Origin of the sequence: Pseudomonas kairouanensis, from assembly GCF_004682055.1 — a bacterium.
GTDB lineage: Bacteria > Pseudomonadota > Gammaproteobacteria > Pseudomonadales > Pseudomonadaceae > Aquipseudomonas > Aquipseudomonas kairouanensis.
The window spans coordinates 1-230,686 of sequence record NZ_QUZU01000001.1 but is presented as its reverse complement, the minus strand read 5'-3'; the positions used below and the strand labels follow the sequence as shown (position 1 = coordinate 230,686).

Annotated in this window: 203 protein-coding genes, 5 tRNA genes, 1 other RNA gene, 3 pseudogenes and 1 riboswitch (1 of these 213 cut by a window edge); of the genes and pseudogenes, 82 read left to right on the top strand and 130 right to left on the bottom strand. The window is 59.8% G+C overall.

From position 1 onward, the window contains the following. The 3 genes from DYL59_RS01055 to DYL59_RS01045 all read left to right on the top strand — a co-directional run. Positions 1 to 580 carry the 3' end of a heavy metal sensor histidine kinase gene (locus tag DYL59_RS01055; protein WP_135287480.1) on the top strand. Its footprint begins 785 nt before the window's first position, so 580 of the gene's 1,365 nt are visible here — the last part of the coding sequence; the start codon falls outside the window, past its left edge; its stop codon occupies positions 578 to 580. A 385-nt stretch (positions 581 to 965) separates the two neighbouring features. Continuing rightward, complete coding sequence (locus DYL59_RS01050; RefSeq protein ID WP_135287479.1) at positions 966 to 2,288, top strand: OprD family porin; 1,323 nt, start codon at positions 966 to 968, stop codon at positions 2,286 to 2,288. A gap of 85 nt (positions 2,289 to 2,373) precedes the next feature. Next, entirely contained in the window at positions 2,374 to 3,873 is a 1,500-nt protein-coding gene (locus DYL59_RS01045) for a sensor domain-containing diguanylate cyclase (protein ID WP_135287478.1), read from the top strand. A 183-nt stretch (positions 3,874 to 4,056) separates the two neighbouring features. Here DYL59_RS01045 and lpxC read toward each other — a convergent pair whose 3' ends face one another. From lpxC to rsmI, 18 genes are all read right to left on the bottom strand, one after another. Beyond that, entirely contained in the window at positions 4,057 to 4,968 is a 912-nt protein-coding gene (gene lpxC / locus DYL59_RS01040; RefSeq protein ID WP_003171886.1) for a UDP-3-O-acyl-N-acetylglucosamine deacetylase, read from the bottom strand. A gap of 112 nt (positions 4,969 to 5,080) precedes the next feature. Beyond that, positions 5,081 to 6,277 carry a cell division protein FtsZ gene (gene ftsZ, locus DYL59_RS01035; protein ID WP_122487590.1) on the bottom strand — a complete coding sequence of 399 codons (1,197 nt, stop codon included), beginning with the start codon at positions 6,275 to 6,277 and terminating at the stop codon, positions 5,081 to 5,083. 65 nt (positions 6,278 to 6,342) lie between these two features. Then, the gene (ftsA, locus tag DYL59_RS01030; RefSeq protein ID WP_010213031.1) at positions 6,343 to 7,605 is read right to left on the bottom strand and encodes a cell division protein FtsA; all 1,263 of its coding nucleotides are present in this window, start codon (positions 7,603 to 7,605) and stop codon (positions 6,343 to 6,345) included. A 15-nt stretch (positions 7,606 to 7,620) separates the two neighbouring features. Next, a complete protein-coding gene (locus DYL59_RS01025; protein WP_135287477.1) occupies positions 7,621 to 8,490 on the bottom strand; it encodes a cell division protein FtsQ/DivIB in 870 nt (289 codons plus the stop codon). Positions 8,491 to 8,494: 4 nt separating this feature from the next. After that, entirely contained in the window at positions 8,495 to 9,451 is a 957-nt protein-coding gene (locus DYL59_RS01020) for a D-alanine--D-alanine ligase (protein WP_135287476.1), read from the bottom strand. After that, positions 9,448 to 10,893 (bottom strand): UDP-N-acetylmuramate--L-alanine ligase, encoded by a 1,446-nt coding sequence (gene murC, locus DYL59_RS01015; protein WP_135287475.1) that lies wholly within the window; start codon positions 10,891 to 10,893, stop codon positions 9,448 to 9,450. The genes DYL59_RS01020 and murC overlap by 4 nt, the downstream gene beginning before the upstream one ends. Beyond that, positions 10,886 to 11,956 (bottom strand): undecaprenyldiphospho-muramoylpentapeptide beta-N-acetylglucosaminyltransferase, encoded by a 1,071-nt coding sequence (gene murG / locus DYL59_RS01010; protein ID WP_135287474.1) that lies wholly within the window; start codon positions 11,954 to 11,956, stop codon positions 10,886 to 10,888. The genes murC and murG overlap by 8 nt, the downstream gene beginning before the upstream one ends. Then, positions 11,946 to 13,169, bottom strand: coding sequence for a putative lipid II flippase FtsW (ftsW, locus tag DYL59_RS01005; protein ID WP_135287473.1), 1,224 nt, complete (start codon positions 13,167 to 13,169; stop codon positions 11,946 to 11,948). Before ftsW ends, murG begins: the two co-directional genes overlap by 11 nt. Then, positions 13,166 to 14,512, bottom strand: a complete 1,347-nt coding sequence (gene murD, locus DYL59_RS01000) for a UDP-N-acetylmuramoyl-L-alanine--D-glutamate ligase (protein WP_135287472.1) — start codon at positions 14,510 to 14,512, stop codon at positions 13,166 to 13,168. Before murD ends, ftsW begins: the two co-directional genes overlap by 4 nt. 6 nt (positions 14,513 to 14,518) lie before the next feature. Beyond that, a complete protein-coding gene (mraY, locus tag DYL59_RS00995; protein WP_135287471.1) occupies positions 14,519 to 15,601 on the bottom strand; it encodes a phospho-N-acetylmuramoyl-pentapeptide-transferase in 1,083 nt (360 codons plus the stop codon). Next, positions 15,601 to 16,971, bottom strand: coding sequence for a UDP-N-acetylmuramoyl-tripeptide--D-alanyl-D-alanine ligase (locus tag DYL59_RS00990; protein ID WP_135287470.1), 1,371 nt, complete (start codon positions 16,969 to 16,971; stop codon positions 15,601 to 15,603). Before DYL59_RS00990 ends, mraY begins: the two co-directional genes overlap by 1 nt. Then, entirely contained in the window at positions 16,964 to 18,427 is a 1,464-nt protein-coding gene (gene murE, locus DYL59_RS00985; protein WP_135287469.1) for a UDP-N-acetylmuramoyl-L-alanyl-D-glutamate--2,6-diaminopimelate ligase, read from the bottom strand. Before murE ends, DYL59_RS00990 begins: the two co-directional genes overlap by 8 nt. Beyond that, a complete protein-coding gene (locus DYL59_RS00980; protein WP_165447909.1) occupies positions 18,427 to 20,169 on the bottom strand; it encodes a peptidoglycan D,D-transpeptidase FtsI family protein in 1,743 nt (580 codons plus the stop codon). The genes murE and DYL59_RS00980 overlap by 1 nt, the downstream gene beginning before the upstream one ends. Further along, the gene (gene ftsL, locus DYL59_RS00975) at positions 20,169 to 20,462 is read right to left on the bottom strand and encodes a cell division protein FtsL (protein WP_076951227.1); all 294 of its coding nucleotides are present in this window, start codon (positions 20,460 to 20,462) and stop codon (positions 20,169 to 20,171) included. Before ftsL ends, DYL59_RS00980 begins: the two co-directional genes overlap by 1 nt. Then, positions 20,459 to 21,406 carry a 16S rRNA (cytosine(1402)-N(4))-methyltransferase RsmH gene (gene rsmH, locus DYL59_RS00970; RefSeq protein ID WP_167496641.1) on the bottom strand — a complete coding sequence of 316 codons (948 nt, stop codon included), beginning with the start codon at positions 21,404 to 21,406 and terminating at the stop codon, positions 20,459 to 20,461. Before rsmH ends, ftsL begins: the two co-directional genes overlap by 4 nt. Then, on the bottom strand, positions 21,403 to 21,858 hold the full coding sequence (gene mraZ, locus DYL59_RS00965; protein ID WP_003171868.1) for a division/cell wall cluster transcriptional repressor MraZ: 456 nt from the start codon (positions 21,856 to 21,858) through the stop codon (positions 21,403 to 21,405). The genes rsmH and mraZ overlap by 4 nt, the downstream gene beginning before the upstream one ends. Positions 21,859 to 22,212: 354 nt before the next feature. Then, an RNA gene (gene rnpB, locus DYL59_RS00960) (RNase P RNA component class A) lies at positions 22,213 to 22,566 on the bottom strand. 96 nt (positions 22,567 to 22,662) lie between these two features. Continuing rightward, positions 22,663 to 23,568, bottom strand: a complete 906-nt coding sequence (rsmI, locus tag DYL59_RS00955) for a 16S rRNA (cytidine(1402)-2'-O)-methyltransferase (RefSeq protein WP_167496640.1) — start codon at positions 23,566 to 23,568, stop codon at positions 22,663 to 22,665. Positions 23,569 to 23,744: 176 nt separating this feature from the next. Here rsmI and DYL59_RS00950 point away from each other — a divergent pair, with 176 nt between their 5' ends. The 4 genes from DYL59_RS00950 to DYL59_RS00935 all read left to right on the top strand — a co-directional run bounded on the left by DYL59_RS00950 (position 23,745) and on the right by DYL59_RS00935 (position 27,191). Next, a complete protein-coding gene (locus DYL59_RS00950) occupies positions 23,745 to 25,556 on the top strand; it encodes a penicillin-binding protein activator (RefSeq protein ID WP_135287467.1) in 1,812 nt (603 codons plus the stop codon). Continuing rightward, positions 25,556 to 25,927 carry a YraN family protein gene (locus DYL59_RS00945; protein ID WP_135287722.1) on the top strand — a complete coding sequence of 124 codons (372 nt, stop codon included), beginning with the start codon at positions 25,556 to 25,558 and terminating at the stop codon, positions 25,925 to 25,927. The genes DYL59_RS00950 and DYL59_RS00945 overlap by 1 nt, the downstream gene beginning before the upstream one ends. A 92-nt stretch (positions 25,928 to 26,019) precedes the next feature. Further along, on the top strand, positions 26,020 to 26,613 hold the full coding sequence (locus DYL59_RS00940) for a phosphoheptose isomerase (RefSeq protein ID WP_007904374.1): 594 nt from the start codon (positions 26,020 to 26,022) through the stop codon (positions 26,611 to 26,613). After that, a complete protein-coding gene (locus DYL59_RS00935; RefSeq protein WP_016974948.1) occupies positions 26,610 to 27,191 on the top strand; it encodes a BON domain-containing protein in 582 nt (193 codons plus the stop codon). Before DYL59_RS00940 ends, DYL59_RS00935 begins: the two co-directional genes overlap by 4 nt. 84 nt (positions 27,192 to 27,275) lie before the next feature. Here the strand turns inward: DYL59_RS00935 and DYL59_RS00930 are convergent, their stop codons facing one another. From DYL59_RS00930 to DYL59_RS00920, 3 genes are read right to left on the bottom strand one after another with little or no spacing between them, the layout of a single operon-like run. Continuing rightward, the gene (locus tag DYL59_RS00930) at positions 27,276 to 28,910 is read right to left on the bottom strand and encodes a GMC family oxidoreductase (RefSeq protein WP_135287466.1); all 1,635 of its coding nucleotides are present in this window, start codon (positions 28,908 to 28,910) and stop codon (positions 27,276 to 27,278) included. Continuing rightward, on the bottom strand, positions 28,907 to 29,425 hold the full coding sequence (locus DYL59_RS00925) for a sugar dehydrogenase complex small subunit (RefSeq protein ID WP_135287465.1): 519 nt from the start codon (positions 29,423 to 29,425) through the stop codon (positions 28,907 to 28,909). The genes DYL59_RS00930 and DYL59_RS00925 overlap by 4 nt, the downstream gene beginning before the upstream one ends. A 3-nt stretch (positions 29,426 to 29,428) precedes the next feature. Then, positions 29,429 to 30,829 (bottom strand): cytochrome c, encoded by a 1,401-nt coding sequence (locus tag DYL59_RS00920; RefSeq protein ID WP_135287464.1) that lies wholly within the window; start codon positions 30,827 to 30,829, stop codon positions 29,429 to 29,431. Between the two features lie 579 nt (positions 30,830 to 31,408). Between DYL59_RS00920 and DYL59_RS31965 the strand changes: the two are divergent. Continuing rightward, positions 31,409 to 32,227, top strand: a pseudogene (locus DYL59_RS31965) (MCP four helix bundle domain-containing protein); the annotation flags it as partial. Continuing rightward, on the top strand, positions 32,219 to 33,082 hold the full coding sequence (locus DYL59_RS31960) for a methyl-accepting chemotaxis protein (RefSeq protein WP_420359258.1): 864 nt from the start codon (positions 32,219 to 32,221) through the stop codon (positions 33,080 to 33,082). The pseudogene DYL59_RS31965 and the gene DYL59_RS31960, both read left to right, overlap by 9 nt. Before the next feature lie 54 nt (positions 33,083 to 33,136). Here DYL59_RS31960 and DYL59_RS00910 read toward each other — a convergent pair whose 3' ends face one another. Further along, positions 33,137 to 33,904 carry a YiaD family glycine zipper/OmpA-like lipoprotein gene (locus DYL59_RS00910; RefSeq protein WP_135287462.1) on the bottom strand — a complete coding sequence of 256 codons (768 nt, stop codon included), beginning with the start codon at positions 33,902 to 33,904 and terminating at the stop codon, positions 33,137 to 33,139. 212 nt (positions 33,905 to 34,116) lie between these two features. Beyond that, on the bottom strand, positions 34,117 to 34,761 hold the full coding sequence (locus tag DYL59_RS00905; RefSeq protein WP_135287461.1) for an MBL fold metallo-hydrolase: 645 nt from the start codon (positions 34,759 to 34,761) through the stop codon (positions 34,117 to 34,119). A gap of 437 nt (positions 34,762 to 35,198) precedes the next feature. On the opposite strand from DYL59_RS00905, the gene DYL59_RS00900 reads away from it, so the two are divergent. Together DYL59_RS00900 and DYL59_RS00895 are read left to right on the top strand one after the other, a co-directional pair. After that, positions 35,199 to 35,645, top strand: a complete 447-nt coding sequence (locus DYL59_RS00900) for a trafficking protein particle complex subunit (RefSeq protein WP_135287460.1) — start codon at positions 35,199 to 35,201, stop codon at positions 35,643 to 35,645. Between the two features lie 90 nt (positions 35,646 to 35,735). Further along, on the top strand, positions 35,736 to 36,575 hold the full coding sequence (locus DYL59_RS00895; RefSeq protein ID WP_135287459.1) for a hypothetical protein: 840 nt from the start codon (positions 35,736 to 35,738) through the stop codon (positions 36,573 to 36,575). Here DYL59_RS00895 and DYL59_RS00890 read toward each other — a convergent pair. The 5 genes from DYL59_RS00890 to DYL59_RS00870 all read right to left on the bottom strand — a co-directional run bounded on the left by DYL59_RS00890 (position 36,572) and on the right by DYL59_RS00870 (position 45,705). Beyond that, the gene (locus DYL59_RS00890; RefSeq protein ID WP_135287458.1) at positions 36,572 to 39,301 is read right to left on the bottom strand and encodes a winged helix-turn-helix domain-containing protein; all 2,730 of its coding nucleotides are present in this window, start codon (positions 39,299 to 39,301) and stop codon (positions 36,572 to 36,574) included. The genes DYL59_RS00895 and DYL59_RS00890 overlap by 4 nt on opposite strands. Before the next feature lie 224 nt (positions 39,302 to 39,525). Next, a complete protein-coding gene (locus DYL59_RS00885; RefSeq protein ID WP_135287457.1) occupies positions 39,526 to 40,893 on the bottom strand; it encodes a DUF1329 domain-containing protein in 1,368 nt (455 codons plus the stop codon). 29 nt (positions 40,894 to 40,922) lie between these two features. After that, a complete protein-coding gene (locus DYL59_RS00880; RefSeq protein WP_135287456.1) occupies positions 40,923 to 42,797 on the bottom strand; it encodes a DUF1302 domain-containing protein in 1,875 nt (624 codons plus the stop codon). A 331-nt stretch (positions 42,798 to 43,128) separates the two neighbouring features. Further along, the gene (locus tag DYL59_RS00875; RefSeq protein WP_135287455.1) at positions 43,129 to 44,811 is read right to left on the bottom strand and encodes a fatty acid--CoA ligase; all 1,683 of its coding nucleotides are present in this window, start codon (positions 44,809 to 44,811) and stop codon (positions 43,129 to 43,131) included. Between the two features lie 261 nt (positions 44,812 to 45,072). Beyond that, entirely contained in the window at positions 45,073 to 45,705 is a 633-nt protein-coding gene (locus tag DYL59_RS00870) for a LysE family translocator (RefSeq protein WP_135287454.1), read from the bottom strand. A gap of 85 nt (positions 45,706 to 45,790) precedes the next feature. Between DYL59_RS00870 and DYL59_RS00865 the strand changes: the two genes are divergently transcribed. The 3 genes from DYL59_RS00865 (at position 45,791) to DYL59_RS00855 (ending at position 48,630) form a co-directional block, all read left to right on the top strand. Beyond that, the gene (locus tag DYL59_RS00865) at positions 45,791 to 46,756 is read left to right on the top strand and encodes a 2-hydroxyacid dehydrogenase (protein WP_135287453.1); all 966 of its coding nucleotides are present in this window, start codon (positions 45,791 to 45,793) and stop codon (positions 46,754 to 46,756) included. Positions 46,757 to 46,786: 30 nt separating this feature from the next. Beyond that, positions 46,787 to 47,785 carry a class I SAM-dependent methyltransferase gene (locus DYL59_RS00860; protein ID WP_135287452.1) on the top strand — a complete coding sequence of 333 codons (999 nt, stop codon included), beginning with the start codon at positions 46,787 to 46,789 and terminating at the stop codon, positions 47,783 to 47,785. A 50-nt stretch (positions 47,786 to 47,835) separates the two neighbouring features. Then, positions 47,836 to 47,957, top strand: a riboswitch (yybP-ykoY riboswitch). A gap of 88 nt (positions 47,958 to 48,045) precedes the next feature. Further along, complete coding sequence (locus DYL59_RS00855) at positions 48,046 to 48,630, top strand: TMEM165/GDT1 family protein (RefSeq protein ID WP_025855563.1); 585 nt, start codon at positions 48,046 to 48,048, stop codon at positions 48,628 to 48,630. A gap of 134 nt (positions 48,631 to 48,764) precedes the next feature. Here the strand turns inward: DYL59_RS00855 and DYL59_RS00850 are convergent, their stop codons facing one another. Continuing rightward, positions 48,765 to 49,583, bottom strand: a complete 819-nt coding sequence (locus tag DYL59_RS00850) for a M48 family metallopeptidase (RefSeq protein ID WP_135287451.1) — start codon at positions 49,581 to 49,583, stop codon at positions 48,765 to 48,767. A 168-nt stretch (positions 49,584 to 49,751) separates the two neighbouring features. On the opposite strand from DYL59_RS00850, the pseudogene DYL59_RS31955 reads away from it, so the two are divergent. Further along, positions 49,752 to 51,086, top strand: a pseudogene (locus DYL59_RS31955) (methyl-accepting chemotaxis protein); the annotation flags it as partial. Between the two features lie 15 nt (positions 51,087 to 51,101). Further along, entirely contained in the window at positions 51,102 to 51,944 is an 843-nt protein-coding gene (locus tag DYL59_RS31950) for a methyl-accepting chemotaxis protein (RefSeq protein ID WP_420359257.1), read from the top strand. A 133-nt stretch (positions 51,945 to 52,077) separates the two neighbouring features. Here DYL59_RS31950 and DYL59_RS00840 read toward each other — a convergent pair whose 3' ends face one another. Genes DYL59_RS00840 through DYL59_RS00830 form a run of 3 tightly spaced genes read right to left on the bottom strand, consistent with a single transcriptional unit; the run spans position 52,078 to position 53,190 of the window. Continuing rightward, the gene (locus tag DYL59_RS00840; RefSeq protein ID WP_135287449.1) at positions 52,078 to 52,698 is read right to left on the bottom strand and encodes an SOS response-associated peptidase; all 621 of its coding nucleotides are present in this window, start codon (positions 52,696 to 52,698) and stop codon (positions 52,078 to 52,080) included. 37 nt (positions 52,699 to 52,735) lie between these two features. Beyond that, positions 52,736 to 52,996 (bottom strand): putative signal transducing protein, encoded by a 261-nt coding sequence (locus tag DYL59_RS00835; RefSeq protein ID WP_034095939.1) that lies wholly within the window; start codon positions 52,994 to 52,996, stop codon positions 52,736 to 52,738. An 11-nt stretch (positions 52,997 to 53,007) separates the two neighbouring features. Beyond that, complete coding sequence (locus DYL59_RS00830; RefSeq protein ID WP_135287448.1) at positions 53,008 to 53,190, bottom strand: CPXCG motif-containing cysteine-rich protein; 183 nt, start codon at positions 53,188 to 53,190, stop codon at positions 53,008 to 53,010. Positions 53,191 to 53,322: 132 nt separating this feature from the next. Here DYL59_RS00830 and DYL59_RS00825 point away from each other — a divergent pair, with 132 nt between their 5' ends. Continuing rightward, positions 53,323 to 54,486, top strand: coding sequence for a 1-acyl-sn-glycerol-3-phosphate acyltransferase (locus DYL59_RS00825; RefSeq protein ID WP_193557523.1), 1,164 nt, complete (start codon positions 53,323 to 53,325; stop codon positions 54,484 to 54,486). Between the two features lie 138 nt (positions 54,487 to 54,624). Here DYL59_RS00825 and DYL59_RS00820 read toward each other — a convergent pair whose 3' ends face one another. Further along, positions 54,625 to 54,882 carry a hypothetical protein gene (locus DYL59_RS00820; RefSeq protein WP_135287446.1) on the bottom strand — a complete coding sequence of 86 codons (258 nt, stop codon included), beginning with the start codon at positions 54,880 to 54,882 and terminating at the stop codon, positions 54,625 to 54,627. Positions 54,883 to 55,065: 183 nt separating this feature from the next. Here DYL59_RS00820 and DYL59_RS00815 point away from each other — a divergent pair, with 183 nt between their 5' ends. Next, a complete protein-coding gene (locus tag DYL59_RS00815; RefSeq protein ID WP_135287445.1) occupies positions 55,066 to 55,275 on the top strand; it encodes a hypothetical protein in 210 nt (69 codons plus the stop codon). A 56-nt stretch (positions 55,276 to 55,331) separates the two neighbouring features. Here the strand turns inward: DYL59_RS00815 and DYL59_RS00810 are convergent, their stop codons facing one another. After that, entirely contained in the window at positions 55,332 to 55,916 is a 585-nt protein-coding gene (locus tag DYL59_RS00810) for a YajG family lipoprotein (RefSeq protein ID WP_122487557.1), read from the bottom strand. Positions 55,917 to 56,111: 195 nt separating this feature from the next. On the opposite strand from DYL59_RS00810, the gene DYL59_RS00805 reads away from it, so the two are divergent. Both DYL59_RS00805 and mqo read left to right on the top strand, forming a co-directional pair. Then, entirely contained in the window at positions 56,112 to 56,345 is a 234-nt protein-coding gene (locus tag DYL59_RS00805; protein ID WP_135287444.1) for a hypothetical protein, read from the top strand. A 725-nt stretch (positions 56,346 to 57,070) separates the two neighbouring features. Next, the gene (gene mqo / locus DYL59_RS00800) at positions 57,071 to 58,609 is read left to right on the top strand and encodes a malate dehydrogenase (quinone) (RefSeq protein ID WP_135287443.1); all 1,539 of its coding nucleotides are present in this window, start codon (positions 57,071 to 57,073) and stop codon (positions 58,607 to 58,609) included. 101 nt (positions 58,610 to 58,710) lie between these two features. Here the strand turns inward: mqo and DYL59_RS00795 are convergent, their stop codons facing one another. From DYL59_RS00795 to DYL59_RS00785, 3 genes are all read right to left on the bottom strand, one after another. Next, on the bottom strand, positions 58,711 to 58,998 hold the full coding sequence (locus tag DYL59_RS00795; RefSeq protein WP_135287442.1) for a PA4642 family protein: 288 nt from the start codon (positions 58,996 to 58,998) through the stop codon (positions 58,711 to 58,713). Positions 58,999 to 59,204: 206 nt separating this feature from the next. Then, the gene (locus DYL59_RS00790) at positions 59,205 to 59,684 is read right to left on the bottom strand and encodes a hypothetical protein (RefSeq protein WP_135287441.1); all 480 of its coding nucleotides are present in this window, start codon (positions 59,682 to 59,684) and stop codon (positions 59,205 to 59,207) included. Between the two features lie 64 nt (positions 59,685 to 59,748). Then, positions 59,749 to 60,306 (bottom strand): hypoxanthine-guanine phosphoribosyltransferase, encoded by a 558-nt coding sequence (locus DYL59_RS00785; protein WP_135287440.1) that lies wholly within the window; start codon positions 60,304 to 60,306, stop codon positions 59,749 to 59,751. Positions 60,307 to 60,470: 164 nt separating this feature from the next. Here DYL59_RS00785 and upp point away from each other — a divergent pair, with 164 nt between their 5' ends. Continuing rightward, positions 60,471 to 61,109, top strand: coding sequence for a uracil phosphoribosyltransferase (gene upp / locus DYL59_RS00780; protein WP_135287439.1), 639 nt, complete (start codon positions 60,471 to 60,473; stop codon positions 61,107 to 61,109). A gap of 2 nt (positions 61,110 to 61,111) precedes the next feature. Then, positions 61,112 to 62,386, top strand: coding sequence for a uracil-xanthine permease family protein (locus DYL59_RS00775; RefSeq protein ID WP_135287438.1), 1,275 nt, complete (start codon positions 61,112 to 61,114; stop codon positions 62,384 to 62,386). Positions 62,387 to 62,510: 124 nt separating this feature from the next. Here DYL59_RS00775 and hisC read toward each other — a convergent pair whose 3' ends face one another. The 10 genes from hisC to DYL59_RS00725 form a co-directional block, all read right to left on the bottom strand. Then, entirely contained in the window at positions 62,511 to 63,563 is a 1,053-nt protein-coding gene (gene hisC / locus DYL59_RS00770) for a histidinol-phosphate transaminase (RefSeq protein WP_135287437.1), read from the bottom strand. A 3-nt stretch (positions 63,564 to 63,566) separates the two neighbouring features. Beyond that, on the bottom strand, positions 63,567 to 64,883 hold the full coding sequence (hisD, locus tag DYL59_RS00765) for a histidinol dehydrogenase (protein WP_135287436.1): 1,317 nt from the start codon (positions 64,881 to 64,883) through the stop codon (positions 63,567 to 63,569). A gap of 128 nt (positions 64,884 to 65,011) precedes the next feature. After that, positions 65,012 to 65,647, bottom strand: coding sequence for an ATP phosphoribosyltransferase (hisG, locus tag DYL59_RS00760; protein ID WP_071494135.1), 636 nt, complete (start codon positions 65,645 to 65,647; stop codon positions 65,012 to 65,014). 212 nt (positions 65,648 to 65,859) lie between these two features. Continuing rightward, on the bottom strand, positions 65,860 to 67,125 hold the full coding sequence (murA, locus tag DYL59_RS00755) for a UDP-N-acetylglucosamine 1-carboxyvinyltransferase (protein WP_010213103.1): 1,266 nt from the start codon (positions 67,123 to 67,125) through the stop codon (positions 65,860 to 65,862). A 23-nt stretch (positions 67,126 to 67,148) separates the two neighbouring features. Then, positions 67,149 to 67,388: a BolA family protein gene (locus DYL59_RS00750; protein WP_105520873.1), complete on the bottom strand. Its 240-nt coding sequence runs from the start codon at positions 67,386 to 67,388 to the stop codon at positions 67,149 to 67,151. Between the two features lie 114 nt (positions 67,389 to 67,502). Beyond that, entirely contained in the window at positions 67,503 to 67,808 is a 306-nt protein-coding gene (locus DYL59_RS00745; RefSeq protein ID WP_135287435.1) for an STAS domain-containing protein, read from the bottom strand. Then, complete coding sequence (locus DYL59_RS00740; protein ID WP_135287434.1) at positions 67,805 to 68,452, bottom strand: MlaC/ttg2D family ABC transporter substrate-binding protein; 648 nt, start codon at positions 68,450 to 68,452, stop codon at positions 67,805 to 67,807. The genes DYL59_RS00745 and DYL59_RS00740 overlap by 4 nt, the downstream gene beginning before the upstream one ends. Before the next feature lie 11 nt (positions 68,453 to 68,463). After that, a complete protein-coding gene (gene mlaD / locus DYL59_RS00735; RefSeq protein WP_003171814.1) occupies positions 68,464 to 68,931 on the bottom strand; it encodes an outer membrane lipid asymmetry maintenance protein MlaD in 468 nt (155 codons plus the stop codon). After that, complete coding sequence (gene mlaE / locus DYL59_RS00730; protein ID WP_135287433.1) at positions 68,931 to 69,728, bottom strand: lipid asymmetry maintenance ABC transporter permease subunit MlaE; 798 nt, start codon at positions 69,726 to 69,728, stop codon at positions 68,931 to 68,933. Before mlaE ends, mlaD begins: the two co-directional genes overlap by 1 nt. Continuing rightward, positions 69,728 to 70,537, bottom strand: a complete 810-nt coding sequence (locus DYL59_RS00725) for an ATP-binding cassette domain-containing protein (RefSeq protein ID WP_135287432.1) — start codon at positions 70,535 to 70,537, stop codon at positions 69,728 to 69,730. The genes mlaE and DYL59_RS00725 overlap by 1 nt, the downstream gene beginning before the upstream one ends. A gap of 335 nt (positions 70,538 to 70,872) precedes the next feature. On the opposite strand from DYL59_RS00725, the gene DYL59_RS00720 reads away from it, so the two are divergent. From DYL59_RS00720 to DYL59_RS00675, 10 genes are all read left to right on the top strand, one after another. Then, positions 70,873 to 71,847: a KpsF/GutQ family sugar-phosphate isomerase gene (locus DYL59_RS00720; RefSeq protein WP_135287431.1), complete on the top strand. Its 975-nt coding sequence runs from the start codon at positions 70,873 to 70,875 to the stop codon at positions 71,845 to 71,847. Beyond that, positions 71,848 to 72,372 carry a KdsC family phosphatase gene (locus DYL59_RS00715; protein ID WP_017738753.1) on the top strand — a complete coding sequence of 175 codons (525 nt, stop codon included), beginning with the start codon at positions 71,848 to 71,850 and terminating at the stop codon, positions 72,370 to 72,372. It begins immediately after the preceding gene. Between the two features lie 8 nt (positions 72,373 to 72,380). After that, positions 72,381 to 72,953 carry an LPS export ABC transporter periplasmic protein LptC gene (lptC, locus tag DYL59_RS00710; RefSeq protein WP_135287430.1) on the top strand — a complete coding sequence of 191 codons (573 nt, stop codon included), beginning with the start codon at positions 72,381 to 72,383 and terminating at the stop codon, positions 72,951 to 72,953. Beyond that, a complete protein-coding gene (lptA, locus tag DYL59_RS00705) occupies positions 72,940 to 73,473 on the top strand; it encodes a lipopolysaccharide transport periplasmic protein LptA (RefSeq protein ID WP_135287429.1) in 534 nt (177 codons plus the stop codon). Before lptC ends, lptA begins: the two co-directional genes overlap by 14 nt. Beyond that, positions 73,473 to 74,198: an LPS export ABC transporter ATP-binding protein gene (gene lptB, locus DYL59_RS00700; RefSeq protein WP_003171806.1), complete on the top strand. Its 726-nt coding sequence runs from the start codon at positions 73,473 to 73,475 to the stop codon at positions 74,196 to 74,198. The genes lptA and lptB overlap by 1 nt, the downstream gene beginning before the upstream one ends. 185 nt (positions 74,199 to 74,383) lie before the next feature. After that, entirely contained in the window at positions 74,384 to 75,877 is a 1,494-nt protein-coding gene (locus DYL59_RS00695; RefSeq protein ID WP_135287428.1) for an RNA polymerase factor sigma-54, read from the top strand. A 75-nt stretch (positions 75,878 to 75,952) separates the two neighbouring features. Further along, complete coding sequence (hpf, locus tag DYL59_RS00690) at positions 75,953 to 76,258, top strand: ribosome hibernation-promoting factor, HPF/YfiA family (protein ID WP_017138237.1); 306 nt, start codon at positions 75,953 to 75,955, stop codon at positions 76,256 to 76,258. A 12-nt stretch (positions 76,259 to 76,270) separates the two neighbouring features. Then, positions 76,271 to 76,735 (top strand): PTS IIA-like nitrogen regulatory protein PtsN, encoded by a 465-nt coding sequence (gene ptsN, locus DYL59_RS00685; RefSeq protein ID WP_135287427.1) that lies wholly within the window; start codon positions 76,271 to 76,273, stop codon positions 76,733 to 76,735. A 2-nt stretch (positions 76,736 to 76,737) separates the two neighbouring features. Continuing rightward, a complete protein-coding gene (gene rapZ / locus DYL59_RS00680) occupies positions 76,738 to 77,595 on the top strand; it encodes an RNase adapter RapZ (protein ID WP_017738758.1) in 858 nt (285 codons plus the stop codon). A gap of 16 nt (positions 77,596 to 77,611) precedes the next feature. Beyond that, positions 77,612 to 77,884 carry an HPr family phosphocarrier protein gene (locus DYL59_RS00675; RefSeq protein WP_135287426.1) on the top strand — a complete coding sequence of 91 codons (273 nt, stop codon included), beginning with the start codon at positions 77,612 to 77,614 and terminating at the stop codon, positions 77,882 to 77,884. Positions 77,885 to 78,014: 130 nt separating this feature from the next. Here the strand turns inward: DYL59_RS00675 and DYL59_RS00670 are convergent, their stop codons facing one another. The 6 genes from DYL59_RS00670 to pmbA form a co-directional block, all read right to left on the bottom strand. Beyond that, complete coding sequence (locus DYL59_RS00670; RefSeq protein WP_135287425.1) at positions 78,015 to 78,908, bottom strand: ZIP family metal transporter; 894 nt, start codon at positions 78,906 to 78,908, stop codon at positions 78,015 to 78,017. A 32-nt stretch (positions 78,909 to 78,940) separates the two neighbouring features. Continuing rightward, positions 78,941 to 79,552: a superoxide dismutase gene (locus DYL59_RS00665; RefSeq protein WP_135287424.1), complete on the bottom strand. Its 612-nt coding sequence runs from the start codon at positions 79,550 to 79,552 to the stop codon at positions 78,941 to 78,943. Between the two features lies 1 nt (position 79,553). After that, entirely contained in the window at positions 79,554 to 79,982 is a 429-nt protein-coding gene (locus DYL59_RS00660) for a hypothetical protein (protein ID WP_135287423.1), read from the bottom strand. A gap of 27 nt (positions 79,983 to 80,009) precedes the next feature. Continuing rightward, entirely contained in the window at positions 80,010 to 81,386 is a 1,377-nt protein-coding gene (locus DYL59_RS00655) for a class II fumarate hydratase (RefSeq protein WP_135287422.1), read from the bottom strand. Continuing rightward, on the bottom strand, positions 81,379 to 81,774 hold the full coding sequence (locus DYL59_RS00650) for a FagA protein (RefSeq protein ID WP_135287421.1): 396 nt from the start codon (positions 81,772 to 81,774) through the stop codon (positions 81,379 to 81,381). Before DYL59_RS00650 ends, DYL59_RS00655 begins: the two co-directional genes overlap by 8 nt. Positions 81,775 to 81,924: 150 nt before the next feature. Next, positions 81,925 to 83,271, bottom strand: a complete 1,347-nt coding sequence (pmbA, locus tag DYL59_RS00645) for a metalloprotease PmbA (RefSeq protein WP_135287420.1) — start codon at positions 83,269 to 83,271, stop codon at positions 81,925 to 81,927. A 108-nt stretch (positions 83,272 to 83,379) separates the two neighbouring features. Here pmbA and yjgA point away from each other — a divergent pair, with 108 nt between their 5' ends. Beyond that, positions 83,380 to 83,901 carry a ribosome biogenesis factor YjgA gene (gene yjgA, locus DYL59_RS00640; protein ID WP_135287419.1) on the top strand — a complete coding sequence of 174 codons (522 nt, stop codon included), beginning with the start codon at positions 83,380 to 83,382 and terminating at the stop codon, positions 83,899 to 83,901. A 45-nt stretch (positions 83,902 to 83,946) separates the two neighbouring features. Here the strand turns inward: yjgA and tldD are convergent, their stop codons facing one another. From tldD to mreB, 8 genes are all read right to left on the bottom strand, one after another. Beyond that, entirely contained in the window at positions 83,947 to 85,389 is a 1,443-nt protein-coding gene (tldD, locus tag DYL59_RS00635; protein WP_135287418.1) for a metalloprotease TldD, read from the bottom strand. Positions 85,390 to 85,405: 16 nt separating this feature from the next. Further along, positions 85,406 to 86,254 (bottom strand): carbon-nitrogen hydrolase family protein, encoded by an 849-nt coding sequence (locus tag DYL59_RS00630; protein ID WP_135287417.1) that lies wholly within the window; start codon positions 86,252 to 86,254, stop codon positions 85,406 to 85,408. A 48-nt stretch (positions 86,255 to 86,302) separates the two neighbouring features. Further along, positions 86,303 to 90,118, bottom strand: coding sequence for a YhdP family protein (locus tag DYL59_RS00625; RefSeq protein WP_135287416.1), 3,816 nt, complete (start codon positions 90,116 to 90,118; stop codon positions 86,303 to 86,305). Between the two features lie 42 nt (positions 90,119 to 90,160). Then, positions 90,161 to 91,618, bottom strand: coding sequence for a ribonuclease G (gene rng, locus DYL59_RS00620; RefSeq protein ID WP_003171790.1), 1,458 nt, complete (start codon positions 91,616 to 91,618; stop codon positions 90,161 to 90,163). A 70-nt stretch (positions 91,619 to 91,688) separates the two neighbouring features. Next, entirely contained in the window at positions 91,689 to 92,285 is a 597-nt protein-coding gene (locus tag DYL59_RS00615; RefSeq protein ID WP_135287415.1) for a Maf family protein, read from the bottom strand. Positions 92,286 to 92,336: 51 nt separating this feature from the next. Further along, a complete protein-coding gene (mreD, locus tag DYL59_RS00610; RefSeq protein WP_003171788.1) occupies positions 92,337 to 92,825 on the bottom strand; it encodes a rod shape-determining protein MreD in 489 nt (162 codons plus the stop codon). After that, a complete protein-coding gene (gene mreC, locus DYL59_RS00605) occupies positions 92,825 to 93,946 on the bottom strand; it encodes a rod shape-determining protein MreC (RefSeq protein WP_135287414.1) in 1,122 nt (373 codons plus the stop codon). The genes mreD and mreC overlap by 1 nt, the downstream gene beginning before the upstream one ends. A 140-nt stretch (positions 93,947 to 94,086) precedes the next feature. Next, a complete protein-coding gene (mreB, locus tag DYL59_RS00600; protein WP_002555108.1) occupies positions 94,087 to 95,124 on the bottom strand; it encodes a rod shape-determining protein MreB in 1,038 nt (345 codons plus the stop codon). Between the two features lie 210 nt (positions 95,125 to 95,334). Between mreB and gatC the strand changes: the two genes are divergently transcribed. From gatC to DYL59_RS00570, 6 genes are all read left to right on the top strand, one after another. Further along, the gene (gene gatC, locus DYL59_RS00595) at positions 95,335 to 95,622 is read left to right on the top strand and encodes an Asp-tRNA(Asn)/Glu-tRNA(Gln) amidotransferase subunit GatC (protein ID WP_135287413.1); all 288 of its coding nucleotides are present in this window, start codon (positions 95,335 to 95,337) and stop codon (positions 95,620 to 95,622) included. A 16-nt stretch (positions 95,623 to 95,638) separates the two neighbouring features. Beyond that, entirely contained in the window at positions 95,639 to 97,090 is a 1,452-nt protein-coding gene (gene gatA / locus DYL59_RS00590) for an Asp-tRNA(Asn)/Glu-tRNA(Gln) amidotransferase subunit GatA (RefSeq protein ID WP_135287412.1), read from the top strand. Positions 97,091 to 97,100: 10 nt separating this feature from the next. Beyond that, positions 97,101 to 98,546, top strand: coding sequence for an Asp-tRNA(Asn)/Glu-tRNA(Gln) amidotransferase subunit GatB (gene gatB, locus DYL59_RS00585; protein ID WP_135287411.1), 1,446 nt, complete (start codon positions 97,101 to 97,103; stop codon positions 98,544 to 98,546). Between the two features lie 189 nt (positions 98,547 to 98,735). After that, entirely contained in the window at positions 98,736 to 99,107 is a 372-nt protein-coding gene (locus DYL59_RS00580; protein WP_135287410.1) for a septal ring lytic transglycosylase RlpA family protein, read from the top strand. A 58-nt stretch (positions 99,108 to 99,165) separates the two neighbouring features. Then, entirely contained in the window at positions 99,166 to 100,212 is a 1,047-nt protein-coding gene (locus DYL59_RS00575; protein ID WP_135287721.1) for a calcium/sodium antiporter, read from the top strand. Further along, positions 100,209 to 100,583 (top strand): carboxymuconolactone decarboxylase family protein, encoded by a 375-nt coding sequence (locus DYL59_RS00570; protein ID WP_135287409.1) that lies wholly within the window; start codon positions 100,209 to 100,211, stop codon positions 100,581 to 100,583. The genes DYL59_RS00575 and DYL59_RS00570 overlap by 4 nt, the downstream gene beginning before the upstream one ends. A gap of 109 nt (positions 100,584 to 100,692) precedes the next feature. Here the strand turns inward: DYL59_RS00570 and DYL59_RS00565 are convergent, their stop codons facing one another. From DYL59_RS00565 to rplM, 13 genes are all read right to left on the bottom strand, one after another. Beyond that, positions 100,693 to 101,634 (bottom strand): AEC family transporter, encoded by a 942-nt coding sequence (locus tag DYL59_RS00565; RefSeq protein ID WP_135287408.1) that lies wholly within the window; start codon positions 101,632 to 101,634, stop codon positions 100,693 to 100,695. Positions 101,635 to 101,823: 189 nt separating this feature from the next. After that, positions 101,824 to 103,377 carry a galactarate dehydratase gene (gene garD, locus DYL59_RS00560; RefSeq protein WP_135287407.1) on the bottom strand — a complete coding sequence of 518 codons (1,554 nt, stop codon included), beginning with the start codon at positions 103,375 to 103,377 and terminating at the stop codon, positions 101,824 to 101,826. 11 nt (positions 103,378 to 103,388) lie between these two features. Then, positions 103,389 to 104,753, bottom strand: a complete 1,365-nt coding sequence (locus DYL59_RS00555; protein ID WP_135287406.1) for an MFS transporter — start codon at positions 104,751 to 104,753, stop codon at positions 103,389 to 103,391. A 99-nt stretch (positions 104,754 to 104,852) separates the two neighbouring features. Then, a complete protein-coding gene (locus DYL59_RS00550) occupies positions 104,853 to 106,298 on the bottom strand; it encodes an aldehyde dehydrogenase family protein (RefSeq protein WP_135287405.1) in 1,446 nt (481 codons plus the stop codon). Between the two features lie 54 nt (positions 106,299 to 106,352). Then, positions 106,353 to 107,264, bottom strand: coding sequence for a 5-dehydro-4-deoxyglucarate dehydratase (gene kdgD / locus DYL59_RS00545; protein WP_135287404.1), 912 nt, complete (start codon positions 107,262 to 107,264; stop codon positions 106,353 to 106,355). 511 nt (positions 107,265 to 107,775) lie between these two features. After that, positions 107,776 to 108,525, bottom strand: coding sequence for a FadR/GntR family transcriptional regulator (locus tag DYL59_RS00540; RefSeq protein ID WP_135287403.1), 750 nt, complete (start codon positions 108,523 to 108,525; stop codon positions 107,776 to 107,778). A gap of 158 nt (positions 108,526 to 108,683) precedes the next feature. Continuing rightward, complete coding sequence (locus DYL59_RS00535) at positions 108,684 to 109,103, bottom strand: ClpXP protease specificity-enhancing factor (protein WP_135287402.1); 420 nt, start codon at positions 109,101 to 109,103, stop codon at positions 108,684 to 108,686. A gap of 17 nt (positions 109,104 to 109,120) precedes the next feature. Beyond that, entirely contained in the window at positions 109,121 to 109,738 is a 618-nt protein-coding gene (locus DYL59_RS00530; RefSeq protein ID WP_016971566.1) for a glutathione S-transferase N-terminal domain-containing protein, read from the bottom strand. Between the two features lie 146 nt (positions 109,739 to 109,884). Beyond that, entirely contained in the window at positions 109,885 to 110,664 is a 780-nt protein-coding gene (locus DYL59_RS00525) for a cytochrome c1 (protein ID WP_135287401.1), read from the bottom strand. Beyond that, complete coding sequence (locus DYL59_RS00520; RefSeq protein WP_135287400.1) at positions 110,664 to 111,875, bottom strand: cytochrome b; 1,212 nt, start codon at positions 111,873 to 111,875, stop codon at positions 110,664 to 110,666. Before DYL59_RS00520 ends, DYL59_RS00525 begins: the two co-directional genes overlap by 1 nt. Further along, entirely contained in the window at positions 111,875 to 112,471 is a 597-nt protein-coding gene (gene petA / locus DYL59_RS00515; protein WP_101266502.1) for a ubiquinol-cytochrome c reductase iron-sulfur subunit, read from the bottom strand. Before petA ends, DYL59_RS00520 begins: the two co-directional genes overlap by 1 nt. A 265-nt stretch (positions 112,472 to 112,736) precedes the next feature. After that, positions 112,737 to 113,129 (bottom strand): 30S ribosomal protein S9, encoded by a 393-nt coding sequence (rpsI, locus tag DYL59_RS00510; protein WP_016971570.1) that lies wholly within the window; start codon positions 113,127 to 113,129, stop codon positions 112,737 to 112,739. 14 nt (positions 113,130 to 113,143) lie between these two features. Then, positions 113,144 to 113,572, bottom strand: coding sequence for a 50S ribosomal protein L13 (rplM, locus tag DYL59_RS00505; protein ID WP_003188508.1), 429 nt, complete (start codon positions 113,570 to 113,572; stop codon positions 113,144 to 113,146). Positions 113,573 to 113,820: 248 nt separating this feature from the next. Between rplM and DYL59_RS00500 the strand changes: the two genes are divergently transcribed. Then, positions 113,821 to 114,861, top strand: a complete 1,041-nt coding sequence (locus DYL59_RS00500; protein WP_135287399.1) for an NADP(H)-dependent aldo-keto reductase — start codon at positions 113,821 to 113,823, stop codon at positions 114,859 to 114,861. Between the two features lie 126 nt (positions 114,862 to 114,987). Here DYL59_RS00500 and DYL59_RS00495 read toward each other — a convergent pair whose 3' ends face one another. Further along, the gene (locus DYL59_RS00495) at positions 114,988 to 116,124 is read right to left on the bottom strand and encodes an acyl-CoA dehydrogenase family protein (RefSeq protein WP_135287398.1); all 1,137 of its coding nucleotides are present in this window, start codon (positions 116,122 to 116,124) and stop codon (positions 114,988 to 114,990) included. Positions 116,125 to 116,344: 220 nt separating this feature from the next. Between DYL59_RS00495 and DYL59_RS00490 the strand changes: the two genes are divergently transcribed. Next, positions 116,345 to 117,265, top strand: a complete 921-nt coding sequence (locus tag DYL59_RS00490) for a GlxA family transcriptional regulator (RefSeq protein WP_193557527.1) — start codon at positions 116,345 to 116,347, stop codon at positions 117,263 to 117,265. A 140-nt stretch (positions 117,266 to 117,405) separates the two neighbouring features. On the opposite strand, the gene zapE is transcribed toward DYL59_RS00490, so the two are convergent. From zapE to DYL59_RS00475, 3 genes are all read right to left on the bottom strand, one after another. Next, positions 117,406 to 118,500, bottom strand: coding sequence for a cell division protein ZapE (zapE, locus tag DYL59_RS00485; protein WP_135287396.1), 1,095 nt, complete (start codon positions 118,498 to 118,500; stop codon positions 117,406 to 117,408). 79 nt (positions 118,501 to 118,579) lie between these two features. Beyond that, a complete protein-coding gene (locus DYL59_RS00480; protein WP_135287395.1) occupies positions 118,580 to 119,935 on the bottom strand; it encodes a tryptophan--tRNA ligase in 1,356 nt (451 codons plus the stop codon). A 24-nt stretch (positions 119,936 to 119,959) separates the two neighbouring features. Continuing rightward, on the bottom strand, positions 119,960 to 120,589 hold the full coding sequence (locus tag DYL59_RS00475) for an alpha/beta hydrolase (RefSeq protein WP_135287394.1): 630 nt from the start codon (positions 120,587 to 120,589) through the stop codon (positions 119,960 to 119,962). A gap of 147 nt (positions 120,590 to 120,736) precedes the next feature. Here DYL59_RS00475 and DYL59_RS00470 point away from each other — a divergent pair, with 147 nt between their 5' ends. Further along, positions 120,737 to 121,174 carry a Z-ring associated ZapG family protein gene (locus tag DYL59_RS00470; protein ID WP_032886236.1) on the top strand — a complete coding sequence of 146 codons (438 nt, stop codon included), beginning with the start codon at positions 120,737 to 120,739 and terminating at the stop codon, positions 121,172 to 121,174. 196 nt (positions 121,175 to 121,370) lie between these two features. Here the strand turns inward: DYL59_RS00470 and DYL59_RS00465 are convergent, their stop codons facing one another. After that, a complete protein-coding gene (locus tag DYL59_RS00465) occupies positions 121,371 to 123,095 on the bottom strand; it encodes an ABC transporter ATP-binding protein/permease (RefSeq protein WP_135287393.1) in 1,725 nt (574 codons plus the stop codon). A 280-nt stretch (positions 123,096 to 123,375) separates the two neighbouring features. Here DYL59_RS00465 and DYL59_RS00460 point away from each other — a divergent pair, with 280 nt between their 5' ends. Next, positions 123,376 to 125,964, top strand: coding sequence for a dermonecrotic toxin domain-containing protein (locus DYL59_RS00460; protein WP_238340583.1), 2,589 nt, complete (start codon positions 123,376 to 123,378; stop codon positions 125,962 to 125,964). Positions 125,965 to 126,092: 128 nt separating this feature from the next. Here DYL59_RS00460 and DYL59_RS00455 read toward each other — a convergent pair whose 3' ends face one another. Next, on the bottom strand, positions 126,093 to 126,653 hold the full coding sequence (locus tag DYL59_RS00455) for a response regulator transcription factor (protein ID WP_003171731.1): 561 nt from the start codon (positions 126,651 to 126,653) through the stop codon (positions 126,093 to 126,095). Beyond that, positions 126,646 to 127,908: an ATP-binding protein gene (locus DYL59_RS00450; protein ID WP_135287392.1), complete on the bottom strand. Its 1,263-nt coding sequence runs from the start codon at positions 127,906 to 127,908 to the stop codon at positions 126,646 to 126,648. Before DYL59_RS00450 ends, DYL59_RS00455 begins: the two co-directional genes overlap by 8 nt. Positions 127,909 to 128,128: 220 nt before the next feature. Here DYL59_RS00450 and DYL59_RS00445 point away from each other — a divergent pair, with 220 nt between their 5' ends. From DYL59_RS00445 to DYL59_RS00395, 11 genes are all read left to right on the top strand, one after another. Then, positions 128,129 to 128,839, top strand: coding sequence for an SIMPL domain-containing protein (locus tag DYL59_RS00445; protein ID WP_135287391.1), 711 nt, complete (start codon positions 128,129 to 128,131; stop codon positions 128,837 to 128,839). A 180-nt stretch (positions 128,840 to 129,019) separates the two neighbouring features. After that, positions 129,020 to 132,364: a dermonecrotic toxin domain-containing protein gene (locus DYL59_RS00440; RefSeq protein ID WP_135287390.1), complete on the top strand. Its 3,345-nt coding sequence runs from the start codon at positions 129,020 to 129,022 to the stop codon at positions 132,362 to 132,364. A 95-nt stretch (positions 132,365 to 132,459) separates the two neighbouring features. Then, the gene (locus tag DYL59_RS00435; RefSeq protein ID WP_135287389.1) at positions 132,460 to 134,061 is read left to right on the top strand and encodes an ABC transporter substrate-binding protein; all 1,602 of its coding nucleotides are present in this window, start codon (positions 132,460 to 132,462) and stop codon (positions 134,059 to 134,061) included. Positions 134,062 to 134,319: 258 nt separating this feature from the next. Beyond that, entirely contained in the window at positions 134,320 to 135,948 is a 1,629-nt protein-coding gene (locus tag DYL59_RS00430; protein ID WP_135287388.1) for an ABC transporter substrate-binding protein, read from the top strand. A gap of 303 nt (positions 135,949 to 136,251) precedes the next feature. Then, on the top strand, positions 136,252 to 137,856 hold the full coding sequence (locus DYL59_RS00425) for an ABC transporter substrate-binding protein (RefSeq protein WP_135287387.1): 1,605 nt from the start codon (positions 136,252 to 136,254) through the stop codon (positions 137,854 to 137,856). A gap of 171 nt (positions 137,857 to 138,027) precedes the next feature. Next, positions 138,028 to 139,431, top strand: a complete 1,404-nt coding sequence (locus DYL59_RS00420; RefSeq protein WP_135287386.1) for an OprD family porin — start codon at positions 138,028 to 138,030, stop codon at positions 139,429 to 139,431. Between the two features lie 80 nt (positions 139,432 to 139,511). Further along, complete coding sequence (locus tag DYL59_RS00415; RefSeq protein WP_135287385.1) at positions 139,512 to 141,110, top strand: ABC transporter substrate-binding protein; 1,599 nt, start codon at positions 139,512 to 139,514, stop codon at positions 141,108 to 141,110. Positions 141,111 to 141,186: 76 nt separating this feature from the next. Continuing rightward, the gene (locus DYL59_RS00410; RefSeq protein WP_003171721.1) at positions 141,187 to 142,197 is read left to right on the top strand and encodes an ABC transporter permease subunit; all 1,011 of its coding nucleotides are present in this window, start codon (positions 141,187 to 141,189) and stop codon (positions 142,195 to 142,197) included. A gap of 10 nt (positions 142,198 to 142,207) precedes the next feature. Next, complete coding sequence (locus DYL59_RS00405; protein WP_122577486.1) at positions 142,208 to 143,119, top strand: ABC transporter permease subunit; 912 nt, start codon at positions 142,208 to 142,210, stop codon at positions 143,117 to 143,119. Positions 143,120 to 143,129: 10 nt separating this feature from the next. Next, a complete protein-coding gene (locus DYL59_RS00400) occupies positions 143,130 to 144,098 on the top strand; it encodes an ABC transporter ATP-binding protein (protein ID WP_135287384.1) in 969 nt (322 codons plus the stop codon). Continuing rightward, the gene (locus DYL59_RS00395) at positions 144,098 to 145,069 is read left to right on the top strand and encodes a peptide ABC transporter ATP-binding protein (protein ID WP_016971590.1); all 972 of its coding nucleotides are present in this window, start codon (positions 144,098 to 144,100) and stop codon (positions 145,067 to 145,069) included. The genes DYL59_RS00400 and DYL59_RS00395 overlap by 1 nt, the downstream gene beginning before the upstream one ends. A 101-nt stretch (positions 145,070 to 145,170) precedes the next feature. On the opposite strand, the gene DYL59_RS00390 is transcribed toward DYL59_RS00395, so the two are convergent. Together DYL59_RS00390 and prfC are read right to left on the bottom strand one after the other, a co-directional pair. Then, entirely contained in the window at positions 145,171 to 145,410 is a 240-nt protein-coding gene (locus DYL59_RS00390; protein WP_135287383.1) for a hypothetical protein, read from the bottom strand. 177 nt (positions 145,411 to 145,587) lie between these two features. Further along, positions 145,588 to 145,794, bottom strand: a pseudogene (gene prfC, locus DYL59_RS00385) (peptide chain release factor 3); the annotation flags it as partial. Positions 145,795 to 145,935: 141 nt separating this feature from the next. On the opposite strand from prfC, the gene proS reads away from it, so the two are divergent. Next, complete coding sequence (gene proS, locus DYL59_RS00380; RefSeq protein WP_135287382.1) at positions 145,936 to 147,426, top strand: proline--tRNA ligase; 1,491 nt, start codon at positions 145,936 to 145,938, stop codon at positions 147,424 to 147,426. On the opposite strand, the gene DYL59_RS00375 is transcribed toward proS, so the two are convergent. The 8 genes from DYL59_RS00375 to DYL59_RS00340 form a co-directional block, all read right to left on the bottom strand. Continuing rightward, positions 147,418 to 148,668 carry an MFS transporter gene (locus tag DYL59_RS00375; protein ID WP_135287381.1) on the bottom strand — a complete coding sequence of 417 codons (1,251 nt, stop codon included), beginning with the start codon at positions 148,666 to 148,668 and terminating at the stop codon, positions 147,418 to 147,420. The genes proS and DYL59_RS00375 overlap by 9 nt on opposite strands. Then, positions 148,655 to 149,413, bottom strand: coding sequence for a class I SAM-dependent methyltransferase (locus DYL59_RS00370; RefSeq protein WP_167496639.1), 759 nt, complete (start codon positions 149,411 to 149,413; stop codon positions 148,655 to 148,657). Before DYL59_RS00370 ends, DYL59_RS00375 begins: the two co-directional genes overlap by 14 nt. 1 nt (position 149,414) lies before the next feature. Continuing rightward, a complete protein-coding gene (locus DYL59_RS00365; RefSeq protein ID WP_135287379.1) occupies positions 149,415 to 150,332 on the bottom strand; it encodes a serine hydrolase in 918 nt (305 codons plus the stop codon). Next, a complete protein-coding gene (locus DYL59_RS00360) occupies positions 150,322 to 151,050 on the bottom strand; it encodes a thioesterase II family protein (protein ID WP_135287378.1) in 729 nt (242 codons plus the stop codon). Before DYL59_RS00360 ends, DYL59_RS00365 begins: the two co-directional genes overlap by 11 nt. Further along, positions 151,040 to 156,793, bottom strand: a complete 5,754-nt coding sequence (locus DYL59_RS00355) for a type I polyketide synthase (protein WP_167496638.1) — start codon at positions 156,791 to 156,793, stop codon at positions 151,040 to 151,042. Before DYL59_RS00355 ends, DYL59_RS00360 begins: the two co-directional genes overlap by 11 nt. Position 156,794: 1 nt before the next feature. Beyond that, a complete protein-coding gene (locus DYL59_RS00350) occupies positions 156,795 to 158,651 on the bottom strand; it encodes a non-ribosomal peptide synthetase (RefSeq protein ID WP_135287376.1) in 1,857 nt (618 codons plus the stop codon). Between the two features lie 11 nt (positions 158,652 to 158,662). Then, on the bottom strand, positions 158,663 to 159,865 hold the full coding sequence (ccrA, locus tag DYL59_RS00345; protein ID WP_202877190.1) for a crotonyl-CoA carboxylase/reductase: 1,203 nt from the start codon (positions 159,863 to 159,865) through the stop codon (positions 158,663 to 158,665). A gap of 461 nt (positions 159,866 to 160,326) precedes the next feature. Continuing rightward, positions 160,327 to 161,910 carry a peptide chain release factor 3 gene (locus DYL59_RS00340; RefSeq protein WP_135287375.1) on the bottom strand — a complete coding sequence of 528 codons (1,584 nt, stop codon included), beginning with the start codon at positions 161,908 to 161,910 and terminating at the stop codon, positions 160,327 to 160,329. A 329-nt stretch (positions 161,911 to 162,239) separates the two neighbouring features. Here DYL59_RS00340 and DYL59_RS00335 point away from each other — a divergent pair, with 329 nt between their 5' ends. The 6 genes from DYL59_RS00335 to DYL59_RS00310 all read left to right on the top strand — a co-directional run bounded on the left by DYL59_RS00335 (position 162,240) and on the right by DYL59_RS00310 (position 167,809). Further along, positions 162,240 to 162,956 carry an ABC transporter permease gene (locus DYL59_RS00335; protein WP_122489589.1) on the top strand — a complete coding sequence of 239 codons (717 nt, stop codon included), beginning with the start codon at positions 162,240 to 162,242 and terminating at the stop codon, positions 162,954 to 162,956. Positions 162,957 to 162,976: 20 nt separating this feature from the next. Further along, positions 162,977 to 163,870 carry a glycine betaine ABC transporter substrate-binding protein gene (locus DYL59_RS00330; protein ID WP_135287374.1) on the top strand — a complete coding sequence of 298 codons (894 nt, stop codon included), beginning with the start codon at positions 162,977 to 162,979 and terminating at the stop codon, positions 163,868 to 163,870. Between the two features lie 12 nt (positions 163,871 to 163,882). Next, on the top strand, positions 163,883 to 164,536 hold the full coding sequence (locus DYL59_RS00325; protein ID WP_135287373.1) for an ABC transporter permease: 654 nt from the start codon (positions 163,883 to 163,885) through the stop codon (positions 164,534 to 164,536). Beyond that, positions 164,533 to 165,690: an osmoprotectant ABC transporter ATP-binding protein OsmV gene (locus DYL59_RS00320; protein ID WP_003171711.1), complete on the top strand. Its 1,158-nt coding sequence runs from the start codon at positions 164,533 to 164,535 to the stop codon at positions 165,688 to 165,690. Before DYL59_RS00325 ends, DYL59_RS00320 begins: the two co-directional genes overlap by 4 nt. Positions 165,691 to 165,862: 172 nt before the next feature. Then, positions 165,863 to 166,240, top strand: a complete 378-nt coding sequence (locus tag DYL59_RS00315; protein ID WP_135287372.1) for a hypothetical protein — start codon at positions 165,863 to 165,865, stop codon at positions 166,238 to 166,240. Positions 166,241 to 166,645: 405 nt separating this feature from the next. Continuing rightward, positions 166,646 to 167,809, top strand: coding sequence for a type III PLP-dependent enzyme (locus tag DYL59_RS00310; protein WP_105697409.1), 1,164 nt, complete (start codon positions 166,646 to 166,648; stop codon positions 167,807 to 167,809). A 50-nt stretch (positions 167,810 to 167,859) separates the two neighbouring features. Here the strand turns inward: DYL59_RS00310 and DYL59_RS00305 are convergent, their stop codons facing one another. Both DYL59_RS00305 and DYL59_RS00300 read right to left on the bottom strand, forming a co-directional pair. Continuing rightward, complete coding sequence (locus DYL59_RS00305; RefSeq protein WP_135287371.1) at positions 167,860 to 168,609, bottom strand: tetratricopeptide repeat protein; 750 nt, start codon at positions 168,607 to 168,609, stop codon at positions 167,860 to 167,862. 1 nt (position 168,610) lies between these two features. Continuing rightward, positions 168,611 to 169,291 carry a Fe2+-dependent dioxygenase gene (locus DYL59_RS00300; protein WP_135287370.1) on the bottom strand — a complete coding sequence of 227 codons (681 nt, stop codon included), beginning with the start codon at positions 169,289 to 169,291 and terminating at the stop codon, positions 168,611 to 168,613. A 208-nt stretch (positions 169,292 to 169,499) separates the two neighbouring features. On the opposite strand from DYL59_RS00300, the gene DYL59_RS00295 reads away from it, so the two are divergent. Both DYL59_RS00295 and DYL59_RS00290 read left to right on the top strand, forming a co-directional pair. Beyond that, entirely contained in the window at positions 169,500 to 171,803 is a 2,304-nt protein-coding gene (locus tag DYL59_RS00295; protein WP_135287369.1) for a TonB-dependent receptor, read from the top strand. Between the two features lie 135 nt (positions 171,804 to 171,938). Further along, positions 171,939 to 174,464 (top strand): PepSY domain-containing protein, encoded by a 2,526-nt coding sequence (locus tag DYL59_RS00290; RefSeq protein WP_135287368.1) that lies wholly within the window; start codon positions 171,939 to 171,941, stop codon positions 174,462 to 174,464. Positions 174,465 to 174,599: 135 nt separating this feature from the next. Here DYL59_RS00290 and DYL59_RS00285 read toward each other — a convergent pair whose 3' ends face one another. The 4 genes from DYL59_RS00285 to ptsP form a co-directional block, all read right to left on the bottom strand. Further along, positions 174,600 to 176,141: an alkaline phosphatase D family protein gene (locus DYL59_RS00285; protein ID WP_135287367.1), complete on the bottom strand. Its 1,542-nt coding sequence runs from the start codon at positions 176,139 to 176,141 to the stop codon at positions 174,600 to 174,602. Positions 176,142 to 176,320: 179 nt separating this feature from the next. Beyond that, positions 176,321 to 178,033 (bottom strand): PTS fructose-like transporter subunit IIB, encoded by a 1,713-nt coding sequence (locus tag DYL59_RS00280; RefSeq protein WP_135287366.1) that lies wholly within the window; start codon positions 178,031 to 178,033, stop codon positions 176,321 to 176,323. A gap of 11 nt (positions 178,034 to 178,044) precedes the next feature. Beyond that, on the bottom strand, positions 178,045 to 178,965 hold the full coding sequence (pfkB, locus tag DYL59_RS00275) for a 1-phosphofructokinase (protein ID WP_135287365.1): 921 nt from the start codon (positions 178,963 to 178,965) through the stop codon (positions 178,045 to 178,047). Further along, on the bottom strand, positions 178,966 to 181,824 hold the full coding sequence (gene ptsP, locus DYL59_RS00270; RefSeq protein WP_135287364.1) for a phosphoenolpyruvate--protein phosphotransferase: 2,859 nt from the start codon (positions 181,822 to 181,824) through the stop codon (positions 178,966 to 178,968). Between the two features lie 292 nt (positions 181,825 to 182,116). On the opposite strand from ptsP, the gene cra reads away from it, so the two are divergent. Continuing rightward, a complete protein-coding gene (gene cra, locus DYL59_RS00265) occupies positions 182,117 to 183,112 on the top strand; it encodes a catabolite repressor/activator (protein WP_135287363.1) in 996 nt (331 codons plus the stop codon). Positions 183,113 to 183,114: 2 nt separating this feature from the next. Next, positions 183,115 to 183,891, top strand: coding sequence for a TatD family hydrolase (locus DYL59_RS00260; protein WP_135287362.1), 777 nt, complete (start codon positions 183,115 to 183,117; stop codon positions 183,889 to 183,891). Here DYL59_RS00260 and DYL59_RS00255 read toward each other — a convergent pair. The 5 genes from DYL59_RS00255 to DYL59_RS00235 all read right to left on the bottom strand — a co-directional run bounded on the left by DYL59_RS00255 (position 183,838) and on the right by DYL59_RS00235 (position 190,195). Then, positions 183,838 to 184,269 carry a hypothetical protein gene (locus DYL59_RS00255; RefSeq protein ID WP_135287361.1) on the bottom strand — a complete coding sequence of 144 codons (432 nt, stop codon included), beginning with the start codon at positions 184,267 to 184,269 and terminating at the stop codon, positions 183,838 to 183,840. The genes DYL59_RS00260 and DYL59_RS00255 overlap by 54 nt on opposite strands. Positions 184,270 to 184,394: 125 nt before the next feature. After that, positions 184,395 to 185,099 (bottom strand): methyl-accepting chemotaxis protein, encoded by a 705-nt coding sequence (locus tag DYL59_RS31945; RefSeq protein ID WP_420359256.1) that lies wholly within the window; start codon positions 185,097 to 185,099, stop codon positions 184,395 to 184,397. Between the two features lie 1,487 nt (positions 185,100 to 186,586). Further along, complete coding sequence (ampE, locus tag DYL59_RS00245; RefSeq protein ID WP_135287359.1) at positions 186,587 to 187,423, bottom strand: regulatory signaling modulator protein AmpE; 837 nt, start codon at positions 187,421 to 187,423, stop codon at positions 186,587 to 186,589. Continuing rightward, positions 187,420 to 187,983, bottom strand: coding sequence for a 1,6-anhydro-N-acetylmuramyl-L-alanine amidase AmpD (gene ampD, locus DYL59_RS00240; protein WP_135287358.1), 564 nt, complete (start codon positions 187,981 to 187,983; stop codon positions 187,420 to 187,422). Before ampD ends, ampE begins: the two co-directional genes overlap by 4 nt. Positions 187,984 to 188,044: 61 nt before the next feature. Beyond that, positions 188,045 to 190,195: a DUF1631 domain-containing protein gene (locus tag DYL59_RS00235; protein ID WP_135287357.1), complete on the bottom strand. Its 2,151-nt coding sequence runs from the start codon at positions 190,193 to 190,195 to the stop codon at positions 188,045 to 188,047. 189 nt (positions 190,196 to 190,384) lie between these two features. On the opposite strand from DYL59_RS00235, the gene nadC reads away from it, so the two are divergent. Beyond that, a complete protein-coding gene (gene nadC, locus DYL59_RS00230; protein ID WP_135287356.1) occupies positions 190,385 to 191,233 on the top strand; it encodes a carboxylating nicotinate-nucleotide diphosphorylase in 849 nt (282 codons plus the stop codon). Positions 191,234 to 191,297: 64 nt separating this feature from the next. Here the strand turns inward: nadC and DYL59_RS00225 are convergent, their stop codons facing one another. The 4 genes from DYL59_RS00225 to DYL59_RS00210 all read right to left on the bottom strand — a co-directional run bounded on the left by DYL59_RS00225 (position 191,298) and on the right by DYL59_RS00210 (position 193,729). Next, complete coding sequence (locus DYL59_RS00225) at positions 191,298 to 191,603, bottom strand: DUF6388 family protein (RefSeq protein ID WP_135287355.1); 306 nt, start codon at positions 191,601 to 191,603, stop codon at positions 191,298 to 191,300. A gap of 152 nt (positions 191,604 to 191,755) precedes the next feature. Beyond that, positions 191,756 to 191,828, bottom strand: a tRNA-Thr gene (locus DYL59_RS00220). 48 nt (positions 191,829 to 191,876) lie between these two features. Beyond that, positions 191,877 to 193,277: an O-antigen ligase family protein gene (locus DYL59_RS00215; RefSeq protein ID WP_135287354.1), complete on the bottom strand. Its 1,401-nt coding sequence runs from the start codon at positions 193,275 to 193,277 to the stop codon at positions 191,877 to 191,879. Between the two features lie 35 nt (positions 193,278 to 193,312). Then, entirely contained in the window at positions 193,313 to 193,729 is a 417-nt protein-coding gene (locus tag DYL59_RS00210) for a pilin (RefSeq protein WP_135287718.1), read from the bottom strand. 202 nt (positions 193,730 to 193,931) lie between these two features. Here DYL59_RS00210 and DYL59_RS00205 point away from each other — a divergent pair, with 202 nt between their 5' ends. From DYL59_RS00205 to yacG, 4 genes are read left to right on the top strand one after another with little or no spacing between them, the layout of a single operon-like run. After that, a complete protein-coding gene (locus DYL59_RS00205) occupies positions 193,932 to 195,140 on the top strand; it encodes a type II secretion system F family protein (protein WP_135287353.1) in 1,209 nt (402 codons plus the stop codon). Next, entirely contained in the window at positions 195,137 to 196,003 is an 867-nt protein-coding gene (locus DYL59_RS00200) for a prepilin peptidase (protein WP_135287352.1), read from the top strand. Before DYL59_RS00205 ends, DYL59_RS00200 begins: the two co-directional genes overlap by 4 nt. Next, positions 196,000 to 196,623, top strand: coding sequence for a dephospho-CoA kinase (gene coaE / locus DYL59_RS00195; RefSeq protein WP_135287351.1), 624 nt, complete (start codon positions 196,000 to 196,002; stop codon positions 196,621 to 196,623). Before DYL59_RS00200 ends, coaE begins: the two co-directional genes overlap by 4 nt. Then, positions 196,620 to 196,820, top strand: coding sequence for a DNA gyrase inhibitor YacG (gene yacG, locus DYL59_RS00190; protein ID WP_017845472.1), 201 nt, complete (start codon positions 196,620 to 196,622; stop codon positions 196,818 to 196,820). Before coaE ends, yacG begins: the two co-directional genes overlap by 4 nt. On the opposite strand, the gene DYL59_RS00185 is transcribed toward yacG, so the two are convergent. Together DYL59_RS00185 and DYL59_RS00180 are read right to left on the bottom strand one after the other, a co-directional pair. Then, the gene (locus DYL59_RS00185) at positions 196,817 to 197,032 is read right to left on the bottom strand and encodes a hypothetical protein (RefSeq protein WP_003171680.1); all 216 of its coding nucleotides are present in this window, start codon (positions 197,030 to 197,032) and stop codon (positions 196,817 to 196,819) included. The genes yacG and DYL59_RS00185 overlap by 4 nt on opposite strands. Before the next feature lie 66 nt (positions 197,033 to 197,098). After that, positions 197,099 to 197,788, bottom strand: a complete 690-nt coding sequence (locus DYL59_RS00180; protein WP_135287350.1) for an energy-coupling factor ABC transporter permease — start codon at positions 197,786 to 197,788, stop codon at positions 197,099 to 197,101. 101 nt (positions 197,789 to 197,889) lie between these two features. Here DYL59_RS00180 and DYL59_RS00175 point away from each other — a divergent pair, with 101 nt between their 5' ends. From DYL59_RS00175 to DYL59_RS00165, 3 genes are read left to right on the top strand one after another with little or no spacing between them, the layout of a single operon-like run. Next, complete coding sequence (locus DYL59_RS00175; protein WP_083360208.1) at positions 197,890 to 198,519, top strand: DUF1780 domain-containing protein; 630 nt, start codon at positions 197,890 to 197,892, stop codon at positions 198,517 to 198,519. Between the two features lie 53 nt (positions 198,520 to 198,572). Continuing rightward, a complete protein-coding gene (locus tag DYL59_RS00170) occupies positions 198,573 to 198,746 on the top strand; it encodes a DUF3094 family protein (RefSeq protein ID WP_122489560.1) in 174 nt (57 codons plus the stop codon). Positions 198,747 to 198,806: 60 nt separating this feature from the next. Then, complete coding sequence (locus DYL59_RS00165) at positions 198,807 to 200,105, top strand: NAD(P)/FAD-dependent oxidoreductase (RefSeq protein WP_135287349.1); 1,299 nt, start codon at positions 198,807 to 198,809, stop codon at positions 200,103 to 200,105. Positions 200,106 to 200,298: 193 nt separating this feature from the next. Here the strand turns inward: DYL59_RS00165 and DYL59_RS00160 are convergent. From DYL59_RS00160 to rluD, 7 genes are all read right to left on the bottom strand, one after another. Then, positions 200,299 to 200,375 (bottom strand) — tRNA-Pro (locus DYL59_RS00160). Positions 200,376 to 200,469: 94 nt separating this feature from the next. Further along, positions 200,470 to 200,545: transfer RNA gene (locus DYL59_RS00155), tRNA-Lys, on the bottom strand. A gap of 5 nt (positions 200,546 to 200,550) precedes the next feature. After that, a tRNA-Pro gene (locus DYL59_RS00150) sits at positions 200,551 to 200,627 on the bottom strand. Positions 200,628 to 200,636: 9 nt separating this feature from the next. Next, positions 200,637 to 200,712: transfer RNA gene (locus DYL59_RS00145), tRNA-Asn, on the bottom strand. 303 nt (positions 200,713 to 201,015) lie between these two features. Beyond that, positions 201,016 to 203,580 (bottom strand): ATP-dependent chaperone ClpB, encoded by a 2,565-nt coding sequence (gene clpB, locus DYL59_RS00140; RefSeq protein WP_135287348.1) that lies wholly within the window; start codon positions 203,578 to 203,580, stop codon positions 201,016 to 201,018. Positions 203,581 to 203,710: 130 nt separating this feature from the next. After that, positions 203,711 to 204,436, bottom strand: coding sequence for a peptidoglycan editing factor PgeF (gene pgeF / locus DYL59_RS00135; RefSeq protein WP_135287347.1), 726 nt, complete (start codon positions 204,434 to 204,436; stop codon positions 203,711 to 203,713). Then, on the bottom strand, positions 204,433 to 205,395 hold the full coding sequence (rluD, locus tag DYL59_RS00130; protein ID WP_135287346.1) for a 23S rRNA pseudouridine(1911/1915/1917) synthase RluD: 963 nt from the start codon (positions 205,393 to 205,395) through the stop codon (positions 204,433 to 204,435). The genes pgeF and rluD overlap by 4 nt, the downstream gene beginning before the upstream one ends. Positions 205,396 to 205,544: 149 nt before the next feature. Here rluD and DYL59_RS00125 point away from each other — a divergent pair, with 149 nt between their 5' ends. Beyond that, the gene (locus tag DYL59_RS00125) at positions 205,545 to 206,573 is read left to right on the top strand and encodes an outer membrane protein assembly factor BamD (protein WP_135287345.1); all 1,029 of its coding nucleotides are present in this window, start codon (positions 205,545 to 205,547) and stop codon (positions 206,571 to 206,573) included. Between the two features lie 128 nt (positions 206,574 to 206,701). Next, positions 206,702 to 206,935 carry a PP0621 family protein gene (locus DYL59_RS00120; RefSeq protein ID WP_135287344.1) on the top strand — a complete coding sequence of 78 codons (234 nt, stop codon included), beginning with the start codon at positions 206,702 to 206,704 and terminating at the stop codon, positions 206,933 to 206,935. Here DYL59_RS00120 and thiO read toward each other — a convergent pair. Genes thiO through pilV form a run of 5 tightly spaced genes read right to left on the bottom strand, consistent with a single transcriptional unit; the run spans position 206,922 to position 210,216 of the window. Continuing rightward, positions 206,922 to 208,031, bottom strand: coding sequence for a glycine oxidase ThiO (gene thiO / locus DYL59_RS00115; RefSeq protein WP_135287343.1), 1,110 nt, complete (start codon positions 208,029 to 208,031; stop codon positions 206,922 to 206,924). The two genes, DYL59_RS00120 and thiO, sit on opposite strands and share 14 nt — an antisense overlap. Before the next feature lie 59 nt (positions 208,032 to 208,090). Beyond that, a complete protein-coding gene (locus DYL59_RS00110; RefSeq protein ID WP_135287342.1) occupies positions 208,091 to 208,492 on the bottom strand; it encodes a type IV pilin protein in 402 nt (133 codons plus the stop codon). A gap of 11 nt (positions 208,493 to 208,503) precedes the next feature. Further along, positions 208,504 to 209,034, bottom strand: coding sequence for a pilus assembly PilX family protein (locus DYL59_RS00105; RefSeq protein ID WP_238340580.1), 531 nt, complete (start codon positions 209,032 to 209,034; stop codon positions 208,504 to 208,506). Positions 209,035 to 209,041: 7 nt separating this feature from the next. Further along, the gene (locus tag DYL59_RS00100; RefSeq protein WP_135287340.1) at positions 209,042 to 209,746 is read right to left on the bottom strand and encodes a prepilin-type N-terminal cleavage/methylation domain-containing protein; all 705 of its coding nucleotides are present in this window, start codon (positions 209,744 to 209,746) and stop codon (positions 209,042 to 209,044) included. Beyond that, complete coding sequence (gene pilV / locus DYL59_RS00095; RefSeq protein WP_135287339.1) at positions 209,743 to 210,216, bottom strand: type IV pilus modification protein PilV; 474 nt, start codon at positions 210,214 to 210,216, stop codon at positions 209,743 to 209,745. Before pilV ends, DYL59_RS00100 begins: the two co-directional genes overlap by 4 nt. Positions 210,217 to 210,409: 193 nt before the next feature. On the opposite strand from pilV, the gene DYL59_RS00090 reads away from it, so the two are divergent. Further along, the gene (locus DYL59_RS00090) at positions 210,410 to 210,991 is read left to right on the top strand and encodes a GspH/FimT family pseudopilin (protein ID WP_135287717.1); all 582 of its coding nucleotides are present in this window, start codon (positions 210,410 to 210,412) and stop codon (positions 210,989 to 210,991) included. Here DYL59_RS00090 and ispH read toward each other — a convergent pair. The 6 genes from ispH to murJ all read right to left on the bottom strand — a co-directional run bounded on the left by ispH (position 210,945) and on the right by murJ (position 218,506). After that, entirely contained in the window at positions 210,945 to 211,892 is a 948-nt protein-coding gene (gene ispH / locus DYL59_RS00085) for a 4-hydroxy-3-methylbut-2-enyl diphosphate reductase (protein ID WP_135287338.1), read from the bottom strand. The two genes, DYL59_RS00090 and ispH, sit on opposite strands and share 47 nt — an antisense overlap. A 224-nt stretch (positions 211,893 to 212,116) precedes the next feature. Continuing rightward, on the bottom strand, positions 212,117 to 212,554 hold the full coding sequence (locus tag DYL59_RS00080) for an FKBP-type peptidyl-prolyl cis-trans isomerase (RefSeq protein WP_193557525.1): 438 nt from the start codon (positions 212,552 to 212,554) through the stop codon (positions 212,117 to 212,119). Between the two features lie 7 nt (positions 212,555 to 212,561). Beyond that, positions 212,562 to 213,071 carry a signal peptidase II gene (gene lspA, locus DYL59_RS00075; RefSeq protein ID WP_135287336.1) on the bottom strand — a complete coding sequence of 170 codons (510 nt, stop codon included), beginning with the start codon at positions 213,069 to 213,071 and terminating at the stop codon, positions 212,562 to 212,564. After that, positions 213,064 to 215,895 carry an isoleucine--tRNA ligase gene (gene ileS, locus DYL59_RS00070; RefSeq protein WP_135287335.1) on the bottom strand — a complete coding sequence of 944 codons (2,832 nt, stop codon included), beginning with the start codon at positions 215,893 to 215,895 and terminating at the stop codon, positions 213,064 to 213,066. Before ileS ends, lspA begins: the two co-directional genes overlap by 8 nt. A 14-nt stretch (positions 215,896 to 215,909) precedes the next feature. Continuing rightward, a complete protein-coding gene (ribF, locus tag DYL59_RS00065; protein ID WP_167496637.1) occupies positions 215,910 to 216,848 on the bottom strand; it encodes a bifunctional riboflavin kinase/FAD synthetase in 939 nt (312 codons plus the stop codon). A 119-nt stretch (positions 216,849 to 216,967) separates the two neighbouring features. Beyond that, positions 216,968 to 218,506 (bottom strand): murein biosynthesis integral membrane protein MurJ, encoded by a 1,539-nt coding sequence (gene murJ / locus DYL59_RS00060; RefSeq protein ID WP_135287334.1) that lies wholly within the window; start codon positions 218,504 to 218,506, stop codon positions 216,968 to 216,970. 254 nt (positions 218,507 to 218,760) lie between these two features. Here murJ and rpsT point away from each other — a divergent pair, with 254 nt between their 5' ends. Continuing rightward, positions 218,761 to 219,039, top strand: coding sequence for a 30S ribosomal protein S20 (gene rpsT, locus DYL59_RS00055; protein ID WP_016976313.1), 279 nt, complete (start codon positions 218,761 to 218,763; stop codon positions 219,037 to 219,039). A gap of 302 nt (positions 219,040 to 219,341) precedes the next feature. Here the strand turns inward: rpsT and DYL59_RS00050 are convergent, their stop codons facing one another. Continuing rightward, a complete protein-coding gene (locus DYL59_RS00050; RefSeq protein WP_032886172.1) occupies positions 219,342 to 219,827 on the bottom strand; it encodes an FKBP-type peptidyl-prolyl cis-trans isomerase in 486 nt (161 codons plus the stop codon). On the opposite strand from DYL59_RS00050, the gene DYL59_RS00045 reads away from it, so the two are divergent. The 3 genes from DYL59_RS00045 (at position 219,826) to DYL59_RS00035 (ending at position 223,195) form a co-directional block, all read left to right on the top strand. After that, on the top strand, positions 219,826 to 220,116 hold the full coding sequence (locus DYL59_RS00045) for a DUF3565 domain-containing protein (RefSeq protein ID WP_135287716.1): 291 nt from the start codon (positions 219,826 to 219,828) through the stop codon (positions 220,114 to 220,116). The two genes, DYL59_RS00050 and DYL59_RS00045, sit on opposite strands and share 2 nt — an antisense overlap. Positions 220,117 to 220,195: 79 nt before the next feature. Continuing rightward, positions 220,196 to 222,295, top strand: coding sequence for a phosphate acetyltransferase (gene pta / locus DYL59_RS00040; RefSeq protein ID WP_135287333.1), 2,100 nt, complete (start codon positions 220,196 to 220,198; stop codon positions 222,293 to 222,295). After that, positions 222,296 to 223,195, top strand: a complete 900-nt coding sequence (locus tag DYL59_RS00035) for an acyltransferase (RefSeq protein ID WP_135287332.1) — start codon at positions 222,296 to 222,298, stop codon at positions 223,193 to 223,195. Between the two features lie 112 nt (positions 223,196 to 223,307). On the opposite strand, the gene cysN is transcribed toward DYL59_RS00035, so the two are convergent. The 3 genes from cysN to DYL59_RS00015 all read right to left on the bottom strand — a co-directional run bounded on the left by cysN (position 223,308) and on the right by DYL59_RS00015 (position 227,161). Next, a complete protein-coding gene (gene cysN / locus DYL59_RS00030; RefSeq protein WP_135287331.1) occupies positions 223,308 to 225,206 on the bottom strand; it encodes a sulfate adenylyltransferase subunit CysN in 1,899 nt (632 codons plus the stop codon). Between the two features lie 9 nt (positions 225,207 to 225,215). Then, positions 225,216 to 226,133, bottom strand: a complete 918-nt coding sequence (gene cysD / locus DYL59_RS00025) for a sulfate adenylyltransferase subunit CysD (RefSeq protein WP_017137614.1) — start codon at positions 226,131 to 226,133, stop codon at positions 225,216 to 225,218. A 269-nt stretch (positions 226,134 to 226,402) separates the two neighbouring features. Further along, positions 226,403 to 227,161, bottom strand: coding sequence for a Nif3-like dinuclear metal center hexameric protein (locus DYL59_RS00015; protein WP_135287329.1), 759 nt, complete (start codon positions 227,159 to 227,161; stop codon positions 226,403 to 226,405). Between the two features lie 102 nt (positions 227,162 to 227,263). Between DYL59_RS00015 and algW the strand changes: the two genes are divergently transcribed. Further along, entirely contained in the window at positions 227,264 to 228,418 is a 1,155-nt protein-coding gene (gene algW / locus DYL59_RS00010) for a Do family serine endopeptidase AlgW (protein ID WP_135287328.1), read from the top strand. 112 nt (positions 228,419 to 228,530) lie between these two features. Next, entirely contained in the window at positions 228,531 to 230,624 is a 2,094-nt protein-coding gene (locus tag DYL59_RS00005; protein ID WP_135287327.1) for a TonB-dependent siderophore receptor, read from the top strand. Positions 230,625 to 230,686 lie beyond the last annotated feature (62 nt).

Below are 230,686 nucleotides of genomic sequence, written 5' to 3'. Positions count from 1 at the left end.
GCTGACGCGCGGGCGCTCGGCCGAGCATTATTTCGAGGTGCTGCAATCGAACCTCGAAGAACTGGAGCGCCTGCGCTCGATCATCAACGACATGCTGTTCCTGGCCAGCGCCGACCAGGGCAGCAAGGCCACCAAGCTGATCGAAAGCTCACTGGCCGATGAGGTGGCCACCACCCTCGACTACCTGGACTTCATCCTCGAAGACGCCCAGGTGCGGGTACAGGTCAACGGCGATGCCACGGTGCAGATCGAAAAAGCCCACCTGCGCCGCGCGCTGATCAACCTGCTGAGCAATGCGGTGCAGCACACCGAGCCGGGGCGAGTCATCCATGTGAACATTGACGCGCAGGCCCATCAGGTTGCCATTGGCGTCACCAATCCCGGCGAGGCCATTGCCAGCGAGCACCTGCCCCGGTTGTTCGAACGCTTCTACCGGGTGGATGCATCGCGCAGCAACAGCGGGGCCAATCACGGCCTGGGGCTGGCCATCGTCAAGGCGATTGCGCTGATGCATGGGGGTGACGTTTTTGTACGCAGTGAAGCGGGTGGCAATACCTTTGGCATTACTTTGCCCATCTAAACACCACAGATAAAAAATGTGGGAGCGGGCTTGCTCGCGAATGCGGTGGGTCAGTCGAAATATCTGTAACTGACAGACCGTATTCGCGAGCAAGCCCGCTCCCACATGGGGTCTGCGCTTCACTACTATTGCGATTTGGGCAACAGTCATTATCTTGTTACACTCTGTATCGTACCGCTCGCCTGCGTTAATTTGACGCATCGATGAGCGCGACGGCAAAGGCAGTCTCCCGCTTACCCGAATTTCCCTCGACTTATTTCCAGGGCTCTACACTGGGAATCTGTCTTAAAGCCGCTGACTTCAGCGGCTTTTTTTTTGCCGTAAAAAAGGCCAGGCACACCCCCACGACACTGGCCGTTCATGATTGACCCAAGGAGCTCTACCGGTGAAGAACTCGCTGACGTTCACCCCGTTATTCCTCGCGATTGCAGCAACGATTGCCCCCCTTGCCCACGCGGCAGACACCACCCCCGCCGATGGTTTCATCGAAGGCGCGCACCTCTATATCAACACCCGCAACTACTACATGAACCGCGACCGTCGTGATGTTCACACTGATGACAGCAAAGAGTGGGGCCAGGGTTTCCTGGGCACCTTCGAGTCCGGCTATACCCAGGGCACCGTAGGCTTCGGCCTGGACGCCCACGCCATGCTCGGCTTGAAACTCGACGGTGGTGGCGGCACCGACGGGTCCAGCATCCTTCCCTACGGCAGCGGCAACGGCAAGGCGCCAGGCTCATTCTCCACGGCGGGCGCTACCTTGAAAATGCGCGCGTTCGATACCGAGCTCAAAGCGGGCGATCTGTTCCTCAGCAACCCAATGATCGCGGGCGGCGCAACACGCATGCTGCCGCAGACGTTTCGCGGCGTCAGCCTGACCAACCACAGCTTCGACGGCTGGATGTTCGAAGGCGGCCAGGCCAGCTTCACCAAGCTCTACAACCAGAGCGGCCACCAGCGTATCGGTACCAGCTACGGCGCCCTGCCCAGCCACACCGACGCCCAGCACATGAACTGGGCCGGCATCTCGTTCAGCGGCATGCCCGGACTCACCAGCAACCTCTACGCCTCCGAACTCAAGGACGTGTGGAACCAGTATTACTACGACCTGGACTACACCTACGCACTCAATGACCTGGTCAGCCTCAACCCGGGCCTGCACTACTACCACACCCAGGACACCGGCCAATCGCTGCTGGGGGATATCGACAACAACACCTACAGCCTGCATTTCACCGTGGGCGTGGGCAATCACAGCGTCACGGCGGCCTATCAGCGGGTCAACGGCAACACACCGTTCGACTACATCGCCCAGGGCGACAGCGTGTACCTGGACAACTCCCAGCAATACTCGGACTTCAACGGCCCCAACGAGCGCTCGTGGAAACTCAAGTACGCCTATGACTTCGCCGGCCTTGGGCTGCCGGGCCTGACCTCGGCCGTGTCCTATATCAGCGGCAAGACCGACCTGACCAAGGCCGACCCGCAAAGCCGTGGCTACAGCAGGTGGTACAGCGCCGAAGGCAAGGACGCCAAGCACTGGGAACGGGACATTGACCTGAAATACGTGGTGCAAGGCGGCAAGGCCAAGGATTTGGCCGTGCGCCTGCAATGGGCGACCAACCGTGGCAGCAACGGCTATTCAGCTGTGGATAACGACGTGGATGAATACCGGGTAATCGTCGACTATCCGATCAACGTGTTCTAACACGCGCACTTTCTTTGCCGCCCTTCGTTTAATTTTCATCGGGTAGAACTAAACTGCCAGCATTCTCACCGCTGAAGTCTGCCCGATGAGTCAACCCCACGTCCGAACCCTGCCGGCGCGCCCAGAGCTTTTCCTGATTCTGGGCAGTGGCCTAACCGTTGTGCTGATCATGGTGATCGTCGCGGCGCTGTTGGTTCGCGAGCACGCCAGCACCCTGCAGGCGGCCACGCGCGCGACCACCAACATTACCCAGTTGATCAACGCCGATGTGCTGCGCAACGTCGAACTCTATGACCTGGCGCTGCAAGGGCTGATTGGCGCAACCACGCGCAGGGACTTGTCCCAGGTATCCCCGGACATTCGCCACCTGGTGCAGTTCGACCAATCCACCGCCGCGCCCTTCAAAGGCGAAGTGCTGTTGCTGGACGCCAACGGCGCGGTCATCGCTGACTCTTCGACCCTGTGGCCAACGCCCCGCAACTTCGCCAACCGCGACTACTTTCTCGCCCATAAGAACAGCGCCCAGGCCGGGCTGTTTATCAGCCGGCCGTTCAAGATCCACTGCGCGTGCGATCAGGTGTGGCGCATTGCATTCAGTCGGCGGGTGTCAGGGCCCGATGGCGAATTTGCCGGCGTGGCTGTGGCTACCATGCGCCTGGCGTACTTCGATCAATTGTTCAACCGCCTGACCATCGGCAACGGCAGCAGCGTCAACCTGCTCAACACCAAAGGGATTCTCCTGGCTCAGCAGCCGTTGCTGGAGCGCGACATGATCGACAAGGACCTGAGCGATCGCCCCAACTTCAAGCGCATGCTGCGTGAAGGTGCTGGCAGCTTCCGCGCGGTTTCCGCCATCAGTGGCCAGGAACGCTTGTATACCTTCAGCAACGTCGGTGAACTACCGCTGATTGTGGTGGTGGCGCTTTCCGCCGAGGACGTATTCGCCCCCTGGAAACGCGCCGCCCTGCTCACCAGCGGCGCCACCGGCGTGCTGTGCATTGGTTTGTTGTGGCTGACCTGGATGCTGCGCCGAGAGCTGCGGCGTCGTTATCGTACGGAGCGCGTGCTGTCAGAACTGGCAGCCACCGACGCCCTCACCGGCCTGGCCAACCGCCGCATCCTCGATGAACGCCTGCGCCTGGAGTGGGACCGGGCCCAACGCTCAGCCGAACCGTTGACGCTGCTGATGATTGATGTGGACCACTTCAAGGCCTTCAATGACCGCCACGGCCATCACGGCGGCGATGAGGCCCTGCGTACCGTGGCCCAGGTGATCGGCACCAACATCCGCCGCCCCGCCGACCTGGCGGCGCGTTACGGCGGCGAGGAGTTTGCCGTGGTGCTGCCCCACACCGACGCCAAGGGCGCCTTGGTGATTGCCGAACATATCCGCAGCAGCATCGAACATCTGCCACGGGTAGAGGGGGATGAGCGGCCGATTACGGTGAGCATTGGCATGAGTACCTGGGACAAGCGCAGCCGCATGTCGCTGGAAGCGTTGCTGTTGAGTGCCGACCAGGCGTTGTATGAGGCCAAGCATACGGGGCGTAATCGCATCGTGGACGCTGCTATTGAGGGCCGATGAAGATCCAAATGTGGGAGCGGGCTTGCTCGCGAAGGCGGTGTGTCAGTCACACATATGCAAACTGACCCACCGCCTTCGCGAGCAAGCCCGCTCCCACATTAGATCTCAATGCCGCTAAATAGCAGGCATAAAAAAAGGCCACCCGAAGGCAGCCTTTCAAAACTAAAGAAAGAGAGTTGTTACTTACACCGCCGCAACGGGACGCATGTAAGAGATCGGTGCGGTGCTGGCATCTTCGAAGGTCACGACTTCCCAAGCGTCTGTCTGCTCAATCAACTTGCGCAGCAGCTGGTTGTTAAGGGCGTGGCCCGACTTGAAGCCTTTGAACTCGCCTATCAGGCTATTGCCCAGCAGGTAGAGGTCACCGATTGCATCGAGGATCTTGTGCTTCACGAATTCGTCTTCATAGCGAAGGCCGTCTTCGTTCAGTACACCATCCGCGTCGACCACAATGGCGTTTTCAACGCTGCCGCCGAGTGCGAGGTTGTGCTTGCGCAGGTACTCGATGTCACTCATGAAACCGAAGGTACGGGCGCGGCTGACTTCTTTTACGAACGAAGTGCTGGAAAAATCCACGCTTGCACTTTGGGTGCGGTCACGGAATACCGGGTGATCGAAATCGATCTCAAAGCTCACTTTAAAGCCTTCGAACGGGACGAAGGTGGCGCGCTTGTCGCCGTCTTCTACTGTCACTTCCCGCAGAATGCGAATGAACTTCTTGGCTGCGTCCTGTTCTTCCAGGCCGGCAGATTGAATCAGGAATACGAAGGGTCCAGCGCTGCCATCCATGATGGGGACTTCGGACGCGGAGAGCTCGACGTAGGCGTTATCGATGCCCAGGCCAGCCATGGCCGAGAGCAAGTGCTCCACCGTGTCCACTTTGACGTCACCGTTGACCAATGTGGTCGACATCGTGGTTTCGCCAACGTTTTCCGCGCGAGCAGGAATCTGCACCACAGGGTCCAGGTCGGCACGAACAAACACGATGCCGGTGTCGACAGGTGCAGGTTTGAGGGTCAGGTATACCTTCTCCCCGGAGTGCAGACCTACACCTGTGGCACGGATAATATTCTTCAGGGTGCGTTGTTTAATCATGGCTTGGACCGCTTGAGCGCAAATTGCGAACTGGTATCAACAAAGGCTGGCGATGATAGCAGACCAGACCTTTGCTGAACACCAATCACCTTCATAGCCCTGATACATTCCATCAATCGGCCTGACGACGCAGGAATGCCGGGATGTCCAGGTAGTCCAGGTCATCTTGCGGATTCGGGCTACGGGACGCTGCAGCACCGGCCTGGGCCTGGTTGCGCATCACGGTCGGACGGTCCAGGTCACGGTAGTTCACCGACGGCAGTTCCTGACGCGAAGGCGCTGGAGCAGCAGCCGCTTGGCTCGCCTGGCTGGTGTGCAGGGTGTTGTCGATGACCTTCACAGGCTTCTCGATTTTTGCACCCAGGCCGGTGGCAACCACGGTTACGTGCAGCTCGTCGCGCATGTCCGGGTCGATAACGGTACCGACTTTGACCATGGCGTGCTCGGAAGCGAAGGCTTCGATGATGCTACCCACGTCGGAGTACTCACCCAGGGACAGGTCAGGACCGGCAGTGATGTTCACCAGGATGCCGCGTGCGCCTTGCAGGTTCACGTCTTCGAGCAACGGGTTGCGGATGGCCGCTTCAGTGGCTTCACGCGCACGGTTCGGACCGCTGGCGCAGCCAGTGCCCATCATCGCCATGCCCATTTCGCTCATCACGGTACGTACGTCGGCGAAGTCGACGTTGATCATGCCTGGACGCTTGATGATGTCGGAGATACCGCGAACGGCACCGGCCAGTACATCGTCAGCCTTGGCGAATGCGGACAGCAGGCTTGCGTCCTTGCCCAGGATGGTCAGCAGCTTCTCGTTGGGAATGGTGATCAACGAGTCGACGCTTTCAGACAGCAGACGGATGCCTTCGTCGGCGATCTGCATGCGCTTGCGACCTTCGAACGGGAACGGACGGGTCACGACTGCAACCGTCAGAATGCCCATTTCCTTGGCCACTTCGGCAATGATCGGCGCCGCACCGGTACCGGTACCGCCACCCATGCCGGTGGTGATGAACACCATGTTGGTGCCTTGCAGCACTTCGGCGATACGCTCGCGGTCTTCCAGAGCGGCTTGACGGCCGACTTCAGGGTTGGCGCCAGCGCCAAGCCCCTTGGTCACGGCGGTGCCCAATTGCAGGATGGTCCGCGCGCCGATGCTTTTGAGCGCCTGGGCATCAGTGTTGGCGCAGATGAATTCAACGCCTTCAATGTTGCTCTTGACCATATGGTTGACAGCGTTGCCGCCGCCACCGCCGACACCGATCACTTTGATGACCGGGCTTGCGGGGATGTTGTCTACGAGTTCGAACATGTTCCCTCTCCTTTCATTTCTCTAGTTTTTTCGCCTACTGCTTACAACGGTGTCGCGGTAAATCTTTAAAAATTGCCTTTTACCCATGCTTGCAACCGCTCGAACAACGGCGCTTTGGCTTCGTCGTCGCTGCGGTAGCTGTCACGGTTGCTCGGGCCCGACAGGGAAATACCGTCGGTCTGCTTTTGCAGGCCGTACAACAGCAAGCCCACGCCAGTGGAATAAATCGGGTTGCGGACCACGTCGCCCAAACCTTTCACGCCATGGGGCACGCCCAGGCGCACCGGCATGTGGAAGATCTCTTCGGCCAGTTCGACCGCGCCTTCCATCTTCGAGGTACCACCGGTCAGCACGATGCCGGCCGGGATCAGATCTTCGTAGCCGCTGCGGCGCAGTTCAGCCTGGATCAGGGTGAACAGTTCGTCGTAGCGCGGCTCGACCACTTCGGCCAAGGCCTGACGCGACAGTTCGCGCGGTGGACGGTCGCCCACGCTTGGCACCTTGATGGTCTCGCCGGCACCGGCCAGCTTGGCCAGGGCGCAGGCATAGCGAATCTTGATTTCTTCGGCGTACTGGGTCGGTGTGCGCAACGCCATGGCGATGTCGTTGGTCACCTGGTCGCCGGCAATCGGGATCACGGCGGTGTGACGGATCGCACCCTCGGTGAAGATCGCGATGTCGGTGGTGCCGCCGCCGATGTCCACCAGGCACACGCCCAGTTCTTTTTCGTCGTCGGTCAGTACCGAGTAAGCCGAGGCCAACTGCTCAAGGATGATGTCGTCGATTTCCAGGCCGCAGCGGCGCACGCATTTTTCGATGTTCTGTGCCGCGTTGACCGCGCAGGTCACTACGTGGACCTTGGCTTCCAGTCGCACGCCCGACATACCCAGGGGCTCGCGTACGCCCTCCTGGTTGTCGATCACGTAGTCCTGCGGCAGGGTGTGCAGCACGCGCTGGTCAGCCGGGATGGCCACGGCCTGGGCGGCGTCGAGTACGCGCTCAAGGTCGGCCGAGCTGACTTCGCGGTCGCGAATCGCCACGATGCCGTGGGAGTTCAGGCTGCGGATATGGTTGCCCGCGACGCCAACGAATGCCGAGTGGATCCGGCAACCGGCCATCAGCTGCGCTTCTTCAATGGCGCGCTGGATCGATTGCACGGTGGACTCGATGTTCACCACCACGCCCTTCTTCAGGCCCCGGGACGGATGCGTGCCAATACCGACGATCTCGATCACGCCGTCTTCGCCAACCTCGCCCACCAGCGCCACCACCTTGGAGGTGCCGATATCGAGACCGACGATCATTTTGCCGCTTTGCACGTTTGCCATGGGTCCTGCCTCTTCTTAATTCTTCGCGACAGCGGGTTGCGCTGCCGTGGGCGCTGCCGGTTCACGCCAGCCGACGGCAAGGCCGTTGGCGTAACGCAGGTCGACGCTCGCAATGTTCGTAATCTGTTCTTTCAAGGTCTTGTCATAGATGGCAATGAAGCGGCGCATCTTTTCCACCAAGCGGTCGCGTCCCAGCAACAACTGGATGCCCGGGCCGGAACTGCCGGCCCCGGTCGTCAAAAACCAACTACCCCGTTCACGCAGTTCCAGGCGTGCAATGGAGAAGCCCATGGGCCGCAGCATCTGGCTCAAGGCCTGGTACTGCTGCATCACTTGTTGCTGTGCCCGCTGCGGCCCGAACAACTGCGGCAGGTGCTCGTAGTTGGCCAGCTCACGCGGGGTGAACGCTTGCCCCTGGTTGTTCAACAGCGCTTCGTCACCCCAACGGGCCACGGGCAGTTGTTCTTCCAGGCGGATCGTCACCTGGTCCGGCCATACGCGACGGACTTCGGCGTGGGCGATCCACGGCATCTGTTCCAGCTCCGAGCGCATGCCGGCCAGGTCGATGGTAAAGAAGCTCGCCGCCAAGTACGGGCCGATGCGCTGCTGTACCGCTTGCTGGCTGATGTAGCTCAGGTCGCCCTGCACGCTGATCTTGGTGATCGGCCGATCGGCATACGGCAACAGACGCTGCGCGCCTTCGTAGGTTCCGAAGCCCAACACCACCAACAGCACCGGCCAGAACAGCGCCTTGAGGAAACCAAAGTTGGCTTTGGGCAGGCGCGCCGACATCGGCTCTTTAGCCACCATTCGACTGGCACCCCGTGGCACCGGCTTGCGGCCGGGTGCTTGTGGGGGCTGATGACGAAGCGATGCGCCGTTCATGTACTTAGCCTCGAACCTCAATGCTTGCCGCCAGGATCGCCAGCACCAACTGCTGGAAGTCCAGACCGGCGGCGCGCGCGGCCATAGGTACCAGGCTGTGGTCGGTCATGCCCGGTGCGGTGTTGACTTCCAGGAACCAGAAATTCCCTTGGTCGTCCTGCATCACGTCTGCCCGCGCCCAACCGGCGATACCCAGCGCCTCACAGGCTTTCGCCGTGAGGTCCATCAATTCCTGTTCCTTGGTTGCATCGAGGCCACACGGGATCCGGTACTGGGTATCGGAAGCCACGTACTTGGCGTCGTAGTCGTAAAAGGTGTGGGGCGTGCCCAATGCGATAGGCGGCAATACCTGGCCACGCAGGGTGGCGATGGTGTACTCGGGACCCTGGATCCACTGTTCCACCAACACTTGCGAATCGTAGGTACTTGCCGCTTTCCATGCGTCGATCAATTCAGCGGCCGAGTTCACTTTGGCCATGCCGATACTGGAGCCTTCATGGGCAGGTTTGACGATCAAAGGCAGGCCCAGTTCCTTGGCCGCAGAAATACAATCGTCTTCGCTGCACAGAACACTGTGACGCGGGGTTGGAATACCCAGGCTGTGCCACACCTGCTTGGTGCGCAACTTGTCCATGGCCAGCGCGGAAGCCAGGATGCCGCTGCCGGTGTAAGGGATGCCAGCGCACTCCAACAGGCCTTGCATGCTGCCGTCTTCGCCGCCACGGCCGTGAAGAATGATAAAGGCGCGGTCGATCTTCTCGGCCTGCAAGCGGGCGAGGAAGTCATCACCCACATCGATACCGAACGCGTTCACACCCGCGCTTTGCAGGGCTTCAAGCACGGCATTGCCAGACTTGAGCGACACTTCACGCTCAGCGCTCTTGCCGCCGAACAGCACGGCCACGCGGCCGAAGTCAGCCGGTGTGATTGTGGAAAACAGGGAGGCGTAGTCAGTGGTCATTTCGACTTCCCCTTGGCAGCGGCAAACAGCGGGCTCGCCAGCAATTTAGGGGCAAGGCCACCGATGTCACCGGCACCTTGGCACAGCAGGATGTCGCCGGCACGCAGCAGCGGCTTGACGATCGGCGCCAGGTCTACACCGCGCTCGATGTAGATCGGGTCCAACTGGCCACGCTGACGGATGCTGTTGCACAGCTTACGGCTGTCGGCGCCCGGGATCGGTTCTTCACCGGCCGGGTACACCTCCATCAGCAGCAGCACGTTGGCATCGGCCAATACATTGACGAAGTCGTCGTACAGGTCGCGGGTACGGCTGTAGCGGTGCGGCTGGTACACCATCACCAGACGGCGCTCCGGCCAGCCACCGCGTACGGCCTTGATCACAGCCGCCACTTCGGTGGGGTGGTGACCGTAGTCGTCCACCAGCATCACGTCGCCGCCTTCTACCGGCAACTGACCGTAGACCTGGAAGCGACGGCCCACGCCGGCAAAGCGCGACAGGCCTTCGACGATGGCTTCATCGCTGACGCCCTCGTCGGTGGCGATGCAGATGGTCGCCAGGGAGTTGAGCACGTTGTGGTTGCCCGGCATGTTCACCGACACATCCAACGGCTCGCGGTCTGGGCGCAGTACGGTAAAGAAGGTTTGCATGCCCTCCTGACGTACATTGATCGCACGCACGTCGGCGTCTTCGCTGAAGCCGTAGGTCACGGTCGGGCGCTTGACCTGGGGCAGGATTTCACGCACCACCGGATCGTCCAGGCACACCACCGCCAAACCGTAGAACGGCAGGTTGTGCAGGAACTCGACGAAGGTTTTCTTCAACTTGTTGAAGTCACCGTCGTAGGTGGCCATGTGGTCTTCGTCGATATTGGTGACCACGGCGACCAGCGGTTGCAGGTGCAGGAAGCTCGCGTCACTTTCATCGGCTTCGGCGATCAGGTAACGGCTGGTGCCCAGTTGTGCATTGGTACCGGCTGCATTCAGGCGGCCACCGATCACAAAGGTCGGGTCCAGGCCACCGGCGGCGAAGACCGAGGCGATCAGGCTGGTGGTGGTGGTCTTGCCGTGAGTACCAGCAACGGCGATGCCGTGGCGATAGCGCATCAGCTCGGCCAGCATCTCGGCGCGTGGCACCACCGGAATACGACGCTCAAGGGCAGTGGCCACTTCCGGGTTGGACGTGTTCACGGCGCTGGACACCACCAGCACATCAGCCTCGGCGGCGTTCTCGGCGCGGTGGCCGATAAAGATCTGTGCGCCGAAGCTTTTCAGGCGGTCGGTGACCGGCGACTCTTTCAAGTCCGAGCCAGACACCTGGTAGCCCAGGTTCAGCAACACTTCGGCAATGCCGCACATGCCCACGCCGCCAATACCGACGAAGTGGATACGACGGATACGGCGCATTTCGGGTTGTGGCATGGCTTTCTGATTCTCAACCATGGGCCACCTCCAGGCAGATATCGACCACGGTGCGGGTTGCGTCAGGTTTGGCCAGGCGGCTTGCGGTGCTCGCCATGTTGTTGAGTCGTTCCGGTTGCATCAAAACCTCAGTCAGGCGTGCGGCCAAATCGGCGGCGCCAGTCGTTCTTTGCGGCAGCAGGAAGGCAGCGCCCTCCCCGGCCAAATATTCGGCGTTGCGGGTCTGGTGATCGTCGATGGCGTGGGGCAAAGGCACCAGCATGGACGGCAGACCGGCGGCGGCCAGTTCACTGACGGTCAGCGCGCCGGAGCGGCAGACCACCAGGTCGGCCCAGCCATAGGCTTGGGCCATGTCTTTGATGAAGGGCTGTACATTCGCCTCGACACCGGCTTCGCGATAACGCGTGGCGGTGACTTCACCGTGGTTTTTGCCCGCCTGGTGGAAGACTTCCGGCCGCAGTTCCACAGGGAGTTGCGCCAGCGCCTCAGGCAGCAATTTATTCAAGGGCTCGGAGCCCAGGCTGCCGCCCATGACCAGCAGGTGCGGCTTGCGCCCGGCCAACGCTTCACGGGCGATGTCCATGAACAATTCGGTACGCACCGGGTTGCCGGTGGTGCGCAGCTTGTCCGAGGCTCCGAAGGTCTTCGGAAACGCTTCGCAGACTCGCGCAGCCAACGGCACCAGCAGACGGTTGGCGGTACCGGCCACGGCGTTCTGCTCGTGCACGATCACCGGTACGCCCGCGAGCTTGGCAGCGACGCCACCCGGGCCGGTCACGTAACCACCAAAACCGAGCACACACACCGGCTTCACTTCGCGAATCACCTTGCGCGCTTGCCATACCGCCTTGAGCAACACGAATGGCGCCTTGAGCAACGACAACTTGCTCTTGCCCCGCAGACCACTGACGTTGATCAGGTGCAGCGGCAAACCGGCACCCGGTACCAATTCATTTTCGATGCCACGCGGCGTCCCCAACCAGTGCACGCTGTAGCCACGGTTCTGGAATTCCCGCGCACACGCCAGGGCAGGGAACACGTGGCCCCCGGTGCCGCCCGCCATGATCAGCACGTTAGCGCCCATGGGTCGGCTCCTCGGCAAAATCGCTTTCGCTGAATTCCATCTCTTCGCTGCCCAAGTGGGTGCGACTCTCCCACTCGATGCGCAACAACAACCCGAGACAGGCACAGCAAATCACCAACGAACTGCCGCCGTAACTGAGGAACGGCAAGGTCAGGCCCTTGGTCGGCAGCAGGCCGACGTTCACGCCGATGTTGATCAGGAACTGACCGATCCACAGGAACGACAAGCCGTACGCCACATAGGCGGCGAAATACTGTTTGGCCTTCTCGGCCCACAATCCGATGTACATGCCGCGCACACACACGAACACGAACAGCGCGACGGTGCACAGCGAACCCACCACGCCGAGCTCTTCGGCGAGTACCGAGAACACGAAGTCGGTGTGGGCTTCCGGCAGGTAGAACTGCTTCTGCACACTGTTGCCCAGGCCCACGCCCAGCCACTCGCCACGACCGAAGGCGATGAGTGCCTGGGTCAACTGGTAGCCGGAGCCGAACTGGTCGGACCAGGGGTCGGTGAAGGTAATCAGACGGGCCATCCGGTAGGGTTGCGCCTGTACCAGGATGGTCACGGCGGCCACGGCCAGCACCACCATCAAGGTGAAGCGGAACAGCCCTACGCCGCCAAGGAACAGCATCGCCGCCGCAGCGCCCATCATCACCACGGTGGCACCGAAGTCGGGCTCCATCAGCAACAGGCCAGCCATGGGCAGCAGCACAATGAATGGCTTGAAGAAGCCCATCCAACTTTCGCGTACTTCCTTCTGGCGACGTACCAGGTAGCCCGCCAGGTAGATCACCACAAACACCTTGGCGATTTCCGACGGCTGCACGTTGAACGCACCGAAGCCGATCCAACGCATCGAGCCGTTAACCTCACGGCCGATGCCGGGCAATATCACCATGATCAGCAAGCCAAAGGCCCCGATCAGCATCAGCCAACCCAGGCGCTGCCAGGTGGCGATAGGAATCATCATGGTGACAACGCACGCACCAAGGCCGATCACCAGGTACACCAGGTGACGGATCATCATGTACAGGGTGTTGCCCGACTGCACGGCGGCCACTTCGGAGGATGCCGACGTGATCATCACCAGGCCCAGGCCCAGCAGCGCCAAGCAACCGGCGAGCATCGGGAAGTCCAGGTCGATGCCGCGCCCGGTAATGATCGGCGATGGGTACGGCTTGATGATGTTTCTCAGACCGAGGCTCATACCAACGCCTCCACGGCACGGGCGAACAACTGGCCGCGCTCTTCGTAGTTCTTGAACATGTCGAAACTGGCGCACGCCGGCGACAGCAGCACCGCGTCACCCGGCTGGGCCAGGGCCTTGCACTGGGCAATGGCGTCGTCCAGGGAGGTGGCGCGCACTTGCGGCACGGCGTCACCCAGGGCGGCGGCGATCAAGTCGGAGTCGCGGCCCATCAGCACCACGGCGCGGCAATGCTCGGCCGCCGGGCCTTTGAGGTCCTTGAAGTCGGCGCCTTTGCCATCGCCACCGGCGATGAGTACCAGCTTGCCGTCGATATCGGCACCCAGGCCTTCGATGGCAGCCAGGGCCGCACCGACGTTCGTGGCCTTGGAATCGTTGTAATAGCTGACGCCGTCGAGGTCGCGTACCCACTGGCAGCGATGCTCAAGGCCACCGAACGAACGCAGGGCCGACAGCATGGCGTCGAACGGCAGGCCAACCGCGTGCCCCAGTGCCAGGGCCGCCAGGGCATTGGACTGGTTATGGGCGCCACGGATTTTCAGCTCGCGCACCGGCATCAGGTTCTGGAATTCGAAGGCCAGGTATTTCTCGCCGTTCTCTTCACGAATGCCGAAGGCTTTGAAGTCGGGTTTGCCCAGGCCAAAGGTCCAGCAGGGCATGCCCTCGCCCATCAGCGGACGGCTCAGGGCATCCTGGCGGTTGACCACAAATTGCTTGGCGCCGCGGAAAATCCGGTGCTTGGCCAGGTGGTAGGCCGGCAGGCCGCTGTAGCGGTCCATGTGGTCTTCACTCACGTTCAGCACGGTGGCCACTTCAGCGCCGAGGTCGTGGGTGGTTTCCAGTTGAAAGCTCGACAGCTCCATCACGTACAGCTCGACGTCGTCGCTGAGCAGGTCCAGCGCAGGCACACCCAGGTTGCCACCCACGGCCACACGCTTGCCGGCTGCAGCCGCCATTTCGCCCACCAGGGTGGTCACGGTGCTTTTTGCGTTGGAGCCACTGATGGCCACGATTGGCGCCTTCGCGTTACGCGCGAACAGGTCGATATCGCCAGACAGTTTCACGCCACGGGCCGCCGCCGCTTGCAGGGCCGGTGTTGCCAACGCCAGGCCGGGGCTCACGTAGAGCTCATCGGCGCGGCACAGAAACTCGACATCCAGCTCGCCACAACGCACTTCCACGTGCGGGTAGTCACGGCGCAGCGTGACCAGCTCCGGTGGATTTTCCCGCGTGTCGGCCACGGCAAACGGCTTGCCCCGGCTCGCCAGGAAGCGAACCAGGGACATGCCGCTCTTGCCGAGGCCGACAACGATGCGGAAGTGGTCTGAAGCGATCAGGGACACTCGTTTCTACCTCAGTTTCAGGGTGGCAAGGCCGACCAGTACCAGAATCACGGTGATGATCCAGAAACGGACGATCACACGCGGCTCGGGCCAGCCCTTGAGTTCAAAGTGGTGGTGAATCGGCGCCATGCGGAACACACGACGCCCGGTCAATTTGAAGGAGGCCACCTGGATGACCACCGACAGGGTTTCCATCACGAACACACCGCCCATGATGAACAGCACGATTTCCTGGCGAACGATCACGGCGATGGTGCCCAGGGCCGCGCCCAGCGCCAGTGCGCCGACGTCACCCATGAACACTTGTGCCGGATAGGTGTTGAACCACAGGAAGCCCAGGCCGGCACCGATCAGTGCGCCACAGAACACAATCAGTTCACCTGCACCCGGTACATAAGGGATCAGCAGGTATTCAGCGAACTTCACGTTACCCGACAGGTAGCAGAAGATGCCCAGTGCACCGCCCACCATCACCGTCGGCATGATCGCCAGGCCGTCGAGGCCGTCGGTGAGGTTCACCGCGTTGCTGGAGCCGACGATCACGAAATAGGTCAGCACCACGAAGCCGACGCCCAGGGGAATGCTGGCGTCCTTGAGCATCGGGATGATCAGGGTGGTTTCCACCGCACTTGGGGCGGTCATGAACAGGAACACCGCTGCGCCCAGGCCAAACACCGATTGCCAGAAATACTTCCAGCGGCTTGGCAGGCCTTTCGAATTCTTTTCGATCACCTTGCGGTAGTCATCCACCCAGCCAATGGCGCCGAACAACAGGGTCACCAGCAGCACCGTCCACACGTAGCGGTTGTGCAGGTCGGCCCAGAGCAAGGTGCTGATGCCGATGGACGACAGGATCAGCGCGCCGCCCATGGTCGGGGTGCCGGATTTGGACAGGTGCGACTGCGGGCCGTCATTACGAACCGATTGACCAATTTGCAGGTTCTGCAGGGTGCGGATCATCCACGGCCCCAGAAACAGCGACAGAGACAGCGCGGTCAGCACACCCAAAATCCCGCGCAGGGTCAGGTACTGAAAGACCGCGAAGCCTTTGTGGAACTGTTGCAGATACTCAGCCAGCAGCAGCAGCATTAATGTTTCTCCGTACTTGAACCGCACAAGGCCGCGACGACGTTTTCCATCACCGCGCTGCGCGATCCCTTGATCAAAATGGTTGTGTTTTTGTCTTGTTCAGCCGCAGTCAGCGCCTGGATCAGCTCGGCCTGGGTCGAAAAATGGCGCGCCCCCAGGCCGAAGGCATCAACGGCGTGGGCCATGTTCGTACCCACGGCGTAAAGTGCATCGACTTTGCCAGCGGCATAGGCACCGACTTCGCGGTGGCCCTGTTCTGCCCAGTCGCCCAACTCGCCGATATCACCCAGCACCAGCACCTTGCGCCCGGCAAAGGTTTTGAGCAGGTCGACAGCGGCATTGATGGAGGACGGGTTGGCGTTGTAGGTGTCATCGATCACACGCATGCCGTTAGTAGCCAACTGCGCCACGGTACGGCCCTTGACCGGCTGCACCGCGCCCAGGCCAGTGGCGATACCGAACAGCGACACGCCCAGGGCGTACGCCGCAGCCGCAGCGGCCAGGGCATTGGCCACGTTATGGTTGCCCAGCAGGTTCAACTGCACATGCTCGCTGCCTTGCGGGGTATGCAAGGTAAACGACGGGCAGCCACGGGCATCGACGGTGATATTGGAGGCATGGAAATCAGCCGCCGCGTTGAGCACGGCAAACGTCAGCACCTTGCGCCCGGCGGCACGTACACGCCAGGTCTCGAAGGCCTTGTCGTCCAGATTCAATACAGCAGTGCCCGAGGCATCCAGGCCTTCGAGGATTTCGCCCTTGGCTTCGACGATTTTTTCCGGGCCGCCGAACTCGCCGACATGGGCGGTACCGGCGTTATTGATAATGACGACGTGGGGCTTGGTCAACGCCACGGTGTAGGCGATTTCGCCGACGCGCGAGGCCCCCAGCTCGATCACCGCCGCCGTGTGTTCCGGGGCCAGTTCTAGCAGGGTCAGCGGTGCGCCGAAATCATTGTTCAGGTTGCCACGGGTGGCCAGGACCGGCCCGCGCGTGCGCAAGATGCCGGCCAGCAGTTCCTTGACCGTGGTTTTGCCGCTGGAGCCGGTGATGGCTGCAACTGGCTTGTCGAAAGCAGCACGGTTCAACGCACCCAACTGGCCCAGGGCCAAGCGGGTATCGGCCACCAGCAACTGCGGCAAGGTGGAATCTGCGACTTCACGTTGCACCAGCGCGCCGACGGCACCTTTGGCGGCGACGTCATTGAGGTAGTCGTGACCATCGAAGCGCGGGCCGGCCAAGGCAACGAACAACTGCCCTGGCTTGATGTTGCGGCTATCGATACTGACACCGTCGAAGCTGCAATCGCTCGACAGCACACGGGCCGACAGGGCCTGGGTCAGCTCGCTGAATTTCATCGCTTTAAGCATGGGCGACCTCCCAGGCGGTCAAGGCGTGATCGGCCTCGACCAAGTCGGAGAAGGCATGGCGCTCGCCGTTGATTTCCTGGTAGTCCTCGTGGCCTTTACCGGCCAGCACTACCACGTCGTCAGCACTGGCGCTGGCGATCAATTGGGCGATGGCTGCACCACGACCCGCAACGAAGGTGGCCTTGGACGCATCTTTGAAGCCTACGCGGATGTCATCGAAAATCTGGCTCGGGTCTTCGCTGCGCGGGTTGTCGTCGGTGACGAGCACGCCGTCGGCCAAGCGCTCGACGATCTCGGCCATCAACGGACGCTTGCCGCGATCACGGTCGCCGCCGCAGCCGAACAGGCAGAGCAACTTGCCCTTGGCATGTGGGCGCAGGGCTTCGAGGACTTTTTCCAGGGCATCCGGGGTGTGGGCGTAATCGACCACCACCAGCGGCTGCTTGCCGCCGCCCAGGCGCTGCATGCGACCGGCCGGGCCTTCGAGTTTGGGCAGCACTTTAAGAATTTCGTCGAGCGCGTAATCCAGGCCAAGCAACGCGCCGATGGCGGCGAGGACGTTGCTCAGGTTGAAACGCCCGAGCAAGGTGCTACGCAGGTGATGTTCGCCTTGTGGCGTCACCAGTGTGGCGCGCACGCCTTCGTCGTTGAACTGGGCTTCGCGGCAATACAGGTACGCGCTGGAATCCTGAAGGCTGTAGCTGATCAGGCGTGACTCGCGCTCTTCGGCGGCCAGTTGGCGGCCGAATTCGTCGTCCAGGTTCACCACCCGGCACTTCAAGTCACTCCAGGCAAACAGCTTGGCCTTGGCAGCCGCGTAAGCCTCCATGGTGCCGTGGTAGTCCAGGTGGTCGCGGGACAGGTTGGTCATCACCGCCACATCAAACGCCAGGGCGGTCACACGCCCCTGGTCCAGGCCGTGGGACGACACTTCCATGGCAACCGCCTTGGCTCCGGCCTTTTTCAGGTCGGCCAGGGTCGCTTGCACGGCAATTGGGTTCGGCGTGGTGTGCAGGCCGCTTTGCAGCGCGCCATAGAAGCCGGTGCCTAGGGTGCCGACGATGCCGCAGTGCTGGCCCAGCAGGTCAAGGGCCTGGGCGACCAATTGGGTCACGCTGGTCTTGCCGTTGGTGCCGGTGACGCCTACCAGGTTGAGGTGACGGCTCGGGTCGCCATAGAAGCGCCCGGCAATATCCGACAACTGCTTGGCCAAGCCCTTGACCGGAATCAGCGGCACATCGGTGATCGGCAGCACGGTGGCGCCTTCCACTTCATACGCCACGGCCGCAGCGCCGCGCTGCAAGGCGTCGGCAATGTGCTCGCGACCATCGTATTTGCCGCCAGGCACCGCCAGGAACAGGTCACCGGCGCGCACATTGCGGCTGTCCAGGCTCAACTCACGAATCAGCAGATCGCGGCCAGCGTGGGCGAAAATCTTGTTCAGGCTAAGAGACATCAGCCGCGCCCTCCATTGGCTTTTACCGCAGCGGCCGGTGGTCCGGCGTTCGCTTGTTGGGTCGGCGGCAGGTTGTCCGGCGTGATGTTCATCAGGCGCAGGGTGCCGGACATCACTTTGCTGAACACCGGCGCCGATACCAGGCCACCGAAGTAGCCCGCTTTACTCGGTTCATCGATCACTACGACGATGGCGTAGCGCGGGTCGCTCATTGGGCCGAAACCGGCGAACAGCGAGCGATAGGAGTTTTCTGCGTAGCCCTTGGTGCCCACCGATGTTTTACGGGCGGTACCGGACTTGCCTGCCACGTGATACGCCGGCACCTGGGCACGGAATACACCGCGCGGCGCTTCGATCACTTGTTGCAGCATGCCTTGCATGGTCTTGGCGACGTTTTCCGGAATCACCTGGGTGGCTTTCGGGGCTTCGTCGACGTGGATCAGGCTCAGCGGCACCATGCGGCCGTTGTTGGCCAGCACGGAGAAGGCGTGGGCCAGTTGGATGGCGGTTACCGACAGGCCGTAGCCGTAGGAAAGCGTGGCGGTCTCGGCCTTTTTCCAGTCGCGGTAGTTCGGCAGGTTGCCCACGCGCTCGCCTGGGAAATCGAGGCCGGTGGGTTGGCCCAGGCCGATTTTTTGCGCGAGGTGGTAGATGGTTTCACCACCGATATCGAACGCGACCTTACTCATGCCCACGTTACTGGAGTTGATCAGGATACCTGTCAAATCCAACACTGGACCTTCGGTGCGGGATACGTCACGAATGGTGTATTTACCCAACTGCAAGGTGCCTGGGTACACCTCGACCTTGTCGCTGGGCTTCCAGCGCCCGGTTTCCAGAGCCGCACTCATGGAGATGGCTTTCATGGTCGAACCCGGCTCGAACACGTCGATCATGGCGCGGTTGCGCATCATCGCCGGTTGCAGGTTGCGACGGTTGTTGGGGTTGTAGGTCGGCTGGTTGACCATGGCGAGAATCTCGCCGGTCTTGACGTCCATGATCACCAGGCTGCCGGCCTTGGCGCCGTTCTCGATGATCGCGTTACGCAGTTCGCGGTTGGCCAGGTATTGCAGGCGCAGGTCAATCGACAACGCCAAGGGCTTACCGGCCTTGGCGTTTTTGGTGACCTGGACATCCTTGATCAGCCTGCCGCGCCGATCCTTGATGACTTGTCGTTTGCCGGGAACCCCGGCCAGCCATTCATCGTAGGCCAGTTCCACGCCTTCACGACCGTGATCATCGATGTCGGTAAAGCCGACCATATGGGCAGTGGTTTCACCGGCCGGGTAGAAACGACGGAATTCCTCGATGCCGTAGACACCGGGGACTTTAAGGTCGAGCACTTGCTGGCCTTGCTCAGGGGTAAGCCCACGCACCAGGTAGATGAATTCTTTGTTGGCCTGGGCTTCGAGGCGTTCGGCCAGGGCTTTGGGGTCTTGGCCAAGTGCAGCAGCGAGGGCCGGCCAGCGGTCCTTGGCAACCTGCAGTTCCTTGGCATTGGCCCACAGGGTGGTCACCGGGGTGCTGACGGCCAGAGGCTCGCCGTTACGGTCGGTGATCAGGCCGCGGTGTGCAGGAATGGGGATATGACGCAGGCTGCGGGCATCGCCCTGGCCGATCAGGAAGTCGCGATCGACCACTTGCAGGTCGATGATCCGCCAGGCGATCGCCCCCACCATCAATGCCAGCAAGCCGAGCATCAGGCGGAAACGCCATGGGTAGAGTGCGCCTTCGAGTTTCATCATGGCGCCACCATGCGAACGTCAGCCGCGCCAGGGATGTGCATTTTCAGTTGTTCGGTGGCCAGCACTTCAATGCGGCTGTGGGCCGTCCAGGTGCTTTGCTCCAGGATCAACCGGCCCCATTCCGCCTGTGCCTTGTCGCGCACGCTCAACTCCCCGTACAGGGTGTTGAGCAGTTGGCGGTTGTAGTGCGCGCTGTAAGACACCGCAATCGCGGACACCAGCACGCCGACGTACAGCAGCATCATGAAGAAGCTGCCGCCCGGGAGGGGCTTGGCGAAAAGCTTGCTCACCGCAACTTCTCCGCGACACGCATGACGGCGCTGCGGGAACGTGGGTTGGCCTTGAGTTCGGCTTCGGAAGCGAACTGCGCTTTGCCATGGATTTTGATTTTCGGCACAAAGGCTTCGAAACGTACCGGCAGGTTGCGCGGCAGGTTGTCGGACTCGCCCTTGACCAGACGGCGCATGAACAGTTTGACGATGCGGTCTTCCAGGGAGTGGAAGCTGATCACCACCAGGCGACCACCCACTTCCAGTGCGTCCAGGGCGGCTTCGAGGCCCGCCTCCAGGTCGCCCAATTCGTTATTGACGTGAATGCGCAAGCCCTGGAACGCACGGGTGGCCGGGTTCTTGCCCTTTTCCCAGGCAGGGTTGGCGACTTTCAGCACTTCGGCCAGGTCGGCGGTGCGCTCGAACGGCTGGATTTCACGGCGTTCGACCACAGCGCGGGCCATGCGGCCGGCAAAGCGCTCTTCACCGTATTCCTTGAATACGCGGGTGATTTCTTCGTGGGGAGCGGTGGCGATGAACTCGGCAGCGCTGATGCCGCGCGTCGGGTCCATGCGCATGTCGAGGGGGCCGTCGTTCATGAAGCTGAAGCCGCGCTCCGGGTCGTCGAGCTGTGGCGAAGACACGCCCAGGTCGAGCAAAACCCCGGCCACCTTGCCCGCCATGCCGCGCTCGGCCACTTCGGCACCCAGCTCGGCAAAGCTGCGCTGTACAACGACAAAGCGGCCGTCTTCGGCCGCTAGCGCTTGCCCGGTGGCAATCGCTTGGGGGTCTTTGTCGAACCCGAGGAGCTTACCGTCGGACCCGAGCTGGCTAAGTATCAACCGACTGTGCCCGCCCCTGCCGAAAGTGCCATCCAAATAGCAGCCATCCGCGCGTACGGCGAGAGCCTCAACGGCTTCGTCAAGCAGTACGGTGATGTGGTTAAAGCCGCTATCAATAGTCACAGGATCAAATCACGCAGTTCATCAGGCATGGCGCCCGGTTGTTGAATAGCAGCCAGGTCTGCTGCAGAAACAGCATCCCAGGCATCTTCGTCCCACAATTGGAACTTGTTCAGTTGGCCCACCAGCATTGCGCGCTTGTCGAGCTTGGCGTACTCGCGCAGACGCGGTGGCACCAGGAAACGACCACTGCCATCGAGTTCAAGGTCGACGGCATTACCGATCAGCAAACGCTGCAAACGGCGGTTTTCTTCACGCAATGAAGGCAGCGCGCGCAACTTGGTTTCAATCAACTCCCACTCATCGAGGGGGTAAACACACAAACAAGGATCAACGGCATCAATGGTGATGATTAACTGCCCGGAGCTTCGCGAAATCAGCTCGTCACGATACCGGCTCGGCATGGCGAGACGGCCTTTTGCATCGAGACTGATAGCGTTAGCTCCGCGAAACACAGATGCGTTTCTCCAAATTTTAGCGTTTTACGTTCAAAAAACCCACTTTGTGCCACTTTCCGCCACTTGCGCACACTATAGGAATGCGCCCACCACACCGTCAAGGCGCGGATTCAAGGAAAAGCCTTACAGAACGGAGATTTAGGAGCGTAAACGGAGGAGAAACCAGAGTTCAGCGATGTTTTGGGCCCAACAAGCACAAGTAGCTCAAAGCGCTATGGCTTAAAGTTAAAGTGATTTATTAAGAGTAAGATTTTTTTGGTATTACGAAGATGCATCTGCCAATGATTCGGCAGGGAGGGATTCTTGCGTTACTACCGGTTTTCTGTTCGAGATTCGAACAGAAGGAAAAAGGTGGAGAGTCGATCTGTAAGCCGGGTTCTGTCTTGAACAGTCATTCGTCTACGATGGCCATCACTGGACACCTTTAGCAACCTACCCGGTCCCAGCGCGGGCCACGCCTTGGGACCCTATTTGGTCTTGCTCCAAGTGGGGTTTACCTAGCCACGAACTGTTGCCAGTCGTGCGGTGCGCTCTTACCGCACCTTTTCACCCTTACCGGCACCGAAATGCTTAGGCGGTTATTTTCTGTGGCACTTTCCGTAGGCTCACGCCTCCCAGGCATTACCTGGCACTTCGCCCTATGGAGCCCGGACTTTCCTCCCCCCCCTAATTTTCATAGAGGGCAGCGACTGTCCAATCGACTCTCCGCCGCGCAGGTTAACGGCACGGCGGACTTAGGACAAGTATTAAAAGTGCAGTATTGCCATCACGTTCAGACGAAATACCGGTTTAACCCCGGAACTATTCATCTTTCTGTTTATCAAGCGCCGCTTGATATAGCAGGTTCTTGCGCACACCGGTAATTTCCGCCGCCAGGGCCGCAGCGCGCTTGAGGGGCATTTCCTTGAGCAGCAGGTCAAGGATGCGCATGGCCTCGCTGCCTACGGCATCTTCATCTTCAGGCGCGGTCCAGCCCGCCACCAGCACCACGCACTCGCCGCGCTGCTGGTTGCTGTCGCCTTCGACAAAGGCGCGCAGTTCTTCCAGGGGCAGACCCTTGAGGGTTTCGAAGGTTTTGGTCAACTCGCGGGCCAGCAAGGCCAAGCGCTCACCACCGAACACCAACTCCATGTCCTGCAGGCATTCGAGGATACGGTGAGGGGCCTCATAGAAGATCAGCGTGCGCGGCTCCTCCTTCAAAGCCTGAAGACGCGCCCGACGCCCCACGGCCTTGGCCGGCAGGAAACCCTCGAAGATGAACCGGTCGGAGGGCAGGCCTGCCGCCGATAGTGCGGCGATCAGTGCGCACGCACCCGGAACTGGCACTACATTGATACCAGCGGCCCGCGCTTGGCGTACCAGGTGATAACCCGGATCGGAAATCAACGGCGTGCCCGCATCGGAGATCAGTGCCACATCATCGCCGGCCAGCAGGCGCACGATAAAGCGACTGCCTTCCTCGCGCTCGTTGTGCTCGTGGCAGGCGGCTAATGGCGTACTGATACCAAAATGCTGCATCAAGCGTTGGGAATGACGCGTATCTTCGGCCGCGATCAATTTAACGTCGCGCAACACTTTCAGCGCCCGGGCACTGATGTCGTCCAGGTTGCCAATGGGCGTCGCCACGACAAAAAGCGAGCCTGCAGTGGAATTCAAAGGACCTGGAGCAGTCAAAACGCACACCTCGATGGTTGGCAAAAGCCGCATTGTAACGCGTAGAAGCCTGGAAAATATGCCATCACGGCCGATGCCTTTTCAGCCGCCGATCGCCAATAGCAACATTTGCACGACCTAAATCGACGGTTTCACGCCAGTAACATCGCGCCTGGGCCAGTGCTTGGGTACAATTCCACGCTAATTTGATCGGTATCAGGAACACTTACATGATCGCTTGCCTGCGGCTGCTCTCCGCCCTCTGCCTTGCTGCCCTGTTGGCCGCTTGCGCCAGCTCGCCTTCGTCCAGCCTTGGCGAACTTCCACGGACCCCGGATGCCAGTATCGAGCAACTGCTCGAACAGGCCACAACCGCCAAGACGCCAGAAAAGGCCGCCCTGTTGCGCCTGAGTGCGGCAGACATGGCCTACAAGCAGAACAATCCGGGCCGCTCGTCGCAGATCCTTGCGCAAGTACCGTTGGATGCCCTCAAGCCTGCCGCGCAAGTGTTTGCCAGCACCCTGGCCGCGGAATTGGCCATGGCGCGCAACCAGCCCAAGGCTGCCCTGGCCGCCTTGAACCACCCAAGCCTGCAAAGCCTCAAGGACCTGCCGGCTGACCAGCAGATCCGTACTGGCAGCGTGCATGCCCGCGCCTATGAAGCCGATGGCCAGACCCTGGCCGCCGCTCGCGAGCGTGTCGCCATGGCCCCACTGCTTACCGGCGATGCGGCCGCCAGCAACCACGAAGCCATCTGGGCGCTGATCGCAGCGTTGCCTGCCGAGCAGCTGCAAGCCAGCGGCAACCCGACGCTCGACGGCTGGATCACCCTGGCCCAGGCGGTCAAGGGCGCCGGTACGCTTGAGCAACAACAGGCCGCCATCGACACCTGGCGCGCCCAAAACCCAGGCCACCCCGCCGCCGTGCAGCTGCCATTGCCGCTGACCAAGCTCAAGGAGTTGGCCAGCCAGCCCCTGAACAAGATCGCCGTGCTGTTGCCACAGGACGGCCCGCTGGCCTCCGTGGGCAAGGCGTTGCGCGAAGGCTTCATGGCTGCGCACTACCAGGCCGAACAAGCCGGGCAGAAGCCGCCGGTCATCGAGTTCTATGACAGCTCGCGCCTGAACTCCCTGGATGACTTCTACGCCAAGGCCCAGGCCGCCGGCGTGCAACTGGTCGTCGGCCCGCTGGAAAAACCCCTGGTCAAACAACTGGCCGCGCGCCCACAACTGCCGATCACGACACTGGCGCTGAACTACAGCGAAACCGACCGTAGCCCGGCGCAACTGTTCCAGTTCGGCCTGGCCGCTGAAGACGAAGCCCGTGAAGTGTCGCGCCGCGCCCGTGCCGACGGCCTGCACCGCGCCGCTGCGATGGTACCCCGTGGCGAATGGGGCGAGCGCGTCTACAAAGCCTTCCGCCAGGATTGGGAAGCCAATGGTGGCACCGTTGTCGGCGTCGAATACGTCGACCAGCCAGTTGCCCTGGCCCAGCAGATCGCCGACCTGTTCCAACTGCGTAAAAGCGAAGGCCGCGCCAAGAGCCTGCAAAGTACCGTGGGCACCGACGTCGCCGCACAGCCGTCGCGTCGCCAGGACATCGAGTTCATCTTCCTGGCCGTGACCCCGCAACTGGCCCAGCAGATCAAGCCCACCCTGAACTTCCAGTACGCCGGCGATGTACCTGTTTATGCAACGTCCCATGTGTTCAGTGCCAGCGGTGACAAGAACCAGTACCTGGACATGACCAACGTGATGTTCTGCGAAACCCCTTGGCTGCTTAACACCACCGACCCGCTGCGCAACCAGGTTGCCGCGCAATGGCCGCAAGCCAATGGCAGCCTTGGCCGCCTGTACGCGATGGGTGTCGACGCTTACCGCCTGGCGCCACGCCTGGGTCAACTCAAGGCACTGCCGGATACCCGCGTTGACGGCCTGTCGGGCAGCCTCGGTATCAACACCAACCAGCGCGTTGATCGCCAGCTGCCATGGGCCAAGTTCGTTGGCGGCGATATCCAGCGCCTGCCAGACACACCGCGCTGATGCCCGAGCGGTCCCGCGCACAAAGCGGCAAGGATGCCGAACTTCAAGCGCTGAAGCACTTGCAACAACAGGGTCTGCGCCTGCTGGCGCAGAACTGGTTGTGTAAACGCGGCGAGCTTGATCTGGTCATGCTTGACGGCGATACAGTAGTATTCGTCGAAGTCCGCTACAGAAAACACGCACAATGGGGTGGCGCGCTCGCCAGTATCGACGGGCGCAAGCGTCAGAAGCTGATACTCGCCGCGCAGTTCTTTTTGCAAAAAGAGCATCGCTGGGCCGACGCCCCCTGCCGTTTCGATGTGGTTGCCATAGAAAGCACACCGTCTGGTCAGGCTGATCTGAACTGGCTGAAAAATGCCTTCGACAGCTGATTCGCCGGACATCTTCACCACACACTTTTGCTCTTTGCTTTGCGGGCTGCACATTCCTGTGCCAAACAGCCGCGCTACTTAAGGTCACACAGATGGACATGCAATCCCGAATTCGCCAGCTTTTCCAGGCCAGCATCGACACCAAGCAACAGGCGATGGACGTACTTGCACCGCACATCGAGCAAGCCAGTCAGGTCATGGTCAATGCCTTGCTCAACGAGGGCAAAATGCTTTCGTGCGGCAACGGCGGTTCGGCCGGTGATGCCCAGCATTTCTCGTCCGAGTTGCTCAACCGCTTCGAGCGCGAGCGCCCTAGCCTGCCGGCCATCGCCTTGACCACCGACTCGTCGACAATCACCTCGATCGCCAACGACTACAGCTATAACGAAATCTTCTCCAAGCAGATCCGCGCCCTGGGCCAACCGGGCGATGTGTTGCTGGCGATTTCCACCAGCGGCAACTCGGCGAATATTATTCAAGCGATCCAGGCCGCACATGATCGCGAAATGATTGTCGTAGCATTGACCGGCCGCGATGGCGGCGGCATGGCTTCGTTGCTATTGCCCGAAGACGTGGAGATTCGCGTCCCGGCCAATGTCACCGCACGTATCCAGGAAGTCCACCTGCTGGCGATCCACTGCCTGTGCGATCTGATCGACAGCCAACTGTTTGGGAGTGAAGAATGACCGTTAACCGCCTCAGCCTTTTGGCCATCACCCTGTGCCTCGCGATCAGCGGTTGCAGCACCGCGATCACCGCGACGCGTGACACGCCGATCCAGGACGATAAAGGCACCCGCACTTTCGGCAGCAAGATCGATGATTCGCTGATCGAAACCAAGGTTGAAGTGAACGTCGCCAAGGCCGCCACCGACCTGGGTAATGGCGCGTCGCGCATCGTCGTCACCAGCTTCAACGGCGTGGTCCTGCTGGCCGGCCAAACCCCGCGTGCCGATCTCAAAGCCCAGGCTGAACAGGCAGCGGCAGCCGTACAGCGGGTGAAAAAGGTCCACAACGAGCTGCAAGTAATGGACCCTATCACCCTGCTGGCCATCAGCAACGATGCGCTGCTGACCACCAAGATCAAGGCGCAGATGCTCACTGACAACGCCATCCCCGGCTCGCGCATCAAGGTGGTGACCGACAACGGTATCGTCTACCTGATGGGCCTGCTGACCCAGGCAGAAGCCACCCGTGCCGCCAACCTGGTGCAGGGCGTGTCCGGCGTGCAGAAGATCGTGAAAGTGTTCGAGTACATCGACTGATCCCACTGCCACCAACCAACAGCTAAAAAAAAGCCCCCTGTGCCAATGGCATCAGGGGGCTTTTTTATGGCGCGCTGATCAGAATCAGACTTCGCTCACCAGCACATCCGCAATCCGAATACTCAACGCCGCGCCCGTCAGCGTCGGGTTCACGCAAGACGACGATGGCATCACGCTGGTACCGGCGATAAACAGGTTGGCGTGGTCGTGGCTGCGGCAATCGCGGTCCACCACCGAGTCCTTGGGGTCATCGCCCATGATGGTGGTGCCCATGATGTGCTGACGGTTCTGGAAGCCCACGTCGGTGCTAAGGATGTCGGCATCCAGCAGCTTGGCGAACTGCTTGAAGTCCTCCAGGGCCTTCTCTTTGCCCGCGTGCCAGTAGTCCGGGACGCTGTAGTAGATCTCTGGCACCGGCAGGCCGATGGCATCGAACTTGGTCTTGCTGGGCGTGACGCGGTTTTCTGGCAGCGGCAGGGTTTCGAAGTCCACCGCCCAGTTGAGCGAACGCGCCGATTGCAGGCGAATCTGCTCATCGAGCTTGGAGCCCAGCACGCCCTTGGCGATCAGGTTGGAGGTGATCTGCGACGTCGGCACCGTGTTGCGCACCTTGATCTTGTAGCCCGGATAGTCCTTGCGGAAGGCGCCGTCACGGCTGTTCAGGTACACCAGCAACTGGGTCGGCCCCTCACCTGGCCACATGTCTTCCTTGGTCATCACGTTCATGCTGATGCCGGTGTGGTCCATCAGGTTGCGGCCCACCTGGTCGGAGGAGTTGGCGATGCCGTTGGGGTATTTGTCGGAGGTCGACATCAACAACAACTTCGGCGACTCGATGCCATAGGCTGCCAGCACAAAGTAACGCGCGGTCAGCTTGTGAGTGGACTTGTCGGGGCGCATGTACCAGACAGCCGTGATCTTGCCGTCATCCCCCGCCTCGATTTTGTACACCACCGAGTTTTCCAGGACCTTGGCGCCATGGCGCTCTGCTTCATCGATATGCATCGAGCCGTCGTACTTGGCGGCAATCGGGCAGACCGGGTTGCAGTTGTTGTTGCCGGCACAGGGCGGGCGCTTGCCATAGGGGCGAGTGGCGCGGCCGTTGGGTTCAAGGATCGGGTTGTAGCCACCCTTGCCGAGCATTTCCGAAAGGCGGGTGAACATGTAGCTGGGCTTGAGCCCTTCCATCGGGTATGGGATTGAACGTGGCGGAAACGCCTCGCCGCCCTGCCCGCTTTCGTCCTGACCATCCACGCCGGAAACACCCAGTTCGGTTTCGGCCCGCGCGTAGAAGGGTTCGAGTTCGTCGTAGCTGATCGGCCAATCGCGGCCCTGGCCATACAGGGACTTCAAGCGAAAGTCGTTGGGCAACATGCGCCACAGCGATGAACCGAAGTGCCAGGTGGTACCGCCCACGACCCGCAGGTACGACGTGTTGTATTTAACCGGGCCGACTTGCTGCAAATAGTCGCCATAGGTGGACGGCGCGTGGGGCAGGCTTGGATACGGCGAACCCGCGCCCTGCAACTTGGCGTTGGCCAGGGACAGCTTGACCGGCGCATTGCGGAAGGTTTCCACCACGTCGCGGCGGTTGACCCGAGGGCCAGCCTCAAGAACGATCACCGACTTGCCAGCCTTGGCCAGGCCGGTCGCAATCAACCCGCCCATCACGCCGGAGCCGATAATGACGACGTCGGCATCGAATTGTGCCTTGCTCATAGTTTGATGTCCTGTGGCGCTTTGGGTTTGGGGCCCCATGAGTCAGGGCCGCCACCGTAAGTGGGGATGATGAGGGTGCCGTGGGTGGGCCGATACATCAGCGCTTCGCTGTAGGCGACCAGTTCGGCGTCAGCCGGTTCGCCGACGATCCCCAGGTACCAGGCCGAGATGATGCTGGTGGCCGTTGCCTTCAATGAGGGGTCGGCGTCAGTCAGGGCCAGGTAGTCATCCACATGCTTGAGGCCGCGCTCGGCGATCAGTTGCTTGAGGGCAATGACGTTGGTGGAGAAGTTCGGCGCGCGCTTGTCCAGGGCCGCGTAGTAACGCGCAGCCAGCACGGTATTGACCGGGCGGCTGACCAGGAACTGCGACAAGGCGGCAAAATCGGCGTCCGACTGGGCAGCTGCCATGGCCGACTGCCAAGGCATCAGGCCGCTGACCAGCGCCGTGAGCCCCAGGGTGACCGAGCCGCGCAACAGGCTGCGGCGCGACAGTGCATTGATTGATGAGTCCATGGGTCAAACCTCCCGACGTCGGCGACGGACAAGAACGATCACCGCCAGGGCAATCAGGATGCAAGCCACGACAATGGCCGGGACGGTGAACTTGGCCATCTGCGCCAACGGCGCCTTGGGTCCGCCTTCACGTACCTGGGCGACATCGGCAGCGGTCACTTTCAACGCGTCATTGCCGTAACGGGACAGCACGTAGTTGCTGACGTCGGCAATCTGCTGGTCGTTGAGACGGTCGGTGAACAGCGCGTCCGGGCCGAAGGCCGGCATGTCGATGGCCACGCCGTCCACTTCGCGGTGCACGCCGTAGACGATGGCTGCGATCAGGTTGTCGCTGCGGGCAGTGGCGGTGTTGTGGAACAGCGACGGGTACTCGCGGGTGCCCTGGCCGTTGGCCTGGTGGCAGTTGGCGCAGGTGCCGCTGAAGATGTGCCAGCCGGGATTGTCGGCGGGCTTGCCGCCGCGCCGGGTCAACTCGTCGGTGGATGGCTGGCCGAACTCATGGCGCGCCTTGGTCTCGCCGGTGTTGATGGGCTGGGTTTGCAGCAGGTAGGCGGCAATCGCCTTGAGATCGACCGCATCCAGGTGTTGCAGGCTGTGCTCCACCGCTTCGGCCATCGGCCCGGCAGCTTGGGCCTTGCCCTCCACATGGCCGGTGCGCAGGTAGGCGACCAGTTCATCGCTGGACCAGGCGCCGATGCCGCTGGTTTTGTCGGAGGTGATGTTGGGTGCATACCAACTGCCCAATGCGCCACCGGCAAGGGGCTTGCTGCTGTCGGCCGCCATCAGCACGTTACGTGGCGTGTGGCAGGTGTCGCAGTGCGCCAGGGCATTGACCAGGTAGTCGCCACGGTTCACTTCGGCGGACTTGGCGGGGTCCGGGGTGAAACGCTTCTGGCTATGGAACAACGCGTTCCAGCCGAGCATGGAAGCGCGGATGTTGAACGGGAAATCCAGGTCGGTCTTGGTGGTCGTGGTGTCGACGGGCTGCACTTCTTGCATGAAGTAGTGGTAGAGGTCCGCGACGTCGGCGTCGGTCATTTTCGCGTAGGAGGTGTAAGGCATGGCCGGATACAGGTGCGTGCCATCCGGGGTGACGCCATCGCGCACCGCTCGGGCGAATTGCTCAGCGGTATAGCCACCGATACCGGCGGATTTGGACGGGGTGATATTGGTCGAGTAGATCACCCCCATCGGTGAACTCAGCGGGTAGCCGCCCGCAAAAGGCTTGCCCCCCGGTGCGGTGTGGCACGCCACGCAATCCGCCGCCACAGCCAGGCGTTTGCCTGGTGATGCAGAGGCCTCCAATGCCTGGCCATGCGCACTGCCGGCCCCCCAAACGACAAGCGACAGAACGCCCGCCAAGGCATGCCTGATGCCTTTTTCCCTAACCGATTTACGCGGCATGTCTTTTTACCCTACGCAGCTGCACTCATGGCTTCACGGATTCTTGAGCTCTGCGGCCCTTCGAATAATTCATATTGTTATCAGTCGTCATACGACAACAACGCGTGAATATTTCACGCGGAGCAACATTTGGCAACAAGTTAAGAGGCTAATTGCCATCAATGTGCATTTCAGATCGAGGCCTCTAGATCGAGCCTTTCAGCGACAGTGTCGCCAATGCGATGGCAACGTTAATGAGGTTTTTAAGAAAAATGGACGGTTTTATGTGAATTTTCGTCATGCTTGAACGTATGTGCTGTTTTCTGCTGTTTTCTAAAAACCTGAAATCCCATCAAAATTTATCGTATCTATTTGATATATATAGGTTTTTTATAATCTATAAGGCATTTTCGCATAGACTTATGCTTTATGAATATCGCGCCTCACCTGTAAAAATCACGATAAAACCTCTTAAAAAAGCCCGTTTTGCAGCGAATTGATCTGCCGAAACATTCAGCAACCCTTAAGTCCTGGACGCATCTGTCGATAGAAGTACGACCACCGCCGCCACCCCTAACGGTGCCGGTACTCACTTCGTTGATGAATCAATCAGCATCTTTCCAGGACGAACCGATGAGCTGGCTTAACGACGCAAAACTCTCCACCAAACTGATCACCTCCTTCTCACTGTGCGCGCTTATCACACTGGGGGTGGGCGTATTGGGTAGCCGAGGGGTGTCGGCGCTGTCGGAAAGCCTCAAGTCGGTGTTCGACAACAACCTGGTGTCCATTGCCAACACTGCGCAAAACAAGGTCAAGGCCGTGGGGCAAAGCCGCGACTTGTATCGCCTGTATGCCGCCTACAGCAGCGATGCGCCCCAGAGCGTCAAAGACGAGTTCATCGCTTCGATGAATGCCAACCGACTGGCCAGCGAGAAAGCATTCGCCACGTACCGCCAGCGCCCGATGGCCGATGACGAGCGCGCAGCCGGCGACAAGATGGAGCGCGATTGGCCGGTGTACCAGGCCATGGTGCAGCAGTACATCGGCCTGCTGAACGCGGGCGAGTTGGATAAGGCCCGCTCGCTGTTGTTCGGCGAGCTGCAGAAAGCCTATCGCGTGGTGATGGATGAACAGACCATCATCGTTGACTCCAACGACCGCCAGGTTGCAGAAAGCGCGGCGGACGCGGTGGTGCAGGAGTCTTCAGCGCGCAACACCCTGTATTCAGGCATCGTCCTCGCCTTTATCGCGGCGATCCTGCTGGGCCTGTTTATCAGCCGTCTGATCAGTCGCCCCATCGCCACCGCCGTGACCAGCGCACGGCGCATTGCCGATGGCGATCTGACCCAGGCCATCGTCAGCACCGGCCGCGATGAAACCGGTCAACTGCTGAGTGCCCTGGGCGATATGCAATCGAGCTTGAAGCAGACCATCCATCAAATCGCCAGCGCGTCGGATCAATTGGCATCAGCGGCCGAAGAACTGACCGCCGTCACCGACAATGGCAGCCGCGGTCTGGTGCGCCAGAACGACGAGATTCAGCAAGCCGCAACGGCGGTGACCGAGATGACCTCGGCGGTCGAGGAAGTGGCACGCAATGCGGTGTCTACCTCCGAGGCATCCCACACCACCAGCGTGCAAGCCACCAATGGCCGCGACCAGGCGCGCAAGGCCGTCACGGCGATCAACCACGCCACCACCGAAATCGACACCTCGACCACCATGGTCAAGGACCTGGCCGGCCAGGTGCGGGATATCGGCAAGGTGCTGGATGTGATTCGCGGGATCGCCGAGCAGACCAACCTGCTGGCACTCAACGCGGCCATCGAGGCCGCCAGGGCCGGTGAGCAGGGTCGTGGGTTTGCCGTAGTAGCCGACGAAGTTCGCGCCCTTGCCGCGCGTACCCAGGCCTCGACCGGGGAGATCGAAGGCATGATCAACGCCGTGCAATCCAGTGCCGACCAGGCCGTGGGCGCCATGGGTAAAAGCCAGGCCCTGGTCAACGACACCCAGGGCCTCGCCCAGGCCACCGGCGAGGCGTTGGAGTTGATCGCCGAGGGCATTTCCCAGATCAACGAACGCAACCTGGTGATCGCCACCGCGTCCGAAGAGCAAGCCCACGTGGCCCGCGAGGTAGACCGCAACCTGGTGAACATCCAGGACCTGTCCACGCAAACCGCCGCCGGCGCGCACCAGACCAACGCATCGACCCAGGAGCTGTCGAACCTGGCAACGTCGTTCAACACCCTGGTCAGCCGTTTCCGCTTGTAAAACCTTCGGGCACAAAAAAGGGCGCCTTGCAGGGCGCCCTTTTTTTGAGTGTTGTTACTGGTACTGCGAGTACGGGTTGCCCTGGAACTGGTTGTTCTGCTGTGGCGCCTGTGCACCCGGCTGGCCGTACTGTTGGCCAGGGATTGGACCCAGGTTCACTTCGACACGACGGTTCTGGGCACGGCCATTGACGTCGGCGTTGCTGGCAATCGGGTTATCCGGACCGGCACCACGTGCGCTCAGGTTGGCCGGGCTCACACCTTGGGAGGTGAGGTAGTTGGCCACGCTCTGGGCGCGACGCTGGGACAGGTCCATGTTCAGCTGGCGGCTGCCGGTGCTGTCGGTGTAGCCGACGATCTGAATGGTGTTCTGGTTAAATTGCTTGAGGGAGTTGGCCAGGTTGTTCAGCGGCGTGTAGAAGCTGCTGGAGATCGCGTCCGAGTTGGTCGCGAAGGTGATGTTGCCCGGCATGATCAGCTTGATCTGATCGCCTTGGCGCTGTACTTCAACACCGGTGTTGGCCATGCTTTCGCGCAGTTTCTTTTCCTGCTGGTCGGCGTAGTAGCCGTAGCCTGCTGCGCCGGCACCGGCCACAACGGCACCGATCAGCGCGCCCTTGCCACGGTTGTTGTGGTCGATAGCCGCACCGGCCAGTGCGCCGGCCAGGGCACCAAGGCCACCGTACTTGGCGGTCTTGCTCATGCCGCCGGATTCATTACTGGCCTGCCCCTGGCTGCTGGCGTCATAAGGATTCTGGTTAGCACAGCCGCTCAACAAAGCGACAACGGTGGCGACAACAAGCAGACGACGCGAAGTGAACATGAGGGAAGCTCCTACTTTTGCATTCTATGGTGCAAAGGACATTGGCAATGGACCCGTGCCGAGTTTGGAACGCGACCGACGGTAAAAATTCCGTGACTGCGCCCCAAGCTGTAACAAAAGGTTTGGCATTTGCCCTGCTACAGAAACCGTAGCAGACACACACTGAACGCGACCTGAGTTTTTACTGCAAACCTTGCAGGTTTTATCCGCCATCACGCCCGCACAAACGGGTTCTCGCGCATCTCATCCCCCAATCGCGTATCCGGCCCGTGGCCGGCCACCACCGTCGCGCCCTCGTCCAACGTATACAGCCGCTGCTTGATCGAACGCACGATGGTCGCCTGGTCCCCGCCCCACAGGTCCGTGCGCCCTACCCCGCGTCGAAACAGCGTGTCGCCGGCGATCAGCAGCTTGGCATCGGCAAACCAGAAGCTCATCGAGCCCGGCGTGTGCCCAGGCGTATGCAACGCAATGCCGCAGCCGCAGGCCAGTTCCTCTTCATCTTCGAGCCAACGATCCGGAGACGGCACAGGGGTATAGGGCACGCGAAACATCTGGCACTGCATCTCCAGGTTGTCCCACAGGAATTGGTCGTCCTTGTGCAGGTGTAGGGTGGCGCCAGTCTTTTCCTTCAACTGCCCGGATGCCAGGAAGTGATCGAGATGGGCATGGGTGTGAATGATGCTCACCACCTTGAGGCCCAGGGCATCGAGCCGCGCCAGGATCAGTTCATGGTTGCCACCGGGGTCGACCACGATGGCTTTTTTGGTGATGGGGTCGCCGATGATGGTGCAGTTGCACTGCAGCGGGCCGACGGGGAAGGTTTCGCGAATAAGTGTCGGCGATGGGGTTTGCATGGGCGGCCTCAGGTGTCAGTAACACGGCTTTTTTCGGCGGGTTTCGCCAGAATAATTGCACTATTAGATCAGACAGGGGGCCCGATTACAGTAAGGCTGTTGCATAAAATCGGAGTGGATGACAGAAAACGGAGTAGGCAATAACTGTAAGTAACTTCGTAAAATTCAAAACAACCAAAAGTGACTCAACACACCCTCCGTGAACCGAGACCTAATCAAACCCTCTATCTCGACATTAAGCGCCAACAAAAGACAGCCACATCAAGATTCCTACAAATTCAAAAAATAATTTCTAACACAAACGACTTTGACCGGCATGAATTACGTACTGAATCTAGAAGCTGTAGGGATACCCCTACAACAAAATTCCAGTCAGCTGCAAACAAAGGAAAGACACTTGCAAGAAAAATCAAACCATTCCAAAAGGAGCAACACTCATGAACCTATTCACTTCCACTTGCTCGGCTTGTATAGCACTCACCCTTGTTACTGGCTCAGCACTCGCCGGCCCCCAGGTTAAAGTCACCTTCAAAAACTTGGGCGACACTACCGCAATTTACTCACCACAGGACAGCAATCAATTCGCAACCAGAAACAACGCTTCACCTCTTCCTGACGATACCGTCCAGGCAAACGCCGCCAATACATACACGGTAAAAAGCGAAGTTTCTCCTCTCGTCAACTACGCACATGTGCGATATACCATGGGCAACAAGTCCTGCGTATTCCTCACAACATTTGTGGCGACCCTAGGGTTTGCAGGCGCCAAGATACCTAAATGGAACCACTCTGCCACGCCTACCGGAGGTGCTAGCTGCACCATTCGGTCAACTGGCGTCAGCCTCTCGGATTATTCTTGGTCAGTCGAAATGACCATGCGCTAGCACGCTATCGGAGTCTTTCATATTTAGCTTGAGAGACTCCGTCCACGCTCGACAATTCAGCGGCATAAGATCACGCAGGAGCACACACTGATGAATCCCACAGTGAGTTCAACCTTAAGCAATAAAGCCCTACCCTCTGATTACACGCCCGCGGCCTCTACATCCATCACTCAACCTATAGAAACGGCGCTGAAAACCAACATGCATGACCGCGCAACTGTCACAACATTGGCAAGCCAGTTGAGCGATGCCGCCCTACGCGCACAAACGACGTACGGAAACTATACAAAGCAACAGCTTAAAGATATGGACATCAACACATCTGACTTGCTGGCAGGCAACGATTACAACAGTAAAAAAATCAAACACGATGCTGAAATACCCAACACCCAAGACCCTGCCTTATTAGAACGCGCCAAACAGGCAACGCTTTACGCAAATGGCCTGGGTAAAAACCCCTTTTCCGGCATGCCTCGCGACCAACTTGAGTTAATCATCTACGACGACAGCGGAAGTTTCACTATCAATGAACGCAGGGCTGCCCTTTACGAAGAATCGGATCAGGATTACGCCTGGCGCAGGAGGGTTGTCGACGACTACTTCGAAAACAGAAATAGCCCAGGTAAAGCTGCCGAATTTTACCAGACCGTTCTAGATTATCACCGAGCGCTTCCGCTGGTCGCTCGATCCGCTGCGCCGGAAGGCTATGAGGCCAAACTCGAGGAGTGGATTGAACTGGAACTTAACGTCACCAATCCCACTTCGGATAACAGCAAAAAAAACCACAAAAACTTAACGCCGGAAATAGCGCAAAGAATCCTGGAACAAGACAGCAGTCTGTTCAAAACGGCCCAATCCCTCGGACAAATAGGTGACGCCCACACTCTGAATCACCCCGCGCAGAGACCCGACAGCCCGCGCGCGCCCTAACCAATCAACCTCAACTCCTGCGCCCGCGCCACCGCCTGTGTGCGCCGCTCTACCCCCAGCTTGCTGTTGATATGGCTGGCATGGGTTTTCACTGTGTGCAGGGAGATAAACAGCCGGTTGCTGATTTCCTGATTGGAGCACCCTTGGGCGATCAGTTGCAGTACCGCCAGTTCGCGGGCGCTCAGGGTCTCGTGGGTCGATGCGGCCTCGGCCACCACGACTGTCGGCAATAGTGCCAGCAGGCTCTGGTTGAGCAGGCCATGGGGGTCTTTGCCGAGTTGTTCACGCATCCAGTCCGGATGATTTTCCAGCAGCCGCTGGAACGGTTGCAGCGCACCGCCCGTGCCGGCCTCAAGCGCGCGAGCCAGGACCGGGCGGGCCTTGGCTTCCTGACCATTGCCCAGAAGCAGTTGCGCCTGTTGGGTCAAGGCCATCAGGGCGATCATCTGGCGCCCGCTGTCCTGGGCCTGTTGCGCCAGCGTTTCAAGGCGTTGCAGCGCCGCATCGGGTTGATGCCGCGTGGCATCCAGAGCGGCCTGCTGCAAGCCGATATGTTGCGGCAGGTGTGGATGAAACTCCGGCGCCGCTGCGGCATGTTCGCCGTTATAGGTCTGGCCTAGCCGGGTCAGCCAGGCGTCGGCCAGGTCCGTGCGGCCTTGGGCCAGCCACAACTCGCATTTGATCAGGGTGATCATCGCCAGGTAGTAGATGGGCGGCACATCCCAGATATGCATCAGGCGCTCGGCCTCGGCCAGTTCGGCGAATGCCTTGGCGAAGTCACTACGGCGACCTTCGAAGTTGGCGATCACACAATGCCCGATCAGCACGCTGATATCCCGGCAGGCGCGAGCTTCATTCAGGCCAGCACGCAAACGGGCCAGCCCGGCTTCGGGCTGGCAGCGCACCAGCAGCAGGAACCCCTCGTACAGCGACAATCGCGCACGCACCGCGTACAACCGCTGCGGCGCCAAGCCATGCAGGCGTTGCAGGCCCTGGCGCACTTCATCCAGGGAGCGCAGGATTTCACCTCGCGCTTGCAGTACCCGCGCCCGGTCGTAATGGGCCAGGGCCTCGAACAGTGGGTTGCCAACGCGCTGCGCCAGCTCCAGGGATTCGCGGTTCAAGCCACGGGCGCGCCACAGATCGGCGTCGACAATGGCCAGGTTGGAAAGCGTCGACAAGCACATCAAGCGCTGGCCATAACGCCGTTGCGGCAGGCTCTCCAACGCTTCGCTGCAATAACGCTGGGTCAATTCGCGATCACCTCGCCCCCGCGCGATGATCCCGCTCAGCGCCAGCCATTGGGCAAGCATCGATTTTTGCGCAGTGGCCGACGGCGCGGGTAGGAAGCGGCTGAGGTAGCTGGACAGCTCTTCGGCCGCATCCAACTGGCAGGCCAGGCCCAAGGCCCAGCTGTAGAGCACGATCAAGCGCGGCGTGCTGATCAACAGGCTGTCGGGCAAGTCCATTTTCCAGCGCAGCAACATGCCCACATTCTGCTCGGCCAGCAGTTGCTCCTCGGACAGGTTCTGCACCAGGTTGGCCGCCACATCCAGGTGGCCGGCACGCAGCGCCTGCTCCACCGCCTCATCGATCAAGCCCTGGGCATTGAACCAGCGGCACGCGCGCAGGTGCAGGCTGGCGGCCGGCAACACATTGCTGCTGGCGCGCCGGGTGCGCAGTAAATCGGAAAACAGATGGTGATAACGGTACCAGTGCCCCTGTTCGTCCAGGGGCACGAGGAACACCTGGTGCGCTTGCAGGTAACGCAGGATTTCGGCGCTGTCGTGGGCCTCGCGCACGCCATCGCACAGTTCGCTGCAAAAGCGTTCCAGTGGCGCTGTATCAAACAGGAACGCCTGCACTTCAACCGGCAGGCAGTCGATCACCTCTTCGAGCAGGTAATCGCGGATGAGCCCTTCGCCCCCGTGCAGGCTTTGGGGCAAGGCTTCTTCGTCACCCGCTTCGGACGCGGCCAGTAGCCAGAAGCGCAGGCCGGCCACCCAGCCTTCGCTGCGGCGGATCAGGTTGTCGAGGGCCTCACCCTGCAATGAGCTGCTATGCCGGTCGAGCACCGCCAGGGATTCATCATGGGTCAGGCGCAGGTCTTGCTCATGCAGTTCCAACAAGTGCCGCGACAGCCGCAGCCGCGCCAGGTGCCAGTCCGGGCGCTGACGGCTGGTCACCAGAAGCACCAGGCCTTCGGGAAGATGATTGAGGAAAAACTGCAGGCAACGGTCCAACACCGGGCCCTGGGCCAAATGGTAGTCGTCCAGTACCAACAACAGCGGCGCGCGGGTAGACAGGTGCACCGTCAGCTCATCGAGCAGGCCGTCGAGCCATTCTTCAAAGGCGAAGGGTTGATGACGCTGGCGCATTTTCAGCAGGCCCAAGGATTGGGCGCCGAGTTGCGGGAAGTATTGCTGCAGGCCGTCGAGCAGGCGTTCCAGGAAGCGGCCGGGGTCGTTGTCTCGCGCGCTCAGGCCCAGCCACAGGCTTTGCCAATGGGTCGGCAGGCTCTGGCAGAACTCCACCGCCAACGAGCTTTTGCCAAACCCCGCTGGAGCACTGACCAGCAGCAACCGCCCCTCCAGCCCGGCACTCAGCCGTTCGCACAGCCGTGGGCGCTGCACGTAGCCGTCGGGCAGGGGTGGCCTGTAGAAGCGACCTTCCAGGGTCGGGATTACCGCACTGGCAGGCCCTTGGATTCGGGACAGATCAGTCATCGCCGGGCTCTTGTAGAAGGCTTATGTCGGCATTGCAGATGTCCGCAGACTAGCGGTAAAAGCGGCAGGTTTGTAGATCTTTGCAACAAATGACTGAAAAAGAACTGAGACAAAAAATGTGGGAGGGGACTTGCTCCCGATGGCGGTGGGCCAGTGACAGATGCGCTGACTGGTCTACCGACATCGGGGGCAAGCCTCCTCCCACATAGGTATTTCACTATGGCTTAGCGAACACCGTCCTGGCGCAAGGCGGCTGGGGTGAAGTCGCTGGTGGTGGCGGTAAAGCCGAAGTCATAGGCCTGCTTCTCTTCGTTCTTCATGCCCAGCGCCAGGTAGCGGCCGGACTGCAGGTCGTAGAGGGTTTCGAGGGCGTACCACGGCACTTGCTTGTCGTAGTAGTTCTCGGCATGGGCTTCGGCGACGCGCCACAGTTGGCCACGGCCGTCATAGTGGTCGATCACCGCCGCTTGCCAGGTGTCTTCGTCGATGAAGAAGTCACGCTTGGCGTAGATGTGGCGCTGGCCTTCCTTCAAGGTGGCAACCACATGCCAGACGCGGCGCAGCTCGTAGCGCGTCAGGTCCTGGTTGATGTGGCCGGCCTTGATGATGTCGGCGTACTTGAGCTTCGGATCGTCGATCTTGTAGCTGTTGGAGGCGATGTAGATTTCCTTCTTGCCTTCCAGCTTCCAGTCGTAGCGATCCGGTGCACCGTTGTACATGTCGAGGTTGTCGGAAGTGCGCAGGCCGTCGGCAGCGGTACCCGGACCGTCATAGGACACTTGCGGCGCCCGGCGCACACGGCGCTGACCAGCGTTGTAGACCCACGCAGAACGCGGCTCCTTCACTTGGTCCAGGGTTTCGTGCACCAGCAGCACACCACCGGCCAGACGGGCAGGCGCGGTCACTTGCTGCTTGAAGTAGAACAGCACGTTGCCCGGGTTTTTCGGGTCGAAGTCCTTCATCTTGTCGCGGAACACGAACTGGTCTTTGAAATACACCAGGCTGTACGAGCCATTGGTTTGTGGCGTGGCCTGGGTGACCAGGCGCGTCACGCTGCCCCCGCGGTAGCGGGTGATGTGGTTCCAGATAACTTCCACGCCGCTTTTTGGAATCGGGAACGGCACCGCAGTTTCAAAGTTCTCCAGGCCGTTGCCGCCGGACACCAGGTTGGTGGTGGTGGCGTTCTTCTTGATGGCCGCGAACACATCCGCAGGCACCGTGGCGCCGCGATGGGTCGGGTAGACCGGCATCTTGAAGGAGTCCGGGTAGCGCTTGAACATCGCGTACTGCCCTGGCGCCAGCTTGTCCTTGTACTGTTCGACGTTGGCCGCCGTGATGGTGAACTGCGGTTGTTCGCTGGCGTAAGGGTTGGCCAGGAAGCCACGGGCATCGACGGCGCCGGCGTTGGTGGGCAGTGGCGACCATTTTGGAATGGTGCCAGCCGCGTTACCGGCCATTTCGGCGCCCATCGGGGTCAGGGTCGTGCCCAACTGGGCCGCCTCACTGGCCGACACCGCCGCCATGACGTTGCTGGCCAGGATCGACAGTCCGAGCACACCTACCTGCAACAGACTTTTTTTGCTTATTTTCATGTTCTGGTTCTTCCTGAATTGCAGTGTGCTTAGAAGTTCGCGCCGAAGCTCAGGGCTACAAAGTCGCGGTCAGCCGATGTGTTGAAGTCGCCACCAAAGAAGTTGGTGTAGGCGAGGCTGGCCGTATAGGTGTTCTGGTACTCAGCGTCCAGACCCAGGCTTACCGCCTTGCGCCCCTCTTCAAAGTTGCCGCCAGGACCTGGCGAGTAACCGCTGACGTCATGGGACCACGCCACGTTCGGCTTGAGGTTCACACCGGCGAACACGTCTGGGTATTCCCAGATAGCCCGGCCACGGTAGCCCCAGGAAGTGGAGGTAGTGAAGCCATCATTGTTGCAGTTGGTGGTGCGATTGCTGGCATCGGCTCCAGGGCCGGCACCCGTGATCGTCCCGGAGTTAAGGGTTGCACACAGGGCACCTTGCCCAGGTCCATATACCGGGTCACGCCCATAACGCGCTTTGTCACGGCTTTCCAAACCACCCACATGGGTCACGCCAACTTCACCGACCAGCGTAAGGCGACTGGCGCCCATCACTTGATCGAAAAAGTGCGTGAACGTGGTCTGGAACTGAGTGATTTCTTTACGACGATAGCCATTGAGATCGGTGTCCGCTGCCCCCTTGAGTGGAGATGCACCGCCCAGGCCGGTCAAAGGTGTGACACCTGCGTAGAGAATGTCAGTGGTGTTGAGTTGTACCGGAGCGTTCGGCCGGTAGCTGAGTTCACCGCTCCATGCCGTGCCTGTAGGTAACGTGGTGGAAAAGCTCAGGCCATAAAGCCGAATATCCTCTGGGTATTCAACGAAATAGCTGGAGTTGCCCGCAACGATAAGTGGACGCAGGCCTGCAGCCGGGGTGGGCGTCAAGGCGTTGGCTGCGGCATAAGTCGCAGCGGAAGCTCCGCGCGCACTGAAAATCGGGGCACGGCTGTGATAGTTCATGAAGTAGGCGCCGAACTCGGTGTCGAGCGGCTCGTAGTTATAGTGAAACGCCACGCCAAATTGGCCGCTGTCACGCGCATCGCGATCAGGCCCGCGCTTTACCAGCACACCCTCTTCGTTGACATTGACCCCAAAGTTATTCAGCAACCCCAGCGCGCCAGGTTGAGTCGCCAGGAAAGAACGCTTGCTCAACAGTCGCAGATTGTCCGAGCAGCCATCGGAAATCACATCCGGCTGCGAGAAGAACGTACCGCAGTTATCCGTAACGGTCTGGTCCCATTCCAACTGGTAAAACGCTTCGGCCGACAAGTTATCCGTCAGGGTTTGCGACACGTAGAACATGTTGACCGGAATCAAGCCTTCCTTGATTTCCGCACCCGGACGACGGAACGCCGACACGTCGATCGGGTTGATGGAGTTGATGCCGCCGCCAATGAAGGTACTTTCGCCCCAACTCACTACCTGCTTGCCGAAGCGCACGTTGCCTGGCTGATCGGCAATGGAATAGTTGTGGTAGATGAACGCGTCGAGAATCTGCCCGCCCGAGGACTTCGCGCCCTCTTTGCGGTTGCTGTCGCTGATGTCCTTGAACTCACGGCTTTCATCCTTGAGCTCAAAGTCGTACCAGTACTTGCCTCGCACAAACACACCGGTATCGCCGTATTTCAGTTCCAGGTCATGAATGCCCTTGAAAATCTTCGAGAAGGTTTCCCCACGCTTGAAGTTCAAATGGCCGTCATCGGAGGTCTGGGACAAGCCCTTGCCCCCGTTGTTGACGCCGATCAGGTCACGGTCGGGCTTGGACGTACTCCAACTGGCCCCCACGGAAAGAGACGAGTCAAAACTCCCTTCGATTTCACCGATATTGAAACTGACGCCGAATGCGGGACCGGCGAGCGTAGAGGCGAGGCTGACGGCCAGGGGCAATTTAGCCCGGCGCCAGAACTGGTTTACTGAGGTCATCGACGCTACTCCATGTGCATTATTGTTATGGCAGTGAGTTCTTTCTGTGATGCGTGTAACGGCCGGAATACAACGATTCCAATGCCGCTCGGCAACCGAGCCCCCATGGCCCGAAGCGGAACATCCTTGAAAAACTCTGGAAGGGACTATAGCCAGCAGGGGGTAGTGCTTGATCCCTCTAAAGTGTGATTTGCATCACCGACCCGTCTGCCTCAACCCTTTCGCCACGCCGACGAAGGCCGGCGGGGCAAGGATGGCTGAAAATCGGCAAATCACAAGTAGAGGCGCAAGATAGAGCATTGCCGCGCCCGGACGGACGCGGCGAAGGGGGTCAGAGGGTAGACAGGAATGTGCTGTTGTTGGCCTGCCATTCGATGATGTCGATGCGGATACGTTTTTTGTCCAGCTTGCCGACGCTGGTCTTGGGAATTTCGGTAACAACGGCAATCTGGCTTGGAATCGCCCACTTGCTCAGGTGGCCCAGTTCCACGAACGGCTTGAGGTGTTCCTTGAGCTCGCGGGCCCCTATCACATGGCCATCACGCACCACCAACAGCGCAAACGGGCGCTCGCCCCACTGCGGATCGGCGATGCCCACTACCGCTACTTCGCGTACCGCCGGGTGACGGCTGACCAGGTCTTCCAGCGCCAGGGAGGAGATCCATTCGCCGCCAGTCTTGATCACGTCCTTGATGCGATCTCGAATGTCGATCACGCCAAAAGCATCCAGGGTGGCCACATCGCCCGTGTGCATCCAGCCGCCTTCCCAGAGTTCGGCGCCCTTTTGCGGTTCGTTGTAATAGCCCTCGGTCAGCCACGGCGCGCGCAGCACCAACTCGCCCTGGGATTCGCCATCGGCGGGCAGGAAATGACCTTCACTGTCGACAATCGCCGCTTCCACCAACGGCCCCGGCACGCCGGCCTTGATGCGGTAAGTGGTGCGCTCGTCCTCGGTGCCGGCCATCAACTCTTCGTTGAGATGGGCGCAGGACACCAGCGGCCCGGTCTCGGACATGCCGTACGCCGCTGTCAGTTGAATCCCACGGGCCTTGGCCGCTTCGTACAGCGTGCGGTTAAGTGCGCTGCCACCGATGACGATTTTCCAGCCGCCAAAATCCACACCCTGGGCCGCCTTGGCGTTGAGCACCATTTGCAGGATGGTCGGCACACAATGGGAGAAGGTGACCTTTTCCTTGCGCCACAGCTCCACCAGGTATTCCGGGTCGTAACGACCGGGGTAGACCTGTTTCAGGCCGAGCATGGTGGCCACATAGGGCAAGCCCCAGGCGTGCACATGGAACATCGGCGTGATCGGCATGTACACGTCGTTGGTGCCCAGCAGGCGCACGCTGTCGACGCTGCCCATGATGGTCGCCACGCCGATGGTGTGCAGCACCAGTTGGCGATGGGTGAAGTACACGCCCTTGGGGTTGCCGGTGGTGCCGGTGGTGTAGAAGGTGGTGGCGACGGAGTGCTCGTCGAAATCCTGGAAGTCATACTGAGGGCTGGCGGCGGCCAGCAGGGTTTCGTACTCGCCCACCAGGTTGGGCAATTCAGCGGTTTTTGACTCGCCGTCGGTGAGCAGCAGAGTCTTGTCGACCGTGGTGAGCTGCCCGGCAATCGCCTGGTAAAGCCCCACGAACTCGCTGTTGACCAGCACAAAGCGGTCTTCGGCGTGGTTCATGGTGTAGAGAATCTGTTCCGGCGACAGGCGCACGTTGATGGTGTGGATCACCGCGCCGATCATCGGGATGGCGAACATGCACTCCAGGTAGCGATGGCTGTCCCAGTCCATCACCGCCACGGTGTCACCGGCCTTCACGCCCGCTTCGGTCAGCACATTGGCCAAACGGGCGACCCGCTCGATCAGGGTCGGGTAGGTGTAGCGCAGTTTGTCGCGGTAGACGATCTCCCGGGTTTTCTCGTAGCGAGTGCCGGACATCAACAAGCGTTTGATCAACAGCGGGTATTGGTACGCGCCTTCGGCGGGCGGGATAACACGGGTCTGCAACATACGAATCCCTTTTTATGACTGCACGGTCTTGGCTGAAAGATTTGCACTGTAGAGCGCTTATGTTTCAGCCAAATCAGCCAAAGGAATGATTTGCAGGGGGCAATGAATGCTAGCTTTGCGCCAGCACTCAGGCGTCAATGAGGTCCAATGTGGGAGGGGGCTTGCCCCCGATGGCGGTGGGTCAGCCAACTTATCTGTCACTGACCCACTGCAATCGGGGGCAAGCCCCCTCCCACATTTGGAACTGTGCCCACTCAAGTCTTATTTCATGCTGGTGAAGGCCAACTTCACACCAATCGCAATCAACACCGCCCCCATGGTCCGATCAAACCAATGCCCCATGCGCGCAAACCCGGCGCGCACGCGCTGTTGGCTGAACAACATCGCCACCAGGCAGAACCACAGCGCTGTCGCCACTGCCAGGTACAGGCCATAACCGGCCTGGATCGCCAATGGCGTGTGCGGGTTGATCACCACCGTGAACAACGAGAGAAAGAACAACGTAGCCTTGGGGTTCAAGCCATTGGTCACGAACCCTGCGGTGAACGCGCCACGCGGTGTGCGCTCGCCGGCTTCTCGGTGCAATTCGCCCTCGGCGGCCGGCTTGGCCGGTTGCGCGCGCAGGGCCTTGAAACCGATGTACAGCAGGTACGCCGCCGCCGCCCATTTCAGTGCGTTGAACAGCACGATGGACTGGGACACGATCAAGCCGATACCCAGCAACGAATACCCTACGTGCAGGAAAATCGCCGAGCCCACGCCCAGTGCGGTCCAGGTGCCGGCGCGGCGGCCATGGGTAACACTTTCGCGCACCACCACGGCGAAATCCGGGCCAGGGCTGGCCACGGCCAACAAGTGGATCAAGGCTACGGTTAAAAACTCGGCGAGGTACATGCTCACTCCAATTGAGTAACTGATTATTTCATCTGATAGGCTCAGGAGATTACGCCTACGAACCCTGTCGCAAAAGGTACAGTTGATGACGAACAATCGCCGCGCCGTCTTCCTCGATCACCCCTCCCTGGACCTGGGGGACCTGGACCTCAGCGAACTGCGCAGCAGCTTCAGCGAGCTGCAGTTGTTTTCCGACACCACGCCACACAATGTGATCGAACGCCTGCAAGGCGCCCAGGTAGCCATCAGCAACAAGATCCCGCTCAACACCGAAACCCTGGCGGCCTGCCCGCAGCTCAAGCTGATCCTGGTCTCGGCCACCGGCACCAACAACGTCGACCTCGACGCCGCCCGCGCCCACGGCATCACGGTGAGCAACTGCCAGGGCTACGGCACGCCGTCGGTGGCGCAGCACACGATCATGCTGCTGCTCAACCTGGCCACGCGCCTGAAGGACTATCAACAGGATGTAAGCGCCGGCAAATGGCAGCAAGCCAAACAGTTCTGCCTGCTGGACCACCCGATCGTCGAGTTGGAAGGCAAGACCCTCGGCCTGCTTGGTCACGGTGAACTGGGCGGTGCCGTGGCGCGCCTGGCCGAAGCCTTTGGCATGCGTGTGGTGCTCGGCGCCATTCCCGGCCGCCCTGCCCGCCCAGACCGCGTGCCCTTGGATGAATTACTCCCGCAAGTCGATGCACTGACCCTGCATTGCCCGCTCAACGAACACACACGTAACTTTATCGGCGCCCGCGAACTGGCGCTGCTCAAGCCTGGCGCGTTTGTGGTCAACACCGCGCGCGGGGGCCTGATCAACGAACAAGCCTTGGCGGACGCATTGCGCAACGGCCACCTGGGCGGCGCGGCCACCGATGTGCTGAGCGTGGAACCTCCGGTCCATGGCAATCCGTTGCTGGCGGGCGATATCCCCCGGCTGATCGTTACCCCCCACAACGCCTGGGGCAGTCGTGAAGCGCGCCAGCGTATCGTCGGCCAACTGGCGCAAAACGCCCGGAGCTTTTTCAGCGGTGCCCCGCTGCGCGTCGTCAGTTGATAAACTGCGCCCCTTTTCAAGGAGCAGACTATGGATCCGCGCAGTGAAGTACTGCTTCGTCAGGCCGAACTTTTTCAAGGCAACCTGCTGTTGGTAGGTTTGCCTGCCGACGACCTGCTGGGTCGCCTGCCCAATGCCCACGGCTGGTGCTGGCACGCCGGCGACCAGGCTGCGCTGGACGCGCGCTTTCCCGAGCGCAGCCAGTTCGGTGTGAATGTGCCGCAGCGCGGCTTTGATGCGGCGGTGATCTTCCTGCCCAAGTCCAAGGACCTCACCGACTACCTGCTCAACGCCGTGGCCGCCCGCTTGCCCGGCGCCGAGGTGTTTTTGGTCGGCGAGAAAAAAGGCGGTATCGAAAGCGCGTCCAAGCAGATGACCCCGTTCGGCAAGCCCCGCAAGCTAGACAGCGCGCGGCATTGCCAACTGTGGCAAGTCACCGTGGCCAACGCCCCGCAAGCGGTGGAGCTTGAGAGCCTGGCTCAGGTCTTTGACGTGCCGCTAGCTGAAGGTCCGCTGAAGGTGGTGAGCCTGCCGGGTGTGTTCAGCCATGGCCGCCTGGATCGCGGGACCGAGTTGCTGCTGGAACATCTGGACAAACTGCCCAGTGGTCATTTGTTGGACTTCGGCTGCGGCGCGGGCGTGCTCGGGGCTGCGGTTAAACGTCGCTACCCGCACAACAGCGTGACCCTGCTGGATGTTGACGCCTTTGCTGCCGCCAGCAGCCGTCTGACCCTGGCTGCCAACGGTCTGGAAGCCGACGTACTGACCGGTGATGGCATTGATGCAGCACCGATGGGTTTGAATGCAATCTTGAGCAACCCGCCCTTCCATGTGGGCGTGCACACCGACTATTTCGCCACCGAAAACCTGCTACGAAAAGCGGCCAAACATCTGGCAAAAGGTGGCGAACTTCGCCTAGTTGCCAATAGCTTCCTGAAGTACCAGCCGCTGATCGAAGAGCACCTTGGCGTGTGTGCGGTCAAGGCCGAAGGCAATGGTTTTCGCATCTACCGTGCCAAGCACGGCTGACGGGCGTTTGAAAAAGAAGGCTTGCCGAATGGATTTTGCCTAGGCAGAATCCGCTCCGTCCTAGGGGAGTAGTCTCCCACGAGCGCCATGCTCGTCCGGCATACGTCAACATACTTGGTCAACAGGCCATGGCGTATGCGACCCAGGAGTCCGCACAGACGGACCGGGGTTTGACAAGACCTATGACACGCACACCTTACCCGGGGCGGGAAGGCTGTACGTGTCATAGCCGTGTCGACCCGCCCCTGGAAACTTACCTGATGCTGGATTCACTACTCGTACCCACCGCAATCGTTGCCTTGGCCGAAATCGGCGACAAGACGCAACTGCTCGCGCTCATCCTTGCTGCACGCTTTCGCAAGCCCTGGCCGATCATCGCCGGTATCGTGGCCGCGACCCTGGCCAACCATGCGGCGGCCGGCGCCGTAGGGGCTTGGTTTGGCAGTTTCTTCTCGGATGCGGTATTGCACTGGATCCTCGCCGCAAGCTTCTGCGCCACTGCGTTGTGGACCCTGGTGCCCGACAAGCTCGACGACGACGAAGCCAGCACCACACGCAAGTTCGGGCCGTTCCTGACCACGCTGATCGCGTTCTTCCTGGCGGAAATCGGAGACAAGACCCAGATCGCCACGGTGATGCTGGCGGCGCAGTACCCGGAACTGTGGCTGGTGATTATCGGCACGACCGTGGGCATGCTGATTGCCAACGTGCCGGTGGTCTTGGCGGGGAATTTTGCGGCGGAGAAACTGCCACTGACGTTGATTCGACGGTTGGCGGCGACGGCGTTTTTCGTGTTGGCGATTGTCGCGGTGTACAAGGCCATGCAGAGCAGCGGCTGGATCTAAATCTGTAAACCCAAACCAATGTGGGAGCGGGCTTGCTCGCGAATACGGAGTGTCAGTCACTGATTATTTGACTGACCCGCCGCCTTCGCGAGCAAGCCCGCTCCCACACTTAGATCTTCACCAGACCTACAGAATCAGGACTTCTTGGCCTGCTGGTACAACGGCATCACCTTTGGAATTGCCGCCTGCAACGACGCGATCCGGCTATCGGAGGCCGGGTGAGTGCTCATGAACTCCGGCGGTGCACCTTCCGATGCCTTGGCCATCTTGTTCCACAGCGTGATCGCCGCGTTCGGGTTGTAGCCCGCACGGGCCGACAGTTCCAGGCCGATCAGGTCCGCTTCGTTTTCATTGCTGCGGCTGTTGGGCAAGGTCATGCCGTAGTTGGCCACGGTATCGGCCAATGCCAGGCTGTCCTGGCCCAGGCCGAACAACGCACCAGCGCCCTGCTTCGCCATCTCAATGCCATAGGCCTTGGACATGGCTTCGCGGCCATGCTCACGCAAGGCATGCGCAATTTCATGGCCCATCACCGCTGCCAGTTCGTCATCGGTGAGCTTGAGGTTGTCGATCAACGCGCTGTACACGAAGATCTTGCCGCCAGGCCCGCAGTTGGCGTTCATCTCGTCGCTCTTGATCAGGTTCACTTCCCACTTCCATTGCGCCGCGTCGGGGCGGAAGGTGGGTGCCTGGGCGATCAAGCGATTGGCAATGGCCTGCACACGCTTGGCGTTGGCGCTGGTCTTGTCCAACTGGCCCTTGCTGCTGGCCTCACCCAGGGTCTGCTGATAGGACTGGGCGTACATCTGGTCGACTTCCTGGCTCGACAGCATGCTGAACATGTACTGCTTGCGCTCAACCCCAACGGCACCGCCGCTGGTGGTGTTGACCGACTGACATCCGACCAGAAGCAACGCTGCTGCCAATCCACTTACCGCCAATGATTTCTTCATAAACACTCTCCCTGAAAACATGGCGCGTATCGTAGGCGCTCATTTGTATCGACGCCAGATACACCGGACGTGTAACCGTTGAATTTCAGATACATCTCACAAAGGCCCCATTGCGCCTGGGATTACTCCCGATGCGACAAAACCCGCTATTACAGGGAACAGGCGCTCATGCCTGTCACAAAGATGGCCGATACGCACCAGCAGCCAAACTCCCTAGCGCCTGGAGCGTTCATGAAATTCAAGTCGATTCAGTTTTCTGTCGCGGCACTCGCCGGGGCCATCGTCCTCAGTGTCGTTGCGGCGCTGGTGCTCTATGCCCTGTTTGCCGGTGACCGCACCCAGCGCATGGTGCAAGAGCGCACCCAGGTGCAAGTCGAGCAGGTGATCGAGCAACGCCTCACCGCCCTGGCGCAAACCCAAGCCACCCGAATCCAGCGTGAACTGGAAGCACCATTGCTGGCCGCCAAAGCCGTGGCCACCACTAACGCCCTGCTGGCGATGAAAGACGCCAAGGGCCAGCCAGCGTTGCAGGTCAGCCGCGATCAGATGATCAACCTGCTGCGCGAAACCATGGTGCGCAACCCCAAGTTTCTCGGCGCCTATATCGGCTGGGAACCCAATGCCATTGATCACGACGACGCGTCCTACACCAACAACCCGCCAACAGGCACGCGCGCTGACGGCCGCTACCTGCCCTGGTGGTACCGCAATGCCGATGGCAGCCTGGGCCTGGACAAGCTCGGTTTCGTCGACAACCAGACCATCCTGCCCACCGGCGTACGCGCCAGTGAGTACTACCTGTGCCCCAAGGAGAGTAAAAAGTCCTGCGCCATCGACCCGGCCCCTTACAAAATCGGCGGCAGCATGGTGCTACTGGCCCAGTTCGTCGAACCGATCATGGTCGACGGCAGTTTCCAGGGCATCGTCGGGGTCGACCTGGCGGTGAACTTCATCCAGGACATGCTCACCACCGCCAACCAGCAGCTCTACGGCGGCGCCGGTGAGCTGGCGCTGGTTTCAACCAACGGAGGCCTGGTGGCCTACACCAGAGACCCCGCCAAGCTCGGCGAAAAAGCCAATACCGTGTTCGACGCCATCGACCTGGGCCAACTCAAGGCAGGCGAAGTGCGTTATGCCATCGACCCCCAGCAAGGGCGCATCAGGCTGTTGCTGCCGTTCAACATCGGTGAGGCCGACGCGCGCTGGACCCTTATACTGCAACTGCCCCTGAGCGTGGTGATGGCCGACCTGCACAGCCTGCAAAACGACCTGCAAGCTCAGCGCAACGCGGACATTGTCGGCATGTCCCTGGTCGGCCTGCTGATAGCCGGCATCGGCCTGTTGGTGATCTGGCTGGTAGGCCACGGCATCGCCCGCCCGCTTAAGCAAATGGTGGCCATGCTCAATGACATCGCCCAGGGTGAAGGTGACCTGACACGGCGCCTGACCAGTGATCGCGCCGACGAACTGGGCGCTATCGCCAGCGGCTTCAACACCTTCCTGATCAAGTTGCAGGGCATGATCACCCAGGTGGTGAGCTCGGTGCAGAAGGTCAGCGACTCGTCGGAGCACACCGCTGATATCGCCACGCGCACCAACCGGGGCGTGCACAAACAGATGGTGGAGATCGACCAGGTCGCCACCGCTGTGCATGAGATGACGGCCACTGCGCAAGACGTGGCCCGTAACGCCACGCAGGCCGCCCAAGCCGCCAGCCATGCCGACCAGGCGGCGAGCCAGGGCATGCGCATTGTGCGCGACACCTCCAGCTCAATCGGCGCGCTGGCCGTAGAAATCGGCAAGGCCGTGGGGGTGGTGCAAACCCTGGCCAAGGACAGCGAGAACATCAACGCCATCCTGATCGCCATTCGCGGCATCGCCGAGCAAACCAATCTACTTGCCCTCAATGCGGCCATCGAAGCGGCCCGGGCAGGCGAGCAAGGCCGTGGTTTTGCCGTGGTGGCGGACGAGGTGCGCAACCTGGCGCAAAAGACCCAGAAGGCCACCGAAGAAATCCAGACCATGATCCAGCAACTGCAACAAGGCACGCGGGATGTGGTGCGGGTGATGGAAGACAGCCAGAACCGCACCGACGAAAGTGTGCACCACGCGGCTAAGGCAGCAGAAGCACTGGAGACCATCACCCAGGCGGTGTCGGTGATCAACGACATGAACACCCAGATCGCCAGCGCAGCCGAGGAGCAAAGCGCGGTGGCCGAGGACATCAACCGCAATGTGATCAATATCGGCCAGGTGGCCAATGAAGTGGCGGGCGGTGCGGATGAATCCAGTGCGGCCAGTGCGGATTTGACCCAACTGGCGGAGCAGCAGCGGCGGTTGGTCAATCAGTTCAAGGTTTAGGATTGGGGGTGGCTTTAAGGCCGCCTTCGCGAGCAAGCCCGCTCCCACAGTTGATCGAGTTCCAACAGAAGAACGCGGTCAAAAGGTGGGAGCGGGCTTGCTCGCGAAGAGGCTGGAACAGGCAATAAACAACTCAAGCCGGTGTCAGACACTCCGGCCCATTGAGCTTCGGATCATTGACCATATTGGCCAACACCCGCTCGCGCAACGCGACGGGCTCACTGGCCAGCAGGCCCTGCAACACGTGTATCGGCGTGTCAGGATCCAACCAGGCCGCCTGCCCCGCCGCATCCAGAATCAACGGCCTGCGCTGGCTCTGCGCAGCCTGGGTGACCACCGCCGTGCTCAGCCACACCTGTTCCTGCACCGGGTACGCCTCCCAGATCGCCGCAAAAAACAACGTGGAACCCTCCCCCGGCGTCAGCCAGTACGGGCGTTTGCGTTGGGTGCCGCGCCACTCATAGAACCCATTGGCCGGCAGCAGGCAGCGCCGCTGGCGGAAGGCTTCGCGGAACATCGGCTGTTCGGCCAGGGTTTCGGCACGGGCATGGGCGGGGGTGCGGGACAGATCGGTCAGCCACGGCGGCGTCAGGCCCCAGCGGGCGCGGGCCAGGGTGCGCTGGCCGTCGGTGGCGCGCTGGATCAGCACCGAATCATTCGGGGAGATGTTCCACTGGGCCTGCTGGTCGGCCGGAAAGCCCGGCAAGGCAGCAAACGTGGGGTTCCAGCGAAACAGGGCATAACGTCCACACATGGGGCAACACGACTCTTGGGGTAAACCGACCGACAGCCTAACAGACCAGCACGTCGGGGAAGCTGTCGGGTTCATCGCCGGGCAAGGGCTGCGCGCCGATATAGGCGGTGATCAGCTCGCGGGCATCCAAGGCGCGGTCATTGTCGACCTCAAGGCCCAACAGGCCAAAGATAGGCAGCTCGCCGGTGCCACCGAGCAAATGGCGCCCCACCAGGTGCGCCTCGATACCCTCGCTGGCGAGCATTTGCTGCAGCAGCTCGCCTTCCATCAGGTTTTCAGGTTCGTAGATTCGCTGCATGGGTGTACCTGTCAGTCGTTTTCACTGCGGGTTTCAAGCATCCACTCTTCACCATGGACCTGTAGATCGAAAACGATCGGGCGGCAACAGACCTGGCAGTCTTCTATATAGGTTTGGTCACCACCGGACAAATCCACCGTTGTCTCAACCTCTTCACCACAATAAGGACAATCGTACGTCGCGGTTTCCAGCATCGCAGCCTCCAAGGTGACTTGTGCGTATAATCGCCGGTCTATTTACAGGGCTATTTCCGGCCGAGCCCATTACTCGGGCCGCACCCTGATGTTTCCTTTACTTACCCTAGCCGTTTCTAACAAGAGAGCATGATGGGCCAATTCGATACCATCCGACCTTACAACGACAGCGAAGTCCCGGCAGTGCTGGACCGGCTGTTCAGTGACAAGGCCTTTCTGGACATCCTGACCCACTTCCGCTTCCCGCGCTTCGCTGGCGCCCTGGGCTGGCTGCTCAAGCCGATGATCGCCCGCAAGCTACGCCGTGAATTTGCCGGCGTCACCACCGTGGCCACGCTGCAGGACAAAGTCGAGTATTACGTCGACCACACCATCGACCGCGCGACCGACGGCGTGACCTACACCGGCGTCGAGCAACTCAAGTCCGGCACCGCCTACCTGTTTCTGGCCAACCACCGCGACATCGTGATGGACCCGGCCTTCGTCAACTACGCCGTGTACCACGCCGGCCTGCCGACGCCGCGCATCGCCATCGGCGACAACCTGCTGCAAAAGCCGTTTGTCAGCGACCTGATGCGCCTGAACAAGAGCTTTATCGTGCACCGCTCGATCACCGGGCGAAAGGAGAAGATGGCAGCGTTCAACCTGCTGTCGGCCTACATCAACCATTCGATCCGCAACGACTGCGAATCGATCTGGATCGCCCAGGCCGAAGGCCGCGCCAAGGATGGGGATGACCGCACCGAATCGGCGATCCTCAAGATGTTCCACGTCAGCCGCAAGGACGAGCCGTTCGCCGAAGTGATCCAGTCGCTGAACCTGACGCCGGTGTCCATCAGCTACGAGTACGACCCGTGCGACACCGCCAAGGCCCGCGAGCTGTACATCCGCGCCACCACCGGCACCTACAGCAAAGCGCCGGGCGAGGATGACGTAAGCATCGCCCTGGGCATTACCGGCTACAAGGGTCGGGTGCACATCAACTTCGCGCCACCGATCACCGAGCGTTTCGAAGACACCAAGCTGCTGGCCGTGGAAATGGACCGCCAGATTCTGGGCGGTTATCGGTTGTTCCCGGTGCACTACCTGGCGTATGCCCAGTGGAGCGATGCCGACCCGCAGTTGCAGGTGCCCAAGGCGGCCGAGGTGTTCCCGGCCGATGAACTGGCCAAGGCGAAGGCGGAGTGGGAGCGGCGCTTGAATGAGTGCCCGGCCGAGCACCGACCGTTTTTGGTGGTGCAGTATGCGACGCCGGTGCGTAACCAGTATCGCGTCAAGGCTGGCATCCCGCTGTAAACACTGAAGCAAAAAATGTGGGAGCGGGCTTGTGTGGGAGCGGTCTTGCTCGCGAAGGCGGTATGTCAGACACAGAGATGTTGGCTGGCCCACCGCATTCGCGAGCAAGCCCGCTCCCACATTTGTTTTGTGGTGTGCTTAGAAGTGAGTGCTGATCCAGGAGGTCAGCAGTGCCAGACCCAGGCAGGCAAACCCAATCCGGTAAGCCAAACGATGCGCCCGCTCGGTGCGCACATCCAGAAACAGCATCGGCTGGTCAATGGGGCGGTTTTCGCTTTGCGCGGTCAGTTCGGCCATCGCCCGCTGTTCGCGCAGGCGTGTGATGAACAGCAACGCCGCGCCCGGAAAAGCCACGGCCAACGCAACAACATTGATCAATAGTGCATGCAGCGCCATCAAAAACCTCGGTAAAACAGTGCCTGGGTATCAGTTCAGATACAAACCTGAACGAGAGTGGCCTCCAGCGCCGCAAACGCTCCCTCCCCCATGAACGATCAATGTATCCAGTAATTTACGGCGTCACCTGAACGTCACCTTAACAAGCCACTCTGTTGCCCTTCGAACGCTCAGGAGCTTGTCATGCTGCACGCGCACAACCAGGATCGGCTGTATCTGATAGCCCAAAGCGATGAGCAGGAGGCGCTGGTCGGTGGCCTGGCATTCAACGTCCAGGACCGCCACTGGCTGGTGTATTGCGCCCTGGGTGGGCACCAGCATGCAGACCTGCCGGAGGCCGATCTGATGACCGGGGTGAGCATGCTGGACTTCTGTATCGACAGCGCCGCGTAAAACTGGAGGCGAAAAAAAACCGGGCCCATAGCTGGGCCCGGTTTTTTAAGGATCGGTTATTGCGAGCTGAGCAACGAGCCGATGCTTGGGTCTTTGAACAGGCGGGTCAAGGCGTCGCTCAACACGTCGCTGACCAGCTTGGTGTTGGTTTCCTGGTTTGGCGACATGCCGAAGCGCTGATTGAGCGATGCCCCGTAGCGGCCGCTGTAGCGACGAGTACCGGCGGTCACGTCGGACTTGAAGGTCGCGCCGATGGACGCTTCGGTCACATACAGGCCGTCTTTAGGCGACTGGTACTTCAATTCAGCCAGGGTGATGGTCAACTGCGGCGCACCAGGGGAGTTGGCCGGGGTGAAGCCCAGCAAGCGCACGGCAGCTTCGGCCTGGGCTTGCAGCTTGGGCAGTACGTCTTGCGCGTTCACCGACACCAGCGCGGTCTCCGGGTACAGGCCACCACGGGAACCCAGGGTCGGCGACGGACGACCGTCAACCACACGCACCGATACCGGCTGGCCATGACCTACCGGCGCCAACTGGGTGGTGAGTTTTGGTTCCGGGCTCAGTTGTTGCGGGCTGTTGGCGCAGCCAACCAGGGTCAAGCTGGTCACAGTGATCAAACCGAACAACAGGCGTTGCAACATGCGCTTCTCTCCAGGATTCAGGTACCGACAGGCCGGCAGTATAGCGGGGCGCCATTGCCGGGAACCAGCGTCACTTACAAGCTAGGACCTGCGGGGGCCACAGGGGTTCGATGTCACCCAGATGTCACAACGAGTACATCGGCACGTCATCCCGCCAAGGCATGCTTGGCCTCAATCTGAAGGAGGTTGATTGCCATGCATTTTCTCTGGTCACTGTTTACCCGCAAGCCCGCACTGCGCCACTACGCCCTGCTGGACGCTCAAGGCCGCTGCCAGGCGTTCAAGGAGTGCAGCGAGCCTCCCATGGGTGCTGGCTGGGTGGAAATCGTAGAAGCCCGCCTGAGCTGGATGCACCGTCCCCTGCCGGCCCATGCCCGTGTCAGCCCACGCCCCGTGCGGTCGCCCCGCCACCAGCCGTTGGCCGCCTGACCGAACACCTAATAAAAGTCATAAAACACGCCCATTTCCTTGGCGTTCTTCGCTACAATCTCCCCCCGATTATAAGGACGTCTCCTGATCGGGCCCCGCAGCATCGTTAATGCCTCGGTATTAACCCCCCAAACGCCCACAGAGAGCCGCCCACACAGATCGAGTGAAGCTGGCGCGCTTGCTGTTTCCTTTGCAAACCACCCGCCTTTGCCGAATCTGCCAGAGCTGCCATTGCGCTCGGCCACTTGAGTTGTTTGCCCGTTTTGCCGCGTGTCGGCAAGGTATCCGGGCCAGGTGCCAGGCTGGGGCAGCCCTTTTTTGAGGTTCACGTCTTCAAAAGAGCGTGAAAAAAACGGGTTTTCACAACTTCACAAGAGTGTGGCGAGCAAATGAATAGTTTGGCGTTTGTACAAGCACCACCAGCGTCTTTAACAGCCCCACCACACAGGACCGAGCACGCCTTAAAAACCGGAGCTTGAGCCTGTCCGCTACGGATTGGTTGCACGAATCGCACGCTTTGACCATAAGTCGAATTGCCACAGGCGCCTATGAATGCGTTCATAGGCAGATTAGCCCGGCAGGAAGCGTGTGCTGAAGTTGCAAAGAATTGCGAAACGGACATGGCGATCCTGGCCATGGGTAACCTGGGGCAATACGTGAACCGCCCCGTCACTCCTGGCAGCCATGCCGTCAATTTGGTGCTGCAGATTTTGGAGACGCGTTAAATGGCGCATAACGAAGCAGTCGACGTAGTACTGGTAGGGGCCGGCATCATGAGTGCCACCCTGGCCGTGCTGCTTAAAGAGCTCGACCCCGGCCTCAAGCTGGAAGTCGTTGAGCTGATGGATTCGGGTGCCGCGGAAAGTTCCAACCCGTGGAACAACGCCGGTACCGGCCACGCCGGGCTGTGTGAGCTGAACTACACGCCCCAGGCCGCCGATGGCTCCATCGACATCAAGAAAGCCGTGCACATCAACACCCAGTTCGAGGTGTCGAAGCAGTTTTGGGCATACCTGACCAAAAAAGGCACCTTTGGCTCGTCCAAGTCCTTTATCAGCCCGGTACCGCACCTGAGCTTCGTGCAGGGCGAAAAAGGCGTGTCCTACCTCAAGAAGCGCTTTGAAACCCTGAGCCAGCACCACGCGTTTTCGGATATGCACTACACCGAAGACCGCAACCAGATGGCCGAGTGGATGCCGCTGATGATGCCGGGCCGCCCGCTCGACGAAAAAATCGCCGCCACTCGCGTGCTCAACGGTACCGACGTCAACTTCGGCGCCCTGACCAACCAGCTGCTGGGTCACCTGACCAGCTCGCCGGATGCCCTGGTCAAGTACAGCAAGCGCGTCACCGGCCTCAAGCGCAACGGCGACGGCTGGACCGTGAGCATCAAGGACGTCAACAGCGGCAACAGCCGTGAAGTGGATGCCAAGTTCGTCTTCCTCGGCGCTGGTGGCGCGGCCTTGCCGCTGCTGCAAGCCTCGGGCATCGAAGAAAGCAAAGGCTTCGGCGGCTTCCCGGTCAGCGGCCAGTGGCTGCGTTGCGACAACCCGGAAGTGGTCAAACACCACCAGGCCAAGGTCTACAGCCAGGCCGCCGTGGGCTCGCCACCGATGTCCGTGCCACACCTGGACACCCGCGTCGTGGATGGCAAGAAATCCCTGCTGTTCGGGCCGTACGCCGGTTTTACCACCAAGTTCCTCAAGCACGGTTCGTTCCTCGACCTGCCCATGTCGATCCGCGCCGGCAACATCGGCCCGATGCTGGCCGTGGCCCGTGACAACATGGACCTCACCAAGTACCTGGTCAGCGAAGTTCGCCAGTCCATGGAGCAGCGTCTTGAGTCCCTGCGTCGCTTCTACCCGGAGGCCAAAGCCGAAGACTGGCGCCTGGAAGTGGCCGGCCAACGGGTGCAGATCATCAAGAAAGACCCGAAGAAAGGCGGCGTGCTGCAATTTGGCACCGAGCTGGTCGCGGCCAAGGACGGCTCGCTGGCGGCGCTGCTGGGCGCGTCCCCGGGTGCCTCGGTGACGGTTTCGATCATGCTGGAACTGATCGAGAAGTGCTTCCCGCAGAAAGCCGCCGGTGAGTGGGCTGCCAAGCTGCACGAGATTTTCCCGGCACGGGAAAAGGTTCTGGAAACCGATGCCGAGCTATATCGCAAGATCAATACGCAAAACAACATCAGCCTGGAGCTGGTTGAGCCTGTAGGAGCGAGCTCGCTCGCGAAAAACGTCAACGATAACGCCGCGCATATGGAATAACGCGGCGCTCTCAGGTTCTTCGCGAGCAAGCTCGTTCCTACAGAAAAGCAAAAACGCCCCGCCCTCTGCATGAGGACGGGGCGTTTTTTTGTGCTGGATAATCAGCCGCGAGCGTTTTCGATCAGTTGGACGTACTCGTCCGCGTTGCGCTGGTCCTTGATCAGGTCGACGAAGGTCTGGCCATGCTCGTCCTTGCCGTCAAGGTCCAGGCCCGCTTCCTTGAAAAAGCCCAGGAAACGCTCGAAGTCATCGATACGCAGGCCACGGTAGGCCTTGATCAGTTTGTGCAGGGACGGGGAAGTCGCGTCAACCGGCTCGAAGTCCAGGAACAACTTGATCTGGTCGTCGCCGATCTCGTCACCAATCACCTGTTTCTTATCTTTACGCATTACCGACTCCAGCCTGCAGACATTTACACGGGGGTTGAAGTCTACCTGCGAGACGCCGCCTTCGAAAGCGCTGGAGGACCAATGTGGCAGCGGGCTTGCTCGCGAAAGCGGTGGGTCAGTCAACGATACTGGGGCTGACACACTGCTATCGGGAGCAAGTCGAATCGTCGCACCGCCCCTCCCACATTGGATCTTCGGTGGTCTGGCTATTTGGTACGCACGGCACCGGTATGCAGATCCGCCCAGATATGGCCGTTGGCATAGCTGAGGAACTGCACATACAGCGTGTCATTGCGCAACAGATCGACGATCACGCGATATTGGGCTACCGGGTAAGACAAGGTCAGGGTTTTGCTCTTGTCGTCATACACCGGCTTTTTCAGGCTTTTGCTCTCGGCGTCGAAGTTGAGCACCACCTGATTGATCGTCGCGCCTTTATTCAGGGACTTGCCCTTGAGGCGGATCATCAACGGCGATGTCATCGGAATAGGCTGCTGATTGGATTGACGCTGGTTACCCACCACCACCGCGTACTCGGTGACTTGTAGCAGTTGTTGCTGCTCCGGGGTTTCGGCGCGCAGGGTCAGGTCATCTGGGGGCAGAAATTGGCTGTGCAGGGGGGCTGCAGCCAGGGGCAAACTGAGGGTCAGCGCCAGGACGGCGCAAGTGCGGATCAACAAGCTCATGACAGGCTCCAGACGCAAGGCCAAGCACTCTAGCATGCCGACCCTGCGCCTGGATCCTGGGCGTTTACATGCCTTTGACGGCGTAAATCCCATTGGCATTGCGCCAGTAGCCTTTGTAGTCCATGCCGTAGCCGAAGATATAGCGGTCCACACATGGCAGGCCGACGAAATCGGCTTTCAGCTCAGGACGGGCCTTGCGGTCGTGGTCTTTGTCGATCAACACGGCGGTGTGCACTTTGCGCGCGCCGGCGTGTTTGCAGAAATCGATGATGGCGCCCAGGGTGTGACCTTCATCGAGGATGTCGTCGATGATCAGCACGTCGCGGTCGATGAACGAGACTTCCGGCTTGGCTTTCCAGAACAGGTCGCCGCCGCTGGTTTCGTTGCGATAACGGGTGGCGTGCAGGTAGGACGCTTCCAGCGGGAATTGCAGGTGCGTCAGCAATTTGCCGGCGAAGATCAGGCCGCCGTTCATCACACAGAAAACCACCGGGTTGGTGTCGGCCATTTCGCGGGTGATGTGTGCGCCGACCTTGGCGATCGCTTCTTCGACTTGCGCTTCGGTGTACAGGCAGTCAGCCTCGCGCATGATTTGACGGATATGCTCGAGATCAGCGGACATGGCGCTCTCCAAGGGGGTGCTGTGGCAAGAAAAGCGGGCGAAGGTACGCTTCTCGTGCGCTCCGAGCAAGCCTTTATGGACTAACGTGCTAGATGTCTATAGGACAACACCCTCGGATAGATTAATCTAGGCCGGTTTTTTTGCCCGCCGCCGGAGCCTTTCCCATGCCCACTCGCGAGATCCGCCACCCGCTGATCCGACACAAACTCGGCCTTATGCGCCGTGCCGACATCAGCACCAAGAATTTCCGTGAGCTTGCTCAGGAAGTCGGAGCGCTGCTCACTTACGAAGCCACCAAGGATTTGCCCCTGGAGAACTACGAGATCCCCGGTTGGGCCGGTCCCGTACAAGTGGAAAAAATCGCCGGTAAGAAAATCACTGTCGTGCCGATTCTGCGCGCCGGTATCGGCATGCTTGAAGGCGTACTCAGCCTGATCCCAGGCGCCAAGGTCAGCGCCGTGGGCGTTGCCCGCAACGAAGAAACCTTGCAGGCCCACACCTACCTGGAAAAACTCGTCCCGGAAATCGACGAACGCCTGGCGATGATCATCGACCCGATGCTGGCCACCGGCAGCTCGATGGTTGCCACTATCGACCTGCTGAAAAAAGCCGGCTGCAAAGACATCCGCGCCATGGTGCTGGTGGCTGCGCCAGAAGGCATCGCCGCTGTCGAGAAAGCCCACCCGGACGTGCAGATCTACACGGCGTCCATCGATGAGCGCCTGAACGAACACGGCTACATCATCCCAGGCCTGGGCGATGCCGGTGACAAGATCTTCGGCACCAAGCAGAAGGACGCTTGAGCATGCAGGATGAATTCAACGACCCGCTTTGGCGCCAGATCCTGTCTGGCGCACAAATGCTCTTCGTAGCATTTGGCGCGCTGGTGTTGATGCCACTGATCACAGGTCTTGATCCAAACGTCGCCCTGTTCACCGCTGGCCTGGGCACGTTGTTGTTCCAGGTAGTGACAGGGCGGCAGGTGCCGGTTTTCCTGGCATCGAGCTTTGCCTTCATCACCCCGATCATTCTCGCCAAGCAGCAATTCGGCCTGGCGGCGACCATGGGTGGGGTGATGGCAGCCGGTTTCGTCTACACCTTCCTGGGCGCTGCCGTGAAGATCAAGGGCACCGGTTTTATCGACCGGCTGCTGCCGCCGGTGGTGATCGGCCCGGTGATTATCTCCATTGGCCTGGCCATGGCGCCGATTGCGGCCAATATGGCCATGGGTAAATCCGGCGATGGCGCCGAGCTGATCCATTACCAAACGGCAATGATGATCTCGATGCCGGCGCTGCTCACTACCTTGATCGTGGCGGTGTTCGGCAAGGGCATTTTCCGCCTGGTGCCGATTATCTCCGGCGTGCTGGTGGGCTTTGCCATGTCGTTCTACTTTGGCGTGGTCGACACCGCCAAAATCGCCGCCGCACCGTGGTTCGCCCTGCCCCACTTCACCGCGCCGGAGTTCAACTGGCAGGCGATCCTGTTTATCGTCCCGGTAGCCCTGGCCCCGGCGATTGAACACATCGGTGGTGTGATTGCGGTGGGCAGCGTGACCGGTCGCGACTACCTGAAGAAGCCCGGCCTGCACCGCACCCTATTGGGTGACGGCATTGCCACCACGGCCGCCGGCCTGTTTGGTGGCCCGCCAAATACCACCTACGCCGAAGTGACGGGCGCGGTGATGCTGACCAAGAACTACAACCCGAAGATCATGACCTGGGCGGCGGTGTTTGCCATCAGCCTGGCGTTTATCGGCAAGTTCGGCGCGTTGCTGCAAAGCATCCCGGTGCCGGTAATGGGCGGGATTCTGTGCCTGCTGTTCGGCTCGATCGCTGCAGTGGGGATGAACACGCTGATCCGCCACAAGATCGACCTGGGCGAAGCCCGCAACCTGGTGATCGTGTCGGTGACGTTGGTGTTTGGGATTGGCGGTGTGCTGGTCGGCACGGGCACCGGCCCGGATGACTTCGGCCTCAAGGGCATCGCCCTGTGTGCGGTGGTAGCGATTGGTTTGAACCTGCTGCTACCGGGCAATGATGGCTGGAAGAACAAGAAGCCGGATGAGCCACTGATCTAACCAGCACTGTAGTACCCATGTGGGAGGGGGCTTGCTCCCGATGGCGGAGTGTCAGTCAAAACATGTTTGACTGATACACCGTCATCGGGAGCAAGCCCCCTCCCACATTTGATTTCAGCGCCTGTTAAAGCTCGCCAAGCCCATCAATCAGCGCCTGGTTCTGCTCCGGCGTACCGATGCTGATCCGCAGGAACTGGGCAATCCGCTCCTGCTTGAAGTGCCGCACGATCACACCCTGCTCACGCAACTTGGCCGCCAGGCCGGCAGCGTCGTGCTTGGGGTGACGAGCAAAGATGAAGTTGGCCGCCGATGGCAACACTTCAAAGCCTTTACCTTCCAACTGCGCGACTACCTTGTTGCGGCTGTCGATCACCAGCTGGCAGGTCTTCTCGAAATACTCACGGTCCTCGAACGCCGCCGCCGCGCCGACAATCGCCAGGCGATCCAGCGGGTAGGAGTTGAAGCTGTTCTTGACCCGCTCCAGCGCCTCGATCAGGTCCGGGTGGCCCACGGCCAGGCCTACACGCAAACCGGCCAGTGAGCGCGATTTGGACAGGGTCTGGGTGACCAGCAGGTTCGGGTAGCGATCCACCAGGCTGATGGCGGTTTCGCCACCGAAGTCGATATAGGCCTCATCGACCACCACCACCGAATCCGGGCTGGCCTTGAGGATCTGCTCCACCGCGTCCAGTGCTAGCACGCAACCGGTCGGCGCGTTCGGGTTGGGGAAGATGATGCCGCCATTGGGCCTGGCGTAGTCCGCGACGCGGATCTGGAATTGCTCGTCCAGCGGCACCGGGTCGGACTTGATGCCGTACAGGCCGCAGTACACCGGGTAGAAGCTGTAGCTGATGTCCGGGAACAGCAGCGGCAAGTCGTGCTGGAACAGGCCGTGGAAGATGTGCGCAAGCACTTCGTCGGAACCGTTGCCGAGGAACACTTTGCCAGCGTCGATCCCGTAGTACTTGGCCACGGCCTGCTTGAGCAGGTCGCTGTTGGGGTCTGGGTACAGGCGCAGGTTGTCGTTCAACTCGGCTTGCATCGCGGCCAAGGCCTTGGGCGATGGGCCGTAGGGGTTTTCGTTGGTGTTGAGCTTGACCAGCTTGGTCAGCTTCGGTTGTTCACCCGGCACGTAAGGCACGAGGTCCTTGACGAAGGGGCTCCAGAATTTGCTCATGCCTCACTCTCCCTTGACGATGCGATATTCGGCGCTGCGCGCGTGGGCACTCAGCGACTCACCACGGGCCAGTACCGAGGCGGTCTTGCCCAGCTCGGAGGCGCCCTGCGGGGAGCAAAAGATGATCGACGAACGCTTCTGGAAGTCATACACCCCCAGCGGCGACGAGAAACGTGCCGTGCCGGAGGTCGGCAGCACGTGGTTGGGGCCGGCGCAGTAGTCGCCCAGGGCTTCGCTGGTGTGGCGGCCCATGAAGATCGCACCGGCGTGGCGAATCGATGGCAGCCAAGCCTGAGGGTCGGCAACGGACAGCTCCAAGTGCTCCGGCGCAATACGGTTGGCCACTTCAATGGCCTGCTCCATGTCGCTCACCAGGATCAGTGCGCCACGGCCATTGATCGACTTCTCGATGATCTCGGCGCGGTCCATGGTCGGCAGCAGCTTGTCGATGCTGGCGGCGACCTTGTCGAGGAACTCGGCGTCGGGGCTGACCAGGATCGCTTGGGCATCCTCATCGTGTTCGGCCTGGGAGAACAGGTCCATGGCGATCCAGTCCGGGTCGGTCTGGCCGTCGCACACCACGAGGATTTCCGAAGGGCCGGCGATCATGTCGATACCGACCTGGCCAAACACGTGGCGCTTGGCAGTGGCGACGTAGATGTTGCCGGGGCCGACCACTTTGTCCACTTTCGGCACGCTTTCGGTGCCGTAGGCGAGCGCGGCAACCGCCTGGGCGCCGCCGATGGTGAACACGCGGTCCACACCCGCGATGCAGGCAGCGGCCAGCACCAGTTCGTTGATTTCACCGCGTGGCGTTGGCACCACCATGACCACTTCGGTCACGCCGGCCACTTTGGCGGGAATGGCGTTCATCAACACCGAGGATGGGTAAGAGGCTTTACCGCCCGGCACGTACAGGCCGGCGCGGTCCAGCGGCGTGACCTTCTGGCCCAGCACCGTGCCGTCGGCCTCGGTGTAGCTCCAAGAGTCCTGTTTCTGTTTTTCGTGGTAGCTGCGCACCCGCGCCGCCGCCACTTCCAGAGCTTCGCGCTGGGGCGCGGTGATGCGCGTCAGGGCCAGTTCCAGGCGTTCGCGAGGCAGGATCAGGTCGGCCATGGACGCCACGTCCAGGCCATCGAACTGACGGGTGAAATCCACCAGCGCCGCATCACCGCGTTCGCGCACAGCCTTGATGATGTCGAGTACTCGCCCGTTGACCGACTCGTCGGACACGCTTTCCCAGCTCAGCAGATGATCCAGATGATGGGCGAAATCCGGGTCGGCAGCGTTGAGTCGGGCAATTGCAGTGGACGTGGTCATAGCGAGGGCCTCAATAGAAATGGCAAAAACTCAGGCGCCCTAAACTAGCAGTCGTTTCCGCTTGGGCACCTGAGAATTCTGGCTATGAGGCGGATAGACGGGCGCAGCTTTTCAGCTACGCAGGTAGGTCAACCGCGGTGTCGCGACTCCACTGCCGTGCGCAGGGTGTCGATCAACGCCTGGATACGGGCGTGCTGCATCTTCATCGAGGCCTTGTTGACGATCAGGCGGGAGCTGATGTCGGCAATGAATTCTTGCGGCTCAAGGCCGTTGGCACGCAGGGTGTTGCCGGTGTCGACCACGTCGATGATCTTGTCGGCCAGGCCGATCAGCGGCGCCAGCTCCATCGAGCCGTAGAGCTTGATGATATCGACCTGACGGCCTTGCTCGGCGTAGTAACGCTTGGCAACGTTGACGAACTTGGTGGCAACCCGCAGGCGGCCTTTAGGCTCGACATCACCGACACGGCCGGCGGTCATCAGTTTGCACAGGGCGATACGCAGGTCCAAAGGCTCGTACAGGCCCTGGCCGCCGTATTCCATCAGCACGTCTTTACCGGCGACACCCAGGTCGGCCGCGCCATGCTCAACGTAGGTTGGCACGTCGGTAGCCCGCACGATCAACAGGCGAACGTCGTCCTGGGTCGTGGGGATGATCAGCTTGCGGCTCTTGTCCGGATTCTCGGTCGGCACGATGCCTGCTTCAGCCAGAAGCGGCAAAGTGTCGTCAAGGATGCGGCCCTTGGACAGTGCGATGGTCAACATGGGAAACGTCAGTCCTTCATCAGGCTATTGCTGTCCGGTCGCAAACGGCGCCAGACACAGATCGAGGCCATGACAGCCTCGATTTTAAACAACTCAGTGTTTGCAGGAGCGAGCTTGCTCGCGAAGAACTCATGGATACCGCGTTAATTCTGGATGAACACGTTATCGTTGACGTTTTTCGCGAGCAAGCTCGCTCCTACAGCGCGACCGGACTAGCCCGGTACGCGGCGGATTTTGGCGCCGAGCATCTGCAGTTTTTCTTCGATGCACTCGTAGCCACGGTCAATGTGGTAGATGCGGTCGATCAGGGTGTCGCCTTCGGCGATCAGCGCCGAGATCACCAGGCTGGCCGAAGCCCGCAGGTCGGTAGCCATCACTGGCGCGCCCTTGAGTTTCTCGGTGCCGGTAACAATGGCGGTATTGCCTTCAACCTGGATCTTCGCGCCCATGCGGTGCAGTTCGTACACATGCATGAAGCGGTTTTCGAAGATGGTTTCGATCACGGCACCGGTGCCTTCGGCAATGGCGTTCAGGGAGATGAACTGCGCTTGCATGTCGGTCGGGAACGCCGGGTACGGCGCGGTACGCACGTTCACGGCTTTAGGACGCTTGCCGTGCATGTTCAGCTCGATCCAGTCTTCGCCGGTGGTGATTTCGGCACCCGCCTCGCGCAGTTTTTCGAGGACGGCTTCCAGGATGGTCGGATCGGTGTCCTTGACCTTGACGCGACCGCCGGTCACGGCAGCGGCAACCAGGTAGGTGCCGGTCTCGATACGGTCGGGCATCACCTTGTAGGTTGCCGTGTGCAGGCGCTCAACACCGTCAATGGTGATGGTGTCGGTGCCGGCGCCGGAAACCTTGGCGCCCATGGCGTTCAGGAAGTTGGCCAGGTCGACCACTTCCGGCTCGCGCGCGGCGTTCTGCAGCACGCTGCGGCCTTTGGCCAGGGCAGCGGCCATCATGATGTTCTCGGTACCGGTCACGCTGACGGTATCGAAGAAGAAGTTCGCGCCACGCAGGCCGCCTTCCGGCGCCTTGGCCTTGATGTAGCCGCCTTCGACGTCGATGACTGCGCCCATGGCTTCGAGGCCACGGATGTGCAGGTCTACCGGACGCGAACCAATGGCGCAACCGCCAGGCAGTGCCACTTCGGCTTCGCCGAAACGGGCAACCATCGGGCCCAGCACCAGGATCGACGCACGCATGGTTTTCACCAGCTCGTACGGGGCAATCAGGGTCTTGATGGTGCGCGGGTCGATTTCGACGGCCAGTTTCTCGTCGATCACCGGCTCAATGCCCATGCGACCGAACAGCTCGATCATGGTGGTGATGTCGTGCAGGTGCGGCAGGTTGGCCACGGTAACCGGGCCATCGCACAGCAGGGTCGCTGCCAGGATCGGCAAGGCGGAGTTTTTTGCACCGGAGATGCGAATCTCGCCATCAAGGCGGGCACCGCCGGTAATAATCAATTTATCCATAAGAATCTCGACGCCTTGGGGGCTCAGGTGCGCTCGGCCCAGGCCGCGCGGCTGAAAAATTTCATAGTGACCGCGTGGATGCTGCCATCGGTGATCCACGGGTTCAAATGGGCATAGATCTGCTGTTGACGCTTGACCGGGCTCAATGCCGCCAGTTCATCGCTAATCACATTCAGCTGGAAATTGCAGCCTTCGCCTTCAACTGCAACTTCAGTATCCGGCAGCTTTCCTTCAAGGAAGCTCTTAACTTCTAGGGCCTGCATGCTCAACCTCTATCGGCGCCCAGTGCGCACGGGTCGCACATCATACAAAAAAGCCCCGCGCCTGCGAACCCCGCATAGCAGGACTCTGACGGGGGGCTTCTTCAATAATGTGTATTAAGGATGCGCCAACAGCTCGGTCAGACCGGAAACTTCGGCAATTTCACGCATGTCTTCGGGCAACGCGCGAATGCTGACCGTTTTTTTGGCCGCCTCGGCATCGCGTATGAAGCACAACAGCAACGACAAACCGACGCTGCTGGACTTGGTCACCGCCGAGCAGTCGAGCACCAGCTCCGGCGCGGCGCTGGACTTGATCAGGGCCTGGCCATGCTTGCGCAAGCCGGGCCCGCTGCGGTAATCGAGTACGCCGCTGATATACAACTGGCCAGCATCGCCCAGACGAACAGCCGACTCGGTCATTGCGCCGGCTTCCCGGCAGCTTTGTCGGTTTCTTCCTTGGCCTTGGCGACTTCACCGGCCCAACCATTGATGGTCTTGTCCAGGTCGTTGCCATTGCGCTGCATGGCGTCGGCGAACTGGTCACGGAACAGTTTGCCGATATTGATGCCGTTGATGATCACGTTGCGCAGCTTCCACTCGCCGTTGATCTTCTCCAGTGTGTACTGCACAGGGTACACAGCGCCGTTATTGCCCTTGACGCTCATGTTGACGCTGGTGCGGTCGCCCGACTCATCGCCAGCTGGCGCTACGGTAATGCCCTGATTGTTGTACTCAAGCAGCGCGTTGCCGTAGAACTGGAACAGGCCTTTCTTGAAGTTTTCCTGGAAGGTCTGCATTTGCGCAGGCGTCGCCTTGCGCGAATATTTGACCGTCATGATGCTGCGCGAAATGCCTTCGGCATCGACCACCGGGCCGACAATGCTGTTCAGGGCATCGTAGAATTTGCTGGGGTCTTGCTTGTACTGTTCTTTGTTCGCCGTCAGGTCAGCCAACATCTTGTTGGTCGTATCCTGCACCAGATCGTGCGCAGAACCTGCCGCGTTGGCCATCAGCGGCAACGCTGCAAGCAGCACCAGCAGGCCACGTCGCAAGGTAGAGATCATGAACAGATTCCTCATTTGGCGTCTTTATTGACCGTATTGAGCAAAAATTTTCCGATCAGGTCCTCAAGCACCAGCGACGACTGCGTGTCGTGGATGGTCGAGCCATCCTTGAGCAGGGCTGTTTCCCCACCCACGCTGACACCGATGTACTTCTCGCCCAGCAGACCCGCAGTGAGGATAGATGCCGTGGAGTCGGTCGGCAGATTATCTACCTTCTTGTCCAGTTGCATCGTCACTCGACCGGTGAAGCTGTCGCGATCCAGATCGATTGCCGTGACCTTGCCGATGGTCACACCGGCCATGGTCACTTTAGCTCTGACAGTCAAACCGGCGATATTGTCGAAGTACGCGTAAAGTTTATAAGTATCGGCGGTGGGGCTGGCCGAAAGGCCGCTGACTCGCAGGGCCAGCAACAGTAAAGCCAGGATGCCAGCCAGCAAGAAAAGGCCGACACCGATTTCCACAGTGCGGTTTTGCATCAGAAATCTCCAAACATCAAGGCGGTCAAAATGAAGTCAAGGCCCAGTACCGCCAGCGAGGCGTACACAACGGTCTTGGTGGTGGCGCGACTGATCCCTTCTGAGGTGGGCTCACAGTCGTAGCCTTGGAATACGGCGATCCAGGTCACTACAAAGGCGAAGACGATGCTCTTAATGATGCCGTTGAGCACGTCACCATTGAAGGTCACGCTGTTTTGCATGTTGGCCCAGTAGGAGCCGTCGTAGACGCCCAGCCAGTCCACCGCCACCCAGGAACCGCCCCAGATACCCACCACGCTGAAGATCATCGCCAGCAGTGGCAGGGAAATAAAGCCGGCCCACAGACGCGGGGCAACAATGTACTTGAGCGGGTCCACGCCGATCATTTCCAGGCTGGACAGCTGTTCGGTGGACTTCATGTTGCCGATTTCGGCGGTCAACGCAGAGCCCGCACGCCCCGCAAACAGCAAGGCGGTCACCACCGGCCCCAACTCACGCAGCAGCGTCAGGGCGACCATCTGCCCCACCGCCTGCTCCGAACCGTAGCTGGAGAGGATATTAAAGCCCTGCAACGCCAGCACCATGCCGATGAACACCCCGGAGACCACGATGATCACCAGGGACATCACGCCCACGGCATGCAACTGCTTGACCAGCAAGCCAAAGCCACCGCCGATGCCGCCACGACCGAGCAAGGCGTGGAACAGGAAAATCGTCGAACGGCCCAGCACCTCGACAATGTCGATGCCCGAGCGACCGAAAAGGCGAACCTTCTCGATGATAGATGTCTTGCGCATCAACGCTTCCCCAGCAGATCTGAGCGGTAATCCGTTGCCGGAAAGTGAAACGGCACAGGGCCATCCGGATCGCCCGTCATGAATTGGCGAATGCGCGGGTTATCGGCGTTCATCAGCTCTTCAGGCGTGCCCTGCCCCAGTACCTGGCCGTCGCCAACCACATAAAGGTAATCGGCAATGCTCGCGGTTTCTGCAAGATCATGGGAAACCACGATGCTGGTGATGCCCAACGCATCGTTGAGCAGGCGGATCAACCGCACGAGGACGCCCATGGCGATAGGGTCCTGGCCAACGAAGGGCTCGTCGTACATGAGGATCTGCGGGTCGAGGGCAATGGCGCGGGCCAGGGCGACGCGGCGCTTCATGCCACCGGAAAGCTCGTCGGGCATCAGGTCGATGGCGCCGCGAAGGCCTACGGCCTGCAGTTTCAGCAACACAATGTCACGAATCATTTCGTCAGGCAGCTGCGTATGCACCCGCAACGGGAAGGCGACATTCTCGAAAACATCGAGATCGGTAAACAAGGCACCGCTCTGGAACAGCACCCCCATGTGCTTGCGCGCGTCGAACAGGTCACTGCGCGACAGCGTCGGCAGGTTCTGGCCGTTGACCCACACTTCGCCGGCGCTGGGGCGCAATTGCATGCCCATCAGGCGCAACAACGTGGTCTTGCCGCAACCGGAAGGCCCCATGATGCCCGTGACCTTGCCGCGGGGAATGCGAATATCGACGTTATTGAAGATGCTGCGCGTCCCGCGCTTGAAGGTCAGTCCCTTCAGCTCGACCGCGTAGGCGTTATCGGCACTCATCTAAACTCCTTGGGATGCAGCCTCTCACTCAGACACCACGCTTGCGACAAACGTTTGCAATGCTTGTGCAATTACCGCGCGATACATCGCCACATGGGCTGGGCGGACCGAACTGGCGGCGAACTATATCACTGCTGGTACAACGCGCCCAAGGCCGGAACTGCGCTTGTTCAGATCGGAGACAGCGAAATAACGTTGCTGGCTATGTTACTGGCTTTGTTTCCCGACTAAGGAATCTCACAGGCCTGCCGAATAACTCCTGACGAACTTACGTGAGGGTTTTGATCATTACCGCTATAATCGCCGCCTTTTCGTCAGGCTATACGATTTCAGACATGAGCCAATCCAGCGACCTTATCCAATCCGCACAACGCACGATCCGCCTTGAGCTTGAAGCCGTCGAAGGCTTGCTGGCGCATATCGATGCAGATTTCGTACGCGCCTGCGAGATGATTCTGGCCAGCAAGGGCCGCGTTGTCGTGGTAGGCATGGGCAAGTCAGGCCACGTCGGCAACAAGATCGCCGCGACCCTGGCCAGCACCGGTACCACCGCGTTTTTCGTGCATCCAGCCGAAGCCAGCCATGGCGACATGGGCATGATCACCAAGGATGACATCATCCTGGCGCTGTCCAACTCGGGCACCACCAACGAGATCGTCACCCTGCTGCCGCTGATCAAGCGCCTTGGCATCAAGATGATCAGCGTGACCGGCAATCCGGAGTCGACCCTGGCCAAGGCCGCCGAAGTGAATCTCAATGTTCATGTGGCCCATGAAGCCTGCCCGCTGAACTTGGCGCCAACCTCTTCCACCACCGCCGCACTGGTCATGGGCGACGCCTTGGCCGTCGCGCTGCTGGAAGCCCGCGGTTTTACCGCTGAAGATTTCGCGTTCTCCCACCCAGGTGGCGCCCTGGGCCGTCGCCTGTTGCTGAAAGTGGAAAACGTCATGCATTCGGGCGATGAGTTGCCCCACGTTCCGCGCGGCACGCTGCTCAAGGACGCGCTGATGGAAATGACCCGCAAGGGCCTGGGCATGACCGTGATCCTGGAAGCCGACGGCACCCTGGCCGGGGTTTTCACCGACGGCGACCTGCGTCGCACGCTGGACCGCACCATTGATATCCACACCGCCACCATCGACGCGGTGATGACGCCCCATGGCAAGACAGCACGCCCTGAAATGCTGGCAGCCGAAGCATTGAAGATCATGGAAGACCACAAGATCGGCGCGCTGGTGGTGGTCGACAACAACGACCACCCGATTGGCGCGCTGAACATGCACGACTTGCTGCGTGCGGGAGTGATGTAAATGACCAGCGACCTGTTGCAACGCGGCAAGCACATCAAGTTGGCGATTTTCGATGTAGACGGCGTGCTGACCGATGGCCGCCTGTACTTCCTTGAAGACGGCAGTGAATTCAAGACGTTCAACACCCTCGACGGCCAGGGCATCAAGATGCTGATGGCGGCGGGCGTGCAAACGGCCATTATCAGCGGTAGAAAAACCCCCGTTGTGGAACGCCGCGCACAAAACCTTGGGATTCCTCACCTGTATCAGGGCCGCGAGGATAAACTGGTGGTTCTGGACGAGCTTCTTGGCCAACTCAACCTAAGCTATGAGCAGGTCGCCTATTTGGGCGATGACCTGCCCGACTTGCCGGTAATCCGTCGAGTGGGCCTGGGCATGGCCGTTGCCAATGCGGCGGCGTTTGTTCGCGAGCACGCCCACGGCATTACCACCGCCCGTGGCGGCGAAGGTGCCGCCCGCGAGTTCTGCGAACTGATCCTGCGCGCCCAAGGCAGCCTTGAAGCGGCCCACGCCGCCTACTTATAGAGCGTTTTATGCTGAGCAAAAAGATTCGCAACTTCCTGCTATTGGGGGTCATCGCCGCGCTGTTCCTGGCGGTGGGCTACTGGAATATCAGCCCGGAGCGCTTTCTCGACCAGCCTGCTGCGCAGGTTGATGAGGGCGCTATCGACTATTACGCCACCAACGCCAAGAGCGTGCAGTTCCTGCCCGATGGCAAGTTGCAGTACGAGATGACGTCGGACAAGGTCGAGCATGTAAAGGCCACCGAAGTGACCCTGCTGACCAACCCGGACATGAACATCTATCGCGGCACGGAATTTCCGTGGCACGTCACCAGCAAGCGTGGCGAGGTCAACCCGGACGGCACCGAAGTGGAACTGATCGACTCCGTACGCGTTGCGCGCACTGACGACAAGAACCGCAACACCGTGATTACCACCACTCGCATGACCGTATTCCCGCAGAAGCAATATGCGCAGACCGAGCAAGACGTTAGAATCGACGGCGCTGGCGGTGTATCGACTGGCAAGGGAATGAAAGCGTATTTGAAAGAAAGCAGGATACACCTGCTATCGAACGTAAGAGGACAGTATGAGGCTCGTTAAAACTCTCCCTATTTTGCTCGGTCTGGGCGCAGCACTGGGAAGCGTGAGCGCCTGGGCTCTGCCGAACGATAGCCAGCAGCCGATCCACATCTCCGCTGACGATGCGCAACTGGATGACAAGCAAGGCGTTGCCACTTATACCGGCGGCGTGATCATTACCCAGGGCTCGATGAAGATCACCGGCAACACGGTCACCCTGACTCGCACACAGTCGGGCGATATCGACGTGGTGACCTCGGTGGGCAACCTGGCTTACTTCGAACAGAAGCAGTCACCTACCGATACCGGCCCAATGAAGGGCTACGGCAAGACCATCCAGTATCACGCCCAGCAGAACCGCATTGTCCTGATCGACCAGGCCAAGGTACTCAGCCCGGACGGCAACTCCACGGAAGGTGAAAAGATCACCTACGACACCGTGAAACAGATCGCTAACGCCGGTCGTGCCAATGGCAGCAAGGTCACCGCACCGCGCCCACGCATCGACATGGTTATCCAGCCGAAGAAGAAGGCCGAGTAATGGCAACCCTGAAAGCCCAGCATCTGGCCAAGGCCTATAAAAGCCGTCAGGTCGTGCGCGACGTCAGCCTGTCGATCGACAGCGGCCAGATCGTCGGCTTGCTCGGCCCCAACGGCGCCGGCAAGACCACTTGCTTCTACATGATCGTCGGCCTGGTCCAGGCCGATCAGGGTCGTGTACTGATCGACGACCTGGACGTGAGCCACCAGCCGATGCACGGTCGTGCTCGCGCCGGTATCGGCTATCTCCCGCAAGAAGCGTCGATCTTCCGCAAACTGTCGGTTGCCGACAACATCATGGCAATTCTCGAGACCCGCAAGGAACTCGACCGTGATGGCCGTCGCAAAGAGCTGGAAAGCCTGCTGCAGGAATTCCACATCAACCACATTCGTGACAACCTCGGCATGAGCCTGTCCGGTGGTGAGCGTCGCCGCGTGGAAATCGCCCGCGCCCTGGCCACCGCGCCCAAGTTCATCCTGCTGGACGAACCGTTTGCCGGCGTCGACCCTATTTCGGTTGGCGACATCAAGCAGATTATCCATCACCTCAAGGCCAAGGGTATCGGTGTACTGATCACCGACCACAACGTGCGTGAGACCCTCGATATCTGCGAAACCGCCTATATCGTCAACGATGGTCAGCTGATCGCCGAAGGTGATTCGGCCACTATCCTGGCCAACGAACTGGTCAAGGAAGTGTACCTGGGTCACGAGTTCCGCCTGTAAACACCGTGGTGTCACGGCCGCTGGCCAAGGCGCGCGGGAGTCAATGAAAACCTCCGGATTTTTATTGTTACCGCGCTCTAGGCAAAGCCCCCGACATCAGGCATATAATTTGCTTATGTTTGGCGCTCACGCGCCCTGTCGTGGATGGCGCATTGCGCCGGCGAATAAGGTGTTAAGCCCCTGCCATGAAACCATCGCTAGTCCTGAGAATGGGCCAGCAGCTGACGATGACACCGCAGCTGCAACAGGCCATCCGCCTGCTCCAATTGTCGACCCTGGACCTGCAACAGGAAATCCAGGAGGCCCTGGAGTCCAATCCGATGCTCGAACGCCAGGAAGAAGGCGACGACTTCGATAATGCAGACCCGCTGGCCGACAACATCGAGCAAAAACCCAATTCCGACGTACAGGAACCCTCCTATCAGGAATCTGCCCCAACGGTAGACAACCTTGAGGAAGGCGAATGGAACGAACGCATTCCCAACGAGCTTCCTGTCGATACCGCCTGGGAAGACGTTTACCAGACCAGCGCCAGCAGCCTGCCCAGCAATGACGATGACGAGTGGGACTTCACCACCCGTACCTCCGCCGGCGAAAGCCTGCAGAGCCACCTGCTGTGGCAATTGAACCTGGCACCGATGTCGGACACCGATCGCTTGATCGCCGTGACCCTGATCGACTGCATCAACAACCAGGGCTACCTGGACGAGACGCTCGAAGAAATCCTCGAAGCCTTCGACCCGGAACTGGACATCGAGCTGGACGAAATCGAAGCCGTCCTGCACCGCATCCAGCAGTTCGAGCCCGCCGGCATTGGCGCCCGCAACCTCAGCGAGTGCCTGCTGCTGCAATTGCGCCAACTGCCCGCCAAAACACCATGGCTCGCCGAAGCCCAACGCTTGGTCACCGACTACATCGACCTGCTGGGCAGCCGCGACTACAGCCAGTTGATGCGCCGCATGAAGCTCAAGGAAGACGACCTGCGCCAGGTCATCGAGCTGGTTCAAAGCCTCAACCCACGCCCTGGCTCGCAAATCGAGTCCAGCGAAGCCGAATACGTCGTCCCCGATGTGATCGTGCGCAAGGACAACGAGCGCTGGCTGGTGGAGCTGAACCAGGAGTCGGTGCCACGCCTGCGGGTCAACCCGCAGTACGCGGGCTTTGTACGCCGTGCCGACACCAGCGCCGACAATACCTTCATGCGCAACCAGCTGCAGGAAGCCCGCTGGTTCATCAAGAGCCTGCAGAGCCGCAACGAAACCCTGATGAAAGTCGCCACCCAGATCGTCGAGCATCAGCGCGGCTTTCTGGAATATGGCGATGAAGCAATGAAACCGCTGGTTCTGCATGACATCGCCGAGGCGGTTGGCATGCATGAGTCGACGATTTCTCGGGTGACCACGCAAAAGTTCATGCACACCCCTCGGGGCATATATGAGCTGAAATACTTTTTCTCCAGCCATGTCAGTACCTCCGAAGGCGGCGAATGCTCGTCCACGGCGATCCGCGCGATCATCAAAAAACTGGTTGCCGCGGAAAATCAGAAAAAGCCGTTGAGTGACAGCAAGATCGCTGGTTTACTGGAGGCACAAGGCATTCAGGTCGCCCGTCGAACCGTCGCCAAGTACCGCGAATCCCTTGGGATCGCGCCTTCCAGCGAGCGCAAGCGTTTGATGTGACGGGCGGGCCATAGCGTTCCAGTGGCAGGCACCCCGGCCTGCCGCTTTATGCACTGGCAACGAAGGAGAAGCTGTATGCAAGTCAACATCAGTGGACACCATGTAGAAGTCACCCCTCCCCTGCGCGAATACGTCGAGCAGAAGCTGAAACGGCTTGAGGGTCATTTTGACAAGATCACCAATGTGCAAGTGATCATGAAAGTCGACAAGCTTCAGCAGAAAATCGAAGCGACCCTACAGATTCCCGGTGGCGAAGTAGTCGCCAACGCCGAGCATGAAGACATGTATGCATCCATCGATGCCTTGACTGACAAGCTTGACCGCCAACTTAAAAAGCATAAGGAAAAGCAGCAGAGCCTTCTCCAGGGCACAGGCCGCTAACACTCCCCACCCATGATTCGACTTGAAACCATCCTGACCCCCGGCCGTTCCCTTGTGAACGTGCCGGGCGGCAGTAAAAAGAAAGCCCTCGAACAAATTGCCAGACTGATCAGCCACGAAGTGCCTGAACTGGATGAGCAAGTTGTCTACGAGTCGCTGATCGCCCGTGAAAAACTTGGCTCGACCGGTTTTGGTAACGGCATTGCTATCCCTCACTGCCGCCTGCAAGGGTGCGAATCCCCTGTCAGCGCCCTGCTGCACATGGAAAAACCCATCGATTTCGACGCCATCGACGGCGCGCCAGTAGACCTGCTGTTTGTATTGCTGGTCCCACAGGCTGCCACCGATGCGCACCTGGAACTGCTCCGGCAGATCGCCAGCATGCTCGACCGCAAGGAAGTACGCGACAAACTGCGCAGTGCCAGCAGCAACGAGGCGCTGTACCAGGTAGTCGTGGACGAACAGAGCGGACAGTAATCATGCGCTTGATCATCGTCAGCGGCCGCTCCGGCTCGGGCAAAAGCACCGCCCTCAATGTTCTTGAGGACAACGGTTTCTATTGCATCGACAACCTGCCCGCCGGCCTGCTGCCGGAGTTGGCGGAGCGCGCGTTGATCCACACCGAACTGGCCCAACCCCTGGTAGCCGTTTCGATTGATGCCCGTAATTTGCCCAGCCACCTGGAGCGCTTCCCGCAATTACTTGAGGAAGTGCGGGCCAAGCACATTCATTGTGATGTGCTGTACCTGGACGCAGACGAAGAGACCTTGCTCAAGCGCTTTTCCGAGACCCGTCGACGCCACCCCCTCAGCAGCCCTCATCGCTCACTGGCCGAAGCCATTGAGGACGAGACCAAGTTGCTGGGACCGATCATTGACCTCGCCGACCTGAAGATCAACACCACCAGCCTCAACCTGTACCAGTTGCGCGATGCCATCAAGTTGCGCCTGCTGAACCAGCCTGAGCCTGGCACGGCGTTTCTCGTCGAGTCCTTTGGCTTCAAGCGCGGCATGCCGGTGGATGCCGACCTGGTGTTCGACGTGCGCTGCCTGCCCAACCCCTACTGGAAACCGGAACTGCGCGAACAGTCCGGGCTGGACCAGCCTGTAGCCGAATACCTGGCGGCGCAACCGGATGTGGAAGAGATGTTCCAGGACATTTCCAGCTACCTGCTCAAATGGCTGCCACGCTTTGCCGCGAGCAACCGGGCCTATGTCACCATTGCCATTGGCTGCACCGGTGGTCATCACCGCTCCGTCTACCTGACCGAGCGCCTGGGCCAGGTATTGCAACAAACCCTCAAGAACGTCCAGGTCCGCCACCGCGACCTTAGCTGAAAGGAACACCTGCGCGATGCCCGCTCTGGAAATTGAAATCATCAACAAGCTGGGCCTGCATGCCCGCGCCTCGGCCAAATTCGTCGGTGTTGCCGGGCAGTTCCCCTGCCAAATCCGCGCCGGGCGCACGCCGGAGTCAATGGTCGATGGTAAAAGCATCATGGCCATGATGATGTTGGCGGCCGGCAAGGGCACCAAGATTCATTTGAAGACCGAAGGCGAGCAGGAAGACGAGGCAATGGAAGCCCTCAAAAAGCTGATCAACAATTTCTTCGACGAAGGCGAATAACACCGCGAACCTGTAGGAGCGAGCTTGCTCGCGAAAACCTCAAGGACGCCGCGTGTATTCAGAGTTCACGCGTTATCGTTGACGATCTTCGCGAGCAAGCTCGCTCCTACAAAAGATCTGCAAGCGGGCCTCAGCCCAGCGCGGTGTCCATCACCATCATCAAACAAAACCCGATACATAGGCCCAGGCTTGCAAGCTTTTCGTGGCCATTGCGCCGGGATTCGGGGATCACTTCATGCGTCACCACCAGCAGCATCGCCCCCGCAGCCAGGGCTAACCCCAGCGGCAGCAGCACTTCGGCCAGGCTAACCAGCCATGCGCAAAGTACGGCAAACACGGGCTCCACCAGGCCTGAGGCAGCACCGATCAGAAAGGCCTTGACCCGCGACATCCCTGCCCCGGCCAACACCAACGCAATCACAAGACCCTCGGGCACATCCTGCAAGGCAATGCCCATGGCCAGGCTGTCTGCATCGGGCATACCGCCACCCGCCGAAACGCCCACCGCCATGCCTTCAGGGATGTTGTGGGCGATGATGGCGAACACAAACAGCCAGATACGTGGTGGGATCACCGGTTTGTCCGGCGTACCCACCAGCATTTCCGGGCTGGCACCGGAAACCTTGCGATCGACCAGGTACAACCCGAATGCCCCCAGCATGATGCCGAAGCTGATCAATCCGCTGGCTCCCCAGGGCGAAAGCCCCAGGCTTTCGGCAGCGGCAATGCCCGGTACGATCAAGGAAAACGCCGTCGCCGCCAACATCACCCCAGCACCAAAGCCCAGCAAGGTATCGCTCAGCGCCACCGGCATCCGCCGAATCACCAATACCGGCACGGCGCCAAGCGCGGTACCGAGTGCACAGATCGCGCCACCCTGCAGCGCGCGCAAAATGCGCGGCTCCAGGTTCAGCCAGTCCAGCCCATGGGCCACCAGCAATGCAGTACCTGCCAATAACAGCAACGAGCCAAATGCGTAACGAAACATTCGCCCGCTGCTGATCGCCAGCGTTTCAGTGCCCATAGTCGGCCTTAGATCTTGTTATAGAGTGAATATCAGGCCAACGCGGCCTGGTAGCGCGCAGCAACTTCTGGCCAGTTGATAACACTGTAGAAGGCGTTGATGTATTCCGGGCGACGGTTCTGGTACAGCAGGTAGTAGGCGTGCTCCCAAACGTCCAGGCCGAGGATCGGCGTGTTGCCGTTCATCAGCGGGCTGTCCTGGTTACCGCTGCTTTCCACAACCAGGGTCTTTTGCGGCGTCACACTCAGCCAGGCCCAGCCACTGCCGAAGCGGGTCAAGGCAGCCTTGGTGAACGCTTCCTTGAAGCTGTCGAAACCGCCCAGTTGCTCGTCGACGGCTTTACCCAAGGCGCCCTCGGGCTTACCGCCGCCTTGGGGCGACATCACGGCCCAGAACAGCGAGTGGTTGGCATGACCACCGCCTTGGTTGATGACCGCCGCGCGCAGTTTCTCTGGCAATTGCTGGACGCTGGACACGAGTTTCTCTACCGGCCAACCGGCAAACTCGGTGCCCTCGACGGCGGCATTGAGGTTGTTGATGTAGGTCTGGTGATGCTTGGTGTAGTGGATCTCCATGGTTTGCGCATCGATGTGCGGTTCCAGGGCATCGTAGGCGTAAGGCAAGGCAGGCAAGGTGTAGGACATATCAATGTGCTCCGTAATGAGGAGTGGTCGGTTGCGACGCGGCATCGCCCAGCAGGCGATGGGTACGCGGGTACTCGCCGTGATCGCTGATGAAATTCAATAGCTCGACGTAGGTCTTGCTGCTCTGACGCAGTGCAGCCTCGCGCAATTGCGGGCTTAGGCGCGGGTCCTGCATGGTCTGCAACAGCCGCTGGTGGATAGCGCAGAGGTATTCCGCGCTTTCCTCCGGCTGGTTCAACCGCAAGTGCAGGTCCGCCAGGTTGTGATGGGAAATGACGCAGGCCGCCACCGCTTCGTCGGCATCCGCCCAGCGTTCGAACAACACTTGAGCCAGGGCCAGGGCTTGCAAATAGGCCTCACGAGCGTCAACCAGCTCGCCCGCCATAAAGCAGCGATTGGCCCGTTCGATCGTGCGTTTCCAGTGCTCCATGGTGAGCCTCCAAAGCAGGGTCGGTGATTACACGCCGCCAGCGGTGAGCTTTTCCGGGTCCAGCAGGACTTCCAGTTGGCTGCGAGGCAGGTCGGTGTGTTCAAGGGCCACATCGATCACAGGGCGCCCTTGCTGATAGGCTTTCTTGGCGATTTCAGCGGCTTTCTGGTAACCGATGATCGGGTTGAGCGCGGTGACCAGGATCGGGTTGCGCGACAGCGCTTCCTTGAGCTTGGCTTCGTTGACCTTGAAGCTGGCAATGGCCTTGTCCGCCAACAGGCGGCTGGAATTGGCCAACAGTTCGAGGCTGCTCAGCAGGTTCTGGGCGATGATCGGCAGCATTACGTTCAGCTCGAAGTTGCCCGATTGGCCGGCAACGGTAATTACCGTGTCATTGCCGATGACTTGCGCAGCCACCATGGCGGTCGCTTCCGGGATTACCGGGTTGACCTTGCCGGGCATGATCGAAGAGCCAGGCTGCAGGCCTTCCAGTTCGATTTCGCCAAGGCCGGCCAAAGGACCGGAGTTCATCCAACGTAGGTCGTTGGCGATTTTCATCAGGGAAACCGCTACCGCTTTGAGCTGGCCGGAAACCGCGACGGCGGTGTCCTGGGAGCCGATCAGCGCGAACAGGTTCTTGCCCGGCGTGAATTTCACATCCGTCAGGCTGCTCAGTTGCTGGCTGAAACGCGCGGCAAACTCCGGATGCGCATTAATCCCGGTACCGACGGCGGTGCCACCCTGGGCCAAGGCCTGCAAACTGGGCAACAGGTCCTGCAAGTGGCCGATATTGGCCTTGAGCTGTTGAGCCCAGCCATTGAGCACCTGGCTCATGCGTACCGGCATGGCATCCATCAGATGGGTGCGGCCGGTCTTGATGAACGGGTGGACTTCTGCGGCTTTCTGCTCGATCACCGCGACCAGGTGCAGCAGGGCAGGCAGCGTTTGCTCGTGCAGGACCAGCGCGGCGCTGACGTGGATGGTGGTGGGGATGATGTCGTTGCTGCTCTGGCCACAGTTGACATGGTCGTTGGGGTTGACCGCTTCACCCAGCAAACGGCTGGCAAGCGTGGCAATCACCTCGTTGGCGTTCATGTTGGAACTGGTGCCGGAGCCGGTCTGGAAGATATCCACCGGGAAGTGCTGCATGAAGTCGCCGTCCAACAACCCCTGGGCAGCTTCGACAATGGCCTTGCCCTGCCCTTCGCTGATTTGCTTGAGATCGACGTTGACCTTGGCCGCAGCGGCCTTGGCCAGGATCAGGGCGCGAATGAATTGCGCGGGCATGCGTTGGTTACTGATCGGGAAATTGTTCACCGCACGCTGGGTTTGTGCACCGTACAGGGCCTCGGCCGGTACTTGCAGTTCGCCCATGCTGTCGCGTTCGATACGGGTGTTACTCATCGTTAGATCCTTGCACCAGGTCAGAAACAGAGATTGAAGGGAGCAATTCGCAGGTCGCCAATCGCCACGCGAAGCTCTGCCAACGCTTGAGGCGGCAGGCACAGTGGGAGAGTTTTTCCAGGTCACGCAGGGGGCGCCAGGCTTGGTCCAAGCACATGGAGCGCCAATGCCAGGGCAGCGCGATATCGCTGGCAGTGTCGAGCAGCAAGCGGAATGAAGTTTCAGCGATCGTCCACGGATGGGTCGCGGTGCAGCACGCCAGGTATCGGCCTTCGCTCAGGTAATGCTCGATCAGGCGCGGCTCGTCGGGGTTGAGGCCGCAGCGAATCTGGCGGCTCATCCAGCGCCAGCTCTCCAGGTAAGGATCCTCATGCAGGACAGAACTCATGATCCACGCTCATTCGGTAATGATATTTATTATTAAATGATATTGAGAATCAACGCAACGCAAAAAACAGTAATCCACCTGCACCGCAGGCACAAAAAAAGGCGCGCCCTCCGTAAGAGGGCGCGCCTTTTGGGTGAAGCGTGGGAAGGGTCAGCTACCGGCGACAGTCATCCGCTCGATCAGTACGGAACCTGTGCGAATGTTGCTGCGCAGTTCAAGATCGTTACCTACCGCAACGATCTGCTTGAACATGTCGCGCATGTTGCCGGCAATGGTCACTTCCTGGACGGCAAATTGAATCTCCCCATTCTCGACCCAGAAACCCGCCGCACCACGGGAGTAGTCACCGGTGACCATGTTCAGGCCATGGCCCATCAATTCCGTCACCAGCAAGCCACGCCCCATGCGACGCAGCAATGCCGCCTGGTCTTCGTCGCCGTGGGTCACGAACAGGTTATGCACGCCACCGGAGTTGGCGGTGCTCGGCAGGCCCAGCTTGCGGCCGGAGTAAGTGCCCAGGACGTAGGACACCAACTCACCGTTTTCGACAAACGGCTTGGCGTAGGTGGCCAAACCATCACCGTCGAACGCCGAACTGCCCATGGCCCGCATCAGGTGCGGGCGCTCGTCGATGGTCAACCACTCGGGAAACAGCTTCTGGCCAATCGCGCCTTCCAGGAACGATGATTTGCGGTACAAATTCCCACCGGAAATCGCCCCGAGGAAACTGCCGAACAAACCGCCCGCCAGTTCCGCCGAAAACAGCACCGGCACCTCGCAGGTCGGTACCGGACGCGCGCCCAAACGGCTGGCAGCGCGCTGGGCAGCACGTTGACCGATGCTGACCGGATCTGCCAACAACTCACCCTTGCGATTAACGTCGTACCAGTAATCGCGCTGCATCTGGCCATTGGCCTCGGCGATCATCACGCAGCTCAAGCTATGGCGCGTGGACGCATAACCGCCGATAAAACCATGACTGTTGCCATACACACGGCAACCCTGGTGTGTACTCAACGTGGTGCCATCGGCGTTCTTGATGCGGGGATCGGCGTCGAACGCGGCCGCTTCGCAGGCCAATGCCTGTTCGATGGCCTGCTCAGGCGTGATATCCCACGCGTGGAACAGGTCAAAATCCTTCAGGTCTTTGGCCATCAGGGCCTTGTCGGCCAAGCCCGAGCTTTCGTCTTCGGAGGTGTGCTTGGCAATGGCCAGCGCGGCGGCGACGGTTTCACGAATCGCCTCCGGGCCACTGGCCGACGTGCTGGCCGAACCTTTGCGCTGGCCCACGTACAAGGTGATGCCAAAGCCCTGGTCGCGGTTGAACTCGACGGTTTCCACTTCCCGCTGACGCACCGAAGTCGACAGCCCTTGCTCCAGCGACACCGCCACTTCACAGGCACTGGCCCCCTGGCGCTTGGCCTCGGCGAGGATCTGCTCGACTTGTTCCTGCAGTGCCGGTAACGCTTGCGGACCGACGCTTTGGGCTGCACTCATGGTTTTCTCCACTCAAATTCTGCTTTCGGTTAAGGCCATCGAGCGACCGGGCCGGACAAGCGGCCCCCGACTGGTTATCATGGCGGCGTTTCTTTGCGGACTGCCACCATGGTTGATTCTTACGACGACTCCCTCGATGGGGAGAAAAGCAAAACCCAGGTCAAACGTGAGCTGCATGCTCTGGTCGACCTCGGCGAGCGCCTTACAACGCTCAAGAAAGACTTGATTGCCAAACTGCCACTGACCGACGAAATGCGCCGGGCCTTGGCCGATGCGCCCAAGCACACCGCGAATATCGCGCGTAAACGGCACATCTCGTTTATCGGCAAACTGATGCGCGACCAAGACATTGACGCCATTCTGACCTTGCTCGATCAAACCGATGCCTCCACTCGCCAGTACAACGAACGCTTCCATAACCTGGAACGTTGGCGTGACCGCCTGATCGCGGGCGATGACGCCGTGCTGGAGAAATTCGTGGCGGACTACCCGGACGCGGACCGCCAGCAACTGCGCTCCCTGATCCGTCAGGCCCAGCACGAACTGGCACACAACAAGGCGCCAGCCACCAGCCGTAAAATCTTCAAGTACATCCGTGAGCTGGACGAGACTCAACGCGGCCTGCGTTGATCCCCGTCCCCGGGTGGCGGCCTTCGCCACCCGAAGCTCCACGCCTTACGAGCCCGTGCCACCCACGGTGATCGCATCAATTTTCAGCGTTGGCTGGCCGACACCCACTGGCACCGACTGCCCGTCTTTCCCGCATGTGCCCACGCCGCTGTCCAGCGACAGGTCATTACCTACCATCGACACCTTGCTCATGGCCTCCGGCCCGTTGCCAATCAACGTCGCCCCCTTGACCGGCGCGGTAATCTTGCCGTCTTCGATCAGGTACGCCTCGCTGGTGGAGAACACAAACTTGCCACTGGTGATATCCACCTGGCCGCCGCCGAGGTTGGCGCAGTAGATACCGCGTTTCACCGAGGCGATGATTTCCGCCGGATCGCTTTCGCCACCGAGCATGTAGGTATTGGTCATTCGTGGCATCGGCAGGTGCGCATAGGATTCGCGGCGGCCGTTACCCGTACGTGCCACGCCCATCAGGCGCGCATTGAGCTTGTCCTGCATGTAGCCCTTGAGCACGCCGTTTTCGATCAGGGTGGTGCACTCGGTCGGCGTACCTTCGTCGTCCACGCTCAGCGAGCCACGGCGACCGGCCAGGGTGCCGTCATCGACAATGGTGCATAGCTTGGACGCAACCATCTCGCCCATGCGCCCGCTGTAGGCCGAACTGCCCTTGCGGTTGAAGTCGCCTTCCAGGCCGTGGCCTACGGCCTCATGCAGCAGCACGCCGGACCAGCCCGAGCCCAACACCACCGGCAACGTACCCGCCGGTGCCGGAATGGCCTCCAGGTTCACCAACGCCTGACGCAGCGCCTCACGGGCATAGCCCATGGCACGGTCCTCGGTGAGGAAATAACGGTAGTCGGTACGCCCACCGCCGCCATGGCCACCACGCTCACGGCGGCCGTTCTGCTCAACGATCACGCTGACGTTGAAGCGCACCAGCGGTCGCACATCCGCCGCCAGGCTGCCATCGGTGGAGGCCACCAGGATGCGCTCCCACACACCGGCCATGCTCACGGTGACCTGCTGGATACGCGGGTCGAGGGCACGGGTGGCCGCATCGACACGCTTGAGCAGTTCGACCTTCTCGGCGCGGCTGATCACTTCCAGGGGGTTATCCGGCGCGTACAACTGGGCCACGTCCTGGGTGCTGAACGCCTGCACCGTACCATTCTGGCCAGCACGGGAGATCGAACGCGCAGCACGCGCTGCCAACCCCAAGGCCTCCAGGGTGATGGCGTTGCTGTAGGCAAAACCGGTTTTTTCACCGGATTGCGCCCGCACACCAACGCCCTGGTCCAGGTTGAAACTGCCTTCCTTGACGATGCCGTCTTCCAACGCCCACGACTCGGAAATCTGCCCCTGGAAATACAGGTCGGCGGCATCGATGCCCGGCCCGGCGAGATCGCCCAATACAGTTTGCAAACTTTCGATGGTCACGCCACCGGGTGCCAGGAGGTGTTCACTGACTGAGGACAACAACTCGCTCATAGGTTTGGCCTTAAATTCATCGTTCTGAAGCAGGCCGCTGTGCGCCCTGCGAGAAAAAGCGCCGATGGTTGACCACCGGCATGCGCGCCCTTATCGACGCTTGTTCAGTACTATCGCGCTCGGCCAACAACACCGCTTCGCCTTGATCCTGCTGTGTCAGCACACGCCCCCACGGGTCGACAATCGCCGCATGGCCGAAGGTTTCCCGTGGCCCCGGATGCACGCCACCCTGGGCGGCCGCCAGCAGGTAGCACTGGGTTTCGATGGCTCGGGCGCGAATCAGTACGTCCCAGTGCGCGGCACCGGTCACCGCTGTAAAAGCCGAAGGTGCGGTAATCAACTCGGCCCCCGCTGCGCGCAACTCGCTGTACAACTCGGGAAAGCGCAGGTCGTAGCACACCGTGAGGCCCAGTCGCCCCACCGGCGTATCCGCCACCACCACCTTGCCCCCGAAAGCATAGTCGTCGGATTCGCGATAACGACCGCGCGTGTCGGCTACATCGACATCGAACAGGTGCAGCTTGTCGTAACGGGCAACGATCTCACCGTGATCATCAATCAGCAGCGAGCAGGCGTTGGACTTGGCGTTCGGCTGGCCTTCTGGCGGCAACGGCAATGTGCCGGCCACTATCCATAAGGTGAGGTCACGGGCGGTCTGTTTCAACCATGGCAGGATCGGACCTTCGCCTAGCGCTTCGGCACGGCCGATATCGGCCACGTCGCGACGGCCCATGGCGGCGAAGTTTTCCGGCAGCACTGCAAGCCGAGCGCCACCCGCCGCCGCTTGTTCCAGCAGGCGCCGGGCCTGGGCCAGGTTGGCCAGCACATCGCTCTGGCTGACCATTTGAATTACCGCAAAGGACATGGGCCGACACTCCGTAATGGGCATGCGGCCATGCTACTCCACAGGCTCTCAGTTTGGCTTTTCAAATGGCTTGTCGAAGCTGATTTTCGGATCCTTCCACGGGCCTTCCACCTTGTACTGCACACTGGCGAAACGCGCGATACGATCTCCGATCAGCTTGTCGATCAGGAACAACGCACCGCCAATGGCCGGCGCCCCGACGATCAGCGCGGCAATCGGCAGGTTGTTGGTGACTGGCAGCGTCACCAGCAGCTTGGCGTCGACTCGGTCAGCCACCATATCCAGGGTGCCGTTAAGCTCCAGGTTGGTCGAAGGCCCGGTCATGGTGATCGGCTCACGGGTGACGAACACACCATTACTGGCCGCCAACACCCCCTTGACCCGGTCATAGCTCAAGCCTTTGCCGAGCAAGTCCGAAAAGTCCAGACGCAACCGGCGCCCGATGGAGTTGAAGTTCAGCAAGCCAAATACCCGCAGCGCCTGGGCACCGCCTTCCACTTCGACGAACTGGCCGTTGCGGAACGCCGCATCCAGGCTGCCGGAGAAACGCTTGGGCCCCACATAGGCCGGCGAACCGGGCCAGCGGCCGTCCACATCCAGGTGGAAATCCTCGCTGGTCACGGTAGGCGCATAACCCCAGCCCTTGAGCACATCCCCGATATTCTTGCCGTCCAGGCGCCCCTTGTACCAACTGCTGCTGTCACCCACCGAACCTTCCCAGCCACCGGTGCCCTTGAGCTGCATGCCCTTGAGGCCCAGGTCCAGGCTGTTGAAAGCCATGCCTTTGGCGGTCGGCCGGATCTTCAGCGACCAGGCGCCCACCAGGTCCGGGCCCTGGAACAGTTGATCGATGGCGATATCCAGTGCCGGAATATCCTTGGGATCAACGTTGGCCAATGGGTCCGGTGCGTTTTCATCAGCCTGAACCGTGGGGTCCACCGCCGGCAACTTCACGTATTGCAGGTTGACCACAATCGGTGCGCCCTTGGCATCTGGCACGTTGACGGCGCCCTTGGCTTGTTGGCTGTCGAGTTGCAAGCCCCAGGCCGACGGTTTGCGGTCCAGTTGCAACTTGACCTGATCGAACTGGGTGCCAAAACCCGTCAACTTGCCGATCTTGAAGTCGGCACCGCTGAGCAGTTGCTTGGCGCTGCCCCCTGGATCGTTGCCGGCGTATCGGTCCACCAGTTTCTTCCAGGGGTCGATATCAAGTTCCGACAATACGCCGCGAATGCGCAAGCCCTTGCCGGTCGGCAGCAGCGCATCGCCCTCTCCGAGGAACAATTCGCCCCGACCATCATTGAATTTGTCCGGCGCAGCAGCAAAGGTGAAGTTGGCCAGTTCGCCATAATCGAACCAGTAACGGCGCTCGGCCCCCTGCAAGGTCATGCGGAACACGCTGTCACGCCCCTGGCTGGCCGGCATGCCGAACGGTGCCGGCAGGTCCACCGCCACGCCCTTGAGGTTGGAACTGACCATCAGCTGGCTGTCGGCGCCGTCCAGATTCAACTGCAACTGGTAAGGGATATCACCGGACACCGGCAACGGCTGAGTGATTTTCAGCCAATCCGTGAGCCGCTTGACCGTCACCTGGCCCTTGGCAGTGACCCGTGTACTGATATTGCCCGGCTTGCCGTCGGCAGCAATCTGCGCGGTGATCGGCCGATCAAACGCCTGGGCCGTGATGTTCTGGCCACTGAGGCCCTTGGCACTGTCAAAACGGAAGTCGCCTTTGAGCTGGGTCAGGTCCAGGGACGGCTCAGCCAATTGCAGGCGGGATTTGTCGGTCTTGAAGTCCACCACGATTTTCGGCTCGGCGCCTTTGGCCAGCGGGATATCCAGGTCCAGGTTGCCTTGCAGGTCACCCTCGCCCTTCCAGCCGGAAAAGGTAGATGCAGTACCAATCGGCGCTTCCTGCAGGATTTTCAGTCCATCGCCCAGCCCACCGGCAAAACCGCCGGTCAGCAGCAAATGGCTGTCCTTGCCTGCAGGCGCATGGGGAATATTGACGTAGATGTCCTTGACCTTGGTATCGAGCAACTGGCCCTTGCTGGCCAGGATGCGCACGCCGCTCTCTTCGACGAACACCTCGCCCTTGACCTTGCTGACATGGGGCCAGCCCGGCTGGAACGCCAGCTCTGCGTCATGCACCTTGAAAAACAGGCTGATGTTGCGCGAAGCGGGCAACGCATCGTGGTTCAGCGAGCCTTGATACTGGAAGAAGCCCTCGTCCACTGCGCCCTTGAGGATCGCCGTACGCAGCCACTCGTCCAACGCAGGGCTTAACACTGCCGGCAGGTATTTGGGGGTGAAACGCCCATCGCCATCGACCATGCCGACCCGCAGGTCCATGTAGTCTTCCTGGCTGTGATCGAAATGCAGGCGGATCAGGAAGTCGGCGGCCACCTTGCCCTCTTCACCCAGCACCTTGATGTACGGGGCGATCAGGGTGAAGCCTTGCTTATCGAGCTTCCACGTCAGGCGCGCATTGGCCTGGATGTACTGCCAGGGCTTGGCGAAGATCGGGTCCAGGTGCAGGGAAAAATCCTTGCTGTCCATGCGTAGCTCGCCATGGCCCAGGTCGCCGCTGATGCTGCCGGAGACGTTGCGCGCAGCAGGCGCGCCGAAGTAGGCATCAAAGCCGACGCGTTCAAGGTTCGCGGCAAAACTGACTTTCTGATCGGAAGTGTCCTGAGGTCGGAATTCCACCAGCACATTGCGCAACAGGCCAGTGGCTTTAAGGTGCTCGACGGTTTTGGCAAACCCCTCAGGCAGGGGGGCCAGGGCGTTGAGCAACGGCGTAATGGGGGTCAGGTCCAGGCGGTCAGCCTGGAGCTTCCAGACTTCCAGATCCTTGTCGGTGGCCAGGGTTTGCTGCAGTTGCAGGCGTGACTCCCAGCGCGTCTCCCCGAGGTTCATGGCCAATGAATCAAACAACACCTTGAGCCCCGTCTCGCTGCGTTGCAGGTAGGCGGTGAGGGCGAGGTTTTCAATGTGCACCGGCTTGCGCTCGGCGTAGCTGCCCTGCACTTGCGGCGAATTAAGCCGCACCACTGCGCTTTGCACGGCCCCCTTGGCCCAGGTCAGCCAGAACTCGCCGCCCGCCTTGAATTGAGTGAGCTTCCATTGCTGGGTGAGCTTGGCCGGAATCCACTTGGCCCAATCGCTCTGCGGCAGGCTCAGGTAGGCCTGCACTTCAGCGTCTTTCCACTGGCTTGCCCGTATACGGGTGCGCAGGCTAAGGGCCAGGGGCTGGCCGTCGGGCAAGGTCAGGCGCGCGTCCAGGCGCTGGCGGGTCAGGCCGGTATGCAGGCTCAGGCCCACATAGGTCAGGGTTTTCGGCGCCTGGTCAAAGGGTTGCAAGGTCACCTGGCTGTCGAGCAACGACACACGCTTGACCTTCTGCATGCGCTGGAGCAATTGCTCCGGGTCCAGTGGCTGGTCATCCTGCACCGGCAAGCCTTGCAGTGCCCAGTGGCCGTCCTTGTCTTCCTTGACGCTCAGTTGCAGGCCGCTGACTTGCAGATGGGCAATACGCACTTCGCGCGCCATCAGGCTGGCCCATATATCCGGCACCACTTGAACCTGGTCCAGGCGCAGGGCGCTGCTGCCCTCGCCCACCATCACGTCATGAGCCATCAGTACGGGGGCAAAGCCACTCCAGCGGCCTTCAAGGCTGCCGATCTGCAGAGGCATCTGCACCGCAGCCTGTGCCTTGGCTTCAATTTCCGCGCGATACTCGGCCACCAGGGGCGTCAGTTCACGACCCAGGCTCACGTACACCGCAGCCAATACCAACGACAACGCACAGAGGCCCAGGCCCCAACGGGTCAAAGCGGCAAAAAAGCGTATCAGACGCTCCATGTCAGGCGACCCTCAAGGCAGTAAAAAACAAGCGAATGGGGATCAGAGCAGCACCACGTCGTATTGTTCCTGGGAATACATGGTTTCGACCTGGAAACGAATCGTGCGCCCGATAAAACCTTCCAGTTCAGCCACGTTGCCGGACTCTTCGTCCAGCAGCCGATCGACCACTTTCTGGTTGGCAAGCACTCTATAACCTTCGGCCTGGTAGGCTCGTGCCTCCCGTAGAATTTCCCGGAAAATCTCGTAGCAAACCGTTTCTGGCGTCTTCAACTTGCCGCGCCCCTGGCAGCTGCTGCACGGCTCGCACAGCACTTGCTCAAGACTTTCGCGGGTGCGCTTGCGGGTCATCTGCACCAGGCCCAGTTCGGTGATGCCAATGATATTGGTCTTGGCGTGATCACGCTCCAGCTGTTTCTCCAAGGTGCGCAGCACCTGGCGCTGATGCTCCTCATCTTCCATGTCGATGAAGTCGATGATGATGATGCCGCCCAGGTTACGCAGGCGCAGCTGACGAGCAATCGCGGTGGCCGCTTCCAGGTTGGTCTTGAAGATGGTTTCTTCGAGGTTGCGATGACCCACGAACGCACCGGTGTTGACGTCGATGGTGGTCATGGCTTCTGCCGGGTCCACCACCAAATAGCCACCGGATTTGAGCGGTACTTTGCGTTCCAGGGCTTTCTGGATTTCGTCTTCAACGCCATACAGGTCAAAGATCGGCCGCTCGCCAGGGTAGTGTTCCAGGCGGTCGGCAATTTCCGGCATCAGCTCGGCCACAAATTGCGTGGTGCGCTGGAAGGTTTCCCGCGAGTCGATGCGAATTTTCTCAATCTTCGGGCTGACCAGGTCACGCAGGGTGCGCAGCGCCAGGCCGAGGTCTTCGTAGATCACGCTGGGTGCGCCGATGGTTTTGATCTGCGCACCGATCTGGTCCCACAAGCGCCGCAGGTAGCGGATGTCCATAAGGATTTCGTCCGCGCCGGCACCTTCGGCGGCGGTGCGCAGGATAAACCCACCGGCCTCCTTGATGCCTTCGGCGGCCACGCAGTCGCTGACGACTTTTTTCAGGCGCTCACGCTCGCCTTCGTCTTCGATCTTCAGGGAAATGCCGACATGGGCAGTACGCGGCATATACACCAGGTAGCGCGACGGAATCGACAATTGCGTAGTCAGGCGTGCGCCTTTGGAGCCGATGGGGTCCTTGGTGACTTGCACCACCAGGCTCTGCCCTTCGTGTACCAGGGCGCTGATGCTTTCCACCGCTGGGCCTTCGCGCAGGGAAATTTCCGATGCGTGGATAAATGCCGCGCGGTCCAGGCCGATGTCGACGAATGCCGCCTGCATCCCCGGTAATACGCGTACTACCTTGCCTTTGTAGATGTTGCCGACGATTCCGCGCTTCTGGGTGCGCTCGACATGGACTTCTTGCAGAACACCGTTCTCTACCACCGCCACGCGTGATTCCATCGGCGTGATATTGATCAGAATCTCTTCACTCATGGCTGGGTCTCGTTCTGGCGTTTTCACAATAGTGACCGATCGCTTAAGGCTGGGCGCGCAGGTAATGCGATCAGCGCGCGGTAAGGTTTTGCCAACAGGGTATGCCGAATTGGCCGAGCAGTTGCGCGGTTTCGCACACCGGCAGGCCTACCACGGCGGAATAACTGCCATTGAGACCGGCAACAAACACCGAGCCCAACCCTTGGATAGCATAGCCGCCCGCCTTGTCCTGCGGTTCGCCACTGTGCCAGTAGGTTGTAGCCTCCTCGACAGAAATGTCGCGAAAACGTACACGACTGCTTACACAAACAATTTCGCTGCGCTGGCCATCGGTAAGGGCGATAGCGGTGAGAACTTCATGTTCACGCCCTGCCAACGCCATCAACATCGCCAGCCCATCGGCCTGGTCCACGGGTTTGCCGAGGATCTTGCCGTCCACAATGACCGCCGTGTCAGCCCCTAGTACACAGGCGCCCGCCGTATTTTCGAGCGCAGTAAAACCCGCCACCGCCTTGCCGCGCGCAAGGCGCTCGACGTAGGAAACGGCGGGTTCATTTGTAAGAGGAGTTTCATCAATGGCGGCGCTGACCACGGTGAAGGGCACACCGATCTGGGTCAACAGTTCACGCCGCCTCGGAGAGCCCGAGGCCAGATAAAGCGAATTCATTGCAGACTCTCCCTGTGGGGTTCGATAACCAGGCAGAGCCTCGCAATCCATTCAATTGATTTTATAGCGACGGCGTAACCCACGCAGGCCGAAACTGATCCAAGGCCACAGCAGCGCGCTGACCAAGGCCGGCAGTACCAACGCCAAGGTCGGTTGACGGTTGCCGGTCAAGGCGCTGAGCCATAGCTGTACAAGCTGCGCCAGGCCGAAGATCACCAGGATCACCAGGCACTGCTGCCACATCGGAAACATACGAAGACGCTGCTGCAAGGACAGCACCAGGAAGGTGATCAGGGTCAGGATCAACGCATTCTGACCCAGCAAGGTGCCATAGAGCACATCTTCCGCCAAGCCCAGGAACATCGCCGTGACCATGCCCACCTTATGTGGCAGGTTCAGCGACCAGAAGGCCAGCAGCAATGCCAGCCAGAGTGGGCGCAGGATTTCCATGAATTGGGGCAGCGGCGAAACGCTGAGCAGCAAGCCGATGGCGAAGGTCAACCAGACGATCCAGCCATTACGCGAATGAGTGCCGGCCATTATTCCTCCCTCTGCCGCGTGGTTGCCGGAGTAGCCGGGGGCTTCACTGCGGGTGTTGCAGCAGCAGGCGTGGCAGCGGGCGGTTTGGCCGCAACCGGTTTGACCGGATGCGCAGTGTGGGCCGCAGGCTTGACCGGCGTGGCCACGGGCGCTGTCGCAGGCGTTGGCGTTGGCGCCGGAGCAGCCGGCGTCGTTGTGGCGGGCTTGGGTACTGTCGCAGGAATAACGGGCGTAGTGCCGTTTTTCTGGTCTTCCGCTTCCTGGGCCTGGGCGGCTTCGTTGGCGCGCTCCTCCGGGGTGCGGTTGTCGCTGAACACCAGCAGCAGGTAGCGACTGCGGTTCAGAGCGGCGGTGGGCACGGCACGCACAATGGCGAACGGCTGGCCAGAGTCGTGGATCACTTCCTTGACGGTCGCCACCGGGTAACCGGCCGGGAAACGCTGGCCAAGGCCGGAGCTGACCAGCAGGTCGCCTTCCTTGATATCAGCCGTGTCGGCCACATGCCGCAACTCCAGGCGCTCGGGGTTGCCGGTGCCGCTGGCAATCGCACGCAGGCCGTTGCGGTTCACTTGCACCGGAATGCTGTGGGTGGTGTCCGTCAGCAACAAAACCCGCGAGGTGTAGGGCATCAGCTCGACCACCTGCCCCATCAGGCCACGGGCATCGAGTACCGGCTGGCCCAGGACCACACCGTCGCGCTCACCTTTATTGATGATGATGCGATGGGTGAAGGGGTTGGGGTCCATGCCGATCAATTCGGCCACTTCGACCTTTTCATTGACCAGCGCGGAGGAATTGAGCAACTCGCGCAGCCGAACGTTCTGCTCGGTGAGGGCCGCCAGCTTTTGCATGCGTCCCTGCAGCAACAGGTTTTCAGTCTTGAGTTTTTCGTTCTCGGCGACCAGCTCGGTGCGGCTGCCAAATTGGCTGGCCACGCCCTGGTAGAGACGTTGTGGCAGGTCGGTGATCCAGTAAGTCTGCATCAGCACCAGCGACATCTGGCTACGCACAGGCTTGAGCAGTGCGAAGCGAGCATCGACTACCATCAGCGCGACCGAAAGCACGACCAGCACCAACAGGCGCACGCCCAATGAGGGGCCTTTGGCGAAAAGCGGTTTAATAAGCCGCTCCTCCCAGGCAAATGTTTTCTTTATTCATACGGCATCTAACCGGCCTGGATGCAGATTGAAGAAGATAAACGCCAACAGGCAGCACTGCAAAGTGCTGCCTGCGGGCGAAACATGGGCATACCAGCAATGACTTATTCGCTGGAGAGCAGGTCCATGGTGTGTTTATCCATCATTTCCAGTGCACGACCACCGCCACGGGCAACGCAGGTCAGCGGGTCTTCGGCGACGATCACCGGCAGGCCAGTCTCTTGGGCCAGCAGCTTGTCGAGGTCACGCAGCAAGGCGCCACCACCGGTCAGCACCAGGCCACGCTCGGCGATGTCGGAAGCCAGTTCCGGCGGCGATTGCTCCAGGGCGCTTTTCACGGCCTGAACGATGGTGGCCAGGGACTCTTGCAGAGCTTCCAGCACTTCATTGGAGTTCAGGGTGAAGGCACGCGGAACGCCTTCGGCCAGGTTGCGACCGCGCACATCGACTTCGCGCACTTCGCCGCCTGGGTAAGCTGTACCGATTTCCTGCTTGATGCGCTCGGCGGTGGACTCACCGATCAGGCTGCCGTAGTTACGACGTACATAAGTGATGATCGCTTCGTCGAAACGGTCGCCGCCTACGCGTACGGATTCGGCATACACCACACCGTTCAGGGAGATCAGGGCGATTTCAGTGGTACCACCACCGATATCCACCACCATCGAACCGCGAGCTTCTTCAACCGGCAGGCCGGCACCGATCGCAGCAGCCATTGGCTCTTCGATCAGGAACACTTCACGGGCACCGGCGCCAAGGGCCGATTCACGGATGGCACGACGCTCAACCTGGGTGGACTTGCAAGGAACGCAGATCAGCACACGTGGGCTGGGCTGCAGGAAACTGTTTTCGTGAACCTTGTTGATGAAGTACTGCAGCATCTTCTCGCAGACGCTGAAGTCGGCGATCACGCCGTCTTTCATCGGACGAATGGCAGCAATATTGCCTGGTGTACGGCCGAGCATGCGCTTGGCCTCGGTGCCAACGGCAACGACACTTTTCTGATTACCATGGGTCCGAATGGCCACAACCGATGGCTCATTCAGGACGATACCGCGCTCGCGCACGTAAATAAGGGTGTTGGCAGTGCCCAGGTCAATGGAAAGATCGCTGGAAAACATGCCACGCAGTTTCTTGAACATGGGGAAAGGACCCTAGGCAACGCGTGGGTAAAAAAGTGCGGCAAACTCTAACAACGACAGGGATTTTGGGCAAGGCGCCAATGTGCTAAATTGGCCGACTTTCTGTGCACCAACCCCCACAATCGCGGCCATATGACCGTAGAAATGCGGTAGTGTTCCGACAATCTAACACACGGACGCCCTCCGTTCTGTTTTCCACTGGAGAATCCCATGGCGCTTGACCGCTCCGACGTGGAAAAAATCGCTCACCTGGCCCACCTGGGCCTGGCTGAAGTCGATCTTCCACCGATTACCGCAGCCCTGAACAGCATTCTCGGGCTGGTTGACCAAATGCAGGCCGTGAATACCGACGGCATCGAGCCCCTGGCTCACCCGCTGGAAGCCAGTCAGCGCCTGCGCGCCGACGTCGTGACCGAGCGCAATAATCGCGAGGCCTACCAGTCCATCGCGCCAGCGGTCGAAAACGGCCTGTACCTGGTTCCGAAAGTCATCGACTAAAGGGAAAGAGCCTTTCATGCATCACATGACTCTGGCCGAGATCGCCCGCGGTCTCGCCGACAAAACGTTTTCTTCCGAAGAGCTGACCAAGACCCTGCTTGCGCGCATCGCCGCGCACGACTCCAAGGTCAACAGCTTCATCAGCCTCACCGAAGAACTGGCCCTGAGCCAGGCAAAGGCCGCCGACGCACGTCGCGCCAACGGTGAAAATGGCGCGCTGCTGGGCGCACCAATCGCCCACAAAGACCTGTTCTGCACCCAGGGCATTCGCACCAGCTGCGGCTCGAAGATGCTCGACAACTTCAAGGCACCCTACGACGCCACCGTGGTGTCCAAGCTGGCTGCCGCCGGGGCCGTGACCCTGGGCAAGACCAACATGGACGAATTCGCCATGGGTTCGGCCAACGAGTCGAGCTACTACGGTGCGGTGAAAAACCCGTGGAACCTGGAACACGTGCCCGGCGGTTCGTCCGGTGGTTCGGCCGCCGCCGTTGCCGCACGCTTCCTGCCGGCAGCCACGGCCACCGACACCGGTGGTTCCATCCGCCAGCCAGCGGCGTTCACCAACCTCACCGGTTTGAAGCCGACCTACGGTCGCGTTTCCCGTTGGGGCATGATCGCCTACGCGTCCAGCCTCGATCAGGGCGGCCCATTGGCACGCACCGCCGAAGACTGCGCGATCTTGTTACAAGGTATGGCAGGGTTCGATAAACAGGACTCCACCAGCATCGACGAGCCAGTGCCCGACTACAGCGCCAGCCTGAACACCTCGATCAAGGGCCTGCGCATTGGCGTGCCGAAGGAATACTTCAGCGCCGGTCTCGACCCACGCATCGCTGAGCTGGTGCACAACAGTGTTAAAGAGCTGGAAAAGCTTGGTGCCGTAATCAAGGAAATCAGCCTGCCGAACAACCAGCACGCGATTCCTGCTTACTACGTGATCGCACCGGCAGAGGCCTCCTCCAACCTGTCGCGTTTCGACGGTGTGCGTTTCGGCTACCGCTGCGAAAACCCCAAGGACCTCACCGACCTGTACAAACGCTCCCGTGGCGAAGGCTTCGGTGTGGAAGTACAGCGCCGCATCATGGTCGGTGCCTACGCCCTGTCGGCCGGCTACTACGACGCGTACTACCTCAAGGCGCAAAAAATCCGCCGCCTGGTGAAGAACGACTTCATGGCTGCCTTTGAACAAGTCGATGTAATCCTCGGCCCAACCACGCCGAACCCGGCCTGGAAGCTCGGCGCCAAAAATGGCGACCCGGTGGCTGCATACCTCGAAGACCTGTACACCATCACCGCCAACCTCGCGGGCCTGCCGGGCTTGTCCATGCCTGCCGGTTTCGTCGATGGCCTGCCGGTAGGCGTGCAGCTGCTCGCCCCGTATTTCCAGGAAGGCCGCCTGCTCAATGTGGCGCACCAGTACCAGTTGAACACTGACTGGCACACTCGCACCCCTACCGGCTTCTGAGGAGAACACTATGCAATGGGAAGTCGTGATCGGGCTGGAGATTCATACCCAGCTCGCCACCCAATCGAAGATTTTCTCCGGTAGCGCCACCACGTTCGGCTCCGAGCCCAACACCCAGGCCAGCCTGGTCGACCTGGGCATGCCCGGCGTGCTGCCGGTGCTGAACCAGGAAGCGGTGCGCATGGCGGTGATGTTCGGCTTGGCGATTGACGCCGAGATCGGCCAGCACAACGTGTTTGCGCGCAAGAACTACTTCTACCCGGACCTGCCCAAGGGCTACCAGATCAGCCAGATGGAACTGCCGATCGTCGGCAAGGGCCACCTGGACATCCCCCTGGAAGACGGCACCATCAAGCGTGTCGGCGTGACCCGCGCGCACCTGGAAGAAGACGCCGGCAAGAGCCTGCACGAAGAATTCCCCGGCGCCACCGGCATCGACCTGAACCGTGCCGGCACGCCGCTGCTGGAGATCGTCTCCGAGCCGGACATGCGCAGCGCCAAGGAAGCCGTGGCCTACGTCAAGACCATCCACGCCCTGGTGCGTTACCTGGGCATCTGCGACGGCAACATGGCCGAAGGTTCGCTGCGCTGCGACTGCAACGTGTCGATTCGCCCAAAAGGCCAGGTCGAGTTCGGCACGCGCTGCGAGATCAAGAACGTCAACTCGTTCCGCTTCATCGAGAAGGCGATCAACAGCGAAGTGCGTCGCCAGATCGAGCTGATCGAAGACGGTGGCAAGGTCATCCAGCAAACCCGCCTGTACGACCCGAACAAAGACGAAACCCGCGCCATGCGCAGTAAAGAGGAAGCCAACGACTACCGTTACTTCCCCGACCCGGACCTGTTGCCGGTGGTGATCGAGGACGCGTTCCTCAGCGACATCCGCGCCACCCTGCCGGAACTGCCGCAGCAAAAACGCGAGCGCTTCCAGGAACAGTTCGGCCTGTCGGTCTACGACGCCAGCGTGCTGGCCTCCAGCCGTGAGCAAGCCAACTACTTCGAGCAAGTGGTGAACATTGCCGGTGACGCCAAGCTGGCGGCCAACTGGGTGATGGTTGAGCTGGGCAGCCTGCTGAACAAACAAGGCCTGGAAATCGACGAAGCGCCGGTAACCGCCGAGCAACTGGGCGGCATGCTGCTGCGCATCAAGGACAACACCATCTCCGGCAAAATCGCCAAGACCGTGTTCGAAGCGATGGCCAACGGCGAAGGCAGCGCCGACGAGATCATCGAGAAGCGCGGCCTCAAGCAAGTCACCGACAGCGGCGCCATCTCGGCCGTTCTCGATGAAATGCTCGCGGCCAATGCCGAGCAGGTCGAGCAGTACCGTGCGGCCGACGAAGCCAAGCGCGGCAAGATGTTCGGCTTCTTTGTGGGCCAGGCGATGAAAGCCTCCAAAGGCAAGGCCAACCCGCAACAGGTGAACGAATTGCTTAAAAGCAAGCTCGAAGGCTGACTGCAATGAAGAGACCGAGTGAGACTTCATGCTCAACTCGGTCCACTGTGGGAACAGCTTTGTGTGGGAGGGGGCTTGCTCCCGATAGCGGTTTATCAGCCAAATATTCATCAGCTGACACACTGCAATCGGGAGCAAGCCCCCTCCCACATAAACCCCTCCCACATTTGATAGGGGGATAATCTGCAAATGAAGCGTCTATTAGGCCTCCTGGCCCTTTTCTCTCTACTGGCCGGCTGCGCCAGCGGCCCCGTTGACCCCAACGGCTACGACGAAACCGGCACCGCCTCCTATTACGGCGCCCGCCACCACGGCAAGAAAACCGCCAGCGGTGAGCCCTTCAACCAGAACGCCCTGACCGCCGCCCACCGGCAATTGCCGTTCGGCGCCCAGGTCAAGGTCACCAACCTCGACAACGACAAATCCGTGGTTGTACGTATCAATGATCGCGGCCCGCATACCCGTGGGCGCTTGATCGATCTGTCACGCAGGGCGGCCGAGCAACTGGGCATGATTAGCAGCGGCACCGCACGGGTACGCGTGCAAGCCTTGAGCAACTGACCAGGGAGCCCCGGCCATTTTCGGATTAACTGCCCTCTCCCCCTGGAGCCTGTTGGAACTGGCCAGCGGCCTGATGCTGCTGATCGTCGGCGCCGAAATTTTGGTGCGTGCCGCCGTGCGACTGGCCGCCAGCCTCAAGGTTCGGCCGTTGATCATCGGCCTGAGCATCGTCGCCTTCGGCAGCAGCGCGCCGCAGATGACCGTCAGCCTGCAGGCCACCCTCGCCGGCAATACCGACATTGCCGTGGGCAGCGTGATCGGCAGCAGCATTTTCAACATTCTGGTGACCCTGGGCCTGTCGGCGCTGATCATTCCGCTGCGTGTGTCGCGCCAGCTGGTGCGCCTGGATATCCCGGTGATGATCCTCGCCGGACTGCTGGTATTCACCCTCGCCGCCAATGAGGAACTCACCCCCATCGACGGCCTGTTGTTGCTGGTCGCCCTGCTCGCCTACCTCGGCGTACTGCATTACCAGACGCGCCATTCCCGCCGCCCGCGCACCCTGGACACCGTGGCCAGCGCGCCGTGGTTGAGCAGTGTGCTGCTGATACTGGGCGGGCTGCTGATTCTGGTGCTGGCCGGGCACTTGCTGCTGGGCGCAGCGGTGGATGTGGCAAGCGACCTGGGCCTGTCGGAACGGGTCATCGGCCTGACCCTGATTGGCGTCGGCACATCCTTGCCCTGCCTGGCCACTTCGCTGATCGCCGCCCTGCGCGGGGAGCGGGAAATCGCCGTGGGTAACGTGATCGGCAGCAACCTGTTCAACCTGCTGGGGGTGCTGGGCTTTACCGCCCTGGTGGCGCCAACGCCGCTGTCGGTGTCGCCCAACGCCCTGGATTTTGACCTGCCGGTGATGCTCGCCGCCGTGGTTTTATGCTTGCCGGTGTTCTACACCGGCTACCGCGTGACCCGCGCCGAGGGCCTGGTGTTGCTGGGGCTATACCTGGCTTACGGGCTGCATGTGATGGCCTTCACCACCGGCATGCCATTGGCCACCCAGCTTGAACATTTGATGCTGTATTACGTCCTGCCAGTGCTGGTGGCTTTCCTGTTGTTCAGCACGCTGCGAGCCTGGCGCCGCCAACACAAGAGGGAATCGCAATGACCGACCAGAAAAAGCCAGGGGTTGAAATGCGTCGCCAAGTGATGGGCGATGTGTTCGTCGACCGCGCGCTGGGCAATGCCACCGAGTTCACCCAACCCCTGCAGGATTTCGTCAACGAACATGCCTGGGGCAGTGTGTGGAACCGCGAAGGTTTGCCGCTCAAGACCCGCAGCCTGATCACCCTCGCCGCCCTCACCGCCCTAAAGTGCCCGCAGGAACTCAAAGGCCACGTGCGCGGCGCGTTGAACAATGGGTGCACAGTGGAAGAGATTCGTGAGGCGTTGCTGCATTGCGCAGTGTATGCCGGTGTGCCGGCAGCGATTGATGCGTTTCGGGCGGCGCAGGAAGTGATTGAGGCGTATCAGCAGTGACTGTCAGATAGCCTTCGCGAGCAAGCCCGCCCCCACAATTGAAGGTATTCACAAATCAAACTGTGGGAGCGGGCTTGCTCGCGAATGGCCCTAACAAACACCTGAAAACTCAGATCCACCCCCCCGCCTGCAACACAAAAATCCCAATATTGGTGGTCACCGCCGCCATCAACGTGGTGATCACGATAATCGCCGCCGCCAACTCATGATTGCCCTCTGCCGCCCTGGCCATCACAAAACTGGCCGCCGCCGTCGGCGCACCGAAGTACAGGAACAGGATCCCCAGTTCCGGCCCACGGAACCCCAGCAGCCAAGCCCCTAAGGTCGCAGCCACCGGCAGCCAGACCATCTTCATCAAACTCGCGCTCAGCGCCATTTTGCCGCTCTTGCGCAGCGCTGCCAGGGACAAGGTGCCGCCAATGCAGATCAAGGCCAACGGCAAGGTGGTATCCGCCAGATACTGCATGGATTTTTCCAACCAGCCAGGCAGGCCAATCTGAAAATAAGCGAACGGCGCGGCCACGATCACGCTGATGATCAAAGGATTGGCCACGACGCTCTTGAAAATGCTCCACGGGTCGGACTTGATCACCGGGCTGTACACCGCCAGCACAATGGTCGACAGCGTGTTGTAGAACAGGATCACCAGCGCCGCGAGGATCGCACCCAGGGAGATACCGTAGTCGCCGTACATGCTGGCGGCCAGCGCCAGGCCGATCACCCCGTTATTGCCGCGAAACGCGCCCTGGGTATAGATACCCCGGTCTTCACGCTTGCAACGAAAAATCGCCCAGCCCCAGGCCAGGGCAAAACTGACCAGGGTGGCGACCGCAAAATAGATCAGCAAACCCGGCTTGAGCGCCGAGTGCAGGTCGGCATGCAGGATGCCCAGGAACAGCAGCGCCGGCATGGTGACGTTGAACACCAGCGAGGAAGCGGTGTGGATGAAGTTGTCGTTGATCCAGTTGATGCGCTTGAGCAGCACACCCAAAAACAGCATGGCAAACACCGGCGCGGTGATGGTGAGGGTGGTGAGGAAGATAGCCAGCATGCCGGGGAGAACCTTGGTGAGCGTCGTTAGGGGGCTAATGATAAGCCATGCTGACGCGCAGTGCCTGGAAGACCGCTATCGGGAGCAAGCCCCCTCCCACATTTGACCGCGTTCCAAAGGTCGAACTCGGTCAAATGTGGGAGCGGCGGTGCGACGATTCGACTTGCTCGCGAAGCAGGCGACTCGGTCTCAGGTGATAGGCGCTGGGTTGAACAAGGTGATGTCGTTATGCAGCTTGTGCCGCTCGGCCCAGGTTTGCTTCTTGCCGCTGGCCACATCCAGGTAGAAGTGGAACAACTCCCACCCCAATTCCTCGATGCTCGCACGCCCGGTAGCGATGCGCCCCGCGTCGATGTCGATAAGGTCCGGCCAACGCTGCGCCAACTCCGTACGCGTCGATACCTTCACCACCGGCGCCATCGCCAGCCCGTACGGTGTACCACGCCCGGTGGTGAACACATGCAGGTTCATCCCCGCCGCCAGTTGCAAGGTGCCGCACACAAAATCACTGGCCGGCGTGGCGCAAAAGATCAGGCCCTTGCCCTTGAAACGCTCGCCTGGCCCCAGCACGCCATTGATCGCGCTGCTGCCGGACTTGACGATGGAACCCAGGGACTTCTCGACAATATTCGACAACCCGCCCTTCTTGTTGCCCGGCGTAGTGTTGGCGCTGCGATCCGCCTCGCCCTTGGCCAGGTAACGGTCGTACCAGTCCATTTCGCGCACCAACTCCTGGGCCACCGCCTTGCTTTCGGCACGGGAAGTGAGCAGGTAAATAGCGTCGCGCACTTCGGTGACTTCGGAAAACATCACCGTCGCCCCCGCCCGCAGCAGCAAGTCCGAGGCATAGCCCAACGCCGGGTTGGCGGTGATGCCAGAAAACGCATCGCTGCCGCCGCACTGCATGCCCAGGATCAGCTCCGAGGCCGGCACGGTTTCGCGGCGGCGCTGGTCGAGTTTTTTCAAGCGCGTCTCGGCCAACGCCATGATCTGCTCGATCATCTCGGTAAAACCGTGGCTGGAATCCTGCAACCGGTACAACCACGGCTCGCTCAGGTCGACAGAGCTGTCGTTGTCGTGCATCACCTGCCCGGCCTGCAATTTCTCGCAGCCCAGGCTGATCACCAGGGCTTCGCCTCCCAGGTTGGGGTTGCGTGCCAGATTGCGCACGGTGCGAATCGGGATGTAGGCGTCCGTCGCCGTGATCGCCACGCCGCAGCCGTAGCTGTGGGTGAGTGCCACCACGTCATCGACGTGGGGGTACTTGGGCAGCAGTTCATCCTTGATGCGCTTGACCGCATGGTCCAGCACCCCCGTAACGCACTGCACGGTGGTGGTGATACCAAGGATATTGCGCGTACCCACGGTACCGTCGGCGTTGCGGTACCCCTCAAAGGTGAACCCCTCCAACGGTGCCTGGGTTTCAGGCACCTCGGTGGACAGCGGCAAGCTGTCCAGCGGCGGCGCGGTGGGCATGCGCAGTTGATCTTCCTGCACCCAACTGCCGCGAGGAATCGGCGCCAGGGCATAACCGATGGTTTGGCCGTAGCGAATAATCTGACCGCCTTCGGGGATATCTTCCAGGGTCACCTTGTGGCTCTGGGGGATGAAATCCACGGTGACCAGGCCGTCCGGGAACTCGGTCCCGGCCGGTACGCCCTGGTCATTGACCACGATCACCACGTTGTCGCGCTCGTGCAAACGAATAGAGCGCGGCGAGTCGGCATGTTCAATCAACTGCATTACATCGCCCCTCAGGAATGCGCTTCGGTTAGGTTGCTCAACTGTGGCCCCTTGGTTGGCGGCTCTTTGAGGACTACACGTTTGATCGGACCCACGATGACCAAGTAGCTGAACACCGCCACCAGCGCGTTGGCGCCGACGAACACCAGGGCCCACTTGAACGAGCCGGTGGTGCTGATGATGTAGCCAATCACGATCGGTGTAGTGATCGATGCCAGATTACCGAAGGTATTGAACAGGCCGCCACTGAGGCCGGCGATTTGTTTCGGCGAGGTGTCAGACACCACCGCCCAACCCAGTGCGCCAACGCCTTTACCGAAGAAGGCCAGGGCCATGAAGCCGACCACCATCCACTCGATGTCCACGTAGTTGCACGCCACGATGCTGCTGGAGATCAGCAGGCCACCAATGATCGGCGCCTTGCGGGCAAAGGTCAGGGAGTGGCCCTTGCGCAGCAGGTAGTCGGAAATCACCCCGCCCAGTACCCCACCGATAAACCCGCAGATCGCTGGCAGCGAGGCAATGAAACCGGCCTTGAGGATGGTCATGCCACGGTCTTGTACCAGGTACACCGGGAACCAGGTCAGGAAGAAGTAAGTGATGCCGTTGATGCAGTACTGGCCCAGGTACACCCCCAGCATCATGCGGTTGGTCAGCAACTGACGGATGTAATCCCACTTAGGGCCGTCGGTTTTCTTATCCTTGGCCTTGTCCTGGTCCATATCGACCATCGCGCCGTTGGCTGCGATGTGGTTGAACTCGGCTTCGTTGATCATCGGATGTTGGCGCGGGCTGTAGATCACTTTCAGCCAGATCAGCGAGAAGACGATGCCGATCACACCCATCACGATAAACACGTGCTGCCAACCGAAGCTGTAGACGATCCAGCCCATCAGCGGCGCAAACAGCACCGTGGCGAAGTACTGCGCCGAGTTGAAGATCGCCGAAGCGGTGCCCCGCTCAGCCGTAGGAAACCACGCCGCCACGATGCGGGCATTTCCGGGGAACGAAGGCGCTTCGGCCAGGCCCACCAAAAAGCGCAGCATAAACAGCGCAACCACTGCGGTGGAAACCCCGAACTCACCAACATAGCCTTGCAGCACGGTGAACAGGGACCAGGTGAAGATGCTCAGGGCATAGACTTTTTTCGAGCCGAATCGGTCCAGCAGCCAGCCGCCGGGAATTTGCCCGGCCACGTAGGCCCAACCGAATGCAGAGAAGATATAACCGAGGGTGACCGCGTCGATGCCGAGGTCTTTTTGCAGGCTGGAGCCCGCGATGGCGATGGTGGCCCGGTCGGCGTAGTTGATGGTGGTCACCAAAAAAAGCATGAGCAATATCAAATAGCGGACGTGGGTCGGCTTGGTCGCTTGCATGTAGAAGTACTCCCACTAATTATTTTTTTTGCGGGTAATGGTTTTCTGTTTTTTAGTGTGGGGACCAGCAGGCATCCGGCCCCCACAAGGTGTTGCGTGTTACGAACCGATGTAGCTGGTTTTCACCACGGTGTAGAACTCTTGCGCATAGCGACCTTGCTCACGCGAACCGTAGGATGAGCCCTTACGGCCACCGAATGGAACGTGATAGTCCACGCCGGCGGTCGGCAGGTTGACCATCACCATCCCGGCCTGGGAGTGGCGCTTGAAGTGGTTGGCGTACTTGAGCGAGGTGGTGGCAATGCCCGCTGACAAACCAAACTCAGTGTCGTTGGCCATGGCCAGCGCCGCTTCGTAATCCGCGACGCGTACCACGTTGGCCACTGGGCCAAAGATCTCTTCGCGGCTGATGCGCATGGCCGCTTCGCTGTCGGCAAACAGGGTTGGCGCCAGGTAGTAGCCTTCGGTGTCACAGGTCACCAGGCCGCCACCGCTCACCAGCCGTGCACCCTCGCTTTGGCCGATGTCGATGTACTTCAAGTCCTGGTCCAACTGGGCCTGGGAAACCACCGGGCCGATGTCGGTGCCGCTTTTCAACGCGTGACCGACCTTGATCGACTTCATGCGCTCAGCCATGGCCGCTACAAACTGGTCATGGATACCCGCAGTCACGATCAAGCGGCTGGAGGCGGTGCAACGCTGGCCGGTGGAGTAGAACGCGCTCTGCACCGATAGCTCGACCGCCTGCTTGAGGTCGGCGTCATCGAGGATGATCTGGGGGTTCTTGCCGCCCATCTCCAACTGCACTTTGGCCTGGCGCGACACACAGCTGACGGCGATCTGACGACCCACGCCCACGGAACCGGTGAAGCTGATGCCATCGACTTTCGGGCTGTTGACCAGCACATCGCCAACGACGCGGCCGCTGCCCATCACCAGGTTGAACACGCCAGCCGGGAAACCGGCGCGGGAGATGATTTCGGCCAGGGCCCAGGCGCAGCCCGGCACCAGTTCGGCGGGCTTGATCACCACGCAGTTGCCGTAGGCCAGGGCCGGGGCGATTTTCCAGGCGGGGATGGCGATCGGGAAGTTCCACGGCGTGATCAGGCCGACTACGCCAAGGGCTTCGCGGGTCACTTCGACATTCACGCCAGGGCGCACCGACGGCACGTAGTCGCCGGACAAGCGCAGGCATTCACCGGCGAAGAACTTGAAGATGTTACCGGCGCGGGTCACTTCGCCGATGGCTTCAGGCAAGGTCTTGCCTTCTTCACGGGCCAGCAAGGTGCCGAGTTCTTCACGGCGGGCGAGGATTTCGCTGCCGACTTTATCGAGGGCATCATGGCGCGCCTGGATGCCGGACATGGACCACGCCGGGAATGCAGCACGGGCGGCGTCGATGGCGGCGTTGACCTGAGCAACGTCGGCCTTGGCGTATTCGCCAATGACATCAGACAACTCCGACGGGTTGAGGTTGACGCAATAGTCGGCACCGGCCACCCACTGGCCATTGATGTAGTTTTCATAACGCTGGGCTTGGGACACGAATTCTCTCCTGACGCAAAAGGCCGCTGATTGCTCAGCGGCCTTGTAGATAAGTTATTGCGCGCCTTGCTTGTCGATCAGCGCGGCGAGGGCTTCGTATTCTTCCGGCAGCAGGTCGGTCAGCGGGGTGCGCACTGGGCCTGCGTCATGGCCGACGATTTTTGCACCCGCCTTGACGATGCTCACGGCATAACCGGCCTTGCGGTTGCGGATGTCGAGGTACGGCAGGAAGAAGTCGTCGATGATCTTGGCGACGGTGGCGTGATCGTCCTTGGCAATGGCGTGGTAGAAGTCCATCGCGGTTTTCGGAATGAAGTTGAACACCGCCGAGGAGTACACCGGCACGCCCAAAGCCTTGTAGGCAGCGGCGTAAACCTCTGCGGTCGGCAGGCCGCCGAGGTAGCTGAAACGATCACCAAGGCGACGGCGGATCGAGACCATCAGTTCGATATCGCCCAGGCCATCCTTGTAGCCGATCAGGTTCGGGCAGCGCTCGGCCAGGCGTTCCAGCAGCGGCGCAGTCAGGCGGCAGACGTTGCGGTTGTAAACCACCACGCCGATTTTGACCGATTTGCACACCGCTTCAACGTGGGCGGCAACGCCGTCCTGGCTGGCTTCGGTGAGGTAGTGCGGCAGCAGCAGCAGGCCTTTGGCACCCAGGCGCTCGGCCTCTTGAGCGTACTCAATGGCTTGGCGCGTCGAACCGCCCACACCAGCGAGGATCGGCACGCTGGTGGCGCAAGTATCAACGGCGGTCTTGACCACCTGGGAATATTCGCTGGCGGCGAGGGAGAAAAACTCACCGGTGCCGCCGGCCGCGAACAAGGCGGTGGCGCCGTACGGGGCCAGCCATTCCAGACGCTTGATGTAGCCCGCCTGGTGGAAATCACCTTGGGCGTTGAAATCGGTCACCGGGAAAGACAGCAGACCGTGGGAGAGGATGGACTTCAGTTCTTGTGGATTCATTATTCGAACACCCTGGGCGAAGACTTTCTGTCGAAAGATTGTTGTTGGCTTGTTGATGTCGTACGTCATCGTACAACTATAAATAAATTCGTCAACAGCAATTCGTCGATGTTGTGCAATTGAGTGGGAGGGGCGGCGGGTCAGATAGGTGAGTGCGGCCTTTGACACCGCTTTCGCGGGCAAGCCGGTCCTACGGGAGGCTGGTGGTGCGCTCAGTTTCCGCGCGTGGCGCAGAGCCAGATGTGGGAGCGGGCTTGCCCGCGATAGCGATGGGTCAGTTAGCACTTGCACCGCCTGACACTCAGCCTTCGCGGGCAAGCCCGCTCCTACGGGGGGGCTGGTGGTGCGCTCAGTTTCCGCGCGTGGCGCAGAGCCGAATGTGGGAGCGGGCTTGCCCGCGATAGCGATGGGTCAGTTAGCCCTTGCACCGCCTGACACTCAACCTTCGAGGGCAAGCCCGCACAGTTGACCGGGTTCCAGTGGGCTTGATGGTGTGGGACTTCTTTCTCCCTCAACCACGCTGCGCTTCTGCCTCTTCGTGGGCATGGCGCAGCCGTTCACGGCTGTTGGTCAGGTGCAGGCGCATGGCCGCCCGTGCCGCATCCGAATCCCGGCGGGCAATCGCCTCATAGATTTCTTCGTGCTCACGGCTTAGGCGACTCATGTAGTGCTGCTGATCGTCATGGGCCAGGCGCGCCGAATTCAGGCGAGTGCGCGGAATAATGCTAGTACCCAGGTGAGTCATGATGTCGGTGAAGTAACGGTTGCCGGTGGACAAGGCAATTTCCAGGTGGAAGGCAAAGTCGGACGCCACCGCATCACCCGCATGCGCTGCGCTTTCATTCAGGGCATCAAGGGCGGCGCGCATGGCGGCCAGTTGTTCATCACTGCGGCGCAGCGCCGCCAGGCCGGCAGACTCCACTTCCAGGCTGATCCGCAACTCCAGAATCGCCAGCACATCACGCAGGGTCACCACCGTGGCGGGGTCAATACGGAAGCCACTGGGGCTGGGCGTGTCCAGTACGAAGGTGCCGATGCCATGGCGAGTTTCAACCTGCCCTGCGGCCTGCAGGCGCGAAATGGCTTCACGCACTACCGTGCGGCTGACCCCATGGGCTTCCATGATCGCCGACTCGGTGGGCAACTTGTCGCCACGCTTGAGCTCGCCGTCGCGGATTTGCTCGGACAACACCGTGACCAATTCCTGGGCAAGGCTGCGGCGCTTGCGGGGAAGACGAGGGGCGGTGTTGGTGTTTTCCATGATGAATCATCTTTCTCGGTGAGCTTGAGCAGGCATCATAGCTTATGGCTGTTGTACGATCACCGTTTGGGCGCGACTTTCATTTATATCCTGCGCGCAAAAAAATGCCCCGACGCAGGTCGAGGCATTTTCCAGGCTGGCCCGAAGGCACAACCCGCTTACTTCACCACTTTCAGGCTCGGCCGACCGCTGGGGCGCGGTGGCTCGGTATCCGGTGGCGGCATATCATCGCCGTCTTCGTTTTCGATCGCTTCGTCGTCCTCGAAAGGCGATTCCAGATCGAACACCATGCCTTGGCCGTTCTCACGGGCGTAGATGCCGAGAATGGCACCAATCGGCACGAACAGCGTATGCGGCACACCGCCAAAACGCCCTTCGAAGCTGACCGCTTCGTTGTCCATGTGCAGGTGGCGCACGGCACTGGGTGATACGTTGAGCACAATCTGCCCGTCACTGGCAAAACCCTGCGGTACCTGAACCGCAGGAAATTCGGAATTGACCAGCATGTGCGGGGTGCAATCGTTGTCCACAATCCACTCATAGAGCGCGCGGACCAGGTAGGGTCGACTGGAGTTCATCAGCGGCTCCTTAAGCCTTAGCGCATATCGCGTTCGACACCAGACAGACTCGCCTGGAAAGCCTCACGCGCAAACTGGCGCTCCATGTAATCAAGCAGCGGCTTGGCCGGCCGCGGCAGTTCAATACCAAGAATCGGCAAACGCCAGAGTATCGGTAATAGGCAGCAATCCACCAAGCTTTGTTCCTCACTGAGGAAAAAAGGTTTATCGGCGAACAACGGCGAAACGCCGGTCAGGCTCTCGCGCAATTCCTTACGCGCCTGTACACGAACGGCCTCCTTTGTACGCGAATCCAGAATCACATCCACCAACCCGCACCAGTCACGCTGGATCCGATGGATCAGCAGGCGGCTGTTGGCACGCGCTACCGGGTACACCGGCAGCAAAGGCGGATGCGGGTAACGCTCATCCAGGTATTCCATCACCACGGTCGACTCCCACAACGCCAGGTCACGATCGACCAGGGTGGGCAAGCTGCCGTAAGGGTTCACTTCGATCAGTTTTGGCGGCTGACGGCCCGCCTCCACACTGATGATCTCGGCGCTGACACCCTTCTCTGCGAGCACGATACGTACTCGGTGGGAATAGTGGTCGGCGGGGTCGGAGTAACAGGCCAACCGGTTGGTCACGCCCATGGCGGTCCTCCTCGCTTGAAATTATCGAAAGCTCAAAAACGAGCGCGCCCAGAGAGCATCTCTGTAACAACCGATTCAACCAGGTCGCTACGTATTCAGAGATGCCGCTGGGCGCGCAAGATTAACAGCAATTGCTTACGGTTGGATCAATGCACATCCTTCCAGTATTCGCGTTTGAGCAGATAGGCGAATACGAAGAAGAAAGCCAGGTACAACAACACATAGGTACCGATACGCTGGTGCTGCAGTTTGACCGGGTTGGCCGAGTAGGCCAGGAAGGTCACGAGATTTTTTACCTTCTCGTCGAACTGCTCGTCAGTCAGTGCACCGGGGGTCTCTATCGTCAGCTGGTCGCAGGCTTCATGAGTCAAAGGCGTGCCAGTCAACGGATCGTATTGCTTCTTGCCGTCTTCAACGACCTGAATCTGCTTGCATCCTACCACTTGCTTGCCCTGCAGGCCGACCAGAACGTTGGGCATGCCGACGTTCGGGAACACACGGTTGTTCACGCCATACGGGCGCGCCGGGTCTACATAGAAGGACTTGAGATAGCCGTAAAGCCAGTCAGTGCCACGTACGCGGGCCACCAGGGTCAAGTCGGGCGGTGCGGCCCCGAACCAGGTCTTGGCGTCAGCGGGCTGCATGCCGATGTTCATGTGGTCGCCGATCTTGGCACCGGTAAACACCGAGTGGCTGAGCATCACTTCATGAGGGATACCCAAGTCATCGGCAACCCGCTCGTAACGCTGGAACTTGGCGCTGTGGCAGCCCATGCAGTAGTTGGTGAACGTGCGCAGGCCGTCTTGCATGGCCGCCTTGTCGGAAACATCGATATCGACTTTTTCCAACTCCGGGCCACCGTGCTCGGCGGCGAAGGACAGGAGCGGCAGCGCCGCAAGCATCAATGCAACGAATAATTTTTTCATCAGCCAGTCACCCTTTCCGGAACCGGTTTGGTCTTCTCGAGCCGGGTGTAGAACGGCATCAGAATGAAGTAGGCGAAGTACAGGAAGGTGCAGACCTGCGACAGCAACGTGCGCTCAGGAGTCGGTGCCAATACGCCCAGAACACCCAGGATCACGAAGGAGATGCAGAACACCCACAGCCAGATCTTGCTCAGCCAACCCTTGTAGCGCATGGATTTGACCGGGCTTCGGTCGAGCCAAGGCAACACAAACAGCACCGCAATGGCCGCACCCATGGCGATTACGCCCATAAGCTTGTCGGGGATCGCCCGCAAGATTGCGTAGAACGGTGTGAAGTACCAAACCGGGGCAATGTGCTCAGGGGTCTTGAACGCGTTGGCTTGTTCGAAGTTGGGTTTCTCCAGGAAATAACCACCCATCTCCGGGAAAAAGAACACGATCGAGCAAAATACGAACAGGAACACGACCACGCCGACAATGTCTTTCACGGTGTAGTACGGGTGGAACGGAATGCCATCGAGCGGAACGCCGTTCTCGTCCTTGTGCTTCTTGATGTCCACGCCATCCGGGTTGTTGGAACCCACTTCGTGCAGCGCCAGGATGTGCAACACCACCAGGCCCAGGATCACGATTGGCAGTGCCACGACGTGCAAGGCGAAGAAGCGGTTGAGGGTGATACCAGAGATCAGGTAGTCACCGCGAATCCACTGGGTCAGGTCGTTGCCGATCACCGGAATGGCACCGAACAGCGAAATGATCACCTGGGCACCCCAGTACGACATCTGGCCCCACGGCAGCAGGTAGCCCATGAACGCTTCGGCCATCAGCGCCAGGTAGATCAGCATGCCGAACACCCACACCAACTCGCGCGGCTTCTGGTACGAACCGTAGAGCAAGCCACGGAACATGTGCAGATACACGACGATAAAGAACGCCGAAGCGCCGGTGGAGTGCAGCAGGCGCAAGATCGAGCCGTACTCGACGTCACGCATGATGTATTCGACGGAGGCGAATGCCTCTTCTGCCGACGGTGTATAGCTCATCGTCAGCCAGACACCGGTCACGATCTGGTTGACCAACACCAGCAGGGCCAGGGAGCCGAAGAAGTAGAAGAAGTTGAAGTTTTTTGGCGCGTAGTACTTGCTGAGGTGGTCTTCCCACATTTTAGTGGCGGGAAAGCGTGCATCCACCCAATCCATGAACTTGCTCATCAGGCCTTCTCCCCCTGGTCGACACCAATGATAACGATACTGTCAGTCTCGTATTGATGCGGCGGAACTGGCAGGTTCAAAGGCGCTGGTTGTGACTTGTAGACGCGGCCGGCCAGGTCGTAATGAGAGCCGTGGCAGGGGCAGAAGTAACCGCCAACCCAGTCTTTGCCAAGGTCGGCAGGCGCAACTTCCGGGCGGAATGTAGGCGAACAGCCCAGGTGAGTGCAGATACCGATCAGCAGCAGAATCTCTGGCTTGATCGAGCGAACTTCCTTATCGACGTAGGCGGGTTGGTCGGAATTCTTAGAGTCGGGATCAGACAGCTGACCTTCGATTTTCTTCAGATTCCCCAGGATCTCCTCGGTACGACGAACAATGAAGACCGGCTGGCCGCGCCACTCAGCAATCATCTGCTGGCCTGGCTCGATCTTGCTGATATTCACCTTCACCGGTGCACCTGCGGCTTTCGCCTTGGCACTGGGAAACCATGACCCCACGAACGGGACCGCAGCCCCCACCGCTCCTGCAGCACCCACCACGGATGTGGCTGCTACCAAGAAGCGACGCCGGCCTGCATTCACGCCGTCATTGCTCATTCAGTCCTCTCCCATCAGCTTTTTGGCCTGTTAAATCAGGCGTCTACTAAGTGTTGAATCTTTGCTTATAAAAATTTTGCCGAATGGTAATGAAAAGCCCACACTCTGACAAGGGAATTACCCGGAGGTAGGGTTCCAGGCCTTGTAGTATAGGGGCTCTACGGATGTGGCAAGTTGTCACGGCGATTTTTCTGCATAAATTGCAGGCAATAAAAAACGCCCAACTCCGTGAGGAGCTGGGCGTTTTTGTGGAACGTAAAGCGAATTAACGCTTCGAGTACTGCGGACGCTTACGCGCTTTACGCAGACCGACTTTCTTACGTTCAACTTCACGAGCATCGCGAGTAACGAAGCCAGCTTTGCGCAGAGCGCTACGCAGGGTTTCGTCGTAGCTCATCAGTGCGCGAGTGATGCCGTGGCGGATTGCGCCAGCTTGACCACTTACACCGCCACCGATAACGGTGACGTAGATGTCGAACTTTTCAACGGTCTCGGTCAGCTCCAGCGGCTGACGAACTACCATGCGGGCAGTTTCGCGGCCGAAGAAGTTGTCCAGGGAGCGGTTGTTGATCGAGATGTTACCAGTACCCGGACGCAGGAAAACGCGAGCGGTTGCGGTTTTGCGACGGCCAGTGCCGTAATTTTGAGTCGCCGACATAATGAACTATTCCGTTAAAACTTCAGTTCTTGGGGCTGCTGAGCAGCATGAGGGTGTACAGCGCCCGCATAGACTTTCAGCTTGCGAAACATATCGCGACCCAGTGGGCCCTTAGGCAGCATGCCTTTGACCGCGATTTCGATCGGGGCTTCAGGCTTCTTGGCAATCAGGCCTTCGAAGTTGGAAGACTTGATACCGCCTGGGAAACCGGAGTGACGGTAGTACATTTTGTCGCTTGCTTTGTTGCCGGTTACACGAACCTGCTCAGCGTTGATGATGACAATGTAGTCACCGGTGTCAACGTGAGGGGTGTACTCAGGCTTGTGCTTGCCACGCAGACGGCTGGCGACTTCAGTGGCCAGACGACCCAGGGTCTGACCAGCGGCGTCGACGACAAACCAGTCGCGCTGAACTGTTTCCGGTTTTGCAGTAAAAGTTGTCATTCTTTAATAGCCTCAGGGGCCGCCCTGTAAATTAGACGGCGGATCTTACTGAATAGTGCGTACTTTGACAAGTCAAAGGCAGCCGGATACAGACGCTATCGGGGGCTCGGGTCGGCGCGTCCGTTCAACGGCAAGATTCTTCGGCAGGCGGCGCATCACTTCCACTGCAGAAAGAGGTGGGCAATTATGCAGATTGCGAAAAAAAATTCAACCTGCTTTTATGATTGTTTTCCCTGAAGGAGTACCCGATGGATTATCGACAGCTGGGCCGTACAGATCTGAACGTGAGCGCGATAGCCCTGGGCACCATGACCTGGGGCGAGCAGAACAGCGAGGCAGAGGCCTTCGCACAGATCGAGCGGGCCAAGGCGGCGGGGATCAACTTCCTCGACACCGCCGAAATGTACCCGGTGCCGCCCAAGGCCGACACCTATGCCACCACCGAGCGTTATATCGGTAATTACTTCAAAAGCCGCGGCGACCGTGCCGACTGGGTGCTGGCCAGCAAGATCGCCGGCCCCGGCAACACCATCGACTACATTCGCGATGGCTACCTGCGCCACAACCGCAAGCACATCGCCGCCGCCCTGGATGCCAGCCTCAAGCGCCTGCAGACCGACTGGATCGACCTCTACCAACTGCACTGGCCAGAACGCAGCACCAACTTCTTTGGCCAGTTGAGCTACAAGCACAAGGACGAAGACGACCTCACGCCGCTGGAAGAAACCCTCGAAGCGCTGGATGAGCAAGTGAAGGCCGGCAAGATCCGCCACATCGGCCTGTCCAACGAAACCCCATGGGGCACCATGAAGTTCCTGGCCCTGGCCGAAGCCCGTGGCTGGCCGCGTGCGGTGTCGATCCAGAACCCCTACAACCTGCTCAACCGCAGCTTTGAAGTGGGCCTGGCGGAAGTCGCGATTCGCGAGCAATGCGGTCTGCTGGCCTACTCGCCCCTGGCATTCGGCATGCTCAGCGGCAAGTACGAAAACGGCGCACGACCAGCCAAGGCACGGCTGACCGAGTACAGCCGCTTCAGCCGCTACTTCAACCCGCAGTCGGAAGCGGCGTGCAGCCGTTATGTGGCACTGGCGCGCGAACACGGCCTGGACCCGGCGCAGATGGCGTTGGCGTTCGTGACCCAGCAACCGTTTGTGACCAGCAATATCATTGGGGCTACATCACTGGAGCAACTGGACAGCAACATTGCCAGTGCCGATCTGAAGCTGTCCAAAGAGGTGCTGGAGGGGATTGAGGCGATTCAGAAGGATCACCCGAACCCTGCGCCTTGATTGATCCTTAAGCCGCTTTCGCGAGCAAGCCCGCTCCCACATTTGACCGAGTTCCAACATGAGAATGCGGTCGAATGTGGGAGCGGGCTTGCTCGCGAAGAAGCCCTCAGCAGCACTACAAAATCATCACAGCGCCCGCGCAATAATCTCCTTCATGATCTCGTTGGTCCCCGCATAAATGCGCTGCACCCGCGCATCCGCCCACGCCCGCGCAATCGGGTATTCCCACATAAAGCCGTAGCCGCCGTGCAACTGCACGCACTCATCGAGCACCTTGCATTGCAGGTCCGTGGCCCAGTACTTGGCCATCGCTGCAGTGGGCACATCCAGCTTGCCTTCCAGATGCAATGCCATGCATTTGTCCACAAACACGCGGCCAATCTGAATCTCGGTGGCCATTTCTGCCAGCTTGAACCGGGTATTCTGGAAATCGGCAATCGCCTTGCCGAACGCCTTGCGCTCGCGGGTGTATTCCAGGGTCCATGCCAATGCAGCCTCGGCCGATGACAACGCACCAATCGCCACGGTCAATCGCTCTTGAGGCAACTCCTGCATCAAATACGCGAAACCCATGCCTGCCTGGCCCAGCAGGTTTTCCTTGGGCACGCGTACGTCCTGGAAAAACAGCTCGGACGTGTCCTGGGCCTTCATGCCGACCTTCTCCAGGCGCTTGCCCTTGGCGAAACCCGGCGTGTCCGCCTGCACCAGAAACAGGCTGGTGCCCTTGGCGCCGGCCTTGGGGTCGGTCTTGGCCACCACAATCACAAGCTCTGCCAGATAGCCATTGGTGATAAAGGTCTTGGACCCGTTGATCACATACTCATCGCCCTCCAGCACGGCAGTGGTTTTCACGCCTTGCAGGTCGGAACCCGCGCCCGGCTCGGTCATCGCAATGGCTGTAACCATCTCGCCAGAGATCAATTTGGGCAGGTACTTGTGCTTCAGCGCTTCGCTGCCGTAATGCAGGATGTAGGGCGCAACGATGTCCGAATGCAGGGAAAAACCGATGCCCGTCAGGCCCAACCGGCTGATCTCCTCGATCACCACTGCGCTGTAGAGAAAGTCCGCCCCCAGCCCGCCATATTCCTCAGGCAAGTGGGAGCACAGCATTCCCGCCTCCCCCGCCTTGCTCCACAAGCCACGGTCGATATAGCCCTGCTTCTCCCATTGCGCGTGGAACGGCGCGGCGTCTTTTTCGAGAAGGGTGCGCACGCTGTCGCGAAAGAGTTCGTGCTCAGGGCTGAACAAGGTTCTGGGAATCATGGGTCACCTGCGTGGATTGTCGGACAAGGACGAGCCCACAGAGCCTATGCCGCGAAGGCAGCACGGGACACTGGACACATGCGACAAAAAATAAGACGATCCAGCCGTCTGGTGACCACTTTCCCCTATAAGAATAAATGAAATTATGTCTAACCAAATCTCCACGCCCTTGCGGCGCGTCAGCATTTTGGCCATTGATCGGGTATTTGCTTCCACCCTCATGCAAGCCAAAGATTTTTTCCACCTCGCCAGCCTGCGATACGGCAAGCAACAAGGCCTGGGCCTGACCCCCGCGTTCGAAACGCGCCTGGTCAGCCCCGATGGGCAATCGGTGAGCAGCTTCAGTGATGTGATCATGCCGGTGGACGGCGGCCTCGAAGACGCCGATATCATCGTGCTACCGGCCTTTTGGGACGACTTCGATGCCCTGTGCAGCCGCTACCCCCAGGTACTGCCCTGGCTGCGTGAGCAGCACGCACGCGGCGCGGTGCTCTGCGGCGAAGCCACCGGGGTGTTCTGGCTGGCCGAAGCCGGTCTGCTCGATGGCAAGGAAGCAACCACCTATTGGCGTTTCTTCAACGCATTCAGCGAGCGCTTCCCACGGGTCCAGCTCAACCAGGACAAGCACCTCACCGACGCCGACAACCTGTATTGCGCCGGCGGCACCACCTCGGCGTGCGACCTGTACATATACTTGATCGAACGTTTCTGTGGCGCCAACATCGCCCAGGCCGTGGCCCGCGACATTCTTTACGAAGTGCAGCGCAGCTACTCGCCGGGACGCATTGGGTTTGGCGGGCAAAAGCTGCACCAGGACGTGATCATCCTGCAGATCCAGCACTGGCTCGAAGAGCACTTCGCCGACAAGTTCCGCTTCGAAGACGTCGCCAGGGAACATGGCATGAGCATCCGCAACTTCATGCGCCGCTTCCAGACCGCTACCGGTGACAAGCCGCTGCATTACCTGCAACGCCTGCGCATCGAAACGGCCAAAGGCTTGCTCTCGGGCAGCCGCAAGAGCATCAAGACCATCAGTTATGAGGTGGGTTACGACGATGCGAGTTTCTTTGCGCGGTTGTTCAGGCAGCACACCGAGCTGTCGCCGAACCAGTATCGGCAGCAGTTTCAACAAGCCGCATAGGCAAGGATGCACACAAGGCAAAATGTGGGAGGGGGCTTGCCCCCGATGGCAGTGTGTCAGTTAGTACAACTGGCACTGATACACCGCTATCGGGAGCAAGCCCCCTCCCACATTTGATCTCCATTGATCTGGAGAGTGGCTTAAGGTTTGTGGCCGCGCGACAGGAACTCGTGGGATTGCATTTCCAGCAACCGGCTCAAGGTACGCTGGAACTCGAAGTTCAAACGACCGCCGGTGTACAGGTCCTTGAGCTCGACCTCAGCCGAAATAATCAGCTTCACGTTCCGGTCGTAGAACTCGTCGACCATGTTGATAAACCGTCGCGCGATGTCGTCGGTGGTCACGCCCATTTGCTCCACACCGCTCAAGATCACCGCATGGAAGATCTTGCCCAGCTCGATGTAATCGTTCTGGCTGCGTGGCCCGTCGCACAAGGCGCGGAAGTCGAACCAGGCCACGTCATCGCAGGTGCGCAGGGCAACGATTTCGCGGTTTTCGATCATCAGCTTGTCGTTTTCCACCGCCTGGGTGCATTCCGGCGTCAGCGCACGGAAGCTTTTTTTCAGGCTCTCGTGGGCCGCTTCGTTCAGCGGGAAGTGAAACAATTCCGCTTGCTCCAGGTGACGCAGGCGATAGTCCACGCCGCTGTCGACGTTGACGATCTCGGTGTTCTGCTTGATCAGCGCAATGGCCGGCAGGAAGCGCGCGCGCTGCAGGCCGTCCTTGTACAGGCCGTCGGGCACGATGTTCGAGGTGGCCACCAGGGTCACGCCGTTCTTGAACAGCTCTTCCATCAGGGTGCCGAGGATCATGGCGTCGGTGATGTCGGAAACGAAGAATTCATCGAAGCAGATCACCCGCGCTTCGTCGGAGAAACGCTTGGCGATGATGGTCAGCGGGTTTTTCTCGCCCGGCAGGGTTTTCATCTCTTCGTGTACGCGCTTCATGAAGCGGTGGAAGTGCGTGCGGACCTTTTCCTTGAACGGCAGCGCTTCGAAGAAGGTGTCTACCAGGTAAGTCTTGCCCCGGCCGACGCCGCCCCAGAAGTACAGGCCTTTGACCGGTGTCCGGTCTTTCTTGCCGAACAGCTTGCCGAGCATCCCTGGCTTGCTTTGCGAGGCCGCGACGAGGTCGTCGTACAGGCGCTGCAAATGACGCACCGCCGTTTCCTGGGCCGCGTCGTGGAAGAATTCAGGGCGTTTCAGATCAGCTTGGTATCGTTCTAGGGGCGTCATAATTTCGTTAGCAAGGCAACAAAAACGGGCCGTCACTGTAACGACGGCCCTGATTAATGGCAATCAACCCTTCGTCGGGTCAATCCTCGATTGGGGTCAACGCAATGCGCAGGGCTTGGATGGCGGCATCGCGGGTCGCGCTGTCGGCGAACTGAGCACTGTCGGCCACTGCCGCGTCGTCCAACCACACGCTGAAACCCAGGGCTTCAGGGCGTACGTCCAGCATCACACCACTTTGCAGTTGCTTGGTCACAGCGCCTGCGGCCTTGCCGTCAGCGAAGTTGCGCGACAGCAGCAACTGCTCACCATCGGCGGCCAGCAGACGGAAGCGGAAGCTGCCATCGTCTTCGCGGAAGCTCACAAAGCGCGCGGCTTTCGCGGCTTTCTTCTTGGTCGCGACCGGTGCCGCAGCCTGCTCGATGAACGAACGCAGGCCCACCGCCTCACGCAGCTCGGCCAGGAACGGCGCCGCCACGGCACGGGCTTTCTTAGCGCCGATCAGCAACAGGTCTTCCATGTCCGCAGGGCGCGACATCAGTTGGTGGTAACGCTCGCGGGCTTCGCCCAACTGGCCGTCGAGCAGTTGGAACAGACGATTCTTCGCCTCGCCCCAGCCCAGGCCTTGCAACAGTTCGGCGCGGAACTCTTCTTCCTGGGCCTTGCTGGCGAACGCCTGGAACAGGGTGAACAGATGGGAGTTATCCGGGTCTTTGGCTTCGCCAGGGGCGCGCGAATCGGTGACGATGCGCGAGATCGCGTCTTTCATGTCCTTGGCGCTGGTGAACAACGGGATGGTGTTGTCGTAGCTCTTGGACATCTTGCGGCCGTCCAGGCCCGGCAAGGTGGCGACGCTTTCTTCGATCAGCGCCTCGGGCATGGTGAAAAACTCTTTGCCCTTGCCGAACAGGTGGTTGAAACGCTGGCCGATATCGCGGGCCATCTCGACGTGCTGGATCTGGTCGCGACCCACCGGCACTTTGTGCGCGTTGAACATCAAGATGTCCGCCGCCATCAGCACCGGGTAGCTGTACAGGCCCATGGTGATGCCCGCGTCCGGGTCTTCGCCGGTTTCGACGTTTTTGTCCACCGAGGCCTTGTACGCGTGGGCGCGGTTGAGCAGGCCCTTGGCGGCAACACAGGTGAGCAGCCAGGTCAGCTCGGGGATTTCCGGGATGTCAGACTGGCGGTAGAAGGTCACCCGGTTTACATCCAGGCCACCGGCCAGCCAGGTCGCGGCGATTTCCATGCGCGAGCGCTGGATGCGCTGCGGGTCATCGCACTTGATCAGGGCGTGGTAGTCGGCCAAAAAGTAGAACGAGTCGGCATTGGCATCCTGGCTTGCGAGGATCGCCGGGCGGATCGCACCGGCGTAGTTGCCCAGGTGCGGCGTGCCGGTGGTGGTAATGCCGGTGAGGATACGGGTACGAGTCGTCATGGGTAATCGCTTATCAGACTGCTATCAATTCGAGAGGCGCGGCAGCACCAGATCCTTGAGATCGGTGAGCTTGCCATGAAAAAAGTGCCCGCATTCTGCCACTTTCAGCAGCTCATGGGGGCGATTCAGGGCGGCGGACCAGTCGTAGACGGCCTGCGGGTCGACCACTTCGTCGGTTTCTGGCTGGATCAGGGTCAATGGGCAGCCCTGGGGCAACACATCGGTATCACGCAGGCGCATCACCGCAGCCGCCACCATGAACAGGTGCGCAAGTTTTTCGCCTTTGGCTTCCAGGCGCCCGCCGAGGCTGGCAGCCACATAGCCACCAAAGGAGAAACCGAGCAGTGTGATGGGCAAATCCGGGTGCTTTTCCCGCAGCCAGGTGGCGGCCGCTTCGGCATCGTCCACTTCGCCGGTGCTCATGTCGTGGGTGCCGGCACTTGCGCCGACGCCTCGGTAATTGAAACGCAACGTAATCAAACCGGCATCGCGGGCGGTGCGTTGCAGGGTCGAAACGACTTTATTGAGCATGGTCCCACCCTGCACCGGGTTGGGGTGGCAGATCAGCGCCAGGCCCCGTGGTTCGGGGTGATCCAGGTACAGGGCTTCCAATTGGCCCACCGGGCCATCGATCAAAACGGGGGTTTCACGCATGAGCAAGGAATGAACTCCGTGACCTCTCAATGGGTCGACTCGTCTAGCTAAAAGTCTGTGCTTGGCATCATTGCGAGCTTAATCGCGGTATACAGCGCAGGTTTGAGCCGTTAACGTAAAGCAAAGCCGTTTATAGAGGAAGGACTCGTGGAACACTCGCTCTTAGTTTGGTTGTTGCCGACTCTTGCCCTGGTTGCCGGTGTCGCCATTGGATTCCTGGTTGCTCGCCTGCTGCCGAATGCCGCGCCTAACCGCACGCAGCGTCAGTTGGATGACATTCAGGAACGTTTTGACAGTTATCAGAACGAGGTTGTTACCCACTTCAACAGCACCGCCAACCTGGTCAAGAAGCTCACCCAGAGCTACCAGGAAGTACAAGATCACCTCGCCGATGGCGCTAACCGCCTGGCTCTGGACGACATCACCCGCCAACGCCTGCTGGCCGCGCTGCATTCCGATGCGCCGCAAACCCCACGCGAGCGCCTGACCCCGCCACGGGAAAACCAGGAGCCACCACGGGACTACGCGCCAAAAACGCCGAACGCCCCCGGCATGCTGGATGAGCATTACGGCTTGAAGAAGTAAGTTTTCTTAAAGCACTAAAAAGCCCGGCTGATCGATGATCAGCCGGGCTTTTTGTTGGCTTCATTCTACAGAACAGTGCAGATCCAATGTGGCAGCGGGCTTGCTCGCGAAGGCGGTGTGTCAGTTACAGATGGGCTGACTGACACACCGCATTCGCGAGCAAGCCCGCTCCCACAGTTTTTTACCGCGTGCAGCCTTAAGCCGGTTGTTGTTCCTGCAACAACCCACCCTCGATCCGCACATGCCGCCCATGGAAGCGCTTGAGGCTGCTGCGATGGCCGACGCTGACAATGCTCAAGCCCGGCAATTCATCGATCAACGCCTGGTACAGCGTTGCCTCGTCCTCTTCGTCCATGGCCGAGGTGGCTTCGTCCATGTACAGCCACTGCGGCGCGAACAACAGTGCACGGGCGAACGCCAGACGCTGCTGTTCACCCGGCGACAACATGCGCTGCCAATGGTTGGCCTCGTCAACACGGCCGATCAGATGCGGCAAGCGACATGTCTCCAACACCTGTGCATAACGCTCTGCCGGGTAAACGCTGTCGTCCTGTGGATAACTCAACACGGCCTTCAACGTACCAATCGGCAGATAAGGCTTTTGCGGCAAGAACAGGTAACGCGCCGCTGGCAGACGAATACTGCCGTGGCCGGCCGGCCATAAATGACCCATGGCACGCAGCAAGGTACTTTTACCGCTGCCGGAACGCCCGCTGAGCATCACCCGCTGGCCGGGCTCAACGCTCATGTCGGCATCGGTGAGCAGGTGGCGGCCATCGGCCAGGTCCATACCCAAGCCTTGCACCACCAAGCGCTCACCTTCCGAACGCACATCGATGGCCGGTGGGCGTTGCTCGTTGTCCGTCATCGCTTGATGGAAACTGAGCAGACGATCACTGGTAGCGCGCCATGCAGCCAAGTCTGAGTACGCGCTGATGAACCAGCTGAAGTTCTCCTGCACATTGCCGAACGCCGAGTTGATTTGCATCAGCTCGCCCAACTCTATCTTGCCGGTGAAGTAGCGCGGCGCGGCGACGATAAACGGGAAGATGATCGCAATCTGGCTGTAACCAGCGGTGAAGAACGTCAGGCGCTTGGACACTTTCATGATGTCCCAGAAGTTGTGCCAGACCTTGGCGAAGCGCGCACTCAAGCGCTGATTTTCATTCGGCTCGCCGTTGTACAGCGCGATACTTTCAGCGTTCTCCCGTACCCGCACCATGGAGAAACGCAGGTCCGCTTCGAAGCGTTGTTGTTGGTTGCTCAGGCCGATCAAACGGCGACCAATCAAATGCGTCAACCAGCTGCCCACGGCGGCATACAGCAGCGCGCACCAGAACATATAGCCGGGGATGGTGATACCAAACACGTCGATACTGCCCGACACGCCCCACAAAATGATGGAGAACGACACCAGGCTGACCACGTTGCGCAGCAACCCCAGGCCAAGGCTCAAGGTGTTGGAGGTGAAACTGTTGAGGTCCTCGGAAATCCGCTGGTCCGGGTTATCGGTGTAACCGCCCTGCTCCAATTGGTAGTAGTTCTTGTGGGCCAGCCAACGCGCAAAGTGCTTCTCGGTGAGCCATGCACGCCAGCGGATGGTGAGCATCTGGGTCAGGTACAACCGGTAAACGGCGCCCAGGATGGCCACCGCAGCGATCCCACCGAAATAGCCGATCAGTTGCCAGAAGGCGGCGGTGTCCTTCTTTTCCAGGGCGTTGTAGAAGTCTTTGTACCAGTGGTTGATCCACACGGAGATCGCCACGCTGAACAGCGACAGTGCAATCACCGCCGCCAGCAGCATCCAGGCCTTGCCCTTCTCTTCACTGCGCCAATAGGGCGTGATCATCGCCCAGGTTCGGCGAAAAAATTGCCCACGCACCGCGTCATTGACCGCGGAATACTCAGCGTTCTGATTCATCGTTCAGGCTCTGTAAGAAAATGTGACAGGCGTTTGAACCGATCATAGACGATCGGTTCAGGGCACCGTGCCACCTGAAGCAGGTCGTTCAGACTTCGTTCAGCGGCGTGCCGGACGTAGCCGGAGGGCGCGGGGTTTCTTCCGTGAGGCCAGGTCCTACTTCAGAGCGCGCAAAAGCTCATACCTGCAGTGGAACCCTGCTTACTCAGCAGCCACACAAAGGCCGACTGGTATCCCAATAAACGTCGAGACATTCCTTATGCGAATCATGCCCTCCCCCATGGATCCTTATCGCCTGCCAACTCAGCCAGAACTGCCGCCCGACAATAACGCCCATCAGGCAACAAGCACGCATCAGCGCTATAAACGTACAACCGACACCCGCCTGCCTGACGGTCATACATCGACACAAGCATTCAAACCTGCGCGTCACTCCACAGGCAGCGCAAACAATGATGTCGGCCTCTCTTACGATCCCGGCAATGGGGTTGGCGTCGGACAAAAAGCGCCCGTAACGGTCAATCCAGGCACCAACCCCCGCATCGACGCCATCGCGGAGCAAATCTCTGGAGAGTTCAACAGTGTCGAGCAGGAAGCCTCAATCTTTCTCAACAACTTGTTCGCTGAAAAAAAGGCAAAGGCAACAAACCCTGCCGAGAAAGATACGTGGAATGTCGACCCCGACAATACTTACCTCGTCACGTTCGATTACAACACCACCGGCGAAAGGCCTTACCCGGCGAAGATCATCCAAAAGATCTCGCTGACACAGGCGCTCATAAAAAATGCTCAAGACACTCCAAAAGGCAAAGGTTATCCCGTGCCCTTTTACGCGGGCGGCCCGGAGGTCATCCTCAAGCCTGAACTGCAAACCCTCAAGCCTGCGACATTCGACTTTTCAAGCCGCTTGAACCCCCAAAGCGAACAGGCTGACATCACCCACACCTACCAAGGTATCTACATAGAATCGGAGGATGAGCCTGCACCGGTTTACAACGCAGGAAACCAAAGCCTGATCACACCGGATGAGTTCAAGGCGTTAATTTGGAAGGCCGACTACCAAAAGCCTTACAAGGCGTTCCTGGATAGTTTCTGGAGCAGCCACAAAGAAAAATACCCAGCGGTGGCCAAGGCATCCTTTATCAAATCAGCCATCACACAACAGCTGGAAGGCAGCCTGGCCCCAGAGGGTCGCGACTTGATCTTGCGGGCGGCAGGCGTACCAGATGTGCAGGCCTCATGGCCCGACATCAACGTTGAAGACTTACAAAAGAACCCGCCCAAAGATCCTAGTATCGACATGGGTTTGCTGAAACTCGGTCGCTATCAATCCACCGACCTGGTGTACATAACCGATACCAGGAAAACCCCAGCGCTCACCCTGCTTTACATACCCGGAAATTCCTCCCCCATTCACAGCTTCAGCAGCCAGGCTGAAATGAAGGCTTGGCTTGCCAGGGAAATGGCTGACCCAGTCAAACGCAATGCCCTGGCCTCGCACTTTGCATTGAAAGACAAGCCCAATGGCTTCACGGTGTCGGGGGTAGATGAGACGTTGGCCGGCCTCGGTACGTGGCCTCAAAAACGGGAAACCCCAGGCGGACTATTGAGCTACGACCATCGAGCGTTCAGTGGTTTTTGGGATCCACAGCAATACATCACGCTCGAACCTTACAACTTAGCGTTCGACGAAGTCGCCAAACGTCAAAAAGATCGTTCCTATGCCGATGCCGATGTAAAGATCCACAGCGATGCAGACCTGACTAAAGACAAGGTCCTCTCAGGCCTGGAAAAGACAACCAAAGCGGCACTGTTTCTCACCCCCCTGGCCCTGGTAGTGCCTGAAGTCGCGTTGGCGCTGGATGCTTTCTATCTGGTGGACGGCGCCGTCACGACCGTTATCGGCATCGACGACACCGTACAGGGCAAACCGAATGGCACTGAACGGATTGTGTTTGGCGCCCTCAATGCGGCCCAAGTGCTGACTCCCCTTCTTGTGCGCAACTTGGTTAAACCTGGCGAGCACAGCATTGAGACACTCTTGCCGAACAAATCCGGCCCGCATGAGGAGCCTGCACCCGGCAGCTCCAAACGAAGTGATGGGCCCGAATCGAACGCGGTTTTCGATACCTCCGACAGCCAGCGCCAACTACCCGACTACAGCGCCCATGCAATGCCCGATGATTTCCTTGAGGGCAAGCCGAGAAGAGGAGACGGCACCTATCAAGTCGGCGATGACTTTTACGTCAAGTTCACCGACGGTACGGGTGAGAGCAGAGCCTTTGAGGTCGAACGGTTTTACAAGGGCAACGGCAGCCCTATCCGCGTGATTGACCCCGTTAACAAGACGCAGGTGATGATGTTGGTGCCGACAGAAAACGGCGAATGGCGATTGGCCAATCTGGAGGGAGGGGTGAAGAGCAAAGTGCCTTCGGTTGCAACCAAACCACCCTTGGTCAATCACCCGGATTGGCAAAACAGACTGGATTCGGGTGAACACAACGGACAGCCCGTTTACATTCACTACACCAGCAAGGCTGGCGCAGAAGCGATCGCCAAGGACCACAGCATCAATGATTTGGCCCGTGGCGAGAGGCGTGCGGGCTCAAAGGGCGGGGTGTACGTCAATCCGCCCGGCCAGCAGTTCAACGCTGACAACGTTGAAAACCTCTTATTTCTGGGGAATGAACGCTACACCGGCAGTGGTGACTATATGGTGATATTCAGCACCGATCAGCCGCCAACGAACCTGGGCCCCGTCACGCAAGGCAGCCCGGTCGTTGAGCTTAAAATGCCCAGGGAAATCAAACTGACTGCATCGAACTTGCTGTATCTAGGGCCCAATACGTTCCCCGACTATTTCGCCTGAGCGCGCCCGGTATAAATGAGGCAATGATCAAGGAAAATGCTGCAAGAGCCAGACCCCTCTCCGGCAACGGCGGCTTGTGGCAAAGGCGCCCGAACGCCCCTTGATCATGCCCACACTGCAACCCCTGTTCAGCGCCGTACGGGACGCTTCTGCAACTTGCGCTGCAAGGTGCGGCGGTGCATGCCCAAGGCGCGGGCAGTGGCAGAGATGTTGCCTTCATGCTCAGTGAGTACACGCTGGATGTGCTCCCACTGCAGGCGGTCCACCGACATCGGGTTTTCCGGCACCAGGGTGTCGAGGTCGGCGTGCTCGGAGAGCAAGGCGGCCAGCACGTCGTCGGCATCCGCCGGCTTGCACAGGTAGTTGCAGGCGCCGCGCTTGATGGCCTCGACAGCCGTGGCAATGCTGGAGTAACCGGTGAGGATCACTACGCGCATTTCCGGGTCGAGTTCCAGCAGCTTGGGCAACAGCACCAGGCCCGAATCGCCGTCCATTTTCAGGTCGAGGGCGGCGTAGTCCGGCAGGTCGGCCTGGGCGATGGTCAGGCCCTCTTCGGCAGACCCTGCAGTGCTCACGCGGAAACCGCGACGGCTCATGGCCCGCGCCATCACGCGGGTAAAGGTGGCGTCGTCATCTACCAGCAACAGATGCGGTAGTTCTTCGCCTTCGACTTGGATCTCGTCACTCATCGATATCTCCTCGTGCGACACGGGGCAGGCGCAGCTCGGTGAGCGTGCCGCCTTCCTCATGACTATAGAGCTTCACTGAGCCGCCCGCGCGGGTCACGCTGGCCTTGCTCAAAAACAGGCCCAGGCCGAAGCCTTTGCCCTTGGTGGTAAAGAAAGGTTTGCCGATCTGCTCGGCAATGGCCAGCGGCACGCCCGCGCCGTGGTCGCGAATGCTGATGGTCACGTCTTCTGCGTCCCAGTCCAACTGCACGCCCAAACCCTCGGGGCAGGCGTCGGCGGCATTGTTCAACAGGTTGAGCAGGGCCTGGGTCAGGTCTGGCGGCGGCGCCATGCGTGGCACCGCGCCCTGGCCCAGCAGGTTGAAGCGGTAACTGGCTTCGGGGCGCATCAGGTGCCAGCGGTTCAGGGCTTCGTCGAGCCACTGGGTCACGTCTTGCATCTCCACCGCCAGGCGGCGGTTGGCTTCAGCGGCGCGCACCAGCTGCTGCAGGGTTTGCTTGCACTGTTTGACCTGTTCACGCAGCACGCCGAGGTCTTCTTGCAGCGCCGGATCGTGGTGGTCCTGGGTCATTTCATTGAGCAGTACGCTCATGGTTGCCAGCGGCGTGCCCAGTTCATGAGCGGCGCCGGCGGCCTGGGTGGCGACAGCCAGCAGCTGTTGGTCGCGCAGGCCTTCTTCACGGCGAATGGCGCGCAGTTCTTCCTGGCGGCGCAGTTCTTCGGCCATGCGAGCAGCAAAGAAGGTGATAACGGCAGCGGACAGCGCGAAGCTCAGCCACATTCCGTAGATCTGCAGGTTTTCCCGCGCGATGGGGAAGGTTTGCAGCGGATAGAAGCGCGCCAGCAACAGGGTATACAGCGTGAGGGCGATCCCCGACAGCACCACCGAATAACGCCACGGCAACGTCACCGCCGCAATGGTCAGTGGTACCAGGTAATAAGAGACGAACGGGTTGGTGGAACCGCCGGAGAAGTACAGCAACACACTGTGGATAAACAGGTCGCAGGCCAATTGCAGCGCGTATTCCAGCTCGGTGACCGGCCAGGTGGTGCGCAGGCGGATCGCGGTAAACACACACAGCACGGTGGAGAAGCCCAGGGTTACGCCCAGTTGTAGCCACGGCAGCGGCAGCAGGTCAAACCAATAGGCGAGCCCCACGGAGCCGGCCTGTGCGGCCAGAACCAGGGTACGGATAAACGTCAGGCGCCAAAGGTTCTGGCGAGTGGCGGAAGTGAGTTTTACGGCGGCGAGCATGAGCTCTCCCGGTGAGCGCTGCAGGCGGATCGGCAGGAGTATAAACGATGCCGGCCGGCTGGCACGGCGTGTGTGGCTCTTTGCCGCAGGCTGCGGTAGATGACCGTTCGTCGCCACCTGGGCATTTGTTGCGAATGTGTAAACCCGAAGAACCCGATGCCAGCGTCTACAGTCATACCGAACACGGCTATACCTACACAGCCACTCTCAAGGAGCTCTCATGTCTCGTTTCACTCGCAGTGCAGCCGTCATCACCCTCGGCGTCGCCACCCTGACCAGCCTCCCTGCCCTGGCCGCCGATGCGCTGAACTACAACCAGATTTCCCTGCGCGCCGAGGTCAGCCAGGAGGTTGCCCGCGACAAGATGATCGTGACCTTCTACACCGAATCCCAGAACAGTGACCCAGCCAAGCTCGCCGCCGAAATCACCACCACGATGAACAAGGCCCTGGGCCAGGCTCGCGAAGTCAAAGGCGTGACCCTGCGCCAAGGCAGCCGCAACAGCTACCCGATCTACGACAGCAAGAACCAGAAGATCACCGGCTGGCGCGAACGCGCCGAACTGCGCCTGGAGAGCGCAGACTTCCCGGCGCTGTCCAAGCTCACCGGTGAACTGCTCAACACCCTGAAAATGGACAGCATGGACTTCGCCATCGCCGACACCACGCGCAAGGCCAGCGAAGATGCGCTATTAAAAGATGCGGTCGCGGCGTTCAAAGCACGCGCGCAACTGGCCACCGATGCACTGGGCGGCAAGGGCTACAAGATCGTCAACCTGAACTTCAACACCAACGGGTATCCACAGCCGTATGCGCGTGGCGGGATGATGATGAAAGCAGCCATGGCCGATTCAGCGCCCACGCCTGAAGTAGAGGCTGGCACCAGCCAGGTCACCATGAGCGCCGACGGGGTGATTGAAGTTCTGCAATAAGTACGGTTATCGATAGTAAAACGGCGCAGCTTCATGGCTTGCGCCGTTTTTTTGTAGGCAGGAGTGCCCGCAATCGCAATGCGCGGGCACACACTCACAGGAGTCAAACATTCGGTTCTCACCACCTAAGGAAACCCGGCTTATTGCCTCGCCGGAAACATCCCTTGTGAGGACTTCAGATTGACACTATCTGTACGCAACCAGCCCGCCCCTTTACCGCCTTTGGGGAGCCAACGCTCCTCCCCGCCCACAAAAACCAACACCCTACAAACAACCTCAACCCCGAACGAGCCTTCGCCAACGTCCGCCGGTGATAAAAAACTGGTCGAGGTCTACATTGCAGCGGTGCAGAGAAAAATACTGCGTCAAGATCCCGGTCTGATCAAAGTCCCTGCTGACAGCCAACTGGGCCAGTGGCTTGCACTGTACCGCGCACATTTGGACAACCCGATCGTCAGGCACTGGATGCACGAACAAGGCATTCAGATGGACGCAGCGTCGATTATCCCTTCCACGGGAGTCCTCACATTTGGCGAAGGCGATAACAAAAAAACCTTCACCCTCACCGACAACTCGGGTTGGGGTCAAATTGCAGGGCCTATCCTGGCCGCCGCCAACGTCATCTCCCCCATAAAGGGCCAGCGCCTGCGGGTCGATATGAACGGCGATGAGGTCGTCGTGCGACCAAAACTGGTAACGGACTTTTACGGTGAATCGCTTCCCGCCTCAAAAACCGAAGCAAGAGTCCAGATCAGGCGACTGGAACACAATGCCCATGCGTTCCAACCCATCAGCGCCGACGACCCACTACGCCCAGCCAGTAGCCGCTCTGCAGAGGCACTGCAGACACAGACGCTGAATGCGGCGCGGTTTTACCTCTCAGCCCCCCAGGCACTGGCCTACAAGCATCTGGCCGTCGATGTGGCCGAAAACCTCCCCAATACCCGGGCAGAAGCCAAGAAGTGGGCGGACGCAATACTGTTCAAGTTGACCGGCAAACACATTGATTCCGACACCGTCTACTTAAATCGCTTCAACGGCGGTGGGCACACCCCAGAGCCCGAAAACGCAACCATCACCGGCTGGGAATACACCGTTTGGGAACCCGTTTCCGCCGAGCTGCTACCGGATGCGTTGCTGAAAAACTTCTCGGAAGGCGACTGGCTTCCAGGCAACCTCGATGCGGCGTCCGGCTTGTACACAGACGGCTTTGGGCAAAGTAAAAAAAACGGTTGGGGCGCTCACAACCAAGTTCCAATCCTTCCCTCCCAGATCATGCACGAAAGCTGGAAGACCGATTTTCAAGGTGAAATGACCAAAAAAATCGACAGCTTCTGGAACACTCACACCGAACAATACCAGGCCGCAATCAAAGGCGAGTTCACGTACCGAGCCCGTAAACAGCTAAAGACCCTTGAGGCCATGCCGCCCGCCGAACGAGCGCTGCAAGCCCCGGAACACCGCTTTGGCCGAGAAGACTACCGCTTGGTGATGGGCGCGGTGTCCAACCTGCCACTCGACGAAAATGCACCGCTCACCCTCGAACAACTCAAAGCCCAAGCGCCAGCAAAAGGCCACGTACAAGTGAGTCCACTGAATATCGCAGGCTTTGCGTCCACCGACATTCTGCGTTTCAACGCTGCTGACGGTAGTCGCCAGGTGCTCTACATCCCCGGCACCGAGCCGGCGTTTCTGCGGTTCGACTCCCTTGAGAAACTGGAGCAATGGGTCGTCGACCAAACCAAGGATGATAAAAAACGTGCGGCACTGGCGTCCCACTTCCCGCTGACCCTGCGCCAGGACCACGAGGCGGGGACCCTGGAGAAAGTCGCCAAAGTGCTCATGCCAGTGTTGTGGTTCACGGACGTGGGTACGGGTAAAGACGGCCTGGACACAACGCTACAGAAGCTGGCGTCGGGCAAACTCCACCCTGCCATCCATGACAATCAATCCCCCATTGAGGGCGATGTGTTCTCTGCCATGACCACCGCCACCCAGCACCGCATGACAAGCGATGCCGATGTGGCCATCAAGTCCAACAGTGAAGTCACACGGGACACCTGGCTCAACGACATTACTGTAGCGGCTGGCTTGTTGGCGAAACTGGCGCCTATCGCTGCACCGGTGGCAGCTGCGGCGGTTCTGGCGGGGGTGACCGAATTGGCGTTGGGGGCGGAAAAACAAGCCTCTGGCGATACCGTGGCCGAACGCCGGGACGGCGCATCGAAAGCCTTCGATGGCTTGCTGAATACATTGTTTTCGCTCGGCGCCAGCGCCACACCCGAGGACCCGTTTGCACCTCCCCCTGAGAAACCCGTGATGCCGCGCAACCAGCCAGAAATCAGCATCAATGAAGAACCTCAGCCAGGCCCCTCCAGCGGGATACGCACGCCCCCCTCCACCGTTCCAACGCCCGCACCAAAACCCACCCCTCTTCTCCATATGGCGCAATACGCCGTCCCCGATGGTGAGCAACTGATCAAGAACGCCACTCGAGATCCGTTGGGGGTTTACCGGATAAAAGCCAACGCAGGAGCTGATCGACATTTCGTGCGCTTTACCGATGAGACGGGCAAGAGCGGGATATTTGAACTCTACAGCCGCTACCGGTCGGGAGAACCTTTTGCCCGGATCGTCAACCCGGACACCGGTTCGGGAGTGATGCCGGTAAGACCTCAACCCGATGGCGAATGGGTACATGCGCCGATGATGGGGGGAATCAAATGGCCATGGCGACGCCCGTCTTCGCCACCTCCCAGTGACGAACTCAAGCAACAGCCCAAGATTTCAGACGGATTCGAAGTACTCGGCGCCCCCAAAACCAGTGGTGCCGATCAGTTTGACACTATCTTTAAATACGATGGCAATACGGCCTACGAACAATCCGTGAGCAACTTTGAAGAAGGCGGTGTCCTCAAAAGAAAACTCACTGTTTCCTGGACCGTTGAGGAAAACAACTTCGAAGTTTATCCGAGCGAAACAGCGCAACCCAATGACCATGGATCAACGGCCTACTCGCCAAACTTTCTCAAGGACTTGAACCGCGACCGTTACACCGTCCGAATAAAGCAACCAGACGGCTACCGCACTGTGGAATTGGATGGCTCAGGAAGCGCCAACGGCGAAACCTTGAGCAAGCGGCTCAAGCAGTTCGAAGCGGCCATTCCCGACGCGAACCTGCGCTCACGTATTTCCGAAGTTGCTCATCAGGGCAGCATCGCGCCGACATCGGTTGAGCTGAAGATGAACCAACTGCAAGACCACATCGGTTTCAAAGGCAAGGACACCCATTATGTCGTCACCTACGATCCGGCGACCGACCAGGCCCATGTACAGTTCGACGCGAAAACGACATTGCTCGACCTGGATAAAGATGCAGCCGATATCCCCAATATGGAAACCACGGCACAGAGAACCTTTTGGATTCATGAAAGCAACGAGCTGGAAGAAAACGCCAATCCGTACGTCATTGATAAAAGCGCGCCATTCACGCTGAGCATTTCAACGATCAAGGACCTGAATTAACAGCGCGGCTTTCTGGGGAACAAGAACGGCGGTAACCTCGGTACCGCCGTTCTCGTTCGGGCAGCCTATTTGTGCCTGCCACTTCAGGGGTCTCCATGGAAAGAATCACCTTCAAACCGCTGCTCCTCGCTGCCGGCCTGCTGGCCTTTATGCCAATGGCCCAGGCTGCGACCACCCTGGTCTACTGCTCCGAAGCCAGCCCCGCCGGCTTCGATCCCAGCCAGTACACCAGCGGCACCGATTTCGATGCCTCCGCCGAAACCGTGTTCAACCGCCTCACCCAGTTCAAGCGTGGTGGCACCGAGGTTGAACCAGGCCTGGCGACGAGTTGGGATGTGTCCAAAGACGGCCTGACCTACACCTTCCATCTGCGCGAAGGGGTCAAGTTCCACACCACCGAATTCTTTACCCCTACCCGCGACTTCAATGCCGATGATGTGCTGTTCACCTTCAACCGTCTGCTGGATGCCCAAAGCCCGTTTAGCAAGGCCTACCCTTCCGAGTCGCCGTACTTCACCGACATGGGCTTGAACACCACGATCAAGAACGTCGAGAAAATCGACGAGCACACCGTGCGCTTCAACCTGAACAATGTGGACGCCTCATTTGTGCAGAACCTGGCCATGAGCTTCGCTTCGGTACAGTCCGCCGAATACGCCGCCCAATTGCTCAAGCAAGGCAAGGCCGAAGACATCAACCAGAAACCGGTCGGCACCGGGCCGTTCGTATTCAAGCGTTACCAGAAAGACTCGCAGATCCGCTACGTGGCCAACAAACAGTATTGGAAACCCGAGGACGTGAAGCTCGACAACCTGGTGTTTGCCATCACCCCGGACGCCGCGTCGCGCCTGCAGAAACTCAAGGCCGGCGAATGCCAGGTCAGCGGCTACCCGCGCCCCGCCGATATCGACGTAATGAAGCAGGACCCCAACCTGCGCGTGCTGCAGCAGGCTGGTTTCAACCTTGGCTTTCTGGCCTACAACGTGACCCACCCGCCCCTGGACCAACTCAAGGTGCGCCAGGCCCTGGACATGGCCATCGACAAGCCCGCGATCATCAAGGCCGTGTACCAGGGTGCCGGACAATTGGCGCAGAACGCCCTGCCACCGGCGCAATGGTCTTATGACCCGACGATCAAGGATGCGCCCCACGATCCAACCAAAGCCCGGGCGCTACTAAAAGAAGCGGGAGTTGCACCTGGAACGACCATCAACCTGTGGGCGATGACGGTCCAGCGAGCCTCCAACCCGAATGCGCGCATGTCGGCGCAAATGATCCAGCAGGATTGGGAAAAAATCGGCATCAAGGCCAACATCGTCAGCTATGAGTGGGGCGAATACATCAAGCGCGCCAAAAATGGCGAGCACGACGCGATGATTTACGGCTGGACCGGCGACAACGGCGACCCGGATAACTGGCTCGGCGTGCTCTACAGTTGTGCTTCGGTCAAGGGCAGCAACTACGCCAAATGGTGTAACCCGGCCTACGACAAACTGGTGCAGCAGGCCAAGCTGAGCAGCGACCGCGAGCAGCGCATCAAGTGGTATCAGCAAGCGCAAAAAATACTTAAAGAACAAGTACCTATAACGCCTATTGCGAACTCGACGGTTTTCCAACCCCTGCGTAAGGAAGTCAAAGACTTCAAAATCAGCCCGTTCGGGCTGACGCCGTTCTACGGCGTGAGTCTAGATAAGTAACAGCATCGCCCCAACCGGGTGCGCTAGACACCTCGGTTGGGCTTTTTTAGTGCGCACGATGCACCGAAAAAACCGCATAAATGTACGAAATTATGTACAAACTTTCATAATTGCGACATTCCTGTACGTTCGTACCACTCTTTAAGCCTCCTAAGGGTTCTGCATCTTGCATTGGGTATGGCCCCTGCATAAGTATCCGCAGGCCGACTCACGAGGTCGCCCTCACCACCAAAAATGACAACAAATCATGAGGCCAACATGCTTAAACACGCAGTCATTCCGTTAATTGTTAGCGCTGGCCTTATGGCCGCAGCCCCTTTCGCCCAAGCGGCGACTAACCTGGTGTTCTGCTCCGAAGGGAGCCCGGCCGGTTTTGATCCAGGCCAGTACACCACCGGAACAGACTTCGATGCTTCGGCCGAGACCATGTTCAACCGTCTTACCCAGTTCGAGCGCGGCGGCACCGCTGTAACGCCTGGGCTGGCTACCACCTGGGACGTTTCCCCGGATGGCCTGACGTACACCTTCCACCTGCGCGACGGCGTCAAGTTCCACACCACCCCGTACTTCAAACCGACCCGTACCTTCAATGCCGATGACGTGCTGTTCACGTTCAACCGCATGATCAACAAGGACGATCCGTTCCGCAAAGCCTACCCCACCGAGTTCCCGTACTTCACGGACATGGGGATGGACACCAACATCAAGAACATCGAGAAAGTCGATGACCACACCGTCAAGTTCACCCTTGGTACCGTGGACGCGGCTTTCATCCAGAACCTGGCCATGAGCTTTGCCTCGATCCAGTCCGCCGAATACGCCGCGCAACTGTTGAAGAACGGCAAGCCCCAGGACATCAACCAGAAGCCAATCGGCACTGGTCCGTTTGTGTTCAAGAGCTACCAGAAAGACTCGAACATTCGCTACACCGGCAACAAGGACTACTGGAAACCTGAAGACGTGAAGATCGACAACCTGATCTTCGCCATCACCACCGACCCGTCGGTGCGCATCCAGAAACTCAAGAAAAACGAATGCCAGGTCACCCTGTTCCCACGTCCCGCCGACCTTAAGGCGCTGGGCGAAGACAAAGACCTGAAACTGCCGAACCAGGCCGGTTTCAACCTGGGTTATATCGCCTACAACGTGATGGACAAGGTCAAGGGCAGCGATCAGCCCAACCCACTGGCCGACCTGCGCGTGCGCCAGGCTTTGGACATGTCGGTGAACAAGCAGCAGATCATCGACTCGGTATACCAAGGCGCCGGTCAACTGGCGGTCAACGCCATGCCGCCGACCCAATGGTCGTATGACACCACCATCAAGGACGCCAAGTTCGACCCTGAGAAAGCCAAGGCGCTGCTCAAGGAAGCGGGCGTCAAGGAAGGTACCGAGATCGTGTTGTGGGCCATGCCGGTTCAGCGTCCGTACAACCCGAACGCCAAGCTGATGGCAGAAATGCTGCAAAACGATTGGAAGAAGATCGGTCTGAACGTAAAAATCACCAGCTACGAGTGGGGCGAGTACATCAAGCGCTCCAAGGGCGGCGAGAACCAGGCCATGATCATTGGCTGGAGCGGTGACAATGGTGACCCGGACAACTGGTTGAACGTGCTGTTCGGCTGCGACTCGCTGAGCGGTAACAACTTCTCCAAATGGTGCGACAAGAAATTCGACGGCGTTGTAAAAGAAGCTAAGGCCACGTCGGATGTCGCCAAACGCACCGAGCTGTACAAGCAGGCGCAACATATCCTTAAAGATGCAGTCCCGATGACACCTATCGCGCACTCGACGGTGTATCAACCCATGCGCAACACCGTACAGGACTTCAAGATCAGCCCGTTTGGCCTGAACTCCTTCTACGGCGTGAGCGTCAGCGGCAAGTAAGGATCATTGGCGGCGACGTTTCATAACGTCGCCGCTATTGCATCCGCCTGGACCTTAGGAATCAGACCACGCTCGCCAACGTTACTTCCTACAGTAACGAACTGCGTCCTGTGTCCCTGTTGCCTACAAGGTCAATCCGATTTTGCGCATTTACTGCGAAGTCCTCGGCCCATAACGTCGTAGGACAGCAGATGCGCCAATCGGGAAAGGCACTTGCTGTGCGTGGGATCAGTGATGTCCCCCTGTCCGAAAGGTCGGAGGATTGCTCACTGATAACAACTACAAACAAGGATCGGGATCGTCATGCGCCATACCACCGTTCTATCCGCAATTTTTGGCACCAGCCTGTTGGCCGTAGCCACGATGGGCCAAGCCGCCGACAAGAAAAGCCTGGTGTTCTGCTCGGAAGGCAGCCCGGCAGGTTTTGATACTGCGCAGTACACCACCGCCACCGACAACGATGTGGCCGAGCCGCTGTACAACCGCTTGGTCGAGTTTGAAAAAGGCGCGACCAACGTAGTACCTGCGTTGGCGACCAAGTGGGATATTTCCGACGACGGCCTGACCTACACCTTTCACCTGCGTGAAGGGGTGAAATTCCACAGCAACAAGGAATTCAAGCCGACCCGGGACTTCAACGCCGACGACGTGCTGTTCACCTTCAACCGCATGCTTGACCCCGACCATCCGTTTCGCAAGGCCTACCCCACCGAGTTTCCGTACTTCAACGGGATGAGCCTGAACAAAAACATCGCGAAGGTCGAAAAAACCGGCCCGCACACGGTGGTGATGACCCTGAACTCGGTGGACGCCGCGTTCGTGCAGAACATCGCCATGAGCTTTGCCGCGATCCTCTCGGCCGAATACGCCGAGCAATTGCTCAAGGCTGGCAGGCCCAGCGACATCAACCAGAAGCCAATCGGCACTGGCCCGTTTGTGTTCCAGCGCTACCAAAAGGATTCGCAGATCCGTTATGTGGCCAACAAACAATACTGGGACCCAAGCAAAGTCCAGCTGGACCAACTGATCTTCGCCATCAACACCGACGCCTCGGTGCGTGTGCAAAAGCTCAAGGCCGGCGAATGCCAGGTCACCCTGCACCCGCGCCCGGCTGACGTGGACGCCCTCAAGGCCGACCCCAACCTGCAACTGCTGACCAAGCCGGGCTTCAACCTCGGTTACATCGCCTACAACGTGCGCCACAAGCCTTTCGACCAGCTCGAAGTGCGCCAGGCGCTGGACATGGCGGTGAACAAGCAGAGCATTTTGAACGCCGTGTACCAGGGCGCCGGGCAACTGGCGGTCAACGCCATGCCGCCGACGCAGTGGTCTTACGACGACACCATCAAGGACGCCGCCTACAACCCGGAAAAAGCCAAGGAATTGCTCAAGGCTGCCGGCGTGAAAGAAGGTACCGAGATCACCCTGTGGGCGATGCCGGTGCAGCGTCCGTACAACCCCAACGCCAAGCTGATGGCCGAGATGCTGCAAAGCGACTGGGCCAAGATCGGCCTCAAGGTCAAGATCGTCAGCTACGAGTGGGGCGAGTACATCAAGCGCACCAAGAACGGTGAGCACGACATCAGCCTGATCGGCTGGACCGGCGACAATGGTGACCCGGACAACTGGCTGGGCACCCTGTACAGCTGCGACGCCATCGGCGGGAACAACTACTCCATGTGGTGCGACCCGGCGTACGACAAGCTGATCAAGCAAGCCAAGGTCGTCACCGACCGCGAACAACGGACGGTTCTGTACAAACAGGCGCAGCAGTTGCTTAAACAGCAGGTGCCAATCACGCCCGTCGCCCACTCAACGGTCAACCAGCCGTTAAGCGTGAAAGTCGAAGGCTTCAAAGTGAGTCCCTTCGGCCGCAACGTGTTTTCGGGCGTCAGTATTACCCCATAAGAAAATAACCGGATTGCGCAGGGCGAGTTCCGCCCTGCTGCAAACGCGCGGCCTTTTGTTGGGAATTTTCCTACGCCAAACGTTTGCAGATGCTGGAAAGAGTTACACACCCAAATAGTCGGTTCACCTAATAAGACCGGCATAAAAAAGAGAACCAAAGGAGCTTCACCCATGAAACTGAGCAGCAAAGCGCTTCTGGCCCTGGCCATCAGCAGCATCACGGCCACCGCCTACGCTGAACCCGCCAGCCAGGAATTCGTTCCTACCACCCTGGCCGGCGCCAGCGCCCAAAGCGAGGCCAAAGGCTTTATCGAAGATTTCAGCATCGGTGGTACCACGCGTAACTGGTACTCCCATGAGAGCCTCTACCGTGGCGGCTCCTGGGACTACACCGAGCACGGCGTAGCCAAGACTGACCGTAACCGCACCAACTGGGTTCAAGGCACCATCATCAACGCCAGCTCGGGTTTCACCCAGGGCACTGTAGGCGTCAAGACCGAAGTGGCCGTGTACAACGCCTTGGTTCTGGACCGCAGCAAGCGTGATATCAAAGGTGGCTCCAACCGCACCCTGGCTGATTCGGACGGCAACGCTGTCGACCAGTGGAGCAAACTGGGCCTGGCCAACGTGCAGTTCCGCGTATCGAACACCACCCTGACCGCAGGCCGTCAGAACTTCAGCACGCCGATCGTCGATAACATCGGCAACCGCGCACTGCCGTCGAGCTTCCAGGGCGCGAGCTTCAACAGCGAAGAGTTCAGCAACCTGTCGTTCCAGGGCGGCGTATTCGACCGCGTTTCGCCGCGTACCGAACAGAGCCTGTCGAAGTTCCGTTCCGAGTACAGCGCAGGCGGTGCAAAGGGCGCGACCACCGACAAGGTCTACACCCTCGGTGCCAACTACCAACCGTTCAAGAGCCTGAAGACCAGCTTCTTCGGCGCCAACGTGAAGGACTTCTGGAACCAGTACTACTTCGGCGCGACCCACGAGTTGGGTGACAGCCAGACCCTGTCCCTGACCACCGGCTTGAACTACTACAAGACCGTGGACGAAGGCAAAAAGCTGATGGGCGAAATCGACAACGACACGTACTCGCTGTCGCTCGGCCTGGCGCACCAAGCGCACAGCTTGACCTTCTCCTACCAGGCGGTTAACGGTAACGAGTACTTCGACTACCTGCACGAAACCAACGGCATCTACCTGGCCAACTCCCTGACCTCCGACTTCAACGGCCCGAACGAAAAATCCTTTCAGGTTGCCTATGGCCTGAACATGGCCGAATACGGCGTACCGGGTCTTAAGTTCAACGTTTACTCGGCACGCGGCTGGGGCATTGACGGTACTCACTACAACAGTGGCAACGGCACACTCGGCTACGGCGCGCAGATCAAGCTCCAGGATGGCGAGAAGCATCAGGAGTACGGCGTCGGCGCCAGCTACGCGATCCAGAGCGGCCCGCTCAAGGCCACCGCGATTCGCGCCACCTACGTCGAACACCGTGCCAGCGAACAACAATCTGACGGTTCTATCAAAGAGTTCCGTCTGGTCACCACCATCCCGTTCAACATCCTTTAATTAGCGCCAGGTAGACGGCGGGCTCAGGACGAGCCCGCCGTCTACGCTTGTCTGGTCCCATCGTTTGCAGAGGGCTTCGAATGAAAATGCTCCCGCTACAAGCCGCCATGGCAGCCGCGCTGTTGAGCGTGGCTGTCGGCATTTCGGCCAAACCGCTGGTGGTCTGCACCGAAGCCAGCCCGGAGGGTTTCGACCCGGTGCTGTACACCACGGCCGTGACCGCTGATGCCGCTGCCGAAACCATGTTCAACCGCCTGGTGGACTTCAAGCCTGGCACCACCGAAGTGGTTCCTGCACTAGCCAAGGCCCTACCCGAGATCAGCGCCGACGGCCTGACCTACACTTTTCACCTGCGTGACGACATCAAGTTCCACACCACCGACTATTTCAAACCCACGCGCAACCTGAATGCAGACGACGTGCTTTGGAGCTTCCAGCGCCAGCTGGACCCGAACCACCCGTGGCATAAAAAGTCCCTCGTGGGCTACCCGTACTTCGAAAGCATGGGCTTCAAGGAACTGCTCAAGAGCGTAGAGAAAACCGACGATCACACCGTCGTTTTTACCCTGACCCGTCCCGAAGCACCGTTTTTGGCCGACCTGGGCATGGCATTCTCTTCAATCCATTCGAAGGAATACGCCGACCAGTTGCTCCAATCCGGCAAGACCGAAGACCTCAACGCCAAGCCCATCGGCACTGGCCCGTTCATCTTCACCCGTTACCAGAAAGACGCCCAGGCGCGGTTCAAGGCCAACCCGGACTACTTCCGTGGCAAGCCGCAAGTCGACCCGCTGATCCTGGCAATCAGCACCGATAACAACGTGCGCCTGCAGAAGCTCAAGGCCAACGAGTGCCAGATCGCGCTGTTCCCCAAGCCGGATGACATTCCCAGCATCAAGAAAGACCCGAACCTGAAAGTCGATGAGCTGGCGGCAATGACCACCAGCTACACCGCGATGAACACCACCCACAAGTACATGAGCGACCCACGGGTACGCCACGCCATCAACATCGCATTCGACAAGGCCGGCTACACCGAAGCCCTGTTCGGCAAAGGCAATGCCGTGGTGGGTACCGGCCCCTATCCGCCGACCTTGCTGGGTTTCAGCGAAAAACTGAAGAACCCGCCCCGCGATCTGGACAAGGCCCGCGCCCTGCTCAAGGAAGCCGGCGTGCCGGAAGGCACCGAATTCACCCTGTTTACCCGTAACGGCGGCGGCCCGACCAACCCCAACCCGATGCTCGGCGCCCAGCGCATGCAGGCGGACCTGGCGCAGGTCGGCTTGAAGGTGAATATCAAAGTCATGGAATGGGGCGAGATGCTCAAGCGTGCTAAAAACGGCGAGCACGACATGGTTTCGGCGGGCTGGGTGGGTGATAACGGCGATCCGGACAACTTCCTGACGCCCAACCTGAGTTGCGATGCGGCCAAAAACGGCGAAAACTACGCCCGCTGGTGTAACAAGGAGTTTCAGGACTTGATCGACAAGGCACGCGCCGTCGCTGAACCCGGCCAGCGCGCTGCACTCTATGAACAAGCACAGGACGTTTTCGAAAAAGACCAACCATGGCTTCCCATGGCTTATCCGAAATTGTTCACCGCCATGCGCAAGAACGTAGAAGGCTTCCAACAAAGCCCTCTGGGTACAAATAACTTCGCCACTACCCAGGTGAAGTAAATAAGAAAAACGCTCGGCACCGCCCACCAGGGCAGTGCCGAACTTGCCTAACCGGCTGATTGAGGTACACAACAAGATGTTTAGTTTTATTGCCCGCCGACTGGGGTTACTGATCCCCACGTTCTTCGGCATCACGTTGCTCACGTTTGCGTTGATTCGCATGATCCCTGGCGACCCCGTCGAAGTCATGATGGGCGAGCGGCGCGTCGACCCCGAGATGCACGCACAGGCAATGGAACGCCTTGGCCTTAACAAGCCGTTGTATGCGCAATACCTGGACTACGTTGGCAAGCTCGCCCAGGGCGACCTTGGCGAATCCCTGCGTACCCGCACCAGCGTGTGGACTGAATTCACCGCCCTATTCCCCGCGACCCTGGAACTGTCCATGGCCGCCCTGTTGTTCGCCGGTATCCTGGGCCTGTTGGCCGGGGTGATCGCGGCTTTGAAGCGAGGGTCCCTGTTCGACCATGGGGTAATGGGCATCTCCCTGGCGGGCTACTCGATGCCGATCTTCTGGTGGGGCCTGATCCTGATCATGTTCTTCTCGGTGAGCCTGGGCTGGACCCCGGTTTCCGGGCGTATCGACCTGCTCTACGACATCGAGCCGCGCACCGGCTTCATGCTGATCGACACCCTGCTGGCTGACGAGCCGGACGCCTTCTGGGACGCGCTGCATCACTTGATTCTGCCGGCCATCGTGCTGGGCACCATCCCGCTGGCGGTGATTGCGCGGATGACCCGCTCGTCGATGCTCGAAGTGCTGCGCGAAGACTACATCCGCACCGCCAAGGCCAAGGGCCTGTCGCCGGCGCGCGTGGTATTCGTGCATGGCCTGCGCAACGCACTGATTCCGGTGCTGACGGTTGTCGGCCTGCAAGTCGGCACCCTGCTGGCCGGTGCAGTCCTGACCGAAACCATCTTCTCGTGGCCCGGCATCGGCAAATGGCTGATCGAAGCCATTGGCGCGCGGGACTACCCGGTGGTGCAGAACGGCATTCTGCTGATCGCCTGCCTGGTGATCCTGGTGAACTTCGTGGTGGACATCCTCTACGGCTTCGCCAACCCACGCATCCGTCACCAGCGCTGAGATCAAGACCATGACCACACCTACTCCAGTGTCAGCAGTCGATCAAAGCCTGCTGTACCCGTCCCCGTACAAAGAATTCTGGCAAGCCTTCTCCAAGAATAAAGGCGCGGTTGCCGGCCTTGCGTTCATGTTGCTGATCGTGTTCTGCGCAATTTTCGCCCCTTGGGTGGCGCCGCATAACCCGAGCGAGCAGTACCGCGACTTCCTGCTCACCCCGCCGTCGTGGCTGGAAGGCGGGCAGATGCAGTTCCTGCTGGGCACTGACGAATTGGGCCGCGACCTGCTCTCGCGCCTGATCCAGGGCTCGCGCCTGTCGCTGCTGATCGGTTTGTCGTCGGTGGTGATGTCGCTGATTCCGGGCATCCTGCTGGGGCTGTTCGCCGGGTTCTTCCCGCGCCTGCTTGGCCCGACCATCATGCGCCTGATGGACATCATGCTGGCCCTGCCCTCGCTGCTGCTGGCGGTTGCCATTGTCGCGATCCTCGGCCCTGGCCTGATCAACACCGTGATCGCCATCGCCATCGTTTCGTTGCCGTCCTATGTGCGTCTGACCCGTGCTGCGGTAATGGGCGAGTTGAACCGTGACTACGTAACTGCCGCCCGCCTCGCTGGCGCCGGCTTGCCACGCCTGATGTTCATCACCGTGCTGCCCAACTGCATGGCGCCGCTGATCGTGCAGGCGACCTTGAGCTTCTCCTCGGCGATTCTCGATGCCGCCGCCCTGGGCTTCCTCGGCCTTGGCGTACAACCGCCAACCCCGGAGTGGGGCACCATGCTGGCTTCGGCCCGCGACTACATCGAACGCGCCTGGTGGGTGGTGAGCCTGCCTGGTTTGACCATTTTGCTCAGCGTGCTGGCAATCAACTTGATGGGCGACGGCTTGCGCGATGCGCTGGACCCGAAACTCAAGAACGCCGCCTGAGGAGATTCCCATGTCACTGTTAGAAATCAAGAATCTCAACGTACGCTTCGGCGACAAGACCGCCGTACCGGTGGTCGACGGCCTCGACCTGTCGGTGGACAAAGGCGAAGTCCTGGCGATTGTTGGCGAGTCGGGCTCGGGTAAATCCGTGACCATGATGGCGCTGATGGGCCTGATCGAGCACCCCGGCATCGTCACGGCCGACTCGCTGACCTTCGACGGCAAGGACATGCTCAAACTGAGCAACCGCCAGCGCCGCCAGATCGTCGGCAAAGACTTGGCGATGGTCTTCCAAGACCCGATGACCGCACTGAACCCCAGCTACACCGTGGGTTTCCAGATTGAAGAAGTGCTGCGCCTGCACCTGAAAATGTCCGGCAAGCAAGCGCGCAAGCGTGCCATCGAACTGTTGGAAAAAGTCGAAATCCCAGGCGCTGCCAGCCGTATGGACGCCTACCCGCACCAACTGTCCGGCGGCATGAGCCAGCGCGTGGCAATCGCCATGGCGATTGCCGGCGAACCCAAGCTGCTGATCGCCGACGAACCGACCACCGCGTTGGACGTGACCATTCAGGCGCAGATCATGGACCTGCTGCTGGCCCTGCAAAAAGAGCAGAACATGGGCCTGGTGCTGATCACCCACGACCTCGCCGTGGTAGCCGAAACCGCCCAACGCGTGTGCGTGATGTACGCAGGCCAAGCGGTGGAAGTGGGCCAGGTGCCGCAACTGTTCGACATTCCGGCACACCCCTACAGCGAAGCGCTGCTCAAGGCGATCCCCGAGCACAGCCTGGGCGCCACGCGCCTGGCCACGCTGCCGGGCATCGTGCCGGGCCGTTACGACCGCCCGCAGGGTTGCCTGCTGTCGCCGCGTTGCCCGTATGTGCAGGAAAGCTGCCGCACCCAGCGCCCTGGGCTTGATCCAAAAACCAACAGCCTTGCACGCTGCTTCTACCCCTTGAACCAGGAGGTGGCGTAATGGCCGTCGTTCTTACCGCCCGCGACCTTACCCGTCACTACGAAGTGTCCCGTGGCCTGTTCAAGGGCCACGCCACGGTGCGCGCCCTCAATGGCGTGTCCTTTGAGCTGGAAGCCGGCAAGACCCTCGCGGTGGTTGGCGAGTCGGGTTGCGGCAAATCCACCCTGGCCCGTGCGCTGACGCTGATCGAGGAGCCCTCTTCGGGCTCGCTGAAAATCGCAGGGCAAGAAGTCGCCGGCGCCGACAAGGCCCAGCGCAAGCAACTGCGCAAAGACGTGCAGATGGTGTTCCAGAGCCCGTACGCCTCGTTGAACCCTCGCCAGAAAGTCGGTGATCAACTGGGCGAGCCGCTGTTGATCAATACCAACCTGTCCGCCGCCGAACGCCGCGAGAAAGTGCAGGCGATGATGAAGCAAGTGGGCCTGCGCCCCGAGCATTACCAGCGCTACCCGCACATGTTCTCCGGCGGCCAGCGCCAGCGCATCGCCCTGGCCCGCGCCATGATGCTGCAACCCAAGGTGCTGGTGGCCGATGAACCGACCTCGGCACTGGACGTATCGATCCAGGCCCAGGTGCTCAACCTGTTCATGGACCTGCAGCAGGAGTTCAACACCGCCTACGTGTTCATCTCCCACAACCTCGCGGTGGTGCAACACGTCGCCGACGACGTGATGGTGATGTACCTCGGCCGCCCGGTAGAAGTCGGCCCCAAGGAAGACATCTACGCCCGCCCGCTGCACCCCTACACCCAGGCGCTGCTGTCGGCCACCCCGACCATTCACCCGGACCCAAACAAGCCGAAGATCAAGATCGTCGGCGAGCTGCCCAACCCGCTGAACCCGCCGCCTGGCTGCGCGTTCCACAAGCGCTGCCCGTATGCGACGGCGCGGTGCAGCAGCGAAGAGCCGCAGTTGCGAGCGTTGGATAACCGCCAGGTGGCTTGTCACTACGCGGAGCAATTTGTCGCGTAAGGCCCTCGACACAACAAGTCAGGGGTCTTAATGAGTTCCACAGCCCTTCTCGCCAGGTAGCGCATCTGCCTGGCGGGAGGGGCTTTTTCTTTGGGTGGGGTTCAGGTGTCACCGTCGTCATAAGTCGCGCTGTCTTCCCCTTCGTTATAGGGGTTTTCGGCGTCTTCCTTGGGCGCGGGCTGGGCCTGGGGCTTCCAACTGCCGGAGTTGACTTCGTTCTGCTTGCGCTTGGTGACGGGGCCGGTGTCTTTCCATTGGGGAGTGCCAGCGGCGGCCATAGCTGGGAGGGTGGGCAGTGTCAGACTGGCGAGCAGTATCAGGTGAATAGAGCGTTTAATCACAGCGGCCTCCTTTTCAGTCGTTGGATAAAAGCTAGACCCGATGCGGAGTTATCGCCAACCCCAAGCCTGGTGGAGATCAAAATGTGGGAGCAAGCCCCCTCCCACATTTGGATTTGTGTAGGCCAATAAAAAGGGTGAAGCCATCACAGCTTCACCCTTCTTTTTACCGCTCAGACCTTAATGATGCTCACGCGTCGCACGGAATTTCACATCCGGCCAGCGCTCTTCCATCAACGCCAGGTTCACCCGGGTCGGCGCCAGGTAGGTCAGGTGACCACCGCCGTCCACCGCAAGGTTTTCCACAGCCTTGTTGGAGAACTCTTCCAACTTCTTCTTATCGCTGCAATCGATCCAGCGCGCGGGGTACACGGTGATTGCCACGTAGAACTTAAAACTGCACGACTAATGAATGGATCCGTCTGAAAGAAACTTCCGAAAACTCAAACAAAAAATATAAATGCTTGAAATTTTACATCCCAAAAAATATACATACCCAGCTCAAACTATATTTACAACTGGGATATTATGAAAAACGCAATATCACCTTCTCGAATGGAAAACTTTTCCGAATGGTATCAACAAGTCATCAGTCAGTCTGAACTGGCTGAAAACTCCGGCGTTAGAGGGTGCATGGTCATTCGCCCCTGGGGATATGGCATATGGGAGCAAATTCAACGAGAACTTGATAAAAAATTCAAGGACACCGGTCATACCAACGCGTACTTCCCTCTATTGATCCCTTTATCTTTTCTTCAAAAAGAAGCAGAACATGTCAATGGTTTTGCCAAGGAGTGTGCAGTCGTAACCCACCACCGTCTGGAACAGTCGTCAGAGGGGAAGCTCACTCCTGCTGGCGAACTGGAAGAACCTTTGATTATAAGGCCTACCAGTGAAACGGTGATCGGTGCCTCCTTTTCACGATGGGTACAAAGTTATCGGGATCTTCCACTGCTCATCAATCAGTGGGCCAATGTCCTGCGCTGGGAAATGCGCCCACGAATATTCCTACGCACTTCAGAATTTCTTTGGCAGGAAGGTCATACCGCTCACGCTTCCTGTGAAGAGGCCTTGGCCGAGACACTGCTGATGCTGGATATCTACGAGCGGTTTGCTGTCGATCACCTGGCCATACCCGTAATCAAAGGCGAAAAATGCTCATGGGAGCGTTTCCCAGGTGCCGTCAGTACCTACACCATTGAGGCGATGATGCAGGACGGTAAAGCCTTGCAAGCAGGTACCTCACACTTCCTAGGACAAAATTTTGCCGAAGCGGCAGACATCCGCTTTGTTAATAGGGAAGGCGTAAAGGAACTAGCCTGGACCACTTCGTGGGGCGTTTCCACGCGATTGATTGGCGCCATGATAATGACCCATGGCGATGACAATGGTCTGGTGATCCCACCACTGGTTGCGCCGACGCAAATAATCATTATCCCGATCGTACGCAGTGAACAAAACGCCGAAGCTATTCATGCTTACTGCGAAATATTAAAAAAGAATATCTCACGCAAAAAACTGAAAGGGCAAAACTTACGTGTAACCATTGACAAGCGAGACATGAGCAGTAGTGAAAAAAAATGGTATCACATCAAGCGCGGCGTACCCATACGGGTCGAGATAGGAATAAAAGAACTGGAGCAGAATACGGTTTCTTACTCCCACAGAGACAACATCAATAATACGCTGACCGTTGAGACAACCCGTTTTATTAAAGACGCATCAAAAACGCTACAGACTATTCAAACAGGCATGCTTGAACGTGCCCAAAAAAGGCTATCGGACAACATCGAAACCGTCACCACACTTACCAATTTCAAAAAAGCCTTCAATCGCCAGGGCAAACCCAATACTTTTGTTATGGCACCCTTCATTGACGACATAACCATTGAGCAAGCCATCAGCGAACTAGGTGTAACGGTCAGATGTATTCCACTCGTTCAACCAAAAACTGCCGTGCCTTGTTTGTTCACAGGTCAGCCCACGAAATGCTGGGCGCTGTATGCGAAATCATATTGACCTTTGATCATCAAAAGCCCCGTTCGCCAGGGGCTTTTTTTGGCTATCCACGTCACTTAACCTCTCCCCTTGAATATAGAAAATCGTGCCTCCCACCATAAGCAACACCATCAGGTACCCAAAAAAATAAAGCGGACTGAAACTGGCGAGAATGAAACCACCTACCACCGGCGTAGACGCTGAGCCTAGGTAAGTGAGGTTCTGCGAACTGTAGTAGGCGCCTTCCATATGCACCGGAGCTATGCGGGAAATATAGAGAAATTCAAGGGGTTGAATAATAATTTCTCCGACAGTAAAAATGACCGTGAAGAAAGCCCATGCGTAGAGAGTGTCGGAGAACGCAAACCCTATCAAACCGATTACGAACGCCAACATGCAGCTAACTATCCAGTGCCTGAAAAACTCAACCGTCACCCTTCTACCAATCAGGTATTGCAGCAGGATCGAGACCAGCGCATTGGTAACAAATACAACATTGATTATCTCGTACGCTTGCTCGACGGAATGAGTGGTGACCACATATTGGCCCACGTATATGTGAAACGTTCCGAACACACCCGCCACCAATACGCTAGCCACCGAGAACTTCAGCAGTTTACTATCCCTGGCCAAGGTCCCCAGAGAACCTAGCCACCCTTTGCCTTCGCCGTTGTTCTGATCTCCCCCTCGCGGCAATACAACTGGCTTGATAATAACCGCCATAAAGATAAGTGCCGAGGCGCTGCAGAAAAACAAGGGGGAAATACCTTGGCGATTCAGCCAAAGACCAACAAGCGGCCCCAGCGCATAGGCGGTATTAGTGAGTGTGTACTTGAGCGACAGCACCGACGCGGTTTCCTGAGGAGTCAATAATCGAGAGATGCACATGCGCACGGCAGTCTCAAGCGATAAGTAGGCAAGATTAAGTAAAATGCACAGAGTGAAGACGAGAACCAGTGAACCGGACATGTGTAAACTCAGATAAACCGCCGACTGGATAACAGATGACGTCAGCATCAACGTCTTGATATTCAGGCTGTCGAGCATCGGGCCAAAAACAACGCTGGACACAGAGCTAAGGAATACAAAACCACCGACAAACAGTCCAATCTGATCCACCGAAAGGTCGTAGCGCTCTTTTAGAAAAATCAGGAAGTAAGACAGAAAAGCCGCTCGTGCTAACGTCGGAAAAAACGAAAAAGGCACCACCCATGCTGAGCCACTAAACAACCGACTCATGGCCTCCCGTTTAAATACGTCCATAGACCACACGCGTTTGATAACTAAGCGAAACAAAACCGTTTTGCTGGTGTTGCTGATGCAAGGTGTTCAGAGCTTTACCCGCCGCACGGTACTCACGTGTGCCCGGCTGCGCTGCATAGGAGCAGGACATGGTTCTATTGAAAAGTCCGGCTGCACTCAATTGCTGGCGATTGTGGAAGGTGCGCTCCTCGAAGGGGCCCAAAAAAAACTTCTTGATCCGACTTTCCAGGGCCTTATCGATCTGTAACGTTTCGGCATAACGCTTGAAAACGCCTCGTAGCAGTTGTTCGTATGCTAGGTGAAACGCGTTGCAGTCTGGGCTGCGAATATTCCAGATAAGGATCACTGGATTGTTGGTCGCCAGCACCCGCCGGAATTCCGCTCGGGTATTGTCCGGTTCGAACCAGTGAAAGGACTGTCCACACACCAGCGCCGCTATCGAGCGCGGCGCAACACCCAATTGCTCAGCCGTTCCGAACTGGTAGCTCGCGCTTGGCTGGTCGTTGTTTGCCTCAGCCTTGGCCAGCATGCTTGCATCAGGTTCGACTCCAATCGTCGGCATGCCGGCAGCAGCCAGTTGCCGTGTCAGTATCCCGGTTCCCGACCCAACATCCAGCACCGGCAAACCCAGCGACAAATCGAGTTGCCGTAGGATGAAAAAAATGGCCTCTGGCGGATAGGAAGGTCTGCCATGGTCGTAGAGTTCGGATTTGTTGACGTATGCCGCAGAGAGTGGGGAGGTCATTTCAAAACGCCTCGGAGAGATATTCACATCTTGCGTAGTCATCCAGAAGACGGGAAAACAGCGCAATGAAGTCTCTGGCGTAAGCAAAGGCCGGCCTGGGGCTTTTAATGCGATACAGGTCGTCCACGACGATCGAAAAGATGACCCTTACCGCACCATCATGGGCAAAGTAAGCGACGCTGTTGTAGTTGCGATACCCTATGCCGTGCTTGTCACCTACTTGGTCCGTATCTCTCAGCCAGCTCCTGATCGCAGTGCTATCTTGCTGAGCGCGCATGCATGTCAAGCCGAACGCGCACAACTGCGGACGAATAAACGCCTTACCAGCACTTAATCGACTGTTTGCACCTTTAACCAGTATTGACAACGCCACAACTAGATCGGATGCCGTGGTGGTATTGACAGCACTCAGCGGATGATCCGCCGCCAACGCTTCACTCGGTACCGCCGACAAATGCCAAGTGCCGGCCAGCCCCATGACCGTCGACAACGCGTTCAGACGCTCAAGACCGAGTAAATCCACAAGATAAAAGGTCGCGATGTTATCGCTTAAACCCATCATCAACTTGAGCAGTTCAGCGATGGTGAATGCCCGGGGGCTGTCCAACAACCAAAGGCCGCCGCAGGTTTGAACACCCGCGTTCAGGTTATCCACAACGACACTGTCGCTCAATGTCAGCTCTCCCTGTTCAATCAGCAACAGCACCGCCACTAAGATATAAAGCTTGCGGGTACTTGAGGCCGGGACACGGGAGTGCTCATTAAACGCATGACGAGTATCACGAACGACATCATGTATGCACCAGCGGTAGGTGCAGGCCGGTTCGTACTGCGCTCTTTCAACCATGTGCTGCCCGATGACCTGCAATGACCCAACACCGCTAGCCAAGCCATCCCGCACCTGCGGTTCAATCCTCATTTAATACAAACTCCTGCAGTCTTTTCCCCACCAATCTGGCGACCAATATTGCTTGGGAGCGAATAAAAAAATGATCCCCATCAATGACCGATACTTGGCATCCATTGGAGGTGTGAAATGCCCAGGCTGGATAATCGTCAAATAGACTGGTCACCTTGTCCCGGTTGCCCAGCAATAGATCAATAGGCACGGAAACAGGAGTAACTGTGCGTTTCGAAAGATCGATAGCCAACTGAAAGTCGGCCCTGATCATAGGCAGTGCCGTGTTCATCAGTGCCGGATTGGCCATCAATTCCGGCGGTGTTCCCCCTAAGTCTGCCAACATCCGCAATAAGGCTGAATCGCTCAGATCTCGCTCACGGGTACGCATCGCCTCGGAAAACCGCTCAGGCGCCAGGCACCCGCTGATAAACAATCGCACGGCTTTTAGTCCTCGTGTTTGCTCTAACACGCACTGGAACTCAAACGCGACACGCCCGCCTAGGCTGTGTCCAAAGAGGGCAAAAGGATGAACGCACCATCGAGCATACTCAGCCATCAAGTAGTCGATCAGTCCATCACGGGTGAGCAACGCCGGTGCGTGCTTCAGCCCACCCCGTAGCGGAATTTCAACGGGAATCACCCTGATATTTGGCAACACACGACGCCAGCGCGCATAAAAACCGGCACTACCCCCCGCGTAGGAGAAGCACAGCAGTGTAAGCGGCTCAGTGCTCATCGGTCGCGCTCGCCAGGCTAAGCAACTGGTTCAGGTAACGCACCATGCGATGCCCCCAGTCCTCAACCTCTGCGGTTGAGAACCGCGGCGTGTGGTGCCAGAAGTTGAATCGCAAATCACCTCCATTGATTTCAACTACCAGATGCAGACCCGGCACTCGCCGCATGTCTTCGATATTGGCCCCCGACAACAACCCTTCCGATACTGGACCGAGGATCTCTACGCCTTCGATTCGAACCTTACCCGGGGACTCAGAGCAGTGGCGATAGTTGAGGAAGTTGATGCCCACATCCGAAAAGTAGGTGTCGCCAGCCATTGCGCAAAACGTCGGCACTTCATCTATCAGCATGGACGGATGCATGAGCGGATAACCCTGAAGGGCCTCCAGCGTGCGTGCAACCGTAGCGATACCGCTCAACCAGTCGTGATGCACCGTGATCGGTACCGGTAGCGGAGCGGTGAACGGACCGATCACATTGTTGAATTCGCTCAAGCCACGCCCACTGTTGATTGCACAGATAATCAACTGATCACAACCAATGACGTCAGCCATTGTCTTGGCATAAACATACAAAATCGCATTAAAAACGCTGAATCCATAGCGATCAGCCAGCTCGCTCAAAATACGGTTCCCATCGGTGACTTCGACGCTGTACCTGGACGCCAAGCACGCTGCAGTAGAGGCAAAACCCGGATGTGCAGGCAGGACAGTAGGGCCTTCAAAGGCGTTGAACAGACCCTTGAAGAAACCGGCGTCAATGCCCCATTGCTGACTCAGATATTGCTGCTGGCGACGTGCATAATCCGCGTAGCAGATGTCGTGATCCATACGACTCAAGGGTTGATGCTCGGCGAGTCTGTGCAGACACTCACCAAACCGGTCAAAGAATAGGGTCAGGGACTTGCCATCGAACTCCAGATGTTGAACCCCTATCAATGCGATGAAAAATGGCTCCCCAACATCGATAAAGTGAATCGCCCAAGTCACATTGTTTTCTGGCTTAGGCAATGCCTGCGCCATGGCCTGCACAAGAGCGGCGATATGCTTTGTTTTGCCCGCAGCCGTGTGTGAAGAAAAATCTGTAAACAGCACGCCAAAGTCCTGAAGGACTTCAGCTGTGGTTCTAACGACGGGTTGTCCTTGCGGAAAATACGTTCGCAGCAAGCGGTGCTCATCCACTACCCGGAACAACGCTTTTCGGCAGTGTTCAGCATCGAAGCGACAGTAAATCAAATAAGGGATGATGCGGAGTCCGTAGTCCTTGCCAATAAGCGAAATCCAGCGCTTTTGTTGCAGTGAAACGGCTATGTCCAGCGTTTCAACAGAGTCGTTGTGCTTGCTATGAACTGCATGCCACGCTGGCTTATTGACGTGCGCCACAAGGGCCGCCTGTAATTCGCTTAACGCCTGCATGGCATTTAGATGTTTGACGGTCAACGGCAGTTCAAATTGCGTAACGAGTGCATTCTTCAGTTGAACCAGCGCCAACGAGTCAAAACCCAGAGCCTTGAAACCAAACGCTTTGATCTTGTCGTAGCCACAGTTCGGCGCTTCAAGACCCACCAGCGAATCAACTGTCGCTACGAGCCAGGTCTCGAGCACGCCAACCACCTGAGCGTTGTCGGTGCACTCAAGAAGGTGAGCCGAAACTCCGACCGGCCTGGCCCTATGTTGATTGTTGTTGTCCGTTATTAGTTGCTCAAGGAACCGTGCACACACCCGGGACCTGTCTCCCAAGGCCTTGGCGTCAATGTTCATGAACCCCGCAATTCTGGAGGGTCCGGCCAGTAGTTGGCGGACAACAAAAAAACCTTCTTCACAGCTGTGGCTGTTCAAGCCAGTGGCTTTGAGCACCTGCATTCGTCGATGGTTACCGCAAAGCTTTCCAGCATCGCCCCATACCCCCCAATTGATTGTCACTACCTTGGATGCCCGGCAGAACAATGTGTCATGGGCGGCGTCGAGAAAGGCACTGGCTGCACCATAGGTCGACTGTCCACCATTACCCAGAATTGAAGTGGCAGAAGAGAAATTGAACACACACTCAATCTCCCGCTTCTGGTCGCATAGCAGTTGATAAAGAGTCAGGACACTCGTGCATTTTGCGTCGAACGCGCGCTGCAGATCTTCAACCTGAACCTCATTGGCCAACTGGTCATGGAGATCGACGGCCAGATTGAAAATGGTCAACGTGCCAAGCACTGTGGATTGCAGCCAATTCGCACATTCATCGCGCCCTTGCTTTGACGCAAGGTCGACCCCCAGATACCGGACATTCGGGTAACGCATCATCAGCGCCTGCATCGCCTCACTAGGCGCTGATGAGCGTCCGAGAACATGAATGCACCGGATCTGATCAGCGCAAAGGCTTTCGATCAACTGCCTGCCGATGCCGCCCGCACCGCCGATCAGTAGGTAGCTTTGATCGGCAGGGAAACGATAGCGGACGTCATTGCTATCCCTGGCCCTTTCCAGCCGTAGTACAAAAGCTTGCGCTTGCCTGACCGTAACGACGAGCTCGTCGGTAAACGGCAACAATACAATAGGGTTGGCTTCCTCAAAACCTGTGGGCGATTGCCCCCTGATAAAGTGTAGGACCGTCACTTTCCAGTCAGGCTCTTCGATCAACACAGAGCGAAGCATGCCCACAACACTGTTTGCCACCGGGTTGAGGCTCATGTCCTCCTCGCGGATGACCGATGTGGCGAACAACAGACAAAAATGTGGTTGTCGATCATGCCCCACAGGCACAGAGCGCAACAGGTTCAAGACACCTGCACAGACATCGATTGCAGTCGATACGTCATTGTTCGGCAAGTGCCGCAGGTCGAGATACACTCGGTCCAAGCCGTCAACATCCTCCTTCCAGATGCCGTCAAATTCCAGCGCGGCAACATTCAAGGCTTCACGCGATAATGCGTCGTTGCCCATCAAGCGATTCAATGCGAAGCAGCGGAACTGGCGGAAGGCGTTTTCCAGATAGCGGGTTTCAGCCTTGTTGAATGTCTCGTTTGGCGTGAGGAACAACACCTTTTGCCCGGCAGCCGAGTGGCTATTCATCCACTCCACTGTCAGCGGGCGCCACACCGACTGATAGGCTTGTCCGGCCAAAGCGTGAGCCGGCCCAGACGCTTCAATCCAGCAGCGAACGCGCTGGAAAGGATACGTCGGCAAACCCGTCAAAACCGGCGCCCGCTCTTGTGTGAATGGAAGATGAGCATCAGTGCCCGCCCTGAACAACTCACCCAGCATCTTCAAGTATTGTCGATGATCCAAATGCCCTCCCCTTGCCATGGGCAACACACTCAATCGATCTGCGGCCTCACTGAGCACCAGACCGGACAAAATGGCTTTCGGCCCAATCTCGACCAAATGAGTGCAACCCAGCTCAAGTGCTGAGGCAACGCTTGCTCGGAAATTCACGGTTTGACGCAACTGACGACGCCAGTAATGCGACGTTGCCACCTCATCGCTCATCAGCGTGCCGGTTACCGTGGAAATGAAAGGCAAAACAGGTAGGTTCAATTCGAAACTATTCAGATGGGCTTCAAAGCGGTCTAGCAAAGGGTCTAACAACGAAGAGTGCCCGGGACGTGAAATCTTCAAGCGCGTTGCGCTTACTCCTAAGCTGTCCGCGTTTTTTATGAGCTGCTCAACCGCTTCCAACGCTCCGGAAACCACCGTGTTACTTATCGAATTCAAAGCGGCAATCGACAGCACACCAGGAGTGCCTTCGATTAATCTCGACACGCACTGGTGATCGCCCCCAAGGGCCACCATGGCACCGATATCTCCCAACGAGTCCAGCAATCGGCTGCGCTGTACAAGCATCCGAAAACCCTGCTCGGCAGTGAACACACCTGCGACGCAGGCAGCCGCGTACTCACCCAAGCTATGCCCGAACAGTGCCACAGGGATTAGCCCACTACTCAGAAACAGCCGAGCCATCGACACTTGAAGAGCAAACGTCATGGGCTGCGAGAACGTAATATCTTCCTCGATTTTCCAGTTGATACGGGGATTGAACAACAGCTCTGCGGCAGAGGCACCGAAGACGTCTCGGCAGACTGGATCGAATCCGTCCAGTTCGTCCTTGAACAGCGCTTCATGGAGATAGAGCTCTCGCCCCATGTCCCGATGTTCACCCCCTTGGCCCGAAAATATCAGCCCGACCCTTGGCGAGCTCACAGCCGGCGGCCGAGCCCCGAAGGTCAATCCATTAAGTGCGTCGATGGCCTCCCTGCGATTGCTGGCGATGACGTACGCCCGTTGCTCGAATATCGATCTGGAATGAAGAAGATTGGCGGCGAACAAGGGGAAGTTCTCGTCCGGTTGATCTTCAAGAAACTGACGGTAGCCAGTGCATAGCTGTTGCAGGCCGTCTATCGTTTTGGCCGAGACTGGAATCAGGCAGGTCCGCTCAAATTCGAGTGGTGAACTAGCACCCTTGCGAACCGGTGCCGTCTCGACAATCAGGTGTGAGTTATTGCCACCCAAGCCAAAGCTACTGACCCCTACGATGACTTCAGGATCACTGAGGACTACTCGTTGCCGGTTGACGGCAAAAGGGGTTTCCTCAATGTAGAGATTAGGGTTGTACTGTTCGAAATTGATGGTCGGGGGAATTATCTTGTGCCGAGTGATCAGGACAGCCTTGATCAGACCGGCCAGGCCAGCCGCCCAGCCCAAGTGCCCGATGTTGCCTTTGACACTCCCAAGGTGACAGGTGTGTTCGCGATCACGGCCGACATAGGCATTGGCCAAAGCTTTGATTTCAATGGGGTCCCCGATGGGGGTAGCAGTACCATGGGCTTCGACGTAACTAACCTGCCCCGGATCAACACCGGCGATAGCGAGTGCTTCACGAATGACCCGTGCCTGCCCTGCCACAGAAGGTGCCGACATGCCCGCTCTAAAAGCGCCGTCATTGTTGGTGGCGACCGAGCGAATCACGGCATGGATCTGATCACCGTCAGCCAGTGCGTCACTGAGTCTCTTTAGTCCTACCACCGCGGCCCCCGAACCAAACACCGTACCGCTGGCCTTAACATCGAACGGACGACAATGCCCATCGGCGCTGAACGGCATGCCGGGCTCAAAGTAGTACGGCATTGATTGCGGTACAGAGATCCCAGCGGCACCAACCAGTGCCGCGTCGCACTCTCTCAGCAATAGCGCCTGTATGGCGGCTTGAATACCGAATATCGAGGTCGCACAAGCGGCCTGAACGTTTACTGCAGGACCACAACAATTGAGTTTGTAGGCGATGCGGCTGGCGAGGAATTCTTTATCCGTGGCCATGAACTGCGCAAGTGCTTCGCAGGATTGATACAGACCACAGGCACTGTCGCGATCACGCTGAGCATGAATATTGTTGATGAAATAGGAGCTGGGGCCAGCACCACAAAATACGCCAACAGAACCGGCCTGCGCGTGTAACGATGCATCCTCCAACACCTCCCATGCACACTCGAGCAAGATTCTGTGTTGGGGATCCAGCAACTGGGCTTCCTTGTAACTAAACCCGAAAAACTCGTAATCAAAGTCTTCTAGACCCGCAAGCTCGGCGCGAGCCAGAATCTGCCCCTGCGCGCCGGTCTCGACATGAATGCTTTCAACACCTTCCAACAGGTTTTGCCAGTATTGGTGGACCGATGTGGCCCCTGGAAATCGGCAAGACATACCGATAATCGCAATATGGCTTTCATCATTCAGTCCCTGGTGTTCTTCATGAGCGCGCATGTCAGCCCCCGTTTCTTTCACGAGAACGTTGAATGGCGGCCGACCTGTTTTGCTGACTGCTGGCAATAGCAACTGTCGAGGCATGCGGTTGTGTCGCCTCCAACGAGCGCTGATAAAAGGAGCACAACAACCTGGGCGTCGGATACTCGAATAGATCCGTCTGACGGAACGCATGGGCCAACGCATAACGCAACTCGGCCAGCAAGGAAATCAAGGTAATGGAGTTCGCACCCGCATCCATAAAGTTATCTGTGGCGCCGACATGGTCCAAACCGAAACAACAGGCAGCCAGCTCGCACACCCTCGTTTCAAGCTCACCCAGCGGCTCAACGTAATTCGTTGAACGGTTCGATTGCATTGCCCCTACTTGAGGCAGCTGTTGCAGATCGACCTTGCCATTTTGTGTCAACGGAATGGCGGAAATTTTTTTGTAGAAGGACGGCAGCATGTAATCAGGCAACCTTGCCAGCAGGTGCCTGTGCAGGCTCATACTAAAATCTTGATCGGACGCTTGGGCCGTGAAATACAAGATTAATGTCGTAGTTTGACCGGACTGTCTGGCCACGACGAGGCACTCATCGACTAAATTGGCATTAGCCGCGACGGTCTCGATTTCCTTTAACTCGACACGATAACCTCGGATCTTGAGTTGCCTATCACGGCGCCCTACGTACTCGAACAACGATTGCTCGTTGAGGAAACAAATATCACCGGTGTTGTACATCCGTTCGTGCGTCTGAGGATGCCTCACGAACTTCTCGGCCGTTTGAGCGGACATACCGTAGTAACCCAATGCCAATGAGCTGCCCGCGATGTAGAGCTGTCCCTCATGACCAGGCATAACCGGCTGCAAGTTGTCATCAAACAGGTAGGCCGTGCTGGCTGGGGTCACCTGACCAATAGGTGGCAAATCCGGCCAGTTTTCCGGCGCGCCTTCGAGCCGATGTTCCATCACCACGTGCGTTTCGGTCGGGCCGTACTGATTGATGAGACGGCACTGGGGGTTAGCCTTGAACCACTGCCTGACGGCAGGACTAATCTTCAACGGCTCGCCAGCACAAATTATTTCCCTCAAGTTCACCAACACCGCCAAATCGCGAAGATTGAATGTGACCAGAGGAATCAGCATTGAGGTTGGCAGAAAAAGGCGCGTCACGCCGCCAGTGAGCAGCAGTGTAGTCAGTGCATGTAGGTCTTTCTTTTGTTCATCCGTCACGATGAGCAGGCGATCGCCTTGGCACAGCGCACTGTAAATCTCCTGAAAGGCGACATCAAAACCTTGGGCTGCGTACAACAACGTGGTACCTGTCTGAGCAGTCGTTTTTCCCATCCAGTCGATCAGAGTCGTGAGCGAGCGATACGGCAACATGACCGGCTTGGGCTGCCCGGTTGTTCCGGAGGTAAAGACCACATAGGCCGGCAGCTCATCCGATATATCCGTCTTGATAGCTGGATAGTCGGTACCGAGTGCTGCCGTAGTAGGCTCATTAATATTCAATGTGCGGGTCTGTTCGTTCAACATCACTGTCAGTTCGGCGTTCTCCTGCTCGTTCAGCAGACATAACGACAAATCGATAGAAATGATCATCCCGCGCAACCGTTCAATCGGATATTTTTTATCTAACGGAACTACGGTTCGCCCTAATAAATGCACCGCCAGCACCGACACAACATAATCAATGCTTTTCTCCATCATGACACCAATCATTGCCCCCGAACCGGTCAATGAAATCATCCCCGCCACACGCAGAGCGCTATTATACAATTGGCCATATGAAACTTCTGATGAGGCCGCAGACACTGCTGGAACACCTGGGTACTCCCGAGCGAACTCGGCAAACCGTCGAATGAACACCATGAGTTCACCTCTTATGTTTGACTACCTATTCGGATCACGAAATTACCAAGAAGCCCTCTATTGTCGAGCATAATTTGATGGGCTTCCGGCAAGTCTTCAAAATCAAAGACCCTCGTCAAACAGGGATTTACAAGACCCTCCACAACCAAGTTATTGAACGCAACGCATTGAGCCGAATTTGCAAAATGCGAACCTTGGAATCTTTTTTGTCGCATCCACTGATAGCGAATATCAAAAGTGCCTATATACCCACTGGTGCCAGCACAAATAACCACCATCCCGCCGGCTTCACAAACAAAAGATGAGGTCGGAAATGTATCTTCGCCAGGGTGTTCAATCACTATATTTGGATTTTTCTTTTCTCCAACCAAACTCCAGATTTCTCGTTGAAAGCGTTTCGCTTCACTGAGCCATTGAACGTATCTGGCCGAGTCTCCTATGTCCTCGAGCGTCCCCCAATGCTTATACTTCTGACGATTGATCGAGCCTCTGGCACCAATTTGCTGGCAATACTCTGCTTTCTCGTCGCTGCTCACTACAGCAATGGGGATGCCTCCAGCGGCGTTGACCAATTGGATTGCCATCGACCCCATTCCGCCACTCCCTCCCCAGATGAGAACAACATCGCCCGGCTTGACCGTGTGCGGGGCGAAGCCATGCAGCATCCGATAGGCTGTTGCCCCGCAGAGCATGTAGGACGCTGCTTGCTCCCAGCTTAAGTGCGCAGGCTTGGGCAAAATCGCTTGCTCTCTAACCCTGGTGTACTCCGCAAAGGCTCCGAAATTAACTTCGTAACCCCATATCTTTGCTGACTTGTCCATAATCTCATCGGCCACTGCGTCACGATCCCACCAACCGCAATGCAGGACGACCTCATCACCGACAGATATGCCACATACCTCTTTGCCTACAGCAACAACGATTCCGGAAGCATCGGACCCGGCAATATGAAAGTCATACGGCTCACCGCGAGATCGCTGAAGCTCAATAACATCAACTGGATATCCCCGTGCCGCCCAAACGCCATTATGATTGACACCGGCCGCCATCACTTTAACCAAGCACTCATCGGGTTGAAGGCTAGGCACGGGCACCAACTCAATAACAAATGCACTTGATGGCTGGCCGTATCGCTCGGCCCTAATGAGTTGAGCCAACATTACCTTAGGAATGTTTGGACTTGCCGGATCAAGAGTAGCGCCTGCCTTGCTCATATCCTTAGCACCTTAATAGGTTCGATTAACAACCGTTGACATTCGCCCAAGAAAACAATGACTGCTTATCTCAACGACAACTGAAACCGAGCATTACGACCAACCAGAAGCTCAACGAGAGCTTTCCGACAAATCAAACCTAGTGCAACTCATAAAGAAAAAGCAAAGAAATATTAAAAATTCAGAAGCCACCTACAACAAACGAAATACCATTCCCAAACCACCAAAGAAACCCCTTAAATACTTGTGATACTTCACCCACAATGAAATAAACAATATAAACATCACTAACACTCTTTTGAAAACCCGAAAGTCGACCGGGTTGAATTCGATTAAAACTACAAATACCAACCACGTACAGCGGTAGGAAACCACTAGAGAAATATTCCACGCGACTCAAAAAAACCGCAAAAAAAACCCGGTGCTTTCGCGACCGGGCTTTGGGTTTTACAGCTCAAGACTTAATGATGCTCACGCGTCGCACGGAACTTCACATCCGGCCAGCGCTCTTCCATCAACGCCAGGTTCACCCGGGTCGGCGCCAGGTAGGTCAGGTGACCACCGCCGTCCACCGCAAGGTTTTCCACGGCCTTGTTGGAGAACTCTTCCAGCTTCTTCTTATCGCTGCAATCGATCCAGCGCGCGGAGTACACGGTGATCGGCTCGTAGGAGCACTCGACCTTGTATTCCTCTTTCAAACGGCTGGCGACCACATCGAACTGCAGCACACCGACGGCGCCGAGGATGATGTCGTTGCTGCGCTCGGGGAAGAACACCTGGGTGGCGCCCTCTTCCGCCAGTTGCTGCAAGCCTTGGCGCAGTTGCTTGGATTTGAGCGGGTCGCGCAGGCGTACGCGGCGGAACAGTTCCGGGGCGAAGTGCGGGATGCCGGTGAAGCCCAGGGTTTCGCCTTCGGTGAAGGTGTCGCCGATCTGGATGGTGCCGTGGTTGTGCAGGCCGATGATGTCGCCGGCGTAGGCTTCTTCGAGCTGTTCACGCTCGGAGGAGAAGAACGTCAGGGCGTCGCCGATGCGTACGTCCTTGCCGGTGCGCACGTGGCGCATCTTCATGCCTTTTTCGTATTTGCCGGAGCAGATGCGCATGAAGGCGATACGGTCGCGGTGTTTAGGGTCCATGTTCGCCTGGATTTTGAACACGAAGCCGGTGAATTTTTCTTCAACCGGCTCTACGGTGCGCTCGTTGGCAACACGGGCCAGTGGGCGCGGGGCCCAATCGACCACAGCGTCCAGCACGTGGTCCACGCCAAAGTTGCCCAGGGCTGTACCGAAGAACACCGGGGTCAGCTGACCGTCGAGGAACTCCTGCTGGTTGAACTCGTGGCAAGCGCCCTGCACCAGTTCCAACTGGTCGACAAAGCGGTCGTACTCGTCACCCAGGTGGGCGCGGGCTTCGTCCGAATCGAGCTTTTCGATGATCTTGGTCTCGGTGCGTTCGTGACCGTGGCCGGCGGTGTAGACAATGATGTAGTCGTCGGCCAGGTGGTACACGCCCTTGAAGTCGCGGTAGCAACCAATCGGCCAGGTAATCGGCGCGGCCTTGATCTTCAGGACGGCTTCGATTTCATCCAACAGCTCGATGGGGTCGCGGATGTCGCGGTCGAGTTTGTTGATGAAGCTGACGATGGGCGTGTCGCGCAGGCGGCACACGTCCATCAGGGCGATGGTCCGTGGCTCGACGCCTTTACCGCCGTCGAGCACCATCAACGCCGAGTCAACCGCGGTCAGGGTGCGGTAGGTGTCTTCGGAGAAGTCTTCGTGGCCTGGGGTATCAAGCAGGTTGACCATGTGGTCGCGATACGGGAACTGCATGACCGACGTGGTAATGGAAATACCCCGTTGTTTTTCCATTTCCATCCAGTCGGAGGTGGCATGGCGGTCGGATTTGCGGGATTTCACCGTGCCGGCCACCGCGATTGCCTTGCCCATCAGCAACAGCTTCTCGGTGATGGTGGTTTTACCGGCATCGGGGTGGGAAATAATGGCGAAAGTGCGGCGTTTCGCGACTTCGGCGGCCTGGTGGGTCATGGGAAATCGCCTGGCAGGTGAGTCAAAAAAGGGCGGCGAGTATAGCGTAATCCCAGGGTGCCGGACCACCGTTCACCCGATTAGGGGTGGCTAAATGCTGCCAAGTGTGGAACCTTTTAAAAGGTCGAGACGTCCACTCCCCTGCTACCGCACTCGGAACAGGGGCTGATAAATCAGCAAGTTAGCCTGACGAGGCTGCGCTCATGGCTCGGATTGATACCGCGTTGCCGGTATGGACGAGCTGCTTTTCGCGACCACATTCGCCGACAGCCAGGAATGGCATTGCCGCTCGGAAATGTGCTCGCCGACTGAAATAAAGGAGTCCGCCTGTGGCTATTCGCTATGGCAAAGGGCTGATAGGAGGAGCGGTTGTCGTCGCCCTCTTGGCCCTGCTGGTCCACTGGATCGGCATCAACACGATCGAACTGTACCGCGACGATTTGTTGTTTTACCTGCAAGCACATTTGATCCTCGTTCTAGTCTCCATGCTGGCGGCCCTCGTTGTGGGCATCCCCGCCGGTATCCTGCTTAGCCGACCGCACATGGTCGGGCGCGCAGAACGCTTCATGCAGATCTTCAACATCGGCAACACCGTCCCTCCCCTGGCCGTACTGGCCATCGCCCTTGGCGTCCTCGGCATTGGCAGCGGCCCGGCGATCTTCGCGCTGTTCTTGGCCTCCCTCCTGCCCATCGTGCGCAACACCTACGAAGGCCTCAAAAACGTCCAGGGCTCCCTCAAAGAAGCCGCCACCGGCATCGGCATGACGCCGCGCCAGGTGCTGTTTCGCGTGGAGTTGCCCAACGCCGTACCGATCATCATCGGTGGCGTGCGCGTGGCCCTGGCGATCAACGTCGGTACCGCCCCGCTGGCGTTCCTGATTGGCGCCAACAGCCTGGGCAGCCTGATCTTCCCCGGCATCGCCCTGAACAACCAGCCGCAATTGCTGCTCGGCGCCGCGTGCACCGCGCTGTTGGCATTGCTGCTTGACGGTCTGGTGACCATGGCCAGCCGCCTCTGGCTGGAACGCGGGTTGCGTCCGTCTTAAGGCTTGGCAAAGGAATTCACATGAAAAAACTGACGTTGATACTAAGCTGCGTCCTGCTGTGTGCAGGGTTAGCGCAAGCCGCTGAAAAACCGGTCATCCGCATCGGCGCTCGGGTGTTCACCGAACAGACCCTGCTGGCCGAAATCACCTCCCAGTACCTGCGCACCAAGGGCTACGACGCCCGTGTGACCGGCGGCCTGGGCAGCAACCTGGCGCGCAGTGCCCAGGAAAGCGGGCAACTGGACCTGATCTGGGAATACACCGGCGTGTCGCTGGTGGCCTATAACCATATCGACGAGAAGCTCGACAGCGCGCAATCCTACGCACGAGTGAAGGAAGTCGATGCGAAAAAAGGCCTGGTCTGGCTGACCCCTTCGCGTTTCAGCAATACCTACGCCCTGGCGCTGCCAGAGAAGGTCGCCCAGGAACATCCCGAAATCAACAGCATCAGCGACCTGACCAAGGCCGTGGCGCAAGACGCCAAGGCCAATCGCCTGGTGGCCCTGGACACCGAGTTCGCCAACCGCTCCGACGGCCTGGCCGGCATGGTCAAGCTCTATGACATGAACCTGACCCGTAAAAACACCCGGCAGATGGACGCGGGCCTGGTCTACACCGCGCTGCGAAATGGCCAGGTGTTCGCCGGTTTGGTCTACACCACCGACGGCCGCTTGAACGCGTTCAAATTGAAGCTGCTGGAAGACGACAAGCACTACTTCCCGGACTACACCGCCGCACCGGTGATCCGCCAGCAATACCTGGACCAGCACCCGCAACTGGCCGCTGAACTCAAGCCCCTGGCCGAACTGTTCGACGACGCAACCATGCGCGAATTGAATGCGCGGGTCGATGTCGACCACGAAAGCCCCTCCGCTGTTGCCGCCGACTTTCTGCGCCAGCATCCAATCAACTAACGAGGAGAAGACATGGAATTTCTGAACGCCTTTTCCCATCTTGATTGGGCCCAAGTCCTGCACCTGACCTGGCAGCACATTACCCTGGTGGGTATCGCCGTGATCCTCGCGATCCTGATCGGCGTGCCCCTGGGTATCCTGATGACCCGCTTCCCGACCCTGGCCGGCCCACTACAGGCCAGCGCCACGGTGCTGCTGACCGTACCGTCCATCGCCCTGTTCGGCCTGCTGCTGCCGTTCTACTCCAAATTCGGCCAGGGCCTGGGGCCGATGCCGGCGATCACCGCCGTGTTTCTCTACTCCCTGCTGCCGATCATGCGTAACACCTACCTGGCCCTCACCGGGGTGGAACCGGGCATTCGCGAGGCCGCACGCGGCATCGGCATGACCTTCGGCCAGCGCCTGCGCATGGTCGAGTTGCCCATCGCCGTGCCGGTGATTCTTGCCGGTGTGCGCACCGCCGTCGTCATGAATATCGGTGTGATGACCATCGCCGCCACCATCGGCGCCGGTGGCCTGGGTGTACTTATTCTGGCTTCCATCAGCCGCAGCGACATGTCGATGCTGATCGTTGGCGCCGTGCTGGTCAGTCTTCTGGCCATCTTCGCCGACCTGCTTTTGCAATGGCTGCAACGCTCGCTGACTCCAAAAGGATTGCTCAAATGATCGAACTTCAAAACCTGTCCAAGACCTTCCAAAGCAACGGCAAGACTGTCACCGCCGTGAACGATGTAAGCCTGACCGTCAATGAAGGCGAAATTTGCGTATTCCTCGGCCCATCGGGCTGCGGCAAGAGCACCACGCTGAAAATGATCAACCGCCTGATCAAGCCCACCTCGGGCAAGATTTTGATCAACGGCGAAGACACCACCGACCTGGATGAAGTGACCCTGCGCCGCAACATCGGCTATGTGATCCAGCAGATCGGCCTGTTCCCCAACATGACCATCGAAGAAAACATCGTGGTCGTGCCCAAACTGCTGGGCTGGGACAAACAGAAATGCCACGACCGCGCCCGCGAATTGATGAGCATGATCAAGCTGGAGCCCAAGCAGTACCTGCATCGCTACCCGCGTGAATTGTCCGGCGGGCAGCAACAGCGTATTGGCGTGATCCGCGCACTGGCGGCCGATGCGCCGCTGCTGCTGATGGATGAGCCATTCGGCGCAGTGGACCCGATCAACCGCGAGATGATCCAGAACGAGTTCTTCGAGATGCAGCGCGCGCTGAACAAGACCGTGATCATGGTCAGCCACGACATCGACGAAGCCATCAAGCTGGGCGACAAGATCGCCATCTTCCGCGCTGGCAAGCTGCTGCAAATCGACCATCCGGACACCCTGCTCGCCCACCCGGCCGACGAGTTCGTCAGCAACTTCGTGGGCCAGGACAGCACCCTCAAGCGCCTGCTGCTGGTCAAGGCCGAAGACGCCGCGGACAACGCCCCGTCGGTCAGCCCGGAAACCCCGGTGGCCGACGCGCTGGAACTGATGGACGAGCACGACCGCCGCTATGTGGTAGTCACCTGTGCCGAGAACAAGGCGCTGGGTTATGTACGACGTCGCGACCTGCACCGTCAGACCGGTACCTGCGGCCAATACTTGCGCGAGTTCAACGCCACGGCGGCGTATGACGAGCATTTGCGCATCCTGCTGTCGCGCATGTACGAGTTCAACCGTTCGTGGTTGCCGGTGATGGATGCCGAGCGGGTGTTCCTTGGGGAAGTGACGCAGGAGTCGATTGCCGAGTACTTGAGCTCTGGTAAGTCGCGTGGGGGCAAGACCAGTATTGTTTCGCCGGCTGAGACGGCGTTGGCGTGAATCACGGGGCGTTCCAAGGCATTGTGCTGCGGAACGCTCAAGTTCTATAGAAATTGCTTCATATAACGATCGAGTCTTGAAGACTGTTAACGTTCACAGGTTCTCAGATCGTTCGAATGCCTTTAACTGACTGCGGTAGTTATTTACCTCACGCCCTTTCAAGGAGCATTCCATGAGCCTTCCCTATCCAGAACCTCCCCGCGAAAACTCACCGGACCTGGAGTCAACCGACCAAGCCGTGAAAATATGGATCAGCGCGATCACTAACCCGATCACACCGGTTAAAGGTGCGACAGTCGAAAGATTTCCGATCGCAGATCTGCTGGACGCGCAAAACAATGTAGTTAGAAGCGGTGGAACCTTCACCCTCGTCAGCCCGCTGCCAAAGCCGCCGAATGTCACCGTCCAGACTCAACCGGGAACAGCGATGAATGGGTACGTCAAGGTTGAAAACGTGCAGGCGAATATCACCGTCGTCTGCCGGTTTACGCCCCACGCCCCCTACTCCCACCTGACGGGAAACTACACGCTGAACATTCAGCCTCGTTGAGTACGCGTCATCTGCCGTGATACCTGCCTGGCCCCTCAATCAGCCTTTCGAGTGGGCCAACTTTTCCAGCCAATTGTCCCCATCCGGGGAACATCATTCCGTCACACCTGTCGGTTACATAAGAAGCTGCACGGGTGCTCGCGACGAACGCGTGCAAAAACGCGACATTTTTAGTTGATCTCAAGCCCCTCACGCCCTAAAGTTCGCGCCGAACGTCCATGCTGGAAACGATCCATCCGGCTCAAGTACTGACGACGAGACAGCAAGGCCAAGGGCTGCGTTACTGCCCATGGCCTTTTTGCTTTCGGCGACATGCCTTGGGAAGTAGGCGAACCAAAGTGGGGATACGGAGGACGTTCATTTGCACCCATTGATCAAATTTGTTTGCCCTTAGGAGTTCCCAGCATGTCGATCCAGGTCGAAGATTATTTCGCGCGCGCCACATTTGACAAAATGAAGGCGTTCGCCGACAAGCAAGAAACCCCGTTCGTGGTGATCGATACCGCGATGATCAGCCAGGCCTACGATGACCTGCGCGCCGGTTTCGAATTCGCCAAGGTGTATTACGCGGTCAAGGCCAACCCGGCCGTCGAGATCATTGACCTGCTCAAGGATAAAGGTTCGAGCTTCGACATCGCCTCGATCTACGAGCTGGATAAAGTACTGAGCCGTGGCGTCAGCGCCGACCGTATCAGCTACGGCAACACCATCAAGAAGTCCAAAGACATCCGCTACTTCTTCGAGAAGGGTGTGCGTCTGTTCTCCACCGACTCCGAAGCCGACCTGCGCAACATTGCCAAGGCCGCGCCGGGTTCGAAAGTGTATGTGCGTATCCTCACCGAAGGCTCGACCACGGCTGACTGGCCTTTGTCGCGCAAATTCGGCTGCCAGACCGACATGGCCATGGACCTGCTGATCCTGGCCCGTGACCTGGGCCTGGTGCCGTACGGCATCTCGTTCCATGTGGGTTCCCAACAGCGCGACATCAGCGTGTGGGACGCTGCGATTGCCAAGGTCAAAGTGATCTTCGAACGCCTGAAAGAAGAAGACGGCATTCATCTGAAGCTGATCAACATGGGCGGCGGCTTCCCGGCCAACTACATCACCCGCACCAACAGCCTGGAAACCTACGCCGAGGAAATCATCCGCTTCCTCAAGGAAGACTTCGGCGACGACCTGCCGGAAATCATCCTGGAGCCAGGCCGTTCGTTGATCGCCAACGCCGGTATCCTGGTGAGCGAAGTGGTATTGGTTGCACGTAAATCCCGTACCGCCGTCGAGCGTTGGGTGTACACGGATGTGGGCAAGTTCTCCGGCCTGATCGAAACCATGGACGAAGCCATCAAGTTCCCGATCTGGACCGAAAAGAAAGGCGAGATGGAAGAAGTGGTTATCGCAGGTCCTACCTGCGACAGCGCCGACATCATGTACGAGAACTACAAGTACGGCCTGCCGCTGAACCTGGCCATTGGTGACCGTTTGTACTGGTTGTCCACCGGTGCATACACCACCAGCTACAGCGCGGTGGAGTTCAATGGCTTTCCACCGTTGAAGTCGTTCTACGTTTAAGACGGCTGCACATATAAAAAACCCATGACGAATCATGGGTTTTTTTCGCCTTAAGAAAGGCTTATGGCACGTTGCTGGTAAGCGTCAGCCATCGCCCGAATTTGCGGATCACTCGCCGCTGCCAGCGCCTTGTGCGCCGTTCGCAAAAACTTCAAGTTCCCCCCCGCCAATGCCTTGCCTAACCACTCTAGCGCTTCGTCGACCTGGCCTCTGTCGGCCAGCACCGCCGCGAAGCTGAACTGCCCGCGAAAATCCCCGCCTTCGGCTGAGCGTCGATACCAACTCACTGCTGCCTCCAGATCCCTCGGGCAAAACCGGCCATCTTCCAGATAACGCCCCAGCAGGTTCATCGACTTGGCGTGGCCTTGCTCGGCGGCCTGGCGATACAAGGCCAGCGCTTGCCCTTGGTCTTCGGCAACCCCGCGACCAGTGGCCAGCAGATTGGCGCAGTTGTACTGCCCCCAATCCAACCCCGCCTCGGCCGCCACGCGGTATTCCCGCGCCGCCGCCGCTTCATCGACCGCACAACCCCAACCATGCTCCAGGCAGCGCCCCGCCATGTTGCGGGCCATCAAATGCCCACCCTGGGCCGCGATCTGGAACCAGCGCAGCGCCAGCGCTTCATCCCGTGCAATGCCTCGGCCTTCTAGCAGGATTTGCCCGAGCAGGGCCTGGGCATCTACCACGCCCTCTTTCGCCGCGATCAGGATGGCCTGGGCGGCACGTACCGGGGAGTCGTCGAGCATGCTTTGCAGCTGTTCGACGTTGAGCACTTCTTCGCGACGCAGCAAAAAGCCCATGTCAGACCTCAGCCCAGCGACGCAACAGGTTGTGATAGGTGCCCGTGAGTTGGATCAGCGCTGGGTGGTCGGGCATGTCGGCGGTCAGTTGCTGGATCGCGCCGTCCATCTCGAACAGCAGGGTGCGCTGGCTGTCTTCACGCACCAGGCTTTGGGTCCAGAAGAAGGAGGCGTAGCGCGCGCCACGGGTCACGGCGTTGACTTTATGCAGGCTGGAGCCGGGGTACAGCACCATGTCGCCAGCCGGCAGCTTGACCTGTTGCAGGCCGAAGGTGTCCTGGATCTCCAGCTCGCCGCCGTCGTATTCGTCGGGGTCGCTGAAGAACAACGTGGATGACAAGTCGGTACGCACCCGCTCAAAGCTGCCCCGCGCCTGGCGCACGGCGTTATCGATATGGAAGTCGAAACTCTTGCCTTCGGTGTAACAGTTGAACAGCGGCGGGAAGACCTTGTTCGGTAACGCCGCCGACATAAACAGCGGATTTTTCCACAAGCGCTCCAACATTGCCGCGCCGATTTCCTTGGCCAGGGGGTGGCCTTCGGGCAATTGCAGGTTGTGTTTGGCCTTGGCCGACTGGTGCCCGGCGGTGATTTTGCCGTCGGCCCAATCGGTGGTTTCCAAGGCTTGGCGGATGCGCTGCACTTCTTCGCGAGAGAACAGGCCGGGAATATACAGCAACATGGGGCAATACCAGCAGAAACCAGAGAGGCGCCAATGGTATTGATTCTTATCAAGCCTGTAAAACGCCGAGACGGATGAGATCGTAAAAACCGTAAGCCGAAAGTGTAAAGAATGTAAATTCAATGCAATTAGCAATGTATCGCAATTGATAGAAAGTCGTGTTCACCCTATATTCCGCCGCCTCACATCCTTGGGGAGAGGACACGTCATGTCGCGCACTTCAATAAAAACACCCGCCAGTTCACCACGTATGCTGGCTTCGGCCATCGGCGTAGCCCTGTCCGCCAGCTCTGCTGCCCACTTGGCGCAAGCGGCTGAAGACACCGAACAAAAAGGCGAGCGCAACAGCATTTCTCTTGGCGCCACCAGCATTACCGGCCAGGAAACCGACAACACCTCCTACCAGGTGGAAAAAGCCTCCTCGCAGAAGTACACCGCGCCGCTGGTGGACACCCCGCGTTCGGTCACCGTGGTACCGCAACAAGTGCTCAAGGACACCGCCGCCACCTCGCTGCAGGACGCCTTGCGCACCGTGCCGGGTATCACCTTCGGCGCTGGCGAAGGCGGCAACCCGCAGGGCGACCGCCCGTTCATCCGTGGCTTTGACGCCCAGGGCGACACCTACCTGGATGGAGTGCGCGACACCGGCGGCCAGAGCCGCGAGATCTTCGACATTGAGTCCATCGAGGTCAGCAAAGGCCCCAACTCCTCGTTCGGCGGTCGCGGCTCGGCCGGCGGCAGCATCAACCTGGTGAGCAAGACGCCCCAGGCGCGGGACTTCACCAACGGCGGTTTCACCTACGGTTCCGACCAGACTCGCCGCTATGTACTCGACGTAAACCGCCAGTTCCTGGATGACAGCGCTGCGTTCCGCCTGAACCTGATGAGCCACGAACAGAACGTGGCCGGCCGCGATGCCGTGAATTACGACCGTTGGGGCGTGGCCCCGTCGCTGACCTTTGGCCTGGGCACCCCGACCCGCGTCAACCTCAGCTACTACCACATGGAAAGCGACGACCTGCCGGATTCGGGCATTCCCTACGCGTTCCCCAATAGCAGCGCAACCGCCACCCACGTTCACGACAAACCCACCGACGGCGGCGACAGCAACAACTTCTACGGCCTCAAGAACCGTGACTTTCGCAAGACACGCGCAGATATCAGCACCATTTCCGTCGAGCACGACCTGAACGACAACATGACGCTGAAGAACACCCTGCGCCATGGCAGCACCGGCCAGGACTACATCCTCACCCAGCCGGACGACAGCACACGCAACGTCAGCCGTTTCGGCACGGTATGGCGTCGCGCCAACACCCGCGTCTCCACCACCACGACCACCACCAACCAGACCGATCTGTTCGGCAATTTCCAGGCCCTGGGCTTCAAGCACAGCTACTCCACCGGCCTTGAGTTCACCGGCGAAGAAACCCGCGTCAGCGGTTACACCGTGAGCCCGAACACCAACCCGACCTGCACCGTGGCCGCCGGCAGCCTGGGTGGCCAGTGCACCTCGCTGAGCAACCCGAACCCGGATGACGCCTGGAACGGCACCATCGCGCGCAACTATTTGGGCAACAACACCAAGGCCACCAGCCGCGCCGCGTATGTGTTCGACACCATCGAACTGGACCCGAAATGGCTGCTGAACGTCGGCCTGCGCTACGACACCTTCGACACCGAAGCCAACACCAATGGCAGGACCGGAACGACCCCAACCCGCGTCAAGCTCAAAGACGACAGCCAATTCTTCAACTGGCAGGCCGGCCTGGTCTGGAAGCCGCTGGACAACGGCAGCATCTACACCTCCTATGCCACTTCGGCGTCGCCACCGGGCGGCCTGGTGGGTGAAGGCGTGGATAGCAACTCGCTCCCCACCGGCATCAACACCAGCGACCTGCAACCGGAAGAAACCGTCAACTACGAGCTGGGCACCAAGTGGGACCTGTTCCACAACCGCCTGTCCCTGTCGGCCGCGGTGTTCCGTACCGAGAAGAAAAACACGCGCATCCTGGTGGACTCCAACACCTACGAAACTGCGGGCGAGTCGCGGGTCGATGGCCTGGAACTGTCGGCCAGCGGCAAGATCACCGAACAATGGCAAGTGTTTGCAGGCTACAGCTACCTCAAGGCCGAGCTGGTTGACCCTGGCAAAAACGGCACCCGCCTGGGCGTTGTGACGGCCGGCTCCAATAAAGGCAACCAGATGCCCAACACCCCGGAGAACTCGTTCAGCCTGTGGACCACCTATGACGTGACCCCCAAGCTGACCATCGGCGGCGGCGCGTTCTACGTCGACCAGGTTTACGGCGATGCGGCCAACACCGTGTACGTGCCGTCCTATACCCGCTACGACGCCATGGCCAGTTACAAGTTGACCAAGAACGTGGACCTGCAATTGAACGTGCAGAACCTGACCGACAAGACCTACTACGACAAGGCCTACGCCTCGCACTTCGCCAACCAGGCGGCCGGTCGTACGGCATTGTTGTCCACCAGCTTCCACTTCTAAAAGCGGCAAGCAAACCGTCAAAGCCCCACGCATCGGATGCGTGGGGCTTTTGCGTGTTAAACAGAATATTTCTCGATAACCCACGGCATAATGCGCGCCGTGGCATTCACATCCAGATAGACGAGGCGGTCAGACGTGTTGAAGAAAACCCTGTTCCAGTTGCACTGGTTTTTCGGCATTACCGCCGGGCTGGTCCTGGCCTTGATGGGGATCACCGGGGCTGCGGTCTCGTTTCAGGATGAAATACTGCGGGCGCTCAACCCCACCGTACTGACCGTCGAGAAGCGCGAAGCTGGTGTGCTGCCTCCTGCCGAACTGGTGCGCAAACTCGAAGCCACCGAAGGCAAGACCGTGTCCATGCTCTGGGTAGAAAGCGAAAGCGGCAACGCTGCCCGCGTGTTCTTCACCCCGCCGCCGGGCGAGCGCCGTGGCCAGATGCGTTACTTTGACCCCTACACCGGCGACTACATGGGCGACGCCGTCGGCCAGGATGTGTTCGGCTTTGTCCTGCAATTGCACCGCTTCCTCGCCATGGGTGAAACCGGGCGCAACATCACCGGCGCCTGCACGCTGATCCTGGTGTTCTTCTGCCTCTCCGGCCTGTACCTGCGCTGGCCGCGCCAGGTGGCGAGCTGGCGTGCGTGGCTGACCCTGGACTGGCGCAAAAAAGGCCGCAGCTTCAATTGGGATTTGCACTCGGTGTTCGGCACCTGGTGCCTGTTGGCCTACCTGCTGGCGGCGCTTACCGGCCTGACCTGGTCCTACGACTGGTACAGCCAGGCCGTGACCAAGCTGCTGTCCGACGCCCCGCAAAACGAGCGCCAGCGCAAACGTGGCCCACCGCCAACGGGCCCGGCCCCGGTGGCCAACTACGACGCCATATGGAGCAGCATCTACAGCAATGCCGGCCCCGACTTGAGCGCCTACAACATCCGCATGCCAGCCGTGGCCGGGCAACCGGCCACTGTGTATTACCTGCTCAAAGATTCGCCCCACGAACGCGCACTGAACCAGATCAACCTGGACCCGGCCACCGGCCAGGTGAAATCCCATGACCAGTACGCCAGCAAAAGCCTCAAGTCGCAGCTTCTGACCAGCATCTATGCCCTGCACACCGGCAGTTATTTCGGCCTGGCCGGGCGGATTATCCTCACCGTCAGTTCGTTGCTGATGCCGCTGTTTTTTATCACCGGCTGGCTGCTGTACCTGGACCGGCGGCGCAAAAAGCGCCAGGTGCGTGATGCACGCAAAGGCCTCGGCGCCAACACCAGTGATGCGCCAGCCTGGCTGATCGGCTTTGCCAGCCAGAGCGGCTTTGCCGAACAGCTTGCATGGCAAACGGCGGGGCAATTGCAGGCCGCCGGATTGCCGGTGAAGGTGCAGGCGTTGAGCAGCGTCAGCCAGCACGAGCTGACTCAATCGCAAAATGCGCTGTTCGTGGTCAGCACCTTCGGCGACGGCGAAGCCCCTGACAACGCCCGAGGGTTCGAACGCAGCGTGCTTGGCCAAGACCTGTCCCTCAAGGGCCTGAACTACTCGGTACTGGCCCTGGGTGACCGGCAGTACGAACACTTCTGCGGCTTCGCCCGGCGTCTGCATTTCTGGCTGACCAACCAAGGCGGCAACCCGCTGTTCGCCCCAGTCGAAGTGGACAGCGGCGACACCGCCGCCCTGCTCCACTGGCAACAGCAGCTGGGCCAGCTCACCGGTATCGCGCCCGTGGCAGCATGGCCGACTGCCCAGTATGAAAACTGGACGCTCACCCAACGCACCCTGCTCAACCGCGACAGCAGCGGCTCAGAGGTGTACCTGCTGGGCCTTGCACCGCCTTCGCCCCAGACCTGGCAAGCCGGCGACCTTGTTGAAGTGCTGCCACGCAACTGCCCCTGGGCGATCGAGCATTTTCTCCAGGGCCTGGGCCTGGCCGGCAGCGACGGCGTGCTGATTGACGGCTTGGCACACAGCCTCGACCAGGCGTTGGCCAACCGCCAACTGCCCACCCATCGCGCCCATCTGGTCGGCCTGCATGCCCAGGCACTGGTGGACGCCCTGGTGCCCCTGAGCATGCGCGAATACTCCATCGCCTCGATTGTCAGCGACGGCGTGCTGGAGCTGATCGTGCGCCAGGAACGTCACCCCGACGGCAGCCTGGGCCTGGCAAGCGGCTGGCTCACCGAACACGCCGCCCTTGGCTCAGCCATCAACCTGCGCCTGCGCCGCAACAGCGGCTTCCACCTGCCGGACGCGCCGGTACCGCTGATCCTGTTGGGCAACGGCACGGGCCTGGCTGGCCTGCGCAGTTTGCTCAAGGCCCGCGTTGCCGATGGCCAGCAGCGCAACTGGCTGCTGTTTGGCGAGCGCAATATCAAGCACGACTTCCTCTGCCAGGACGAACTGCACGGCTGGTTGGCCAGCGGTGACCTGGCGCTGCTGGACCTGGCGTTTTCCCGCGACCAGGCAGAGAAGATCTACGTACAGGACCGCCTGCGTGAATCCGCCGACGTGCTGCGTAAGTGGCTGGCCGAGGGCGCGGCGATTTACGTATGTGGGAGTTTGCAGGGGATGGCGACTGGGGTGGATCAGGCGTTGGTGGATATTTTGGGCAGTGAAGCCGTGGAACGCTTGATTGAACAGGGCCGTTACCGTCGGGATGTGTACTGAGAATCTTTAGGCACTGAAGATCAAAATGTGGGAGCGGGCTTGCTCGCGAATGCGGAACATCAGCCAATTGATACAGTGACTGACACACCGCATTCGCGAGCAAGCCCGCTCCCACAGTTTTAATCGCATTCCAAGTCAGACCGGTTGCAGCTTTTGTTCGAACACTGAGACGCCATCCAGATCCCGAAGGATGACCGTCAACTCCCCCGTCTGCCCATCGATCTGCACCTCGCCGAAAAACTGAAACCCCGCAAACGGCGAGGTGTTCTGCACCGGGGGTGCCTTCTCGAACACCACCTCCGGGCCAAAGGTCATGTCCAACGGGTTCGGCCCAAAACTCCCCGCATTCAAGGGCCCGGCCACGAACTCCCAGAACGGCTCGAAATCCTGGAACGCCGCCCGGTCCGGATGATAGTGATGCGCCGCGCAGTAGTGCACATCGGCCGTCAGCCACACATGGTTGCGCACCTTCTGCACCCTTAAAAAGCCCAGCAGTTCGGCGATCTCCAGTTCCCGGCCCTGGGGTGCGCCGGGGTCATTGTTGGCGATGGCTTCCCAGCGTGGCACGCCGGGGCTCACCTCGCCATCGGGCACGCCCAGGCCGATGGGCATATCGGCGGCGATGACTTTCCACTGGGCCCGGGAGCCTTTGAGTTCACGCTTGAGCCAGTCCAGTTGCTCGCGGCCGAGGAAGGGTTTTTCACCCCCCAGGTTGTCATCGTTGGGGCCACGGTAGCTGCGCATGTCCAGCACGAACACATCCAGCATCGGGCCGTAGCTGAGTTTGCGATAAATCCGCCCACCCCAGTCGGCAGCCTGGCGGCGCAGCGGGGAATATTCCAGCCAGGCCTGGCGTGCGTGGTCCACCAGGGTGTTGATGTCCTTGGTGGCGTAACGGCCATCGAGTTGCTTGCTGGGCGACCAGTTATTCACTACCTCGTGGTCATCCCACTGCCAGATCTGCGGCACCTCGGCATTGAAGCGGCGCACGTTTTCATCCATCAGGTTGTAGCGGTAATTGCCGCGGTAGTCATCGAGGGTTTCGGCGACCTTGCTCTTGGCTTCGGTGGTGATATTGCGCCAGATGCGCCCGTCCTCCACGGTCATTTGAGTGGGCACCGGGCCGTCGGCATAGATAGTGTCGCCGCTGTGGATAAAGAAGTCCGGCAAACGCAGGCGCATGGCTTCGTAGATGCGCATGCCACCGATGTCCGGGTTGATGCCGAAGCCTTGGCCCACGGTGTCGCCGCTCCACACAAAACGGATGTCGCGACGCTGTTGCGGCACGCTGCGCAGGTGACCGAACCAGGGCTCGCTGGCCACGCCGGTCTGGGCGTCTTCGAAAGACACTCGATAGAAAATCGCCTGATCAGCGGGCAGCCCCGTGAGTTCGACACGGGCGGTGAAGTCGGTGCTGCTGTCGGCCAGGGGCGAGATGAAACGGCGTGGGTTGCTGAACATGCTGCGGGTGTCCCACTCCACCACCATCCGCGCTGGGCGGTCGCTGCGGCTCCAGATCATGGCGCGGTCGCCCAGCAGGTCGCCGGACTGCACGCCATCGGTGAGTTGCGGCCGGTCCTTCACCGACGCGATCACCGCCGGAGCAAGGCCGGGCAATAACAGCCCAGCGCCGACGGCTTGCATCACGCGGCGACGGCCGAGATCGAAGTGACTCATGGGGTGCCCTCTTGGCTATCAAAGGGGCAACTTAAGCATGCGCAGATGACACTAATCTTGCGACCCGTGAAGATCAAATGTGGGAGCGGGCTTGCTCGCGAATGGGGTGTGTCAGTCACTGCTGAGGTAACTGATCCACCGCATTCGCGAGCAAGCCCGCTCCCACATTTTTTACTGCGTCAGGCTTGAGCCGGTATCACGGCGAGTTCGACCACTTCCGGCCGCTTGATCACCGCATACACCAACCCTGTCACCACACTGCCCGCCACAATCGCCAGCAGATACAGCAGCGCATGGTTCATTGCATTGGGAATGATCAACACAAACAACCCACCATGGGGCGCCGCCAGCACGCAGCCGAAGTACATCGACAAGGCGCCGGTCAACGCGCCACCGGCGATGCTGGCCGGGATCACGCGCAACGGGTCTTTGGCCGCAAATGGAATGGCGCCTTCAGAGATAAAGCACATCCCCAGGATCATCGCCGCCTTGCCCGCCTCGCGCTCAGTCTGGGCAAACTTGCGCCGCGCCAGGAAGGTAGCGATGCCCATGCCAATCGGCGGCACCATGCCGGCAGCCATGGTCGCGGCCATCGGAGCACCGCTGTGGGCCGCCAGCAGGCCAACGGAAAACGCATACGCCGCCTTGTTGATCGGCCCCCCCAGGTCCACACACATCATGCCGCCCAACAGAATGCCCAGCAGCACCGCGTTGGTGGTGCCCATGGTGCTGAGAAAATCCGTCAGCCCCACCAGCATGCGTGCCACCGGCGGGCCCACCAGGTAGATCATCGCAAGACCGGTGAACAAACTGGCCAGCAACGGGATGATCAGGATCGGCTTGAGCGCCTCCAGGCTCTGGGGCAATTTCACCGCGCGTGTGATCAGCTTGACGCAGTAACCGGCGAGGAAACCGGCAAAGATGCCACCGATAAAACCGGCGCCCAGGGTGCCCGCCAGCAAGCCGCCGATCATGCCCGGGGCAATGCCTGGCCGGTCGGCAATCGAGTAGGCGATGTAACCCGCCAGCAGCGGCACCATCAGCATAAAGGCGCGGTCGCCGACGGTTTTCAGCGCGGCGGCCAGGGTGCCTTCCTGCTCGAAGGCATGGATGCCGAACACGAATGACAAGGCGATCAACAAGCCCCCCGCCACCACCATCGGCAGCATGAACGACACCCCGGTGAGCAGGTGTTTGTACACGCCGGTTTTTTCCGACTTGGTCACCGCGCCGGTCGCGGCGCTTTCCACCGCGCCTTCGGACAGGGCTTTGTTGAGGGTCGCCTCGGATTGCTTGAGGGCAATGCCAGTGCCGCAACGGTAGATCTTCTTGCCGGCGAAGCGCTCGGTGGCCACTTCGATATCCGCCGCCAACAGCACCACATCGGCATTGGCGATGGCATCAGGGCTCAACGGCGTACGTGCGCCCACCGAGCCCTGGGTCTCTACCTGCAGGTCGTAGCCCAGGCGCTTGGCGGTTTGCTGCAAGGCTTCGGCCGCCATAAAAGTGTGGGCCACGCCGGTCGGGCAGGCGGTGACCGCAACGATACGGGGCGCGTTTTTCGCCGCCGTTTCAGCGGCAACCAACACCTCGGCCTCCTGGGCGCCGCGACGCAACACCGCTTCCACATCCGCCAGCGCCTGGGCCGGCGTGCTCTGGAAGACGCGCTTGCCGATAAACCGCTGCATGTCCACCGGCGTGCTGCTGACCAGCAACACCCACTCGGCGTCGTCGATCACTGCCTGGGACAGTTGGCGCTCGGGGCGTTGTACGTCCACCACCTCGACGCTGGTGCTCCAGCCCTGGCGCTGCGCGGCGGCGTCCAACAAGCGGGCGCACAGCACACTGGTGACCATGCCGTTGGGGCAGGCAGTAACAATGGCTAACTTCATGACTATCCCTCTTATTGTTCTGTCAGCGCGCGTACGTGGACGCCGCTTTCGAGACGCGCCAATTGCGCGTCATCGCTGATGCCGAAACCGATTTGCGTCACGGCCATCGCGGCAATCGCGGTGGCACGACGCAGGGTGTGCTCCGGCGTATCGCCGCTGAGCAAACCGTGGAGCATCCCGGCGAGCAATGAGTCGCCCGCGCCCACGGTACTGGCAACCGTCACCTGTGGCGGCGCGGCATGCAGTGCCGTGCCTGGGCGGTACCAGTTCACGCCGGCGGCGCCATCGGACACCACCACATGTTCAACGCCCAACTGGTGCAACTGGCTGACGGCATCGGCGGCATTGCCCAAGGCGTCGGCCAGCTCTTCAGTATTGGGTTTGACCAACCACGGGCCCGCCTGCAAACCGGCGCGCAGTGCTTCGCCGCTGGTGTCGAGGGCGACTTTCAAACCAAGGCTTTTCAAGTGCTCAAGCAAGCCTTGAAACCACTGCGGGCTGACGCCACGCGGCAAACTGCCGGCGACGACCACCGCATCGAATTCAGGACCGATAATCGCAACCATTTTGAGCAGTTTTTGTTGCGCCTGCTCGTCCACAAACGGCCCCGGTGCGTTGATGTCGGTCACCCGGCCGTCCTGTTCGGCAATCTTGATATTGCTGCGGGTTTCCCCCGCCACACGGATGAACGCGTCGCCAAACCCACGGCGGGCGATCAGGGCGTTGAATGCCTGGGGGTTCTCCGCTCCGAGAAAACCGCCCACGCTCACCTGATGCCCAAGGTCGGCCAACACCTGCGCCACATTCACGCCCTTGCCGGCAGCGTGGGTCAGCACATTTTCACTGCGATTGACTTCACCCGGTTCCAGGCGCGCCAGGCGCACTGTCAGGTCCAACGCCGGGTTCAGCGTCAGGGTCAGAATCCTTGCCATCTACACGGCCTCCACAAGGGCACGCACCTCGGCGGGTGAACCCACCGCCAGTGCTTTTTGCGCCAGGCCCTGGGCCTCGCTCAGACTGAATTCACGCACCCGCGCCTTCACTTCGGGAATGCTGCGGGCCGACACGCTCAACTCATCCACACCCAGGCCAACCAGCACCGGCACCGCCAGCGGGTCGGCTGCCAGTTCGCCACACACGCCCACCCATTTGCCATGGGCATGGGCGGCACGCACAGTGATGTCGATCAGTTGCAACACAGCCGGGTGCAGGCCATCGGCCTGGGCCGACAAGGTGGGGTGGCCACGGTCGATGGCCAGGGTGTATTGGGTCAGGTCGTTGGTACCGACGCTGAAGAAGTCGACTTCCTTGGCCAGCACCGGCGCCAGCAAGGCGGCGGAGGGTACTTCGATCATGATGCCCAATTGCAGGTCGGCCACCGGGATTTCCAGGCGCAGGCGCTCGGTCATGTCGCGGGCGGCGCGCCATTCATCCACGCTGCCGACCATGGGGAACATGATGCGCAGCGGGCGGCTGTCGGCCGAGCGCAGCAGCGCACGCAATTGCGCTTCCATGATCTGCGGGCGTTGCAGGGTCAAGCGGATGCCGCGCACGCCGAGGAAGGGGTTTTCCTCCTGGGCAATCGGCCAATAGGGCAGCGGTTTATCGCCGCCCACATCAAGGGTGCGCACCACCAGCGGACGACCGCCGAGGCCGTCGAGCACACGGCGGTATTCGGCTTCCTGGGTGGCTTCGTCCGGCGCCTGGGGGTGAGCCATAAAGATCAGTTCGGTGCGCAGCAGGCCGATGCCCTCGGCGCCCTGCTCTACTGCGCTGGCGACACCGGCGCTTTCACCGATATTGGCGAACACTTCCACGGCATGGCCATCACGGGTCAGCGCCGGTTCATGGCGCTGGGCCGAGGCGGCTTGCAGGCGTTGCTCGCGGGTGTCGCGCTCAACCGTGGCGCGTTGCAGGGTGGCGGCGTCGGGGTCCACATGCAGGCGGCCGCGTTGGCCATCCAGCAACAGCGGCGTGCCCGAGGCCAGTAGCAATACTGCGGGACCGGCGCCAACCAGCGCGGGAATCCCCAGGGCACGGGCGACGATGGCGCTATGGGCCGTGGCGCCGCCACGGGCGGTGAGGATGCCTGCAACGCGCGCCGGGTCCAGGCGTGCAACGTCCGAAGGACCGACTTCGTCCATCACCAGGATGTAGGGTTCGCTTGGTTCCTGGGCGGTTTCGACGCCACACAGTTGCGCCAACACGCGGCGGCCGATGTCACGCAGGTCGGCGGCGCGTTCGGCGAGCAAAGCGTCCTGCAACGACTCCTGCTGTTTGGCGGCGGCTTCGATCACGCTCATCCACGCCGCTTCAGCGCTTTCGCCTTGCTTGAGGCGGGTGTCGACTTCGTCGGTCAGCTCCGGGTCGTCGAGCATTTCCTGGTGGGTGATGAAAATTTCGCGGATGGCTTTGGATTTACTGCGCTCGATCAAGCCCTGAATATCACCACGCACGTCGGTCAAGGCGGTGTGCAGGCGCTGACGCTCGATCACGGCAGACTCGCCGCGCAGTGGGTAATCGAACACCTGCTGGGTTTGGATATGCGCCGGACCAATAGCGATACCCGGCGCGGCGGCGATGGCCTGGACCTGGCTGCCGGACACGGGGGCGCTGACTACCGGTTCGATATCGGCAACCGTGGGTTGGGCACTCGCGGTGGGCAGCGGCTCGACCTCTTCACCCAACCCTTCTTCCACCGCTGCCAACAACGCTGGCAGTGCATCACCGGCAATCGTCGGTTCGGCCACAAACTCCAGCACCTGGCCACGGCGTGCGCCCAGGCTCAGCAATTTACTCAGGCTTTTGACCGACACCGCCCCCACCGGGCCATCGACGATGCGCACGCGGATGTCGCCATCAAAACTTTTGGCCAGTTGGGCAAGGATCTTCGCCGGCCGCGCATGCAAGCCGTGGGCGTTGGCCAACGTAATACGGGCGGTTGGCCAATCTGGCGGCAACTCACCCCCCAGCACTTCAAGCACGGCGCGGCTGCTGGTGGCGCGGCCCAGTTCCTGGCCACGGCCTTCGATCAGCAGGGCGCACAGGCGTTCCAACAGCGCCTGGTGCGCCTCGCCGAGGCTGGCCAGGCAGAACAGGCCATTGAGTGGCTGGCCGAGGTAACGCATGGGTTTGTCCGGGGTGACGAACGCCAGGCCCGGGCGTTTCACCGTCTGCTCGCTGTGCAGCCACCACAGGCCGTCACCCAGGGGCAACGCATCCACTTGTTGCAACACTGCGGCGAAACCATTGCTTACACAATCGGCCTGGCGCAACAGGCGTGCACCGCGCCACACCAGCTCTTCGAAATCATCGGCGGACACACCCAGGCTGATCATCTGTGCATCCAGCGCCAGTTCCTGCGGCGCACCCTGCAACAGTTTCAGCAAGGCTTCGGCGGAACCGGCACGACGCAGCGCCTGGCCCAGGTCGGTTTCACCAAGGGCGCGGGTGAGCAGTTGCAACAGGCGCAGGTGTTCGTCGGATTTGGCGGCAATGCCGATGGCCAGGTACACGACCTGGCCGTCGCCCCAGTCCACCCCTTCAGGGAACTGCAGCAGGCGCACGCCAGTGGAATGCACTTGATCGCGGGTTTCGGGAGTGCCGTGGGGGATGGCAATACCTTGGCCGAGAAAGGTCGAGCCTTGGGCTTCACGGGCTTGCAAGCCACTGAGGTAACCCTCGGCGACCAGGCCATCGGCCACCAGTTTTTCAGCGAGCAGGTGCAAGGCAGCAGATTTATCCACAGCCACCTGGCCCATGGAAATCTGCTCTACAGTGAGCTCAAGCATGCCGTTCTCCTAGTTAGTGCGGTGATGCACTAGGTATTGTTTTGAATAAACAGTGTAAGGGCGATTCGGAATAACTGACTGAGCGGTCAGTTGGCAGTGGCCACTCAGTAGCGAATATCGTAAAAATACGCCTGCTGAAACGTTTAATCTAGAATTTATGGCAGATTACGCGTTAATTGCGCATCCTTGAAGAACCACTCGGCGCGTGAGTCTAGGCATTGGTCGTGTACAGGAATCGGTTACGATTGGACAAAATGTCGGGGCAAGCTCCAAAAAACAAGGAAATCCCGGTTTGAAACTCAGTGATATCGCACGTCTGGCCGGTGTGTCCGTGACCACCGCCAGCTACGTCATCAACGGCAAGGCCGAACAACAACGGATCAGCAACGCCACCGTCGAACGGGTGCGTGCCGTGGTTGAGGCCCATGGTTTTACCCCCAACCCCCAGGCCGCCGGGCTGCGCAGTCGGCACACACGCACCTTGGGTTTTATCCTGCCCGACCTGGAAAACCCCAGTTACGCACGCATCGCCAAGCTGTTGGAGCAAGGTGCCCGGGCCCGCGGCTATCAGTTGCTGATCGCCAGCTCCGACGATGACGCCGACAGCGAGCGCCAATTGCTCCAACTGTTCCGCGCCCGGCGCTGTGATGCGTTGTTCGTGGCCAGTTGCCTGCCGCCCAACGACGACAGCTACCGTGAGCTGCAAGCCAAGGGCCTGCCAATCATTGCCATCGACCGTGAGATGGACCCGGCGCAGTTCTGCTCGGTGGTCAGTGACGACCGCCAGGCCAGCCAGCAATTGACCGCCAGCCTGCTGCAACTCAAGCCCAAGCAAATCGTGCTGCTGGGTGCGCGGGCCGAGTTGAGCATCAGCCAGGAACGCACCAAGGGCTTCTGCCTGGCCCTGCGTGACAGCGAGGTGGAAAGCAGCATCGAACACGGCCTGGCCTTCAGCCGCGAATGCGGCAAGCGCATGATGGAAGAACTCCTGCAACGCCTTGGGCACTTGCCTGACGCGCTGATCACCACGTCCTACGTATTGCTGCAAGGCGTGTTCGACGCCCTGCAGGCAGTGCCGGCCAAGGCACGCCAAATGCACCTGGGCACCTTTGGTGACACCCAGTTGCTGGACTTCCTGCCGCTGCCGGTCAACGCCATGGCCCAGCAACATCAACACATCGCCGACACCTCGCTGAAGCTGGCCCTGGCCGCGATTGAACAAGAGCAGTACCAGCCGGGCGTGCACGCCATCGGTCGCACGTTCAAGCAGCGTATTCACGAGGCCTGAGCGTGGAGCTGATCGACACCCACACCCACCTGGACTTCCCGGACTTCGACACTGACCGCGGGGAAGTCCTCGCCCACAGCCGTGAACTGGGCGTACGGCGCATGGTGGTGCTCGGGGTGTATCAGCAAAATTGGCAACGGCTGTGGGACCTGGTGCAGAACGACGAAGGCTTGTTCGCCGCCTTTGGCCTGCACCCGGTGTACTTGGACGATCATCGCCCCGCCGACCTGACGGAACTGGGCGATTGGCTCAGCCGCCTGCACGGTCACCGCCAGTTATGTGCGGTGGGCGAAATTGGCCTGGACTACTTTCTTGAAACACTGGACCGCGCACGCCAGCAAAGCCTGTTTGAAGCCCAACTCAAGCTGGCGGCCGACTTCCAACTGCCGGCGTTGCTGCACGTACGCCGCAGTCACGCGGCAGTGATTGCCACCCTCAAACGTATCCGCCTGCCGCGGGGCGGCATCATCCACGCATTTGCCGGTAGCCAGGAAGAGGCCCGCGAATACATCAAGCTGGGTTTCAAACTGGGCCTGGGCGGTGCTGCCACTTGGCCCCAGGCCCTGCGCATGCATAAGGTGCTGGCACAGTTGCCGCTGGACGCGGTGGTGCTGGAAACCGACGCCCCTGACATGGCACCGGCCATGTTCCCCGGCCAGCGCAACAGCCCGCAACACTTGCCGGCTATCTGCAACGCCCTGGCTGAACGTATGGGCATTGCCCCGCTATTGCTGGCCGAGGCGAGCACACGCAATGCGTGCGAGCTGTTCAATTGGTAAGGCTGGCGTCACCACTTGCAACTCCAGCGTCAGGCGCTGGCGGTAACGGGCATAGCGCAACGCCACGAAGTGCACCAGAAGCACCGCCAGTGACACATTGAGCTGGCCAACCACGCTGATCAGTCCCACCCACTCCATCACCAATGCCACGATCAGCACCATGCAGGTCAGCACCACCATGCTCGGGCGCACCAGCGCCCAATGGTCCAGCGTCTTGAGCCGGCGCAACTGGCGAGGGCAATTCAACTGCAAGATCCGTTGGCAGTACGGGCAATCAAAAGGCTCTTCGATGGCGATGGCGTTCAATTGCCACGGCTTGAGTTCGAAGGTGATGTCGCAGTGGGCGCAGTGCCCTTTGATGCCGATAACAGTGGTCATCGCTGTGCCCCTTGGACATGGACTTGAGTGAAACAAATTTTCACTTATCCACACCGGCAAAAAAGAGCCCGAGGCAAATCAGGACATGCACCACATAGCTAAGGCTTAAATCCTACGCCTACGCCCTACACGCGAAAGGCACCGATCAATTGCTTCAACTCAATCACCTGCATTGACAGTTGCCGGCTGGCAGCCTCGGTCTGATGGGCCCCCTCGGCTGCGTACTCACCAGCACGGTTGATTTGCACAATGTTCTGGTCGATATCGTGGGCGACCGCCGTCTGCTGCTCCACGGCGGCGGCAATCTGCTGGTTCTGATCGACGATCATGCCTACGGCGCCGAGGATATTTTCCAAGGCTTGCTGGACCTTTTCCGACTGCCCCACCGTGCCATTGGCCATGGCATGGCTGGTGCCCATCGCCGTCACGGCCGCCGCCACACCGCTGTGCAGGCGGCTGATCATCTGCTCGATTTCTTCGGTTGAGCGCTGGGTGCGTCGGGCCAGGGTGCGCACTTCATCGGCCACCACGGCAAAACCTCGGCCCTGCTCACCGGCCCGCGCCGCCTCGATCGCCGCATTGAGCGCCAGCAGGTTGGTCTGTTCGGCGATGCTTTTGATCACTTCCAATACGTTGCTGATGGACTGGCTGTCGGTGGCCAACTGATTGATCACTTGCACCGACTGGTCGATCTCCGAGGCCAGGCGCGCAATGCTGCCCTGCTGGGATTGCACCAGGCCACGACCACTGACGGTCTCATCGTTGACGCTATGGGCACTGTTGACCGCCGCTGCCGCACTGCGCGCCACTTCCTGGGCTGTGGACGACATCTGGTTCATCGCCGTCGCCACCTGTTCGATTTGCGTACGCTGGCCGGACACCGCCTGGTTGCTGCGGGCCGAGACTGACTCCACCTGGCCAGCCTGCAGTTCGACCTGGCTGACGGTGTGCCCGACGCGCTCGATCAGGTCATGGATCTTGGCCACGGTGCCATTGAACACCTGGCCCAGGTCGCCCAGTTCATCGCGGCTGTGGGCGACAAAGGTGACGGTCATGTCGCCGGCCGCCACCTTGTCCATCATCAGCCCCAAGCGTCGCAGCGTGGTGCGGGTGGAGGCGTAGAAGCCACCGTATAGATAGAAGATCAGCAAGAACACCGCCGTAAGCGCCGACACCAGCAGCACCATATGCATGCGGTTCTGCGCCAGGCGCTGCTCCAACTGCTGGCCGATAAAGGCCAGGGTGGCCTCATTGAGCTGGTAAGTCTGGGCCATCAATTGGCTGACGTTGTCGTAAAAAGGCTGCCAAGGGGCGTCGAGGGTTTCGGCCATCACCACCTGCTCTTCGAATAACTCGCTGCCTTGCTTGAGGCTGGCGCTGCTGGCCGTGGCCATGCCATCGAGGGCCGCGTGGGCAGCGCGGCTGGAGCCCAGGGCGTCCTGTAATTTCAGGCCGTATTCGGCCTGGAGTTTTTCCAGCTGTTGCAGCAATTCGTCAAAACGGGTGCTGGAAGATGAATTGAGAAAGCCCTGGCCTAACGAGTACGCGCCCATGGCCCGGCCTTCGCCCAGGGTCTGGGTGACGTGCGGGGTGACGCTGGTGATCAGTTCACTGAGCTGGCGCAGGTCGCCCTGGGGGTCGCGGCTCAGGCCCGATTGGCTGGCGATGATCTGGCTGAGCATCTGGGCCTTGTTCAGCAACTTGCCGATCAGCGCGCTTTTGCTCAGCAGCGAGGTTTCCTGCTGTTGGGCCTTGAAGGCGCTGATCAACTCGTCGCGCTTGCTCTCAAAGGCGGCGATTTGTTCGGGGTCGGTGGCCATGGCATCAAGGCCTTGCAGGCGACTCAGCACACTGTGCTCCAGCGCGCTGATCTTGCCCTCAAGGTCACCGGCCTTGCCGGACTGGCCGAGGGTGGCGTTGATCTGTACCAGGTTGTTGAGGGTTTCCAGGTCCCGGCGCAGGGCCAGGCTGCTGCCGAGCAGATCCAAGCTTTGCAATTCGATCCGCGTGCCCTGGAATTCGCGCCAGGAATCACGCACCAGGTAATAGTTGGTCGCCAGCATGGGCAGCAGGAACAGCACGCTGATCAGGCTGAACTTCATGCCGAAGCTCAGGCGATTCATCAGCGCGACGGCGGGATAGAGCAAGCTCTTCACAGGTGAACTCCCTTTCTTTTATTTTTATTGAGGCGCAGGGCGGCAGTTAGCCATCATCTGTATAGCTCAATTTGAAAGGAAGTTTTGTAACTTAAGGTTAACGAGCCTGAAGGCCCTGCGAAAAACAGTGTCGTGAGCGGGCTTGCCCCGCTCACTACGGGTCAGGGCAATACGGTCCAGATGGCGAAGCCGGCGTACCACAGCACCGCTGCGCGCAGCAGCAGTTCCCACAGGCGGTCCAGGCTGTTGATGCCCTCGGCGCCCACCACCGGCGCCGGGATCTCGGCGGCGACCAGGCCGACTTTCTCCACCAGTTGGGCGGCGCTGATGTCCCAGCTCAACAACTCGTGAAGCATTACGCGGCTGACGGCGACGAAGTTGCCCACCAGGGCGAAGCTGGCCGCCAGCAAGCGTACCGGCAACCAGTCAAACGCGTGGCGCAGTTGCCCGGCACGCTCGGCCACCAGCGGGTTGCTGCTGTGTTCACTGGCCAGCGCCAGCAGGCGATACGCCAATGCGGCAACCGGGCCCAGCAGGAAGTACCAGAAGATCACCGCGAAAAAACTCTGGTAGACCTGCCACAGCAGGTGGCCCTGGACACGCTCTAGCAGTTGCTCGCCACTGTCGGCGCCCAGTTTCAGGTCGCGCTCGGCCACATGCTCGGCAGCCTGCAGATCGCCCCGGCGCCAGGCATCGCGAAACGGGCCGAGCCCGGCCAACAGATCGCCTCGGCCCAGGCTGTAGATCACCACCAACAGGTGCACCGGCAGGGCCAGCAAGCCATAGGCCACCGGCTCCAGCACCAGCAGCAACAGCGCCAGCAATGCCACCGGCAACAACACCAGCAGCACCAGAATCAACCACGGCTGCTTGCCCCAACGCGGGCTCGATTCCAGCTTGGCGAGCTCACGCAGCCATCCGCCGTCACGTTGCAACCGCTGGCGCAGGGCCGAGAACTTCTCGATCCACACCGCCAACACCAACACCAGGAAACTCATCGTGCGTGTCCTCCATCCTGCAGGGCGTTGCGAAAGCGCGCCCAATCAAAAGCCGGGCCGGGGTCGGTCTTGCGCCCTGGCGCGATATCGCTGTGACCACAGATACGCTGGGGCGTGATGCCTGGGTACGCTGCCAACAACTGACCAGTCAGGTCGATCAGCGACTTGTATTGCGCGTCGGTAAACGGCAAGTCATCCGTGCCTTCCAGCTCGATGCCCACGGAAAAGTCATTGCAGGTTTCGCGCCCTTCGAAGCACGAGACCCCCGCATGCCAGGCCCGGTCGCGGCACGACACAAACTGCGTCACCGCACCGTCGCGTTCAATCAGAAAATGCGCGGACACCCGTAGGTCAGCGATCCCTTCAAAGTAGGGATGTTCCGTGACATCCAGGCGATTCTGGAAAAACTCCTGCACCTTGCCGGTGGCAAATTGTGCAGGGGGCAGGCTGATGTTGTGCACCACCAACAGTGAAATTTCACCTGCGGGGCGCTCGTTGAAGTTGGGCGAAGGGCAATGGCGGATGCCCTGGCACCAACCGCTGGCGGAGTCCAACTGCATACAGCTTCCTAGAATGAGTCAAAGTATGTGCAGTATGCCGCGTTCGACCCCGTGGTTGCGATCACTTGCCGCGATTGAGTTGTCGCAGCCTGCCCACCACTTCCACCAGTGCTCGCTCGAACAATGGCCCGCTATCCAAGGCATGCAGCGTTCCATGCTTGAACGCCAATGCCAGTTGGCCGGCACTGTGCTCAAGCACTTTGAGCCCCGTGCGGCTGACAAAAATATAGGTGTTGGTCGGCGCCATGATCGCGGTGAGCTTGCAACGCTGGGCGCTGGTGTCTCCCCCATCAAACACAAACCAGCCACCGATCTGCAGCAGTTGGGTTTTGAGCAGGTCTGGGTCATGCTCCGGCAGGCCTTCGACGGGATCAGGCGAAACTGCACCGAGCACAAATGGCTCGCGCACCTCGACCAACCCATCGATCTCCTCCGGCGCCTGGGTGTGCAGCGCTTGCAAGCGCACAAAAAACTCTCGGGTGCTGAAAGGGTCGAACGCGGCGCTGGTCAATCCATCGCGCAAGGCCTTGAGCAAACCCGGCACCTGCCCCAGCAAATGCCGCCCGGCATGTGTGTCGCTTTGCAGGCTGACACTCCAGATCAGGTCATCCAGGGTGCGCAGCGCCGCCTGCCATTGCAACGACTGCTCCCCGTACTTGAGATGGGCCAGCAGCAGCACCTGGCTCCAGGCTTGCTGCACGAACAGCAGCACCGAGCGTGGCAGGACCTTGCCCAACAAGCGTCGATTCAGTACCTCGGCCACCCGCTGGCGCACAGCCTCGGTCCGCAGGCGTGCCTCTTCGGTATCGCGGGTGTGCTGTTCGAGCAGGTCACTGCGCCGCCGCTCGTCGGCGGCAAACGCGCTGAACTCCGCCAGCAGTTGGGAGAAAATCGCCGTGTCTTCAACAAACTCATTGAGCAGACGCTGCACCACCTGCTCGATGCGCAGGTACAGGTTGTCGCGTTGACAGTCATCGCGCGGGCTCCAGCCCATGGCTACCGCCGCGATTTCATTGAGCAAGCCGCGCGCCGGGTGGCTGGCGTGGCTGAAAAAACGCTTGTCCAGCACCGCCACTTTCAGCATCGGGATCTGCAGGCGACCGATCAACGCCTTGAAGGCATCCGGCACGCTGCGATCGTTAAGGATAAATTCGAACAGCATGGCCAGCAGGTTGATCGCGTCTTCATCTGCCCCCTCCACCACCCGCGACTTGCCGCTCTTGACGCTGACGCGGGTGAGCAACTGCCCAAGCTGGCTGCGCAGGTCGAAGTCGTCCTCGGCGTCCGGTTCGGGCACGTATTGCTGCAGATGAGAGAGCAGGCGCAGCAGGTCGCGCGTGGTAATCGGCAGGGGCTCGGCGCTGGCTTCAAGGGTGGGCGCGATGCTGCCGCGCACGGTGATGAGCAATTGCTGCAAAGCGGCGAACGCTTCCTGGCCGGTGTCATCAACGGGTTGGTCGGTTGTCGGCGATACGGTGTCGCGCTGAAGATCGCGAACCGCATGCCCCCCCAGGCGACGGGAAGGCAGCGCCTTGAGTTCGGGCAATACGCCGGTCGCCACCAGCAATTGGTTGGCCTCGTTGTAGAGTTGGTCGGCGTCGCTGAGCACGTATTTTTCAAACAGCTTGAGCATGATCAGCTTGACGCGGATCTCCACCCCCAGACTGCGCCCTGCCCGCAGGAAGAATTCACACAACAGCGCCGGGCCCAAGGGGTTTTCACGATCATCCAGGCGATTGCCCAACAGGGCACTCAAGCGCGTGGTGAGTTGCCCCAGCGCCAGGCCGTCGCGGTGGCGCACCCGGCCCAGCATCGCCTCAAGGGCCACGGCTTTTTCCTGGTCGTCCCTGGAAGTGCCTGGGGCCGTTTCGTAGGACACCACTGGCACCAATTGCCGCTCGCCGCGCCCGGCCTGGCCCAGGCAGGCGAAGGCTTCGAACAACCGCTCCATGAACACGCGCTCGAAATTCTTGCGCTTGAGGCGCAGGTCGCGCATGGCTTCGAAAAAAATATGATGGTCGAGGTTGTTGCGGGCCTTGTCGGCCATTTCGAACAAGGTGTCGTCGGCGTTATCGAATAGCTCCTGCAAGCCTTGCTGCAGCTGTTGCGCCGCCTTGTCGCGCACTTGCAGCAACACCACCGGCAATCGGGCGAGCGGCGCTGGCGTGGCGTGCGCCTTGTTGATTGGCACCACCTTTCCGTCATTGTGCATCCTGGCCTCCTGAAACGGCGGTATTGGGCAGACGTCAAAGCTATGACGCCAATTGCAAGGCGCGAGATTATCTTGCAATCAGGGGTGGTTGCGCCAGCACCCTCTGCCATTTGGTCGTAAATGAGCAGGTCGCTGGGTTCAGGCGCCCACTGCCCCTATAATCGGAGCACTTTGTTTGTGGAGCCTGTTATGCCGAATCTCCGTCTTGCCGACCTCACCGCCGAAATCGAAGCCAACGTGCGCCGTGCACTGCTGGAAGACATCGGCAGCGGCGACATCACTGCGCAGTTGATCCCGGCCGAACGGCTGGCCACCGCCACGATCATTACCCGCGATGCGGCCGTTATCAGCGGTACGGCCTGGGTGGACGCGGTGTTCCGTCAATTGGACCCTCGGGTCGCCGTGCACTGGCAAGTCGCCGACGGTGAACGTGTGAGCCCCAACCAGGCGCTGTTCCACCTCGAAGGCCCGGCGCGCTCGCTGCTCAGTGGCGAACGTTGTGCATTGAATTTCCTGCAGTTGCTGTCCGGCGTCGCCACACGCGCCCAATACCTGGCGGATTTCGTCGGGAGCACCCAGGTCAAGCTGCTGGACACCCGCAAGACCCTACCCGGCCTGCGCCTGGCGCAGAAATACGCGGTGACGTGCGGTGGCTGTCACAACCACCGCATCGGTCTGTATGACGCGTTCCTGATCAAGGAAAACCACATCGCCGCCTGCGGTGGCATTGCCCAAGCCATCACGGCCGCCCACAAGATCGCCCCCGGAAAACCGGTGGAAATTGAAGTGGAAAGCCTGGACGAACTGCGCGAAGCCCTGGCGGCGGACGCGGATATCATCATGCTCGACGAACTGAGCCTGGAAGACATGCGTGAAGCCGTGCGCCTGAACGGCGGCAAGGCCAAGCTGGAGGCCAGCGGCGGGATCAATGAAAGCACCCTGCTGCCCATCGCTGAAACCGGCGTGGACTACATCTCCATCGGCGCGATGACCAAGGATGTGAAGGCGGTGGATTTGTCGATGCGACTGAGCATCTGAACCATCGATCGTCGTTGTAGTGAGCGGGCTTGCCCCGCTCACTACAGCAATCGCGCCGCCGTGCTTAGACGACGAGGTTATTCATCTCGCAGTACTCGTCCCATTCGACACCCAGCACTTCAGCTGCCTCTTTATGCAAAGCCAACCGTGCTGATTCGAATTCTTCTGCTGTCGAGGTGTACTTAAGGGTCAGTTCCCAAGGCTGAAGGCCCTGGCTCTCGGCCTCGTCCTCGAATGCCCACTGGATCTGGTCACGCTGGTCATCGGCGCTTAGATCCTTGATCTCTTCTTTAAGCTGCGGCGACTCCTCAAGGTATTTTTCGAGGGCTGCTTGGTGCCGAACTTCCTGGGTCATTTCAGTCGTGGTCATAGTGTTCTCTTTGGATCGAGGAATGGGGATGCATCTGGGACATCAAGGTTGCGCAGATACAAAAGAACAGGCACGGATGCCGGTTCGTCTGGCCTTCAGAACCATTCTTGGGATCATCTGAAAACATTGCCTTTGAAGCGGTGCTGCCTTTTTGCCCGAGACAGGAATCGAACCTGCGACCTTCGCGTTACGAGTGCGCTGCTCTACCGGCTGAGCTACACGGGCGGTGGGCTAAAGCTAGCACCGCATCGGGCGTCCGGCAACTCGCGGCCTTCAGCGGGCAATCACGCCCTGAGCCCAGAAGCGCGGTTGCAGCAAGTTGCCATGGGTGTCGAGGTACTGCTGCTGGGCCTGCTTGATGTGAGGCACGTCCCGCACCGCGATAGCAACCAGCAGACCAACGGCCAACACGCACAAGATGTTCCACACGGTCCAGGCCCAAGGCAGCGGCCGCGTCGCCGGGCCTTGCCACACATGCAGCCCCATCAACCAGCCCACGATCAGCGCCAGCCAGACCTGGGAATTGGGCATCACGATCACGCCATCAACCATCGATTGCACCAGTGCGCCGATCAACGCGGCAAACAGGCCTAACCGCAACAGGTCCGCAGGCTCGCAGGACAGCCTCCGCTCGCGCAGTTTGCCCAACGTGGCCCAACCACCGCGCCACGCCAAGATCGCCACGCATAGCGCCGATGGCGCGCCCCATTCGCTGGCCCATTGCAGGATAGCCTGGTGGGGATGTGCGGCGATCTTGTTGGCAATATCGGCAAAATGCATCGGCCCGAAGCCCAGCCATGGGTGCTCGGCAAGCATATGCCAAGCTTGCCACCAGATCGGGCCTCGGCCCGACAGTGAGGTGGTCAGCCGATCACTGGCGCCAGCAGACGTGCCAATACCCAGGTAACCCGCCAGTACGGTAAACGCCAGCCAATACAGCAGCAACCCGCCAAACATCGCAGCCAGTTGCCACCCCACCCAACGCCGCCCCCACGGCCCGAGCAGCGCCAGCACCCCGCCGGCCATCCCCATGCCCAGCCAGGTACCGCGAGTGCCGCCGCTGATTGCGATCATCCACCAGATGCACAACAACGCAAACACCGCAGCCCGCTGGGAGCGGGAGACCGTCGGTATCAGCAAAGGGAGCGCCAGCAATGGCAGCGTGAAGGTCTGAAACTGACCGTAGAAACGCTTGTTGGAAAACCCCGACAGCAACCCGTCAAGGTCCAGCACTCGCTCGCCGAGGGAGAAGGCAAGCGCCCCAGCGTACAGGTATTGAATCGACTTGATCAGGCAAAGCAACGCCACCACAAGGATCAGGGCGCGATCCAAAGGCGCGCCACCATGCCGGCGCAGCAGGGCAAACGCTACGGCGATCGCCCCACAACTGATGAACAGCGCGACTTCGGTGAACGCCCAAAGCGGTTGATGGGCCAATGCCGAAGACACCAGCCCCAGCGCGATGATCAGCGTCAGGCCCAGGGCAGTAGGCCGGTCCACCAGAGGCCCGGCAGGCGCGACCGACATCCCGTACAGCACCGCGCACAACCCGATGGCAATTTGCATCGCCCGTTGCAGGTCATGCCCACTGAACGGCGCACACACCCCAACCATCAGCAGGCAAACCGTTGCTACCAGGAACATACTGCCGCGCTGTGGTACGGATAACGACATCGGCCACCTCTACGTCCGTGCGGATGGTTTGGCAGTTATGCGCCGTCGGTGCTGCAGCCCTTGGCGGCATATTTTTCTTCGGCGGTCGTGGTGCACTTCCAACCGGTGGTCGCGCTGCGCGTGAGGGTGATGACCTTGTTCAGCACGGGCGCCGGGGCGTCGAGGATTTCGCAGCTCAGGGTGCCCGCGCCGGTGACCACGTCGCCTGTCACGCCGATCTTGCAGTTGGCGGTGGTGTCGCCGGTGCCGCCGATCAATGCCAGCGTGGGGACGGTGCCCTGGTTGATGGTGGATTCATACCCGGCCTTCAGCGCGGTAATTTCAGCCAGACCGGCGGTGAACTTGGCCTTGGCCTGGTGCGTGGTGTACATCGGCAGGCCAATGGTGGCCAAAATGCCGATGATTGCCACGACGATCAGCAGCTCGATCAGGGTAAAACCTTTTTGACGTATCACATTCACTCTCCAGGATAGAACTCATGACAAGGCGCATCCTGCGCCCCGTGTTGTGCAGCGGCGCCAGTGTACTCATCCGCACGCGGCCAGGCGCCTGCAAGACGCACATTCTGACATTTTATCCTGCACCACCGGCCCGTCGTTGGCCGTCACCTGACTAGGCTATACCTCTTCGACGACCTCTATGCGGAACCGCGACATGGACAACGCTTCGACGATTTACGCCTGGGAAGGCACCAACCGCAAAGGGCGCCGCGTTTGCGGACAGGCAAGGGGGCACAACCCCGCCGTGATCAAGGCCCGACTGCGCCAGCAAGGCATCTGCCCCGGGCGTGTACGCAGGCAGTTACCGACACTGCCAGGCCTGACTCCCTCGATCAAAAAGACCGATATCACCTTGTTCACTCGCCAACTGGCCACGCTGCTGAGGGCCGGCATTCCTCTGCTGCAAGCCTTCGATATCATCAGTGAAGGTGTCGAGCACCGTACCGTCCGTGAGGTGGTACTAGGGCTGAAACAGGAGATCGTCAGCGGCGTGAGCCTGACCGAAGCATTGCGCAAGCAATCGGGTCATTTCGATGAGCTGTATTGCAACCTGGTAGCCGCCGGCGAGCAATCCGGAGCGCTTGAAACGCTGCTGGAACGCGTGGCCATCCACCGGGAAAAAAGCGAGCAACTCAAGGCCAGGGTCAAAAAAGCCATGACCTACCCGGCTGTGGTCCTGGTGGTCGCCAGCCTTGTCACCGGTGTGCTGTTGGTCCAGGTCGTGCCGCAGTTCCAGCACCTGTTCGCCGGGGTCAATGGCCAACTGCCAGGGCTCACCTTGCAGGTCATTGCCCTGTCCGAGTTCATGCAGCACGCCTGGTGGGTCTTGGCGCTCGGCCTGGGAGCAAGCGCCGCAGCCTTGCGCCAGGCCTACAAGACGCACGCTGATTTTCGCCACTGGCTGGACGCCGGTTTGTTGAAACTGCCCTTGGCAGGCAAACTGCTGAGAAATTCAGCGGTGGCCCGCTACGCCCGTACGCTGTCCACCACCTTTGCTGCCGGGGTTCCGTTGGTACAGGCGCTGGACTCCGTCGCGGGTGCGGCGGGCAACAGACCGTTCAAACAGGCAATCGAGCATATGCGTCACGATGTATCCAGCGGCATGCAATTGAATCAATCCATGGCCAACAGTGGCCTGTTTCCCGGCATGGCGATCCAGATGACAGCAATCGGTGAAGAGTCGGGCACCCTCGACACCATGCTGGAAAAAGTCGCCAGCCATTACGAAGCGCAGGTGGACAACCAGGTCGACAATCTCACCAGCCTGATGGAACCGCTGATCATGGTGGTATTGGGCGGCATCGTCGGGACGCTGGTGATCGCCATGTACCTGCCGGTATTCCAGATGGGGAGCGCATTTTGAGCCAGCTGTTTAGCGAGCATCCGCAGGCGTTTGTCTGGCTGTCACTGGTGTTGGGACTGATCGTCGGCAGCTTTATCAATGTGCTGGTGTGGCGCCTGCCAAAAATGCTCGAACGGGAATGGCGCGCCCAGGCCCACGAAGTGCTCGGCTTGCCCCCAGAGCCTGTCGGGCCAGCCTACAACCTCATGCACCCCAACTCCTGCTGCCCGCACTGCGAGCACCCCATTCGCCCATGGGAAAATATCCCACTGCTCAGTTACCTGATGCTTCGGGGGCGTTGCGCCCATTGCCAGGCAACAATCAGCGCCCGCTACCCGCTTACGGAGCTGACGTGCGGGCTGATCTCGGCGTTCGTGGCCTGGCATTTCGGATTTGGCTGGCCGGCGGGTGCGGTAATGCTGTTGAGTTGGGGGTTGCTGGCGATGAGCCTGATCGACGCCGACCATCAGTTGCTGCCCGACGTACTGGTGCTGCCGTTGCTGTGGCTGGGGCTGATCATCAACGGCTTCGGCTTGCTGACTGCGCTGCACGACGCCCTGTGGGGCGCGGTGATCGGGTACATGAGCCTGTGGAGCGTGTTCTGGCTGTTCAAGCTGGCCACCGGCAAGGACGGCATGGGCCACGGGGACTTCAAGTTAATGGCACTGCTCGGTGCCTGGGGCGGTTGGCAAATCCTGCCGATGACGCTGCTGATGTCTTCGCTGGTGGGGGTGTTTGTCGGGTTGATCCTGATGCGTGTACGCAAGACCCAGGCATCCACGCCAATGCCGTTTGGCCCCTATCTGGCGATTGCCGGCTGGATTGCATTGCTCTGGGGTGGTCAAATAACCGACTTCTATTTGCAGTCTGTCGGTTTCAGATGACCACTTCTGTTGCAACACCCTGGATTCTTGGCCTCACCGGCGGCATCGGCAGCGGTAAAAGCGCGGCGGCCCAACACTTTATCGACTTGGGCATTGACCTGGTGGACGCCGATCATGCCGCCCGCTGGGTGGTCGAACCGGGTCGACCGGCATTGGCCCGTATCGTCGAGCATTTCGGCACCGGCGTACTGCAGCCTGACGGCCAACTGGACCGCGCGGCGCTGCGCAAGCTGATCTTTGAAGTCCCCGAACAGCGCCGCTGGCTGGAAGCCCTGCTGCACCCGCTGATTGGCGAGGAGATTCGCAGCCACCTGGCTCGGGCCCGTTCGCCCTACGCGATCCTGGTGTCGCCGCTGCTGATCGAGTCCGGCCAGTCCGGCATGACCCAGCGCGTGCTGGTAATCGATGTGCCGCAATCACTGCAGATTCAGCGTACCCTGCAGCGCGACGGCATCAGCGAACAGCAGGTACAGGCGATTCTCAAGGCCCAGTCCAGCCGCGAAGAACGCCTGAAACATGCCGATGACGTACTGGTCAATGACCAGGACCTCGCCTGGTTGCACAGCGAGGTCGAGCGACTGCACCACTTTTACCTTACTTTGCGTGGAGGCCGATCATGAGCCAACCTTTGACCGTCGAATGCCCAACCTGCGGTGCCCCCGTGGAATGGAAGGCGACCAACCTCAACCGGCCGTTCTGCTCGGACCGTTGCAAACTCATCGACCTGGGCGCCTGGGCCGCTGAAGAACACAAGATCCCGGTAGCGCCGGACGCCGAAGACGAACTGTTTTCCGAAGACCTGCCGCCGCGCCACTAAGGGCGCATAAAGGCGTATTCCTGCTGGTCGTCGAGGTTCTCTGCAAGGTATTGCAGCTCGTCGGCCAGGTCTTCGAAACTGCGCACGCCTTTACTCTGTTGCACCACCGCACTGAGCATCGCGCGCAGGGTCAAGCCTGGGTCAAAACCGATTTCCTGTGCTGCGTCCTGGCTTCTGCGCAACTCCTGCCGCGCCCATTCGTACACACTCATGATCCGTGCTCCTGGAAAAATTCCGCAGAGCATGGGCCTGCCCGAGCGCGCGGGATTTGATCTGGATCAATGCTGCGAATCGTCGTCCTTCCAGGGCGCCGAGAGGTAGCGGGTACGGTTGAACGTCTCCAGCCATTCCGGGCAAAACACCACCAATGCGCTGATCACCATGCCGTTAATAAAGGCCTCTGGAAAGATGATCAGCCACAGGTAGCCGACAAAATCTTCCAGCCATTCTGGCATCGCGAAAAGCCCGTCAATCCACAACAGCCCCAGCCCGAACAACAGGCAGAGCAACGCCGAGAGCGCAGCAGCAAAAAAGCCGGAACAAAAGATATACACAAAGGGATTGCGCGGTTGTGCACGCTCCACCAGTAGCGCGCAGCCTTCAGTGACCAGCACCGGCAGCCCGATCAGCAACAAGCCGTTGACGCCGAGGGCAGCCAGGTCCTGGCGCCCCAGCAACATCAAACCGAGCTGGGCGGCAAAGCCCCCGACGATTGCCAGGGGCCAGTCCAGCAGCAGGGTCACGGCGGTCATGCCGATAAAGTGATAGGACACACCGGTATCGAAATCCCGCCGCACCAGCCACAACATGAACAACGCGAACACCGTGCCGAACAGCAGATGCTGGCGCCGCCGGTCGGCGAACAACTCCACCCACGGCGAACGGAAGATTGCCCACAACACCAGCGGCGCATACACCAGCCAGCCGACGCCGAGGGTTTGTGGTGCGAGCACTGCGGCACTGATCACGGCGGTATTCCCACACTAAAATAAGGGGCAGGCTGCCAGTCTACACCGAGCTTTTATGGCAGGACTTCCTGCGGTCATCATTTGGACGCTAAGCTGGTGGCATGGATGACTCAGATTATTTGCGCCTGCTCACTGTAGCGGCCGAACAAGCCAACGCGTTCCTGTCCAATGCCCGCAAATGGGAGCGTGAGCGTTGGGTCTGCCAGCGCCTGCTGCAAGGCTTGAATGTGCCCTACCGTGCCGAAGAGTTTCACGCCGCAGGGCAAGAGCCGCCGGACGTGCTGTTTCGCGATGCCAGTTTCGAAGTGTTTTTTGTACTGGACGAAGGCCGACGCCTGAATGACGAATGGCGCGATGAGCTGCTGCGCCGGCGCAGCGCTTTCTCCCTGAGCCAGTTGGTGCGGCGCGAAGCCAAGCCGCGGCGTATCCCCGCCCACGAGTTTTTGCTGCGCCTGGCGCCCACGTTGCGCAAGAAGGCCCACAACTATAAAGAACGCGGGATGGACCTGGGGGAGCTGGACCTCATTGCCTTCACCAGCCTCAAGCGCGAAGTGCTCGACCTCAACAGCCATTTTCCACCCCCAACCGAATACCTGCGCCAGGGCTGGCGCTCGCTGTCACTGGTGGGACCGACCTTTGCACGGGTGTTGTTTGCCCACCCCGATGCGCCGGATTTCTTGCGCAACAACCTGGGCCGCAGCATAGTGTTCGACGTGGGCATCAGCCTCTGATCCCCGGACTGTAACGTGGCGCCCCTTTGCAACGTCTACCTGACGAGGCCTTTATGACCAGCCGCCTGAACCCCGATGACCAACAGCATGTCGAAGAGTACCTGCAACTCTCCCAGAACAGAGTCGAGCGCAAGCCTTTCCGGCCGTGGCTGCTCCTGTGTGTGGTGCTGGTAGTGGTGATCGGGCTCGGTCTGCTGAGCCGCCTTTTGAGTTACCTGACGCTATGAGCTGCCTGGCGCTCGCGGGGGTAACTGCTCCGATTTCTTTTAGCCTTGCGAGATATCCCCATGACCCATCGTATTATTATCGTCGGCGGCGGCGCCGGCGGCCTGGAGTTGGCTACCCGCCTGGGTAAGACTCTGGGCAAGCGCGGCACCGCCAGCATCACGCTGGTGGACGCCAACCTGACCCATATCTGGAAACCCCTGCTGCACGAAGTGGCTGCAGGTTCGCTGAACTCTTCGGAAGACGAACTCAATTATGTCGCCCAGGCCAAATGGAACCACTTTGAGTTCCAACTGGGGCGCATGAGTGGGCTTGATCGTGAACAGAAGAAAATCCAGCTGGCCGCCACGCTCGATGAAGAAGGCCGCGAACTGGTGCCGGCGCGCGTACTGGGCTATGACAGCCTGGTGATCGCTGTTGGTAGTACCACCAACGATTTCGGCACCGAAGGCGCAGCGCAACACTGCCTGTTCCTCGACACCCGCAAACAGGCCGAGCGCTTCCACCAGCAATTGCTCAACCACTACCTGCGCGCCCATGCGGGGCAGACCGATGTGGTCGAGCAGATCAGCGTCGCTATCGTTGGCGCCGGTGCCACAGGTGTCGAATTGGCCGCCGAACTGCACAACGCAGCCCATGAACTGGCTGCTTACGGCCTGGACCGAATCAAGCCAGAAAACATGCACATCACCCTGATTGAAGCCGGCCCACGGGTGTTGCCTGCCCTGCCCGAGCGTATCGGCGGGCCTGTGCATAAAACCCTGGAGAAACTCGGAGTCACCGTGTTGACCAACTCGGCTGTGAGCGAAGTGACGGCCGATGCGCTGATCACCAGCAGCGGCCAGGTGATTCCCGCCAGCCTCAAGGTGTGGGCGGCCGGGATTCGTGCACCGGGCTTCCTGAAGGACATCGATGGCCTGGAAACCAACCGCATCAACCAATTGCAGGTGTTGCCAACCCTGCAAACCACCCGCGACGAGAACATCTTCGCCTTTGGCGACTGCGCCGCCTGCCCGCAACCGGGCACCGACCGCAACGTGCCGCCACGGGCCCAGGCCGCTCACCAGCAGGCTTCGCTGCTGGCCAAGTCGCTGAAATTGCGTATCGAAGGCAAGGACCTGCCGAGCTACAAGTACACGGACTACGGCTCGCTGATTTCGCTGTCGCGTTTTTCTGCTGTGGGTAACTTGATGGGCAACCTCACTGGCAGCGTGATGCTTGAGGGTTGGTTGGCGCGGATGTTTTATGTGTCGCTGTACCGGATGCACCAGATGGCGTTGTATGGCTTCTTTCGCACGGCGATGTTGATGCTGGGTAGCAAGATTGGGCGTGGAACGGAGCCGCGTCTCAAATTGCATTAACAGCCGGGTCTAGAATGTGACCTGATAAATGTGGGAGCGGGCTTGCTCGCGAAAGCGGTGTGTCAGTCAATACATCTGGCACTGAACCACCGCATTCGCGAGCAAGCCCGCTCCCACATTTGCTTTGCGGTGGATTCAGGATTTTCACAGACAAAAAAAATCCCCGTATCTTTCGATACGAGGATTTTTAATATGGTCGGGGTAAGGGGATTCGAACTCCTGACATCCTGCTCCCAAAGCAGGCGCGCTACCGGACTGCGCTATACCCCGGTAAAAAAAAGGCGACCTTTCAGTCGCCTTCTTCGATCAGCGCTTTTGGCCTCTGATCTTAAGATTCGATTCCAGTGTTAACTGGTCTCAAAAATGGTGGGTCGTGTGGGATTCGAACCTACGACCAATTGGTTAAAAGCCAACTGCTCTACCAACTGAGCTAACGACCCAAATATGGTCGGGGTAGGGGGATTCGAACTCCCGACATCCTGCTCCCAAAGCAGGCGCGCTACCGGACTGCGCTATACCCCGGCTTGAAATTGGCTCCGTGACCAGGACTCGAACCTGGGACCCAATGATTAACAGTCATTTGCTCTACCGACTGAGCTATCACGGAACTACATATTTCAAAGTACAACTTCTACTGCGTTACAACCTTCTCTTCGATGCTTCCGTATCGCTACGTTGTCATGTCTGAGGCGCGCTATTCTACAATCTTAAAAAACCCTGTCAACCCTTTAAATTGCTTTTAAGACAATGATTTGCGCTTGTTTCTGATTTCTTCTTGGGGAGAAGAAACCCGTGGGCTGACGTTGTTGCGGGGCGCACTTTACAAGCCTTTTCCTTACAGTTCAACGCCCTATCGAAAAAAAAAGGCCCCGCAATGCGGGGCCTCCTTTTATAACGCCACTGACTGGGCTTAGTGGAAGACGATTTCGTCGTTTTCCACGGTCGCTTCGACGCTGGTGCCCGGCATAAAGCTGCCCGACAGGATCAACTGCGCCAGCGGGTTCTCGATCCAGCGCTGGATCGCACGTTTCAGAGGCCGTGCGCCATACACTGGGTCGTAACCGACCGCGATCAGCTTGTCCAACGCCTCGCTGCTCAGCACCAGGTCCAGTTCGCGCTCGGCCAAACGGCCACGTAGACGGCTCAACTGGATCTCGGTGATGCCCGCGATCTGATCCCGTGCCAGAGGCTCGAAGATCACCACTTCGTCGACCCGGTTGATGAATTCCGGGCGGAAGTGACTGGTCAGCGCATCCATCACCGCAGCACGCTGGCCTTCACGGTCTCCCACCAGTTCCTGGATCTGTGCCGACCCCAGGTTGGACGTCATCACGATCACCGTATTACGGAAGTCCACGGTGCGTCCGTGGCTGTCCGTCAGGCGACCATCTTCCAGCACTTGCAGCAGGATGTTGAACACATCCGGGTGTGCCTTCTCGACCTCATCCAGCAGGATCACCGAGTAAGGCTTACGCCGCACGGCTTCGGTCAGGTAGCCGCCCTCCTCGTAGCCCACATAGCCTGGTGGTGCGCCGATCAGACGAGCCACCGAGTGTTTCTCCATGAACTCGGACATATCGATGCGCACCATGGCCTCTTCAGTATCAAAGAGGAACTCGGCCAGGGCCTTGCACAGCTCAGTCTTACCTACGCCGGTCGGGCCGAGGAACATGAACGAGCCGCTTGGACGGTTCGGGTCGGACAACCCGGCCCGCGAACGCCGTACCGCGTTGGACACCGCCACCACAGCCTCTTCCTGGCCGATCACGCGTTGGTGCAACAGGCTTTCCATCTTCAGCAGCTTGTCGCGCTCGCCTTCGAGCATTTTCGACACCGGAATACCGGTCCACTTCGAGACGACTTCGGCGATTTCTTCCTCGGTCACCTTGCTGCGCAGCAACTGGTTCTCAGGCTTGCCATGCTGGTCGACCATCTGCAGGCTGCGTTCCAGGTCCGGGATCACCCCGTACTGCAGTTCAGCCATGCGGCTGAGGTCGCCTTTACGGCGTGCGGCTTCCAGTTCCTGGCGGGACTGCTCGATCTTTTGCTGGATCTGCGCAGAGCCCTGCACTTCGGCTTTTTCCGAAGTCCAGATTTCTTCCAGGTCCGAATACTCGCGTTCGAGACGGACGATTTCTTCCTGAAGTTTTTCCAGGCGTTTCTTCGCCGCGTCGTCTTCTTCTTTCTTCAGGGCCTGGGACTCAACTTTCAGTTGAATCAGGCGCCGATCCAGACGGTCGAGCACTTCCGGCTTGGAGTCGATCTCCATGCGAATGCGGCTGGCCGCTTCGTCGATCAAGTCAATGGCCTTGTCGGGCAACTGGCGGTCAGTGATATAGCGGTGGCTCAATTTGGCCGCCGCAATGATCGCGCCGTCAGTGATCGCCACCTTATGGTGGACCTCATAGCGCTCTTTCAGGCCACGCAGGATCGCGATGGTGTCCTCTTCGCTCGGTTCTTCCACCAGCACTTTCTGGAAGCGGCGCTCAAGGGCCGCGTCCTTTTCAATGTACTGGCGATATTCGTTAAGCGTAGTGGCACCGACGCAGTGCAACTCACCCCGCGCCAAGGCTGGCTTGAGCATGTTGCCCGCATCCATGGAGCCTTCGCCTTTACCGGCGCCGACCATGGTGTGCAACTCATCGATAAACAGAATGATCTGCCCTTCCTGCTTCGACAGTTCATTAAGCAGGGATTTCAGACGTTCTTCGAACTCACCACGGAACTTGGCACCGGCGATCAACGCCCCCATGTCCAGAGACAGCAGGCGTTTACCTTTAAGGCCGTCTGGCACTTCGCCGTTGATGATGCGCTGGGCCAGGCCTTCGGCAATCGCGGTTTTACCCACGCCAGGTTCACCGATCAGCACCGGGTTGTTCTTGGTACGACGTTGCAACACCTGGATGGTGCGACGAATTTCGTCGTCACGGCCGATCACCGGGTCGAGCTTGCCCTCTTCGGCGCGCTTGGTCAGGTCGACGGTGTATTTATCCAGGGCCTGGCGCGACTCCTCATGGTTGGGGTCGTTCACCGCGTCGCCGCCACGCAGGTTGTTGATGGCGTTTTCCAGGGCTTTCTTGCTTACGCCCTGGCCCAGCAACAACTTGCCGAGCTTGCTGTTTTCATCCATGGCGGCGAGCAGCACCAGTTCGCTGGAAATGAACTGGTCGCCTTTTTGCTGGGCCAGACGGTCTGCTTGGTTAAGCAGGCGCGCCAGGTCCTGGGACATATTCACGTCGCCGGTCGGATTTTGGATTTTTGGCAGTTGGTCGAGCTCTTTGCTCAACTCCTTGCGCAGGCTGTTGACGTCAAAGCCCACCTGCATCAGCAAGGGTTTGATAGAACCACCTTGCTGCTCCAGGAGCGCCTGCATCAAGTGCGCAGGCTCGATGGCCGGGTGGTCAAGGCCCACCGCCAGGGATTGAGAGTCAGATAACGCCAACTGTAATTTGCTGGTTAAACGATCAATACGCATTAGTCACCTTCCTTTTGAGCAGGCCGGAGCTATAAAACATCCTGAATGAAGAAACCTGCCAGATACCCTTATAGATGGGGTGGATTCTGGGAGTTTCAAGCGCCAGACAGTTGACCCAAGTCAGGAGAGTCTAGCGTTCCAGCCAGATCAGGGAGGCAAACCGACCAGTGTGTGAACTGCGGCGGTAAGAAAAGAAGCGCGGGTCGGTCACGGTACAGAAACCGCCACCATAAATAGCGGTGACACCTCGCTCGGCAAGGCGTAGGCGAGCGAGCTTATAGATGTCGGCCATGAACTTGCCGGGGTTGCGGCTGGGCACGAAGGCTTCGGCGGTGATCGGCAGTTGCTGCATGAAGGCTTCGCGCACTTCCGGGCCGACTTCAAAGGCTTGCGGGCCAATGGCCGGGCCGAGCCAGACCAAGACTTCGCCCGGATCAGTTTCCAGGCTGTCGATAGCTGCTTCCAGTACGCCCGCCGCCAAGCCACGCCAACCGGCATGGGCAGCCGCGACGCGAGTACCGGCGCGGTTGCAGAACAACGCAGGCAGGCAATCGGCGGTCATGGAAGTGCAAGCAATACCTGGGGTGCTGGTCCAGCTACCATCGGCTTCGGCGGTGCGACTGGGGTCGGCCTCGACCACCGTTACGCCGTGAACCTGACGCAGCCAGGCCGGCTTGATATTGAAGGCGTCACTAAGACGACGACGATTTTCAAGCACAGCTTCCAAGCTGTCCTCTACGTGATCGCCCAGGTTGAGGCTGTCGAACGGCGCCAGACTGACGCCGCCCGCACGGGTGGTAACGCAGGCTTTTACCTGAGCCGGCGCAGGCCAGTCAGGAATCAGCCAGTCACTCATCCGACAAACGCCTCGCGATCCTGCTTGAGCAACGACAACAACCAGACCAGATCGTCTGGCAGCGGCGATTCCCAGCTCATGCGCTTACCGCTCGTCGGATGATCCAATTCCAGGAAGCGTGCATGCAGTGCCTGGCGCGGGAACGACTTGAGCGATTCAACCATGGTCTGGCTGGCCGCAGGCGGAATGCGGAAGCGACCACCGTAGGCCGGATCGCCGACCAACGGGAAGTTGATGTGGGCCATATGCACACGAATCTGGTGGGTACGCCCGGTTTCCAGCTTGACCCGCACATGGGTGTGGGAGCGGAAACGCTCCAGCACACGGTAGTGGCTCACGGCCTGCTTGCCGCCCTCCATCACCGCCATACGCTGGCGCTGCTGGCCGTGACGACCGATAGGCGCGTTGATCTTGCCACCTGCCACCACGACGCCGATCACGATGCACTCGTAGATCCGGCTGACGCTGCGGCTTTGCAGTTGTGTCACCAATTGCGTCTGCGCCTGAATGGTCTTGGCCACCACCATCAAGCCGGTGGTGTCCTTGTCCAGACGGTGCACGATGCCGCAGCGCGGGACGTTGACGATGTCCGGCACATGGTGCAACAGGGCATTGAGCAAGGTGCCGTCAGCGTGCCCGGCAGCCGGGTGAACCACCAGGCCTGCGGGTTTATTGATCACCAGGATGTCGTCGTCTTCGTAGACGATGTCCAGTTCAATGTCCTGGGCGATCCATTCTCCCTGGGCTTCCTGCTCGGCAGTCAGCTCAAGAATCGCACCGCCATGGACTATGTCTCGCGGGCGGATAACCGCTCCATCCACAGTCAGGCGGCCGTCTTTGATCCAGGCGGAAAGGCGCGAGCGCGAGTGCTCAGCGAATAATTGTGCGGCGACTTGATCGAGGCGTTGGCCGCCCAATTCGGACGGCACCTCTGCGCGAAGTTCAATTTTATCGGACATGCTCAGACTAGGCGTGGCACAGCCTTTGGTTTCGGCTGCGCGCTTGTGGTTAAATACGGCGTCTTTTGCCCCGAGGCTTTCAACGGGGCGCTCATCATAACAGGACGGCCCCGCCCAAGACAGCGGCCGTCATAGGGACGCAAGCCGCCATGCAAGTGAAACACCTGCTGCTGATCGCCATCCTCGCCATGACTGCTGCTTGCTCGTCAACAAAGGAAGTCGTCGACGAAAACCTGAGCGAAGTCGAGTTGTACCAACTGGCTCAGAAAGACTTGGACAATAATAGCTACACCAGCGCCACAGCGAAGCTGAAGGCCTTGGAGTCCCGCTATCCGTTCGGGCGCTACGCCGACCAGGCCCAGCTTGAGTTGATCTACGCCAACTACAAGAACGCCGAGCCGGAAGCCGCCAAGTCTGCCGCAGAGCGCTTCATCCGCCTGCACCCGCAGCACCCGAACGTGGACTACGCCTACTATATGAAGGGCCTGACCTCGTTCGACCAGGACGTGGGCCTGCTGGCGCGCTTCCTGCCGCTGGACATGACCAAGCGTGACCCGGGTGCTGCCCGCGACTCCTACAACGAGTTCGCCCAGCTGACCAGCCGCTACCCCAACAGCCGCTACGCACCGGACGCCAAGCAGCGCATGATCTACCTGCGCAACCTGCTGGCTTCCTACGAGATCCACGTAGCCCACTACTACCTGACCCGTCAGGCCTATGTAGCTGCCGCCAACCGTGGTCGTTATGTGGTTGAGAACTTCCAGGAAACCCCTTCCGTGGGTGACGGCCTGGCCGTGATGACCGAGGCTTACCAGCGTCTGCACCTGGACGAGCTGGCCAGCACCAGCCTGGAAACCTTGAAACTCAACTACCCGGATCACCCGAGCCTGAAAGACGGCCAGTTCGTGCCGCAGGTTGCTGAAGCCGACAACCGTTCGTGGCTGAGCAAGTACACCCTGGGCCTGATCGAATCCCGTCCACCACTGCCGCCGGGCGAAACCCGCGCCAACCAGGACGTGATCAAGCAATTCCAGGACGCCAAGGACGCCATCCCTTCGGACCTCAAGCCCCACGACGAGAACGGCGACGTGATCGAAGAAGAAGAAGAGCCACAGGCTCTGGGCAACAACCAGGACCGCTCGTGGTTCAGCTACATGACCTTCGGTGTGTTCGACTGATTTGTGTCGATGCAACGCAAAAAGGGAGCCCTGCGGGGCTCCCTTTTTTGTGGGCAAGCATTATTGCGCTGTGCGCCTGCCATGTCCTTGGCTAAACTGGCGCATTCCTCGTCGAGAAGCTCCTCATCATGGTTCGTCTACTGTTCTGGATTGCCGTCATTGCTGCTGCCGTATGGTTCTGGCGCAAATTCAAAAGCCCGGCCGCCAAACAGCAACGCGCCAGCGAGCCCGATGCCGCACTGATGGTGCGTTGCGCCCATTGCGGCGTGCACTTGCCTCAGGATCGAGCCCTGAGTTTGCGCCAGGACTGGTATTGCACCCAAGCGCACCTGGAGCAAGGGCCGAAGTCTATCCAGCGTTGATCCTGCCTTCGGGCGCGTACGGCGCCGGGTCGATAATCGGCGCACGGCCCAGCAACAGGTCGGTGAACAACTGACATGACGCTGGCGCCAACACCAGGCCATTGCGGTAATGCCCGCAATTGAGCCACAGGCCGTTAAAATCCGGCACTGGGCCGATGTAGGGAATACCCTCCGGCGACCCCGGCCGCAAGCCCGCCCAATGCCCAACCACCTCGGCATCCGCCAGGGCCGGTATAAGCTCTACTGCCGAGGCCTTTAGGCTCTCCAGCGCCGACTCGGTTGGCGTCTTGTCGTAACCCTCGTGCTCCAGGGTGCTCCCGATCAGGATATGGCCATCGCGTCGAGGGATCGCATACCGCCCTTTCGCCAGCACCATGCTCGACAAAAAATCCGATGCGCACTTGTAGAGGATCATCTGGCCTTTGACCGGTTCCACCGGCAACGCCAGGCCCAGCGTACCCAGCAGATCCCCACTCCACGCCCCAGCAGCCAATACGACCTGCTCGCCATGAATCGGACCATCCGCCGTCTCAACCCCCACCACCTTGCTGTCATTCAGCACAAACCCGGTCACTTCGCACTGCTCGTGAACCGTCACGCCCGGCAAAGCCATCAGCGCCGCCTTGAGGGACTTGACCAGGCGCGGGTTACGCACGTTGGCCACATTGGCCATATAGATCGCCTGGGAGTAACCGCCGCCCAACACCGGAACCGCATCATGGGCGGCCGAGACATCCACCTTGCTCAAAGGCCGACCTTCCCGCGCAGCCCAGGCCAGCGCATCGGCTTCGTCATCCAGGTCGAGCCAGTACAACCCGGTGGTATGGACCTCCGGGTCGACCCCCGTCGCAGCAAACAACCGCTCAGCCAACTGCGGATAAAAATCCTGGGACCAATGGGCCAGCGCAGTGACCGCCGGGCTGTAGCGCCACGGATACAGCGGCGAAACAATACCGCCACCGGCCCAGGAAGACTCCTGCCCCAAACCTGCACGCTCCAGCAGTACAACCGACTGCCCCTGGGTAGCCAGGTTGAACGCCGTCAACAAGCCGATGACTCCGCCACCGACAATCACTACCTGCTGCTTTGCCATCATTTGATCCAGCCGATAAATAGGAACAAGCGCACCCGGCGCCCAGTCGTCCAACACCCTCATCATTGCCCCCAGCACAGCATGCGCGACATGTCAGGTGCTGCGCCCGGATTACTGCGTTCACCGGTACTGGTCAGGCCGAATTCGCCGCAAGGGTCGCCGGCCATCGCTGAATCAGCGGCAGGCGTGGCCACTAGGTAGAAAGCCTGAGGGTTCAGGGCAGCGGTGATTCTATAGCGATCATTGCCCGCGCTGACGCCGCTCGAGTCAATAAAAGTGCCGTTCCTCGTATAAAAGCGCTCCAGGTGCTGAGCTTGCTCAGTCAACAACCCAACAATTTCCGCGCGATAGACCTTTTTCATATGGCCCGTATAGCCGGGGTAAGCCACCCCTGCCAAGAACGCGATGATTGCCCCGGCGACCAGCAACTCGATCAGGGTAAAACCTTGGCTGTCCATGCCCATTTCACAGCTCCTTATTGAAGTTGGCGCCATGCCACTCGTCGAAATCGCCCACCACCCTCCTCGTCCACATGTGTGTAGAGGCTTTCCAGCACTGTGCGTGACGGGCCACTGAGCCCAACCGCCGTTACGCGATACAGCGCAGCACGAGTTTGCGGTGGCAAGTGGGCCACCCCCACAGCCGCGCCCAGGGATTGAATGCCGTAAAGGCCACCGTTATGAGCGAACCAATCAACGCCCGACACTGGATTCAAACCTGCACCCATCACCGAAAACGCTTCCCCCGGCGGCGCACAGGCTGCAATGGACCAACACAGCGGGAGTGCCGCAAATGCGCGCCGCGTGTTCGCCTCCCCTAGCCTCAGCCCGCTTTCGGCGTGCTGGAACGACTGATTGCGATACCAGAGACTGCTGGTATTTTTTTGTTGAGCGATTGCGCCTTGCATGGATGAAAGGCCGATCATCGATAGCAACAGTAGAAATACCAGGCCCATCAGCAACACCATGCCGCATTGGCGCCTGCCGCCCCCTTTGGGAAATATCATGACGGCCCTACCCCAAACGATTTCGCAGCGCCGCAACAACGCTGTAGGTTTGATCTTTTACCTGCCCGCGAGGGTCCTGCAGCGTCATCACGATGCGCACGCTGCGTATCAAGGACGTGTCAGCGGGTGCGCTGTCGTAGCGCACCACCGCGGCCGACTCCTGTTTGGCCGCCACTCCAAAGCTGATCTCGAACGCCTGGACGTTATCCACCAATACCGCCTTGGCAGGTGTTGCAAGCGTACTGAGCTTCAACTGGCCCGCCTCAAAGGTGTAAGTGAGTTGGCGTATCGCAAAACGGATTTGCCCAGGCGCGGGAGCAGGCGAGCTTGCGATGTACGCCTGGGCAGCCCCCGAGCAATCGGACAGCACCGTCCAGTCCGGCTTGCCAACGTCACTGGCATCAGTGGTCACCAGCGTCAAAGCCTTTGAATCACTCCCTGCACTCCAACTGACAGGCCGATCAAAAGCAGAGGGGGCATCGTGGATAAACGCTGTGGCCAGGCAGCCGAACATGCCTGCCTGACGAATGTCCTGAACCATTTTGCCCAGGACAAACCGCGCATCGTCCTGCAACAACATCGCGGCCTGTTGACTGGCCTGGGTCGCCCGCGAGCTGATCGCCACCTGGCTCGCCCCGAGTACCAACACCAGTCCCAATGCCAGGGCGAGCAGTAATTCCACCAGGCTGAAGCCTCGACAAAGGCGGCTCACTGCACGCCCTCAATGCGACTGCTCAGCGTGAAAATCTCCCTGGCGCCCGGTACGGGGTTTGCGCGACGGTCGTCCCAACCGATGCTGACAGTGACTTCGTTGTCGCTGACCTTCACCGAGCCTTTGGCATTTTCCCCGGCAAAACCGAGGATATTCGCCTCAAAATCATGCAGGTCCAGGTCACGTACATTGGCAGTGACAGTACTTGCAGGGGCGTCCCCGGCCCGCCCCCAGCTGTAGTCCGCGCCAGGATTGGCACGAATTCGGTCGAGCATGTCGTAGGCGATAAAGCTGGCCTGGCTGGTCATCCTCGACTGCTCGGTGGATTTGAGCGCATTGAGCTGAATCACCGCCGCGCCCAACAAGCCGATGGCAAGAACCAGCACAGTCACCAGCACCTCGACCAGTGTTGTGCCGGCCTGGCTGGAAGGTAAAGCACGGGGGAGAAATGAGTTGAGGCAAGCAAGCATTACCGTCGTCATCCGTGTCGAAGGTTCAGGAAAAAGCAGGCAAACCCTGCTGCGTGCACCAAGACTAGCGGCGGTTTTTCGTCCGCGCAGCGCCAGGAACAAAGGGAAATACTTTGGACATAAAGGCCATCATTCGGCGGCACGGAGCGGGCGCTATACCTATGACTGCATCCACGCCCAGGGAGGGAAGACCATGATCCAACGAGGTTTCACGCTGCTCGAACTGCTGCTCGGACTGCTGGTAAGCGGCATTCTGGCCCACCTTGCAGTGCCTGCTTTCAAGAGCCTGCTGGAATCACAGCAGCGACAAACCACAGCGCAATCGCTGGCCCAAGGGTTGCGCTTTGCACGCTCGGAGGCCATCGCACACAATCGCGCGGTGGTCATTCACGCGCTGGACGATGACTGGGGCCAGGGCTGGCGGGTAATCGTGGATGTGAGCGGGCGCGGTCATGAGGACGAAGACAACCCGGTACGGCTGCTGCGCCAGGAGAGCGGTCGAGTAGCAATCATTGGCAATGGGCCCGTGAAGAACCAGGTCCGTTTCAGTGGGTTGGGCGAACCGGTATTTCCAGGCGGGGGATTTCGTGCGGGCACTGTGCATGTATGCGCCACGGATCAGGCGCAGAGCCTGCACCAGATAGTGCTGGCGCCGAGCGGGCGTATCAGCCTGCGCAGCGACAGGGCCGAGCAGGCGTTGTGCCGGAGTGGCTCCGGCACGCTGGTACTCAAAGCAGCGAGCGAACCCGCAGTTCCTTGGGCATGGAGAACGTGATGTTCTCTTCGCGGCCAGCCAGCTCATCAGCACCGGTGGCACCCCAGGCGTGCAGTTGCTGGATCACGCCGCGCACCAGTACTTCCGGAGCCGAGGCGCCGGCCGTGATACCGATACGCTCGACGCCGTCGAACCAGCTGCGCTGCATGTCTTCGGCACCGTCAATGAGGTACGCCGGTGTCGCCATGCGTTCAGCCAGTTCACGCAGGCGGTTGGAGTTGGAACTGTTGGGGCTGCCCACAACCAGCACCACATCGCATTCATTGGCCAGTTGCTTCACTGCATCCTGACGGTTTTGCGTGGCGTAGCAGATATCGTCCTTGCGTGGCCCGCCGATGGCCGGGAAACGACTGCGCAGCGCGTCGATCACGCGGCTGGTGTCGTCCATCGACAAGGTGGTCTGGGTCACGAATGCCAAGCGATCCGGGTTGTGCACCTGCAGGTTGGCGACGTCTTTTTCGTCTTCCACCAGGTAGATGGCCCCGCCGTTGCTGGCGTCGTACTGGCCCATGGTGCCTTCGACTTCCGGGTGCCCGGCGTGGCCGATCAGGATGCACTCGCGGCCGTCACGGCTGTAGCGCGCGACTTCGATATGCACTTTGGTCACCAACGGGCAGGTGGCGTCGAAGACTTTCAGGCCACGGCCTGCCGCTTCGGTACGCACGGCCTGGGAGACGCCGTGGGCGCTGAAGATAACGATTACATCGTCAGGCACCTGGTCGAGCTCTTCAACGAAGATCGCGCCGCGTGCACGCAGGTCTTCGACCACGAATTTGTTGTGGACGACTTCATGGCGCACATAAATCGGCGGCCCGAAGACTTCCAGGGCGCGGTTGACGATTTCGATCGCCCGGTCCACGCCGGCGCAGAAGCCACGGGGGTTGGCGAGTTTGATTTGCATGCTGTGCCTCGTGTCTTGCGGCAATTCGGGTCAGGTGTGACGCTAACCCAACTGAAAATGAAGATCAAAGGTGGGAGGGGCGGTGCGACGATTCGACTTGCCCCCGATGGCGGTGGGTCAGTAAGCAAACCTCTGACTGCTCCACCGCTATCGGGGGCAAGTCGAATCGTCGCACCGCCCCTCCCACACAAACCCACTTCACACATTTAATCGTGTGTAGTTGATCAGAGCGCTTTAACGTCGATGATTTCAACGTCAAAGGTCAAGGTTTTACCGGCCAGCGGGTGGTTGAAGTCGATGGTCACTTGGGTGTCATCGAAGGTTTTCACCACGCCAGGCAATTCGGTATTTGCCGCATCATTGAAGATCACCAGCAGGCCTTCCGACAGGTCCATGCCTTCGAATTGCGAACGCGGGATGATCTGCAGGTTTTGCGGGTTGGGCTGGCCAAAGGCGTTTTCCGGCAGGATCTGCAGGGTGCGCTTGTCGCCGGCCTTGAAACCGAACAGGGCCGCTTCAAAACCCGGCAGCAGGTTGCCATCCCCTACCTTGAAGGTGGCCGGGGCTTTGTCGAACGTGCTGTCGACCGTGTCGCCGTTCTCCAGGCGCAGTGCGAAATGCAAGGTGACTTCCGTGTTCTGGCCGATGCGTTGCTCAGCCAATACCTGATCAGTCATTGACGGTCTCTCCGGTTTTCTTACTTTTGAACATATCCAACGCCAGCATGATTGCACCGACGGTGATAGCGCTGTCGGCAAAGTTGAACGCCGGGAAATACCAGCGGTTCTGCCAATGCACCAAAATGAAGTCGATCACATGACCCAGGGCAATGCGGTCGTACAGGTTGCCCAGCGCGCCGCCCAGCACCAGCGCCAGCGCAATAGCCAGCCAGGTGTCATCGCGCCCCAGGCGCTTGAGCCACACCACCAGCACTGCACTGACTACCACGGCGATCAGGGCGAACAACCAACGCTGCCAGCCACCGCCGTCAGCCAGGAAGCTGAACGCAGCGCCGGTGTTGTAGGCCAGGGTCCAGCTGAAGTAGTCCGGAATGACCACAATCTGCTGGTACATCTGCAAGGCGCCTTCGAAATGAACCTTGCTGGCCTGGTCGATGACCAGGACCAGCACGCTCAGTACGAGCCAGCCCAGACGTCCAAAACGACTGGCTTTAGGCATAGTGGCGAACCTCGCCGGCGCCGCTGATGTTGTCGACGCAACGACCGCAGATTTCCGGGTGCTCCGGGTTTACGCCGACATCTTCACGGCAGTGCCAGCAACGGGCGCACTTGGCGAAGGCCGACTTGACCACTTTGAGCTTCAAACCCGGCACTTCAGTGGCCACGGCGTCCGCTGGAGCCTGGGCAAACGGTGCCAGGCTGGCAGTGGAGGTGATCAGTACGAAGCGCAGTTCGTTGCTCAGCTTGGCCAGGTCGGCAGTCAGGCCGTCTTCGGCGAACAGGGTGACTTCGGCTTGCAGGTTGCCGCCGACGGCCTTGGCCGCGCGCTGCACTTCCAGCTCCTTGTTCACCGCAACCTTGACGGCCATTACGCCTTCCCAGTATTCGCGGCCCAGTTCGAAGTCCGCCGGCAGTTCAGTCAGGCCTTCGTACCAGGTGTTGAGCATCACCGACTCGTTGCGCTCGCCCGGCAGGTATTCCCACAGCTCGTCAGCGGTGAAGGCCAGGATCGGTGCGATCCAGCGCACCAGCGCCTCAGAGATGTGGTACAGCGCGGTCTGCGCCGAGCGGCGCGCCTTGCTGTTGGCGCCGGTGGTGTACTGGCGGTCCTTGATGATGTCGAGGTAGAAACCACCCAACTCCTGCACGCAGAAGTTGTGGATCTTCGAGTAGACGTTCCAGAAGCGGTATTCACCGTAGTTTTCCTGCAACTCGCGCTGCAGCAACAGGGTACGGTCCACAGCCCAACGGTCCAGGGCGAGCATGTCCTCGGCCGGCAGGATGTCGGTGGCCGGGTTGAAACCGGTCAGGTTCGACAGCAGGAAGCGTGCGGTATTACGGATGCGACGGTAGGCATCGGCACTGCGGGCCAGGATCTGGTCCGACACGGCGATTTCGCCCGAGTAGTCGGTAGACGCAACCCACAAGCGCATGATGTCGGCGCCCAGGGTGTCGTTGATCTTCTTCGGCTCGATCACGTTTTTCAGCGACTTGGACATCTTGCGACCCGTCTCATCGACGGTGAAGCCGTGGGTCAGCAGTTCGCGGTACGGCGCGTGGTTGTCGATGGCGCAACCGGTCAGCAGCGACGAGTGGAACCAGCCACGGTGTTGGTCGGAGCCTTCCAGGTACAGGTCGGCACGCGGGCCGCTCTCGTGGCCCATCGGGTGCGAGCCGCGCAGCACGTGCCAGTGAGTGGTACCCGAGTCGAACCATACGTCGAGGGTGTCGCTGATCTTGTCGTACTGCGGCGCTTCATCGCCCAGCAGTTCAGCGGCGTCGAGCTTGAACCAGGCTTCGATACCTTCCTGCTCAACGCGCTGTGCTACTTCTTCCATCAGTTCAACGGTACGTGGGTGCAGCTCGCCGCTTTCCTTGTTCAGGAAGAACGGGATCGGCACGCCCCAGTTGCGCTGGCGGGAGATGCACCAGTCCGGGCGGTTGGCGATCATCGAGTGCAGGCGCGCCTGGCCCCAGGCCGGTACGAACTTGGTGTCTTCGATGGCTTTGAGCGAGCGCACACGCAGGGTGTCACCACTGACCGGCTCTTTGTCCATGCCGATGAACCACTGCGCGGTGGCGCGGTAGATCAGCGGGGTCTTGTGGCGCCAGCAGTGCATGTAGCTGTGCTTGATGGTTTCGGTGTGCAGCAGCGAACCGACTTCCTTGAGCTTGTCGATGATCGGCTCGTTGGCCTTGAAGATGAACTGGCCGCCGAAGAACTCCAGCGACGGCGCGTATACGCCATTGCTCTGCACCGGGTTGAGGATGTCGTCGTTGACCATGCCGTAGGCTTTGCAGGTCACAAAGTCGTCCACGCCGTAGGCTGGGGCGGAGTGAACCACGCCGGTACCCGAGCCCAGTTCTACGTAGTCAGCCAGGTACACAGGCGACAGGCGGTCATAGAACGGGTGGCGGAAGTTGATCAGTTCCAGCGCGGTGCCGGTGGTGGTGGCGATGACCGAACCTTGCAGCTCGTAGCGCGCCAGGCAGGCTTCGACCATTTCTTCGGCCAGCACCAGCAGGCGATCACCAACGTCCACCAGGGCGTAGGTGAACTCGGGGTGCACGTTCAGCGCCTGGTTGGCCGGGATGGTCCACGGGGTGGTGGTCCAGATCACGATGGCAGCCGGCTTGGCCAGCGATGCCAGGCCAAACGCCTCGGCCAGCTTGGCCTCGTCGGCGATCGGGAAGGCCACGTCGATGGTGGAGGACTTTTTGTCTTCGTACTCGACTTCCGCTTCGGCCAGGGCCGAACCGCAATCGAAGCACCAGTTCACGGGCTTGAGGCCCTTGAACACGAAACCGCCCTTGACGATTTCGGCCAAAGCGCGGATTTCACCGGCCTCGTTCTTGAAGTTCATGGTCTTGTAGGGGTTGTCCCACTCGCCCAGCACGCCCAGGCGGATGAATTCGGACTTTTGCCCTTCGATCTGCTCGGTGGCGTAGGCACGGCACAGTTCACGGGTTTTATCCGCGCCCAGGTTCTTGCCGTAGGTCACTTCGACTTTGTGCTCGATCGGCAGGCCGTGGCAGTCCCAACCCGGCACGTACGGCGCGTCGAAGCCCGACAGGGTTTTCGAACGCAGGATCATGTCCTTGAGAATCTTGTTCAGCGCATGACCGATGTGAATCGTGCCGTTGGCATAAGGAGGGCCGTCGTGCAGGACGAATTTCGGACGATCCTTGCCAATTTCGCGCAACTTTCCGTACAGGCCAATACTGTCCCAGCGCTGCAGGATCTGCGGTTCGCGCTGTGGCAGGCCGGCCTTCATTGGGAAGGCGGTGTCCGGAAGGTTTAGCGTGGCTTTATAGTCGGTCATTTAAGGCTCTTCGGTTAGCGATGGGCGCTAGGTGCGGCTAGTGCACGGGCGGCGGCGACATCCGCATTGATCGCCGTTTTCAACGCCTCAAGGGAGGCGAAACGCTGCTCTTCACGCAGCTTTTGGTGGAAAACCACCGTCAAACGCCGGTCATACAAATCACCGGCAAAATCCAAAAGGTGAACTTCCAGGTGGGCCTTGCCATCACCTGCAACCGTGGGCCTGACGCCTATGTTGGCGACTCCCGGCCACGATTGGCCGTCGATGTCGACGCTCACCAGATAAACCCCGGTCAGCGGCACACGACGGCGCTTGAGTTGCACGTTGGCGGTTGGCGTGCCCAATTGGCGCGCCAGCTTCTGGCCGTGCAGGACCCGTCCGGCAATGCGGAACGGGCGACCGAGCAGTCGCTCGGCCAGGGCGAAGTCGGCAGCGGCCAGGGCGTTACGCACCTGGGTACTGCTCACGCGCAGGCCATCCAGTTCGACGGTTTGCGCGGCTTCGACGGTAAAACCCTGGTTGACCCCGGCGTGTTGCAGGAAATCGAAATCGCCGACCCGGTCGCAACCAAAACGGAAGTCGTCGCCGACTTCCAAGTGCTGAACCCCCAGGCCATCGACCAGGATACGATCGACGAACTCGGCAGCGCTGAGGCTTTGCAACCGCTGGTTGAAGGCCAGGCAGAGAACGCGGTCCACGCCTTCTTCGGCCAGCAGTTGCAGCTTGTCCCGTAGGCGGGCCAGGCGGGCCGGCGCTGTCTCGGGGGTAAAGTATTCCCGCGGCTGTGGCTCGAAAATCACCACGCAGCTGGGCACGCCCAACTCGACCGCACGCTCGCGCAGCCGGGCCAGGATAGCCTGGTGGCCACGGTGAACACCGTCAAAGTTGCCAATAGTGGCGACGCAGCCCCGATGCTGGGGGCGCAGGTTGTGAAGACCTCGAACCAGCTGCATAACGCGCTTCTTGCTCATAAAGTGGTCGATTATAACCACACCCGGCCCCGGACGACAGGCAACAGAACAGGCCAAATGGATCGATTCGATAAAACACCGGTTTTATCGCCGCAAACTCTCTAGCCAAGCGACTTGCGATTGAAATCCCGCAGGCGGAACCCCTGCAGCAGCAACATCCCGAAGTACACCACCACGCCGGCCACTACCAACACGCCAAGACGCATGAAGCGCTCCAGCATATGGCCTTCGTCCCAGGCGGGCATGAAGTGCATCAGGCCCAGCAATACCGCCGACATCGCCGCTACCGCCACCACCAGTTTGAGGGCAAACATGCCCCAGCCCGGCTGCGGTTGGAACATCTGCTGCTTGCGCAGTTGGTAAAACAGCAGCCCTGCGTTGATGCACGCGCCCGCACTGATGGCCAGGGCCAGGCCGGCATGGGCCAACGGGCCGATAAACACCAGGTTGAGCAGTTGGGTGACGATCAGCGTAAATATCGCGATTTTTACCGGTGTACGGATGTTCTGCTGCGCGTAGAAGCCCGGCGCCAACACCTTGATTACGATGATGCCGAGCAGGCCGACGGAATAGGCGATCAGCGCATGCTGGGTCATCAAGGCGTCATGGGCATCGAATTGCCCATACTGGAACAGCGACACCGTCAGCGGCTCGGCCAGGATCCCCAAGGCCAGGGAGCATGGCAGTACCAGCACAAAGCACAGGCGCAGGCCCCAGTCGAGGATGCGTGAGTATTCCTGGCGGTCCTGGCTGGCGTAGGTCCGCGCCAGGGTCGGCAGCAGGATCGTACCCAGCGCCACGCCCAGCACGCCGGACGGCAATTCCATCAGGCGGTCGGCGTAGTACATCCACGATACCGAGCCCGAGACCAGCAGCGAGGCAAATGCGGTATTGATAATCAGGGAAATCTGGCTGACCGACACGCCAAGGATCGCCGGCAGCATGTTGCGCATCACGCGCCAAACGCCGGTGTCCTTGAGGTTCAGGCGCGGCAGCACGAGCATGCCGATCTTCTTCAGGTGTGGCAGCTGGTAGAGCAACTGTGCCAGGCCACCGGCCAGCACGGCCCAGCCCAGGGCCATGACCGGCGGATCGAAATAGGGCGTGAGGAACAGGGCGAAGATGATCATGCTGACGTTCAGCAGGGTCGGTACGAATGCGGGCACCGAGAAACGGTTCCAGGTATTGAGGATCGCCCCGGCCAGTGATGAGAGGGAAATCAGCAATATATAAGGAAAGGTCACCCGCAGCAGATCAGTGGTGAGTGCGAACTTTTCCGGCGTATTGGCAAAACCGGGGGCCGTGGCCCAGATCACCCAGGGCGCTGCGAGCATGCCAAGGACGGTCACCAGCATCAGTACCAGGGTCAGCAGGCCTGAGACATAGGCAATAAAGGTGCGCGTCGCCTCCTCGCCCTGCTGGGTCTTGTATTCGGCCAGGATCGGTACAAATGCCTGGGAAAATGCGCCCTCGGCAAAGATCCGCCGCAGCAGGTTGGGCAGTTTAAAGGCAATGAAGAACGCATCCGTGGCCATGCTTGCGCCAAAAATGCGGGCCAACAGGGTGTCACGCACAAAGCCCAGAACCCTGGAAATCATGGTGATAGAGCTGACGGCGGCCAACGATTTGAGGAGGTTCATTGAAAGAGTTTGCGCCTATTAGATAAACAGCAGGCGAACAACGCGCCTACTTATGCGATACTGCGCGCCTGCAACAGCACAGAGCCAAAGCTCGCGAGTTTACAGGTCAAGCGCCGGAAATAAATCACCCGCCTCTTCAGATCGACCACTCAGCAGTTCGCATCAGCCGCTCTTGACAACCCATCAAGTCATCGGCATGATTCGCGGCCTATTTTGTTTGCTATTTCCTAAAAAGTCTTTCGAGGAGCTCGACGGTGGCCAACACACCTTCCGCCAAAAAACGTGCAAAACAGGCTGAGAAGCGTCGCAGCCACAACGCCAGCCTGCGTTCCATGGTTCGTACCTACATCAAGAATGTAGTTAAAGCCATCGACACCAAAGACGCTGAAAAAGCTCAAGCAGCTTACGTTCTGGCTGTGCCTGTTATCGACCGTATGGCCGATAAAGGCATCATCCACAAGAACAAGGCCGCTCGTCATAAGAGCCGTCTGAATGGCCACATCAAGGCTCTGAGCGTCGCTGCTGCAGCCTAAGTGGTAACAACTGAATCGCAACCCAGGTTGCGCAACAGTTAAAAAATGCCCCGTACCGAAAGGTCCGGGGCATTTTTGTTTGTGTCCGGAGTATGGATCACACAGTTCAAAAATGTGGGAGCGGGCTTGCTCGCGAAGGCGGTGTATCAGTAAAAGATTTAGCGACTGACACTCCGCATTCGCGAGCAAGCCCGCTCCCACACAAGCCCGCCCCCACATTTGCACCGCGTACATTCTCTGGACACAAAAAAACGCCCCGAACCAGTCGGGGCGTTTTTGCTAGCAGCTGATCAATGCATCAATCAGTGCTGGTGACCGCCTTCACCGTGAACGTGGCCGTGAGCCACTTCTTCCTGGGAGGCGTCGCGGATGGCAACGATCTTCACTTGGAAGTTCAGGCGCTGGCCAGCCAGAGGGTGGTTGCCGTCAACGGTAACGTCGTCGCCGTCCAGGTCACGGATGGTCACGATCTGCATTTGGCCATCTGGTGCGGATGCGTGGAACTGCATGCCCACTTCCAGCTCGTCAACGCCTTCGAACATGCTGCGGCTCAGGGTGCTGACCAGCTCGGCCGAGTACTCGCCGTAGGCATCTTCAGGTTCTACGGCAACGGTCAGTTCATCACCAACTGCCTTGCCTTCCAGGGCCTTTTCCAGGCCTGGGATGATGTTGCCTGCGCCTTGCAGGTAGACCAGCGGCGCGCCGCCGGCGGAGCTGTCGATGACCTCACCAGCGTCGTTGGTCAGGGTATAGTCGATGGAGACAGCCTTGTTAGCGGCGATCGTCATGGGGCGAGACCTTTTGCATAAGAATGAAGAACGGACAAGTCTAAACAAGGATTTGCCCGAAAGCGAACAGAACCCGGACAGACGGGGTCACACACGCGACGCAACGATCACCGGCTTCCACCAGGACGACGACCAGCACTGGGTCGCCGAGCTGTCCTGCGGCCACACCCAGCACCTGCGCCACCAGCCGCCGTGGCAGTCGCGCGCCTGGGTATTGGACCCCGCGCAGCGCCTGGAAAAAATAGGCCAGCCCTTTGCCTGCGGCTGGTGTGCGCAAGCACACGAATAACGATAACCTTGGCGCCTGATTCCCGGTAGACGCTCAGCCATAGAGCGCCACCGAAGCCATGCACCTCCAGAGAATTCGCATGCAGACTTTTTTTATCGCGCCCACCGATTTTGGTGTGGGTCTGACCTCCATCAGCCTCGGGCTGGTGCGCACCCTTGAACGAGCCGGGCTGAAAGTCGGGTTCTTCAAGCCGATTGCCCAGCCACATCCCGGCGATACCGGCCCGGAACGCTCCACCGAACTGGTGGCACGCACCCATGGCCTCAAGCCGCCACAACCCCTGGGCCTGGCCCACGTAGAGCGCATGCTCGGCGACGGCCAACTCGACGAGTTGCTGGAAGAAATCATCACGCTGTATCAGCAAGCCGCCGTGGGCAAGGACGTGTTGATCGTCGAAGGCATGGTGCCGACCCGCAACGCCAGCTATGCGGCGCGGGTCAACCTGCACCTGGCCAAGAGCCTGGACGCGGAAGTGATCCTGGTTTCGGCGCCGGAAAACGAAGTGCTCACCGAACTTTCCGGCCGCGTAGAACTGCAGGCCCAACTGTTCGGCGGCCCGAAAGACCCGAAAGTGCTCGGCGTAATCCTCAACAAGGTACGCACCGACGAAAGCATGGAGGCCTTTTCTGCGCGCCTGAAGGAACATTCGCCCCTGCTACGCAGTGGCGACTTCCGCCTGCTGGGCTGCATTCCCTACCAGCCGGAACTCAACGCCCCGCGCACCCGTGACGTGGCCGACCTGATGGGCGCGCAGATCCTCAACGCCGGCGACTACGAAACCCGGCGCATGACCAAGATCATCATCTGCGCCCGCACCATGCGTAACACCGTGGAGTTGCTCAAGCCCGGCGTGCTGGTGGTAACGCCAGGGGACCGCGACGACATTATCCTCGCCGTCAGCCTGGCCGCCATCAACGGCGTGCCGCTCGCCGGCCTGTTGTTGACCAGCGACACCCTGCCTGACCCGCGCATCATGGACCTGTGCCGTGGTGCGTTCCAGGCCGGTTTGCCGGTGCTGTCGGTGAGCACCGGCTCGTACGACACGGCCAACCAACTCAACAGCCTGAACAAAGAAATCCCCATCGACGACCGCGAGCGCGCCGAGATCATCACCGATTTCGTCGCCAGCCACCTCGATGCACGCTGGCTGCACCAGCGTTGCGGCACCCCACGGGAGATGCGCCTGTCGCCGGCGGTGTTCCGCTACCAGTTGATCCAACGCGCCCAGGCGGCCAACAAGCGTATCGTCCTGCCCGAAGGCAGCGAGCCGCTGACCGTGCAGGCCGCTGCGATCTGCCAGGCCCGTGGCATTGCCCGCTGCGTATTGCTGGCCAAGCCGGCCGATGTGGAAGCCGTGGCCCGTGCCCAAGGCATCGAATTGCCCGAAGGCCTGGAGATTCTCGACCCAGACCTGATCCGCCAACGCTACGTCGAGCCGATGGTCGCCCTGCGCAAGAGCAAGAGCCTCAATGCACCGATGGCCGAACAGCAACTGGAAGACACCGTGGTGATCGCCACCATGATGCTCGCCCTGGATGAAGTGGACGGCCTGGTCTCCGGCGTTATCCACTCCACCGCCAATACCATCCGCCCTGCCCTGCAACTGATTAAAACGGCGCCAGGCTGCACGTTGGTCTCGTCGGTGTTCTTCATGCTGTTCCCCGAGCAGGTGCTGGTGTACGGCGATTGCGTGATGAACCCGCACCCCAGCGCGGCAGAACTGGCAGAAATTGCCCTGCAAAGCGCTGACTCGGCGGCGGCGTTCGGCATTACGCCGCGCGTGGCGATGATCAGCTATTCCAGCGGTGATTCAGCCAGCGGCGAAGAAGTGGAGAAAGTCCGCGAAGCCACCCTGCTTGCCCACGAGCAGCAAAGCTCGCTGCTGATCGACGGCCCGCTGCAATACGACGCCGCAGCCAACGAAACCGTGGCCCGCCAACTGGCGCCCAACAGCCAGGTGGCCGGCAAGGCCACGGTATTTGTGTTCCCCGACCTCAATACCGGCAACACCACCCACAAGGCTGTGCAACGCAGCGCCGATTGCGTGAGCCTGGGGCCGATGCTGCAAGGCCTGCGCAAACCGGTCAACGACCTGCCGCGCGGCGCCCAGGTGGACGACATCGTGTACACCATCGCACTCACTGCGATCCAAGCCGCCAACCGACCGATGGATATCTAAATGCTGGCTTTTCTACCTGCCGCCGTGCGTGGCGTGATCGCATCGCTGTTGTTGGCACTGAACACAATCCTGCTGTGTTCATTTCTGTTTATCGTGGCGCTGTTCAAGGCGCTGCCGTTTGCCAAGCGCTTCAGCGAATGGTTGATGAACCACACACACGAAGCCTGGGTTACCAACAACAAAGGCTGGATGAACCTGGTGCGGCGCACGCGCTGGCACATCAAAGGCCTTGAGGGGCTGGACTACCAGCACTCGTACCTGGTGACCAGCAACCACCAGAGCTGGGTGGATATCATGGTGCTTCAATACGTGCTCAACCGCCGCATTCGCCCGCTCAAGTTCTTCCTCAAGCAGGAATTGATCTGGGTGCCAGTGATTGGCCTGGCCTGGTGGGCGCTGGGTTTCCCGTTCATGAAGCGCTACACCAAAGCCTACCTGGAGAAACACCCGGAGAAGAAAGGCAAAGACCTGGAAACCACCCGCAAGACCTGTGCGAAGTTTCGCGACAACCCGGTGGGGATTTTCAACTTTGCCGAGGGCACGCGGTTTACCCCAGGCAAGCATGCGCAGCAGAAATCACCGTTCCGTTATCTGCTCAAGCCTAAGGCCGGTGGCATTGCGTTTGTGCTGGATGCGATGGGTGAGCAGTTGAAGTCATTGGTGAATGTGACCATCCACTATCCTGCCGGGCGCCCTGGGTATTGGGATTTACTGTGCGGGAATGTGCAGGATGTGGTTGTGCAGTTCGAAGAAGTGCAGATCCCGGCCGCGTTCATTGGCAAAAATTATGAGCAGGATGGGGAGTACCGGACGGCGTTCCAGGGTTGGATCAACCGGTTGTGGGAAGGCAAAGATGCGCTGCTAGAGCAGTTGCACACCGAATTCCCAGGCAAAAGATAATCAAAATGTGGGAGGGGGCTTGCCCCCGATGGCAGTGTGTCAGTCAGTACATTTTTTACTGACCCACCGCTATCGGGGGCAAGCCCCCTCCCACATTTGATTGCGACAGGCTTTAGATCGCGCCGCGCTGACGCAACAGCTCCAGCACTTGCTTGACGCTTTCTTCCAGCGACAGGGCCTGGGTGTCGATCACCAGATCGGCATTCAACGGCACGTCGTACGGGAAGGATTCGCCAGGGATGTTATCCCCACCGGCCGCATACAAACCTTGCGGATCACGCTCGGCGCACACCTGCGGCGATGCTTGTACGTAGACGGTCAGCAGACGGTCACCGCCAATCAGCGCCTTGGCCTGTTCACGGCCTTCAGCATCCGGTGCGACGAACGCAGCCAGGGTCAGCAGGCCCGCTTCGTTGAACTGACGCGCCACGTGAGCGGCACGACGCCAGTTCTCGGTGCGACCGGCACGGTCCTGCGGCAGGCCCTTGTTCAGGTCGTGACGCAGGTTCTGGCCATCCAGCACAAACACCGCACGGCCCATGTCGAACAGCTTGCGCTCGACCGCATAAGCCAAGGTGCTCTTGCCAGCGCCCGACAGGCCGCTGAACAGCACGGTGGCCGGCTGCTGGCCGAAACGCTGGGCACGCTCTTCGGTGGCCACATGGGCCAACTTGCCGTGCTGCGCCGAGCTGCCGTGGGTAACCGGCGGCGCGATGATCATGCCGGCGGCCACAGTGCCGTTGGTCAAGCGGTCGATGACGATAAACGCACCGGTGGTGCGGTTGCTGTCGTAACCGTCCAAGGCGATGGCGGCGTCGAGGCTGACCTTGACCCGGCCAATCTCGTTCAACTGCAGGGAACTGGCCGGGCCTTCGGCCAGGGTGTTCACATCCACACGGTGCACGATGCTGGTGATGGAACCCGGCACGTAGCTGGTGGCGCGCTTGATGTCGTATTTCTTGCCCGGCAGCATTGGCTCTTCGGCCATCCACACCAGCATGGCGTCGAAGGCGTCGGTCACTTGCGGCACGTTGTCGGCGTGTACCAGCAGGTCGCCACGGGAGATGTCGATCTCGTCTTCCATGGTCAGGGTCACGGCCTGGCCTGGGCCAGCGTGCTCCAGCTCACCTTCGAAGGTGACGATGGATTTTACCCGGCTGCTCTTGCCCGACGGCAGCACCACCACTTCGTCGCCCTTGTGCACGATGCCGCTGGCCAGGGTGCCGGCAAAACCACGGAAGTTCAGGTTCGGACGGTTGACGTACTGCACCGGGAACCGCAGGTCGGTGTAGTTGCGGTCGTTGGCGATCTCGACGGTTTCGAGGATCTCCATCAGCGACTGGCCGGTGTACCAAGGCGAACGCTCGCTCTTGTTCACCACGTTGTCACCTTTGAGGGCCGACATCGGCACGAACGCCATGGTGCTCGGCTTGAACGCGATGCCTTCGGCGAACTTCAGGTAATCGGCCTTGATGGACTCGAACACGCTTTGGTCAAAGCCGTTGATGTCCATCTTGTTGACGGCAATCACGATGTGCTTGATGCCCAGCAACGAGGCGATGTAGCTGTGGCGACGGGTCTGGGTCTGCACGCCGTAGCGGGCGTCGATCAGGATGATCGCCAGGTCACAGGTGGAGGCACCGGTGGCCATGTTGCGGGTGTACTGCTCATGGCCGGGGGTATCGGCGATGATGAATTTGCGCTTGGCGGTGGAGAAGTAGCGGTAGGCGACATCAATGGTGATGCCCTGCTCGCGCTCGGCCTGCAGGCCGTCGACCAGCAGTGCCAGGTCGATGTCGTCGCCGGTGGTGCCGGATTTTTTCGAATCGCGGGTAATGGCTTCCAGGTGATCTTCGTAGATCATCTTGGAGTCGTGCAGCAGGCGCCCGATCAGGGTGCTCTTGCCGTCGTCGACGTTGCCACAGGTCAGGAAGCGCAACATCTCTTTGCGCTCGTGCTGGCCCAGGTAGGCGAGGATGTCCTCGCTGATCAAATCAGATACGTGCGACATGACAACCCCTTAGAAATAACCCTGACGTTTTTTGTCTTCCATCGAGCCTGCACCATCGTGGTCGATGACACGGCCCTGGCGCTCGGAAGTTCGCGTCAGGAGCATTTCCTGAATGATGTCGGTCAGCGTCTCGGCTTCGGACTCCACCGCGCCCGTCAACGGGTAGCAGCCAAGGGTACGGAAACGTACTTTCTTTTTGACGATTCGGGCTTTGTCTTCGTCGGACAAGTGCTCAAGGATTCGGTCGTCGTCGATCATGATCAACGTGCCGTTCTTCTCGATCACGTCGCGTTCGGCGGCGAAGTACAGCGGAACGATCGGGATGCCTTCGAGGTAGATGTACTGCCAGATGTCCAGCTCGGTCCAGTTGGACAGCGGGAACACGCGGATAGACTCACCCTTGTTGACGTTGCCGTTGTAGACGTTCCACAGTTCCGGGCGCTGGTTCTTCGGGTCCCAGCGGTGTTTGCTGTCGCGGAACGAGTACACGCGCTCTTTGGCGCGGGATTTCTCTTCATCACGACGGGCACCGCCGAACGCTGCGTCGAAGCCATGCTTGTCCAGGGCTTGCTTGAGGCCCTCGGTCTTCATGATGTCGGTGTGCTTGGCGCTGCCGTGGGTGAACGGGTTGATGCCCTGCGCTACCCCATCAGGGTTGACGTGGGTGATCAGGTCCAGGCCCAGTTCCTCGACCATCTTGTCGCGGAACTTGTACATCTCCTGGAATTTCCAGCGGGTGTCGACGTGCATCACCGGGAATGGCAGTTTGCCCGGGAAGAAGGCCTTGCGCGCCAGGTGCAGCATCACGGCGGAGTCTTTACCGATCGAGTAGAGCATCACCGGGTTATCGAACTCGGCGGCGACCTCACGGATGATGTGGATGCTTTCCGCCTCCAGCTGTTTCAGATGCGTCAGTTTGTCGACCATGGTTACTCACGGAAAAACGATCTTATGGACGGCCTGCGGGCCGTGTTCGAGCGGGGCATGCTAGCACAGCACCTTCTTCTATTCAGGGAGCGGGCTAGATCGAAACGATATATGAATATGCCCCGGAGTTTGGCGCGTCACTTACTGTGAACACTGGACAGTGTGGGAGCGGGCTTGCTCGCGAATGCGGTGTATCAGTAAAAGATTTAGCGACTGACACTCCGCATTCGCGAGCAAGCCCGCTCCCACATTTTGTCCACCGGTGATCGTTAGATCGGGTTGGGGCAATCGATGAACAGGTGTTCCAACGCAAAGCGCCGCGCCAAGTAATCCCCCAGGGCCTGCACACCGTAGCGCTCAGTGGCGTGGTGGCCGGCAGCGATGAAGCTGATGTCGTTTTCCCGCGCACTGTGGAACGTTTGCTCGGAGGCTTCGCCGCTCAGGAACAGATCGACCCCGGCCGCAATGCCGTGGTCGATATACCCCTGCCCACCACCGGTGCACCAGCCGACGCGGCGGATCATCTCGCTGCCTTCGATCAGCAGCGGCTCGCGGCCCATGACTTCCTGCACACGGCGGGCAAAATCACGAGGCGACAGCGGCTCGGCGAGGGAGCCGACCAGGCCGACGATCTTGGGGTTGTTCGGGTCCAGCGGCCCTTCAACAGTGATGTCCAACTGACGCGCCAGCTGCACGTTGTTGCCCACATCGGGGTGCAGGTCCAGCGGCAGGTGGTAGGCCAGCAGGCTGATATCGTGCTTGAGCAGCGTCTTGAGACGACGTTGCTTCATGCCGGTAATGCAGGGATTTTCGCCCTTCCAGAAATAACCGTGGTGCACCAGGATCAAATCCGCCTGGGCTTCGACGGCCGCGTCCAGCAGGGCCTGGCTTGCGGTCACGCCGCTGACGATGCGCATCACCTGCGGGCGCCCCTCTACTTGCAGGCCGTTGGGGCAATAATCGGCAATTTTGGCGCTGCCGAGGTAGCGGTCGGCTTCCTCGACGAGGGTGGTAAGGGCAACGGCCATAAAAGACTCCTAAATATCCCGTTCGAAGGCGCTCGCAGCCTCGTATAATGCGCGACATTATGGGCGCTCTCCCGCCCCCTGCAACCTGTCAGGACTTACTTGATGCTCAAGGCGCTGCGTTTTTTTGGATGGCCATTGTTGGCTGGCGTGCTGATCGCGATGTTGATTATTCAACGCTTCCCCCAGCTGGTGGGCCTACCCAGCCTGGATGTGAACCTGCAACAGGCCCCGCAAACCAACGCGGTGGTGCAAGGTCCGGTGACCTATGCCGATGCGGTCGTCATCGCCGCCCCGGCCGTGGTCAACCTGTACACCACCAAAGTCATCAACAAACCGGCGCATCCGCTGTTTGAAGACCCGCAGTTCCGTCGCTATTTCGGCGACAACGGGCCCAAGCAGCGCCGGATGGAGTCGAGCCTGGGTTCCGGGGTGATCATGAGCCCTGAGGGCTACATCCTCACCAACAACCATGTCACCACCGGCGCCGACCAGATTGTAGTGGCCCTGCGTGACGGCCGCGAAACCCTGGCCCGCGTGGTCGGTAGCGACCCGGAAACCGACCTTGCGGTGCTCAAGATCGACTTGAAAAGCCTGCCGGCGATCACCATCGGCCGCTCCGAAGGGCTGCGTGTAGGCGATGTAGCGCTGGCCATCGGCAACCCGTTCGGCGTGGGCCAGACGGTGACCATGGGCATCATCAGCGCCACCGGGCGCAACCAGCTGGGCCTGAACAGCTACGAAGACTTCATCCAGACGGACGCGGCGATCAACCCAGGCAACTCCGGCGGCGCGCTGGTGGATGCCAATGGCAACCTGACCGGCATCAACACGGCGATTTTCTCCAAGTCCGGCGGCTCCCAAGGCATCGGCTTTGCGATCCCGGTGAAGCTGGCGATGGAGGTGATGAAGTCGATCATCGAGCACGGCCAGGTGATTCGCGGCTGGCTGGGCATTGAAGTGCAACCGCTGACCAAGGACCTGGCCGAATCCTTCGGCCTCACCGGGCGCCCAGGCATCGTGGTGGCCGGGATCTTCCGTGATGGCCCGGCGCAGAAAGCCGGCCTGCAACTGGGTGACGTGATCCTGAGCATCGACGGCGAGCCGGCAGGCGACGGCCGTAAGTCGATGAACCAGGTGGCGCGCATCAAGCCGACCGACAAGGTGACGATCCTGGTGATGCGCAACGGCAAAGAGATCAAGCTGTCGGCGGAAATCGGCCTGCGTCCGCCACCGGCGCCTGTAAAAGAAGAGGAATAAACGCCCTCGCCAAGGTGCCTGTCCGCAGGCACCTGTAAGCGAATATTTCAAAGCAATTCATTCTCATTGGCCATGTTATATTGTTTCAATATCGCTATTGGAACGCTCTATCATGCCGTCTCGAAGAATCGCCCCCTTGGCTGGCCTGGCCTTGGGTTTGTTGCTCGACCCCGCCTTCGCCGAAGAAAACACCGTAGAACTGGACACCATCAGCGTCACCACCGACGCCTACGAATCCGCCACCGGCCCGGTCAAGGGCTACCGCGCCACCCGCTCTGCCAGCGCGACCAAGACTGACACCGACCTGCGTGATATCCCACAGTCCATCAGCGTGATTCCCGCCACCGTGCTTCAGGACCTGGGCAGCACCAACGTGGAACGCGCACTGGAATTTGCCGGCGGCGTGTCCAAGCAAAACAACTTCGGTGGCCTCACCCTGTATGAATACAGCGTGCGCGGCTTTACCACGTCGGAGTTCTACCAGGACGGCTTCAGCGCCAACCGCGGCTACCCGAGCACGCCGGACGCGGCCAATATCGAACGCATCGAAGTGCTCAAGGGCCCCGCCGCCAGCCTGTATGGGCGCGGCGATCCGGGCGGCACGGTGAATATCGTCACCAAAAAGCCCCAGCCCGAAGCCTTCACCACCCTGCAAACCAGCGCCGGCAGTTGGGACCGCTATCGCACCGCCCTCGACGTCAACACCCCGCTGGACAGCGACGGCAACGTGCTGTCGCGGGTCAACCTGGCGGTGGAAGACAACCACAGCTTCCGTGACCATGTGCAGAGCAAGCGCGTGTTCGTGGCCCCCTCGTTCAGTTGGCAACTGGCCCCAGATACCCGCCTGCTGGTGGAAAGCGAATTCGTGCGCCACAGCTCCACCTTCGACCGTGGCATCGTTGACGCACCGGGGGTATCGCGCTCCACCTTCCTCGGCGAACCCAACGACGGCGACATCGACAACCACAACAACCGCCTACAGGCTACCCTTGAGCATCACCTCAACGATGCCTGGCAACTGCGCCTGGCCAGCCACTACAAGCAAGGCAGCCTGTGGGGCGACGCGTCGGAAAACCGCGCGCTGAACGCCGATGGCCACACCCTCAACCGCCGTTACCGCGAGCGCTCCATGGGGTGGCACGACAGCATCACCCAGCTGGAACTGCGGGGTATGTTCGACATCGGCAGTTGGCAGCATGAGCTGCTGATCGGCACCGAATACGAGGACTACCGTAAGAAGGAGCGGGTAACCGCCATCAGCGGCAGCCCCTATGCCATCGACCTTTACAACCCGGTCTACGGCCAGCCCAAACCCAACGGCGTGCGCACCGGTACCGACTTCTTTGAGCAGACCAAAAGCCACGCGCTCAACCTGCAAGACCAGATCGTCTTCACCGACCGCCTGCGCGGGATGATCGGCGCACGCTTTGAACACTTCGACCAACGTATCGAAGACTTCACCGGTGCACCCAAGAGCCACCAGACCCACGACGCCTTCACCCAGCGCGCAGGGCTGCTCTATCAACTCACGCCAGAGGTTGGGGTGTTCGCCAACGCCTCTACCTCGTTCAAACCCAACAGCGGAATGGACGCCAACAGCAAAGGCTTCAAGCCCGAAGAGGGCGTGGGCTACGAGGTGGGGGTCAAGAGCGAGTTGTTTGACAACCGCCTGAGCGCCACCATCGCCGCGTTCCATATCGAAAAGGAAAACGTCCTCACCCTCGACCCGGCCACTAACCTCAACCGCGCGGTGGGCAAGGCTCGCAGCCAAGGCGTAGACCTGCAACTGAGTGGGCAAGTGACAGATGCCGTGCGGGTGATCGGGGCCTTTGCCTACATCGATGCCGAAGTGACCAAGGGCGATGAAACCATCCCTGCCGGCAGCCGGATCCTGGGGGTGGCCAAGCGCAGTGGCAGCCTGTTGGGGGTGTATGAGTTTCAGGATGGGCTGTTGCGGGGTTCGGACGTGGGGGCGGCGTTTACGTATGTAGGGGATCGTTCGGGTGAGGCGGGCACGCAGTTCGAACTGCCGGCCTATCACACCGTGGATTTGCTGGCGCATTACAAGGCCACCGACAACGTCACCGTAGGGCTGAATCTCAATAACCTGTTCGATGAAAAGTACTACGAGCGCTCCTACAGCAATTATTGGGTCAACCCCGGCGAGCCACGTAACCTCACGGTCAGCCTGACCCTAAACCTGTAAACACGGCTAAAAATGTGGGAGCGGGCTTGCTCGCGAATGCGTCGGGCCAGTCAAAATACCTG

What these genes read in the sequence shown, in the direction of transcription:
- DYL59_RS00570 (WP_135287409.1), top strand. Translation starts at nt 100,209, where the DNA reads ATGACCGACCAGAAAAAGCCAGGGGTTGAAATGCGTCGCCAAGTGATG.
- DYL59_RS00810 (WP_122487557.1), bottom strand. Translation starts at nt 55,916, where the DNA reads ATGTTGCAACGCCTGTTGTTCGGTTTGATCACTGTGACCAGCTTGACC.
- lspA (WP_135287336.1), bottom strand. Translation starts at nt 213,071, where the DNA reads ATGCCTAAAGCCAGTCGTTTTGGACGTCTGGGCTGGCTCGTACTGAGC.
- proS (WP_135287382.1), top strand. Translation starts at nt 145,936, where the DNA reads ATGAAAAACGCAATATCACCTTCTCGAATGGAAAACTTTTCCGAATGG.
- DYL59_RS00795 (WP_135287442.1), bottom strand. Translation starts at nt 58,998, where the DNA reads ATGCGTAAAGATAAGAAACAGGTGATTGGTGACGAGATCGGCGACGAC.
- hpf (WP_017138237.1), top strand. Translation starts at nt 75,953, where the DNA reads ATGCAAGTCAACATCAGTGGACACCATGTAGAAGTCACCCCTCCCCTG.
- DYL59_RS00815 (WP_135287445.1), top strand. Translation starts at nt 55,066, where the DNA reads ATGCTGCACGCGCACAACCAGGATCGGCTGTATCTGATAGCCCAAAGC.
- DYL59_RS00630 (WP_135287417.1), bottom strand. Translation starts at nt 86,254, where the DNA reads ATGTCCTTTGCGGTAATTCAAATGGTCAGCCAGAGCGATGTGCTGGCC.
- DYL59_RS00865 (WP_135287453.1), top strand. Translation starts at nt 45,791, where the DNA reads ATGACGAACAATCGCCGCGCCGTCTTCCTCGATCACCCCTCCCTGGAC.
- ftsW (WP_135287473.1), bottom strand. Translation starts at nt 13,169, where the DNA reads ATGAGCCTCGGTCTGAGAAACATCATCAAGCCGTACCCATCGCCGATC.
- pilV (WP_135287339.1), bottom strand. Translation starts at nt 210,216, where the DNA reads ATGCTTGCTTGCCTCAACTCATTTCTCCCCCGTGCTTTACCTTCCAGC.
- DYL59_RS00420 (WP_135287386.1), top strand. Translation starts at nt 138,028, where the DNA reads ATGAAACTGAGCAGCAAAGCGCTTCTGGCCCTGGCCATCAGCAGCATC.
- lptA (WP_135287429.1), top strand. Translation starts at nt 72,940, where the DNA reads ATGAGGCTCGTTAAAACTCTCCCTATTTTGCTCGGTCTGGGCGCAGCA.
- DYL59_RS00480 (WP_135287395.1), bottom strand. Translation starts at nt 119,935, where the DNA reads ATGACGACTCGTACCCGTATCCTCACCGGCATTACCACCACCGGCACG.
- DYL59_RS00005 (WP_135287327.1), top strand. Translation starts at nt 228,531, where the DNA reads ATGCCGTCTCGAAGAATCGCCCCCTTGGCTGGCCTGGCCTTGGGTTTG.
- DYL59_RS00435 (WP_135287389.1), top strand. Translation starts at nt 132,460, where the DNA reads ATGGAAAGAATCACCTTCAAACCGCTGCTCCTCGCTGCCGGCCTGCTG.
- DYL59_RS00495 (WP_135287398.1), bottom strand. Translation starts at nt 116,124, where the DNA reads ATGATTCCCAGAACCTTGTTCAGCCCTGAGCACGAACTCTTTCGCGAC.
- rluD (WP_135287346.1), bottom strand. Translation starts at nt 205,395, where the DNA reads ATGTCCGATAAAATTGAACTTCGCGCAGAGGTGCCGTCCGAATTGGGC.
- DYL59_RS00950 (WP_135287467.1), top strand. Translation starts at nt 23,745, where the DNA reads ATGATCGCTTGCCTGCGGCTGCTCTCCGCCCTCTGCCTTGCTGCCCTG.
- cysN (WP_135287331.1), bottom strand. Translation starts at nt 225,206, where the DNA reads ATGTCGCACGTATCTGATTTGATCAGCGAGGACATCCTCGCCTACCTG.
- murA (WP_010213103.1), bottom strand. Translation starts at nt 67,125, where the DNA reads ATGGATAAATTGATTATTACCGGCGGTGCCCGCCTTGATGGCGAGATT.
- rplM (WP_003188508.1), bottom strand. Translation starts at nt 113,572, where the DNA reads ATGACAACTTTTACTGCAAAACCGGAAACAGTTCAGCGCGACTGGTTT.
- DYL59_RS00625 (WP_135287416.1), bottom strand. Translation starts at nt 90,118, where the DNA reads ATGGAGCGTCTGATACGCTTTTTTGCCGCTTTGACCCGTTGGGGCCTG.
- mreD (WP_003171788.1), bottom strand. Translation starts at nt 92,825, where the DNA reads ATGGCCGGCACTCATTCGCGTAATGGCTGGATCGTCTGGTTGACCTTC.
- DYL59_RS00520 (WP_135287400.1), bottom strand. Translation starts at nt 111,875, where the DNA reads ATGAGCAAGTTCATGGATTGGGTGGATGCACGCTTTCCCGCCACTAAA.
- DYL59_RS00165 (WP_135287349.1), top strand. Translation starts at nt 198,807, where the DNA reads ATGACCCATCGTATTATTATCGTCGGCGGCGGCGCCGGCGGCCTGGAG.
- DYL59_RS00655 (WP_135287422.1), bottom strand. Translation starts at nt 81,386, where the DNA reads ATGAGTAACACCCGTATCGAACGCGACAGCATGGGCGAACTGCAAGTA.
- DYL59_RS00490 (WP_193557527.1), top strand. Translation starts at nt 116,345, where the DNA reads ATGCAAGCCAAAGATTTTTTCCACCTCGCCAGCCTGCGATACGGCAAG.
- DYL59_RS00890 (WP_135287458.1), bottom strand. Translation starts at nt 39,301, where the DNA reads ATGACTGATCTGTCCCGAATCCAAGGGCCTGCCAGTGCGGTAATCCCG.
- DYL59_RS00310 (WP_105697409.1), top strand. Translation starts at nt 166,646, where the DNA reads ATGTCGATCCAGGTCGAAGATTATTTCGCGCGCGCCACATTTGACAAA.
- DYL59_RS00320 (WP_003171711.1), top strand. Translation starts at nt 164,533, where the DNA reads ATGATCGAACTTCAAAACCTGTCCAAGACCTTCCAAAGCAACGGCAAG.
- murE (WP_135287469.1), bottom strand. Translation starts at nt 18,427, where the DNA reads ATGTCTCTTAGCCTGAACAAGATTTTCGCCCACGCTGGCCGCGATCTG.
- mlaD (WP_003171814.1), bottom strand. Translation starts at nt 68,931, where the DNA reads ATGCAAAACCGCACTGTGGAAATCGGTGTCGGCCTTTTCTTGCTGGCT.
- DYL59_RS00525 (WP_135287401.1), bottom strand. Translation starts at nt 110,664, where the DNA reads ATGAAAAAATTATTCGTTGCATTGATGCTTGCGGCGCTGCCGCTCCTG.
- DYL59_RS31950 (WP_420359257.1), top strand. Translation starts at nt 51,102, where the DNA reads ATGATCACCCAGGTGGTGAGCTCGGTGCAGAAGGTCAGCGACTCGTCG.
- upp (WP_135287439.1), top strand. Translation starts at nt 60,471, where the DNA reads ATGCCCACTCGCGAGATCCGCCACCCGCTGATCCGACACAAACTCGGC.
- rng (WP_003171790.1), bottom strand. Translation starts at nt 91,618, where the DNA reads ATGAGTGAAGAGATTCTGATCAATATCACGCCGATGGAATCACGCGTG.
- ampE (WP_135287359.1), bottom strand. Translation starts at nt 187,423, where the DNA reads ATGAGTTTCCTGGTGTTGGTGTTGGCGGTGTGGATCGAGAAGTTCTCG.
- coaE (WP_135287351.1), top strand. Translation starts at nt 196,000, where the DNA reads ATGACCACTTCTGTTGCAACACCCTGGATTCTTGGCCTCACCGGCGGC.
- DYL59_RS00235 (WP_135287357.1), bottom strand. Translation starts at nt 190,195, where the DNA reads ATGCACAATGACGGAAAGGTGGTGCCAATCAACAAGGCGCACGCCACG.
- DYL59_RS00650 (WP_135287421.1), bottom strand. Translation starts at nt 81,774, where the DNA reads ATGAGTTCTGTCCTGCATGAGGATCCTTACCTGGAGAGCTGGCGCTGG.
- rpsI (WP_016971570.1), bottom strand. Translation starts at nt 113,129, where the DNA reads ATGTCGGCGACTCAAAATTACGGCACTGGCCGTCGCAAAACCGCAACC.
- DYL59_RS31945 (WP_420359256.1), bottom strand. Translation starts at nt 185,099, where the DNA reads ATGTCGTCCACAGCCCAGGAAGTGGCGCGCAGTGCGGCAGCGGCGGTC.
- DYL59_RS00225 (WP_135287355.1), bottom strand. Translation starts at nt 191,603, where the DNA reads ATGACCACGACTGAAATGACCCAGGAAGTTCGGCACCAAGCAGCCCTC.
- DYL59_RS00255 (WP_135287361.1), bottom strand. Translation starts at nt 184,269, where the DNA reads ATGACCACTGTTATCGGCATCAAAGGGCACTGCGCCCACTGCGACATC.
- DYL59_RS00170 (WP_122489560.1), top strand. Translation starts at nt 198,573, where the DNA reads ATGACCAGCCGCCTGAACCCCGATGACCAACAGCATGTCGAAGAGTAC.
- DYL59_RS00880 (WP_135287456.1), bottom strand. Translation starts at nt 42,797, where the DNA reads ATGACCTCAGTAAACCAGTTCTGGCGCCGGGCTAAATTGCCCCTGGCC.
- DYL59_RS00175 (WP_083360208.1), top strand. Translation starts at nt 197,890, where the DNA reads ATGGATGACTCAGATTATTTGCGCCTGCTCACTGTAGCGGCCGAACAA.
- DYL59_RS00745 (WP_135287435.1), bottom strand. Translation starts at nt 67,808, where the DNA reads ATGACCGAGTCGGCTGTTCGTCTGGGCGATGCTGGCCAGTTGTATATC.
- mreB (WP_002555108.1), bottom strand. Translation starts at nt 95,124, where the DNA reads ATGTTCAAGAAACTGCGTGGCATGTTTTCCAGCGATCTTTCCATTGAC.
- rsmI (WP_167496640.1), bottom strand. Translation starts at nt 23,568, where the DNA reads ATGCGGCTTTTGCCAACCATCGAGGTGTGCGTTTTGACTGCTCCAGGT.
- DYL59_RS00400 (WP_135287384.1), top strand. Translation starts at nt 143,130, where the DNA reads ATGTCACTGTTAGAAATCAAGAATCTCAACGTACGCTTCGGCGACAAG.
- DYL59_RS00925 (WP_135287465.1), bottom strand. Translation starts at nt 29,425, where the DNA reads ATGGACTCATCAATCAATGCACTGTCGCGCCGCAGCCTGTTGCGCGGC.
- DYL59_RS00665 (WP_135287424.1), bottom strand. Translation starts at nt 79,552, where the DNA reads ATGTCCTACACCTTGCCTGCCTTGCCTTACGCCTACGATGCCCTGGAA.
- DYL59_RS00825 (WP_193557523.1), top strand. Translation starts at nt 53,323, where the DNA reads ATGGGCCAATTCGATACCATCCGACCTTACAACGACAGCGAAGTCCCG.
- ftsA (WP_010213031.1), bottom strand. Translation starts at nt 7,605, where the DNA reads ATGGCAAACGTGCAAAGCGGCAAAATGATCGTCGGTCTCGATATCGGC.
- ispH (WP_135287338.1), bottom strand. Translation starts at nt 211,892, where the DNA reads ATGCAAATCAAACTCGCCAACCCCCGTGGCTTCTGCGCCGGCGTGGAC.
- DYL59_RS00455 (WP_003171731.1), bottom strand. Translation starts at nt 126,653, where the DNA reads ATGAGTGACGAGATCCAAGTCGAAGGCGAAGAACTACCGCATCTGTTG.
- clpB (WP_135287348.1), bottom strand. Translation starts at nt 203,580, where the DNA reads ATGCGTATTGATCGTTTAACCAGCAAATTACAGTTGGCGTTATCTGAC.
- pta (WP_135287333.1), top strand. Translation starts at nt 220,196, where the DNA reads ATGCAGACTTTTTTTATCGCGCCCACCGATTTTGGTGTGGGTCTGACC.
- petA (WP_101266502.1), bottom strand. Translation starts at nt 112,471, where the DNA reads ATGAGCAATGACGGCGTGAATGCAGGCCGGCGTCGCTTCTTGGTAGCA.
- DYL59_RS00850 (WP_135287451.1), bottom strand. Translation starts at nt 49,583, where the DNA reads ATGAAGAAATCATTGGCGGTAAGTGGATTGGCAGCAGCGTTGCTTCTG.
- DYL59_RS00725 (WP_135287432.1), bottom strand. Translation starts at nt 70,537, where the DNA reads ATGAGTGCCGATAACGCCTACGCGGTCGAGCTGAAGGGACTGACCTTC.
- DYL59_RS00475 (WP_135287394.1), bottom strand. Translation starts at nt 120,589, where the DNA reads ATGCGTGAAACCCCCGTTTTGATCGATGGCCCGGTGGGCCAATTGGAA.
- pgeF (WP_135287347.1), bottom strand. Translation starts at nt 204,436, where the DNA reads ATGAGTGACTGGCTGATTCCTGACTGGCCTGCGCCGGCTCAGGTAAAA.
- DYL59_RS00375 (WP_135287381.1), bottom strand. Translation starts at nt 148,668, where the DNA reads ATGGACGTATTTAAACGGGAGGCCATGAGTCGGTTGTTTAGTGGCTCA.
- hisD (WP_135287436.1), bottom strand. Translation starts at nt 64,883, where the DNA reads ATGACCACGTCCACTGCAATTGCCCGACTCAACGCTGCCGACCCGGAT.
- ileS (WP_135287335.1), bottom strand. Translation starts at nt 215,895, where the DNA reads ATGACCGACTATAAAGCCACGCTAAACCTTCCGGACACCGCCTTCCCA.
- DYL59_RS00405 (WP_122577486.1), top strand. Translation starts at nt 142,208, where the DNA reads ATGACCACACCTACTCCAGTGTCAGCAGTCGATCAAAGCCTGCTGTAC.
- DYL59_RS00295 (WP_135287369.1), top strand. Translation starts at nt 169,500, where the DNA reads ATGTCGCGCACTTCAATAAAAACACCCGCCAGTTCACCACGTATGCTG.
- DYL59_RS00410 (WP_003171721.1), top strand. Translation starts at nt 141,187, where the DNA reads ATGTTTAGTTTTATTGCCCGCCGACTGGGGTTACTGATCCCCACGTTC.
- DYL59_RS00715 (WP_017738753.1), top strand. Translation starts at nt 71,848, where the DNA reads ATGACCAGCGACCTGTTGCAACGCGGCAAGCACATCAAGTTGGCGATT.
- DYL59_RS00215 (WP_135287354.1), bottom strand. Translation starts at nt 193,277, where the DNA reads ATGTCGTTATCCGTACCACAGCGCGGCAGTATGTTCCTGGTAGCAACG.
- DYL59_RS00445 (WP_135287391.1), top strand. Translation starts at nt 128,129, where the DNA reads ATGTCTCGTTTCACTCGCAGTGCAGCCGTCATCACCCTCGGCGTCGCC.
- DYL59_RS00360 (WP_135287378.1), bottom strand. Translation starts at nt 151,050, where the DNA reads ATGAGCACTGAGCCGCTTACACTGCTGTGCTTCTCCTACGCGGGGGGT.
- DYL59_RS00205 (WP_135287353.1), top strand. Translation starts at nt 193,932, where the DNA reads ATGGACAACGCTTCGACGATTTACGCCTGGGAAGGCACCAACCGCAAA.
- ftsZ (WP_122487590.1), bottom strand. Translation starts at nt 6,277, where the DNA reads ATGTTCGAACTCGTAGACAACATCCCCGCAAGCCCGGTCATCAAAGTG.
- DYL59_RS00565 (WP_135287408.1), bottom strand. Translation starts at nt 101,634, where the DNA reads ATGCTGGCTATCTTCCTCACCACCCTCACCATCACCGCGCCGGTGTTT.
- kdgD (WP_135287404.1), bottom strand. Translation starts at nt 107,264, where the DNA reads ATGAATCCACAAGAACTGAAGTCCATCCTCTCCCACGGTCTGCTGTCT.
- DYL59_RS00695 (WP_135287428.1), top strand. Translation starts at nt 74,384, where the DNA reads ATGAAACCATCGCTAGTCCTGAGAATGGGCCAGCAGCTGACGATGACA.
- DYL59_RS00840 (WP_135287449.1), bottom strand. Translation starts at nt 52,698, where the DNA reads ATGTGTGGACGTTATGCCCTGTTTCGCTGGAACCCCACGTTTGCTGCC.
- DYL59_RS00430 (WP_135287388.1), top strand. Translation starts at nt 134,320, where the DNA reads ATGCTTAAACACGCAGTCATTCCGTTAATTGTTAGCGCTGGCCTTATG.
- mraY (WP_135287471.1), bottom strand. Translation starts at nt 15,601, where the DNA reads ATGCTGCTGCTGCTGGCTGAGTATCTGCAACAGTTCCACAAAGGCTTC.
- DYL59_RS00285 (WP_135287367.1), bottom strand. Translation starts at nt 176,141, where the DNA reads ATGAGTCACTTCGATCTCGGCCGTCGCCGCGTGATGCAAGCCGTCGGC.
- DYL59_RS00990 (WP_135287470.1), bottom strand. Translation starts at nt 16,971, where the DNA reads ATGCTTAAAGCGATGAAATTCAGCGAGCTGACCCAGGCCCTGTCGGCC.
- DYL59_RS00365 (WP_135287379.1), bottom strand. Translation starts at nt 150,332, where the DNA reads ATGAGGATTGAACCGCAGGTGCGGGATGGCTTGGCTAGCGGTGTTGGG.
- DYL59_RS00775 (WP_135287438.1), top strand. Translation starts at nt 61,112, where the DNA reads ATGCAGGATGAATTCAACGACCCGCTTTGGCGCCAGATCCTGTCTGGC.
- DYL59_RS00350 (WP_135287376.1), bottom strand. Translation starts at nt 158,651, where the DNA reads ATGGTGTTCATTCGACGGTTTGCCGAGTTCGCTCGGGAGTACCCAGGT.
- DYL59_RS00370 (WP_167496639.1), bottom strand. Translation starts at nt 149,413, where the DNA reads ATGACCTCCCCACTCTCTGCGGCATACGTCAACAAATCCGAACTCTAC.
- DYL59_RS00050 (WP_032886172.1), bottom strand. Translation starts at nt 219,827, where the DNA reads ATGACGATCGCCGCTAACAAGGCTGTCTCCATCGACTATACCCTGACC.
- DYL59_RS00185 (WP_003171680.1), bottom strand. Translation starts at nt 197,032, where the DNA reads ATGAGTGTGTACGAATGGGCGCGGCAGGAGTTGCGCAGAAGCCAGGAC.
- DYL59_RS00820 (WP_135287446.1), bottom strand. Translation starts at nt 54,882, where the DNA reads ATGGCGCTGCATGCACTATTGATCAATGTTGTTGCGTTGGCCGTGGCT.
- ampD (WP_135287358.1), bottom strand. Translation starts at nt 187,983, where the DNA reads ATGCAGTTGGACTCCGCCAGCGGTTGGTGCCAGGGCATCCGCCATTGC.
- rapZ (WP_017738758.1), top strand. Translation starts at nt 76,738, where the DNA reads ATGCGCTTGATCATCGTCAGCGGCCGCTCCGGCTCGGGCAAAAGCACC.
- yacG (WP_017845472.1), top strand. Translation starts at nt 196,620, where the DNA reads ATGAGCCAACCTTTGACCGTCGAATGCCCAACCTGCGGTGCCCCCGTG.
- DYL59_RS00860 (WP_135287452.1), top strand. Translation starts at nt 46,787, where the DNA reads ATGGATCCGCGCAGTGAAGTACTGCTTCGTCAGGCCGAACTTTTTCAA.
- thiO (WP_135287343.1), bottom strand. Translation starts at nt 208,031, where the DNA reads ATGATGGCAAAGCAGCAGGTAGTGATTGTCGGTGGCGGAGTCATCGGC.
- DYL59_RS01045 (WP_135287478.1), top strand. Translation starts at nt 2,374, where the DNA reads ATGAGTCAACCCCACGTCCGAACCCTGCCGGCGCGCCCAGAGCTTTTC.
- lpxC (WP_003171886.1), bottom strand. Translation starts at nt 4,968, where the DNA reads ATGATTAAACAACGCACCCTGAAGAATATTATCCGTGCCACAGGTGTA.
- lptC (WP_135287430.1), top strand. Translation starts at nt 72,381, where the DNA reads ATGCTGAGCAAAAAGATTCGCAACTTCCTGCTATTGGGGGTCATCGCC.
- DYL59_RS00580 (WP_135287410.1), top strand. Translation starts at nt 98,736, where the DNA reads ATGAAGCGTCTATTAGGCCTCCTGGCCCTTTTCTCTCTACTGGCCGGC.
- DYL59_RS00105 (WP_238340580.1), bottom strand. Translation starts at nt 209,034, where the DNA reads ATGATATTTCCCAAAGGGGGCGGCAGGCGCCAATGCGGCATGGTGTTG.
- murG (WP_135287474.1), bottom strand. Translation starts at nt 11,956, where the DNA reads ATGGGCGCTAACGTGCTGATCATGGCGGGCGGCACCGGGGGCCACGTG.
- cysD (WP_017137614.1), bottom strand. Translation starts at nt 226,133, where the DNA reads ATGGTCGACAAACTGACGCATCTGAAACAGCTGGAGGCGGAAAGCATC.
- DYL59_RS00675 (WP_135287426.1), top strand. Translation starts at nt 77,612, where the DNA reads ATGCCCGCTCTGGAAATTGAAATCATCAACAAGCTGGGCCTGCATGCC.
- DYL59_RS00910 (WP_135287462.1), bottom strand. Translation starts at nt 33,904, where the DNA reads ATGTTCACTTCGCGTCGTCTGCTTGTTGTCGCCACCGTTGTCGCTTTG.
- pfkB (WP_135287365.1), bottom strand. Translation starts at nt 178,965, where the DNA reads ATGGCAAGGATTCTGACCCTGACGCTGAACCCGGCGTTGGACCTGACA.
- DYL59_RS00045 (WP_135287716.1), top strand. Translation starts at nt 219,826, where the DNA reads ATGGGGCGAGACCTTTTGCATAAGAATGAAGAACGGACAAGTCTAAAC.
- hisG (WP_071494135.1), bottom strand. Translation starts at nt 65,647, where the DNA reads ATGTTGACCATCGCACTGTCCAAGGGCCGCATCCTTGACGACACTTTG.
- DYL59_RS00450 (WP_135287392.1), bottom strand. Translation starts at nt 127,908, where the DNA reads ATGCTCGCCGCCGTAAAACTCACTTCCGCCACTCGCCAGAACCTTTGG.
- murC (WP_135287475.1), bottom strand. Translation starts at nt 10,893, where the DNA reads ATGGTTGAGAATCAGAAAGCCATGCCACAACCCGAAATGCGCCGTATC.
- DYL59_RS00895 (WP_135287459.1), top strand. Translation starts at nt 35,736, where the DNA reads ATGAATCCCACAGTGAGTTCAACCTTAAGCAATAAAGCCCTACCCTCT.
- DYL59_RS00900 (WP_135287460.1), top strand. Translation starts at nt 35,199, where the DNA reads ATGAACCTATTCACTTCCACTTGCTCGGCTTGTATAGCACTCACCCTT.
- DYL59_RS00750 (WP_105520873.1), bottom strand. Translation starts at nt 67,388, where the DNA reads ATGCAGGCCCTAGAAGTTAAGAGCTTCCTTGAAGGAAAGCTGCCGGAT.
- DYL59_RS00885 (WP_135287457.1), bottom strand. Translation starts at nt 40,893, where the DNA reads ATGAAAATAAGCAAAAAAAGTCTGTTGCAGGTAGGTGTGCTCGGACTG.
- DYL59_RS00830 (WP_135287448.1), bottom strand. Translation starts at nt 53,190, where the DNA reads ATGCTGGAAACCGCGACGTACGATTGTCCTTATTGTGGTGAAGAGGTT.
- murJ (WP_135287334.1), bottom strand. Translation starts at nt 218,506, where the DNA reads ATGAACCTCCTCAAATCGTTGGCCGCCGTCAGCTCTATCACCATGATT.
- DYL59_RS00090 (WP_135287717.1), top strand. Translation starts at nt 210,410, where the DNA reads ATGATCCAACGAGGTTTCACGCTGCTCGAACTGCTGCTCGGACTGCTG.
- DYL59_RS00465 (WP_135287393.1), bottom strand. Translation starts at nt 123,095, where the DNA reads ATGAATCAGAACGCTGAGTATTCCGCGGTCAATGACGCGGTGCGTGGG.
- ribF (WP_167496637.1), bottom strand. Translation starts at nt 216,848, where the DNA reads ATGCAGCTGGTTCGAGGTCTTCACAACCTGCGCCCCCAGCATCGGGGC.
- tldD (WP_135287418.1), bottom strand. Translation starts at nt 85,389, where the DNA reads ATGAGCGAGTTGTTGTCCTCAGTCAGTGAACACCTCCTGGCACCCGGT.
- DYL59_RS00340 (WP_135287375.1), bottom strand. Translation starts at nt 161,910, where the DNA reads ATGACCCACCAGGCCGCCGAAGTCGCGAAACGCCGCACTTTCGCCATT.
- DYL59_RS00120 (WP_135287344.1), top strand. Translation starts at nt 206,702, where the DNA reads ATGGTTCGTCTACTGTTCTGGATTGCCGTCATTGCTGCTGCCGTATGG.
- DYL59_RS00540 (WP_135287403.1), bottom strand. Translation starts at nt 108,525, where the DNA reads ATGGAAAACACCAACACCGCCCCTCGTCTTCCCCGCAAGCGCCGCAGC.
- DYL59_RS00330 (WP_135287374.1), top strand. Translation starts at nt 162,977, where the DNA reads ATGAAAAAACTGACGTTGATACTAAGCTGCGTCCTGCTGTGTGCAGGG.
- DYL59_RS00720 (WP_135287431.1), top strand. Translation starts at nt 70,873, where the DNA reads ATGAGCCAATCCAGCGACCTTATCCAATCCGCACAACGCACGATCCGC.
- DYL59_RS00395 (WP_016971590.1), top strand. Translation starts at nt 144,098, where the DNA reads ATGGCCGTCGTTCTTACCGCCCGCGACCTTACCCGTCACTACGAAGTG.
- algW (WP_135287328.1), top strand. Translation starts at nt 227,264, where the DNA reads ATGCTCAAGGCGCTGCGTTTTTTTGGATGGCCATTGTTGGCTGGCGTG.
- ptsP (WP_135287364.1), bottom strand. Translation starts at nt 181,824, where the DNA reads ATGCTTGAGCTCACTGTAGAGCAGATTTCCATGGGCCAGGTGGCTGTG.
- DYL59_RS00325 (WP_135287373.1), top strand. Translation starts at nt 163,883, where the DNA reads ATGGAATTTCTGAACGCCTTTTCCCATCTTGATTGGGCCCAAGTCCTG.
- DYL59_RS00835 (WP_034095939.1), bottom strand. Translation starts at nt 52,996, where the DNA reads ATGCAGCGAATCTACGAACCTGAAAACCTGATGGAAGGCGAGCTGCTG.
- DYL59_RS00555 (WP_135287406.1), bottom strand. Translation starts at nt 104,753, where the DNA reads ATGCAAGCGACCAAGCCGACCCACGTCCGCTATTTGATATTGCTCATG.
- DYL59_RS00905 (WP_135287461.1), bottom strand. Translation starts at nt 34,761, where the DNA reads ATGCAAACCCCATCGCCGACACTTATTCGCGAAACCTTCCCCGTCGGC.
- DYL59_RS00790 (WP_135287441.1), bottom strand. Translation starts at nt 59,684, where the DNA reads ATGAGCTTGTTGATCCGCACTTGCGCCGTCCTGGCGCTGACCCTCAGT.
- DYL59_RS00980 (WP_165447909.1), bottom strand. Translation starts at nt 20,169, where the DNA reads ATGAAACTCGAAGGCGCACTCTACCCATGGCGTTTCCGCCTGATGCTC.
- DYL59_RS00930 (WP_135287466.1), bottom strand. Translation starts at nt 28,910, where the DNA reads ATGAGCAAGGCACAATTCGATGCCGACGTCGTCATTATCGGCTCCGGC.
- DYL59_RS00280 (WP_135287366.1), bottom strand. Translation starts at nt 178,033, where the DNA reads ATGAAGTTAGCCATTGTTACTGCCTGCCCCAACGGCATGGTCACCAGT.
- DYL59_RS00460 (WP_238340583.1), top strand. Translation starts at nt 123,376, where the DNA reads ATGGATCCTTATCGCCTGCCAACTCAGCCAGAACTGCCGCCCGACAAT.
- DYL59_RS00940 (WP_007904374.1), top strand. Translation starts at nt 26,020, where the DNA reads ATGGACATGCAATCCCGAATTCGCCAGCTTTTCCAGGCCAGCATCGAC.
- garD (WP_135287407.1), bottom strand. Translation starts at nt 103,377, where the DNA reads ATGCAGTTGATTGAACATGCCGACTCGCCGCGCTCTATTCGTTTGCAC.
- gatA (WP_135287412.1), top strand. Translation starts at nt 95,639, where the DNA reads ATGCATCACATGACTCTGGCCGAGATCGCCCGCGGTCTCGCCGACAAA.
- zapE (WP_135287396.1), bottom strand. Translation starts at nt 118,500, where the DNA reads ATGACGCCCCTAGAACGATACCAAGCTGATCTGAAACGCCCTGAATTC.
- ptsN (WP_135287427.1), top strand. Translation starts at nt 76,271, where the DNA reads ATGATTCGACTTGAAACCATCCTGACCCCCGGCCGTTCCCTTGTGAAC.
- mqo (WP_135287443.1), top strand. Translation starts at nt 57,071, where the DNA reads ATGGCGCATAACGAAGCAGTCGACGTAGTACTGGTAGGGGCCGGCATC.
- DYL59_RS00660 (WP_135287423.1), bottom strand. Translation starts at nt 79,982, where the DNA reads ATGGAGCACTGGAAACGCACGATCGAACGGGCCAATCGCTGCTTTATG.
- DYL59_RS00500 (WP_135287399.1), top strand. Translation starts at nt 113,821, where the DNA reads ATGGATTATCGACAGCTGGGCCGTACAGATCTGAACGTGAGCGCGATA.
- DYL59_RS00015 (WP_135287329.1), bottom strand. Translation starts at nt 227,161, where the DNA reads ATGGCCGTTGCCCTTACCACCCTCGTCGAGGAAGCCGACCGCTACCTC.
- DYL59_RS01025 (WP_135287477.1), bottom strand. Translation starts at nt 8,490, where the DNA reads ATGAACGGCGCATCGCTTCGTCATCAGCCCCCACAAGCACCCGGCCGC.
- pmbA (WP_135287420.1), bottom strand. Translation starts at nt 83,271, where the DNA reads ATGAGTGCAGCCCAAAGCGTCGGTCCGCAAGCGTTACCGGCACTGCAG.
- DYL59_RS00875 (WP_135287455.1), bottom strand. Translation starts at nt 44,811, where the DNA reads ATGTTGCAGACCCGTGTTATCCCGCCCGCCGAAGGCGCGTACCAATAC.
- DYL59_RS00305 (WP_135287371.1), bottom strand. Translation starts at nt 168,609, where the DNA reads ATGGGCTTTTTGCTGCGTCGCGAAGAAGTGCTCAACGTCGAACAGCTG.
- DYL59_RS00530 (WP_016971566.1), bottom strand. Translation starts at nt 109,738, where the DNA reads ATGGGCGTGACCAACCGGTTGGCCTGTTACTCCGACCCCGCCGACCAC.
- hisC (WP_135287437.1), bottom strand. Translation starts at nt 63,563, where the DNA reads ATGAGCAAATTCTGGAGCCCCTTCGTCAAGGACCTCGTGCCTTACGTG.
- DYL59_RS00035 (WP_135287332.1), top strand. Translation starts at nt 222,296, where the DNA reads ATGCTGGCTTTTCTACCTGCCGCCGTGCGTGGCGTGATCGCATCGCTG.
- DYL59_RS00785 (WP_135287440.1), bottom strand. Translation starts at nt 60,306, where the DNA reads ATGTCCGCTGATCTCGAGCATATCCGTCAAATCATGCGCGAGGCTGAC.
- DYL59_RS00415 (WP_135287385.1), top strand. Translation starts at nt 139,512, where the DNA reads ATGAAAATGCTCCCGCTACAAGCCGCCATGGCAGCCGCGCTGTTGAGC.
- DYL59_RS00110 (WP_135287342.1), bottom strand. Translation starts at nt 208,492, where the DNA reads ATGGGCATGGACAGCCAAGGTTTTACCCTGATCGAGTTGCTGGTCGCC.
- DYL59_RS00300 (WP_135287370.1), bottom strand. Translation starts at nt 169,291, where the DNA reads ATGTTGCTGTATATTCCCGGCCTGTTCTCTCGCGAAGAAGTGCAGCGC.
- DYL59_RS00855 (WP_025855563.1), top strand. Translation starts at nt 48,046, where the DNA reads ATGCTGGATTCACTACTCGTACCCACCGCAATCGTTGCCTTGGCCGAA.
- mlaE (WP_135287433.1), bottom strand. Translation starts at nt 69,728, where the DNA reads ATGCGCAAGACATCTATCATCGAGAAGGTTCGCCTTTTCGGTCGCTCG.
- DYL59_RS00920 (WP_135287464.1), bottom strand. Translation starts at nt 30,829, where the DNA reads ATGCCGCGTAAATCGGTTAGGGAAAAAGGCATCAGGCATGCCTTGGCG.
- DYL59_RS00935 (WP_016974948.1), top strand. Translation starts at nt 26,610, where the DNA reads ATGACCGTTAACCGCCTCAGCCTTTTGGCCATCACCCTGTGCCTCGCG.
- ccrA (WP_202877190.1), bottom strand. Translation starts at nt 159,865, where the DNA reads ATGAGCAAGGCAGGCGCTACTCTTGATCCGGCAAGTCCAAACATTCCT.
- DYL59_RS00945 (WP_135287722.1), top strand. Translation starts at nt 25,556, where the DNA reads ATGCCCGAGCGGTCCCGCGCACAAAGCGGCAAGGATGCCGAACTTCAA.
- DYL59_RS31960 (WP_420359258.1), top strand. Translation starts at nt 32,219, where the DNA reads ATGCAATCGAGCTTGAAGCAGACCATCCATCAAATCGCCAGCGCGTCG.
- DYL59_RS00425 (WP_135287387.1), top strand. Translation starts at nt 136,252, where the DNA reads ATGCGCCATACCACCGTTCTATCCGCAATTTTTGGCACCAGCCTGTTG.
- DYL59_RS00740 (WP_135287434.1), bottom strand. Translation starts at nt 68,452, where the DNA reads ATGATCTCTACCTTGCGACGTGGCCTGCTGGTGCTGCTTGCAGCGTTG.
- DYL59_RS00805 (WP_135287444.1), top strand. Translation starts at nt 56,112, where the DNA reads ATGCATTTTCTCTGGTCACTGTTTACCCGCAAGCCCGCACTGCGCCAC.
- DYL59_RS00535 (WP_135287402.1), bottom strand. Translation starts at nt 109,103, where the DNA reads ATGAACTCCAGTCGACCCTACCTGGTCCGCGCGCTCTATGAGTGGATT.
- lptB (WP_003171806.1), top strand. Translation starts at nt 73,473, where the DNA reads ATGGCAACCCTGAAAGCCCAGCATCTGGCCAAGGCCTATAAAAGCCGT.
- DYL59_RS00615 (WP_135287415.1), bottom strand. Translation starts at nt 92,285, where the DNA reads ATGAATTCGCTTTATCTGGCCTCGGGCTCTCCGAGGCGGCGTGAACTG.
- gatC (WP_135287413.1), top strand. Translation starts at nt 95,335, where the DNA reads ATGGCGCTTGACCGCTCCGACGTGGAAAAAATCGCTCACCTGGCCCAC.
- yjgA (WP_135287419.1), top strand. Translation starts at nt 83,380, where the DNA reads ATGGTTGATTCTTACGACGACTCCCTCGATGGGGAGAAAAGCAAAACC.
- DYL59_RS00355 (WP_167496638.1), bottom strand. Translation starts at nt 156,793, where the DNA reads ATGCGCGCTCATGAAGAACACCAGGGACTGAATGATGAAAGCCATATT.
- gatB (WP_135287411.1), top strand. Translation starts at nt 97,101, where the DNA reads ATGCAATGGGAAGTCGTGATCGGGCTGGAGATTCATACCCAGCTCGCC.
- nadC (WP_135287356.1), top strand. Translation starts at nt 190,385, where the DNA reads ATGCCGAATCTCCGTCTTGCCGACCTCACCGCCGAAATCGAAGCCAAC.
- DYL59_RS00125 (WP_135287345.1), top strand. Translation starts at nt 205,545, where the DNA reads ATGCAAGTGAAACACCTGCTGCTGATCGCCATCCTCGCCATGACTGCT.
- DYL59_RS01020 (WP_135287476.1), bottom strand. Translation starts at nt 9,451, where the DNA reads ATGACCACTGACTACGCCTCCCTGTTTTCCACAATCACACCGGCTGAC.
- DYL59_RS00670 (WP_135287425.1), bottom strand. Translation starts at nt 78,908, where the DNA reads ATGGGCACTGAAACGCTGGCGATCAGCAGCGGGCGAATGTTTCGTTAC.
- DYL59_RS00870 (WP_135287454.1), bottom strand. Translation starts at nt 45,705, where the DNA reads ATGTACCTCGCCGAGTTTTTAACCGTAGCCTTGATCCACTTGTTGGCC.
- DYL59_RS00315 (WP_135287372.1), top strand. Translation starts at nt 165,863, where the DNA reads ATGAGCCTTCCCTATCCAGAACCTCCCCGCGAAAACTCACCGGACCTG.